Here is a 230686-nt window from a genome sequence, read left to right as displayed (position 1 = left end):
CCTGGACTTCGGCGAGCGGCGTCGTTTTGACCCACTTCATCGCCCGATAAATCGCGTTCACGAAGGCCTGTACCGTCGGCTTGTCCTGCTCGATCGTGTCCGCCAGCGTGTAGACGACCAGCACCGGAACCGTGCCCCCGAAATCTTTCTCAAACATCCCCGGTTGGGAGGTATCGTAGATCAGAGTGCCAAAGCCCTTTTTCTTGATTTCGATGATCCAACTTGGCGGTGCCATGATGGCATCAAACTGCTTGGTTTCGAGAGACGGAAACATGATCTCCTGCCCGCCGCCAGCGACCCAATTCACTTTTCCGCCAAGCCCTCGTGCTTCAAACAGATAAGTGCCATAGACCCAACTGCCCGATCCGATGGCCGTGGCCGCGATGATCGGCTTGGCCCCGTCTGGGCGCTTGTAGGCCGCTAGCTTCTCGAGCGACGTGATGCCGCTTTCATAGAGGTCTTGCCGCACAACAACATTGGCGTACGAGCACGCCATTTCAGTTGCGAGCAGAATTTTGCATGCCTTGCCGCGCGCCGTGAGTTGAAGGGGGTGACTGGCGTCACCGTGGGCGAACATCGCTTGGTCCGAAGCGAGCATCTGGCGACCGAAACTGCCCGAGTTGCCTGTAATCAGTTTCGAATTGAGTCCTTCATCCCTGAAATAGTTCTTGAGCTCGGCGATCATGCCGATGGCATAGATTGGCGTTGTGGGGCCGAAGGCGAGGGTGACCGGCTTGCCTTGAGCGCGCGACTGGCTCGGCAGCAACGAGGTGCCCGCAAATGCGGAGCCCGAAACAAGGACTCGGCGCCGTGTGATGGTCATGCATTACTCCCCTGCTGCTTGTTGCGAACCAGGCGCTTAAGATCCGTCATACGGCCGACGAGGCGATTGTCCCCGCTTTTTCTAACGCAGCGATTTCGTTTGTCGAAAACCCGATATCGCCGAGGATGTCGTGTGTATGTTCGCCGACCTGAGGCGGGTCATTGCCATTTGCGAGGCGGCGGCCGTCGAGCGATATCGGCAGCAAGGGGGTTTTGGTGTTACGGCCATCGGGCAAGCGGATCTCGGTCAAACCACCCGATTTATTGAGGTGGGGATCGCTGAACAAATCACCCGGTTTGTTCACGGGCGCATAGGGCAGCTCAAGTTCTTCCAGCTTCGCGGCAAGTTCGGCCTTGTTCCAGCCGCCAAATATCTTGGCGACTTCCGGGATCAGCCAGTCGCGATGATCAACTCGACCTTGAGCCGTGATGAAACGCGGATCGCTCAGCCAGGCAGCCCGATCAAACGCGAGGCAGAACGCCTGCCATTGCTCCTCCCCAACGACAGTGACGAAAAGCTTTGATCCGTCCTTTGTATCGAACAGGTCATAGATCGGCCAAGGACTGTCCTTCACCGAGTACGGAATTGAAGGGCGTCCGGTGACGACCTCGCACATCATCGCCTGTGCCATTAGAAAGACGTTGTTCTCGAAGAGGGCGCTTTGGATGTAACGACCGCGGCCGGTGCGCTGTCGTTCGGCGAGCGCGGCTTGGATCGCGATCACCCCAAACATGCCACCCATGACGTCATTCACTGAGGCGCCCGCGCGCATTGGCTGGCCCGGCAGGCCGGTCATGTAGGCGAGCCCGCCCATCATCTGAACGACTTCATCGAGCGCAAGACGGTTCTCGTAGGGTCCGGGGAGATATCCCTTGAGTGAGCAATAAATCAGCCGCGGCGCGAATGCGGCCACTGAATTGTAGTCGAGACCGACCCTCTTCATCAAACCCGGTCGGAAGTTTTCGATCAAAACATCGCTGCGCTCAGTGAGCCGGCGCGCCACCTGTTTGCCTCCCGGGCTCGACGTGTCGAGCGCGATGCTGCGTTTGTTCCTGCTGTATGTCGCAAAAAAACCCGCGGCAGGCCCCTTGAAATAGCGAGTGCGATCGCCCTTGAGCGGCTCGACTTTGACCACATCGGCGCCCAGGTCGGCGAGGATGAGCCCACAGGTAGGGCCCATGACCATCTGACTGAATTCAACGACGCGCACGCCTTCGAGGGGGCGGGGAATTGTCGGCCCTGATGTGGGATTGCCGCCCATCATGCCACCCTCCGCAACACCCTTGGAATTCCAGCCTCGTGCAGATGACCTGTCAGGTGCTTCTGCTCAACGTGCCGGGCGAGAATTTCGCGTGTCGCCATCAACCGATCCAGATCGATCCCAGTGGAGAGGCCCATCCGTTCGAGCATGAACACGAGATCCTCAGTCACAATATTGCCCCGTGCGCCCGGTGCGAAGGGACAGCCGCCAAGCCCCGAAACAGCAGCATCGAAGCGCCGGACATCCGCTTCGAGCCCCGCGACGACGTTGGCAAGACCGGCGCCAAGCGTGTCATGCAGATGTAGCCTGAGCATCATTTTTGGGCCGGTCTCGTTGCGAACCGCGCGTACGATCCGCTTAACCTGCGTTGGGGTGCCGTAGCCGACGGTATCTGCTAGTCCGATCTCGTCCGCACCCGCCTCGGCGAAACCCTGCACAAGGCGACACACCGCGGCCTCACTGACGTCGCCTTCCATTGAGCAGCCAAAAGCTGTCGCTACAGCGCCCACAAGATGCGGCCGCTCAGGAGCTTTTTGCGCGTTGATCCTCGCACGAACTACACGGAATGCTTCGAGCTGTTCCTCAATCGTGCGGCGCACATTCGCCCGGTTGTGCGTTTCGCTCGCCGAGATCACGAAATACATGCTGTTGACTCCGGCCGCGAGCGCGCGCTCAGCACCTTTAACGTTCGGTACGACCGCGCCGATGGTCGTAGACTTATGGGTCAACGCGTGCGCAACAACTGCTCCAACGTCGCCGAATTGCGGCACGACCGTAGCCGGTACAAATGAGCCCGCATCGACCTCGCTCACCCCCGCGGCGACGATCGCACTGATCAGCTCGCATTTTGCGCCTGTTGGCACAATGACATCCAAGTTTTGAAGGCCATCGCGCGGTGCAACTTCGCAGATGTGCACATCCGGTGAATTGTCCATTGGCGCCCTATTGTATATTCTTGCATTAAAGAACAATATGTGACATCATCTGTCAATGAAGATTCCGAACCGCTTCGGGGGCCCCGGAACGAGGCTCTGCCGGTGGGCGGCCAGGACATGATCCGCTCGCATTCCGCGGAATTCTATTTTCGGGTGAGGTTTGCATGGATTATCCTGTTGGCTGAACTGCCTGGCGCTGCCTGTTCGCGCGCCGCGCGGCGATATTCATCGGGCGTCCGCTTCAGGGGTGCATCCCGACGGAATCCTTTCGCCCTGCGGTTCTGGCGTAAGCCAAATAGCGTTCTTGGTGAAACGGAAGCGCCGCACCAAGAATGCCTTTCGTCCACGAAGCCACGCCCGTGCCCGATTGAAGAGGCGCGCCAACTCCAGCCCTCATTGCATAGAGCCAATGAGCCGCACAAACGATCGTTCAGTAAGGAGAAGCTATGTTTCAAGCCCTGCCTGATCTGCCGGCCGACGCCGTGTTGGCGTTAGCCGAGGCATGCCGCAACGATCCTCGGCGGGACAAGATCGACCTGAGTGTGGGGGTCTATCGAAACGATAACGGCGTTACGCCCGTCCTGTCCGCGGTGAAGGCCGCCGAACATCTCTTGGTCGAGGGACAGGACACCAAATCATACGTAAGCCCACTCGGTGACACAAAGTTCGTCAGCCTTATCCGCGAGCTCGCGATCGGAAACATCGAGGTGGATCGACTAGGTGGCGTTCAGACACCTGGCGGCGGCGGTGCGGTCCGGTTAGCTTGCGAGGTCATAAAGCTGGCGGCACCCTTTAGCCGGATATTTGTGGGCCTGCCGACATGGGGCAACCACATTCCAATCTTTGAGGCCGTGGGATTGGAAATAGGTACGTACACCTATTACGACGTCATTTCTCAAACGCTTCGCTTCGACGAAATGCTCTCATCGCTCAAGAGCGCAAGGAGAGGGGATATCGTGCTGCTTCACGCGACTTGCCACAATCCATCGGGCACGGATCTTAGCCTTGATCAATGGCGGGCGATCGCGCAACTTGTGGAGGAGAGAGGCCTCATTCCTCTCATCGACTTTGCCTATCAGGGATTCGGTGATGGTTTAGAGCAGGATAGAGAAGGACTAGAAATAGTGCTGTCCAGCGTGAGCGAAGCGTTCGTCGCTTATTCTTGTAGCAAAAACTTCGGACTGTATCGGGAGCGGACCGGAGCGCTCTTCGTCTATGGCACGAACCCGGTCTCAGTAGGGCGGACTGTTCAAGCCATGGCTGCCCTAGCGAGAGTTAACTGGTCCATGCCGCCCGACCATGGTGCTGCGGTCGTCGGCACTATCCTGTCGAACACCGCCCTTCGTCAGGATTGGCTTCGCGAGCTCACGACGATGCGGGAAAGAATTTTAAAAATTCGTGCGGCCGTCGGACGGGGTATGCCCGAATTTTCTCAGCTCGGGGCGCAAAAGGGAATGTTCTCCACCTTACCCTTGCATTCTGCCACGATCGACCGTCTCCGCAAGGATGATGCGATCTATATCGTTGGAAACGGCAGGATCAATCTGGCCGGCCTTACAACTGACGACGTGCCACGCTTTGTCGACAGTGTCCGGCGAGCAGTTTAAGCTGTCGAAATGCAACTCGGAAACGGATCCGCCTGTGGCACCTATCTGAAGACGTACACCTTAAGCGGGCGTCGAATATGACGCATCATCAGAGCCGATGCATCAGCATACCGGCGGGCCTCCAGGACGTCGAGCAGCCTCAGGTGTTCCTTCACGTGCCGGCGCATGCCGTCGCGATCAGCGAAGCTTCGGTATGCAAACAAGCGACGAATCGAATTTACGCGCTTAAGTGACTCGACGAAGAAGGGATTCTTGGCACCGCGCGCGATCTCCTCATGGAAATCACATCCCCATTGAAACACTTCACCTATCGTGAATTTTTCCAGCTCGCCATCAAAAATGCGCAGCTGGCGCTCGCGAAGTCGCTCGATGACCTCTGGCGCCAGAGCGTAACCAGGTTGAGCAATTGCTGCTGGTTCGATCACCGCGCGGAACGCCATAACTTGTGTCTGCGCTTCGGGACTTGATACAGTTTCAGCAAAACGCCACCCGTAGCCCGGTGAGCGCGCGATCCACCCTTCCGCTGCGATCCGATCCAGCAGTCGTTGTAATTCGGTGCGTGTTAGATCGTAACGGCGCAGCAATTCGGCTTCCGTGACATCGGCGGGAAGGCGCTTTGCGACCACGTCCGTTGCAATCGTCGCGTAGGCCTCTTCCGCGCGGCTTACCGCCGCCAGTGTGGATTGTGCGGCTACGCTCGTAGGGTCTCTTGTCAAGACAAAGCCGCGGTGCAATTCACCGCGCGCGAACCCCGCCTCTTCTAGAGCCTTTAAGCCTAGGCGAATTGGCGCGCGCGACAGGCCAAGCGCATCGGCAAGCTTTTGCTCGATGAGGCGATCGCCGGTCTTCATCCCATCGCGACGGACAACGGACAAAATGAGCCCAGCCAAGTGCTCGGCACGACCGAGCGGGCTCTTTTTCTTGGGCCGTCGTGAGATGGGCGACAACGGCCGAGCATCTCGATTCAAAGGTCTTTCTTTCCCGTTTGCCAGCATGTGGATGTAACTCGTGGCCAAGAGCGAAGTCAACTTGGAGCTATTGTACTAAGGATGCGAACATTGCCGCTGTGGCAAGGCTCCAAGTCCGCCGCCTTCCAACTTAAGGAGGCGCAACGCGAAGTTTGGCGAAGCCAGTTGCGGCTTTCGGATGGACGCGTCTGATTTCGCGCTCAATCTCGTCGAGGCGCACTTCGATCCGGCGTACTCCTGGTTCGCGTCCTCCTTTCTACGTAGATGCATCGACAAACTCGGTAACAATCTTATGCGCGAGATGCTGGCATAGCCCTCCTAATCTTGAACGCCTCAAGCCCATCGAGGTAGATTGCGCGACCGTCAACACAAGCCTTCGTCCATGGATCGAGATGAAGCGTCGGCAGATAGAACAGCCGGCGTTCCAGTTCGATGTCCTCTGATGCGGTACTTCCGGCTGCGCTCATGGCACCCCTCAACGTAACCTAATTTTTTGCGAGCAGCGTCAGCTATTTCCCGGAAGGGTATTGCTGCGGCAAGATCGCCAAGAAAGTGCCAGATCCCGAGCTGTCGTTCCAGGAAAGCGGACTTGAGGATGTCAACCATCTGGTTCGGCTGCACCCGTCCTCGGAGCTTGGGTTGCGTCTATGGACTTCTGGCCTGGGCTGCCATTCTTAATGCCGCCCGACCCGCGGGCGCGTCTCACCGCGCCCCAAATACAACCCTCCGCGGACGCACACGCCTGAAGGGGCGGTCGGCTCGGCGAGCCACGGTGAGGAGCAGCCGAATAGTCGCCACTGGTCTGCTGATCTTTCACCGGGAAAATACGGGACCGACGGCATTCATCTCCTGCTGAAATGGCCAAGATTCTGGAGAGGGTAAGATCAAACCGGAAATCAAACGGAATATTTACGCTTCGCCGAAGTGGTCCGGTAACGCATAGAAACTATACTGCCGCTTGTCCGAGTGGCAGGTTGGAATGAACGAGATCGCAGTAACATTAGCTTCCGTCGACGCCTGCGTGAACGGGCGACGGACGCGATCGATCAGATTCCCCCCGGACATCGAACGGCAATTTGAAGCCGACATGCACGACAAGCGGTGTAAGCGCTTGACGATCGGACTGCTCGTTTCGGCTCCCCTCTATAACCTTTTTCTGCTCGGAGATTGGCTGCTGGTCCCGGACGTCGTGCGGCTGGCCATGTGGGTACATTTCTCAATAGTGACTCCGTGGATGCTATTGGTCGCCTGGCTCGTATCGCGCAAACCGAGGCCCTTCGTACGGGAGCTCCTAGCAGCCAGTGTTCCGCTACTCATCATCTTGCAGATCGACCTCGGTTTTGCCCTGACGGCGAGCGAGAGCGCTGCGCACTACCAGTACGTGGTGATTCCAACTTTGCTCTACACCAATGTCTCACTGCACAGACTCGAATTCCGCTTCGCTCGTGTCGTGACTGCCGCGATCCTGTTGCTTCACACCGCGTTCGTCATATCCGCAAGCTACATCTCCGCCCCGATAGCGGTGACCATCATCGTTCAGCTCCTCATCTGCGGTTACATCACTCTGATCGCAAACTATACAATGGAGCGCGATCTCCGTAGAGCCTACCTCTATTCGCTGAGAGATCGGCTCAGGCACGCCGATGCGGACGCCGCTTCACGCCGCGATCCATTGACGGGGTTAGCAAACCGGCTGCATCTTGATGATGAACTGTCGCGAGTTTGGTCTCGCCCCGAGTGCCGAGCATCGCCCGTTTCAGCTGTCATGATCGATATCGACCATTTCAAGCACTTGAACGATCGCTACGGACATGCTGCAGGCGACCTCTGCCTGAAACGAGTCGCCGCCATACTTCAGGCAGAGATACGAAGGACGGGTGACCTCGTCGCCCGATATGGAGGCGAAGAATTCCTGATAATCCTGCCGGATATGGCGATGATGGATGCCGTGCGGCTGGCCGAACGCATTCGCCGATCGATCGAAATTGCTGCGATCCCCAATGAAGGCCGGAGCCTCTTAGGCATCGTCACCGCCAGTTTTGGCGTCGCAGCTTGTTCGCCGTCGGATTTGTCTCCTCTGGAATTAATTGCTGCGGCCGATCACGCCCTGTATGCCGCCAAAGGCAAAGGACGTAATCAGGTCTGGCCTCCACTTGTGGCCGACGCCACCGTTCGCTCGTTGACTGAACCATTGACGTTTATGGCGTCGTCCTCAGAAGCAGCACGAGGGGTTTGATTTTCCTGCTTGGGCAAACCCGTGGGAAGCTGCGTAAGCCAGGGACATACGCTAAGCTCTCGATTGCTTCCGTGCCTCCCCCGATCCGGGCTGGGGTAGCCGATCTCGCGTCGAGTCTGATCCACTTGAGCAGTCATATTCAGATTCCAGGATCTGAAAAAGCGATACTCGCTCGCTGCACGGCAGAGACTTGGCTACGGCTCTGCTTTGCCAAATGAACCTGCGTATAACTGTTCAATCCTCTCGACTTCCTCTTGGGTCAGCGCCGCGAACTCATTGGCTCGTGCGCGGTTTGATAGCTTACCTTGATTTTGCCGAAGAAAGCCGAAGAGGTTATTCAGCGTCCTCTCGGGCATATCGACTAAACGCTCGACGCCGGCGCAGAACGTGTCGAACCCTTGAAGAACTCTGGCTTCATTCGGAAGATCTTTCTCAGTTCAGCTCTCGACCGAGCAGCCACTCATACAGGAACCAGATGCGACGCCTGTAAAGACCGGTCAGCTTCTGTTTGACCAGCTCGACGATTTCGCCTTCGGCCACAGCAAGAAAAAGCCGCTTCAGGACGGCAAGATCCACGCCCTCGTATTTCAGCGCAATGTTAGATGCGCCTCAAGGGAAGCTTCTGGGGCGTGCCGAGGTGTGTAAAGGCGCCAGCCATCCTGCTCTAGGATACGATGCTTGGTCCCGATCGCCGAGAGCGTCCGTGGAATTGGAGCGGAGAGGTGATAAGCGTCGATGAGGGCGGCATAGCCGGCCGGAGCACCGGCTTCGGGCAAACGCCGGTCATGAAAAATCGTCCCTGCTCCTGAAAACTGTGCGCTCAACGACATATTCCCGAAAGTTCAGCGGCATTAGAGGAGGCGGACGTCGCCGATCTTACGAGATGAGATTCTTCAAGGCCGGATAGCTCGCGCCGAACACGAAACCGTCCACGCTGCGGGAATCGAAGGCGAGCAACCAGAGACCTTGGGCTTCATTGCCTGAGAACCTGAGAATTTCAAAGGTGCAAAAGCTGCGCCGTTTGGCCCGGGATTTCAACCTCTTGGATTGATGCGGCACCTCCGGGCACCTTAGGCAGGCCCATCGCTGGTGAGATCCGTCTTTCAAAGGTCGAGCACAATCGAGCTAGCGGACCGGAACGGCAATGGGCGGCGCAATCCGCGCTCGAGCCTCATTGTAGACCTCAATGATGCCTGGCATGGCTACGGTTACAGCAACGCCGAACGGAACTTGCTCGTCTATCTTGCTGCCTCTGTCAGGCTCGCGTTGAATGATCAGCTCGATTTCAGAATCGACTGTCAGAGCCGGCGCCTTGTCGCCCAGCCAGCGCCGAGAGAAAACGGTCCCCTTGCTTGCCTGATTGACATCAGGCTGCGTCTTGGATGGCTGCACGCGGAACTGATCGATCTCATCTGAACTCGCCAAAAGCGAAAGCTTCACTGAGCGATACGATTGTCGACCGGGATGCACGGGCGTGAACCATGCAAGCGTTGCGGTCACCGAGTGGGGGAGAGATTGGCCGCTCATGCAAGCCGGTAACGGAACAACAACCGAACGTCTTGTCTCCTGCGCCAGCGTTCCGACGGCCCAAAACGTCGCCCTGTCGGAAGCGCAATAAATTGCATCGTCCGGACTAACAACGCCGTAGCCTAAGAAGCGCCGGATATTATCCTTCTGCCTGACGAATTGCTTTGCATCAGCTGGACCTAGCACGCTCTTGATGAGCTCGGCGCTATCTTGCGGCCACGAGGCTGTATGCACTAACAGCGCCTTGAGAAGCGCGGCGCGCTGATGGTGGGGCAGGGACAGAAAGTCCTGCCCGTACGTGTCTTCCAAAGCGTCATGAATTCTGTGAGCCGTCCTGGAGGCCAGAGCTGCCGCAGCACTTGTGCCGGAAGTGTAATGCTCCCAATTGCTGCTGCCCTCGCGCGGCGGAGCTGCAACCTTGAGCCCATGCGGTCGAGCAGGTCCACTTGGCCTTACAGCAAGCGCCGTTCCACTGGCCACCATGGTTAAATGCTCACGAGAGCCAGGCATCAAAATATCCGGTTTGACGCCGTTTGCAAATCCTGGACCCAATCCGCTGGATGGATTGGTGATGATCATCGGATGATACGGATCGACCCTGCCTCTAGCGCTACGGCGATCGGCTGCGCTAACGGCGTCGATATTGGCGGAGCCTACCGTGATCCCGTTCACTGTTTCCGACGGTGAAAGCAGCCGGCGAGAAGTGATCAATCGCGACAGCGCGGACAACGTATGTCTGGCCCGATCGGGCTGGTCCGTCGCTTCATAAGCAGCCATGGTGGGGATGGATGCTATCTCGAATGAGCCGGCGTGATTGCCGGCACTCACGCAGAACAGAATTCCATATCGATGGGCCAATCTGTCGACCAACCTCGCCCAGGGCGACAGCCGCCCATGAAATGGCTTTCGGACATTGCCGAGCGAAAGATTGACGATCACAACTGACGGAGCGCTCGGATCGTCGTTGCGCCGCATCGAGACCACAGCTTGATAAACCAGGTCGACAATCAGCCGGTCCTCAGGAAATTGATCAGCAGCCCCCAAGAGCGGTATGCAATGGATGCGGCGCGCCAGCGGCGGCTCATTGGTGTTTCGGTCGCCATGCACGATCAGAGAAGCCATAGCTGTGCCGTGAGCCCTTTCAGCCACGACGGCTGCGCCCTCTAAATCGAATTGATCGTCGACATTCATTCGATCACGAAGCAGAGGGTGCTGGGAAACGGGCACGCCATCCAATAAGGCCAAAATTGGTTGGCCTTCAGAAGGAAGCGGTCCCAGTCCGCCTTGGAGCTGACTGGCGTCTTCGACTTGCACCGGCGCAACAATACTCTGTGGCCGAATGTGCATGACCGGGTCCATGCCGCTCAACCCGGTCGCGGAGCGCTCGGTAATTTGCCGGATCGCGGCAACTGGCAGGTTAGCCAAAAGGGCATGATAGGCGATGTCCGGGATCCGGCACTGCGTCACAAGAGTGCCACCGACCGCCCTAATCTCGCTGATGACTCCTTGTTGGTTCGAAGCCGCCATGTCCTCCGACGATCGAAACACAAGCTCGATCTCAACGGGGAGAATTTCCTCATCTCCCATGAGCTCGATCTCGTGCGCAAGGATCTCTCGATCACCATCTTGAACACGATCTCCCGGCCCCCATACTCTGATGTCACGGAGCGTCGCAAAGACATCCCGCCAGGGTGCGAACCCCTCCCCAATTGCTTGCCCGGATACCCATCTCTTCCAGAGCGACAGGATGTTCTGCAAAGCCGTGACATCTGGCACAAGAAGATAGGCCTCAGGCGACTTGTCCTTCTCATCGCCCTCCAGCTCCTCTTCATCGATGAGCTCCAGACCAGGCACTCTTCGGATCGCATTCGCAAAATTCGCAACTGCCCCCCGAACCTCAAAAACCAGCAGCCGCTCTGGCGCCAGCGCGGACGGGTCTGATCGCAAAGTTAAGCCGCTTGGGTCTCGACCCAAGACTTGTTCGAGGCGACGGAAGCGGGGGCCAAATGCTGCATTCTGTGCAGCAGCCGTGAATTTAGCCGGCCTGGGGATCGGTTGCGGCCTGCCTTTTGGTCTTGCCGCCTGATTGCCTGGCGTCAGTCGCAGCAGAGGCTTCGTTGGATCGGCCGCCATGCAGGTTCTCTGGCTTTACTCTCGATGACCAAAATTCGAGTTCAGTCTTGACCGCAGAATCGATCGAGATCTCACCAAGACCAAGAATTTGTCGCCGTCGAACGTTCTGACAGAAATCAAGCACTTCAGCATAGGAGGTTGCGTCAATCTTTTGCGCGAGTTCAAAAGCCGACAGCGAAGGGCGCTCGGGCCAGCCCATATAAATTCGTTCTATGAAATGTGCGATTTCCGCAACTTGCGGAGCGGGAAATGCAATCTTTATCTGAAAACGTCTCCATACGGCTCGATCAAGCAATTCAGCATGATTCGTAGCCGCTATTGTTACCACGTAACTGGGAAGTTTATCGATCTGCATCAAGAGAAACGAAACAACGCGCTTGATTTCGCCCGTTTCGTGATCATCTCCACGCTCTTTTCCAATCGCATCGAACTCGTCGAAAAACAAAACGCAAGGTTGGGTTCGCGCATAGTCGAATAGCGCGCGAAGACGCGCGTTTGTTTCGCCTAGATAGCTTCCTACGAGCGCGTCGTACCGCACCACGAAAAACGGCAGAGAAAGGCCCTCTGCAATCGCTTCTGCAAAGGAAGTTTTGCCGTTGCCTGGAGGACCAGACAGGAGAACCCGATGCCGCGGCTCATATCCGCTTGCCCGCAGCACGTCTGCCCGCACATGCTCCTCGATCAGCTGCATCCCTTCGGCGCGCGCAGGCAAGGGTAAAACCAGCTCATCGAGAGATATGCGTGGCGTAACTTCTAAAATCGTGTCGCGCCCAGCAGCTTGCGGAGACCGCTGAGAGGCAACCAGACTTGGCGGCGTCACAGCTATCGTCTGCAGCGCTCGCTCAAGCCGATCGGCCAGCGCGTGATGACTCTTTGCGCGCTCATCAGCCACAATCGCTTCGACCGCCGAGCGCATCATTGGCCGATCGCCGGTCACACCGGCGCGCACGAGAGATATGAGTAAGTCGCTCTTGGCCATGACAGACAGCCTATTACAGGATTGCGCGCCCACGCTGCTAGAAATGGTCCCAGCTTGTGAACAACTCGCCGATAACCAAGGTTCCTTGCCGGGGTCGCTCGGCGAGCCTATCCGGCGGGGATTAACATATTGAAAAGCTGCAACAAATAAGACTTCTCGTCCGCCGTCATGACTGGTCGAGTCTGTTCTGCCTGCTCAAGCATTCCCCGTCATCCTGTTGACTGCCTGCCTCTGACAAAACTAGCCAGCCTTCATAGCTAGCGCCGACCGAAAGTCCGGCAGAGCCTTCGAGCACTCGCCTCGCGCGCTTTGGCGCTTTATGCCCATCCGAGAGGGGTCGTCAGGGGATTGTTCACTTTTTGTTCAATGCCGTCAAGTCGCAGTCCAATACCGGCGTTCGACCTGTTCCGGAGCGAGAATCGTGAGCAAATGGATCAAGCCCACCGGGGGCGCCGATGCTCGTATCCGTGCATAGTCGAGCTGCTGCAAGCAATGGATGACCCTAATCCCTAAAAGGCGTTGGAATCGCATGCGCTGAACTTTCTCGCGTCGATGCAAATATTCACGGCCGCCGAGCAAAGTAGCCCCCTATCGAAAGTCATGGTCCCGATTGACCTAAGCCGCAACACTTCCGCTCGCGGAGATCAGCAAATCCGCTGGAATATGGAAACGTTCGCGCAGACGCTTCACCATCGTCATGCTCAATTCGCGCTTGCCGGACATGACCTCACTGACGCGACTAGCAGTGCCCAGAAGCGGCACAAGATCAGCGCGCGTCAAACCATGTTGTTCCACCAGATAGGTTAGCAAATCGGGCAACGGCGGCGCTTTGCGCGGCCAGCGTGCGCGTTCATAAGCCTCGATAAGGCGAGCCTGAGCTACCATACGCGCTCGATCGGCAGCCTCGTTAGATTGCATCAGCTTGCCGACAAGCGCCTTGGCCGCCTCATGATCGGCCTGGTTCTGGATAATTATCAATGTTGCCTTCATCACACCGTCTCCGCGTCCACCTTGTCACAGTCTTCATGACTGCCGAAAAAGCGGATCATCAACACGCCATCACGATATTGAACCATGGCGATCAGGCGGTAGTCATTGGCCTTGATGTTGAACACCACGCGTCCGCCTTTCAGGATGCTTGCCTTGGGATGCGATCGCTTCACCTGTTGCGGCGTCCGCCAGTCCGAAGCCTCAGCAATTGCCAGCCATGCCCTGTATTGAGCGCGCGCTGCATCGATGCCCCGATGACCAGAGCGTTCGGCAAAATAGCGCTCACCAAGGTCCGTGCCGACCACCAGCATGAAGGGATACTACCGTCGATTTCCCAAAAATGGAAGAGGGGAATTTCCATTTTTGGGAAACGCATGCCGCCCGCCGACAGTAAGATAGTCTTGCCACTCGGGGCTAATTCACGATCCGATCGGCTCGCACTTTCGCGGCGAAGCCGAAGCCCGCCGCGAACGCTTCTAGGCACGCCCCGCGGTTGATAAATCAAAATCGCATTTCGAACTCAGAATGACGCGGTCAATTGCGACTGGACAATTTTGTGCGTTAGAAGCAAAAGAATCGTCTCGCCGCAGATGCTCTCAAGACTTCCGCTAGGGAAGATTGGGCGGCTGACCAATTCGCTCCAGATCGGCGAGACACTTGTCCAGGTTGCTTTTGGCGTCCTGCAGGAACCTGCTCGTTTCGGCAAGCCGCCTGAGATCAGGCTTGACCGGTCCCTCGCTCACAGCGCTCAGCTGGTGGCAAACAGTTGCAAGATCACCCGAGATGTCTTCGAGGACGAAGGCGAGGTTTTCCAGCGGCACGAGCTCCGAAAAGAAAGACTTCAAGGCGCTTTCGTCCTGGCCAGAGGGACCTTCGAATCTGACTTCGACCAGTGGCACCAACACCTCGCGGTTGTCGCGCCCGACCCTTCCCATGCTCATGATGAGCGAGCTGAACGTCGTCGAAACAAAGGTCAACCGATCGAGCAGGGTGTTTCCATACAATACTAGCGATTCCGATTCGCCTTGCGCCTGCTCCGTTGTCGAAGCCCCGAGATCCTCATTCGACATGCTCGGAGTCCTCTCCTGCGCTCAAGTGCAGCATACCCGAAGGGAACGAGACGGGCTTTGGACTGTTCACCGCCTCAATCGATGTGGAGGCGCCGTGACCTTCGGCTTTCTTCACCTGCACGACCGTCACCGACGAGCCATGATACGAGCTCTTCGTTCGCGCCTTCATATAGCCGGGAGCTGTCGGTGCCGGCGGATGAAGCAGGTAGTCCTCCATCACCTGACGGACGCCAAGCGGGTCACGCATCACTAGTCCCGCCGCATGCAACGTAGGATGCATCGGGCTCGGCAAATCAAACAGGCTGCGAAGAACGACATTTTCTTCAGCCGTGAGGGCAGGGTGGGTTCTGAGACCCATTTTCCTGCGCATAAGCTGCGCCAATTGGCCAGCGCCCCTTGCTGTGGGCCCTTCGTGCCTTTCAAGCGCCATAAGGCCATCGCGCGTCAGCGCGAAATGAGCAAACTTTCCAGCCGCCGTTCGTTCCACAAAACGCGCATTGGTCATCAGGCGAAGAATGCGGCTGAGATTGGCATCCTTCAGATCCAGTTTCTTAGCAATGACCGTCTTCTCCAGCTGACGCGACGGTGCATCCCGCAACAACCGAAGTATCTCGACGACATGCTGACGGTGCATGACCTCGCTTGGACGAGCAACCTTGGCGGTGTTGATCGACATCTGCAGAAGATCGTAAAACGCTCTGAAGCGCTCGGCATAGGCGGCATTCTTCGGCGCGAGCGAGGCGCTCACCCGACGCAGAATATCAAACCATTCCCGCAGCTCCGGATCGCGGCGCCGGCTCTCCAGAGAATTCCAGAGCCAAGCCCCAAGTGTTGCGTAAATACGCTCCAGGCTGCTTTCGGATCCCTCTTTAAGGAATTCCGAAATGACGCTCCGCGCCTCAGTCGCGGTGGCCTCGCCGCTCTCTATCTTTTCCAATGCTACGTCCGACATGGCCATACCCTACGTCACAACCCTTAAGATCATTTTACAACGCTTTACTCTGATTTTAGTCTCTGAATCTAGGGTGTCACCGGCCCCATTTGTAGGCAGTCCAAACGGTCTTTTGACCGAGTTCCCGGGCGGAAACAGCGTTCGGCTCTTTGAGGAGGGGTAATATAGTACCAAGCCGGCCATCCCCGTAGCGGTTGTGGGTGGGATGTTGCACGACAAAACTTCGCGTGCCGAACTTCACTTCCACCTGGCTCGCAGTCGTCTGGTGGCCCTGCATGGTGCGGTCGTTCCCCATCGAGGGGACCAGCATCACATCGACATCCAGGTCCCTGAAGGGCGTGTCGCAGACGTCACAGAAGTCGAGGCAAATTGCGACGCCAATCAGGGCGCCTTCAGTCGCAAGCACGCACATCCGCTCGCCAGCAGTTATGTTTTCGATCCCCCAGTCGTCATCGGCGTAAGGGGCGATCTTGTCGTAGACGAGCCGCTCCTCGCCATAACCGTCATAAATCCGGGCCCGATTCACAATCTCCTTGCCTGCCACCTCGTGCCACGTTCCCGGAATGACGATCTCCGGAGGCTCCAGCGGGTCGGCCACATCTCGCTCGCGGATGAACTTGACGATCTTTTCTCGCAGTCCTGGTGGTACCGTGAGCTCGGGCCAGACGATTGCGATGCAGTTCTCCTGCAACGCGTTCGCCATCTGAAGCAAGACCGCGTTCCCCGCCGCCGGCGCATCGACGCCGCTGACGATGAAACGCTTGTCCCCGTCTACCGTTGCGAACTCCGCCTCAAGCTTGAGCGCCTCGAAAAGGCAGGCGCCCATTTTCCAATTCGTGGGGTCTTGAGCGGCACTATGCAAGGTACGGCTATCGACCACCTCGACGGCATAGCCGTCAATGAAGGTGGGCAGGATCCGATGAAATAGCAGGCCTCGCTTTGAATAGGCTTGGCTCCGCCGGGCAGGGCGGCCGGCGCTCACGCCCTGTCGCGGAATGAACCAGCATCCGAGCGCCTCCAGGCGCCACTCGCCCGATGCAATCGGCCATTGCGACCGCCGCTCGAGCAGCACGCGGTCGATGGCCCGGATGAGACCTCCAAGCGACACAGCAACCTGCTCGGGGGTCTCCTCGGAAACGGACCAAAGGAGGCGGCCTTCTCCGACGCTGTCACCGAAACTCCGGGCAGATTCTTCAAGACGCCGCTCCGAAAGATTGCGGTAAGCCTTGTACACGCTCGGCGGCGCCTTGCGGAACAACTTGTCGAGCTCGATCAGAGCCTTCCTCAGTTCGTCCCTTCTGGCATGCGTCATCGAGGCCTGTGATTGAGCAAGCTCACCAGCTGCCTTCTTCCACTTGCCGAACTCCGTTGTCTTCAGGCGGCTGTCCGCAGGCCCAGGCAAACGACTCGTCCAAACGACTTCGCCAATATGTGCCATTGATAGGCGTACGGTTCGCTATTTGCAATCGGCCCGACTGTGACTTACGCGCGTCTCATCATCTAGCTGCGGGCGCAGTTGCTCTGAATGTCAGAACGCGCAGAAACTCTGCATCGAATTATACGATGGCAACGAAAAGCTGCATATGGCTTCCGATACTCTTGACGAAGCACGAGCAAAGCATTTCAATCTGGGCGGGAGATCCGCGCGCGAGCGACGCGAAGCGGACAGGGGGCACAATCGATGTGGAAGATCAGCCGGGCCGCGGCTTGCCTTGGCGCCTGCTTTGCGATGGGCGGATGCACCAGCCTGTACTATGTGCACGATCCGCAGACTGGCGTGATCACAGCCGGCGAACTGCCATATTTTCTCAAATCGATCCGGTGCGAGGTCGTCACCTTTTATCAGATCGAGCGCGAAAGGCGGAAGCACTACCTCAAGATCTACAAGACCAGGCCGGAAGAGGCGTTCGACCGCTTCGCCCATTTCGACATCGACCCGTTCCTATACGGCACCTTCTTCCTGGAACTGAAAGTAACCGATACCGGCGGTGTCGGGTCCGGCACCGCCTTCGACTATAAGCGCGTTCTAAGTGCCACCACCGCCGAAGTGACCCATGTCGGCCCCACGGCTTCGGCGCAGGACACCTACGACCTGATCTGGTCATTTCTCTTGAAACAGAATGCCGAGCTTGCGTCTGATACCTTGCCGCTGGCATCTAGCCCGGCAACATATGAGCGCGGCTGCTACCGGGGAACGCCGACCGAGCTCCTCGAGCTCGAAGCTCTCGCCGAAAACAAATATCCGGAACGGGCCGCTTTCAAGCGCATCACCGTCGATGCCTCCAAGCCATTGGCGGCCTGGCTGCGCGACAATGCAATTTTGATCGCCGCCAACAACCTGACGCCGGCTATGCCATCGGAAATAGCTGAGCCAGCGCAGATGACCTATACTTTTTCGATCCAAGTGACCGGAGGCATCGAGGCCAAATACTCCCTTACATCGGCGCGCTGGACACCGGCCGCCATCCAAGCCTCCGCATCTGCGCAGCAATTCAGCAATCTCGGTATCTACATCAATGGGCCGAATGCCGTCTTGGCCAACGGAGCAAAGTCTGGCTCGGCCAGCTATGCAGCCAAACAGCCGGCGCTCGGATCAAAGGACAATCCGATTTACACGACACCAATCCCGGGAGGGGAAAAGTCGCAGGAGTTGCCGGAGAGCGGGGGGGCCGCAGCCCGCCGGCCAAGGGCTGGTGGTGGCCCGCGGACGAACGGCTTTATCTTCGCGCCGGTGCCAGTCTTCCCGCCATCTCCAACGCCTACTCAATAAAACATGACTCGTTACTGCCTGCTCGGATTGCTGGTTCTTCTCGTGCTCCTCCCCTGCAGCAGCGCGAAGGCTCAGCCTGCGCTTCCCTCAGGGGTGTCGGAGATGGAGCTCTTCGGAACTGTGATCCGCAGCTCCAAATGGGACGTGAAGGAAATCCCGGTCTGCTGGGAAAACCTCAATCCTCATGACCAGAAATATGCAGAACTCGTCCGAAAAGCCGTGGCCGAGACCTGGGAAAGCGCAGCACAAGGAGGCGTTTGGTTCGCCAAGACCTGGCCTGCCTGTAAAGAGGGCGCAGCCGGCGTCCATGTGCGCATCGCCGACGAGGGCGCGCACACCGACGTCGTCGGCAAGTATCTCGATGGCAAGTCTTCGGGCATGACCTTGAATTTCAGCTTCAATCATTGGAGTAAAGGATGCATCAATAAGCGCGAATTCTGCATTCGTGCGGTCGCTGTCCACGAATTCGGGCACGCGCTCGGCTTTACTCACGAGCAGAACCGCGACGATGCTCCGGAACAGTGCCGCAACGAGAAATTTTCAGGATCGGTCGGCGACTACAAAGTCACTAAATACGACCCCAATTCCATCATGAACTATTGTAATCCAGCATGGAACGGAAGCGGACAACTCAGCCCACTCGATATCGCAGCCGTCAGAACGTTTTATCCGTCCTGACCCTCGCCTTGCTCTTTGTCATCTCCGGGCAGGCGCTAGCCGATCGCGCCGCGGTGCAGATCGCCGCGCGCTATAACGTCAGGACTGTTCATGTCCAGTTTGTCGGCGTTATGTACAACGGCAAGCAGGAAGTCGGAGGCGGCTCCGGCCTTCTGATCGGCGACAACCTCGTGCTCACCAACAGCCATGTGGTCGGACGCGAGGAAAACTACAAGAGCTTTGAGGTCGATGCTCGCCTTGGCTCGCGCAACGCAAACCCAATCAAAGTCAGCGCGATTCACCGCGACGACGCCAACGATCTTGCCCTTCTCGAGTTGGCCCAGCCGGCCAGCAACAGCGGCGGAGCATCGCGCTGCCCAATGCCGGTCATCAATGAAAGCCAGCAGGCCCCAATGGGAACCCAACTCTATCTGCTCGGCTATCCCCTCGACCTGGATCTGAGCATATCGAGCGGCCTGATCAGCAATCAAACCAGCCCAAATGGGCGCTGGCAAACCGATACTGTCATGAACGTCGGCAACAGCGGAGGTCCCGCGTTCAACGAGTTCGGCGCGCTCCTCGGTATCGCTGTCGGCGGCATCGTCAAATGGAACGATGCCCAGGTCAACGGAGTGAATTTCATCATTCCTGCCACGGTCATAGCCGCGAGTCCGCTCTACAAGCTGATTGCGGCTATCCCCCAACCATCCGTCTGCTGGACCAAATGGGTCGACACTACAATCTCATTCGAGAACTGGAGCAAGCTCAACTCGACCCATGTGCAGACGCAAGCCAATCAGGGCGTGAAAATTCCCGAGATCCTGGCCGGCGCGCTTCACACGTTGCTTCCAGAAGACCGGCGGCTCATCGTCAATGTTCCGCTATCGCAACTCGTCGAGCTCAAGCAGATCGAGCGCTCATACACCGTCGACAAGACCAAGGATGATCATCCCGTCGTGTTTGCCGAGCATTCGGCCGACTACGCCGAGACGTTCCCAGCCGAGCCGGGCTACCGTATCACCGGCTGCTCCTGGCATGTCGAGACGGCAAACGGAGCCGGCAACATTGCTTGCGCCATCAACGATGGCGGTGCAGAGGCGCGCTTCACCTACAAGCTGACCAGTGGACCCGCCGTCGATCGGTACCGTGGATGGCTCGGTGCTACCGTCAATCTATCTCAAGTTCTTGCGAAGTAAGGAGGAGGGGCCATGGTCGTCTCGACATTGCGAGCCGATTCTTCAAATGCGCTGCACTGGCTCTCGTCGTTCCGGCAGCTCCGCGCGGCTTTAATTGCTCTGGTCTGCATGTTTGTCGTCGGCTGCGCTCATCAAGCACCTATCTCGAGACCGTCAAAGCCCCAAGCCCAAAACACGCATCAGCACCACGGGCGTGCATTGACAGGATATCACCATCATGCCGCAAGGTATTACGGCCCGAGGTATTATGGTCCGAGACGCCATGATTATGGCTATCATCGCCCCACAACGGGTGAGGCAAGTGAGGAAGCACCTCCCGAGAAACCGACGCCAACTGGCGCCGAGGCTCCCAACAAGCCCGCCATCAAGGGCTTGGTGCCCGTTTATTTTGCGACCAACCGCGAGGTGATGGGAGGCCCGAATCTGCAGCTGAAACAGATCACCTATGATCGTTCGGCCACGAATACCTATGGCTGCGTGACTGTGAGCATACCGATCGTTCACAAGATGGGCGAAGTCGAAACGCCAAAGACATATCTGTACGGCATTTGGACAGAGGCCGAGCAGGACGGAAAGCACTTTCGAATCCAGACTCTATCGAAGCTCTCACGAGAGGAGTTTGCCTCCGCGATCGCCAATCCTGCCGACAGCCTGATGCTGTTCGTCCATGGCTACAATGTTCCTTTCTCGGATGCAGCGTTCAAGGCCGCTCAGATTGCCTTCGATGCAAATTACAAGGGCCGCGTCATGATTTATTCCTGGCCCTCGAAAGGCGGGTTGGCGGATTACGATTACGACCGCGAAAGTGCTTTGCATGCCACCGATGGATTGTTCGATCTTCTCAAGCTCATCAAGACGGAGGGGAACGTTTCGCGGATCATCCTGATCGCACACAGCCTTGGCAGCGAAGTGGTATTGGGCGCCTTGCAGCAGGCAGCGCTGAGCCAAACAGCGCTTGGCATTACCGAGCTGATTTTCGCAGCACCCGACGTCGACCGTGACCTCTATCTGGAGCGGGCTAACCAGATCAAAGCGGCCGCGGGTGCGGTGACCGTGTACGCCTCGTCAACTGATCTGGCTCTGCTCGCCTCGATGAAGAAGGCGCAGTCGAAATCGCGAATGGGCTATGTGACTAAGAGCGGTCCAACTCTCGTCTCGGGCATCGAGACGATCGATGTCTCTGCGGTCGGAAGCGAAATGTTCGCGCTCAATCATAGTACCTATTCAACGAGCCGGGCGGTCCTCGACGATATCGGCCGGATCATCTCCTCATCTAGCCACCTCAAGCCACCGCAGCGGACCCCAACTTTGCGCTCGATGCCTAACGAGCTCAACGCGACCTATTGGATGTATCCTTACTAGTCATCTGGAACGCAAGTTCATCACATTAGTTGATGGCTCGAATCTTTGTAGAGGAGAGCGCTTGTGGGGAATGCAGGTGTGAGAGGCCGGCCGATCGCGCCGTTAGTGCTCAGTCCGCAGGAGCGCACGTACCTAGAGAGGCAAGTTCGTCGTCATCGTGTCGCGCGGTGCTATCTGAGCGATGCCGCGCGATCCTGCGATGTGCGGATGGCCTGCCAAGCAAGTCTGTGGCTGCTGAACTCGGCATCCATGAACACACCGTTGGCAAGTGGCGCCGTCGGTTTTTTTAGAAGGATCGCTGTGATGGCCTGCTTGATGAAGCCCGCCCGAGCCGCCCTCGCACCATCGACGACGATCAGGTTGCTGAGGTAATCGAGCGGACATTGCGTACGACGCCGGCCGACGCGACGCACTGGTTGATCCGCTCGATGGCTGCGGAAACTGGCTTTTCCCACACCACGATCCGCCGAATGTGGTCGGCGTTCAGCTTGCAACCGCACCGTAGCCAGACATTCAAGTTGTCGAGCGATCCACTGTTCGTCGACAAGGTACATTGTCGGCCTTTATCTATCCCCACCGAACCGAGCCGTTGTCCTCAGCGTTGATGAGAAAGCCAGATCCTGGCACTCGATCGCGAGCAGCCGGTCTTGCCGATGATGCCTGGGATGCCAGAACGTCGCACGCACAGTTATGTGCGACATGGCACGACCACACTGTTTGCCGCGCTCGATGTCGCTTCCGGCTTTGTCATTGGCAAATGCTACAAGCGTCATCGGGCGGTCGAGTTCTTGAAGTTCCTCAAGGAAATCGACGCTCAAATCCCCGAGGGGCTTGCGGTCCACATCGTCATGGACAACTACGCCACCCACAAGACACCTAAGATCAAGGCGTGGCTCGCTCGCCGGCCGCACAACCATGTCCACTTTACGCCGACTTCCGCGTCATGGATCAATCAGAACGAGCGCTGGTTCGCTGAACTCACCAGAAAGCAGATCCAGCGAGGTGTTCACACCTCCGTCAGACAGCTCGAGGCCGACATCCGTACCTTCATCGAACTGCACAACAATAACCCGAGGCCCTTCAAATGGACCAAGTCTGCAGACCAGATCTTGGCTTCCGTCAAACGCTTCTGCCACAAAGCCCAGCAGACTTTATGCGGCGAACTTTAGATTCACGTGACTAGGGGGGCGTGCGCATTAATCCTCGTTGATGTGCGGCTCGTTCCTATTTCGAAGCCTTTATGTAACGGCAGCAAATGTCGCGCAGCTTTCGCGGAATCGAGCAGTCTTGCACGATAGTGAGAAGCGGGCCGTGGTGAGATCGGGGACCGTACATGCATGCGCCCGGGAAGACCACAGTTTGGATCGGGATAGCGCGCATCTCGTCGTACGAGTGCCGCTTACTCAGTTGATGGTAAAAGTCCGTTCGGGCTTTTGATGTTTGAGCGTGCGACGCTCCATCATAACAGCCAGCCTTTGCGCTTTTTAGGTCTTGCCGAAGGAGGCGCCCTCTGGGTCCTCTGGCCGGGTCCGCTCTTCAGCATGAAGCCCATCAGAATGAGAGCTGAATACAGGGCTGCGCCGTCACCGCACTTGATCGCGGGGCGAGCATCTCTGAGGGGCCGCTCAGTCCGTGGTGGCGGCGCAAAGATCCGGCAGGCCAAAAGCATGATGGGCAACGACTGCAGTGTCCGAACGGATCCTCCGCTATTAATACTTCCATTATAATGGGTTGATTCTTGAGCTCACCTGCCATATACATCCCTAAAGGGATTTGTAAATGGACCTGACTGTAGAAACTTTCATAGAAGGCACGTGGCACGAGGCGGCCATTGTCAACTTGGAAGCCCCCGAAAAGGGCTACACGACGCCTTCCAGAACTAGCTACGAAATGGGCTATTTTGCCAAGTTCGGCGCCATTCCATTTGCGGAAGACCGTCCCCTTAAAGGCGTACATGCTTACTCGATCAACGCCCCAGTCGATCTGGTGGATCGCGCAGCAAGCACCTGGCCAGCTTTTCTACTGGACCTAATTCCTCAAGGTCACCACGCCGAGAGGATCGCGCGATTTCTGAACCTTCCGGTCGAGGCGCCTTCTACCCAAGTCCATCTTCTCATGAGAGCTGCGAGTTCTCCCGTCGGCAATATTCGCATCAAAGAAGCATATGATCAGGAGGTCGAACGTCTTCAGGACATATCGGTCGCGGGAATCACTATGGAAGAAATTCTCGATCGGAGCGATGCGTTTCTCGAAGTTGCTGATCGCTTTTCCTTGCTTGCCTCGGGTTCGAGTGGGCTGCAAGGTGACTGGCCCAAGGTGTCACTGACTCGCTCCCGAGACGGACTTTGGTATCCGAATTCGATGGTCCCGGACGCGGACGCCCTCGAATTTATCATCGTAAAGCTTCTGCGTAGTGATGAGCCGGTGGATCAGCGGATCCTGGAGTCTGAATCGGGCTATTCGGTGGTCGCAAAAGAGTTTGGCGTCAACGTCGAACGCACGAGCACCTACGGCAATGGTGTGCTTGTCATTCCACGGTTTGACCGCAGGGTGACGTCGGGTGGTCTAATCCGCTACGGACAAGAGAGTCTGGTCTCTGCGATTGGCGTTGCGGAGTTTGCATTTCAGAGCAGGCACGAAACTTATCTGAAAACAATCCAACAGGTCTCGTCGTGTCCGCTGGAGGACACGACGGAGTATCTGCTGCGAGATGTCTTGAACCTGGCTATGGGCAATCCCGATAATCATGGTCGAAACGCCGCGCTTAGAAAATTCCCGGATGGAAGCATACGTCTCGCCCCCTTGTTCGATTTCGCACCAATGAAGATCGCGACAGCGGGCATCGTCCGTTCCACAAGGTGGGGGTGCATGCTCGATGGTGGAGGACAGGACACCAATCCTGATTGGAGGCTCGTCTGTGAGACAGTTTCTAGCCCCAAGGTGCCCGCCCACAAATTGATGTCCGCTTTGGCAGCTAAGGAAGATCTTCTCCGGGCCCTTCCAGAGATTGCAAGAAAGTGCGGCGTGCCGGTCTCCGTCGTGACGAATGCAATCATTCGCAACGAAGATATGGCGAACGGTGTTGCCAAACTGCGCAATGTGACAGATTAGGCGAGCCTCATGGCCAGATGGCGTAAACCTACGAAAGAGGAGATCCGAGATCGTCGCGCCGCAATTGCAGCCAAAGCGCGCGCGGGTACTCTCCGCTTGCCGGAGGCTGTCGCCGAGATGCGTCAAGCCCTCGGGCTCACCCAGATTGAGTTCGCCCGACTGTTTAAGCTGACACCGCGCCAAGTCGCCGACATTGAAAGAGGAGCGGCCAATCCTACTGCGCAAACGCTAGACAAAATAGGTCGCGCATTCGGTTTCCAAATCGGCTTTATTCCGATCGCTGCTGGGGCGACAACGGCCTCTCGCGAAGATGAGAAATCTGCCGGGCCACATTGATGATGAGCGCGTCTCGAACCGAATAGATTCTTCCGAATGGCCATTCGTGAGGAATCTCTTTGGCGTGTTCGCAAACGGTCCGTAATGCTCTGGAGTTTTGAGGAGGCGCAAATCCGGTACGCTGGTCTATTTCAAGATGACACTGCCGGTGTGCCGGGCGAGCCCTTGGCCGACCAAAGGAGCGACGCTGATCGCAAAAAACAGCGGCAAGAGGTTGCGTCGAAGTGCAATTCTGCGAGATCTTGGCCTCTTTTCATCCACCTTGGTCGCCTTCGAACATCTTCGGCCGGTCGGCTTCCCCGTGGCGTTGCTGCAAGATCTTCGTTCAAACTTGACTGGAGGACGAATGTCTTGAACTGAAGAACTGACCTCGTACCCAGGAGGACAATGTCATAATCTTGAGCCGTGGGGTTCACAAACAAAGACAGCGCTCCATATCCCCAGCGAAAGTCGCGAGGCTTTTCGCATAGGAGAGAAGCCGAGCCCGGGCTGGATGCGCGTTAAACCCAAGCTCGCTCCAAGAGATTCGTATCATCAAATGTCGTGGAATGCGTAACCATTTGCGTCTTTTCGTTTCCGCTAGCGTTCACCGGACGACAGAGCCTTGAATTGCCAAGGCTCCCACCACGAAACTGACGTCATCAGCTCTACGGCGATCGGCCAAAAGATGACGTGGGGCGACGCATCCATGGCCGCGCGACCCCGTCGAAGGCCTCGAATGCGTCGATATCGCTGACATAACGCAGCGTCAGCTGGATATCGTCGAGCCCTTCAAGCAATGCTGTCCGACGCGAAGGCGACACGACAAACGGTATCGATAGCGAACACGACATCCTGATCTCACATCGCTCAAGATCGACCTTAATTTCACGCCCGGGGTCTTTCGCAAGCGCGCCTAGGATTTGCTCATAGTCGGCTTTGGGCAATGTGATCGGAAGAACGCCATTCTTGAAGCAGTTCTCGAAGAATATTTCCCCGAAGCTCTCGCGATAACGCAGCGAATACCAAATTGCTTCAGCGCCCAGACTGCTGCTTCTCGCGAGCTGCCGCAGCCAAAGTTATCGCCTGCCACGAGGATCGAGCTGCTCCGAAATGGCGGAATATTCAGCACAAAGTCGGCGCGTTCGGATCCGTCGTCCTGAAATCGGCTGTTGGCGAACAGGGCCTTACCCAAATTAGCGTTCGCAGAACGCATGAAGCGGGCAGGGATAATTGCATCTGTATCAATATTCGGGTCCGCCAGCACTGCGGCGACACCTTCCAACGTCACAAACTTTTCCATTTGCCGCCTCTATGCGTGCGCGAGCTTGCGAACGTCGGTGATGACACCCGTCACGGCGGCCGCCGCCACCGATGCCGGACTTGCAAGATGCGTGCGGCTATTTGGTCCTTGGCGATGCTCGAAGTTGCGATTAGAGGTCGCCATGCAGCGCTCACCTGGCGCGACTTGGTCGTCGTTGATCCCCAGACACATTGAACACCCGGCCTCTCTCCAGTCGAAGCCTGCATCGAGAAATACTTTGTTTAGACCGAGGGCCTCAGCCGCGCGCTTGACCGACGTCGATCCAGGCACAACCAGCGCCCGCACGCCTTTGGCGACCTTGCGCCCCTTGACGATGGCCGCTGCCGCCTGAAGGTCCGATAGGCGGCTGTTGGTGCAGGATCCAATGAAGGCGACGTTGATCGGAATGCCTTCAAGAGGCTGATTAGGTTTGAGGCCGATATAGTGCAGCGCCTGCTCCGCCATGGCGCGACGGACAGGATCGCCAATCAACACGGGATCTGGGATGTTTTCGTCGATACCTACGACATCGCCAGGTGTTGTCCCCCACGTCACCTGGGGGGCAATCTCGCTACAGTTAACCCTGATTTCCTTGTCGAAGAGAGCTTGCTCGTCTGTGTTAAGAGTGCGCCACTGATCTAATGCGGCCTGCCAATGCGCACCTTTGGGAGCATAGTCGCGGCCAGCGATATATTCATACGTGGTATCGTCCGGCCCGATCATGCCAGCACGTCCACCAAATTCAATGGACATGTTGCAGATCGTCATCCTGCCTTCCATGGACATCGCACGAATGACGGGTCCGCAATATTCGATGGCATATCCGCGCGCCGCCTGTGTTCCCTCTTTGCCGATCAAGTAAAGTATGAGGTCCTTGGCACAGACATCCTTTCCCAGACGTCCGGCGAACGTCACCCGTAGCGCCTTTGGCTTGCGCTGAAGTACGGTTTGGGTTGCTAGAACGTGCTCGACATCGCTTGTGCCAAAACCCCACGCATAGGCACCGAGCGCGCCATTTGTTGGTGTATGGCTGTCTGCGCAAACAACAGTCATCCCTGGCGTGATAAGCCCGAGCTCCGGCGCCACGACGTGTTCGATACCCTGCCTGGCATCAGCCAAGTCAAACAGCTCAATTCCGTGTTCGCTGCAGTTCCGTTCCATCAAGGTGATTAGCTCGCGCCCCTCGGGGTTCGAATCGACCGTGCGCCCAGGACGTGTCGAAACGATGTGATCCGTGACACCGAAAGTGAGATCAGGTCGACGCACAGATCGCGAGGCGCGCCGTAGCCCATCAAATGCTTGTCCGCTCGCCGATTCCTGGATGATGTGGCGATCGACATAGAGCAAGAAGACGCCGTCACCCATTTCCCGGATGACATGACTGTTCCAGATCTTTTCAAAGATAGACCGCGGTTGGATCATGTTACACCATGGCCGAGTTGCTCCCACGCTAAGAGCGGGTAGGCTTCACGCCAATTGCGTGATCGGCGACACCGGTCTTGATGCAGGAGGAGCTCGTCGACTAGTAAGAAATTGCAATTTCGAGCGGATGAGGGCTTATGGTCCGGTCGCCCACTTTTTGATATTTAGTCCTTACCCCTTCAGGCCCGATGCACCGGTAACACGGGACGGCTCTCGACTGAGCAGTCGAAACTTCTCAACCCAAGACTTGGCCTGGAACGCCAATGCGCGAGCGTCAGTGGAAAGCGTGACGAATCGAAAGCCACGCGTGACCATGCGCCACGCTTGTTCGGGACCAGGTGCGAAAATGCCTGCAATCAGACCCTTCTTAATGCACCCCTTCAAAACGCGATCGATGGCAGCGTCCACCTCGGTATCAAACTCCTCCAGCTGCGGCTTCCTGTTCAGGGACAGCGAGAGATCGCCTGGTCCGATATAGACACCATCCAGACCTGGCACATCAAGAATACTCTCGATGTTGGCGACGGCTTCAGCGGTTTCAATCATAGCGATGACGCTGAGCTCCCGGTTCGCATGCGCAGCATAGTCCTCGCCATAGGCCGTCGCCGCACGGACGGGGCCTAAGCTGCGCTGGCCCATCGGTGGATATTTGCAATATTGGACGAGGCGCTCAGCGTCCGCTGCCGTGTTGACCATAGGGCATGTCACACCAAGAGCACCTGCATCAAGCGCTTTCATGATGATTGCCGGGTCGAGCCAGGGGATGCGTACCAACGGGAGCACGTCCACGGCCGTAATGGCTTGTAGCATCGCGACGGCGGCATCGTACCCGATGAGACCATGCTGCAGGTCAAGCGTGATTACGTCGAAGCCTTGTCGAGCATAAAGTTCTGCCGAAAACGCATCGGGGATCGCGCAATAGCCGTTCAGTAAATGGCCATTTTCGGCCATGCGGCGATTTAGTCCTCGAAAGGGGGCCATAAGGAAGCTTTCTTTGCTGTGAATATGACGACTGGCCTCGATATCCTGTTGACGGCTGCTGGCATCGGAATGTCGTCGACGCCGCGCGCAACAAGTACACCACTGACCGCGTGATCACTTGACTGCTCCGATTGCGCCGGCAACCGCGCCTTGTTGTGCGCCGGAGCGGATTAGACCCTCAAGAACTCTAGACAAGCTTTTGCAAAAGGTCTGTCGCCAGTGGCGAACTTCTCATGCGCTCGATTTGCCAGCTAGCTGGTGGCTACCGCAACATAGCGCTTTGGCGTCACGCCGTGGACACGCTTGAAGTGCTTCGTGAAGTGACTTTGGTCAACGAAACCGACCTCGTAAGCTACTTGTGCCGCTGGCTCTCCCTGAAGAAGAAGATCAGCGCCGCGCGCGACGCGCCGTTTTATCAGATAGGCATGGGGCGTTACTCCCAAATCTCTTCGGAATGCCCTAATCAGTTGAAAGATACTTGCGCCCGTCTGACGCTCAAGATCGCGAAGCGTAATCCTGATCTCAGGGCTCTTCTTAATAAACGCGAGCGCAACTTCTGTAATGCTTCCGTCAGGGTCGCCGGGCGGAGCAGAGAATGCGTCTGCCGATACGACTGCCGTTTCCATCCCACAAGTCATGTCCAACTCTTGCTGCAGTGGACGAGTTTCATCGCGGGGCTGAGGATGAAGGCGATCAGCATGCCGCGCAAAGCAAGTTAACTGATGACTTGCATGAGTTTTTGCGATATAAGCGAAAACCTAGGGAGAATAATGGGTTATGGGCCAATACTTGCCCATGAATGCGCTACGAGCCTTCGATGCTGCGGCGCGTCATGGCAATTTCAGTCGAGCGGCGGAAGAGCTTTGCATTACCCAAGGGGCCGTCAGCAGGCATATCGCGGTACTTGAGACCCACCTCGGAATAAAGTTATTTGTTCGTAAGCATCGTCGCATCGAACTGACGGAAGAGGCTCGACGATATCATAAGCGGCTTCAGGTTGCGTTTGACGAGATAAGGTCCGCGACGTCCGAGATCTGCGCGTCGTCAAAACACAATGTCCTAAAGCTTAGGTGTTTACCCACCTTTGCCATGCGCTGGTTGATCCCTCGCCTCGCGAGGTTTCGCGAGCAATATCCGCAGGTGGAAATTCAGGTCTCAACCTCACAACAATCCCCTGCCAATTTTGAAGCGCAAGGCATCGATGCCTCGATCGAGTACGGATTGGGCCAGTGGCCTGGGCTCGAGGCCAAACATCTGTTCGACGAACTGCTCATCGTCGTATGCGGCCCCAAGCTTGCGAATGGAATGCCGGTCCCGCGCTATCCGCACGAACTCGATCATCACGTTCTTCTCCATTCCTTGCAGCGCCCGGATTTTTGGCGGCAATGGCTCCAGACTGCAGGCGCGCCGCAGGTCCCGGCCAACACGGGCCTACGATTTGAAAACTCGGGGCTCGCGTGCCAAGCAGCTATCGACGGCCTTGGTATTGCAATTGTGCATCTTCCCTTGATTGAAAGGGATCTCGAAACCGGCCGACTGATCGCACCGTTCAATCTCATTGTCCGCAACCAGATGGCATTCTATCTCGCTTATCCAACCGAAAAGAGCGATTTGCCGGCACTTGTCGCGTTCCGCGCAATGGCTGCTCGGTGAGGCGGCGGCAACCGTCAGATCCATCGATCTGAAATGGACGGGAAAGAAGCGACTCTCAGCCCCGGACATGGACCTTGTGACATCCGCGTAATATAGCGTGAGCAGCCCTTAACTGGTCTGCCCTCCGCGACCTGCGACTAACAGTCCCGGCGTCCCGCAAGATTATACAAGAATGCACTCCTCTAATGCCCTCTATCTGGGCCGAACGATGGGCGCAGTCGTCGCCTTGCTTGCGGCGCATGGCGGTGCACAAATAGGGGGACGGAAACAATGAAGCGCTTCAGCTTGCTGGCCTTCGCGGCGGTTCTTGCCTCACTGTCCATTTCTACAGATGCGCATTCTGCCGAGGTCAAGATCGGCATCATCGGCTCTTTTAGCGGCCCCTATGCCGAGTGGGGCGTCCAATTCAAACGAGCCGTTGACCTCTATGTCGAGAAGCACGGAGGAAAGCTTGGAGGCCACACCGTTGAGGTCCTCTATCGTGATTCTGGCGGCCCAAATCCCGCTCGAGCGAAACAACTCGCTCAAGAGCTGATCACCCGAGAGGGGGTACAATTTCTCGGCGGTATGGACTTCACGCCTAACGCGGTAGCCGTTGCCGATGTTGTGACGCAAGCGAAAATTCCCTTCGTCATTTTCAACGCAAATACCGCAGATACCACACGTAAATCGCCATATTTTTTAAGAGTGGGCTGCACCATCTGGCAATTGGCGTATGGCATCACGCGCTATGCTATTGATCAGGGCAAGAAGAAAGCTGTTGTCTTTGCCGTCGACTACGCCCCCGGTCACGACGCAATTGCAGCTTATGATGCCAATTACGGCAAGCTCGGCGGCAAGATCGTCGATGTCGTAAAGGTGCCTTTGGATACAACTGACTTCTCCAGCTACTTCCAGCGGCTGCAGGACGCGAACGCTGACGTTCTATTTACGTTCGTCCCGAACGGGCCCATCTCCGTTGCACTGTTCAAAGGGTATTTCGAGCGCGGCTTGGCACAACGGGGCTTGCAGTACTTTGGCCTCGGTGAAACCGAGGAGGCACCCCTCGCGGCATTGGGACAAACCGGCGAACTGGCCATCGGTGTATATTCCTCTCTCTTTTATGGTCCTCATTCGCCAGAAAGCACCGCGAATAAGGAGTTCGTCAATGCGCTGGAAGCAAAATACGGGAAGGGCGCCATACCTAATATCGGGACCGTTGAGGCGTGGGACGGCATACACCTGATCGCCCATATGACCGAAGCAACCGACGGGAAACTTGATGGTGAAAACGCCTTGGCGGCCGCCAAAGGGTACTCCTGGGAGAGCCCGCGCGGATCGATCCGGTCGAACGGGACCTGATCCAAAACGTCTATATCCGAAAGGTCGAGAAGATCGACGGCGTCCTCGTAAATAAACAGGTCGCCGTAATTCCGAATCTCAAAGATCCCTGGAAGGAGGCCAATCCTGCCTCGCGCTGACGACGTTTAGGCGCGCGAAAATAGGGGAGTAGAATCAGGCCGCATGACTCCAGGCCAATGCGGCGGGACGTAATGGCCATTGGCAGCATGCTTGTGATGCAGGCGGTGTTTGAGGGATCAAGTGAATAGCTACTGGACGACGGGTATATCGCTTTTGATCGACGGCCTGTCCTTCGGGATGATCCTCTTTCTGATCTCCTCTGGCCTGACGATCACGCTCGGCGTGATGCGTCTTCTAAACATTGCACATTGTGGTTTCGCCATGATCGGCGGTTACACTGCACTCTCGCTCGTCAATCATTTTGGCCTGGGTTTGCTCGCCGCGCTTCCGATTGCTGTTGCAATCACGGCGATACTCGGGGCCATTCTTGAACGGACCGTATATCGATGGATCTATGAGACGAGTGCTCTCGGTCAAATCCTGATGACAATTGGCCTCACATTCATAATGATCGCCTCGATCAACGCCGGTTATGGCTCGCTGACGCATACATTACCAACGCCTGAATTCCTGGCGGGAGCATGGCATTTTGAAGAGATATCGATTTCTGCTTACCGTAGCTTTCTTTCAATCGTCAGCCTGACAATCGCAGGCCTGATTTGGTACGTCATCGAACAGACCGATTTTGGCGCCCGCTTGCGCGCCTCCGTCGATAATCCGCGCATGGCTCGCTGTGTCGGGATCAATGTGCGGCGGGTGTTCGCTCAGACCTTCGTTGCTGGGTGCGCGTTAGCGGCCATAGCCGGCGTACTTGGAACGCAGATGCTGCCGCTGCAGCCATACTATGCCACGAACTATATGGTCATGGTTTTGATCGTCGTTGCGGTTGGCGGCTTTGGCAGTCTCAAAGGATCGCTTATCGCCGCGCTCGGCTATAGCATCTTCGATACCTATTTTCGCTATCTCTTTCCGGCGGCCGGCGCTTTCGGCATCTACATTCTTCTGGCCCTCATTCTGTCCATTCGACCTTTTGGGCTTTATGGCCGTGCTTAAGGTAACTCCCTCAAAGGACACACCTAAACGGGACATCGCCGCGTCCTTTGGATCCCACCGCTTGGGACTTAGCGATGCGCTGGTGTGGGCGCTTGCAATTTTCGCTTATTTCTTCTTGGGCGCCTATCACCAGCTCGGCACCCAAGTCATCATCATGATCATCTTGGCTCTGTCGCTCGATCTCGCCATCGGTTACTCTGGAATCGAAAGTTTAGGTCATGCCGTCTTTTTTGGTATCGGAGCCTACGCCGCCGCCCTTTTTGCGCTCAATGTTTTATCTGAACCCTTGACCGGCCTTGTGGTAGGAGGGCTAGCTGCCGGCGCGTTCGGCTTCGTCACGGGTTTGCTGGTTCTTCGTGTTCGCGGCTTGACTCAAGTCATCCTCACGATCGCCATTGGTGCCGTCGTCCTCCAAGTTGCGACAACCTGGAAATCAGTAACGGGCGGAGATGATGGCCTTGCGGGGTATCAGGTCGCACCCATCTTGGGACGTTACTCGTTCGACCTCTATGGCCATACTGCCTATCTCTATTCGCTTTGCGTGCTGGCCTTCGTGTTTGCCCTTGCCCGGATCTTGGTAAACTCGCCATTTGGATATGTTCTGCGTGGGATACGCGACAACGACCAACGCATGCGCATGCTAGGCGTACCGGTCGCCGCACGGTTGCTTCTCATCTATTCGATTTCGGCAGCAATAGCGGGTGTGGCCGGTGCAATTTCCGCACAAGTCACCGGGCTTGTCGCAACCGACTCACTCTCATTCCTGCTATCCGGAAACGTCCTCATCATGTTGCTAATCGGCGGGATGGGGCGCCTGACCGGCGCATTCATTGGGGGCATTATTTTCGTCATTTTTTCTGATCGGGCCGCGGCGATAGACCCCTTCAATTGGTTGTTTATGCTGGGTGGACTCCTCATTCTCGCCGTCAGGTTTACACCTCAAGGCGTTGGTCCCTGGATTGATCGTATGGGTGGCTATCTCCTCGATCGCAGGCGGAAACCATGAATGATACGGTCCTCGAAATCGTCGGTCTGCACAAAAGCTTCGGTGCTCTCGCCGTCACGCGTAATATCAACTTCCGCCTTGAGATTGGTGCAAGACACGCTCTGATTGGTCCGAATGGCGCAGGAAAGACCACCCTTGTAAATCTCATCACGGGAGCGTTGGCTCCATCCTCTGGGTCGATCCGACTTGAAGGACGTGACATCACACGGTATTCGCCGCAACGCCGAGTCTCTCTGGGGCTCGCGCGAACGTTTCAAATAAACTCGCTATTCCCGTCCATGACGGTGGTCGAAAATATTGCCCTCGCGGTCGTTGCAAATATGCATATCGACGCAAAACTGTGGGGCGCGCTCAATAGGCGCAAGCAGGTTCTGATCGAACTCGAGCGGCTCCTAGACGTTTTTAACCTCAGTGGTTCGGCATGCCAATTGATTTCCAATCTCGCATATGGTCAACGGCGGCTCGTTGAGCTCGCGCTGGCGCTGGCTCTCAAGCCAAAGGTGCTCATTCTCGACGAACCTGCTGCTGGCTTGCCGAAAGAAGACAGCGGAAAACTTTCGGAATTGCTGCGGCGGTTGCCCGCCGACCTCGCAGTCATCGTCATCGAGCACGACATGCAGATCGTTTTTGGTTTCGCTGACCGTATCACGGTGTTGGCAGAGGGAAGCGTGCTGACGCAGGGAACCCCGTCCGAGATTCGAGCAGATGCTAAGGTACGAGAGGTTTACCTCGGACAGGCGCGCAATGACTGATTTGCTGAGACTGGAAGCTGTCACCGCAGGATATGGCTATGGCGCCGCGGCTATTGAAAACGTGGCTCTTTCGCTCCCGAGAGGGTCGTCATTGGCCGTGTTGGGACGCAATGGTGTCGGCAAGACGTCCCTGCTTGCGACCATTATGGGCCTAACGCAAATGGCCTCCGGCAAGATCACATTTGACGGCGGCGAGATCGGAGGCATCGATACCTACGAGCGGGCTCGCCTGGGCCTCGGTTACGTGCCTCAGGAACGAGAGATCTTTCCTTCCCTGACGGTAGAGGAAAACCTTTCCGTTGCAAGGGTTGATCGGGGAAAGTGGAACATTGAATCCGTGTTTGAGCTATTCCCCCGGCTTGCTGAGCGACGGCAGAACTTCGGAAATCATTTGTCGGGTGGAGAGCAGCAGATGCTGGCTGTCGGCCGAGCGCTCGTCAGCAATCCCGCTTTGCTTATTCTCGACGAGCCGTTCGAAGGATTGGCTCCGGTCATTGTTGACCAGCTTGTGGAAGCGCTCAAACGCATCAGAAAAGAAAGCGATATGACGTTTATCCTCGTAGAACACCATGTTGATCTAGCGCTGTCACTAACGGTCCAGGCCCTAATTCTGGATCGAGGCCAAGTGGTTTGGAACGGCAAAAGCAACGATCTGGCGGGCAATAAGTCCGTTCTATCGAGCCTCGTTGGCATCAGCTAGGGAGGTAGACGACCTCCGATTACATACCTACCGGCAACGATACCAGTGCCGAGGTTACGGTACGGGACAATTGCCTCCATCGACATTAATGGCTGTTCCCGTTACGAACGAGGCTAGGTCCGAGGCTAGAAAGCAGGCCACATTCGCAACCTCGGTCACAGTTCCAAGCCGACCGAGACGCACGCTCTTTCCTTTCTGCAAAACGAAGTCTTCGTAGCTCGCTTGCGGTGCGGTGGACCGGTGCATTCGTTTCCACTGGTCGGTTTCGATCGATCCAAGGCAGATGGCGTTGATAAGGACGTTATCCGGCGCGCATTCGTTAGCCAGCAGCTTCGTCATGGATAGGCCGGCCGCCCGGCTCAGCGCCGACGGAGCGGCGCCGGTACCGGCCTTTGCCGCAATGCTGAGAATATTGACAACTCGTCCCCAGCGTCTTGCTCGCATTCCAGAGAGGCAACGCTGAGTTAAGTAAAGTGCCCCTCCGACTTTCAGCATGAAATCGGACTGGAGTGCGTCCCACTCAACTCCCGATATTGGCTCGTGGGCAGCGTTGCCTGCGTTGTTAACGAGGACGTCAACATGACTGAAGTCGGGGGAGAGCCTCGACCAGGCCTGGTCAATCTGCAATTTGTTTCCGAGATCACATGAGATTCCAATCACGCGCTGACCGGTTGTGCTACTTATCTGGTCGGCGGTATCACTCACTTGTTGTTTATCTCGGGCGAGAATTGCAACAGAAGCGCCGGCCTCGGCGAACGCCAGAGCTATCGCTCGGCCAATGCCTCGGCTTCCGCCCGTTACGATTGCGGTTCGGCTTTTCAGCGAAATCTGCACTAAACTATCCTTGCTTGCTCTAGCACCGAGATTTCCATCGCAGCAGTCCGAAAATGCGGAACCGCGGACGAGTTACGTGGCGGGCGCAGAGGCCTGGGACCGGGCAACTTTGTCGAGCGCCTGCCAGTCTCGAAGTCCGACCGCCTCAGCAAAGGCCGCGCGAGCCGCCGGAAAATCGGCCAGTGCCGGGAGAGGGGACCCGTCGGCCGTGGACAACAACAACCCTGCGAGCGCGCTCGCCATCGCTTCTGTGGTCCGCAGCATCAAATAACTCGGATAAGCGATAAGATCGTAGCCCATCACAAAGAGATCTTGTGCCCGCGGCAGTTGCGCTTTCCCATCTTCAGTTAGGGCAAGCAGCTGGTGTTTCCCCCGGAAGGCACTCCCAACCGTCACGAGATCGTCATGTGCTTTCAATCCTGGAATAAATACACCATCCGCGCCCGCGGCTAAGCTGCGCTCCGCTCGCTTTAGGGCGCCATCTAGGCCAAGCGTTGTTAAGGAGTCCGTGCGGGCGATAATCAACATGTCGCCTGAACTGCGGGCATCAACAGCTGCCCGAAGCTTTGTTTCGAATTCTGCCATCGCGACAACAGCAGGAGCAGGATTATCGCCGGGTTGCTTGCTCGGGCGAGCCTGGTCCTCCAGGATCACGGCGCCAACACCAAGCGCCTCGTACGCGCGGATCATGCGAACAACGCTCTTGATGTCACCGTAGCCGTCATCGCCATCGGTGATGAAGGGTAGATCGGAGGCCGCCGCAATATCCTGAATACCGGCGACCATCTCGCCAAGCGCCGCAATGCCTAGGTCCGGCAACCCGTAACGGGCAGCAAGCATTGCCGACCCACCAATTGCAAACGCTTTGAACCCAGCCCGCCCTATCAGCCGGGCGGCAAAAGCATCTTGAGCAACCGGAAGGACGAGCGGTCGTCCGGCTTCCATGACCTTGCGCAGAGGAATACGAGCTTTCAAAAGACACCCAATGATGCGAGTACGGCAACGACGCGAGTCCGACAACCGTGAAAGCGGTTAGTGAAGGTCGCTCCAGTGCAGAAGACCATCGTTGGACTCAGCACGTTTCATAAAGCACGTGTACTATCAACCGACAGGCGCCGGCATCACTAGGAGAAAATTGCACGATGGGCTGCCCCGATAGCATTGCAATTTCTTGCTAGCGGATCAGCGCCTAAAACCCTGTACTCGCGCAAAATCCTGTGGCGACACGGCGGGCCTCAGGGCTAGTACTGCTCAAGCCAGAGGAGAACGTCGCACTCTTCTTTCATGGACGAGGTCGCATGACGAGTGGCCACCTTAGCTAGCCAAAGGGTGCGCCATGCCATAGTGCACTCAGCCAAGCGCGTGGTCTCTTGGTTCGCTGGGTCAGTGTCCGACGTGACGACATGGAGTAGATCTCGACAGGCGCCAAGGCCGGTCGAGCCTGGCCTTTTACTCAACCGAGCTCGCAAGGCACACATCTGGGCAGCTCAGACTAATGTTGCGTCCCGATGCGTGTGGCCGGTTCTGTCAACAATCCCATTCAATCGACCAGACACGGAGACTTCCACGATGACAGGACACACCAAACAGGAGCCTCGCCTGGCGGGAGGCGAAGATGCGTCCCTCCGGGGCAAGGTTGCGATCGTAACGGGCGCAAGCCGAGGCATCGGTGCTGCCATTGCGCTCGAGCTCGCGCAAGCAGGCGTCGATTCCGTTATCGTCGCCCGGGATGAGGCCATGCTCAACAGCGTTGCCGAACGCGCACGATCATTTGGAACAAGGGTAGAGGTCGTTGCTGGCGACCTGCGAAACGTGGAAACCGTTTCCTGGACGATCGACCGGGCCTTGGCCGCTTTTCAGAAGATTGATATTCTTGTCAACAACGCCGGTGCGACCACGCGGGGGCACTTCCTGGAGCTGCCCGATAGTGATTGGGAGGATGGTTTCGGCCTAAAATTCTTTGGTGCAATGCGCCTCTGTCGGGCGGCCTGGCCTACACTTGTTCAGACGAGTGGATCCGTCGTGAATATCGCCGGTGCAGGCGGCCGAACACCCGACATCTATTTCGCTATCGGTTCGCCAGTGAATGCCGCACTCAATAGTTTCAGCAAATTCCTCGCCGAGCTTGGCATTAGGGACGGCGTGAGGGTCAATTGTATCAATCCCGGCTTGGTGAGGACAGACAGATTGACAAAGCGCCTGACGCTGGAGAGCCGCGAACGACGCATCGACCCTGCCGAAATGGAATATCAGCTCAGCCGCGAGTTGCGCATTGCGCGAATCGGCGAGCCTGAGGATATCGCGGCGCTGGTTAGATTTGTCTTGTCAGATCGCGGTCGTCTCCTGCAAGGGGCTGCTATCGATGCGGATGCAGGTCTGACAAAAACGCTTTAGATTCGCCTAACCGCGCAACTCTGGTTCGTCGGCCCCACTCAGGGAGAATGCCGAGGTTCAGGTCGCGCGTATAACCAGGGCTGGCACGCTCGGCTCTTCTGCTGGAAGTCCTCAATGTCGGCGACGAATCTTAGCGTTTGACCAATCTCGTCGAGGCCCTCTAGCAGCGTTGCGCGACGGGCAGTTGGAATGTTAAAAGCGATTGTCCTGTCGTTCGGTAATTCGATGGTGCAGCTTTCGAGATCCACCGACATCGTCGGATCGTTCGTGGTCGCCAGGTGGTGATGGATCTCATCAACCTCTGCCTGCGGTAACGTGACGAGTAGCAGCCCGTTCTTGAACGAGTTTTCGTAAAAAATGTCGCCAAAGGTGGGTGCAATCACGCAGCGAATACCGAACCGTACCAGGGCCCAAACCGCGAACTCGCGGGAGCTGCCACAACCAAAATTGGCTCCCGCAACAATAACTTTGCTCTTGCGAAAGGGGGCGCGGTTCAAGATAAAGTCCGGCACCTCTTGGCCTTGCAGATCATACCGCCAGATCGCAAACAGGCCTTCCCCCGGATTGCTCTTCAAGCTGCGTTGCCAAGCGACCGAAATGATCGCGTCTGTATCGATGTTAGGGCGCGGGAAACTGGCCGCGACACCCTCGACACGTGTGTATTTCTCCATACGAATTCTCCGGCGGCCTAGGTTAAGTACCTTCTGACGTCCGTTACCGCCCCGGCAATCGCAGCGGCGGCCACCGAGGCGGGACTGGCTAGGTGGGTGCGACTCTTTTGGCCTTGGCGCCCCTCGAAATTGCGGTTCGACGTAGAGATGCAACGCTTACCGGGTCCTACAAAGTCATCATTGATGGCGACGCACATGGAACATCCGGCCTCCCGCCACTCAAACCCAGCTTCCAGGAAGACTTTGTCGAGCCCCAGAGATTCAGCGGCATGTTTAACCTGCGCTGAGCCGGGTACCACAAGCGCGCGTACATGCGAAGCGACCTTGCGCCCCCGCACGACTTCGGCGGCAGCCTCTATATCGGAAAGGCGGCTGTTGGTGCATGAACCGATAAACGCCACGTCGACGGTGAGCCCTTCGAGAGACTGACCGGCCTCAAGACCGAGATAAGTCAGCGAACGGTCCATTGCGGCGCGACGCGCAAGGTCGTTAACCGCCGCGGGATCAGGAATCGGATCGCTGACGCTGCCAACATCCTCGGGGGTCGTCCCCCAGGTGACCTGCGGGCCGATGCTCGTGCAATCAACATCGACCTCTCGATCGAAAACCGCTTCTGGGTCGGTCGGGAGCGAACGCCAGTAAGCCAATGACTGTTCCCACATTTCTCCCTTGGGCGAATAAGGCAGATCGTGGAGATATTCGAATGTGACGTCATCGGCAGCTATAAGTCCAGCTCTCGCACCGAACTCGATCGACATATTGCAGATGGTTTGGCGTTCTTCTATCGACAAAGACCGTATGACGCTGCCGGCATATTCCACAGCGTAGCCACGTCCCGCCGCAACGCCGATCTGACCAATCAATCTCAAAATGAGATCCTTGGCGTATACCCCTCGGTTGAGCTTGCCTTCGAAATTGATACGCATGCGTTTCGGCCGCCGCTGGACGATTGTCTGGGTCGCGAGCACATGCTCCACCTCGCTGGTGCCAATGCCCCAAGCCCAACAACCAAGTCCTCCACACGTTGCCGTATGGCTGTCGCCGCATACCAGTGTTGTGCCGGGCAAGACGATGCCGAGCTCAGGTGCGATTACATGGACAATGCCTTGCCGAGGATCGTCAACATCAATGAGTTCAATCTTATGAGCCTGACAATTTTCACGTAACAGCTGCACGAATTCCCGACCACCAGCGAACGTCTCTCCCGTACGACCTTTCGCCGTGGAAAGGATGTGATCGACAACAGCATAGGTCAGTTCGGGATTACGGGTCTTGCGGCCAGCACGCTTCAAGCCCTCGAAGGCGGCAGCCGATGTGCATTCATGAACCATGTGCCGGTCCACATGAAGAAGAAACACGCCATCTTCAATCTCCCGGATAACATGCGACAGCCAGATCTTGTCGAACAGAGTTTCGCTGTTTGCCATGGCGCTAATCGACTTGTCCCAAGGGGCTTGAATTCTCACGAGGTGAGCGAGCCGTACACGAGCTTTGGGAAGTTAAGAACCTCGGACATTGCCCAATAGGAGAAAATTGCAAACACCCCTTTTGCCCGGCTAGCAAATCGATGCTGTGCGTCAGATGCGCTTAAGTACTCGCGGTCCACGCAAAATAGAACGATCGGCCTGCATCAGGCCTGCGCTATCTACAAGAGCAACTTTCTGGAAACGCGGAGCGAGCCAACGGGTATTGCCTGCGCAAACAACTACGCCGGGCACAACGATTGCAAGAGGCGAAAGCTGCCTATTGACGTCCGTTCGGATGATCTTCTTGGCGAGCCAAACCGAAAGGTTCCAATATAGGCTGATCGCTTGTCCGGAACAGAATCGATTTCTCATACGCAATATATTCGCACCACGACCAAGCCGGCTCTGCGATCACATCGCGCTCTGACCATTCGTGCTTGACGCCATCGATAATGGTGGCACCGCTTCCCTTCGCAACAACACAAAGACTACTCGATGTGCGTCGTCGTGCCTTCGAGTGGAAGCCTTTACGGAATCCGTTCACGTGACAGGCGATTGTCGGCATGACATGCCCACCCGTGATAGGATTTACGTATTCGTAAACGACACCCTCGTACGGGTCATCATCGTCGCGGTCCAGTCCGGCTTGTATCATTGCTTCGGCGGCAGCCCATTTGTACACCAACTGGGGCGAGGCCGGCGGTTGCGCGCGCGTCCGACCTTGTAGCATTCCGAGCGCGCCAATATCTTCGTAAGAGCCCACAGTATTGGTATAGGGTTCTAAGGATTTGCTAGGATGCATCTCGAAACAATCGGCTCGCATGTATGAAACGAATGGGGTATCGAGCGCATCGAACCAAACCATTGGCTCCGTCCCGCCATTGTGCGCGTGACTATGCCAGCACCCTCCAGGCGTGAGCAAAAGATCAAGCTCGTGCATATCCGCGCGCGTGCCATCGACGACCGTGAACGCACCACTTCCCGACAAGATGAAGCGCAGCGCTGAATAGGTGTGCCGGTGCGCCGGTGCGACTTCGCCAGGTAGGATCATCTGCAACGCGCCATTGAGCGTAGGCGTTGCTGCTGCGGACCGTGGCATCCCGGGATTCTCAAACAGAAGAATTCGGCGCTCAGTGCCCGGCCCGGCCAATGATGTCTTAACAGCTTCCTCGAACTCAGCGTGCAAGTCGCGCCACCGCCATACATGGCCGCGCGCCTTGTAGCCCATCTCTTCGGCGACCCCGCTGGTATTCCAGATGGGAATGATACTCAGCCGCTTCATACGATCGGCCCGCTCGGCTGTGGGATCGGCATGTTTCGGATCTGGCTGAGCCGTGCTGTTCGACATTTTGGTTCCTCAACTTTAGTTCGAGCTTGCCGCCACGCTGCGGTTGATTAGACCTGCCGGCTAGCATGAAATTGCAGGACGAGGACTGCGCCTCCTCTAATTTTTGGCTATGCGCGGTGATCGGAGCATTTCGTCCGCCGACCAATCGCCGGCCTCGATCAGGAGCGTCATTTCGCCAATATCCTGTACGCCAACGACGACGCGGTCGCCCGGTACAATTTCGGATACTCCTTCGGGAGTGCCGCTCATGATGATGTCGCCGGGATGAAGTGTATAATAGGCGGACGCGAACGCGATCAGCTTGGGAACCGACCATATGAGGTGTCGCGTATTCGATCGCTGCTTCTCCTTGCCGTTTATGCTCAGATAAAGGTCAAGAACCCCGGGATCGGGAATCTCATCTCGCGTAACCAACCAGGGTCCCAAGACGGAATAGGTGTCGATTGATTTCCGCAGGCTCCGCTCTTCGGGACCACGGACAACCGCGTCGACAGCAACGGCGTACCCAGCGACATACTGCAAGGCGTCTGCCTGCGGGATGTTGCGACCCCGTCGACCTATAACAACACCCAACTCGGCTTCGGGGTCGTGCCTTCGCGTCGGATCGCCCAGTCTGATCAGCGATCCCGGGCCCACTAGCGAACTATTGGCCTTCAAAAAAAGACCGGCTCTGTCGATCGTCTGAACCTCCGATCGGCCCTGCCGCAATTCTTGATTGTTCGTCCCCTCGTCGAGATGGAGCTGATAGTTGACAGGGGCAGCGATGATCTTAGACGGATTAGCGACGGGGCTATCAAGCCGAACCGAGCTCACGGGAATGCGTCGAGCGCGCCCGGCCAGCTCCTGTGCCTTGGCGATGACGCGGTCCAAATGCTCGATCATGATGTCGTGCTGCGGAAACGGCCACTTGAGGCTGGGCAGCACGTCCAGCGCCTCGGTAACGACGAGAATTTCGCCATCTCGCACGATACCAAGCTGATTTCCATCGAAACGACAGAGCCGCATATTATTCTCTCCTATCCAGATAGAGCGGTTAGGGCAGCCAAGCCGCCGGCTTATGCCCTAACCCTATGGCGTCGCCCCGACGTAAGTGTTGGAGTGGGCGTGGCGCCGAATCGCGCGAAAGAACTCGTCCGTCTCCGGCAGAAACTCGAACAGCGCAAAACTATGAATGCTATCGTCGAACAAGTGCAGTTCGGCATCTCCGCCCGCCGATTTAGCAGCAGCGACCAATGCACGAGCGTCGTCAGCGAGGGCTTCTCCACGCGCCGCAAAGACGCGCATCGGTGGTAGCCCGGCAAGATTTCCGCGAAGCGGCGAAATGGCGGGATCATCGGGCTCTCGGTCTTGGATGAACGCACCAGCCAAAGTCAGTAGTCGCCGCCGGGTCATCCAGGGCTCGGTTCGTCTATTGCCGTCGATACTGGCCGCCGTCAGCGTGAGATCGGCAAAGGGCGACAGGAGATAAAGGGCGGCGGGCCGAGTGACATTCTCGTGACGGAGCTTTGCGGCGAGACTTAAAGCAAGACCACCGCCCGAGCATTCGCCACTGACTGCAACTGGGTCTGCGCGCCGCGAAAGCCACGCAAAGGCCGCTCGCACATCCTCCTGCATTTGCATTGGCGTATGTTCCGGGACAAGTCGGAACTCGGGTACCAACGCCCAGCCACCGATCGCGCGCGCTAGACCAGCTGCAAGCAAAACCGAGCTCTTAGCCGAACCAAACACATATCCTCCCCCATGAAGATGAAGAACGGCAGGACCACTTTTCCCGCCGGGGGGAATGACGCATAACGCAGGCACCCCGTCGCAGTCGACGGTTTCTACCGACACATCCTCTGGCAACGCACATAGACTCGACATGAACCGCTCGTAAGCAGCCCGTTCGCTCATCCAGTCTTCATCTTCGAACTTGAGAGCATTCGACCAAAGATCGAACGCGCGGGCGGCGGCCGGCCGCGACGGCCGCACCAATGGACTGGCGTTAAACAGGTCGAATGGCTTGTTTGATTCGGCGACTTCATCATAGCCATAGAGCCACGCAAACCGCTCATACCCAGCTTGGTCGAGCTTCAGCATGCCCCGCCCCATCCGTCCGTAAGCCGCCTGACGCTCGGGTGCCTTTTCATGAAATGCCGTAAGATCGCCGCGACTTTGGTGAAGCAACCGAGTGGTCCGCGGCTTCCGCCGCGCTTGAAACTCGGAAAAAGCGGCTTCCAAGTTGCTCCCGCTCCGGTGCAAACAAGCCGCCAACGCCACCGAATCTTCGAGCGCCATCGCCGCACCGGAGCCGGATGTCGGCAGCACCGGGTGGGCCGCGTCGCCAATCAGAACTATTCGCCCGCGATGCCATTCTGGCAGGGGATAACGATAATTGATCGCCGTGATGAAAGCTTCGGTTACAGCCTCAGTGATCTCTCGGACGTCTTTGCAGGCGTCCTTAAATGAGGCGCGCAAATCCGCGACATCCCCAGCTGTGGCCCAGTCCTCACGATGGATCTCATCGGCAGGTACGTAGAAGGCTGCATAAAACTGTTTGCCGCGACGAATCGGATAGCAAACCACGTGGCGACCCGCACCGCTCCACACATTGGTATCCAATGTTAGCGCTTTGCTGAGAAGCGTCGTTGGTAGAACGGTCCGCCAGGCGAGGAGGCCCGTAGATATCGACTCGCTTTCTCCAAAAATTGCGCTTCGCACCTTGGAACGCAGGCCATCGGCTCCGATTAGGAGATCGCCAAGAACAGCCTCACCCCTCTCGAGAATGACGGTAACACTTCGATCATCTTGCTTCACATCGACAACAGAGCAGTTGAGCCGGATCTCCGTTCCGTCCAAATGTCTTGCAAGAGCGTCGATCAAATCGCGGCGATGCGTCTTGTAAAGCGGGGCGCCATACAGCTTGGCTCCCGCTTCGCCCAGTTGGGTGCGATTGCGTACCTCACCGCTCACCATATCATAAAATGTAATCGTCTCGGGCGGCTCATCCGAGCGCTTTATCTCCGCCGCAATGCCCAGCGATTCAAGAACGCGCATAGCATGAGGTCCAAGGACAACACCTGCTCCAACCTCGCTTAACTCCGCCGCTCGCTCGATGACGGTCACGTCGATGCCGTTACGACGCAAAGCAACCGCCGTAGCCAGTCCGGCCACTCCGGCTCCGACAATCAGGGCACGCATAGCCATCCTCCCGTAGTTGGACATCTGTGACCGATATCCTTTATTCGCAGGTTAAGCTCACCAGTCGTCGAACCGACCAGAGCGCTGCGGGTTAAGGCGAGCTTTCCGGGCTACTCACTGCCCGGTCAATCATCGACCTACGTCGCGCTGCCGCCTTGTCATTTTGGTAAACGTGTTTCCTATTCTGTCGTTTGTCAAGCAGCGCCCAGTCCTGGCGGCAAACCCCAAGCCAAACTCTTTCCGTCGCACAAGTATGCGGCGCAGTATTGTCCTATTCCGCTAGTCGCACCGATTGTAAGTTCCGGCGATACCCTCAAGCCCTGCGGCATGCATACGCCCGCCGCTACACAACTTTTGCTGACCTATGAAACAGCTGATCTCTCCTGTTCGGTGCAGCTTTCCACTATGCGGGGCCGTTCAAAGCGCACCGCCGCCACATAGCAGTGCGACGTGCACCAATCGATGCGACCCTGCTGCGAGCGAGGTTAAACAATAATGGCTGGCCGTCTGGCTGGACGTCACATTTTGATCTCGGGCGGCGGAAGCGGAATCGGCCATGCCACCGCCATGCGATGCGCCGAGGAAGGAGCGGTGGTGACTGTTGTCGGACGGCGGCTCGATTGCTTGAAAGAGGTCGCCAGGTTGACGCGAGGACACGCTATTGCGGCGGATCTTACCGACGAGGCGCAAGCATTTGCCGCGGTGAACGACGCCGCGGCCCTTATGGGCTGTCTCGATGGTATCATCAATTGCGTCGGCAATGCCGAGGCCGCTGTTCTAGAAGATATCGACTTAGCTCGTTGGGACGCGAGTCTTCGCACCAACCTTACGTCTCACTACCTGGTCTGCAGAGCAGCATTGCCACATCTTCGAAAGACTCGAGCAGCAGCCATCGTCAACGTGTCGGCACTGGCAGGTATACGACCCGGTGTAAGCAGCGCGGCGTACGGAGCCGCAAAGGCCGGCGTCATCCAATTTACCAAGACACTTGCTGCCCAGTTGGCGCCCGATATACGAGTGAACTGCGTCTGCCCGGGGGCCGTCGATACTGAGATGATGGACCGATTTTTGGCCGGAAAGTCAGCCTCGCAACAAGACGCTTTTCTGGCGAGGTACGCGCTGAGGCGGCTGGCAATTCCCCTAGAAATAGCAAATCTCTTGCTGTTCCTGGTCAGTTCGGAGGCTCAGTACATCACAGGCAGCAACTATGTCTGCGACGGAGGTCGGGCCTATCAGTGATAGGGAGGTCCTACCGAACGGAACTTGTCACCTGTCCAGTCGACACTGGATCATGACGGCTAGGCTAAGGCTGGCACGCTTGGATAAGGCGACCAGCCTAATTTGCAGATGAGATCGGGCCTAGACAGGCCCGCGATGGCTCGGTGTCGACAGAGCAGGCATGGCGCGCTGCCAAGCCCGCTCAGCCCTTTTGAAAGATCTGACAGTGCGAACCGCGGGTCGGACCGCTTGAACTAGGTCGGCAGCCGCGAATTCGCGGGGACGATCCGCGGCGGCCCCAGAGCGCCACGCTGGGTGCGCGGCTTCTTCACGAAGTCTGCAAACTCGGCATCGACGCCGTATGGCCAGCTGCGCTTGAGAGGGTCCTCCACTAACGTCGTCAGCCGACCGAGCCCCGTTATTTCCTGAACGATGGTATCGCCATGCTGCATCGGACCTAAACCCTGACGGTTGCAGCCTGTCGCGATTATATCGCCTGGGAAGAACGTATTGAACATCGAGGCCTTGTGAATGAGCGCCGGGATTCGATGGGCCATGTCACTTGTGTGGTAGTCCTGCCGTAGCTCGCCGTTGGCCCAAAGCCGGACCTGCAGATCGTGAGGGTCCCGCACTTCATCCTTTGTCACGACCAAGGGACCAAGAGGCGCAAACGTATCCCAATTCTTTTGCGTGAAAAATGACATCTGACCGTTCGACAATATGCCGCGTGCGGACCCGTCTTGAACGATCGTGTATCCAAAAACATAATCCAACGCTTCGCTCTCCGAGACGTCCTTGCAGGTCTTGCCTATGACCACGCCTAGTTCCAATTCGTGATGGACGATGGTCACTTCGACCTTAGGAAGAATCATTGTGTCGCCATCGCCAATGATCGCAGATGGCGATTTGTGAAAGAACTCAAGATCGCTGATATTGCCTTCGATCCCCTCTTTATAGTTCGCTGCGGCGCACAGAATTTTAGATGGTCGCGGCAGCGGCGCTCTCAGCCGCACTTCGGAGACTGGGCGGCCCTTCGTGCGCGACACGTAATCCTCCAAGAGCGGCCGGTAGGTCGCCCAGTTAGTCATCAGACCTTCCATCAGGTATTGAGGCCCGCATTTCGCGAGCGCGGAAACCGGCTTTGTGATGTCGACAATTTCATTCTCTTTGATTGCCCCGGGTATGAACTCGTTGAACAAAGCTAGTTTCATCGAAGTACTCCTCGCATCCCGCTGAAAGCCGCCGCCTAAGGTGCATAAACCAAGGCGCATCCGACGCTGCACGTCGCGACCGACGCAATGTCACTAGGCGTCAAACCCACCAATCAAAATAGTATGGAATTTTGCAAGCGCTGGAACAGCGCAATTTTTTACTCGAATTGCACAGCGAAGCACCGAATACTCTGATGTAAAGCATGGCAGGTCGGGGCTTGCATGACGGTAAGGAGAGCGGCCTCGGAAAGGCGACCGGACCGTAGCTCGCGGCCAAGTCTCTGACGGGAGGGGAGTGAAGGAGCGAGCCCGCCACCTGCGCTCGGCTTCACCTCGTCTGCGGCCATTGGCTTCCATGACCGAATGTGGACGCTGCGGCGCGGCGTGTCGAGCGGCAAGCCAATGATTGGACTTCCACAACATTCGTCCAACTGCTGGCTCTTGCGAGACCAATGCTCCTAAGTTGGCGGCTCGGCTAGGCCGCCCAGGCGCCGCGAAGCTGCTTGCGCGGCGGCGCGGAGCTTCTTTTGAAGTGCAGGTTCGCTATTGATGGACGAACCATGGACTGACCCAAAAAACGTGAGGGCCATTGGCACACGGCCGCGATGATCGAAAATCGGCGCTGCTGTGGTTTCCAATCCTAGTCTGATGACTGTGGGAAATACGGGGTCGAGCAGACCATTGCGTTGCTGCGATGGAACCGATGCTGAGAGACCGAACTCGCGAACCGCCGCACACATGCGCGTCACGTCCTGGCGCCGAATCTGCTGTTCGGGGTTCTCGCGATTCCACACGGCAAGCTCTTGCTTCACCAGCGGGGCAATTTCCCCTCCCTCGCGATAGGCCATGAGCACGCGCCCGGTTGCCGACCATAAGAGCGGGAGCACGCGGCCTTCGTCGATCCGGAAATGATAGCCCAAGCGTCCGGATTGCCAACGCACCACCGTCGGACCAAATGAGCCCCAAACGGAGAGATGTCCGTCAAAGCCGGTCTCCTCACTGAAGGCGACGAGCGCATCCACGCCGATCCGAATGTGATCCAATTGACCGAGGGCAACCAATCCTAATTCGACAACGGCTTGCCCCAAAGCGTAATGGCCTGATCTGACGTCCTGCTCCATAAAGCCCGCCGCGAGCAGGCTTGACAAATACCTATGAGCCCGGCTCGGGCTGAGTCCGCTGACGGTGGCAACATCCTTAAGCGGAAGCGGCCGGCGCTCCTTCGCGATCGCCTGTAGCATTGATAGACCAACGAGCATGGCACGGATGCCGTTGCCGGCCTCTTCCCCGTCCTCCCGTTCACGCAGCGGCATTCCCTTTGACCGGAGCCTGCCGCCAGCTGGAAGGCCCTTAGCTTTTTTCGGATCCGAGCGGAGGTTCTTTTTTCGGGCCATGTCTTTGATAGCGGTGGCTGCGCCGTGGTTCGGATCAAGATCGTTATTCGGTTCCGTGCCGTGCTTCAAGCGGCGGTCGGTTGAGACTTGGGGAGCGAGTGGCTAAAAGCCCGAGAGAAACTAACCGGCCGCTGGGCTGTTTCAAGCGCCAGGCACAACTGGGCAGCCTATCAAGATTACTGCCGGCTGAATGGCCGTGTGAGAGCGCAAACTTTGGTAGCTCCTCTGCTGGAGTAGCCGATCTGGAAGCGCAAAAGAGCCGATGTCGCCCTGCGCGGTGGCAGGTTTTGCTAGGCTACGTCGGATCAACAAACCGGACCGATGATCGTGACAGCGACGATATCGCGGGCCGTGCCGAGCCTGGAAGGACACGAACCGACGTCACGAACGTCGCACGTAGAAGGCGCCCCAGCCAAGGCCGAGCGTCACGGCTATGGCCGAGCCCAACAACACGCCCAATTTTGCTGCCCTTAAAAAACCTTCACTGGAGAAGGCCAGCATCGAGATGAAGATGGACATGGTGAAGCCGATGCCCGCTAGCAGTCCGACGAGAAAGACGCCGCCCCAAGAAACCCCGGGAGCAAGGCAGCAGAACCCCGATCGTACGGCGATCCAGGCCGCTCCGAAAATGCCAAGCGGCTTTCCCACTATCAAAGCAAGTGCGGTGCCCATCGTCACCAGCAGGCCGGCAGCGGGTAGATCCGCGCCCTTTATGCTGACCCCCGAATTCGCCAGCGCAAACATTGGCATCACTCCGTAAGCTACCCACGGATGAAGTACCATCTGCACGCGCGACGCGGGCGGCAAAATCTCACGGTGAGCTATGCGAAGGTCGCGCAACGGCTGCTGCAACAAATGCAGATCTCCTGTTTTCATCGCATCGCCAGTTTTCAACTGTCCGAGCGCTTGCGACGCCACCTCCAGCGGAGGTTCTCGCATCGCTATGGGGCGAGCCGGAGTCATCAACCCGAGCACCACTCCAGCAAGTGTTGGGTGGACCCCGGCAACGAACAATCCGACCCAAACCAACAAACCTGGCACCACATATGGCGATGCCGCACCGATCCCCATCCGCTGGAATCCCAAGACCCCGAGAACGCCAACGGCTGCGATAGCAAGGCCGCCTAATTGCAGAGTTTCGGTGTAAAAGACGGCGATGATCAAAATCGCAATGATGTCGTCGATGATCGCTAGAGCGAGTAGGAACACTCGCACATTGACCGGGATTCTTCGTCCAAGCAGGGCGAGGACGCCAACAGCAAAGGCGATGTCCGTCGCGGTCGGCACGGCCCAGCCGTGTCCCCGAGCAGCATCATTGTTGAGGCTTAGATAGATAAGCGCGGGAACGAGGACGCCACCGGCCGAAGCAATCAGCGGCAGAACGGCCTGGTCAAAGCGGCTCAGTGCGCCCTCATGAACCTCCCGCCGAATCTCCATGCCCACAACAAGGAAGAAGACGGTCATCAATGCGTCATTCACCCAGAAATGCAGCGACTGGGAAAAGACGTACTCACCAAGGCCAATGGTGACAGGGAGAGTCCAAAAGAGGTGGTAACTCGGGGCCGCGGTCGAATTCGCCCAGATCAAGGCCGCGGCTGCTGCAACGAGAAGCACCGCGCCGCTTACTGCCTCAATATGCAGAAATCGGTTAAGTGTGTTCGCAGCCTGTTCTGCCAATCGCTGAGCTGTCGGAAGATCGCCGAATTTAGGATCGTGGTTCATAGGCGCAGATCGTCCGCGTGGCGGCCCGACCATCGCGTTACCTGACGCCGCCCCAATGCAGCGAACACCCATGCGTCCCTATACAGGGTAATGGTGGCAATTCAACGTCGGGACGAGACCCTGGAACAAGGGCCAGCGGCAGATGGCTGTAAACTGCCGAGGGTCTTCATTTTGACTGTGCTCTAGATGCCTTGGCTGGCTCAGTGGCGCGCGACAATTCGCCGGCCAATTTTCGATAGGCTTCCATAGCCGTCAGCTTCAGGTCGCGCGAGAGTCGAATGGCAGATAGCAGGCAGAATTGGCGATGATTGCTCTGTGCCGGCTCCGGCAAACGGAAACGATCAACAAAATCGACCAAGTGTAGGTTGATGGCCGCTATCTCTCCTTCAACGAGCTCGATTTGCCGGTTGAGCACGGCCACAGCTTCACTGGGCGGAAGCAACCGCAATGCCGCCATCTTTACGCTGAACTCGTCCCGGACAGGCACATGGGTCGGACCTTTTCTCGCCCACTCCTTGAGAGCTTCGAGGCCGCGCTCCGTAACCTCGTAGACCTTCTTGTCCGGTTTGCTTTCCTGCGCAATGTCCTCGAACGTGACATAGCCGTGTTCCGCTAGCAGCTGCAGCGTCGGATAGACTTGGCTGTGCTTGGCCTCCCACATGTAATTGCGCGGGGGGCCCATCAATTGAGTCAGCTCATAACCGGTATGAGGATGGTGGGCCAAGCTCGTCAGAATGACATAACCAAGCGTCGGAATTGCTGGAGGAGTTGCCGCAGGGGCCTTCCGTTTTACGGTCGTCTTCTTCTTCGCCATCGCTAGTTCCAAGCTCGCCTAATCTCCAAGCACAATCACGCTCTTACGGAGCATTCAGTGACCTTGCCCTGACCCTGCATAGTCTGGAGGGCGAGCTTTTACCATCGGCAACATTTGACATATGCACATTCGCCTGTTACTCACATATGTAATATATGACATATGGAGGAAATCGATGCTTCCCGGCGTCGAATGCCCACTAAGCCCCGTTGCGCAGCCGGCGTTCGGGTTATTGCGAGGGCCTCTGAAGAATGAGTGGCATGCCCGCAGAGGGACGTTCCGGAGAGCAGCGCGCCCGGCCAATTCTCAAAAATGCAGGGCAGGGGCATGCCTCTTGGAAAGCCTCGGTCGCTGCCGAAACACCACCTCTAGCGCCGCAGCCCATTGACCGGTGCGGCCAGACGGTCTCCGGCGAGCAGTTCAATTCAGGAGGAATGTCCGTGGAAACGATCGATACGCCCGTCTTGATAGTCGGCGGAGGGCCGGTCGGCTTGTCGCTTGCAATCGATCTCGGTTGGCGCGGTGTCGAAGCGCTGCTCATAGAGCAGGAGCGGCCGACGGCCCGGATGGTTCATCCTCGCATGGACAATGTCGGCATTCGCACTATGGAATTCTGCCGACGCTGGGGAATTGTCGAGGCCATCGAAATGGCCGGGTTTCCTCGCGATCTGCCGGTCAGCATCGTCTATGCGACGGGGGTCCTCGGCCACGAACTGGCGCGCGATGTCTACCCTGATAAAGCGCACGCGGTCCCGCCACCGTTTAGCCCGCAAAAGCACGAGCTATGCCCTCAAAATTTTTTCGACCCCGTACTCCAGAACGCAGCTTCGAGCTACTCGACCAACCAGTTGCTGTATCAGCACCGCCTAGAGGAATTCGAGGACAAGGGCGACCACGTCATCGCTCACGTGCGCCCGCTGCTTGGTGGCGAACCACTATGCGTGCGTGCGCAGTACCTTGCCGCCTGCGATGGGGCAAGCAGCACAGTCGCACAGCGACTCTCGCTTGGTCCGACAAACAGCAAGGTATTGAGTTGTAGCACGAACATCTTCGTTCGGTGTCCGGCTCTGGCGCAGAAGACGCTCGCCCAACGGGCGTATCGGTACGTGTTAGTCGGGCCTGAGGGGGTTTGGGGAAGCTTCGTCAATATAGACGGGCGCGATACCTGGCGGCTTCAACTGCTCGGCGACGAGACCTGGCCCAATTGGAGCGAGGCGCAGATCAACACTTTTGTGCGACGAGGAATCGGAGCCGATGTTGACTACGAGGTGCTCTCTTGGTTGCCGTGGTCCCGTCGTGAGATCACTGCGCCGAAGTTCAGCTCCGGGCGCTGCTTCCTCGTCGGCGATTCGGCCCATCAGCTCTCTCCGACCGGCGGATACGGCATGAATACGGGCATTGCCGAGGCGGTTGATCTGTCATGGAAGATCGCAGCTGTGTTGGAGGGGTGGGGCGGCCCCACACTCCTGGAAAGCTACGACACAGAGCGGCGCCCGATCGCCATGCGCAACGTGTCGCAGGCGTCCGCGAACCTAGCCGCGATGCGCTCGGTTCCTCCAGAGCCGATGCTGCTCGACCAAGGCCCTGCGGGCGAGACGGCGCGGCGCGCAACAGGAGCCTATACCCAGCAGGCCATGCAGCGGGAATGGAGGTCGTTCGGAATTCATCTTGGGGCGGTCTATCGCAATTCGCCGATCGTCGTCGCTGAATCGTTCGAACGAGCCGAGCCCGATGTCGCGAACTTCGTGCAAGTAGCCGAGGCCGGCGGCCGCGCACCTCATGTTTGGCTCTCGCCGGGCCACTCCACGTTAGACTTATTCGGTCGTGGGTTCGTGCTGCTGGAGTTCGCATCGGAGGTGGGTGCTGCTGTGGGCGGTCTGACCCGTGCGGCGCACGCGGTTGGGCTGCCAATCCGTCATCAGCTCATCCCGGAGCCAAACACCATCGCCGTCTACGGGCGCCGCTACGCTTTGGTCCGCCCGGACGGACACATCAGCTGGATTGGGGACGCTATTCCTGAAGAGCCGGCGCGGCTCATTGATCGCATCCGCGGCGCGGGCGGCGTGCAGGGCACGTCGGCATTAAGAACGCTTCCCTTGAGCATGGGCAGCGTGGCCTCATGAGTCTGACCGGCAAAACCCTGTTCATTACCGGCGCAAGCCGAGGCATTGGGCTCGCCATTGCGCTGCGAGCCGCGCAAGACGGCGCCAACGTTGCAATTGCAGCCAAGACTGTCGAGGCGCACCGGCATCTTCCCGGCACGATCTATTCTGCCGCCGAAGCCATCGAGCGAGCTGGGGGCAGGGCGTTGCCGCTGGCCGTCGACGTCCGTGATGAATCCTCCGTCGAGGCCGGCGTTGCCCAAGCGGCAAAGACGTTCGGCGGCATCGACATTTGCATCAATAATGCATCAGCGATCCATCTGGCCGGCACCCTACAAACGGATATCCGGCGCTTCGACTTGATGGCTCAAGTCAACGCACGCGGGACCTTCATCACTACCAAGGCATGCCTTCCGCACCTGATGAAGGCAGCTAATCCGCATGTCTTGATGATATCTCCGCCGCTTGACATGACGCCCAAGTGGTTCGCGCCGCACACCGCCTACACCATGGCGAAGTTCGGCATGAGCATGTGCGTGCTCGGCATGAGCGCGGAATTTGCCGATCGCGGTATTGCTGTCAATGCTCTCTGGCCCCGAACCGCCATTGCGACGGCTGCCATCCAATTTGCATTGCTCGGAGAGAACGGAATGCGTCATTGCCGCAAGCCGGAGAGCATGGCCGACGCAGCCCATGCCATCCTCTCAAAGCCTGCGCGCGCCTTCACGGGCAACTTTCTGATTGACGACACGGTGCTCTATGACGAGGGGGTGCGCGAGTTTACGCATTATAGCGTGGATCCGGCGCTGCCTTTGATGGGAGACATGTTCGTTCCGGGCGACTTGCCGGCCCCACCCGGCGTGCAGATCAGCTCCGCTATCGATACCGCACGGAGCTAATGCCGGCGTGCCGGAAAGTCTTTTGCGCCAGCGCATCCAATGGAGTTGCGAATGAGTAATTCCTCTATCTCGCTCGATGATCGTTATTCCAAGCGCGGCGGAACAGTTCTCCTCGGCGGAGTGCAGGCGCTCGTCCGCCTGATGCTATTACAGGCCGAGCGAGATCGGATGAATGGCTTGTCGAGCGCGGGTTTCGTCAGCGGTTATCGGGGTTCACCCCTTGGTACGCTCGATGCCGCGTTTGCCTCTGCGAAGCGGCTAACGAGCGACCAAAAGATTGTGGTGCAGCCGGCGGTCAATGAAGAACTCGCGGCCACCGCCGTGGCCGGTACGCAGCAGATCCATCAATCACCCGGCGCCCGGGTCGATGGTGTTTTTGCGTTGTGGTACGGCAAGGGCCCTGGACTGGATCGCGCGGCGGACGCGATTAGGCACGGCAACTCGCAAGGTTCTTCGCCGAACGGCGGGGTGGTCGTCGCCGTGGGTGACGATCATCTGGCAAAATCCTCAACGGTCGCCTGCTACAGCGACGAGACTGTCGCCAGTCTCCTCCTCCCGCTGCTCTACCCGGCTGATCCCGGCGAGATCGTCAGCTATGGACTCCACGGCTTTGCCATGTCGCGGCTGACGGGATCTTGGGTTGCGCTAAAAGTGCTGACGGAAGTGGCCGACAGTACACGCACCGTGCCGGCCGCAGAATTAGGTAATTTGCCCGTTCGGCCCGACGTCACTGTGCCGGACATTGGCCTGCATAACCGCTGGCCTGACTTGCCGCTCGATCAGGAACGGCGGCAGCATGAATTCCGTTTGCCGGCTGCGCTTGCTTATGTCCGGGCAAACGGTCTCGATCGCGTCGCGGTGAGGCCTAAGGACGCGCGGGTCGGTTTCGTCGCGGCCGGCAAATCTTGGAATGATTTGCGCGAAGCACTCGACCTGCTGGGCCTTCACGATTCACGGCTGATCGAGCTCGGGCTGGCTCTCTACAAGCCGGCGATGATCTGGCCGCTAGAGCCTCAGGGCCTCACAGCCTTTGCCGAAGGCCTGCAGGAGCTCGTCATCGTGGAGGAGAAGGCGCCGCTGATCGAGCGCCAAGTAAAGTCTATACTCTACGGCCGGTCACAGGCTCCCTCGGTTTGGGGCAAATGTGGACCGGAGCAACACCCGATGTTTTCTGCAACGGGCGATCTAACGCCCGAGCAGATTGCTGTCCAGATCGCGGCGGTCATCGCAAGGATATCCGGTGATCAGGTCGTAGCAGCACGAGGCGAACGCTTGCGCCGGCACACGAACCAACGCGGATTTGCAGATGTGCCCGCATCCCGGCGTCCATTCTTCTGTTCCGGGTGTCCGCATAACCGGTCGACAGCCGTGCCAGATGGCAGTCGAGCTCTCGCTGGGATTGGCTGCCACGGTTTAGCCGCGCGCAATCGCCCTGACACGTTCAGCTATTCCCAGATGGGCGGCGAGGGAATCCACTGGCTCGGCCTCGCTCCGTTCACCGACGAATCGCATGTGTTTTCGAATATGGGCGATGGCACGTATTTCCATTCAGGCCTGCTCGCAATCCGCCAGGCGGTCTCTGCTAAGCTGAACATCACCTACAAGCTGCTCTACAACAGTGCTGTCGCGATGACAGGCGGTCAAGCAGTCGATGGCGACCTTTCCCTCGAGCGGCTTCTGCGCCAGCTCCGGGCCGAGGGCGTCAGCACAATAATTTTGGTCACCGATGATCTGGCGTCCTATCGTGAGCATGCCGAGGTCCACTCCCTGGCGGGAGAGGTGGTGGATCGCGACGAACTTGATGCCGTACAGCTCAAATTGCGAGCCCAACCGGGTGTAAGCATCATCGTATATGACCAGATGTGTGCTACCGAGCGCCGGCGGAAACGCAAACGTGGCCAACTGAAGGAAACCAGCCGCCGCGTCTTCATCAATCAGCTGGTCTGCGAAGGCTGCGGCGATTGCTCGATCAAGTCAAACTGCCTATCCGTGGAGCCGGTCGACACTCCACTAGGTACGAAGCGAAGAATCAATCAATCGAGCTGCAACACCGATCTCAGTTGCATTCGAGGCTTCTGTCCCAGTTTCGTAACTGTCGAGGGTGCCCGTGTGAACCGCGGGCCAAAACCGCAGCTTACGATCGACCAACCATTGCTGCCCCTGGTGAGCGCTGCGCCGCCGCAACACAGCCGCATTCTTCTTGCCGGCGTAGGTGGGACCGGAATCGTGACGACGAGCGCGGTGCTGGCAATGGCCGGACACCTGGCAGGTCGAGGGGCCGCGGTGCTGGACCAGATCGGAATGGCTCAGAAGGGCGGGGCGGTTACAAGTCACGTTCATCTTGGCGGCCCCATTCATGCTTTGCGGATTCCAGCGGAGCACTGTGACCTTCTCCTGGCTTGCGACCAGATCGTCGGCAATGCATCGGACGTGATGGCATCTCTCAACCGAGGGCGGAGCCGCGTCCTCGCCAATGCTGACGTGTCCATCACTGGAGATTTCGTCACTAATCGTCAGGCCGTCGTGAATTCGAGTTTGCTGACGAGACGGCTGAGCACACAAGTTGAACCGGAACATTTCGCGGTGTTTCCCTTCACGGCTTTGGCACAATCTTTGTTCGGCGATTCGATCGCCGCCAATTTCATGATGATCGGGTGCGCTTATCAGAAAGGCTGGCTTGGCCTTAACCTTGAGGACCTCCACCAGGCGATCGAACTCAATGGCGCCGCCAAGGAGGCAAATCTCGCTGCGCTTGAGTGGGGGCGTCGGTTAGCTTCCGACCCTCAATTCGTCTTTGTTGCAGCAGGCCTGGCCGAAAAGACTGAGCAGCGCACCCCTGAGGCGGAGATCCAAGATCTTACGACATTTCTTCGCAACTATCAGAGCAATGACTACAGCCAGCGTTTCCTTGATGTCATCAACCACATCCGTGAGGCGGAGACTAAGGTTCATACTGGCCATTCGCTAACGCTGGCTGCTGCGCGATCCCTGTTCAAGCTGATGGCCTACAAGGATGAGTACGAGGTTGCCAGACTCTATACGAGCGGAGAGTTCGAGCGGGCAGTCCGATCTCAGTTTGATAGCTTCGCAAAGCTGTCAATCTATCTTGCACCGCCTTTTCTGTCTCGCCGCGACAAGACAACGGGAGAGCCGCGCAAGATCCGGTTCGGAGCTTGGATCTTGCCCGTCTTCAGAATCTTGGCGGCCTTGAAGATCTTGCGCGGAACACCCTTCGACGTCTTCGGAAGGAGCGCCGAGCGCCGCACCGAGCGTGCTCTGATCGCCGAATTCATCGATGCCTTGAACCGCTTACCCCGTCGATTGTCAGCGGCATCGCTTCCACAGGCTGTCGCCATTGCTGAGCTACCGCTCGAGGTGCGTGGCTTCGGCCACGTGAAGCAAAAGGCGATCGAATTGTTCCGGCGGCGCCTTGGGGAGGCGCTCGCAGGTTACGAAAATGCGGCGCCTCACTTGGACGCTAGCGCGCGCACTACGCTAAAGGCATGAAAACCGAGGTGACAAATGACGAAGCGTTTCCCTGACGATCCGATTTATCATGGCTTCGACGCTCCTGGCCGTGTAGAGGCACACGTGTTCGATCTTGACGTTGAAGGACGCATTCCAACCGATCTCGACGGCACCTTTTTCGTGTAGCTCCCGAACCACAATGGCCGCCGAGCTTGGCCGTGACATCTTTTTTAACGGCGATGGCATGGTTGGCGCCTTCCGTTTCAAGGATGGTCATGTCGACTTTACGTCGAAATATGTCCTGACCGACAAGTTCGTTGCGGAGCGGGCGGCGCGCCGCGCCCTCTACGGCGCCTACCGCAATCCGTTCACTGACGATCCATCGGTTGCCGGTACTATCCGAAGCACGGCCAATACCAACGTCGTCGTTCACCATGGGCTGTTGCTCGCGCTGAAGGAGGACGGACCGCCGGTCGCGATGCGGCCAGATACGCTTGAAACGATCGGTAACTACCGTTTTGACGGAAAGATGACCAGTCAGACATTTACGGCTCACCCCAAGATCGATCCGACCAATGGCGAGCTGATTGGCTTTGGTTATGCCGCCAAGGGTGTGACGACCACCGATATCGCCTATTACGTCATCGATCGCGGCGGACACGTGGTGCATGAAGCTTGGTTTAATGCGCCGCGGGCAGCGATGATACACGACTTCGCCGTGACGGAAAACTATGTCGTCTTTCCCGTGAGCTCGCTGACGTCGGACATCGAACGCCTGAAGCAGGGCGAACCGGCCTTTGCCTGGCAGCCGAATGTGGACCAAATCTATGGGGTTCTGCCCCGCCGCGGCAGCGGAAAAGATATTCGTTGGTTTACAGTGCCGACGAACGGCTTCCAGGGCCACACCATCAATGCATGGGACGAAGGACACAAAGTCTATCTCGACCTGCCCGTCGTCAATGACAACGTGTTCTGGTTCTTCCCAGAATATAGTGGGCACGTGCCTGATCCCCGGTCCCTGCGTCAAGCCATGACGAGATGGACATTTGATCTATCTAGCAACAGCCCCGTTCCTCAGGCCGAGATCTTTACCCAAACGATGGGCGAGTTCCCCCATGTGGACGAGCGTTACGCCACGCGGCCCTATCGTCATGCCTTTCTCGCCCTTATCGACCCCTTCGCTCCGTATGACGCGGATCGCTGTGGCCCGCCCTCGGTCAACGCTTTCCTCAACGGCCTCGCTCACCTGGATATAGCGACCGGAAAGAGCGAGCGCTGGCTACCCGGTCCCACCTCGTCTGTCCAAGAACCGGTGTTTGCTCCCCGATCCCCTAATGCGCCGGAGGGAGACGGCTACGTCATTGCGCTCGTCAACAGGCTCGACGAAAGGCGGAGCGGCCTCGTCATCTTGGACACTCAACATTTTGCAGATGGCCCGGTCGCAGTCGCTCACTTACCGCTGCGGCTACGCAACGGCTTGCACGGCAACTCGGTGCCTTCAAGCGAGCTCACTGCACCAAACTGACACGGCTCCACTACGGACAGCAACCAGCTGACCTCAGCCACAGGCAACCACAAGAGGATGTAACATCTCTTGTGGTGACCTGCCTGTGGCTGATTTCGCTCGTGAGGCGACCGTCGCGCCAGGGACGGCGATCTTGGACGGCCTTGCATGTTGCCGCTTCAGCATGACGGGCGTTTGATCATTCACGAACAAGCGCCCGCGCTCAACTCCAGACAAATGCTGCATGGCGCCATATGTAATAGTTGACATATCGTCGAGCCCTGATAACCTAGAACTATAAGTCAAAAGTGTCATATGAGGAATCTGTCCCCATGAGCGTCCAATCGCTACCCGCCGACCTGCACAAGGCAACCTCCGCGCTGCCTTCGCCGCGCGTTTCGGAGATCGTTCTGCAAACTGCACAGTACGAGCTGATGCGCGACTGGTACTCATCTGTGCTGGGATTGAGCTGGAGCATCACAAATCCTGGCGGTGCCCCGGAAAACCGGCGCCGTTTCGCCGGCTCGCCCAAACAGACCCGAGCTAGCGACGTGCGATCCTGTTTCATGTTCTTGGACCGCTCGCCGGTTCATGGGCAGGTCCTGGCGCTATTCGAGCTGCCAGAGCTATCCGACTCGCCCAGCCGCGATCCCGGCTTGAATCACTTTCAATTTCGTCACGCAAATCTGGCGGCGCTGCTGGATCGCGTGGAATTGTTGCTCGGCGCTGGTCTGCAAGCCCACCGCGCTTCCAACCACGGTCCAGTGACAAGCTATTATTTCTCAGATCCAGACCAGAACGTCGTTGAGCTTTGCTGCAACAATTTTGACGACGCCGAGAAACTCAAGGCCTTCATCGACTCTGACGCTTTCAAGAACAATCCCTCTGGCATTGATGTCGACCCGAAGGATTTCTTGGCGCGCTTCCGCGCCGGCGAGCCATTAGACCAGCTGCTTAAGATCTGAGGGCCCATGCAGCGGGATAGGCTAGAACGAGCGGCGGATATCCTCGAGGCTCAAGCGACGGTCTTGAGCTTCATGGAGCATTTTGACTATGGCAATGCCGAGGCCGCTGCAGGGCTCTTCACAGAAGATGGTGTCTGGCACCGCGGCGATGGCCTTGTACGCGGCAAGGGCATGCTTGTTGATCTTATCAATCGCCGCGATCGCAACCTGGTCGTCCGACACCTGATCTCCAACATCAGATCGGAATGGCTGAACGAAGATCGCATTCTTATTCACGCGTACGTAACTCTGCTCAGCCAGCGCAGTGAGACCACTCCTCAACAGTTTCCTCTGCCATTTGATGGCGTAGCAGGATTTGGCCGTTACGAAGACGAGCTGCATCGGAGCGACGGGCGCTGGTTGATCGCAAGAAAGAAAACGGTGACCGAACTCAAGAAAAAATAAAACATGAGCTGAAAAGGGGAGGAAGATGATGACGAGCGTTAATACGCCTGCGCTGCCGGCCGTTGGCGACCTGTCGCCGCAGGTTCAGCTACGTGGAATAGAGGCAACAAAGGTCGTGCTCGGTTCCGGAATTGGCATGTTGACCAATTTCGGGCCGATCGTAATCTATACTTTCGGAACATTCCTGCTGCCAATTGTCAACGATACGGGCTGGTCGAGGGCCAGCGTGGCTGCCGCTCTTGCGCCAGCTGCTCTCTGCTCCGGCTTCTCGCAGCCAATCGTCGGGTGGCTGGTCGACCGATATGGGCCGCGCGTCTTTGCAGGCTTTTCTTTCGCTTTGTTTGCGCTCGGCCTGATTGCACTCGGTCAACTTCCACGTGATCCCTTAAGTTTTGCAATCTTTATGGGCCTGCTCGGACTCCTTGGCGCGGGGCAAGGGATCACGGCTTTCACCTACATAGTCACTCGGACTTTTTCGACCTTTCGTGGGTTTGCGCTCGGCATCATTAATGCAGCCTCGGCCGCCGGCATCATGTTAATGCCCGCGATCGCCACCTTTTCCATTGCAGAATACGGCTGGCGCAACAGCTACGCAGCGATCGGCGCTGGGGTCGCAATCCTTGGCGCAGTAGCCGTCATCTGGCTCATTCCCGGCAAGGAGCGCTTTCAGAAGTCCGCCGCTTCCGCGCAATCCTCCAAGCTTGTCTTCGGTGAGCTTTTGTCTGCTCCAATTTTTTGGATGCTTGCGTTGGCATTCCTACTGATGACGCTCGCCATTCAAGGTATGATTGTCCACATGACACCGTTGTTGATCGATCGCGGCTTTCGGCCCGTCGATGCGGCGGCTGTGATGGCGACATACGGCATGACGATGCTGGTAGCCCGCTTCTTGCTCGGGTCCATGCTTGATCGATGGTCTCCACGGTTGGTAGCGGTCGTTGGTTGCCTCGGTCCTGTGGCTGCCGGACTGCTGTTGGTCTCGACACGGCAGACTTCTATGGTTTATTTGGCCGCAGCTCTTCTTGCGCTTGGAGCGGGAGCAGAGTCGGATCTCATCCCATACACTGTCGCACGGCAATTCGGCGTTGCCCAGCTGGGGCAAAAGATCGGGCTGTTTATCGTCGTGTTCGCCATTGGCGTAGCCATTGGCCCGCTGATGTTTTCCGCGGTTCAAGCCTTGCGGGGAAACTACGACATCGCGCTCATCGCCAGTAGCGCCCTGATGCTGGCGGCGTCAGTCATCTTTGCTTTGATCCCATCCGCCTCGTTAAGCCAAAACGGCGAAAAGAGCGGCTGAGTCAGCCTTCATCAGCGCCTCAAAAAAAGAAGGTATCTCAATGAAAGTAGCTCGATTTGCTCGGAATGGCTCGGTCAGCATCGGCCTTGTGAAGGGCGACGGCATCATCTCCCTGTCGCCGTTTGATAAAGGCCTATCTGATATCGATGAAGTAGTGGCTGCGGAAGGCTGGGCTCGCGCAGAAAAGCTTATGACACGCGAGCCTGACCTGAAGATTGGTGACGTTGAGTTTCTTCCTCCCCTGTCTGCTAGGGCCAGGGTGTTCTGCGTTGGCTTCAACTATAAAGCTCACGTAGACGAGACCGGAAACGAGGCGCCTGCTTACCCGACTTTTTTCCAGCGAACGCACGAGAGCTTCGTTGGGAATCGCCAGCTGCTGCTTCGGCCTAAAGTGTCTGAGCGCCTCGATTACGAGGGGGAGCTTGCTCTCATCATCGGCCGGACGTGCCACAGAGTGGAGGAGGGAAGGGCGCTCGACTACGTCGGCGGGTACACCTGTCTAAACGAGGGCAGTGTCCGAGATTACCAAAAACACTCTGCCACTGGCATGACGGGCAAGAATTTCGATTCGAGCGGATCCATAGGACCCTGGATCGTGGCGGCGACTGACGTCCCGCATCCGGACCGCCTCGCGCTTTCCACGCGCTTAAACGGCGAGGTGGTTCAACAGGCATCGACGAGCCAGCTGATCTATGGGTTACCGCGGCTTATAAGCTATCTGTCCAGTGTTCTCAGGCTCCTGCCAGGCGATATCATCGCGACCGGTACTCCAGCAGGAGTTGGGTCGCGTCGCGTTCCGCCGCGTTGGCTGCGCGCTGGCGACCGGGTCGAGGTGGAGATCTCAGGCGTCGGAATTTTGGAAAACGCGGTGATCGACGAACCGACGTGAAAGCTCGCCCGAAAGCGGCCGCTTAAAACCTTCCCGATAGGCGGACCCAACAATCTGCTTTCAACAACGGCCCGCGGTTAAGCGCGCCAATACGACCTTACCAATTCAGCGCACGGAGGTGTTCATGCCCGCAGCCATGATGAAAGCTGTTCAAGTCGAAAAGCCGGGAGGACCCGAGGTCCTCAAATACATCGATCTGCCAATTCCCACACCGGCGGCTGGGCAAGTCCTCATTCGGACCGACACCATCGGGGTCGGGAAATACGATGCGCTGGTCAGGACTGGACGCTACCCGTGGCCCGTGGAGTATCCGGAGGTGCCGGGGATCAGTGTAACCGGCTATGTTGAGCGGGTGGGAGATGGTGTTGAAGGCTTCTCCCCGGGCCAGCCCGTTCTCGCATGGAAGTTTTCTCGCCGATGTTACGCCGAATATGTCGCCTGCGATGTCCACGAGATCACGAAGCTGCCTGAAGGCATAGACATTGAGGGCGCGGTCGCAATTCCCGACTATCAGGTCGCATGGGGCATGTTGAATGACGCTGCAGATCTGCGCCGGGTAAAGGTCGCCTCCATCAACGGAGCTACTGGCGGCGTCGGCTGCGCCATGATCGATCTTTGCCGCGCTGCTGGGATACAGCTGATAGCTGTCTGCCGGGCCCCGAACAAGGCAGCGTTCGCCTTGGAGCGGGGTGCAAGCTATGCGATCGACAGCAGCTCTGAAGCGGTTGGTGCCCGGATCTTGGATATCACCAAAGGTACGGGCGTCGACTTGATGTTCGACCAATTGGTCGGTCCGGATTTCCGCGACAACATCAAGCTCGTTGCTCCCTTGGGACAGATCGTCACGTTCAATGCGCTGTCGGGACTTCCATCGTCCGACCTATTCGCGGACTTGCGCAAGAACATGGACCGCAGCATCTCAGTGCGTGCTTATAGCGTTCACGTCTACGATCCATTTCCTCAAGAGCGCGTACGGATTGCGTCAGAGGTCTTCAAACTCGTGGAAGCAAGAGCCATCAATCCGTCCGTGACGGTGCGATTGCCGCTTAGGGAGGCTGTGCAAGCGCATCGAATGCTTGATGGCCGGGAAGTTATGGGCAAGCTGGTGTTAAAGCCGTAGCGAGGGATGCATCACCGCACACCCGAGACGCCGTGATTCGCCGCCTTCCATTTCCTGTCGATGGCAAGGAGATGCGGCGCAATCGACGACACGACAATTCTATACATAGGCATACCGCCACCAAGATGCGTCCCGGACTTAATGATGAATTAGCGAGAGCGCGATAGGTTCTCGGAAACTTATGCGAAATGTGGGGTACGCATGCGAATCGGAAAGCTCTTTGCGCTGTCGATGCTGACGGTGACCACGTTTGCGGTTATTCTCGGCGCCGAGGTTCTGCTTCCGCAGACGCGCATCTTCGTTAGTCGCTCCGAATCCATCAAAATGGTCGAGGCTTTCGGCGCGGTGCTGATGGTCAGTCAACACCTGGCGGGCCTTCGTACACCCTACATCACGATCTTTCAGGAAACGCCCGCCACGCCGACCCAGATCGAAGCGATGGGCAAGGCGTCGAGCGCCGCCGATGCGGCCTTCGACCTGGCCCGCAACAGTTTGCTGGCCCTTGATGGTGGCGAACCGATGATCCAAAGCCTGGACCGTACCGGGCGCCGTTTCAAGGATGTTCATGCGGCGGCCGATCGGGCCGTGCGCGTATCCCTCGGATCGCGCGATAGTGCGGTGGTCAAAGAACTCCTTCCCACTGTTGCCGAGATGATCGGCGCGATCGAGCCGATCCTGAATCGGCTGGAGGGGCAGGTGGTCAGCGCCGATTCTTCACTTGCAACGCTGCTGAGCCTGGCGCGAACCGCGCAGGATTTGCGGGTGACCGCCGGCAGCCACGCCTCGCCACTGTCGCCGGCCTTGAGCGCCTCGCGTCCGCTCACTCCCGCTGAATTTGCGCTGATGGATCGTATGCAGGGCCGCTTAGATGCCGACCGAGAACGCATCGAGGGCACGATCGACCAGCTCGGCAATCCGCCCCGCCTTGCCACGGCCATGAAAGCGGCCGTCGAAGCCTATTTCGGAAAGGCGATTCCGGTCGTCGAGAAGGAAATGCCGGCGGCCAGAGGCGACGGCAAATACAGTCTCAGTCCCTCCGACATGGCCAAGGTCATTGTGCCCGCTATCCAGATGTTCTTCGGCGTCCGCGATGCCGCCTTGGCCGAAGCTGCCGAGCGCGCCTCGGCGGTCCGTGACGGCGCGCTGGGGATGCTGGTGCTTGCAGGAGTTGCAGTGCTGGCCCTGCTCGGTACGCTCGCTGGCGTGACCATAATGCTGCGCCGACGCGTGGTGACGCCGCTAGGCCAGCTTGCGGAGGTGATCGGCACTCTTGCGGCCGGAAACCATGACGTCGAGATCCCATCGACCGGCCGGAATGATGAAGTCGGCCAAGTTGCCGGCTCGCTACAGCATTTCAAAGACAAGCTAGTCGCCCAAAAGGCTGCCGACGCCGCGGCCGCCAGCGAAGCCGAGGGCAAACTCAAACGCGGCCAACGCTTGGACCAGATTGCGCGCGAATTCGAGGCCATGATCGGCGATGTGATCAGGACCGTTTCGTCCGCCTCCGCGGCGTTGGAAGCGTCGGCCGGTATGCTGACTAGCACGGCCGAGCAATCCAAACAGATCACGGCTGCCGTGGCTGGCTCCTCCGAACAAGCTTCGACCAACGTGCAGACCGTGGCGGCGGCCGCCGAGGAGATGTCGTCGTCCGTCGACGAGATTGGTCGCCAAGTGCAAGATTCAGCCCGCATTGCTGGCGAAGCGGTGCTGCAGGCGGGACGGACCAACGAGCATGTCGCCGAACTCGCCAAGGCGGCCCGTCGGATCGGCGACGTAGTCGAACTCATTAGCCAGATCGCAAGCCAAACCAACCTATTGGCCCTCAACGCCACTATAGAAGCGGCACGCGCCGGGGAGGCCGGCCGCGGGTTCGCGGTGGTGGCGTCGGAGGTCAAGGCTCTGGCCGAGCAGACGGCCAAAGCAACCGACGAAATCGGTCAGCAGATAACAGGCATTCAGAGCGCAACCCAGGACTCGGTCGGCGCGATCAAGTCGATCGGAGACACCATCGGCCGCATGTCAGAAATCGCCTCCACGATCGCGGCGGCGGTTGAGGAGCAGGGCGCGGCAACGCGCGAAATCTCCCGCAACGTGCAGCAGGCGGCGCATGGTACCCGACAGGTTTCGGCCAGCATCGTTGATGTACAGAGGGGCGCCAGCGAGACCGAAACGGCGTCATTCAACGTGCTCGCCGCCGCGAAGTCACTGTCCGGCGAAAGCAACCGGCTAGAGACCGAGGTCGCCACATTCCTGGAAGCGATCCGCGCAGCCTAACGGGCCTAACACGGATCACCTGTCCTCGCCGGAACTCTCCGGGCTGAACGTCTCATTGCTCGTCTTGAACGGGCACTCACCACAAGGTCACCTGGACACACCGTCGATAGTCATGTCGGGATAGCACTCAATATGTTTGCCTCGAGTTCGTTGCGGAAACCCCGCAGACTCTGATCGTCCGCTGGATAACAATTGAGTGACAGGTCAGCACCCACACTAGTCACGACCGCCGCCTCACAAACTTTGCTGGCGGTGCAGCTGTGAGCCGTGTCGTGGAAACGTTGCGATCACGACGTGGCTGGGCAGCCTCCTACTTCCTTTTGGTAAACTCAGGCGGCGACGACATTCTCTTTTTCGCCCGTCGATCGGCTACTAATTCAGCAGCCTGCTAGGCGTTTTCGGGACACATCACTGCGCTAATGACGGCGATCAGCTCCTTGCGGAATTGCTTGTCGTCTTTAGCAACCGGCGCAAATCGCGCGATGAATTGCCGGTTAGCCATGGACATCGACATCGCGCCGAGGGCGGCAAAGAATCGCAAGTTCGGATCGACTTTCCGGCTGTTGCCACTCCGATTGACTGCTGCGATCAAGGGTACCAAGGTTTCTCGGAGTGGCTTAGTTAGGGCATTGTGAAAGAACTCAAATCGCTCGCTCTGGTCGATCCCGGCAACCTCGTTGATGACAAATCGCGCAAATTGCGGCTTACGCTGGCCCACATTGATCAATTGTTCAATCGTAAGCTCTAGGCGCTCCCTCGAAGACACTTCTGCCCCATCCGATCGCACGGATGCGAGCAGAGCCATCGCCTCCCCCGAAAACGACTCGATTACGGCCTTCCATAGTTCGAGTTTTGATCCGTAGTGGTAAGAGATCAGGGCGACATCAACTTTCGCGGCAGCAGCGATTGAGCGGAGGTTTGCCTTTTCGAAACCGTGCTCGGCAAATGCGTCGAGCGCTGCATCGAGAAGGTTGTCGGCCTCTAGTTCTGAGCCCTTCCGTGGTCGACCGCGCGTTCTCACGGCTTTTCGAGACATCCCTCCTCCTCCATCGACCATTCCGACCTCTTGACGTTTAGAACGATGCAACTAAATATTCAACGCCTGTTGAATATTACGCCTTGGAGTTCTTTGGCGGGGCGCTCAGACAACTTGAAACTTTGAGTTAAATCAGCATGTTGCAAATGCCCAGCGAAGAAGGGGACCTAATGCCGCGGCTGGCCAACAGGGCGCAATTCCGCACGTCGCTCGCGCTCGTCGCGACCGTGCTTACAGCGTTCCCGAACTCGATGGCGCGAGCGGGTGACAAGTCTTCGGCGCTGTTGCGCGTGACCGTCGCCACCGCCCGCCGGCAACACATCACGCCAGACCTTCCCCTCACTGGGACGATCCAGGCTCGCATCCTTTCGAACATTGCATTTCAGACCAGTGGACGAGTTGTCCGTCGCGACGTCGAGGTTGGGCAGTATGTCAAAGCAGGTCAAACTCTCGCGCATCTTGAACGGACCGAGCAGCAGACCGATGTTACCAGTGCTGAAGCAGCGCTGAATGCTGCGAATGCGCAGTTGCTGGAAGCCCAACGAAATTTCGAGCGACAACAGTCTCTGCTTAGCAGTGGCTCTACCACACGTGAGCGATTCGATCAGGCGTTAGCCACGCTTCGAACAGATGAGGCGCAGGTCAACAGCGCACAAGCTGCCCTGAATACGGCACGCGAGCGGCTAACCTACACGGAATTGAAGGCAGGACGGGACGGCATCATTGTCTCACGTAGTATCGAAGTCGGCCAGGTTGTGCAGGCCGGACAGACGGCTTTCGCCCTTGCCGAGGATGGCCCGCGGGATGCGGTATTCCAAGTTCCCGAGATTCTTGTCACCAATCCGCCAAACGACAGGACTGTCGACATCACCTCGCAATCGATGCCGAATGTAACTGTTGCCGGCTCTGTGCGCGAGATCTCGCCGATTTTGGATCAGGCCACCGGCACCGTTACGCTCAAGGTCGCGGTCGAACGAGCGCCGGCCGATTTGACACTCGGTTCGGCCGTCGTCGGTAGAGCCCGTTGGGAGTTATCGCCTGCCTTTGTCATTCCATCGAGCGCGCTGTTTGCAGCCAACGGTAAGCCCGCAGTCTGGATATTGGATAGCGAGAACAAGGCCCGGCTTCGCGGGGTCGTCGTGCAGGAATATCTCACTGGAGCGGTCGCGTTGGCCGCCGGATTGGAAGAAGGCGAGCGTGTCGTAACTTCCAGCGTACAACTGCTGTATCCAGGGAAGGTTGTCGCGGTCGCCTACGGAGCCGAGCCATGACGTCGCCCGCACCCACGGTCTTGCGGCTGCTACTTTTCGCCTGCGCCGCGGCGCTTTCCGGGTGCGAGGAGAAGAGCCTCGAATCGCCCGTCATTCGTCCCGTGCTCACCATGGTTGTGCAACCGGCCTCGTAGAGGATCGACACCTTCACCGGAACGGTGCAGCCTCGGTACCAGGCCGAGCTTGGCTTTCAAACAATGGGGCGAATGAGCTCGCGCGACGTCAATGTGGGAGATCTCGTTGCCAAGGGGCAAAGACTCGGGTCCCTTGATTCGACCGTCGCGCAGCTCGCGATCGTCTCAAGCCAGGCCGATCTGGCCAACGCTCGAGCGGTCCTTGCCAATGCCGAGGCCACTCTGGAACGAAAGCACAAACTGTTCAGCACGGGCAGCGGGACACAGGCGGACCTCGATGCGGCAACAGCAGCCCAGCAGAGCGCCCAATCACGCGCCACGCAAGCTGAGGCGAGTCTGCAGAAGGCGACCGAACAACTCGGCTACACGACCCTAAACAGCAGCTATGACGGTGTCGTCGTCTCCTGGTCCACGGAAATCGGCCAGGTCGTCTCGGTAGGCCAGACGGTTGTCACCATCGCTCGCCCAACTTTTCGCGACGGTGTGTTCGACATACCGGACGACCGAATTGGCCAATTCATCGAAGGTTCATCCTCTCGGGCATCGCTCCTCGTCCAGGATAGCATCGCAGCCAAGGCGGTCGTCCGTGAGATCGCGCCGCAGTCGGACTCCTCGACCAGAACTCGGCGCATTCGGTTCACCATCGAAGATCCACCTGAAGCGTTTCGGCTGGGAACCACGATCCGCCTCGCGGCTGCACAGGAGGGCCAAATGGAGATTCCGGTTAGTGCTCTTTTGAAAATCGAAGGTCAGGACGCCGTCTGGATCGTGGGAGCAAACAAGAGGGCTCTAGCACGTCCTGTGATGCTCGGCGCCCACAGGGGAGACCGCGTGGCAGTTACATCCGGCTTGTCGATTGGCGATCGCGTCATCACTGCCGGCGTGCATTCCCTCTCCGAAGGACAACTCGTCAAACTTTTGCAAGAGAATCAGTCGTGACCTCCTTCAATCTATCTGAATGGGCCCTAAAGCATCGCTCGTTCGTTTGGTTCCTGATGATAGCGTCCGCGATAGCGGGCCTGCTCGCCTACCGCAGCCTCGGTCGCGAGGAAGATCCTCCGTTCACCATCAAGACTATGGTGATCCAGCAACAATGGCCCGGCGCGACGGTTGACGACATGCTCAATCAAGTGACCGACCGGATTGAAAAGGAGGTGAAACAGATCGGCGCGGTCGACTACGTCAAGAGCTACACGACGCCCGGTCAGACCACGATTTTGGTCAATCTGAAGGACACCACCAAGCCAAAGGACGTGCCGTGGCTATTCTATGAGGTCCGCAAACATGTTCAGGACATCCAGTACACCCTGCCTTCAGGCGTAGGCGCAGCCTCCTTCAACGACGAATTTGGCGATGTCTTCGGCAACATCTACGCGTTTACGTCCGACGGACTCAGCCCACGGCAATTGCGCGACTATGTCGAGCGGGTGCGCTCGGAACTTCTCACCGTGCCAAGCATCGGCAAGATCACGGTGATCGGAGCACAAGATGAGGTCATCTATCTCGACATCTCCACGCGCAAGCTGGCGGCACTCGGTCTTAATATGCAGTCGCTCATCAAGACACTGCAAAATCAAAACACAGTGCAGCCGTCAGGCGTCGTACAAGCGGGCCCAGAACAAGTTTCGCTGCGCGTAAGCGGTCAATTCGCTTCGGAAGAGGCCCTTCGAAGCACCAACCTGCGCATCGACAACCGCTTCCTTCCGCTTAGCGACGTCGCGACCATCACCCGTGGATATCGCGATCCACCCGATCCGCTATTTCGTGTCGATGGAAAGCCTGCGATCGGGCTCGGCATCGCGATGATGGCCTCTAGCAATGTGCTTCAATTTGGTGAGGCGCTGAGAGCAAAGATGCGCGACATCTTGGCCACGCTTCCGGTAGGCGTCGAACTCCACCTGGTTTCCGATCAGCCGAAGATAGTTGAGCAGGCAGTCGGCGGCTTCACCGAAGCGCTCGTTGAGGCCATAGCCATCGTGTTGGTGGTAAGCCTGATCAGTCTTGGAGTGAGGGCAGGGCTGGTGGTCTCGTTCTCAATTCCGCTCGTGCTGGCGGTCGTGTTCGTCATCATGCAGTATTTTGGAGTAACGCTGCAGCGCATTTCCCTAGGTGCGCTGATCATCGCGCTTGGACTGCTCGTCGATGATGCAATGATAACAGTCGAGATGATGGTGCACCGCCTTGAGCGCGGGGACAATCTCTATAACGCAGTGACCTTTGCTTACACCTCGACCGCATTTCCGATGCTAACCGGAACCCTGGTAACTGTCGCAGGCTTTATCCCGATTGGGTTCAACGGCTCATCGGCTGGCGAATACACCTACACTCTGTTCCTCGTAATCGCAGCATCGCTACTAACCAGCTGGGTGGTAGCCGTTCTGTTCGCTCCACTGATCGGCGTCATGGTCCTTCCAAAAACCATGAAACATCACGACCATATCGGTGTCGGCCGGCTATCCCGCTACTTTGTCGTTCTACTGGAGGCCGCGATGCGCTTCCGCTGGGTCACAATCGGCGGAAGCCTCGGTCTGCTCGCGGTGGCAATCGTCGGTATGGGATTTGTGCAGCAGCAGTTCTTCCCGTCGTCAGACCGGTCCGAGCTGCTCGTCGACTTGACGCTTCCGCAGGGCAGCACGATCCTTGAGACCAAGAAGCAGATCGACCAGTTCGAAAAAGGGCTGGCCTCCGATCCTGACGTCGAAAGCTGGAGCTCTTATGTTGGGCAAGGTGCGATCCGCTTCTATCTGCCACTCGACCAGCAGATGGCCTTTAACTATTTCGGCCAGGTGGTCGTCGTAGCCAAGTCACTTGAAGCTCGCAATCGGATCGAAAGCAGATTGCGAAAGACCGCGGCCGATCAATTCATCGGGATCGACGTCTTCATCCACCCGCTCGACCTTGGACCTCCGGTTGGACGTCCGCTGCAATACCGCCTCAGCGGGCCGGACATCCAGCAATTGCGCGCCAAGGCACTGGAGATCGCCAAAATCATGAGCGACAACCCGCATCTTGACCCTCCGACATTTGATTGGAACGAGCCAGGCAAGGTCGTTCAAGTCGAAATAGCGCAAGACAAGGCGAGGCAGCTCGGGCTCGACTCCGTCGATGTTGCCTCGATACTGAACGGCCTTGTCGGCGGGACGTCCATTACACAGATGCGCGATAGCATTTATCAGGTCAACATCGTTGGGCGCGCCGCAAACGACGAACGCAGCCGAATCGAAACGCTGCAGTCGTTGCAGATCCCGACTGGCAATGGACAGGTGGTCCCGTTGCTCTCGTTCGCAACACTTCGCTATGACCTGGAGCAGCCCATTATTTGGCGACGCGACCGTGTCCCAACAATCACGATTCGAGGCACCATCCACGATGGCACGCAACCGGCAACTGTCGTCCAACAGCTTGCGCCGGCTATCGAGACCTTCGCCGCGAACCTGCCGGCGTCGATGAAGATCGCAACCGGAGGCGCCGTCGAGGAGAGCTCAAAGGGTCAGGGTCCAATCGTTGCGGTCGTGCCTGTGATGCTGCTTGCGATGGCGTTCTTCATTATGGTCCAGCTGCAAAGCTTTGCGAAGCTGTTCCTTGTCGTAAGCGTGGCTCCCCTCGGCTTGATCGGCGTTGTGTTCGCTCTCCTCGTATCCGGAAAACCGATGGGTTTTGTCGCGATTCTCGGTACGTTAGCCCTTATCGGGATCATCATTCGCAATTCGATTATCTTGATGGCGCAGATCGACGAAATGCTTGACGAGGGTCACGATCAATGGTCGGCAGTCGTGCTGGCAACACAGCATCGCATGCGGCCAATCCTGCTGACGGCCGCCGCAGCAAGCCTCGGCATGCTTCCGATCGCGCCGCAGGTCTTCTGGGGTCCTATGGCGCTATCGATGATCGGTGGCATCATGGCTGCGACCTTCCTGACTCTCTTTTTCTTGCCGGCGCTTTACATCGCCTGGTTCCGTGTAGAAGCCCCACTAAAGGACTCTTCTTCGCGCCAGGAGGAGCCCAGCAGGCTCGCCAGGGCCAGCTCACCATAGGGAAGCCCGAGCGCGATGCCACAAGGCCTTTGGCGTCCTGCTTGGTAACCGCCACGCTCCGCGCCGGTTTGTACCGGGAGTTCGTGATGCCTTTCCCTGCACCGGATCCGACCGTAGAGCTCTTCGGGCTTGGCGATCCGGTGCACGACGATCGGCGATTGCCGGCAGCGTCGCACGACGTTCACCGCGCTTTCACAATCCACGAGCGTCGTGAAATGATGTCACCGCCGTAGCTGTCGAGCTACCGAGTGATGGTCCTTAGGAGAATCAAACAATCGATCGCGAGACCGAGCACCAGAACGACGTTAAAAAAGCTCGCCACATCATCGTCCTGAATGTCTCTCCCGTAGCGTCCACGGCTATCGAAAGCGCAGCGCCACTGAATTGATCAGGAGCGTGGCACATTGGTCTCGTCTCAGAATGCCGGTGACGCGTCGAACTCGGCCCAGCTACAGTCGACGTGGCTCGGACGTGCGTTTCCGACCGTGCTTATGAAAGCGCACGGCGCAACATGGGTATGGTCGAGAACAAGACCACTGCTAGCAATGTCGTAGACCTTCTTATCAGGTCTGCTCTCCTGCCAGACGTTGTCGAATGCGACGACATCAGCCGTCCCAATCGGCGTATTCTCGTGGGCACAACAAAAGCCCCAAGCTTCAAATCTGGCGCTCTTTGCGGTTCTGCATAGTTGCCGGCCACGCGCATCCATACGTCAGATTTGACATATATGTTCATGCCTGCTAGCCAGTAAGTAATAAATGACATATGGAGGAAGGCCGTGAATTGCCGCTCGGGGGTGGACGCACCTGACCTGTTCGGAATGACGTCCGAACTCTGCACCAAACGCTCTGACCGGTGCTGGGTATCCTCAATTGCTGATCAACGGTGAAGCCATTTTCGCAAGCAGCTGCGCTTTGTGCAGATGCCATTGGTAATTGGCCGCGATGGCTAGTTGAAGCAACGGGCAATCGTCCCGTCTAGAGCTCTCATCCATGATGCTCTCGATGGATAGCAAAGCACTCTGTGAGGCGCGCGCCGGCAGCTCAAGAGTTTCGATGGCAGTGGGGAGCGAGCGTCGCGGCTCTCCATAGCTGTCGGATGCCTTCATCATGCCTGCATCGGTGCGGAGCTGCAATTCACGAGGGCCGACTATCATACGGGAGGAAAAAATGGCGCAGATTAACTCGTTGGGGTCAAAGATTTCATTAGTGACAGGGCACATGGCTGGGATGATAGACCAGCCCGCACTTCCGATTTGGGTCGGTGTTCTGATCTCGGAATATGCGTTTTCACCGGCGCGAGCGGGGGCGCTTCCGACCCTCTTTCTAGGAGCCATGGTCTTTGCAAGCGTTACACTATCGCCATTCTTCCATCGCGCTCCGGGGCGCTGGATGCCGACGCTGGGCTTCGGCATCAGTGCCGGGACCTTCTATGTGATGGCCGGCTTCACCGAATTTAGCATTCTGGCAGTTGGCCACTTCGTCGCTGGATTGGCGACAGGAGTCGCACGGATAACCCACATCGTGTCTTTGCAATGGGGGGGTTAACGCTTGGAGTCTTCGCGGTAATATTGCTCGGCGCATCGGCGACTCTCATCACGAAATTCGGTCCACCAGCCATCTTTGAGGTCTTTGCCGCAGTTACGGCCGTGGCAGCCGCAATAGCGACTTTCTTCTTTCCCTCTGCTTCCATCAGCGAAGACCTCGTCAGGGATGCCGCTGGATTCACACGCCCTGTGTGGTTCATTATCACTGGAATCGTCCTGATGTCGCTCGTCCAGGCAATGATATTCAGTTTCCTACAACCGATGGGCACCGATCGCGGACTGTCGCCTGTCCAGATCCAAAGCGTTCTGGTCACGTTAGGTCTGGTGGCTATGACACCGACCCTGCTCGCCGCGTTTCTCCAAAAGCGGCTTCCGCCGATGCGGGTCGCGATGACTGGAACCCTGCTGCAGGGAGCGGTAGCTGTCCTAATCTCTTGCTCTAGCGGTTTCTTGCCGTATGCGGTCGGAGCGGTCGTTTTCCCGTTCATAATGTTGTTCACGCATACTTTTGTCTTCGGGCATCTCGCGCGCCTTGATCTCACCGGGCGCGCGGTTGCTGCGACCCCAGCCATGTTGGTCGGCAACATGATTGGACCGCTCCTGGGCGGGACATTGGTCCAGACGACTGGCTATCTTGGTCTCGGGTCGGCGGCAGCGGCCGTCGATCTCATTGCTCTCTGCTGCTTCATTGCTGCATCACAGAGAGCCACATCCGCTATCCAGCCGTTGCCGCAGCTAAACCAGTAGGCAGATCTCTTGGCTTGCCGGAGCCTGACGAGAGCCAACGCTACGCGCGGATTCGAAATGCTGAAAGACGTTGAGATGCCGATCTAGTTTCTGCGAGCAGCCAAGTTCTCATTCGCTTTTATCCAATTCGACGCAACCCCTTTGGCAAATTCCCCAGGTGCCTGGCACCGGTGCGAGCGAGAGATGTCGAAAGAGGTATAGGGGCCGGGCTCAAAGAGGCCTCTCCGCCAATACGTTCTCGCGGGGACGCTCTCTCGCCGCTGTTACGCCGAATAGGGTGATTGCGTCAGGCACAATCACGACCCTTTCCGCGACATGCACATAAGGCGCAGTCGCCATGATCGCTTTTGCCGAGAGGGCGGCATTCAGCTGATAATGATCCGCCGGCTCCGGAGACGGCATGGTTCGAATTGGAGCAGGGTTGCGAGCTTTGCTATCGACAACAACATCTCGGATGTCAGTCTCGGTTCTTCGAGTTGACCAAAGGTGTGAGCATTAATCTGATGTTTGACCATTTCGTTGTTCGGTTTTCGCGACGACACTCGCTGGTCGCATCGTTAAGTCAGATATTAACGTTCAACACAAGTCCGGACGTTCTTTCCTCGGAGCTGCGCAAGAACATCGACGGAGGCACCTCCGTCTAAGCTCGCATGAAGTGCGAAGTCTACGATCCTTTCGCCGAATAAAGTGACCGCATCGCCAGGGAAGTCTCATCGCCTAGGCGGCCATCGCGCCATCCGTGATCACGTCGATGCCGACTAAGGTTCGATAGGGCAATCGTGGTAACTTCTTCCTACCTTCTTGTTTGCCGCTACTGCTCGGCGGTTGCCACGGCGAATTCTTCGCGTTCATACCTTTCAATCAGGCAATCGGCGAGCGCGGTACACACCTCGCCGCCCCGCATTCGGGAATTCCGCTTTGCTGAGCAGAAACAGAAAAACATAAGGTTGGTCCACCGGCAGGTAATATGTAAGGATTGCCATATGCGATAACCTGATGTATTCTTACTATAAGTCAAAACTGACATATAGGAGGATCCGTCCGATGGGCTTAGTCCGCCTGTTCGAGCAGTCGAAGGCTCCGTCAGGCTCAAGTCGGAGCGTCCGGATTGTGTGTGCTGGTCTTAAGGATCAGCCAACATTTGGTTCGCTTGACCGAGTAGCTCATTTCGAGCGACGTCCCGATTGGTCGCCTGTTTCCGCGCGCTTTCGATTTTTCTCACTCAAGTCGATGCACAGCCGCCGGCAAGCTCCTCCCGCAGCTTGCGCAGGGCCCCGGCACGAGTTGTCGCGGCACCGCATTTTGCAAGAGCGCCGCCTAGGTGCTCAATCGCCTTTGCAAAATCAGTTTGAAGTTCGTGTCTGCGCTACTGGTTGCGCGCATTGGGGAAACGCCGGTCGACTCCCTGCGTATGCGATGCGGCTCTTTGTACAAGCCGAGCTCCGCGCCAAGCCGCGAAGTCATGGAATGGCGGAGTAACGATCATGAAGAAGGGCTACAAGTGGATCAACAGGAGGATCGAGCAACTCGATCCGCACGTCGATTATGCTGAAATTTGGCGGCTATCCAGCTGTTACGGCCTGACGGATTTCATACAGAATTTTTCGTATTGTTTCACATTTCCCAACTTCGTAGTGACTGAGTGGGGCGCTCGGGCCGTTTGGCGCGAGGATGGCGGAAAGCTTCTTTATAGAGCCACTCATCGCGCCGAACAGACCGGAATCAACAACACAACCTGGTGGTATTACGGTCCTCAGGACGATCGCACCATCAAATCCGTCGAAAACATCAACAAGCTCCACGCCCATTATGCCAAACAGTACCCGGGCGATTTTTCTGATCACGAAGATTAGATCTACACGCTTGCCTTCACGGCGATCGCCATGGATCTGGCATTCAAGGCGATGGGATTGAAGGGCTTCAACGAGAAGCAAAAATAGCAGCTCACAAGTTTTGGGGTGAGATGGCAAAGCTATTCGTCGCCGAAGGTGGCGTACCTTTACACGGGTATCCTAAGGACTGGGACGGTCTCGTTGCATTTTGCCGGGATTTCGAAAGCAGGGAGCGATCAGTGACCGAGAGAGGGAATCTGATCGTCAACGCGCTCTTCGATCAGTTCAGCTATCGCTATTTTCCGCCAGGCTTGCGGTGGTTGGGTCACCAGATGTTGCGATCAATGGCGCTGCCTTCGACGCTGAAGGCGCATGGCATTCCGCCGGCGCATCCCTTGGCTCAAGTACTCATACCGCGATCGTTGGGCTGCGTGGCCTGGATTGCAAAGACGCTCCTTCCTGATCCGCGGATCAGCTACATGGAACAAAGGAGCAGTATGCCGGCGGAAAACAGGAAGAAGCTGCGTAATCGGATCAATGTCCTTGATGAACAGTTTCCATCCTACTTTATCGGACGTCATGCCGAGGATCAGGCATGGGCTGGCTGTCCCTATCATGCTGCGCTGAAGTGCACCTGGACAATCCGCCCCCGCCGTTCAGGTGAGGGCTCTTGAGAAGCAGTCGAGCGTGCTCGACGCCAATTGACCCGGGACATTTTGGAGAATGAAAGAAATGGTTAGCGACAACATCGTGGCAGGCTCGGTGCTGACTGGGCAATTCTTCACGGGCGAATGGTCATCTAGCAAATCCGCCTTTGAGGCAGTCGAACCTGCGACCGGTGCGGTGATTGGTAAGGTTGGTCTTGCAAGCGCGGTCGACATTGGGAGCGCTTCTGCGAATGCACGGCAGGCGCAGGTCTCGTGGGCCGCGACGGCGCCAGATGCACGCGAAAACATACTTCTAAAGGCGTGCGAAGTCGGCGAGCGTTATAGGGATGACATCGTCACCTGGATCATGCGAGAGAGCGGCGCGGTCCGCTTGAAGGCTGAGATCGAGCTCGCAGGTACGCTCAAAGCAATCCGGCTTGCGGCTGCGATGCCCTCGCAAGCTCAAGGGAACGTGCTTCCAAGCCCGGGAGGGCGCATCAGCTTCGTGCGGCGACGCCCACTCGGGGTGATCGGCGTGATATCACCCTTCAATTTCCCGCTCTACCTTGCCGAGCGCGCCATTGCGCCGGCCCTGGCCGTCGGAAACGCGGTGGTAGTCAAGCCGGATCTGCGGACTGCTATTTGTGGTGGCTTCGTTATTGCGCGCCTCTTCGAATTGGCGGGTGTGCCGAAAGGCGTTCTTCAGGTGCTGCCCGGTCGAGAGGATGCTGGTGAGGCTCTGTGCAAGGACCCCAATGTGGCGATGATCCAATTTACCGGGTCGAGCAGGGCGGGGCGAATGGTCGGACAGGTGGCTGGACAGCATCTCAAGAAGGTGTCCCTCGAACTTGGCGGCAAGAACTCACTTATCATCCTAGACGACGCAGATCTGGATACCGCCGTTCGTGCCGCCGCCTTTTCGGCGTTCTTTCATCAAGGACAAGTTTGCATGAGCGCTGGACGCATTCTCGTGCAGAGAAACATCTTCGACGCTTTCAGCGATGCGCTCGTCAGATATGCGAAGACTTTGAAAGTTGGCGACCCTCTCGACCCTTCCGTTGCCCTCGGTCCGATGATCAATCAGCATCAGCTAAATCATGCACTAACCCTGATTGACCGCTCCGTCACCGAGGGAGCTCGGCTGCTAACGGGAGGCAAGGCGGAGGGCCTGTTTCTTCAGCCCTCCGTGCTGGCGGAGATCTCACCCACCAATCCGGCCTATCGTGACGAGCTCTTCGCTCCGGTCGCGGTGCTTGTCCCATTTGAGACGGATGTACAGGCCGGGCAAATGGCGAATGATACCGAATATGGGCTCTCTGCTGTGATCATCTCGCGCAACATCGGCAGGGCAATGGCAATTGGCGAGCAATTACGAACGGGTTTGCTACACATCAATGATCAGACGATCAACGACGATGTGGTCAATCCCTTCGGCGGCTCCGGCACATCGGGCAATGGCACATCGATCGGCGGTATCGCTAACTGGGAAGAGTTCACTCAATGGCAATGGGTGACGATCAAAGCTGAGCTGCAGCCCTATTCACTCTAAACTCGACACTCGATCACTGACTGAATGACCAATGCGCCCGTGGCGCTGATTGTTTCTCTAAGTTCCCGGCGGAGTGTTCACCAAGCTCCCTCCCACTTGGCCGTACTCTACTACCAAGAGTACGGCCTCTCTTTTCGGATCAAGGCAAGATCTGTTCGAAGGCTATCGAGTTGATCCGGACTCGTAAAGCTCGATCAACGTCTGTCTTCGACACACGCAAATCTTTTTTGGGTAGATTGGCCAAAGCCTTGGCCATCCCGATCTTAGCTTTGAGCAATAGCAGGAAGCGCTCGCTCGCGGCGGCTTGACCTGCCACTGAATTTTCATCCAGCAGCAGTTAGAGTCTCGGAGTTCGCGCCAAGTGAGGCTGCTGCGCGCGCGTGGAGAAAGAGTGCGGTTGCTACGATTAGGTGAAGCCCAAAGCGGAAACGCCAATGGTATCGCTATAGCGCACCGAAACCTGATCTCGCCCTGCACGCTTGGCGCGATACAAAGCTTCGTCTGCAAGGCCAAGTACTTTCGACAATCCCTCGCTTCCCTTGGAAACCGCCAGCCCAATGCTAACCGTGACCTTGGTCAAGGCACCATTTCGGGCAACTTCTCTCTGCCCGCAAGCCTGCCGCAACTGCTCAGCGAGTAAAACTGCATCGCTCGGAGATACGCCCAACAGCAGCGCCGCGAATTCTTCGCCTCCATGCCTGCCAATCACGAGGCTATGCTCCTTCGCGAACGACTTGAGCACGTCCCCGATTTCAACCAGCACCGCATCACCGAAATCATGACCGTATTGATCATTTATGCCCTTGAACCGATCGATATCCATCATCAAGCCTATAGCGGGAAGGTGACGATCGTATGCCTCTGCGAGAGCCTTGGCTGCAACCTCGTTAAATCCTCTTCGATTCAAGAGACCGGTGAGTTGGTCAACTCTCGAAAGTCTTAGGAGCTCGGCCTGGGTCGCGATCAACTTTTGCTGCAGCAGGTTGCTGCGCAGGCTCATGGCGCCTCCAATTCCAATGGAGGCGAGCGTACCAAGCAGAGCGACGCAACCTGTCGCATAAAGGCTGCTCACGTTGCCCTCCGGTCCGAACAGATAGGCGTATGCTAGCCAAACCAGCGGAACAGTTAAGACAAGCCCGATCGCAACGTCGCGAACCGTCCGACGGTACACATCTCCCAACGTCATTAAGGGATCATTCATCAATCGCGCTCCGTGACTTTTTGAAAGCCTAGGAGGGATCGACTGGTCGTCATCTTAAAATGCTTGGGGACTTAACAGCGTTACTAACAGGAGGTTAAATTCGGAGCCAGAAATAGGCATTGACGCTCTCCTGTCGAGTCGCCTGCCGGCACGCGCCCGGCGCAGGCCCGCTGCCACGACCGGTATGCGCAACATGCATGGGCTAATTTCCACTATTGGCAGGCCTCTAGACCGCCTGCAGCTTCCTTGAAGCCAGAAACTGCGTGAATCGCAAAGCCGAGCCATCGTCTGCCGAGCAGACGCGTCTCTAAATTCAAGCCTTGGCGCCGCTCTCGCGCGTTTGCAGCGCATGGTAGCGCAACTTCTTCCGTGTCTCGTCGAGGCGATCGCCGCGCAGCACGGCTTCGCGGATCTTCTCCTCTGCGGCTGCGATCTGTCCGGCGACTTCGATCACCTCTTGGACGCGGCTCGCCGGGATGCAGATCACGCCGTCGCCATCCCCGACCAGCCAATCGCCAGGCGCGATGCGGATACCGGCAATTTGCACGGTCACATTGTAGGCGTCGGCAGTGACGCGATCCTTGCCAGTCCGCATCGTGTTGGCCCGGGCATAGATCGGATAGTCGAGTTCGATGCTGCGGTCGATATCGCGGCAGACGCCGTCAATGACGGTGCCGCCGATGCCGCGGCGGTCGGCGACCAGGGTCAGAATGTCGCCCCAGACCGTGGCGTCCATGCGACCGTCATTGTCGATGACGACGATCTGGCCGGGCTGCACATCATCGATATAGTCGCCGACCGAACCGCCGCTCTGGCCGGTCGGTAGCATTCGGATCGTAAAGGCCGGGCCGGCAAGACGCATCGAGCGCGCAAACGGCATGATCCCGAGACACTGCCCCTCGATGCCCAGTCGATCCAGTGCATCTGACAGGGTCGTCACCCCGAATGTCTTGAGGTTTTCAGCCGCGTCCTGTGTCATTTGCTGCGCTACCCTTTCAGCATATCTTCGTAGTTCCCGGCCATGACGTTGCCGATCGCTTCGCCGCGATCGATGGCTGCCGCCATCGCCCGCTCGCGCCCAAAAATGTCCTCGGCTCCGTAGCGATGATCTCCTCGGCGCGGAGTTGGTCGACGAACACCACGCCGCTGCCATCGGCTAGGACATAGTCTCCCGGCTTGACGGCGACGTTGCCGAACGTGATCGGCTCCTGGAACGAATGCTCCGCGATCCGGCCGCGAGCGGTCACGGGTACGGCTGCGCGCGCAAAGACCGGAAGCCCGAGCGCGCGACTTTCATCAAGGTCTCGGCAGGCGCCGTCAATCAGAATAGCGGAAACGCCCTTCTTGACGGCGCCGAGGCTGAGCAGGCCGCCCCAGCCAGACACATCGGTCCGTCCGCGATGCTCGACGACGATGATGTCGCCACGTTCTGCCGCCATCACCGCTCCCGCGCCGAGGTGGCGTTTCGGGAGGTTCGGCAGAGGTGCGCCGAGCTTCGTCGTAACGGCTCGTCCGGCGACTCGCGTCGGGCCGGTGAGGGCCGAGACTCCGATGACAGCGCCCGGCAAGTTGAGCTTGTCGAGCGCGTCGGACACCGCGCAGGTGTCGAGTTCCATCAGTCTGGCGACAATGTCAGATGTCGTTGAGGTGGTCACTCGAGAACCGCCATGGCATCGCATTGGACCAGCATGTTGGCCGGCAGATGATCGTTCTGGAATGTATGCCGTGCAGGTCGCGAAGCTGCATCGGGGAACGCTTCCAGCCAATGCTTGTTGACGGCCGGTCGGGCTTCCGGAACCTTGACGTAAACCGTCATCTTGACGATGCGATCCATCGCACCTCCGGCTGCCGCCATGATGCGCTTGAGATTGTCGAACATCAGTTCAACCTGTTTCTCGACCTCGTCAGGAATCTTTCCTGCCGCGAGATCCAACCCATAGACACCGCCGGTCATGACGATATTGCCGACGCGAGACGCTGCGGGTATCGGCTGAGCGCCATGGCTGAAGCCTTCGATTTCGATGCTGCGGCGTGCAGTCATTGCTGCTCCTCCCCAACCGGTCAGACGTCAAGCCGCGCGAACAGACGGCGCGCGTTGCCTTCGAAAATGCCCTTCTTGTCAGCTTCGCTGATCTCGGTGATCGATTCGATTACCGGCCTGATGTCGTCATAGGGCTTGCCCGAATTTGGATCGATGCCGCCGCCGCTGCCCGGCCGCTCGGTGCCGAAGACGCACCGATCGGCGCCGACCACGTCGAACAGCAGCTCCAGCGATTTCTTGTAGTGCAGTACCGTATCGAACCAGAAGCGCTTGAGCGTCTCGTCGAAAGTCTCGGCCTTCGCCCCCGAGGCGGCGGCGAACATTTGGCGATTCGAGCGCCAGCGACCGACTTGATACGGCACGGAGCCGCCGCCATGGCTGATCAGCAGCTTCAAGCTGGGAAAGCGCTTGAACACGTCGGACCGGGAGATCGAGGTGATGGCAAGGCTCTCTTCCGTGATGAAGTGCTCGTCATACGTTTCGCGGCCGCAGCAGGCGCAGCTGTGGATGTGACCAGGGATATCGTGCTCGCAGAGGAATTCGTATAGGGGATACCAATAGGAATCGCCCATCGGCGGCGACTTGCCGGCCCCCTCCGAAGGATCGGGATTGATCAACACGCCCAGAAAGCCGAGATCGTTGATGCACCGCTTGATCTCGTCGAACATCTTTTCAACCGGCACGCCCGTCGCTTGAGGCAGGCCGCCCACGCCGCGGAAGCGCTTGGGGTGCAACTTGATCGTGCGTGCGATCATGTCGTTGTTGTCCTGCGCCCAGCTGACGATGTCGTCCCAGCGGTTCTCGCCATGCAGCATCATGAAAGGCCGGGGTGAGAGAACCTGGATGTCGGTGCCGACGCCGTCCATGATCTGCACGTTCTGGGCTGCTGATTTCTCAAGCTCTGCATCCGGGATCTTGGCGTGATAGATGCCGTATTGGCCGCGCGCGACCTGGAGATTTCCGCGATGGGCGTAGAAGCTCGGCGGCGCGACGAGATGCGCGTGGGCGTCGATGATCATGCGGACATTTCTCCCTGGATGGATAGCGCGGGTCTTGCGACCACTAAATCTTCCACATGGTATAATTAAAAAGCGACCGTCGCAAGCCCTGGGAATTGCGTCGAGGCGATTGCCATTCGCGATCGCTCGTAGCAATATAGTCCATCTGGTAAAATTAAAAGAGAGGAAATGTCCAATGGCGAAAATCGTTCTCGGCCTCGCCGCGTCGCACACCCCCATGCTCGCGCTGGAGGGAAAGCGTTGGAGCGAGCGCGCGGCTGACGATCTCAAGAACAAAGCTCTCAATCTCTCCGATGGCCGCTATGTGTCCTACGACGAGCTCGCCCGCGAAAACGGCGCTCCTTATGCGGCGCTGGCGACCGAGGCGAAGTTCCTGGAGATCGAGGCCGCATCGCAGAAGGCTCTGGATTACATGGCCGACCGCCTGGCGCAGGTTGCACCCGACGTCGTGCTGATCGTGGGGGACGATCAGGCCGAATTGTTCAGCCTATCCAACATGCCCGCAATCTCCATCTTCTATGGAGAGGAGATCCTGACGCATGAGCGCCATCTCACGCCGCAGACGCCGAATTGGATCGGCACGGTCATGAAGGGATATGCCATGGATGCAGTCCATACGTTTCCGGGCTGTCCAGAGCTCGCCCGCGAGCTGATCCATGGTCTGATCGAGAACGACGTGGACATCGGAGCAGCAGCGAAGGTGGATGACCCGCACAAGGCCGGATTCGGCCATGCCTACGGCTTCATCATCGAGCGGCTGTTCAAGGGAAAGTCCATTCCGGTTCTGCCGGTCCTGCTGAACACCTACTTTCCGCCCAATGCCCCGACGGCACGACGCGCCTATGGCGTCGGACAGGCGATCGCGAGCCTCATTTCACGGTCGAAGTTGGATGCCCGAGTGGCCGTGGTGGCCAGCGGCGGCCTGAGCCATTTTGTCGTGGACGAGAAGCTCGATCGCAAGGTGCTCGATGCGATCAAGCGCAAGGACGTGTCCGTCCTCAAGTCGCTGACCAGGGGAGAGTTGAACTCCGGCTCTTCGGAACTCCTGAATTGGGTGATGGTCGCGGGCATGTCCGAGCATCTCGACAACGACTGGACGGAATACTATCCAGGCTATAGGACCCCGGCCGGTACAGGCACGGGTATCGGCTTCGCCGTCTGGTCCTAAATTTCCCGGCACAGCGAGCGACTGCCGCCGGCGAGGCGACTTGCCGGCGGAGTTCACGCCTGTGTCGCTCCGGTCTGTGTGTTCCGCTTGTGCGCGTCGGGCGCGGTGTTGACAAACCGGTCGCTCCGGCGGATAGGCTTCGTGCGGACATGGCATGCCACGCGGAGCTGTTTTGGCGACGGATCTGACCAAGGAAACCCTCGACGAGGTCGTGAATCAGCGCCGGCGCCAGCAGCGTTCCCTCGACACAAGGGAACGGATCCTGGAGGCCGCTTTCGAGGAATTCGCCGAGCGTGGCTTTGAGGGAGCGTCGACACGGACGGTTGCAGCCAAGGCCGGCGTTCAGCATCCGCTCGTGACTTATCATTTCAAGAACAAGGACGGGCTTTGGCGCGCCGTCCTATCAACGACGAGCGTGAATTTCAGCCGGCACTTCCAAGACTACCTTGCCGGCGTCTCTAAGCAGGACGAGGTGGGACAGCTCAGGGTTCTCCAGGAGCAGTTCATCCGCTTCGCCGCTGCCAATCCGAACTTCCATTGGCTGATGTCACACGAGGGAAAGCGCGAGAGCGAACGGCTGACCTGGCTAGTCGAAGATCGGGTCCGCAACTATTTCAACGTCGTCGCGAAGCTCATCCGTGCGGCTCAAAAGCAAGACCGTTACGTCGAGGGCGATCCCTATCATCTCCAGTATCTGTTCATCGGTGCGGTAACGCGTATCTTCATGCTTTCGGCCGAGGTCCAGCAGGTGATGGGCCACTCGCCTTTTTCAAAGAAATTCGTTGATGAGCACATCCGCACCTGCTGCGCGCTGTTTTTCCGCGAGCCGGCAGAGCAACCTCGCCGGCGTAAGCTCGCTCCGCGAAACAAAGACGCAAAACGCGTTACCAAGCGAGCGGCAAGCTCCTGAAGCCGCGCACCATCAGGTGACGAACACGAACTGCGCGGGCGAGGTCAATCTCGAAGTCCCCGAAAGTGCTCAGCACTTTCGGCAGAATGGTGCGGAGCATGGCGCGTGTCGCGGGGGCGCCGAGGCAAATATGCGGCCCCGAACCGAAGCCGAAATGGCGAACCTTGCCCCGGTCGACATTGAAGGTCTCGGCATTTGTAATTGCGCTCTCATCGCGATTGGCGGAGCCGTAAAGCAACACCACCCGGCTGCCTGCTGGAATGTCGGTTTCGCTGAGGGCGACCGGGCTGGAAGTGATCCGCGCGAAACACTGTGTCGAGGTATCCCAGCGCACACCCTCTTCGATGGTAGCTTCGACCAAGCTCTGATCGGCCAGGATGCGCGATCGCTGCTCGGGGTGGCGCCAGAGCGCATGGACCAGGTTGGGTAGAAAGTGGCCGATGGAGGCATTGCCGGCCAGGAGCACGGTCATCATGTTTGCGACGATCTCGGTATCCGTGAGGGGCGCTCCATCCTGTTGAGCAGCGATCAGGACCGAGAAGAGATCGTCCCCACGTTCGACACGCCGGCGTTCCAACTCCTCGGACAGCAGCGCAATGACCTTGGCGCGTTCTTCCTCGGAGAGCGCAGGCCCCGCGGGGCCGGAATTCCCGCGAAATAAACGCTCCGACAGCTCGGCTGCGCGCTGCGCCGAATCGGGTCCCAGCCCCAGCATCCTGCCTAGCGCGCCGAACAGCACCGGGCGGCTCACTTCGGCGACAAAGTCGCATCGGCGCCGGGTGCCAAGCGCTTCCAGGCCCTTAGCGAGAGTATCGCGGATCCAGGGCAGAACCAGCTCGATACGCGCCGGGCTCAGTCCCCGCATGATGATCCGGCGAAGCTCGTCATGCCGTGGCGGGTCGATCGAGCCGAGCGTCTTGCCCACGCGCAGCGGAGAATCGCTGAGGGCGTTCCCGGCGGAGGACGAGAGCAGGACGGGATTGTTCAGTGCATAGGCGATATCCGCATAGCGGCTCACGAACCAGAGCTTTGTGGTAGGGCAATGATAGACCGGACATTCGGAGCGCAGGCGACGATAGGTCGGATAGGGGTCATCGAGAAACCCATTGCCGGTGAGGTCGAACTCGCTCACCTCGTTCACCAGCGGATCGTCAGCTTGTAAAAGCCGCGTACCATCATGTGAGCGACGCGTTCGGCGTTCGCGACGTCGAGCTCATAGTCGCCGAGCGCCGGCAGCAGAGGGGTCATGACCGTTCGCATCATGGCCCGTGCTGCGGGCGCCCCAAGGCAGATATGGGGGCCGGAGCCGAAGCCAAAATGCCGGGTCTTTGGCCGGCTGATGTCAAAGCGGTCCGGATCCGGGATAGCGCGTTCGTCGCGATTGGCGGCCGCGAAACAGACCACGAGCCGGCTGTCTGCCGGAATTGCGATTCCGTGCAGCTTGACCTCCTTCGTGGTCTGCCGTCCGAAAGCCTGGGTTGACGTATCCCAGCGAACGCCTTCGTTCACGGCGGCATCCAGCAGGGCCGGATCGGCCTGCAACTTGCGACGCTCGTCCGGATTGGTCCAGAGCGCGTAGATCAAGTTAGAGAAATAATGCCCGATGGACGCGTTGCCCGCGAGCAGGACGGTCGACATGTTGCCCAGAATCTCGCCGTCGGAAAGTGGTGCTCCCCCCTCCTGTGCGTCGAGCAGGAACGAGAACAGATCGTCACTGCGGTCCTTGCGACGTCGCTCGAGCTGCTCGGTGAGCAGTTCAAACACCCCTTCCATCAAGCCCGGCCTCGCAGCCGGGCCCATCGGTCCCGTATCGGTATGAAAGATGTCCCGCGACAAATCCGCCGCCCGGTCCGCAGCTTCGCCGTCCAACCCGAGCATCCGCCCGAGTGCGCCATAGAGGATGGGCCTGCTGATATCTGCCATGAAGTCGCACTCACGACGGGTGCCGAACTTGTGCAGCAGTCGATCGACGTCGCGCTGAATGGCGGGCAGCATGGATTCGATGCGCGCGGGCGTGAAGCCCTTCATCACCACACGGCGAAGTTCGTCATGACGCGGCGGATCGGTCGATCCGAGCGTCCTGCCCACCCGCAAGGGTGAATCGACCAGCGCATTGCCACGCGCCGAAGAGAAGACCTCGTAGTCGTTGAGGATGCGCGCCACGTCCTCGTTTCGCGTGATGATGTAGAACCCGCTCCCTTCGTGCAGATAGACCGGATGGTCGTCGCGCAACACCTTGTAGGTGGGATAGGGGTCGTCCACGAAGTTCCGCTCCTCGGGATCGAAACGAAAGGCCATGTGGTTCTCCCAGGAAATTATTATTACGCTAAATCTACCATATGGACAGTATAATGAGCAAGCCTTCGGCTACGCGGCGCGACCGGGTTTGCGGATGCCGACATATTGTTCGAGGGCACCGCGATCCGCCGCAATAGCGCTGCTTTCTCCGTTGCGAACGGCAATGCCGCGCTCCAGGATGATCGCCTGCCGCGCCAGCCTGAGCGCGAAGCCTGCGTGCTGCTCGATCAGAATGACCGCCATGCTCTCGGTCTCGGTGATCGCGGTGATGCAGCGCGCGACGTCCTGCGCGACGACGGGGGCGAGGCCTTCGAGCGGCTCGTCGAGCAGCAGCAAGCGCGGGTTCGTCACCAGGGCTCGACCGATCGCCAGCATCTGCTGTTCGCCGCCCGACAGCTGATCTCCGAAATTGGTGCGACGTGCCTTCAGACTTGGAAACATCTCGAAGATGCGCTCGATTGTCCAAGGTCCGTTCGTCGCGGCAATCTGCAGGTTCTCCTCGACAGTGAGGGGGGCGAATATCTCGCGGCCTTGCGGCACCCACCCGATGCCCAGTCGGCATCGCCGGTGTGGCGCTAGGTCGGCGATCTCGTTGCCGCGAAAACGAATTCGCCCCGAGCGGGGCGTGAGATGACCCGCAAGGGCGAGCATCAGGGTTGATTTTCCGGCCCCGTTTCGGCCCAGAACCGCAAGAGAGCCGCCGGCCTCAATCGCGAAGGACAGTCCGCTGATGACGATTCCTTCACCATAGCCCACGTTGAGCTGGTCGACCTCGAGCAGCGGCTCAGTCACGGTCATCTCCGAGATAAATCCGCCGCACCTCCGGGTCGGTCGCGATCTCGCCGGGCTTGCCTTGGCGAAATACCGAACCGGCGACGAGAACGGTGATCGTGTCGGCAAAACGAAAGACCAGATCCATGTCGTGCTCGATGAAGAGAACGGCGATCTGATCGGGGAGGGATTCGATAGCCTGCATCAGCTCAAAGCTCTCGCCGGCGGGAACTCCCGCCGCCGGCTCGTCCAACAGCAGCACGCGGGGACGGCCGGCGAGGGCGAGAGCAATCTCCACAAGGCGCTGGCGACCGTAAGATAGTTCGGCAGTCCGCCGCAGGCAGTCGCGGTCAAGCCCGACCGAACGCGCCAACTCATACGCCTCGTCCGTGGTGTCGGGCTGCCGATGTAAGGCCTGAAGAGGCCTGCCAAGCCGTCCGCGGCGCCGGGCGACCGCGAGCATGATCGATTCCAGCGGCGTCAGATGCGGGAACAGGGCGTTAATCTGGAAAGTCCGCCCCAATCCGCGTGCGACACGCTGATCGGTGCTCAATCGATCGATTGGCTCGCCCTCCAGCAGAATGCTGCCGCTGCTCGGGGCCAGCACGCCGGTGAGCAGGTTGATCAGCGTGCTCTTGCCGGCGCCGTTCGGCCCGATCAGGGCATGTCGACCGCCTGCCTTTAGCACGAGGCTGACGGCATTGGTGACCTTCAAGGCGCCAAATTGCTTGCAAAGGTCGCGTGTCTGGAGCGCGGCAACCGTCATCTCGCTCGCCTCCAGCGCACGATCTTGCTCCGAACCAGGCTCACGACGCCGAGTAGGCCGCCTCTAGCCGTCAACACGATCGCGATCAGCACCAGGCCGAGCCAGAACATCCAATATACAGGATTGACCGTCGACAGCAGGTCGCGCATCCAGATGAACGCGGCAGCCCCAATGAAGCCGCCGATAAGCGTGCCAATTCCGCCGACGATCAGCATGACGAGGGCCGACACCGATCGTTCGAAGCTCAACGTTTCCAGTGCGACGATCTGTGTGGTCTGCGCCAGCAGCGCGCCTCGCCGCCGATATCGTGAAAGCGATCATCTTGCGCCGTGTGATGGAGACGCCGAGCATCGGAACGCGGGTCTGGTTCTCGCGAATGGCCTGCAGCGCGAGACCCTCCGGCGAGTGGACATAACGCCGGGCGACAAGATAAAGCGTCAATGCGCTGCAATAGGCATACCAGAACGCGGTTCGGCCGAAGAGATCGAACTCGAACAGCCCGAGCAGCGGCCACATCTCGATTCCCTGGAGACCGCTGTCGCCGCCGGTGAGCCAAGGCAGGCGGCTTGCGCCTTCATAGAGCAGAAGCCCGATGCAAAGCGTCACCATGAGCACTGCGGCGCCGCGGACTTTTGCAATCAGCGTGCTGAAGGCGAAGCCGAGAGCGCCGGTCACGAGCCCGGCAGCAAGAACGCCGGAGATCGGCTCGCCCCAGCCATGCGCAGCGAGCAATCCCGCCGTGTAGGCGCCGAGTCCGAAAAAGGCGGCATGTCCGAAGGACGGAATCCCGCCATAGCCGAGCAACAGATCGAGCGACATCGCAAACAGGCCGCCGATTAGGATCTGTGTGAGAAGGACGAGCTTGCCGGGAAAGAGGACATAGCAGGCCGCTGCAGCGATCCAAAAGACCAGCTCGACCAAGGTCCATCTGGCGCGAAAGCGCACCGCAGTTCGCGCGAGGTCGAGAGTGATGTCGCTCATTGCGGACGGCCGGCTAGGCCTTGCGGGCGCACCGTCAGGACGGAAAGCGCCGTTGCATAGATGATAAACGCGCCGATCTCCGGAAGCAGATATTTCCCGGCCACGTCAAGGACCCCGAACATGAGGCAGGCGGCAAACGTTCCGCGCAAGGAGCCGAGCCCGCCGACGCTGACCACGATCAGCAACTCCGTCAGAAATTTGATGGGGAAGTTCGGGTCGAGGCCAAGGAGCTTCACGCTGAGCGCGCCGCCTAGTCCAGCAAGCGCGGAGCCGAGAGCGAAGGCGAGGGCGTACAGTCTTGCGACGTCGATGCCGCAGGATGCCGTCATCCGCCGGTTGAAAACGGCCGCCCTTATCCTGGCGCCAAAATTCGTATGATCGATCAGAACAAGCAGCGACAGAAGAAGTGCCGTGCCGAAGCCGATCAGAAAAAGCCGGTAGCGGCTGACCTCGACAGCGCCGATGCGGACGTTTCCGTCCAGCCATGAAGGCACCGCGATCGCCATCTGCTCTGGACCGACCAGATAGGTGGCTGCGGCAATCGACACGTAGACGACGCCGATCGTCAGCAGGACCTGTTCCAGCTCCGAGGCCTCGTACAGTCTCCGGAAAAGGCTGCGCTCGAGGATCGCACCCACGGCGGCCGCGATGGCGGCAGCCGCTGCCACCGCCGCAAGGAACGGCCACCCGGCCTTGCCGATCAGCAATGCCGCCGTGTAGCCTCCAACCATGGCCAGCGCCGCATGCGCCATATTGGCGAAGCCCATCAGCCCGAGCGTGATGGAGAGGCCACCAGCCATCAGAAACAGCACGAACCCATAAGCGATGCCGCCGATCAGAACGTTGACGAAGCCGACCATGATCTAGCGCGCCGATCCAGGATCCTTGACGTCGGGAATGGTCGCAAACTCCAAATTGACCATCTGTCCGTCCCGATTCTCGACCCTTCGGAAGTAGATGTTCTGCACGATCTCACGGGTCGACGGGTCGATCGCAATCGGGCCGCGCGGGCTTTCGAATCTTGTTTGCTTCAGAAGCTCGATCGTGCGCTCGGGATTGAGATCGCCCTTCTGCGCATCAACGACCGTATAGATGGCACGCAGGACGTCGTAGCTGACGACCGGTATGAAACCGAGCGGCCGGCCCTGCGCGACCGCGTTGAACGCGGCTGCGAACTCTCGGTTGACCTCCGAATCATGCGTCGGGGTGTAATGGAAGGCCGTAACAACTCCGAGAGCGGCCTCGCCCGCGGCAGGTAGTGACGATTCGTCCGTGATGTCCCCGATGCCGATGATCTTGGCCGGATCCAGCCCTGCCTCCTTGAACTGGCGGAGAAAGATCGGCGTCAATTCGCCGGCAGCCATGAACACGAAGATGCCATCCGGGTTCGCGTCCTTGATGCGCTGGATATAGGCGGAGAAGTCCGTGGCCTTGAGCGGCGCCCGCACAGATCCGGCAATCACGCCGCCGGCCGCTTTGTATTCACGGACGAACATCGCCTCCGCATCGAGGCCCGGCTCGTATTCATGCACGAACGTATATACGGATTTCAGCTTTTGCTTGGCGGCGTAGAGCGCGAGCTGCTGCGCCATTTCGGTGGTCGTGAAGCCGAACCGAACGGCGAAGGGATGCTTGGCGAGGATGCCCGAAGTTGCCGAGTTGACGATGAGGAGGGGCACCTTGGCGCTGGTCGATAGCGGCGCAACAGCCATTGTGTTGGGCGTGTAGTCCATTCCTGCGAGGAAATCGACATTCTCGCTGACGATCAGCTCCTGGGCCAGGCGGCGGGCCACGTCAGGTGCGGGTCCCGTCGTGTCGCGCTTGATGATCTCGATCCTGCGACCGGCGACCGTAGTGCCGAACTTGCGGAAAAACACCTGGATCGCGGCATCGGACGCGGCGCCGGCCGCGGCGCCCGGCCCGGTATAGCTCATCAGCCAGCCGATCTTCAGCGGACGGTCGTCGGCCTTTGCCTGAATGCTGACGGCCAACATGGCCGCGGCCACGATTGCGATCCTGGCGATCATGCCGCTTATCCTCCCTTAGACTGATCATGCGGGGTCTCTCCCGGACCCTTGATACAAATTAGACCATATGGAAAATATATGCAAGATAGCGCGAGGCCGGTGGGGCTGCCCTAGCAGGACACGGTCTGACAGAAGCGAGCACAAGGGAGGGGAGATGAACGCAGATATCGGAGTTACGATCGCGAAAGCCCGCGAGCATTCGATTGGCGATCTCTTGCGCCGCTCGGCTGCCCGCGAGCCGAGCAAGCTAGCCTTGAGCTGCGGCGCGGTGCGCTGGACGTTTGCCGAACTGGACGCGATCTGCAATCGACTGGCGCGTGGCCTACCCGGCCTCGGCGTCGGGAAGGGCGACCGTCTCGCCGTGCTGTCGCGCAACTCGCATGCCTTTGCGGCGCTGCGCTTCGCGGTAGCGCGGATCGGCGCGGTGCTGGTGCCGATCAACTTCATGCTCAATCCCGACGAGATCAATTTCATCCTGAAAAGCTCCGGCGCCAGGCTGCTCGCGACCGGCCCCGATTTCGTCGAGGCCGCACGCGCCGCGAGCAGTAAGGGCTGCGCGGTGGAGAAGCTCATCTGGTTGCCGGGCGAGGATCCCGCTGCGCAGCCGGCGGGCCTCACCAGCTTCGACGATCTTCTCGATGCCGACAGCTCGTTGTTTGAGGCCTCCGTCGACAGCCGCGATCTCGCACAGATTGTTTACACCTCGGGCACGGAATCCCTGCCCAAGGGTGCGATGCTGAGCCATGAAGCCGTGATGTGGCAGTATGTGAGCTGCATCATCGACGGCGGCATGAGCGCCGACGATAAAGTGCTGCACGCGCTGCCGCTCTATCATTGCGCTCAGCTCGACGTCTTCCTCGGCCCGCAAGTCTATCTCGGCGCCTCCGGCGTGATCACGGGCAAGCCGACCGCAGACAACATTCTGGCGCTGATCCAGGCGCACGGGATCACCTGCTTCTTCGCGCCGCCGACGATCTGGATCGCGATGCTGCGCTCGCCAAATTTCGACAAGAGCGATCTGTCGTCGCTGCAAAAGGGCTATTACGGCGCTTCGATCATGCCGGTGGAGGTGCTGCTCGAGCTCCAGCGCCGCCTGCCCAACGTCAAGTTCTGGAACTTTTACGGTCAGACCGAGATCGCGCCGCTTGCGACCGTGCTGACGCCCGAGGACCAGCTCCGCAAGGCGGGCTCCGCCGGCAAACCCGCCATCAACGTCGAGACCCGCGTCGTCAACACGGCAATGGAGGACGTTGGCGTCGGCGAGATCGGCGAAATCGTACACCGCTCGCCGCATCTGTTGTCGGGCTATTACAACGATCCCGTGAAGACCGCGGCGGCTTTCGCTGGCGGCTGGTTCCACTCCGGCGACCTCGCCACCGTCGATGCCGAGGGCTACATCACCGTTGTCGACCGCGTGAAGGACATGATCAAGTCCGGCGGCGAGAATGTCGCCAGCCGCGAGGTCGAGGAGATGATCTACAAGATCCCGGCGATCTCCGAGGTCGCCGTCGTGGGCCTGCCCGATCCGCACTGGATCGAGGCCGTAACCGCGATTGTCGTGGTTAAGAGCGGCGAGAAGCTCGACGAGGATGCCGTCATCACGCATTGTGCGGGATCGATGGCGCATTTCAAGGTGCCCAAGCGCGTGATCTTTGTCGACAGCCTGCCGAAGAATCCGTCCGGCAAGCTGCTCAAGCGGGAATTGCGCCAGCGTTTCATCGGCGGCGAGACGCTCGACAAGGCGATCCAGAAAAACTTCGGGGCTTGAGGCGGCCACCCAGCCGCTCGCGGCAGGTTGGGGCCTTCGCCAGGGTTTATTGAGGTCTGTTAATGCGACACGGTCAGAAGAAGATTCCGAGCACGATTCTCATTTTCGGTGCAGCGGCTCATATCGGCGGCCCACTTGCGCACTTCTTGCGCGAGGAGGCGCCGCAGATCAAGCTGCGCCTCGTAACAAGCAATCCCGCCAATTGTGACGTCCTTCGCCGCGAGCACCCGCATGCGGAGGTCGTCATTGCCAGCTATTTTGATCTCGCATCGCTTGAGAAGGCGGTCGACGGAATGGAAGGAATCTTCGTACTGACCAGAAGCGGCACGAACGAGGCCGACGCGATGACAAATCTCGTTGTCCTGCTCAAGAAGGCAAGGTCCGCCGTTCACGTTATACGTCTTGTCGGCCTACAACCCGAAGCGAATCGAAGGCGAATTCCTCAGTCTCTCCGCGAGCATGGTCTTGGTTTACCCATCCAACACCCCATCGCAAAAGAAATCCTCGACGAAAGCGGTCTGCCTGTCACCTACCTGAACATCGGCGCAACCTTCATGGACAACTTCTACTGGATGAAGGACGGCTTGAGGAAGGAGCGAAAGCTGATCTGGCCCGAACGCTTGATTCCCTATATCGATCCACGCGACATTGCGGAAGTGGCCGGACGTCTTTTCCTGTCGAGCAATCATCGGCACATTGGTCAATTTCACACTCTGAACAACGGACAGGACATACTGAGGTTCAGCGACGTCGCCGATCTCATGACCAAGGTTTTTCAGGAAAGAATTGTTCACGACGGCAGCAGAGCGGGCTTCTTCGAGGCGTACCGGGAGCTCGGAGAGATCCGGCTGCACTATCTCTGGGATTTCTTCCAGTACGAAGAACAGAACGAGGTGGTTTGGGCGCGCAATGACTTCGTTGAGCGCACCCTAGGACGGATGCCCGTCTCCTTGAGCGAATGGCTGGCCGAACATCGGCAAGCCTTGCTGTTCGGAATATAGGCCTAAAGCGCCCTCGCGCGATGGAGATCTAGGGATCATTGCCCAGCGGGACCTCCGCTATATCGTACTCATGAAACGCTTTAAGTGGCGCGCAACTGGACACCCGGTTTGCCTGAGGCTGATTGCTGCTACCATCCATTTGGAGGGGCGAAGACATGCTGCGATGAGCGAAGCTGCATCGTGGGAGCGTGCCGCCGGGATAATTCGACGCCAATCGATCCCCTGAGAGCCTTCGGGAAGCACCGCCATGGCTGGTTAGGAGCTCGGCATCAGGATCGGCGCGGCGCGACCGGTATCTTGCGCCCGCGCCCCCAGACAACAAAGACGCTAAGGGCCAGCAAGATGAAGTTGAGAGGCGTGAGCTCGGCCTCGCCGCGAGAGACATGAAAAACGATAGCGAAGACCTGCAACACGGAGCAGCCAAGCGCGGCAAGCACTGTCAGCCGCGGCATAATCCGGGTTAACGCAGGCACGAGAACGCCAATTCCTCCGGCGAGGTCGATCAGTCCGATGACCCGGACAAATGCTTCAGAGTGCTGACCTGTCCATGGCATCATTGCCGCTAACTGCGGAATCGGCATGAACAGCTTCGCGAGCCCGGACGAAGCGAACACGCAAAAGAGGAGGGCTTGAGCGATCCAAAGGCTCACGCATAGGGGACGTTCCCGCGGGGCGGCTTGGGCGGTGGCGGTGGACATGGCAGGCACTCCGACGATCACAGGGCTGTCACCATGTTTGGTCGCTTCACGATTTTGGATCATTATCTGTTTTGGGATGGATTCATTTCCTATATGTTGATGATCTGAATGGATACGCTGGTCAGCATGAAGGTCTTTTGCCTGGTTGCCGAGCTCAAGAGCTTTGCAGCCGCGGCAGAGCGGCTGGGCATCTCGCCCGCCATGGCGAGTAAGCATGTGATGCAGCTTGAGAAGCGTCTGGGCTCACGGCTGCTCAACCGCACGAGCCGACGCGTCAGCCTGAGCGAAAGCGGCGCATTATATTTCGAGCAGACGCGTCAAATGCTCGAGTCCCTGGATGAGGTAGAGGCGGCCGTCAGCAACGTGACCGTAGTTCCTCGCGGCACATTGCGGCTAACCGCACCGGTCTGGATGGCCAATCCGAAGTTTTCGAAAGTCTTGGCAGACTATCAGGCTCGCTATCCACAGGTGCGGCTGAACATCGATCTCAGTGGACGATTGGTCAATCTGGTCGAGGAAGGTTTTGACCTGGCCTTGCGTGCGACGGGCACGCCTGACGAGGCATTGATCGCGCGGCCGATCACAAGGGTCCCATTTTATATGGTTGCCACGCCCGCTTATCTCGATCGCGCAAAGCGCCCGAAGAATCTGGCTGAATTGTCCGGACACAGCCTCTTGCACTATGCGCTGCACTCTCCAGGCGAGAGTATCACCATCCAGGGCGAAAGTGGGACGCAGACTATCAAATTCAACCCCGTTTTGCTCAGCGGCAACGAGACTCTGCTGCACCTGGCCGCCCTGGAAGGCATGGGGCTCGCGGTGCTGCCCAAATGGCTGATCAGCGAGGATCTCGCCGCCGGGCGCCTGGAACAAGTGCTGCCGGAGCAGAGCATCTTCGAAAGCCAATTGTTCGCGGTTTATCCGACGCGCAAATACCTCTCAGCCAAGGTCCGGACATTTATCGACTTCATCGCTGCTGATAAGCGACTGAGATAGCCGGGCCAAAAGCGTGACTGCTGCGGCATCAACTTTACTTACGTCATCGTGAATGTGTGGCTGCTTTCTCGATGTGCTGCCAGAATGCCTCCGCCGCCTGGGCGAGCCGCAGTTTAGGCCGGAATACGTGGATCTCGATCGGCACGTACCACTGCTGCCCGCCTGCCGCGACAATCTCGCCAGAGGCAAGCTGATCACTGATCAGGCTTTCCGGCAGCCACGCCATGCCCCGGCCTGCCTGAACCATCGTGACCAAAAGCTTCGCCAGATGCGACGTGAATGTTGTGTGAAGATGAGCTTGCAAGGGGGAGGTGGCACGCACCGCTTCCAGGATCCGTCCCATCCCTGATTCTGAACGGAAGCTCAAGAACTGTACAGGCGCGCCCTCCGTTCCCGGAAGCTTGAAGCGAGGCTTGCGGTTGCGGCGCGAAACCGGCACCGATGCGGGGATCAGCCGATCGTCACCAACATGCAGCGAGCGAAAATGCGACGGCGTCAACGCCGTCGTGGCGGCCGGATGATAATGGCAAAGCAAAAAATGGGCATCGCTCGCCAAGAGGATCCGTTCGCAGCCTTCCATATGATTGGCAACGAGCTGTACGTTGGGCACGAATGGTAGCTCGGTCTCGATGCGACGCAGCCAATCCGGAAAGAACGTCAGCGACAGCGCATTGGTCGAGGCGAACTTCAGTACGTCCGAGGCACCGCGCGCCCGCTCCTGCGCCTCGAGCCGGCCGGCACTCAATCTGCGCACGATATCGTCAGCAGTGTGACGAAAGGCTTCACCAGCGGGCGTCAGATTGACGCTGTGCGTGGTGCGATCGAGCAGCGATGCGCCAGCCCAGACCTCGAGCGCCTGTATCCTCCGGCTGAGCGCCGGCTGGGAACAGTTTCGCTCCTCTGCGGCCCGTGAAAAACTGCGCGCTGTCGCAACCGCGATGAAATCGTATAACCAGTTGATCTCCATGGAGAGCTCTCGTTTATGCAGGCCTTGCATAACGATATCAGCATCCGGCATTGGATTTCTAGTCGCGCGCGCGTCACGGTGGCCGGAAAGAAGCTTTGGAGGAAGGCGGGATGGCCGCGCGCACGTTGTATGACAAGCTGGTGGACTCCCATGTGGTCCGCAATCTGGATGATGCCGGGCTCGTCCTGCTGTACGTCGACCGAACCGTCCTCAACGAGTATACCAGCCCCCAGGCGTTTGCCGGCCTGCGCGCCGCGGGGCGGAAAGTTTGGAATCCCAAAGCGGCGCTGATGGTGGTCGATCACGTCAACCCTACAGCCGCACAACGCACCCGCGCCATGCCGGATAGCGGCGCCGCGCGCCAAGTTGACTACTTCGCTGAAAACGCCCGGGATTTCGGCATCGAATATTTCGATATTCTCGATCCGCGCCAAGGCATCGAGCACGTCGTCGCCCCCGAGCAGGGCCTCGTCATGCCAGGTATGGTCATCGCCGCCGGCGACAGCCACAGCACCGCCTATGGCGCCTTCGGCGCGCTCGGCTATGGCATCGGGACCTCCGATATCGAGCACTATCTTGCAACCTCGACGGTGCGCTACCGACGCCTCAAAACGATGCGCATCCACCTCACCGGAGACGTCCCGTTCGGGGTCACGCCGAAAGATATCGTCATGGAGATCATCCGGCGGATCGGCGCCGACGGGGCTACTGGCTATGCCGTTGAGTTCACTGGCCCCGTCGTCTCAAACATGAGCGTCGAAGGCCGCATCGTCATGTCCATCATGATCGTCGAAGCGGGCGCGCGTGGTGTCGTGGTCGCCCCGGACCAGAAGGTGCTGGACTATTTAAAGGGCCGGCCGCGCGCGCCAAAGGGCGAGATGTGGGAGCGAGCGGCCAAGAAATGGCTGACGCTCGCCTCGGACCCCGATGCCCGGTTCGACCGCGAGGTTGCGCTCGATGTCGCGGATGTCGCCCCTCTCGTCACCTGGGGAACCAGCCCCGACCAGGCAATTGCAGTGACCGATATTATCCCCGATCCTGCGCAACAGGTGGCGCCTGAACGCAAGGCCGCGGCCCTTCGCGCCCTGAGCTATATGGGGCTTCGAGCCGGTGATCCCATTCAATCCGTCCCGATCGATTTTGCGTTCATCGGCTCCTGCACGAATTCGCGCATCGAGGATTTGCGCGACGCGGCCGAGGTCTTTCGTGGCCGCCGTGTTGCGGCCGGTGTACGGGCAATCGTAGTGCCGGGATCGACCCACGTCAGAGCGCAAGCCGAGGCTGAAGGCCTTGCAAAAGTGTTCACGGATGCCGGCGTCGAATGGCGGCAATCCGGCTGCTCGATGTGCCTTGCCATGAATGACGATGTGCTCAAGCCCGGAGAGCGGTGTGCGTCCTCGACCAACCGAAATTTCGAAGGCCGCCAGGGACCAGGCGCCCGCACGCATCTCATGAGTCCGGCAATGGTGGCCGCGGCCGCGGTCACCGGCCACATCGCTGACGTTCGTTCACTGCTGGGAGTTGCAGGCCAATGATGCCATTCGATCAAGTTTCAGGCGTCGCTGCACCCATGATGTCGCCAAACATCGACACCGACGTGATCATGCCCAAAATGTTTCTTAAGGGCGTGGACCGGAGCGGGCTGGGCGAGGGCGCCTTCAATCTGCTGCGCTTCTCCGCCGGTAAACCCAATCCCGAGTTTATTCTCAATCAGGACGGTTATCGCAACGCTTGCTTCCTCGTGGTCGGCCCAAATTTCGGCTGCGGTTCGAGCCGCGAGCACGCGGTGTGGGGGCTTCAACAGCTCGGCATCCGGGCATTGATCGGCACCAGCTTCGCCGGGATATTCAATGACAATTGCGGCAACAACGGCCTGTTGACGATCTCGCTCGAACCCGATCTCGTAGCTGAGATCGCTAACGCTGTGGCACATCGTGAGCGCAACGACGTCTTCGTTGATCTTGCAGCGCAGACGATCCGCTTCGACCGTGGCCGCCGCCCGATCAAATTCGACATCGAGCCGACGAGGAAAGAGGCGTTCCTGACGGGCCGGGATTTCGTCGCATCAACCCTGGTCCTTGCTGACGACATCCGCGCTTTCGAAGCACGCCATGCTGCGGAGAATCCCTGGATCTTCTGACTGGCAAGCCAGTCCTCGCGGCCAGCAGACTGGCCGCAGCCCGGATGACGAAAATAACAAAATTGGAGGGAACTTTGGTTGACACGACTTTTCGTCCGGCCGCGCCGGAGGCAATCCCTTCGACGAAGCTCAACGGCGTCAAGATCGGCCCGTTGCCAATCAGCATATACGTCGGAGCGGCCATCGTCTGTGCTGCCGCGGTTTACTCTGGAAAGCTCCCGAACGATGTGATCGGCGGTCTCCTGGTCCTCATGCTGCTCGGCTTTCTGCTGGGCAAGCTTGGCCAGACGATACCGGTTCTCAAGCAGATCGGTGGGACCGCGATCCTATGCCTGTTCGTTCCGGCAGCACTGGTAAGCTATGGCTTGATGCCGGATGCCGCCCTTAAAGCAATCACCACGACGTTCCGGACCGCCAATTTTCAATACTTCTTCATCGCCTGTCTCGTCGCAGGCTCAATCCTCGGAATGCCCTACCGCGTCTTGGTTCAAGGCTTCATCCGCATGTTCGTTCCGCTTCTGATCGGGACCATTGCCGCCGTCTCGGCCGGCATTCTGGTCGGGCTGGCATTCGGGTATACTCCCAAGGACACGTTCTTCTTCATCATCATTCCGATCGTCGGCGGCGGCCTTGCCGAGGGCGTATTGCCGCTCTCCATTGCTTATTCCGAGATCTTGCAGCGGCCGCAAGCCGATCTTGTCGCACACATGGTGCCTGCGGCATTGCTCGGCAACGTGGTCGCAATCGTTTGCGCCGGGCTTCTTGCGCGCCTTGGCGAGAGACGGCGCGATCTGAGCGGGCAGGGCATGCTGGTCAAGACCGGCGACAATGACATCCTAGGCGACGTGCGGCCCGATCGGCCTATTGATCTCGGATTGCTGGGAGCAGGTATGGTGCTGTCCTGCGGTCTATTCGTGCTTGGCATGACCCTAGCGCCATTTACAGGGATACCTGGACCGATCATGATGATCATCGCGGCGGTCGCGTTGAAGCTGACCAAGATCCTACCGAACGAGATGGAGCTCGGCGCCTACCAGATCAACAAGTTCATGTCGACCAACCTGACCTTTGCGATCCTCGTCGCCATGGGCGCATTGCTGGTCAAATGGGAACAACTCGTCGCCTCCTTCAACCCGGGATACATCATGATCTGCACCGCGACCGTGCTGGCCATGATTGCCTCCGGCTTTTATGTCGGCAAGTGGCTAAACATGTATCCGGTCGAGGCTGCGATCGTCACCGCCTGCCATTCGGGACTGGGCGGCACCGGGGATGTTGCCATCCTTGGCGCCGCCGATCGCATGGGCCTCATGGCATTCGCCCAGATCGCCACTCGTGTCGGCGGGGCGATCATGATTGTGATCGCGACCCTGCTGCTGAAGTCGCTATCCTGATCTGGCGTGTTGGAGATGCAACAAATGGATCGGCGCGACTTTACAAAGGCCCTATTGGCCATGTCCGCCAGCGCTGGCATGTCAGGTGCAGCGGTCGCGGAGCAGGAGCCAAGCGGCGGCGTCCCTTCGCTTGCCGTGCGCGTCAACGACAAGATCAGGCTGGGTGGCCAACGCAACTTCGACAGAGGACCGGTGACCTCGCGGCAGAACATGCAGTGGCACCAGCGGTGGGGCATTCGCTATCTCGATGTCTCGCTGGAGACGAGAAACGCCGCTCCGGACGTCTTTGGAAGCGATACGCCCGACGAGGGTGCGCTTGCTCGCGCTCAGGCGCTCGGCACGGGCATGGGAGGCGCGCGGCTTCAGCCCACCACGCGCTGGAGCCTCGAAGGCATGATGCGCATCGCCGACACGCTGCAGAAAAACGATCTCATCTGGGAGAGCATCCGGATGGATTCGGCGTACATCGCGATGGCGCCGGGGCCGGAACGCGACCGTTATCTGGATCTGATTTGCGAAAACGTCCAAACCGCCGGCCGCGCCGGGGTCAAGATCATCAGCTATCATTGGAATTTGACCCCGATCCGGCGCAATCGCAAAGTTCAGGGCCGTGGTGGGTCGGAATACGACGCGTTCAAGCTAGAAGACAATTGGCGCGACCTCCCGCCGACCCCTGCAGGCCGTGTCTCAGCGGACGACTATTGGGAGCGCCTGCATGTTTGGGCGTCCCGCGTCATCCCCGTGGCCGCGGAGAGCGGGGTCAAAATGGCTTGCCACCCCTACGATCCGGGCGGCCTGCCTCTCGGCTATCTCGGTGTCGACAGCTTCGATGCCGGCGATTATGCGAACGCGCTGCTCAAATACGAGAAGCTGTACGATTCACCTCATAATGGCTTTCAATACGATACCGGGGTCTCACGGGAATCGATGCCTGAAGGGGTTGATCAGCTTGCGCTGTTATACGGTTTGATCAAGAGAAAGAAGATTCATCAGATCCACTTCCGCAATGTCCGCGCCAGCCAGAACGACTTCGTCGAGGTCTATCATGACGAGGGCGATGTGGACTTGTTCAACATCATTCGCCTGCTTCGCGACAGCGGCGGCTCACTGCTGGCCGATCATAGTCCGCGTCATCAGGATGATCCCTCTTACGTGATAGGCTTTGCGTTCGCAAACGGCTACATTCTCGGCCTCCTGCGCGCTGCCCATGAAGAGGCGCTCAAGTCCATCGCACGATAGCCCGTTATGGAACCAGATCGGATGAAGAAAATGAACAGGCTGCTAAAGCTCAATCCCAACAGGTTCACAATGAAGTCGGTGCTCGCAATCTCGATCCTTTCGGCCTTGGCATTATCCGAGGCCTTCGCGCAGAACACCGCGCTGCCGACTGGCCCCCAATGGGGCGATCAAAACCTATCGGCTTTTTATCGTTGGACCGATCCGCTGCCCACAAGGCCGGGCGTGATGCTGCGTGAAGAGCCAATGAAGGCCCAGCCGGAGATCACGAAAGCGGCTCTCGCCGAACGCATTCTCTACAGTTCGACGGATGTACGTTGGCACGCCGGGATCGTACCGGTGAGCGGGACACTGTATCTGCCGGTTGGAGAACCGCCGGCCGGAGGCTGGCCCCTCGTGGCCTGGGCTCATGGCACGCTGGGCGTTGCGGACGTGTGCGCGCCGTCCTGGGCCGGGCACAAGCCGCGCGATGCAACCTACATCCAAAAATGGCTAGAGAATGGGTTTGCGGTCGTTGCCACCGATTACCAGGGTCTCGGCGGTCCCGGCCCGCATCCTTACCTGATCTGGGAAGCTGAAGGGCATTCCGTGCTCGATGCCGTCCGGGCAGCGCGCGCCGCCCATGGCGACAAGCTCGCTCCCAAGGTCTTCATCAGTGGTCAGTCGCAAGGCTCAGGCGCAGCTTTGGGCGCAACAACGGTCGCACCGAACTATGCGCCAGATGTACCCTTGCTCGCCACAGTCGCCACAGGGGTCGTGTCGACCTTTCCCGACGGCCCTTACCGGCCTGCGGAGGCATTCAAGGTTGGCTCGCCGATTTACCTCACCCTCATGATGCTCGGCGGTTCGCTTCCCGATGAGGCACCCCCCGTAGACAACCTCGTGACTGACAAGGGAAGGCTCGTCTTACGCGCAGCACGAGAAGGCTGCACCGGCGAGATGCGCGCGATCGCGCAGAAAGATACTGTCACCGCCGACAACGCCTATGTCCAACCGATCGCGAACATCGAAGCGAGCCTTGCGTCTCCGACCGACATGAAGCCCGTGCGGCTGCCGGTGCCCGTTCTGCTTGGCACGGGTCTGGCCGATTCAGTACTGCCGCCCCGTCGCCAATATGCAGCCGTGGCGGCCTTATGCTCGGCCGGAAACGAGGTCGTTTGGAACACCTATCCTGGTGCCACTCACAACGGGGGCCTGATTGCCGCTTTCCCGGACGCATTGGCGTTCTTCAAACAGACACTTGAAGGCAAAAAGACGCCAAGCAACTGCGCGCGCATTACCGAGCCGGGGCTTCCGACGACACCGGCGCCTGGTATACCCTTCAATGACTGACTAGCGGTTCTTTGCATCTTAGCGCATCGGTTTGCACGAACCGATGCGATCCAAGCCAGGCAGTCCTTTCTGAGAAGCTCTGGGCTGCCGGTTTGACCTGCGCCTTCGGCTAAATTGAGCCCCTTCCAAGTGCGCCAGGGGAGGCTTTCGTTGGGTTAGTCTCGTCGAGCGCGATCCTTTCGATTTCTAGCGCTCGCGCCCGTGACGACCGGCGGCTTATTTCTTGTTTCTTATCGGTCGGCATATGCCGCGACCGTCTCTCCGCTCTTGAGGTAGAAAGCCATGTCAGGAACTTTAGCCATCGTCGCGCGCTTTGTCGCGAAGGCGGGTTGTGAGGAGGAATTGAGGGCTACACTACTAGAGGCTGCGGCAATCGCCCTGGCGGAGGAGCCTGGCTGTCGTCGCTTCGAAATCCTGCAGGCGGTTAATCCTGATGGCGTGGTGCTGCCGGATACTTTCATGTCCAATGAACTCTTCGACGACTACGAGGCCGTCGAGGCGCACCGTAACTCCAGGCACGCTCCCGTCCGCAAGGCTCGGATCCGTGCTCTTGTGTCGAGCCAGACCCGGATCGAGATGGGCGCTGTGATTGATGAAGTCTGATGACGCTCCCCCGAGATCGAGCATCCAAAATGAGCCGCTTTGCAACGAGGCAAGCACAGGGTGCTTATGGCTAGGACAATGTGATGGAACATAGGGGTGTCGGCCGTTCAGGGCTGAGGATCCCAGCCCTGGCCTTTGGGACAGCGACTTTCGGCGGTGGGAACGAGTTCTTTCGCAAGTGGGGCACGACCGATCTATCGGAGGCCCGACGGCTCGTCGACATATGCCTCGATGCGGGGCTGAATCTCTTTGACACCGCCGACGTCTACTCGATGGGCGCGGCGGAAGAAATCCTCGGAAAGGCTCTGGGCTCACGCCGATCGCAGGCCCTGATCGCCACCAAGCTCGGCTACCGCTCGCATAGCGGGCCGAACGGAATGGGGGCGAGCCGGCAGCACATCATAATGGCGTGCGAGGCCTCGCTGAAGCGACTTGGCTGCGATCACCTCGACCTGCTGCAACTCCACGGCTATGACGAAAATACACCGATCGAGGAAACACTGCGCGCCTTCGAGGAACTGATCAAGGCCGGGAAGGTCCGCTATATTGGGGCGTCTAACTTCTCCGGATGGCAGCTGGCCAAGATGGCCACCACCGCTGACTGGCTTGGCTTGCCGCGCCCCATCTCGCATCAGGTCCACTATTCCTTGCTGTGCAGGGACTATGAACACGAATTGATGCCCGCGGGTTTCGATCAGGGCATAGGCGCCATCATATGGAGCCCGCTATCCGGCGGCAAGCTTAGCGGCAAGATCAGCCGTGACCGGCCGCCGCAGGCCGACAGCCGAGCGGCGAAATTCGGAGGCCTGACCGAGCGCGACGCCAAGCTCTTTGACATCGTGGATGCGCTCAACGATATCGCGCAGGAGCGCGGGACAAGCGCGTCTCAAGTTGCGATCAATTGGCTACTCGCCCGGCCAACCGTCTCAAGTGTCGTCATTGGCGCCCGCACGGCCGAACAGCTCGTTGAAAACATCGCAGCCCTCGACTGGCAACTTTCCATCAAGGAGGTGGAGCGCTTGAACCAAGTGAGCGCCTCGCCAGCACCCTATCCCTATTCACATCAGTCTATGTTCCCTGAATTACTTCGTCCGCTCAGCGGAATCTCTCGGTAATGCATGCAACTGGCAGGCTAGGGTCTCGCAATGTTTGGCACTTTCGAACAATGCTCGCCTGAACGGTCCATCCCTGCCGGGGCGCGGCGCTTGCAAAGGGAGACCAAATGTCCGACGCCATCCGCAGCTTTGACCATCCGCGGCTATCAACTCATGGAAATCACAACAGAGCCCTTCAGCTCGTCTCCGGGTTCCAGAATCACAGTTCCAGTGTCAGCACAACCGCGAGCGAACAGGTTGAACCCGTCCGCAACGTGGCTGACGGGCTCTGCGCATAGATGTGCGGCATCAGCGGGCCGATGCAGCACAAAATGCGAAAATGCAGGATCCCCTCGCATTTCAATCCGATCACCATTCGAGCGGTGAATAACGCAGAGCCCGCGCCATCCACTGCGATAAAGCGTCACCTCACCGGGCGGCAATGAATCTGCTGTGGGCCCGGCAGAATGGGCATCCGGCAGCGCGGCGAGATAGTCCGTCGTCACGGCCCAGTCGATCGGTGCGTCAAACTCTATGTTGTCATCGACTTGGTGCTCGAAATAGGGATGCAGGCCGATTCCACCCGGCATCGGCGTCTGCGCCTCGTTTCGAAGATTGAGACAAAATATGGCACGCGAGGGTTCAAGTTCGACCTTAAGAGTTGCGCTGAACGCCCAAGGCCAGTCGGCGCCTCCCTTGTGCGAGTATCGCATCGTCACCTGCGATGGCGTCAGCGAGATCGTCTCCCAAGGCATCCTGTGCGCATGCCCGTGCAACGTATGCGGCAGCGCGTCGGGATGGGCCGCAAGCTCGTACCGCTTACCCTGGAAGAGAAGAACCCCATCCCTCACGCGGTTGCTATAGGGGACGAGGGGATAGATACCACCCTTGGGCCAGCGCAGTAACTGAGCGGGCTCTACCCCGGCCGGGAACGGACGCAAGACCCGTCGCGGCAAGCCGCTACCCTTGCTGCTGCACAGCTCGAGAGAGGTCACGCGTCCGCCAGCGGACGCCGAGAAGCCAAGTCGAGCCGCACCGGCCGTCAAAAGCTGGTTGGTGATCATAGAACGCCATTCAAACCATTTGAGATGGACCGTTTGAGCGCCCGTTCACTGCCGCAGCTTAATGCTCAGCTGATTCGGCGACGAACGCCGCCAGCTCGGGCGTCGCAGGCATCCGCAGGATGTCCGACGATCCCATTTCGTGCACCTTGCCATCGCGCATATAAATGACGCGGTCCGCCACCTTGCGGGCAAAGGCCATTTCATGGGTCACCAGGATCATGGTCATGCCGTCGGCCGCGAGCTGCTCCATGACACGCAACACTTCTCCCGTAAGCTGCGGGTCGAGCGCTGAAGTCACTTCATCGAACAGCATCAACTTAGGCTCCATGGCAAGGCTGCGGGCAATGGCTACGCGCTGCTGTTGCCCGCCGGAAAGCTGTTCCGGATAGCAGTCCATCTTCTCCCGCAGCCCCACTTTGGCGATCACAGTATCCGCAATTTCGCGGGCCTGCCGCTGCTTCATGCCTTTTACCATGCGCGGGGCCAACATGATATTTTCGGCCACGGTCAGGTGCGGGAAGAGGTTATAGCTTTGAAAAACGATTCCGACATCGCGTCTCAAAGACTTCAAGTCGATGTCGTCATCATGGAGCTCGTGGCCGCAGATCAGCATCGAGCCGCCTTGGATGGTCTCCAGGCGATCCATGCAACGTAGCGCCGTGCTCTTGCCCGATCCGCTCTGGCCGATGATAGCGGCGACTTCGCCCCTGTTCACCTCAAAGGTGACACCTTTAAGGACTTCCAGCTCGCCAAAGCTCTTGCGCACGTCCTTTAATTCAACGATTGGCGACATTGAGTTTCCTTTCGAGGGCTCTGCTTTGAACCGACAGCGGATAGCAGATCGCAAAGTACATCAGGGCAGCGATGCCGAAGTAGAGAAACGGCTCAAATGTTGCGTTGTTGATGATCTTTGCGTTGTAGGAGAGCTCGGCGTATCCGACCACAAGTGAGGCGATCGATGTGTTCTTGACGATCTGGACCAAGAAGCCGACTGTCGGTGGAATGGCAATGCGCAGAGCTTGCGGCAGGATGACAGCCCTCATGCGCTGCCAGCGCGTCAGGCCGAGGCACTCTGCGGCTTCCCATTGCGGCTTCGCCACCGCCTGAATGCAGCCGCGCCAGATCTCGCCCAGATAGGCGCTGCTGTAAAGTGTGAGCGCGAAGGTCGCTGCCGTCAGCGGAGATAAGGAGTCGTAGCCCAAAATGCTCGGCCCGTAAAAGCACAGACCCATGAGGACGAGCAACGGAAGTCCCTGCATGATCTCGATATAGGCCGCCGCCCCGCGCGAAATCGCCCAATTCCGCGAGATGCGTGCCAGAGCGACGATGAAGCCGGCGATGCCGCCAAACAGGAAAGTTAACAGGCTCAATACGACCGTCGCCCATAGCCCCTGGAGCAACGAGAGAATGTAGGCGCTATTCATCTGCTATCTCCATGCTCACAGCGGGGTTCCGAGCTTGCGGCGGCGAGGAAACATCGCAAGCCCGAGGAGAGCAAAACCCCCACGTACCAGTATGGCGAGACCTAGATAGATGCCGCCGAGCACGACGAAGATTTCGAAATTGCGATAAGTCTCGCTCTGGATACGGTTAGAGATCCCGAATAGCTCCTCAACGCCAACCGAGGACACGATGCTCGAGGCCAGCATCAACAGAACATACTGGCTCGACAGCGCCGGATAGACGCGCTCCAGCGCTGGCCGAATAATCACATGCAGATAGGTTTGGGTGCGCGACAGTCCAAGGCAGGTCGCCGCCTCAAGCTGGCCGCGATGGATCGATTCAATGCCCGCACGCACGATCTCAGTCGTATAAGCTCCGATATTGACCGTCAGCGCGATGGTCGCACCAACCAGGATGGGCAACCGAATTCCCATGCTCGCAATGCCAAAGATTAGGAAGTAGCACTGCACGAGCAGCGGCGTATTGCGGATGAACTCCACATACAAGGAGACGATCCAACGGGCCCAGGTTGGCCCGCCGGTCCGGACCACGGCGCAGGCACCACCTAAAAGGATGCCGAACACCGTGCAGAATAAAGTGAGCCGTAGCGTCGTCCAGATACCCTCCAACAGGAGCGGCCAATAAGCCAGCACGGCTGCGAAGTCGAAATTGTAAGTCATAGGACTTTGCTCGTTTCAAGGGCCGTAGGCCATGTCATTGAGACGCGGCGATGACTTCCTGGGGCAGGTCGGCGCCCTGAAACTTCTTGAAGATCGCTTGGAGTTTTCCGTTGGCGATGTTCTTCTTCACCCAGCTGTCGACCCATTCCTTCAGATCCGTATCCTCCTTACGCATGCCAACACCCATAGGCGCGGTCCGAAGCGGCAGCTTCAGCTCAAGCTCTTTGGCCGGGTTCTTCTTATTGATCAGGTCGACAAGGGTCGGCACCTGCGCGACCAAGTCAAGCTGGTTGGACACGACCGCCGTCATGGTCGTTGCTTCATCCTCAAAGCGCACGATTTCCGCATCTCGCGGGGCCGCCGCAGTCACATCCGCATCGTTCGTCGTGCCGCGCGTGACGGCAATGCGCTTTCCCGACAAATCAGCGAACGTCTTGATCTGCATGCTCTTCGGTGCTGCCACATAGGACGTCGCTCCAGAATATGGCAGCGAGAACGCGATCAGCTTCTTGCGCTCATCAGTGATCGACAAGGCCGAAAGGACTGCGTCTGCGCGATGCGACATCAGGAAAGGAATGCGATTGGCGCTGTTCGTCCCCACGATCTCCATCTTCACGCCGAGATCGGCAGCCAAGAGCTTAGCTGTTTCGACTTCCGAGCCAGTGGGATTGAGGTCTTCGTCCTTGAATGCCCAGGGAGGGACACTGAGATCGACGGCGATGCGAATGATACCCGCGGACTTGATCTTCTCAAGCGTCCCGGCTGTCGCTGTTTGCCCCAAGAGGGCCAGCGAGACAACAGCAGCTGTCAAAACTCTAGCAAGAGTCTTCATTTTCAATCCTCCCGATGGCAATTGACTGTTCGAATTAGAGCTACGCCCAGATTTTCGGCTAGAAGAGGTCGATTCGGACTCGGTATTCGGAGCGCATCCGCTTCCGCCCCGGCGTTATTCTCGTCGCGGCGGTGCCAGGCAGAGCGACCACTCAGGGAGCAGGCGGCGATCGATTCCTTTGGCCCGACCGCCTCGATGGCGTTCGCAAGTGTCTCCTCCAGAGTGCCAAGTATTGTTGTTATGATTGCGCGAAACGTTAGCGAGCGCGGCTTTCAACGTGAAGCCCGTCTTTCATTGTCCGCGAGAGATCGTCTCACTTCGTGAGACTGTCGCCGTTAGTGAGCGGTCTGATGCTCAATGACCAGAGGTCATGAAGGAGAACAGAAGCGCGATCTGTCCATCCAGCATGTGCGTGCCGTCTCGCGTGGCGCAGCCAATCTTGGCTGCCTCCGACAGGAGCCTTGTCGGGACCGGATCGGTGATAACGTCGGCAACGATCATGTGCGGCGCAAGTTGAGCGGGATCGACTGGTAGCGGGTCGCCGTCCCGCAAGCCTGCCGACGTCGCATTGACGACAATATCGCAATCGCGAGGAACGGCAGTATCGATGGAGACCTTGCCTGGATATGCCTTACTAAGCCTGTCAAACAGGCTGTTCTGGTTTGACGCGTCGAGGTCGTGGAAGGTCAACCGGCGGGCGCCTTCTTCGAGCATGGAGACGCCGATCGAGGAGCCTGCACCGCCCGCGCCGACCATGAACACGTTTTTGCCGGCGATGGCATGGCCCGCCTTCTTCAATCCGGCAGTCAGACCGGCACCGTCGAAATTGTCGCCGAGCCAGCGGCCGTCCTGTTCTCGTCGCATGGCGTTGATCGCCCCGAGGACCTTGGCGCGATCAGACAGGCGGTCGCAATGCGCGATCGCCCCGAATTTGTGTGGCAGCGTGATAAGAATACTGTCGATGTTGAGCATTGCTTTGAGGGCCGCCAGAGCCGTGTCAAGATTGCCTCTCTCGACCTGCAGCGGCACCAGCACACCGTCATATCCGGCATCCTCCATTCGCTTGGTCAGCCAGCCCGGTGCCAGCACCTGCGAAATAGGCGAGCCTATTAGCGCATGAACGCGTGTCTTTCCGGTCAGTGAGGTCATGAACAGGCCCGGGCGCTTCAGGACAATTTGGGCGGAGGCGAGGGCGGCGCCATGGCATAGCCCCTGGCCTCATAGTCGAAGTCATGCAGCTTGTTGACTGTCTCGGCCTTGTTGACGGGAGAGGCATAGTAGGCCCGGATCTCGGCAATCCGTGTGACGTCGTCGTTGAAGACGTACCATTCATCGCCGCGCAGCACCTCACCAAGGGCCGTCTTCCAATGGGTCCATTCGATCACCGCTTCGTGGCCGTCCGAGCTGGCCAGAACCTTCTCAATGGTCCAGCGCGATCCCATCGTTTTGACACACCAGACCCAGCCGTCGGCTATTGCCTGAGCGCCGCGCCAGGGCGCACCAGGCAGGCCGGGTGGGAAATAGTGGACAGCATTGCTCGTGAAGCAGTCCAGCAGCGCCTGGTGATCGGCATCGTTGCAGGCTTGAAAGTATCGGCGGATCAAGGCCTCCGCCTGCGCGGCTTTCGTGAGCGCACCCATCGCTTTACTCCGCCGCTCGCCGGGCTCGCCATTCCGCGTATTCCTTCAGCGTTGCCTCGTTCGGCGGGTAGGTGCCCCAAAGAGGCGCGCCAGCATCGATCTTGGTGAATAGAAATCTCTCGCGCAGCTCCTGCTCATGAGACTCCTCCGCCACCTCCTCGGCGATGGCACGTGGGATGACGACGACGCCATCGCTGTCCCCGACGATGATGTCGCCGGGGTAAACGGCAACATCGGCGCAGCCGATTGGCAATTGCATGTCAACCGCGCGATGATAGGCAGGGCGCGTCGAGGCCGTGTTGGCCCTGCAGTAAGCGGGAAACGCCATTTTTGAGATTTCTGTCCCGTCGCGGAATGCGCCGTCGGTAATGGCTGCCGCAACGCCCTTGCGCATCATGCGCGTCATCAACATGTTGCCGGCCGATGCGGCACGCGGGTCGTTGCGGCTGTCGATCATCAGGACTTGGCCTGCACCAATCGCCTCCACGGCCTCCCACTGCATATTGTCCTCACCCCGCTTGCGGAGATCAGAAAGATCCCAGTCCTTGTCTTCCCGCGAGGGAATGAAGCGCAAGGTGAAAGCCTCCCCGGCAAACGCACCAGCGCTCGGATTGAGCGGCGTGATCCCAACCAGGAATTGCTGACGATAGTTGCGCTTGAAGAGCTGCGTGGTCAGCGTCGCTGTCGAGCAGGCCTTCAGCTTTTCGAGGGTTTGGGAAGCAATCGGAGCCATGCGTATCTACCTCCAAGAACGGAATCTAAACCAGCGCAAGCAGTGCAATGCTTGCCTTCAGGCATCACCATAGCGGCAGCAGTGCTCGGCGGAAGGCCTATCAAGCTCGCAGCGAGTGCGCCGTCTCACATGTTGAGATCAGGTGCGGGGAGCGTAGCGCTTGAGGACATCGAGATCTGGTTCAAAGCCGATGCCGATGCGATCAGATGCGCTGACAACCCCCTTCACCGGCTTCGGTGTGCTCGCGAGCCACACTTCAGGGTCGACGAACAGGAACTCGATCAGCGTCTTCTCCTGCATCAAAGGCAGCATCGCCAGGGTCGCAAGATATCCCGGCCCGAAGTAAGGCGTATGTGGCATGACGCTCTTACCGTGTCGCTCGCATGCGGCCAAGATCTTGACGAATTCGGAGATCCCGCCGACTTTTGTCATACTCGGCTGTGGATAGGTAACAGCGTTGATGATCCGCATGAAATCAAAGGCCGTGCTGGCGTTCTCACCGCTGCCAACGGGGATTGCGGCCTTCTCAATCTCCTCCATACTCTTGTAGTCGTCGGGCGGGAATACCGGCTCCTCCACCCACAAGGTGTTGCAGGCGCGGAACGTTTCTCGCAAAGCGATCGTCTCCTGCATGGACCAGGCGCAATTGGCGTCAACCATCAGCGCGACACCGGGCCCGATGACCTCGCGCGCGTGCCTGATTACATCCGGGGCGATCTCGTGAAGCTTGATGTGCCGGTAGCCGCGCTCGAGCGCCCGCTTGCATTGCTCAGCGACGAGGTCCTTGTCGCCATACCTGACGAGGCTCGCATAGGCCGGCCGGTGCGTCGGCGCATTCGCCCGGAAAAGCCGCCATAGCGGCACGCCCTGCCGTTTCGCCTTCAAGTCCCACAGCGCGATGTCGACCCCTGACAGCGCGAACATGGTTATGCCGTAGCGTCCAAAGAGATGAAGTTTCTTTTGCACCTCCAGGTTCCAGGCAGCGATATCGTCGATGGCTGCCTCGGTCACAAACGGCGCGATCATGTGATCGACGGCCGCGCGCACCGCCTCCAAGCAGAAATAGGCAAAGGCATCGCCCCAGCCGACATGCCCATCCTCATCTTCGATACGAATCAGCACCATGTCGAGGCGATGCCAGCGGGACGGCGTGCCGCCCGTGCCCGGGCCGCCATCGGCGAACGGAATGCGCACCGGAAAGGTTTGCAGTGAGATGATCTTGGGTACGGTGTTGCTTTGGGGCATAATGCGAGTGGCCTGGGTCAAAGCCTTGCGACTGGATCGGCGAGGCCGCGCTCGCCGACATCGATCGACAGGAGGTGTCCCGAAAGAGGAGCATTGGCGAGGCTTTCGCGCGACAGGCCGGTGCGGGCACTGGTCACGAAGAGCTCGGACAGGGAGGCTCCTCCAAACGCGATACCGGTTGGTCTTGGCACGGGGAGGGCGACGGTTCGCTCAATCTCTCCGCTCTCATTAAGCTTCACGACGCTCCAGCCGTCCGACAATCCAACCCATGGGTTAAATTGCTCGTCGACGGCGAGGGCGCAAGGAGCGCCCGCGACCTTCGGAATATCGGCGAATTTTCGCTTTCGCGCCGCCTTTCGCTCAAGCAGATAGACGCATTGACGCGATGGCTCCGTCGCGAACAGGCCGGCATCACCGCAAAAGGCGATGTCGCTCACCTGGCCTTGCACTTCGAACACCGGTTCCATCCCCGATTGCCGTCGCCACGGTCCAACCAGGCTTATGTTGGCCTCGGCGCTGTAGGCTGCTGCCCAGATCTCACCAGCCTCCGAGACGCGCAGCACTTTGAAGGAAATACCCGGCTTTCCTTCAATGCGCTCCTGGCCGCCCGATAAATTGTCGATCACGATGTCATGGCCAACTGAATAGGCGACGCCGCCCTCGACAAGGCACAGCGAGTTGATGCCCTCAGAGAGCGCCTGCAGCGAGACGGTGAAGGGATGCCCGCCGTCGGCGCGGATAGCAGGCGCCAACAGGTCGGCCCAAACCAAGTTCTGCGCGCGCGCATCCCAGCGCGGCGCCGCGCCCACAAAGGCTGTGCTCTTCGTCCAGACCTTGTAATTTCCCGGATCATGCCGAGCGCTCTTGATGGCAGGTGCGAGCAGGCTCGAAATCCGTCTTGCGACATCAACGAGCTCTTGCCCTAATCGTTCGGCGCGCTCGGCGGTGATGCGAAAAGTCGGGCCGGCCACGCTGATGGCCGCAAGCGGTTTGCCGGCGGGATCGAGAATAGCCGTTCCGACGCAGCGGGTGCCGAGAACTATCTCTTCGTCATCGATCGCATAGCCGCGCGCACGGACGATGGCCAGATGTGCCTTCAACTGCTCGCCGTCACAAATCGTCTTCTCGGTAAACTTGGCAAGCCCGTCGCGGACCACCAAGTCGAGTTGCGCGTCGGAGAGATGAGCGAGGATCGCCTTGCCCTGGCTTGTGCAATGCATCGGTTTAAGCGCGCCGAGCCTCGCATTGGATCGCTCGGAATGTGCGCTCTCGAAGCGGCCGAGCGAGAGCACGTGGTGACCGTCTTGAACCGCGAGATAGGCGGTCTCACCGGTCAAATCGCGTAAGCGCCTCAACTCTACGGACGCAATTGACGCAAGGTCAGACGACGACCAAGCATTCTGTGCAAGATCGAGAAAGTTGAAACCAAGCGTGTAGGCCTGGGTGCGCGGATCTGCCCGGATCAGTCCACGCGAGATCAGCGCCGCAAGGATGCGATACAGGGTCGCCCTGGGGATGCCCGTCTGGTCCGCAAGACGCGCCTGGTCGAGGACGCCGGGTGATCTGCCGATCAGCTCGAGAATATCGCAGGCCTTTCCCAGAAGCGCCGTCCCGGCGACATTCTTAGGATGGATCAGCTCCGGCGACCACTCGACTTCGTGTTCAGACATGGCCCAATTTTAGGTTCACGAGACGAGACCATCCAGCCTGTCGCAGGCTTGGTGCGCCTCATCCAGCCGGGTTGCCCACATGGTGAGACCCGGAGGGGCAGATTCCGAGCCAGTGAAGCGAGGGGTTATGTGCTTGGTTTCAAAAAGGCATTTGTCTTGTGGGAACGTCGCATTGATATAACTCCTTGTGCAAAATCTTGACACTTGCAAGGTTTTGTATCATGCGGGTTTCCATGAGGAAGCAACCACAACGCCAGAGGGATAGGGCGATCTCGCTTCTTCAGAAGCGGGGCATGATGCGCCTTTCTGAATTTCTCCAGGAAGGGATCACGGCCGCAACCATTTCCCGAATGGAACAGAAGGGCACGCTCAATCAGCTCAGCCGCGGCCTTTACCAGCTACCCGATGCACTGCTCGACAGTAACCACTCGCTCGCAGTTGCTGCGAAACTCATTCGAAACGGCGTCATCTGTTACGAGTCTGCGCTCGCCTTCCATGAGCTGACAGACCGCATCCCGCCCTATGTATGGATGGCGATCGGTCCGCGCGACTGGCGGCCCAAGATTGCGCGGCCTCGCATTCAAATTACGCGCTTTGGTCCCAAGGAGTTTGACAAGGGGATCAAGCATTACACCATCGAAGGGATCTCGGTACCGATCTACACACCGGCCAAAACTATCGTCGATCTCTTCAAGAGCGGCCAACGTCAAAAAGCCTTCTACAACGTCCCCACAGGCCTTGCGCACGCCACGCAAGCGATGAAAGACGCGATCAGACTGCGCAAAGCGACACCCTCCGAAATCGCAAAATACGCCGCCGAAGCCGGCATATGGGACAAAATCGTTCAGCCGCGCCTTGAGACGCTGACCTTGAATGCGTAGGCCGCTGACGAATGTCGGAGCATCCATCCGTGGCCGCCTGCTCAATCTTGCAAACAGCGTAACGAGCCTTTCGATCTCTTGCTCACACAGTATGCGTTCGAACGGCTGCTCTACAGGCGAAATCTGCGGATCCCTGCTGTTGATTCCGACGTAGACCGAGTTAGCTAAGGAAAGCGCCTTGGTTTAGTTAGGGTTTGCCCGATGGTGGGCCGGGCATTTTATGATCGCGCGAAAGCGATGAGGGGCCCGAAATCATGGTTGTCGGCAGCCTGAAGCGCTGCAATGTAGGCCCTGCGTGCGGTGCCGGCTGTCTGCAAGCCGGCGGCGCCCCATGTAAAGCGCCGGCCCCCAAGCTGCACGATCAACAAGTCAGCAGCCAATCGTGACCAGCGACCGTTGCCGTTTGGGAACGGATGTACGGATACGAGGCGGTGATGGAAGCGAACCGCAAGTTCGTCCGGTGGATAGGTGTTGTTCTCAATCCAATACCTTGCGTCGTCGAGCACCTGATGCAGCGAAATTTCGATCAGATGTGGCGCGACACCAAGATTGCGCTCCGTCGTTCGAAATTTTCCAGCCCAGCGCCAGACGCGTTCGAACATGCGCCGATGCAAACTCTTGAGAAAACTTTCCCGCGTCGGAACCTTGCGGCGGCCAAACGCCCAGCGGTTTGCCGTCGCGATGTTCTGCTGCTCCAGTTCGTTCAACTCGCTACGTAAGGTAATGTGCGTTGGGATAAGATCTTCGCGCTCCTGAGGGGTCAGCGGTGTCGCGTGATCGTCGGCGGCATGCAGATCAGTCTCAGTCATTCGTCGTCCCAGAGGCGCGCGGGGCGTTTCAACAAATCCTCGATCGCTTGTTCCCGAAGCGCGCGGGCAGCCTGATTGTCCTCCACCGCTTGGTCCTCGAGCCGCATCGTTTGCTCGATAGCTCGTGATTGCCGCTCGGCGACCTCAGCAGCTCGCTTGGTTACAACTTCTGCGAGGGGGCGGTCGGGTACAAGCACATAGACCAGCCTGCAGCCGAGGGCCTCGGCCGCGCGTTGAAGCGTATTGAGGGTTACGCTGCCGCCTTGCTCGGATTTTTCGAGTTCCACGATGCGTGGCTGCGAAACCCCCAGCCTCTTGGCATATTGGGCGGTGGTCATGCCGAGGGCGTCGCGGATCGCGCGAATCCAGCCCTTGGGAGGGCGCTGGGAGTGCGAGAGCGCTCGGAGCGCGGCAAAGCGGCTGTCGAGATGCCGGATAGCGTCTTTCATCCGATAAGATATACCATATAACGAGCTGATAAATCTATAAGGAATACCATATTAATATTTCCCGCGGTAATAAGCTTTTTCTTATAATACACAAGGTTGACAATAAGATAAATCTTATCGAAGTGACGCAGGGCCTTCACTACGACCTTTCGTCAACCATTTAACATCATTGCAGAAGTAAGCGACGAGCCACCCCAGGGCGGCGGTGGCGGACCGAATCCGGGTCCGCGTTCTGGTTAGTGGCCTCTAGGGCTGCAGCTGCAAGGGCCGGCGGACACCGCTGCCCTCGTCCCGAAAGGCAAGCTCGCGCAGGCGCGGTAAAACAGGATTGCGATTGTCACTTCTCCAGATGGCGTGCAATTCAGCAAAGATAGAGCGCCCAAAGCGGATAGGCCGAAACACGACATTGTCGAAGCAGGCATTGCGGGTCTCTCCGGGAACAATCGCAAGACCCAACCCCGTGCTGACCAGCGCGAGGATGGCTTGTGCCTGGCTCATCGACTGCACGACATTCGGCCGGATGCCGGCGGCTCCAAACGCCATGGTCAGCAGCGAGTTCATGTAGGGGCCAGCGCTCGAATACATGATGAAGGGTTGCCCATCGAGCTGCTCAAGCTCGGGCCGGCGCCGCCCCGCGAGCGGGTGATCGAGTGGCAGGGCGAGCGCCAGCTCCTCGCGGAACACGCATGCGCTTCTGACCGTCTCGGCCGTCTGCAATGGGCGCACCAAGCCGAAATCGATTTGCCCTGATTTGAGAGCTTCGAGCTGCTCGCGCGAGGTCAGCTCGACAAAGCTTGCTTCGATGTGCGGTAGTTCGCTGCGCAAGCACGAGGCAAGCCAAGGCAAATACCCGTAAGTTGTAGCACCCACGAAGCCGATCGTCAGGGCACCACCAGCCAATAAGGCTGCTTGTCGCGCAGCCTTCACCGCATTCTCCCGTTGCTGAAGCAGCCCTCGCGCTTCAGAGAGAAACGCCCTTCCAGCGACGGTCAGCTCAACCGACCGGCTCGTTCGCTCAAGCAGCGTCACATCGAGCTGTTGCTCGAGCATCTGGATGTGCCGGCTGAGTGGCGGCTGAGTCATGTTGAGGCGCTTGGCCGCTCGCCCGAAATGAAGCTCGTCGGCAACCGCAACAAAGGCACGAATTTGTGCAAATTCGATCATTGATAACTTTAAGGTATTAGCTCGATCCAAAATTGAGTTTAGACGTGAATTGATCCTGCGTCTAGGTTGGGCTCCGTGATCGGCGAGAGATCGATCCGGGAAAACCTCGACGGGAGGATCGTATGTCAGGGAGCAGAGTGGCGCGCTTCCAATTTCGTTTCGTGATCTTGGCACTCATCACGATGTTGCTGGCACTAAGCAGCGGCGATCGAGCGACGCTCTCGATCGCGGGCCCCAATATGTCCAAGGCTCTTGGCATCAGCCCGGTCGAACTCGGCTGGATGTTTTCCGCTTTCGCATGGGCCTACGTGCTGGCTCAGGTGCCCGCTGGCTGGATCACGGACAAGCTCGGCGCAAAGCTCAGCATCCTGGTCGGATTGATCCTCTGGTCGGTCGTCACGTTCCTGATGAGCGGCGTGGCCTGGCTCGCCTATCCGTTTCTGGCCATGCTCGCCTTGCGCTTCCTGCTTGGCGTGTTCGAATCTCCAGTCGGGCCGGCTGCTGGGCGCATCATCGCTGCCTGGTTTCCATCGAGCGAGCGCGGCATTGCCGGCGCGATCTTCAACAGCGCGCAATATGTCTCCCTCGTGATCTTCACGCCTTTGATGGGCTATCTAGATCATCGCTTCGGCTGGGAGCACATCTTCACTGTGATGGGCGTCCTAGGGCTCGCATTCTCCGCCCTCTGGTTCGTCACGTACTATCCGCCTGCTCAACATCCAAAAGTCGCGCCAGCTGAACTCGATCACATTCGCTCTGGTGGCGGCCTTGTCGACCTCGGCGCAGCTCCTGTGCGCTCCGCCGAGCGCGGTCCAAAATGGTCGGATCTGGCCGAAGTCTTCCGCAGCCGCATGCTCGTCGGCATCTTCCTCGCGCAGTACGGCATTACATCCATCACCTGGTTCTTCGTCTCCTGGTTTCCGAGCTATCTCGTCAAGGCCCGCGGCTTTTCGGTACTCGACGCAAGTTTAGTGGCGACCATCCCGGCCATCGCCGGCTTCGTTGGCGGCGTCATGACCGGCTTCTTCTCAGATTGGCTTCTTCGCAGGACCGGATCGCTAAGCACCGCGAGGAAGACGCCGATTACGATTGGTCTGTTGATGACGATGCTGATCATCGGCTGCAATTACACAGACTCCACCACGTTGATCCTAGTCCTGATGAGCGCCGCCTTTTTCGGCAAGGGCTTTGGATCGCTAGGTTGGACCGTAGTGGCCGATACCGCGCCAAAAGAAGTCATCGGGCTGACCGGCGGCGTCTTCAACGCGATCGGTAATACTGCCGGCATCACGACCCCGGTTGCGATCGGCTACATCCTTGCAGCGACCGGATCCTTCAATGGCGCGCTGCTCTATGTCGGCCTCCATGGCCTACTCGCCATTATCAGCTACTGGGTCATCGTGGGCCCGATTCAACGTGCCGTCATTCAGGAAAGGCCCGAGCTTCCTCGCGCTGCGCCAATACCAGCCGAATAGACGCCGGGCCGCAGAAGAGTATTCAACGACGAAAGAGGACGAACAGATGAACTTTATGCAAAACACGACACGCATCATTGCCAATCCGCTAGCTGCGGGACTTGCGCCCGGCGAAGCCACCACCGATCGAATCGCATGGGTCAAGCTATCGCTGGTTTTCCTTCCACTTGCCGCACCGATCAGCGACGCGAAGGTGCTTACCGGCCGCCAAAAGCCGCTCACGGAGATCGCGTTCCTGTTCGCGGAGATCGAAACCGAGCAGGGCCATAGTGGCATCGGCTATAGCTATTCGAAGCGCGCGGGAGGGCCCGGGCAGTTCGCTCATGCCAAGGAAATTGCCGGTGAACTTATAGGTGAGGATCCCAATGACATCGCGCGCATCTGGGACAAGCTGGTCTGGGCCGGCGCTTCCGTCGGGCGTAGTGGACTGTCAACCCAGGCAATTGCCGCCTTTGACATTGCGTTGTGGGATCTCAAGGCCAAGCGAGCGAAGCTGCCGCTGGCCAAATTGCTCGGCGCCCACCGAGATTCGGTTCGCTGCTACAACACATCCGGCGGCTATCTCTCCATGCCCATCGAGGAGGTCAAGGAGCGCGTCTCGATGGCGCTCGAAAAGGGCATCGGCGCCATCAAGCTCAAAGTCGGCCAGCCCGACCCGATGGTTGATCTCGCCCGCATCGAGGCAGTGCGCAAACATATTGGCGACGTACCGCTGGCGATCGATGCCAATCAGCAATGGGACCGCACGACTGCACTGAGGTTTGGTCGCATTGCCGAGCAGTTCAGCCTGACCTGGATCGAAGAGCCGCTGGATGCTTACGATTACGAAGGGCATGCCGCGCTCGCCAAGGAGCTTGCAACCCCGATCGCCACGGGTGAGATGCTAACAAGCGTCGATGAACATTACGAGCTGATCCGGCACAATTCGGTCGACTTCATTCAGCCAGACGCCCCCCGCGTCGGGGGCATCACCCCCTTCCTGAAGATCCTCGCGCTTGCCGACCATAAGAAGCTGCAGCTCGCTCCCCATTACTGCATGGAGATCCACCTTCATCTGACGGCGGCTTACGGCCGCGAGCCCTGGGTCGAGCACTTCGAGTGGTCGGAAGCCATGTTCAACGAGAAACTCCATGTCGTGAATGGACGCATGATCGTGCCAAACCGACCGGGCCTCGGCTTCAGCCTCTCGGATCAGGCTCGGGCATGGACTCGCGCCACTCACGAAGCCGGAAAGCGGCCCTAATAAACAGAAGGCTGGTCCGGCCCCGCCGGCCCAGCCTTTTGAGGCCGAGTAGACTTAGCAGCACGTTACGAGGAGTTGAACGCATGAACCGCGCAGTGTCACTCAGCCGCCGTACGTTTGTAGGCCTCCTTGCCGCAGCGGGGCTATCGCCACGAGCAGTTGCTGCGCAGAACACAGCTCGCGCGGTCCTCTACGTCGCAGTTGGGTCCGAGCTGATGTGTTACGAGGCCGACGACACGAAGCTCGCCTTGCAGAAAATTGACACTATTCGCGTGCCAGAGGCGGTTCAGTACGCCTGGAAGCATCCATCAAAGCCGCTGCTCTACGTGGCTTTTAGCAACCGGTATACCTCCAAGGCTGACGACCGGCACGGGGTCGCGGTCTATGCGATCGATCAAGACACGGGGCGGCTGCAGCAATTTGGAGAGCCTGTCTTTCTCAAGAACCGCCCAGTTAACCTCACGCTCGATCCGGCAGGGCGCTATCTGCTTGTTGCTTACAACATGCCGTCAGATCTGACCGTCCATGCGCTCGGGGAGAACGGCTCCATCGGAGTTGAAATCAAGCAGTCCGGCTCAATCGATGCCGGCATCTATGCTCACCAAGTCCGTGTCTCACCGTCTGGCAAGCTCGTCGTGCTTCCGACGCGCGGCAACGATCCGGGCGCCGGCAAGCCCGAAGATCCCGGAGCCCTGAAAGTCTTCCGATTTGAAGCGGGGCAGCTTTCGCATGAGACTTCGATCACTAAAGGAAACGGACTTGGCTTCGGCCCGCGGCACGTCGACTTTCATCCGGAAAAACCGTGGATGTTCGTATCGATGGAACGCAACAACCAGCTGCTGGTCTATGGGACGAGTGACGAAGGCATCGATCCTAAGCCGCTGTTCGAAAGATATACTGCTGAAAACCACGAAGCTAGGCTACCGGTCCAGTTCGTCGGCCCCATCCACGTGCACCCCAACGGCCGGTTCGTCTATCTTGCCAACCGCTCGGACGGAACGATCGATTTCGCGGGCCGAAAGGTCCATGGGGAGGGAGAAAATACTGTCGCCGTGTTTTCGATCAATCCCGCAAGCGGAGAGCCGACGCTCATCCAGACCATTGATACCCTGACCTTCCATTGCAGGACATTCTCAATCCATCCGGCCGGACGAATGCTGGTCACAGCTGCGGTTGCGCCGCTTGACGTTCGCGACGGTGGCGCCGTTCGGACGGTTCCAGCAGGGTTGACAGTATTCGACGTCGCCGACGATGGCAAACTGAACTTCGCTCGCAAATACGAGGTCGATATCGGCAAAGATTGGATGTTCTGGTGTGGAATGGTTGCTCTCTGAGCATGCAGCTCTGCACGACGCGCTCGCGGGAGCTCTCGCACGAGCGGGCGCCTTATGTAGGCGAACGAACGAGCTTTGCCAGCTTACGACGTCTGTTGCCTAGTCGGCGCAATCAGAACGGCCCGAATGTCATTGACATTTGTGAGAGTGGGACCTGTTCGAACGAGATCACCAAGACGCTCGAAAAAGGTGTAACTATCGTGAGCCGTCAGAAGCGCGCGGGCATCGAGCTGGCTCGCAGCGGCGCGATGCAAGGTATCTGGCGTCACCAAAGCGCCGGCGGCATCCTCCGTTCCATCAATCCCGTCACTATCCCCGGCAATGGCCCAAATGCCCGCCGCTCCATCAAGGGCCACCGCAAGTCCGAGCAAGAACTCGGTATTGCGACCACCACGACCTGCTCGGCCATGACCGATGCTAACTGTCGTCTCTCCTCCTGAAAGCAGAACGGCCGGCGCCTTTACAGGATGCCCGTGCTGAGCGACCGACCGGGCAATTCCGGCCATCATGGTACCGAGCTCTCGGGCCTCCCCCTCGATTGCGTCCCCAAGTACAACAGCGCTCAATCCCTCGCGCTTGGCGAGCTGCGCTGCAGCATCAAGGGCCGTGAGTGGCGCGGCGATAATACGGACATCTTCGGCAATGTCCCCAGGCTTCGCCGTATCTTGTCCGCCGTCTAGAACGGCTTGCGCAGAGTCGGGCAGCTTGATCCCGAAACGGCGAACGATCTCGCGCGCATTGGCCTTCGTGCTGGCATCCGGCAGCGTCGGGCCGGAGGCGATCGCAGCCGGATCGTCCCCCGGAATGTCTGAGATCACGAGGGTGAGGAGGCGCGCAGGGCGCGCTGCAAGCGCCAGCCGACCGCCTTTGATCGCCGACAGGTGCTTGCGCACCACATTCATCTCCGCAATCGTCGCCCCGCTCGCGAGTAATGCCCGGTTTACCGCTTGCTTGTCCGCGAGGGTCATCGGAGGGGCGGGAAGGGCCATCAGTGCGGACCCGCCACCGGACATCAACGCTAGGACCAGGTCATCCTTCGTCAGCCCTCTGACCGCATCCAGCATCCGCAGCGCCGCGGCCTCGCTCGAGTGGTCCGGGACGGGGTGCGACGCCTCAAGGACTTCGATCCCGCCCGCCGGCACCGCGTGCCCGTGCCGCGTCACAACGACCCCCGACAATTCGACGTCGGGCCAGGCCGCATCGACCACCGCAGCCATTGCCGCGGACGCCTTGCCGGCTCCGACAACAATACAGCGTCCGCTGGGCTTTGGCGGCAGATGCGTCGTGACGGCTATGCGCGGATCAGCGCTCGCGATTGCGGCATCAAAGAGTTGCCGCAGCAAGCTGCGAGCCCGTGCGTCGGTCCACACAGCGGACATTGGGGGGCTTCACGCGTTTTCCGCTTGGATCGCGCTCACGACAGCGTCTGTCACCTTGCGGGTGTTCGCCGATCCTCCAAGGTCTGGCGTATGCAGTTCGGGGTTGGCGGTGACGCGCTCGATTGCCTTCATGAGCCGCTGCGCGGCTGCATTCTCCCCCAGATGCTCAAGCATCATAACCGCCGACCAGAATGTCCCGACGGGATTGGCAATGCCCTTGCCTGTGATGTCGAAGGCGGAGCCATGGATGGGCTCGAACATCGATGGGAATTTGCGCTCGGGATTGAGATTGGCGGTCGGGGCGATGCCAAGCGAACCGGCAAGGGCAGCGGCAAGGTCGGACAGCACATCAGCATGGAGATTGGTAGCCACGATCGTATCGAGGCTCTGCGGGCGCATGACCATGCGCATCGTCATGGCATCGACCAGCATCTTGTCCCACGTCACGTCAGAAAACTCGCGCGCGACCTCCGCTGCAATTTCATCCCACATGACCATTGCATGCCGCTGTGCATTGGATTTCGTCACGACGGTCAACAACTTGCGGGGACGAGACCGTGCAAGGCCGAAGGCAAAGCGCATGATCCGCTCCACACCGGCGCGCGTGAACATAGCGACATCGGTTGCTGCCTCCAAAGGAGATCCCTGATGGACCCGTCCGCCGACGCCCGCATACTCGCCTTCCGAATTTTCCCGAACGATGACCCAGTCGAGCTCCTTGTCCTTGACGGCACGCAAGGGCGAGGTGATGCCGGGAAGGATGCGGGTCGGACGCACATTCGCATATTGATCGAACGGCTGACAGATCGCGAGCCGCAGGCCCCAAAGCGTGATGTGGTCCGGAATTTCTGGGTGCCCTGCGGAGCCAAACAGGATTGCATCGTGATTACGGATCAGATCGCGCCCGTTTTCGGGCATCATGCGGCCATGCCGCTTATAATATTCCCCACCCCAATCAAAGTGGTCGAAGTGAAAGGTGAATGCCCCATCGCGCTTCGCCAGCGCCTTAAGAACTTCGACGCCGGCATCCACAACTTCGGAGCCGATACCGTCGCCTGGGATTGCCGCAACGTTGTAGGTCTTCATGAGAGATATCCTTCCTCTTCCGTATGATTAGTGCGCGACGGCCGCCTGATGGCGGCCGATCGAGCGCGCGAGCAGCAACGTCAGCGTGGCGGACAACAACAAGAGTGCGCAGACGAAATAGAGCCCGCCCTCGAAGCTGCCGGTGAGGTCCTTGATCCATCCGATCATGGCCGGACCGACGAAGCCGCCGAGATTGCCGATGGAGTTGATGGTTGCGATGCCGCTCGCCGCGGCCGGACCGGCCAGGAACAGTGTCGGCATGCTCCAAAGCGGCGGCTTGGCGGCGCTGATGCCGACGTTCACCAGCACCAGCGCAGCGATAACTGAAGCAACGCCAGTCGACATGCCTGCCAGCGCGAGCCCGGCCGCCGCAACGAGGCAAGCGATGACTACATGCCACGTCCGTTCGTTGGTGCGGTCCGAATGCCTTGACCACAGATACATGGCCACCACGGCGATCGTCGGCGGGATCGCATTGAGCGATCCAACCGCCATATTCGACAGGCCGAAGCCTTTGATGATCTGCGGCGCCCATACCCCCAGCGTGTACAGTCCCGCCGACGTGCCGAAGTAGACGAGGGACAAAGCCAGAACGCGTAGATCCGTCAGTCCCCGCCAGACGCTATGGCTCGCCGACCCTGCCTTGGCCGCCCGCTCCGCATTCATGGCCTCGACCAGCCAGGCCCGCTCATCATCGGCAAGCCACTTCGCCTGTTCCGGCCGATCCGTCATGAATCCGAGCACGATGAACCCAAGCACGATGGCGGGTAGCGCCTCGAGGAGAAATAGCCATTGCCACCCCTTAAGGCCGAACAAGCCGTGCAACTCCAGAAGAGCGGCCGAGACGGGCGATCCGAGGACCGTTGAAAGAGGCGCCGCTGCCATGAACAGAGCGGTGATCCCGGCACGCTGGCGCGCGGGAAACCAATAGGACAGATAGAGGATAATTCCTGGGAAGAACCCAGCTTCGGCCGCGCCGAGCAAGAAGCGAAGAACGTAGAAGCTTGTTTGCCCTTGGACGAACGCCATTGCCCCGGATATCAAGCCCCAGGTGATCATGACCCGAGCGATCCACAGTCGGGCTCCCACCTTGTCCAAAATGATGTTGGAGGGCACCTCGAACAGGAAGTAACCCCAGAAGAAAATGCCCGCACCAAATCCGTATACGGAGGAGGAGAAACCAAGATCCTTGTTCATCGTCAGCGCTGCGAAGCCGATGTTCACTCGGTCGATAAACGCGACGAAGTAGAGTAGCATCACGAATGGCACGATCCGGTAAGCTACTCGACGGATCGTGCGCTTCTGAACCTCGTTCACCACCTTGGGCCTCCTCGTTTTTCGGCTGGCGCCCCGGCTGGCAGCCATGCCTTTTATCTACGGCCAGCCTAGAAGGAAGAGACGGCGTCACTCAATACGCCCTTATTTGTACAAAAAAATGGTATAATGGCTCGGATTCGACAAAAGGGCCTGCTCATGGAGCTGCGTCAATTGAGATGTTTCGTCGCCGCCGCCGAGCAGCTGCATTTTGGCCGCGCGGCCCAACACCTGCAGATGCTACCTTCCGCCTTCGGCCGCCACATCAAACTCTTGGAAGAGGATCTTGGTACGCGGCTGTTTGCAAGGACCACGCGAGCCGTCTCTTTGACCGACGACGGCGCGCTACTTCTTCGGGAGGCGCGCATCATTCTCTCAAAGGTCTCGACCGTGGAGGCCGTCTTGCGCGGTCGCTCGCGTTCGGTCGGAGCCCGGAATCTCAAGGTAGGCGCCATAGACAGTGCTGCGGCCGGGCTTATGCCGCAGCTGTTGCGAGACTTCCGCGCGAAATACCCCGACGTCACCGTTCATCTTCTGGAGGAAAAGACGTTCCGGCTGCTTCCCAAGGTCCTTTCCGGAGCGCTCGATCTCGTTTTCATCCGTCCTCCGGAGAAGATGGACCGAAGGCTCGAATGTAAAACTCTGCTCATGGAAACCGCAGTGGTCGCCCTTCCCCGCAGGCACGCGCTTGCACGTAACGAATGTCTGTCGCTCTCGGCGATCGCTCATCAACCGATGATCGTTCCTGATCGGCGATCTCGGCCCCACAGCCACGACTTGACCATGAAGCTGTTCGAGGACGCCGGGCTGACGCCCCGCATCGCTCAGCTCGCCGATGAAAAGCAGACGATCGTGAACATGGTTGCGGCTGGACTGGGACTGGCCGTCGTCCCCCGCTGGACCTCTCGCATGGCTGTTGCGGGCGTTCGCTTTGTTCCGCTCAAGCTGGAGCGCTTTGGAGCAGTTGGACGGCTTCCGCTCGCTGCAAGTTGGCTGCGTGGTTCCCGCGATCCTATTCGCGATACGCTTTTGACGGTCCTCGAAAAGCGGTTGCGGTCTTATGCCAAAGGTGCCTGATGATTCTTGCAGAAAGCCAGGCGCCGAGCTCCGATGCGAGCGCAAATGTCAAGCTCGCCGGTCCGAAAGTGTTTGAACCGTGTTCGGTCGGGTACCGATGGTCATCGTTGAGCGCATCTGGAAAGGGAGGCAAGGAGCACGAATACTCATGAGCCGTCGATTGTCGAGGCATCCTGCAAGCCCACTTCGCGTGCGTTTCGATGTTCATCAGCGCGATCCAAGTTGGACGACCGATCGGGGGTGCGATCCGCTGCTAGCCCCCGAGCCGTAACTATTGCGTTTCACAAACACCTCTGTTCGACCGCGACGGTCGAGGAATGCAGATGACCGAGGCAAGCCTTCTCTTGCACCGGAGCGCATCTCAGATCCTGCGTGACCTTGCCGGTTAGGAAGTCATGGCCGACGGAAAGCATCTCACCAGTGATGTCATCATCGGTGCTACCCCGTCCGTCATTGCATTGGCAGGCGCGGAGCTGATCAGGGCCTACCGGGAGCGTCTGCCCGAGTACGCCCGCACTTGCTAGAGGGACGTTGACGCGCTCGATCGACGTCGCGTTGGTCCACGTCTTCAACCAGAAAGCCCACGCTTAATCAGCAAGCGCCTCGCAGTGGAGCGGCTGTTCGCAATCGGGCCGCCAGAAATGTTCGCCGGCGATCCGGTCAGCCCCGCGAGCCTGCTTGCTATACTCTTTCCCTCTGCTCAAAATCCGATTCGAAGCCTTCTCGACGCCGGTGCCGCGGGCATCGATCTGTCGGTGTCGATTGTGCTGGAGATCGACACGATGATTCCTCTAAAAGACCTCGTCCGGCAGCGCCTTGCCCCGGCGTCCTCCCGTTCTGCGCGGTCAGACATGAGTTCGTGACGGAACTTTGAGCGCCGGCTCAATCGTCAGGCCGAAATCAGAAGGGATCTGGGCCTTATCTGCCTTGCGGATCCGGCCGCCGACGCGCGTCGCCTCCGAGCTGATTGCCCGCTTCGGTATATCCTGCGCAAGATCGTCTCCGGAAAGAGAGGACACGGTTTCGTCGATCCGATAACCGCCTAAGATAGTAGGCCCCTAAATATACAGCGATGGCGCGATGAGGCGGCGCTCCACCAACTTTGGAAGCACAACAAAACCAAGATCCGCGGTGTCTATAACGCGGCCGCTTGAACCCCATGGGCTTCTTCCGAATCTACCTCGAGTGGCCCGAAATGATGTAGCCTTCCGGCCCGGTGGTTTTCCCAGTCTGCCTAACTCCCAAAAAAACGCCCGCCATAGGTGGCGGGCAGTCTGCGGGAGAGAGTAGTGCGATCGGGTGCGACTCAAGCTTCCTTTGCGTAAGCTGCAAGATCGGCCCGCAGCATCTTCAATATGTCGTCTCGGATGGGATCCCTGGTCCCGCGCGACCAAGCAGCCGCAAGGGGAAGTTTGTTCATGTCCGACGCCACGAGCCGGACATAGCGAACCCCGCGGCTCGCCAGGCGCGACGTCCAGCTAGGTACGATAGCGATCCCCAAACCGGCCGACACCAGGTTGACGATCGTTTGCTTTTCCTCCGCAATCTGAGCAATCCGGGCGTCTAGCCCGGCTTCCGCAAAGAGCTTCATCGTTAGATCGTGGCTATGAGGCCTGGACCGCCGTTCGGGAACGATCAGTGGCTCGTTCTTGAGATCCGCAACCTTGACCATCTTCCTCGACGCAAGTCGATGATGGTGCGGAAGGGCTACGACGGCTGTCTCAAAGAAGAGAAATAGAAACTCCAGCCGCTTGTTGGCGTCTTTTGGGGGGCGCACGAAGGCGAGATCAAGCCGTCCGGTCAAAAGGCGCGGCAACAGACGAATGGTCTTATCCTCGACCAGTTGAATCGTTGCATCAGGCCGACGCTTGCGAAAGTCTTTAAGAAGTTTCGGAATAAGTCCGGCGGCAGCACTGTCGATGGCACCAACGCGTATGATTGTTGCCCCTTTGCGCGAGCGCGTCCGAAATCTGACCGCAAGCGCATCGGCTTGCGTCAGCAGCGCACGCGCATCTTTAAGCAAGACAACACCGTCGTCCGTCAGCGCGACGTTTCGCGTCGTGCGCGTCAGAAGCCGCGTGCCGAGATCCTCCTCCAGCAGCCGAACAAACCGCCCCAGGGCCGAGGGAAGCATATTCATTCGTTGCGCCGCTCTTCCGAAGTGAAGCTCTTCGGCTGTTGCTACGAAGCAGCGCAGTTGTTGCAGGTCCATCAGTTCCTCCGTACGACGACGATAACATCAAAAACGCCGGTCTTATTATGTCATTCTTTTGTATAAACGATTGGAGATTGAATCCGCTCTGCCTTGATTGCAGCGTTTTCTCGATAGCGCCGTCGATGCGCAGAACAATCAAACGCCGATCGGGCCAGGAGCCCATCCGGCTTGACGAACGATCTGGAGGTCCGGTTTGCGAAAGTGATGCTGCTCTACTTGGCTGGGACGGAGACGCCGAGTGCGCCAGGCACGATCGTGCGCCGAGCGCGCTAGGCCAGGCACATGCGGCACACTTCGATCCGCTCTTGCCTCGCGGCCCGCGATAGCAACGGCCTTCTTGATCGCGTCGGCGCTCTCATTCGCATCGATTCGATACGCACGAACGTCGGCAATGTCAGGGCTGTTTGATGGGCGGCCCCGCAATTTCGCGAGGTAAAACATGCATCGTCGGCGAGCCAAGATTATTGCGACCGTCGGACCCGCCAGCCGTTCGCCAGAGATGCTCGCGGCATTGGGCCAGGCGGGCGGATACGTTCCGACTTACAGGCAGATCACGCAAGGCGTCATGGCGCAATTCGTCAACTCGAACGAAGATTCAGCCGCCCTATTGGTATTCTTCAGGACTTGCAGGGGCCAAAGATCCGGGTTGGTACCATAAGGAATGGCAGATTTTCCCTCAGTGCCGGTGACGCCGTTCGCTTTGTTCCGTCGGTCGGCGTCCGGGCATATCGATGACATCGTGCGCCTCTCCGATGGGATAGTGATCGCGCGCGTTGATCTTGGCGTCGCAATTCCGCATGCGGAGGTTCCCGGCCGACAAAAGGAATTGATCCGATCGTGCCGCCTCGACGCTCAATGGTTGCTGCGCCGACGCCGACACGCGCCGACACTTCGGATGCGGCCACAGCGATCTATGGCGGAGCCGACGCGATCATGCTGTCCGCGGAATCTGCGACCGCGCAATATCCGTGCGAGGCCGCCACCAACATGAGCCGCATAATCGAAAGCACCGAGCGACATAAAATGTATCGTTCGATCGTCAATGCGTCGGAGCCGGACGAGGAGCAGACCGCCCCGACCGCGGCGGCTGCGGATCTCGCAACGATGATCGGAGCCTCAGCGATCCTCGCCTTCACCTCGAGCGGTACGACTGCAACGCGCATCGCGCGCAAACGTCCCAAGGTACTGATCCTCGCGATCACACCGGAGGAACGGGTCTCGCGCCAACTATGCCTGTTGTGGGGGCGCCCACGGCATGAAGTCCCCCAACATAAGCTCCTACGAGGAGATGGTCGAACGCGCGACGCAAACCGCTCTCAACGTGAACTTTTGCGGAGAATGCCGATGTCATCGTCGCCGTGGCCGGCATACGTTTCGGCGATGCCGGCACAACCAATAATTTACGCGTGGTGACGATTGCTTAAGCGCTTCGCCGCCATCCTGGCCGCCCCCTTCCTCTAACCAGCTGACGTCGCAGCGCGGCCTATGCCGTTTGCCGGCCCAACCTTGCGCAACTGCCCAGCAGATCACGTCCTCGCAAGAAATTATTCTAATCGTTTGTATATTATAATGAGCATTGAGGTCAGCGAGCCAGTGACCTTAAGATTATAGATTAGCGGGCGAATAAGTTCCGTTTTGCAATCGGGAAACGTCGGGGTGAAACCATTAGCACAAGATCTTGAGGTGTTTATCGTTGCGGCGCGGCGGGGAAGTTTTGCTGCGGCGGCGACAGAGTTAGGTGCGTCGCCTGCCTACGTCAGCAAGCGCGTCGCGCTACTTGAGCGGGCACTCGGACGCGTGTTGTTCCTGCGTACCGCTCGACAAGCGGTGCTCAGCAGCGATGGGGAAGTGTTGCTGTCCAAAGCGCAGCGCGTTCTCGATGCCTATGCGGATTTTGTAGCTGACGGTCCTGAGACCGATTCCGTCGCCCGCGGCAGCGTACGAATTACGGCAAGCTCGGGTATTGGCTGCAATCATGTCGCACCACTTGTATCGGAGTTGGCGCTCCTACACCCGGAATTGGATATTCGGCTGGAAATCGTCGATCGGAGCGTGGATCTGGTTGAGGAGAATGTCGACATTGACATTCGGGTCGGCAGGGTACGCGAGCCTCACTTGCTCGTGCATCCTATTGCGCAGGGAAGACGCATTCTCTGCGCGGCTCCCAGCTATCTCAATCGACGCGGCATGCCGGAGGAACTCGGCGATCTCGCTGGACATTCGTGCCTGGTCATGCGCGAACGTGACGAGGTGTTCGAGCGCTGGACTTTGCATGGTCCCATCGGGATGCGCACCATCAACGTCACCGCTGCCCTCTCCACCAACCATGGCGATATCATCCGCAATTGGGCGATTGCCGGCCGTGGGATAATGCTGCGTTCTTATTGGGACGTGGCCAAGGGGCTCGCGAATGGCCAATTAGTCCACGTGCTTCCCCTCTGGTGGCAGCCGGCTGATATATCTGCCGTCACCAAAGTCCGCTCAAGCAGTGTGTACCGATATTATCTTTGCGTCCGCTATATTCGCGAGCGGCTCCGTGACGGGCCATTCGCACTTGCCACAAAGCGATGGCCCGAGACTCCAGGTGAAACAGAGCTCACACTTGAGGAGGCTCCCGCGCTTCATGAGGCCTGAAACCGTGACTGAGTTTGCAGAGCGCCTTCGGGGCGATGCGCATGTCGCAGCCGGCATGGGCGGCCTTGTCGCCGAAAAGCTCACGCTGCGCCAGCTTTTCGAATCGTCCGACCTGTCGGCCCAGGAGTTTGCCGACGCGGTCGCAGCCTTTTTCAAACATGACCGTGCGGCTTTAGCCGACCTCTTGGCTGGGACGAGCTTGGTCGAACACTTCTCGCCTCGCTTCCTCCGGGAAATGGCGATTTTTCCGTATCAGCTCGCGAATGGACGCGCCGTGATTGCCCTGTTCGATCCCACGGACACGGCAGCGATCAGCGCCGCGGAGATTGTACTCGGCCCCGCGGTAAAGGTCGCCATCGCGTCGTTTGAGGACATTGATACCGCGCTCTCTCAGCGCCTTAGCGAAGGCGAGACCACCGCAGCGAATAGGGATAATACCATCGCTGTCCGCGAGGAGGATATCGAAAGCCTCCGCGACCTAGCTAGCGGCGCGCCGGTCGTCCGTGCCGTCTCCGAATTGATCGAAAAGGCCGCCGAGCTTCGCGCCAGTGACATACACATTGAGCCTTTCAGGACGGAACTGGCAGTGCGTATGCGGGTTGATGGCCTGCTTCGCCATATCCCCTCACCATCCCATGTACTCCCACAGGCCATAGTCTCCCGCATCAAGATCCTGGCGGGTCTCAACATAGCCGAGCGCCGATTGCCTCAAGATGGCGCCGCGCGTGTCCAACTTGGGCGAGCTGAAATGGATTTGCGCGTCGCTATCATGCCGACGCAGCATGGTGAGTCTGCCGTCATTCGGCTTCTGCCCAAGGAGCGGGGACTCCTTGCGATCGAGAAGCTCGGCTTTGCGCCCGACGACGAAGCAAAGCTCCGCGCAGTCCTGACGCTCCCGCACGGTCTCATCGTGGTCACCGGACCAACCGGCAGCGGTAAAACCACGACGCTTGCGACCGTGCTCGGCCTCCTCAACGAATCCTCCCGGAAGATACTGACGATCGAGGATCCGGTAGAATACGAAATCAAGGGCATCAATCAGTCCCAGGTAAACTCTGCTATCGGCCTGACTTTCGCGAAGGCATTGCGCGCTTTCGTGCGGCAAGATCCGGATGTCATCATGGTGGGCGAGATCCGTGATGCCGAGACAGCGGAAGTAGCGATCCACGCTGCCCTGACCGGGCACCTCGTCCTGACCACGCTGCACACCGAAACCGCTGCGGCCGCCGTGCCGCGACTGCTGGACCTCGGCGTCGAGGCGTTTCTGTTGAGTTCAACCCTCCGTGCCGTGATCGCGCAGCGGCTGGTGCGGCAGCTTTGCGACCGGTGCAAAACAACGAGCCGGCTCGAGCACTCGGAGTTTGCGGCCGATCGGCGGTACGCCGCGATCGGCCTTCGGGTTGGTGATGAAGTTTACAAGGCAGGCCGATGCGAGCGTTGCGGCGGAACGGGCTACCGCGGCCGCGTTGGCCTGTTCGAGGTCCTTGAAGTGGCCGATGAGGTTCGTCAGCTGATGAATGCGCACTGCGACGCCGTGTCGATTGATCGAACAGCGGTTCGATCTGGAATGACCACCATGATCCAAGACGGCCTCGCGAAATGCCGAGCCGGCGTCACGTCGCCCGCGGAAGTTCTCCGCGTAACGACCATACGATAACGTGATGCAAACCTTTCGCTATCTAGCTATGACCCAGAGCGGTGAGCTCGTAAACGGTATGATCTCCGCGTCCACCGCGAAGGAAGTTTTCGCGCGTATCGAGTATCTCGGTCTCGTTCCGATCGAAACAGTCGCTCAGGACACTAAGGTTGCGGTCGCTCATATCGCTGCTGGTTTTCTTGGGCGACCACGCGCCGAAGACGTGACCATCTTTACACGTGATCTTTCTTTGCTGCTCAAGGCGGGCGCGAGGCTTGACGATGCACTGGAGTTGTTGTGCTCAGATGACGACATCGGCCGCCTGCGCCCGATTGTGAGTAAACTCCGCGTCGCAGTGCTTGCGGGCGAAAGCTTCGCTGAAGCCGTCGGCAAATATCCGAGTTGCTTTCCGCCTATCTATGCGGCGCTCGTGCAAGTCGGCGAAACGTCCGGGAAGCTCGGCCACCTTCTCGATATGCTGGCAAGCGAGCGCGCGCGCACGGAGGCCTTGCGCCGAAGAATTACTGATGCGCTGCAATATCCTGCATTCGTGTTGCTCGCTGCATCCTGCGTGCTGGCATTTTTTGTTCTCGTGGTACTGCCACAGTTCGGAGCTGTGTTGCGCGATTTCGGCGCCAAGCAGGACTCGCTGATTGTCACGGTGCTTGGCGTTTCTGAATGGACGCGCTCCAACGGTCTGGCGATTCTTGGAGTCGCAGGGGCCGCCATCTTTGCAGCCTATGCCGTCCTCCGCCGGCCCGTGATCCGGTTCCGGCTGCTCGCAACACTGATGCGATTGCCGGGCCCCAGTTCGATTTTTCGGGCCTACCAAACTGCGGTGTTCTGCCGCAATCTCGGCATCCTTGCTGGCAGTCAGGTACCTTTGACCACCACCCTGCGCATCCTCGTCGATATCATGTCCTTTTCGGGCGATGTTCCCGCCTGGACAACCGCGGCTGATCAAGTACGACACGGCGCGAAGCTTTCTGACGCCCTTTCCCAGTCAACGGTCTTGCCCATGATGGCGATCCGCATGATCCGCATTGGCGAAGAAACCGGCCAGCTGCCAATACTCGCCGGGCGCATCGCGGAGTTCTACGAAGCCAAGCTACAGAGGAGTCTTGACCGGCTCGTCGCCGTTATCGGACCGGCGGCCGTGATCGGCATTAGCGTGGTTGTCGGCGGTCTCATCGTTTCCATTATGACGGCCCTGCTGTCTATCACTCAACTCGTATCGTGATCTCAAAACAGCGAGCGCAAATGACGCTTATCTCATCCCGCGCAATGGCCTGGCGGCGGCGGTCGTTCGCAGCGGGCGAGAATGGATTCACCTTGGTCGAGATGCTGGTCGTCATTACGATCATCGGGCTGATCATGGGACTGATCGGCCCCCGCGTGTTGAACTATCTCGCTGAGTCCAAGGTCAAGACGGCCAAGATACAAATCCGCAGCCTCGCCAGTTCGCTCGATCTCATGTTTCTCGACACGGGACGCTATCCGTCATCTTCGGAAGGCCTTAACGCCCTGGTAAAACCCGCAGCTTCGATGGCCGGATGGCACGGTCCCTACATCGATGGAAATAGCCTACCGAACGACCCGTGGGGTAGGCCCTATGTTTACCGGTCGCCCAGTGGGAACGCCAAGTTTGAGATCATGTCCTACGGGGCTGACGGGCATGAGGGCGGTGCGGATTCTGCCGCCGATATCTCGTCAAACAGCAATGAGAAATAGCCCGGAAGCACAAAACGGATTTACTTTGCTTGAGATGGTCTGCGTGTTGTCCATCGTCGCAATGCTGGTCGGTATCCTTCTGCCACGGCTTTCGCCTGGAACGTCGCGGCCGCGGCTCGAGGCATCGGCACTCGAAATCGCGTCCCTATTGAAGATCGACCGGAACGCGGCAGTTAAGAGCGGGATGCGCGTGCTGACCAGAATCGACGCGAGCACCCGGCGCCTGCAATCAGGTTCGAACGGCAGCGTTCTCGTGGTACCGGACGATGTGACGCTGGACGCACTATTGCCACGGGATTGCGAAGGACGACCCGCCCTTTCGACCATAAGTTTTTTCCCGAGCGGGTTCTCGTGCGGTGGCACGCTTAGACTCTCGCGTCTGAATACTGTCTACGAAGTTCGTGTGAATTGGCTTACGGGGGGAATCGAGATTGTGCGCGTTCCGGCTGTGTAATGCCTCCCGCAGCGTCGCGGGGTTTACGATCGTCGAGGCATTGGCCGCTCTCGCGATCGCCACCGCCATGCTGGCGGCGATCGGCTCGCTCATGTCGACCAGCATAAAAGGCGCGCGGAGGATTGATGATCGCATGGTCTTGGTGGAGACGGCGCGCACTCTGGCGGCAGCATTGCCGCCGCGCGGCGACGCAACCACGGGCGTAACGTCGGGTGAACTCAACGGCATTGTCTGGCGCGTCGATATATCGCCCTTGCTCAGGACAGCGTCCGACAAGCAGCAATGGGTGCCGAAACGGGTCCGGATCCAGGTTAAATCTTCAGCAGGTACGAGCTTCGCCCTGGAAACTGCGCGTCTGGGCCGGAGGTCGCAGTGATAGCCCGGGATCACCTCTCCCAAGCCTTGCACCGCGCGAGTATCGCGGGGTTCACGCTGTTCGAAGCTCTCGCGGCGATCGTACTTATGGGGATTGTTGTTTTTTGTCTAAGCACAATCGCGACGCATTGGCTACCCAGCTGGGATCGTGGCCTGGCGCGCGCGCAACGCGCCGAGCTTATTGGCATCGCCCTTGACCGTTTAACCGCCGATCTTGCGGCATCGCAGTTCATTTCCGCCAACGGCGGAAGCAAAAAGCCGCTGTTCAACGGCACAGAAGGATCTGTCACTTTTGTGCGCACGGTTACAAGCCCCAACGCCAAGTCGGGCCTCGAGATCGTTAAAATCGAAACAATCAAGGACCCTACTGGTCTCGTCCTCATACGCTCTTCGAGGCCCTTCGTCTTGTTTGAAGGTGCGATTGACCCGTCTGGCTTTGGTAATCCCGTCGTCCTGCTGCGATCGCCCTATCGGGCCGAGTTCGCCTATGCGGGACCCGGCGGCGTGTGGAAGGCGAACTGGCTGAATGTCGGCCACTTGCCGGCCGCCATCCGCCTCACGGTCCAAGATCACACCCTTGGGGAGGCGAGGGTAATCTCGACCACGACGCTTATTCATGTTGACGCGCCTGCACTATGCATCAGCGGAAAGAGCACGGATTGCACGGGAGAGCCCGACACTAGTCCCGATACGGCTCCCGCAGCGGACTCTCTCGAGAGCCGTCGGACCTGAGGCCACAATGATATTTTGCAATCCGCAGGAAGGACACTTATCTGGGGGGCGGGAGGGCTTTATCCTCATTGCGGTCCTCTGGATGTTGATTGCACTCGCGACACTTGCGTCCATCTATTCGATTTACATAGGCAGTTCTTCCTGGTCGAGTTCGGTGATCGAGCGCCGTCTGCAAGCCGATCAATTGGTGTCAGCCAGCCTTAATCTCGCGACCCAACGCCTTGCTGTGGCAGACCAGCGCGATCGACCTACGCATGGCCACTTCAGCTTCCGGCTAGGCCAAGCCAACGCATCGGTCAGATTCGTTTCCGAAGCGGCCCGGCTCGATCTCAATCAGGCCCCGCGCGAACTACTATCGAGTTTCTTCATAGCGATCGGCGCATCGGAGGAGGATGCCCCGCGTTTTGCTGCGCGGATTGTTGGTTGGCGAGAGCGCTTAAGACCATCCGATCGCGCTAATGAAGCGCAGCTTTACCGCGCCGCCGGCCGCGGCTATGGACCGCGAGGCGCTCCCTTCGCACATGTAGGAGAGTTATGGTTAGTTCAAGGTCTGCCGCAGGTCATCATAGAACGAATGTTGCCTCTGGTGACCGTTTACAGCGGCAGGTCCGATATTAACGTCTTCGACGCGCCGCCCGAGCTTGTTGCGGCTTTGCCTGGCATGACCCTAGATCGTCTGAATGGTTTTCTTGGCCAACGGCAGCTCGTGGCTCCCAGTAAGGACGCTCTAGTCCGACTGCTCGGTTCAGATCAAACCGCCGCGACCGCCGATGCAAGTGACGCGTTCCGGCTGGACATAAAAATAGGGGGCGCAGGGGGATGGAATAGCTGTGCGGAAGCGGTCATCTTGCTACAGGGTCCGGACGATCCTTTTCATATCCTTGCCTGGGATGACAGTTTGCGCGGTGACTGTCGTCAGGGCATGGCAACGGCGAACCCGCCATGATCCTGTTTAATTCGATAGCGGCAGGCCTCGCTTCGTGGGTACAAGCCGTGGCGTCCGAAGTTTCATCGCTCTCGAACGGCTTGCGCCGACGCTCGCAGGTTCGGATGGTGGAATTCGAGAAGGATCAATTCACCCTTCATCTCGTGACCGACCCCAAAAACGCGAAAGCGCCTGACCACGCGCTCGCGGTCCTGGAGGGAGCGGTTGCTAGCCCAATCCCTCCAGCATGGAAGTTAGCTCTGACTGGAAGTCAGCTTGAACTTGTCCTTCACCCGGCGCGATTTCTGTTTCGCCCGCTGGATTTGCCGAGGCGCGCTGCCGAATATGCGGCGGGTGTCGTGAGGTCCCAAATCGACCGACTAACCCCGTGGGATGTGCAAGAAGCGGTCTATGGTTGGAGTGCTTCACCTGACGAGACTGGCGACCGCATTCAGCTGACAATCGCTGCCACGCCTCGCGCTAAGCTAACGCCCTTGCTCGATGCTATCGGATCGCTTGGGACTTGGTCAATCCTGGTCTCCACGTCACGTTCGAACGTGCCAATTAGGATCGTTGAGACACAAATACACGGACCGACCGATTTCCGTCGTGTTCGTACGTGCCTGATGGTAGTTCTGCTGTTAAGCGGCTTTGCTGCCACTTCGTCGCTTTGCATTTCAGCGCTCATTTCGGACGGTTTGGCCCTGAGACGGGAAGAACTCTCTCGAAAGATATCGGTGCTCACAAGAGCGTCGCAGAATGTTGTTGCCGAATCCGCTTTGCGAGAGCTCGAACAACAGAAGCGCAACACTCCTTCGCCCGTAATGGCGATTGAGGCGCTGTCGGATCTACTGCCAGACAACACGTTCCTAACGGAGCTGCGTATCGATCACGCGAAACTACAGATAGCGGGCCTTACGAGCGACGCCGCATCGCTCATCCGCCTGATCGAGCAGTCGCCCCAGTTTTCACACGCGATCTTCTTCGCTCCAACCACACGGTCTGAAGGAGCAACCAAAGAGCAATTCCACGTCGAGGCTCAAATCAACCCCGCATTCGCCGCTATCCATGAACCAGACCTACCGCATTAGACGCTACGTCAGCGCCATTCCGTTCGTTGCCACAATTTGTTACGCGGCAATGACGGGATTTCTATTGCTGATCACGGGCTGGACGGCGTTGGACCTGGCGGAACAGCATCGTACGCTGGCGAACGCGAACGAAATGTTCGACAGGTTGCAGTCACAACAGCGGGCGGCCCGCAGCACGAACGACGGGGCGCTCGCTGTGAGTCCACCAGTTGTCGAAGGTCCCACGGTCACAGTCGCGGCCGCCGTGGTGCTGCAGCACGTTTCTGCAGAAGCGACGCGGATGGGAAGCAACATCTTATCGTCGCAGGTCGATCTGCAGGACGCAGGAGCACAACACGGGATCGTCAGAGTCTCTGTCGATCTCGAGATCGAGCAGCCGGCCCTTCAAGGCCTCCTTTACGAGCTGGAGGCGGGATCGCCCTTCCTGTTCATCGATCAATTGGTCATACAGGTACCCGAGTCGTCGACAAGACACGCCGCGACGAAGGTGCGCGTCGCAATTGTCGTCTCCGGATGGTGGCGGAGTGTCAAATGAAGTGCCCCCTCACGATTCAAGCTCTCGCGCTGGCCTTCCTGATCTTGGCAGTCGAATCGGGGAGGCGGCCTGCCGAGGCGAGTCAGACTTCAACGGCTACTGGCCTGAATCCGCCAGTGTCGCCCACAATGGAGTACCTGCTTGCGAAGGAGCCATTCGAGGCTACCCGATCGGAGCATAATCCCATTGCCAAAGTCCCCCTTGCGCAGCTCAATAAAACGCAAGAGCGCCCGCTATTCTCTCCGTCACGCCGCCCTCCGTCTCTGCCGCCGCCGAACGCGCCCACTATCCCCGTTGTCGTCGCGGCTCCCAAGCCGCTCGAGCCTGAGCTTCCGCCATTTGAACTCGTGGGCACGATAACTGGGGGCGCCGACAGCATCGCCGTCTTTGTGAATCGCGCGACTGGCGAGACGGTGAAGTTGCGGCAGGATGAAGTTCAATCAGGATGGACGTTGCGCGACATCGGAGCGCGTGAAGCCACGCTTTCGAACGGCGAGAACATCAAGGTTCTGGCTCTCGCCTTGCCCGGCACGACCGCAGATCCGGCGCCTGTGGAAGCCAGCACCGCTTCAATACGGCATCCTGCGAAGCGTTAAGGGTAAATGCGATTATGTTAGCGGATCAATCGCAACCGCCAAGTGTGCCGCGCTGCGATGGGTCGCCTTCAGGTACACCGACACGACGATCTCGTAGCCGCTCGTGCCATTGCGTGCAATGCCGCAGACCCTACGTTGCAGCGCACAGAGGCAATTCATCTTGACAAGCAACACTTCGTGTCGCTCGACAACACACCTCAGATATTGATGTCCGTCATTCAGTCCCTAGCATCGCGAGAAAGCGCCTTATGAACCGCTTTTCGTTTGGCGCGGCTGGCGGGGGACTTTCAAACATCAATGGCCCGATCCGATCTGTCGCCTATCTACTCGGAAACACGAGCGAGGCTTTTCGAGATGGCGACCTTCACTCTAACGATTGAACAACCGAAAGAGGAACCTTTATATGTTACGCAGGAACTCAATCCCAACCAAGTGTGCCTTGGCTTTGGCCGCGACGCTCATGGCAGGTTCGGCGTTGTCGACCACGGCTCACGCAAACAATGGCGACTTGATCGCAGCGCGTCAGAAATTTTTCGGCGACGAGAACGTCGATCCCGAGTCCGGGCGGGTCAGTCCCGACAAGGTCATCTTGTCGTGGCTCTCGAATTCAACTCTGGCGGCTTCCATTGCCGGCCACGTTTTGCTTTTGGACACTTACGTCACTCGGCTCGAAGTTTCGCCGGGCCGCACGCCCTTCGTTATCGGCGATTTGGTTGCTCTCAAACCAGAAGGCCTTCTAATCGGGCATGGTCACTTCGATCACGCGGACAACGCGGCCTACATCGCTGCGATGACCGGCGCGAAACTCTACGCCACCGCGGAAACCTGCGTTGCCCTGCAAGCCGATTTCGCGCGCGAGCAGGCCGACCCGGCGATTCAAGGTAATCCGGCTACGGCGTTTCCTCACAAGGCGTCGATCTCCTGCAACACGGTCACGACGACCGGTTCGGTTCCCGGCACCCAAATTGTCAAACTGGACTTCCTGGAACCGGACGCCTGCGTAATCGCCTTCCGACACTTGCACTCGGTTGCAGTCCCGGTCGACCCGACCTGGCCGCGGGCACCTAATCCGTCCGTTTATTATGCGGTTGACCCGCGCGATCCGGGGCTGTTTCCGGCCGGAACGCCGCTTGCGCCCGGGAAAAGTGGGACGCTGCCTGGGCAGATCAACATTGCTACCAGCGGCAGTGGTGGTCCGGGTGGCCCTATTCCGCTGTTTTTCGATTTTGTGTTGCGCGAAGGTCGTCACTTCACCTTTGCTTGGTATAACTCGTCGGGAGCACTCAAAGAAGGATTGGGAAGCGGGTGGCCCAACGGCACGCCAGCTGACGGCCAGCGTATCACGAACATCCTGAAGAGTTTACCGGCCACCGATGTGGATGCCGGTACGATTGCGACAGCCAATTTCGATAACAATTCTTATCGTGATCCCTTCGCGTATATTCAAGCGCTGAACCCGAAGATCTTCATTCCGTTGCATCTGACCACCGGGTCGACCTTCAAGGAATCCATCTCGCCCGCCGTTTACGGCGGATACCTGGATCAAATTAAGCGCCTCGGCCTGACACTCGATCAATGGCCAGACACACGATGGCTCGTTGATCCCGAAGATTACGCAAAGCCCATCGTCTACGACATTCGGGACCCGCGCTGGGACAATCCAAAGAAGCTGCCCGCCATCAAGCATTATTGCGGTTCTGATCCAGACGACCACCACGACGACCACGGGAAGCCGTGACCACCGCGCCGACGGCTGCTCGAAAAGAGGAGCCGTCGCGCCCTTCCACGATCCGCGCGCCGGATGCAACTGAAATGATGCAATGAAACGCTCTCTGATTTGGTTCGTAATCGTCGCAACGCTGTGTGTGTGCATCCACGCAAGGCACGTCGACGCTCATCCGGATATATTGGTTCACATGCATGATGCGGTTATCTTTGATGGAAATGGCTCTATCAGCGGCGTCCGCGTATCTTGGACCTACGATAGGGAAACGTCGGTGACGGCATTGCGAAGTAGCGGCCTCAACGAAAGCGCCCCACACCTCGGGCGTGACCAGCTTGATCCGCTGGCCAGGGCGACGGTTAATTCGCTGCGCGCGTCTGACTTCTATACGTTCGCGCGCGTCAATGGCACCAAGCAGCCATTCGATGGCGCATCCGATTCATGGCTCGAGTGGGATGGATCGGTGCTAACATTGCATATGGCTCTCAACTTCAAGCAGCCCGTGAGCAACAGCAATTTCACGCTCGAGCTCTTCGATGAAACAGACGAGATCGAGTTCGATTTCCAAGAAGGAGACGCCGTCATCATGACGAAGGCACCCAAAGACTGCGCGCTCGTCGTCGCACGGCCAGGCGATGCCGCCGCTCAACGGGAACTTCTCGGCGATGCTTATCTCAATCCCAACGTTCAACCGGTCGGTTGGGATGCGCAATACTCAAACAAGGTTTCGGTGCGATGTCTAAGTTAGAGGCAATTACAGCCTTGCTCAACCGAATGAAGTCGCCGCTCGACGCTGAACAAGCTGTCTTATGAGCGATTTCGCGCGCGGAGACATTGCTTTGCAGAATTGTCACGGGCGAAACGAAAGTGTCGGTGCAGCGATATTGTTGCATGCGGCTTAGCCGTTGCGACAACAACATAAGGAGTAACGTCAATCATTGAGAAGATTGGGCGCCGCGCGGTTCACGCGCTCGACGATCTGCTCGCATTTGTAATGAAGACGCGAGAGAGTGAGAGGCTACGCGCTATGTTGACACGCCTGCACCGTTTGCGATGTGGCGCGAAGCTGAAGAAGACAATTGCCCTAGTTGCCGCGGGGGCTCTGACGGGATGCGGCGCGCCACTCACGTGGCAGGACACTCACACCAAACCTGACGTAATGGATGAGGTTCGTAATCAGGATCTGCTTCCCCGATTTCCGGAACGCACCGCAGAAGCCGATCTGCAAGGCACTGTCCGGCCAGGTCGCGCCCAACTCTTTTCGGCCGAGCCGGTCTCTTCTATGCAGGCAATCGTGGCCCCGGCGACGAGTACCGGCACCGGTCCCGGGTATGAACTGAATTTCGAAAACGCCACGATTGCGTCGGTTGCAAAAACTGTACTCGGCGACATCCTGAAGACGAGCTACACAATCGACCCGCGTGCTCAGGGCAATATCAATATTGCGTCGGGAAGGCCGGTTCCGAAGCAGGACTTGCTGTTCGTGTTCGAGAGTGCGCTCCGATTGGCAGGAGTCGCGCTCGTCCGCGACGGCGCCGCTTATCGAATTGTCCCACAGACAGAGGCACTCGCAGCCGGCAGTCTTGATTCGCAGCCTGCAAACGTGGAGCCGGGATTTGGCGTCTCTGTCGTGCCGCTTCAATACATATCGGCCGGGACGCTGATGCAGCTCCTGGATAGTTTTGCTACGAAGCCCGGTGCGGTTCGCGTGGATAAGGCTCGCAACATGCTGCTGGTTCAGGGCACAGGGCCCGAGCGTCGCACGGTCGTCGATACGGCTGTTGGTTTCGACGTTGATTGGATGCGGGGGCAGTCAGTCGGTATCTTTCCACTCCAGAACAGCGCTCCTGAGCCTGTCCTGACAGAACTCGAAAAAATCTTGAATTCAAAGGAAGGCGACGTTGGGCACGATCTTGTCAAGTTTCAGGTAATGGAGCGCCGCAACGCGATTTTGGCGGTAACCTCCAAGCCGCAGCTCCTGCGAACGGTCCAGACTTGGATTGGCCGACTCGACGCATCAGATCCTGCCCGTGTTGTTGTACATGTCCGCCGGGTCAAGTACGGCGACGCCCGGCAGCTCGCGAAAGTGCTCGGCGAAATCTTCGGCGGAGGCAGCTCAAATGCAACCGACAGCGCGGCGGGACAGGTCGCGCCTGGGAGCGGTTTGGTGAGGACATCGTCCAATGCCGACCGACTACCAGCCATCTCAACGACTTCCAGCTCCTCCACAAGCACAAAAGGCAATACTGATTTCGGCGGAGGCGCACTCGGGGGCGGATCGCGAACAGGGAACGACACTGGCGGCTCGGAGCTACAGAGCGCTGGCCTTAGCGGCAGGCCCGTGATGGAGGGGATTCGCATCGCAGCCGACGTTTCCACGAACTCCCTGCTTATCTATGCGAACGCTCAGAATTACCGGACCGTCGAACAGACCATACGCCAGCTCGACCAACCGCAGGCTCAAGTCGCGATCGATGCGACCATCGCTGAAGTTACGCTCAACAACAATCTGAGCTACGGGGTTCAATTTTTCATCCAAAGCAAAAACCTCGGTATGGCTCCCGATCGAGGCTCCGCCCTGAACGTCCCAAGCTCCCCCCCAGGACAGCAGTCGAGCGTCCTCAATGGCGTCGCATCCGCTTTCCTTAACCGCGCCTTCCCAGGCTTTAATTTCCTCGTCGGCCCTGAGGCGCAGCCCAACATGATCATAGATGCGCTGCACGCGGTGACAGATGTCAAGATATTATCGAACCCTTCGCTGGTTGTGATCGACAATCAGGTCGGCACACTACTCGTTGGGAACGAGATCCCGGTATCGACCGGCACCGGCAACGTTCTCAATTCGGCGACCGGCACCAACAACACGATCATCAACTCAATCGACTATCGCAACACCGGCATTATCTTGCGCGTCATTCCTCGGGTTAGTCCCGACGGCAACGTGCGCCTCGATATCGAGCAAGAAATCAGTCAGGCGACGAACGCGACCGCGAACTCGCTCACGCCGACCGTCTCGCAACGCAAAGTGAAGAGCTCTGTCGCCGTGCCGAACGGGCAAACCGTACTCTTGGCAGGCCTCATTCAGGAAAACACTGAAGTCGATCGTGGTGGGATTCCGGTTCTCGACGAGATACCGAAAATTGGCGACCTCCTGTCGCACCAGAACAAGACGACGACCCGGACCGAGCTCATTATCTTCATCCGTCCGCAAGTCATTCGGGACAGCATTGCCGCCCACTACGTCGCCGAGGAGTTTCGGGCAAAGCTGCGCGGAACGGTCGAGTCCCTTCCTTCCAAGGGAAGACAACCGCCACTACTTCAATGAAGGAGCAACGAGGAAAATGCCGGAACGCCTCTCGCGTTGCTCGCAAAAGTTTCTCACGTTCCGAGCACCGACCCACGTCACGGTCACGGCGGCATTCGTCCTCTGCGCCGTCTGCATGGCGACGAGCGTCGCAGCGGATCCGAGCTCCGCAGGCCTCCTCGGGGCGGCATTCTCCGCCGTTGCCATCGCAATCGCCGTTATAGATGCGCGACTCTTCGTAATACCAGACGAACTGACCATCCTGGCGCTTGTACTCGGATTGGCAAACGTGTTCGTGCAACCTCCAGACTGGATGGTGCCGACGCTCGCGACGGCAGCATCGCGCGGAGCGGCATTAGCCGCGATGTTCTGGCTATTGCGCATCGCCTACAGGTCCGTCCGTCTGCGCGACGGCATCGGGTTGGGGGACGTCAAACTCGCCGGCGTTGCTGGAGTCTGGCTCGATTGGAATCTGATTCCAATCGCAATCGAGGTCGCGGCCGGATCAGCTTTAATCGCCTGCGGAATTGCGGCGCTTCTCCGTCGCGACAGCATCCAAGCCATCACCCGGCTGCCGTTCGGTCTGTTCTTCGCGCCAGCCATTTGGGTCACATGGCTGATATGGAAGGTCTGGTGAGGTTCGAATGATCGTTGCAGATTGCAAATCGACTCGGGAACATCTATGAAGAATGCACGCCCCCTGATCGGAACTTTGTTCCTCACACTGTGGACTATCGGCAACGTGTTCGGCGCCGAACTCTCCGAAAACGGGCGCTCATTCGCGCGGCGACATGTTTCGGCGGCGGGCGGTGCGATTGAAGCATGCCGGTCCGCTCGAGCCGCAGCTGTCTTGGGCTTCAGGCACGAACATGGCTTCAATGTCCCGCAGTCCTACGAGATAGCCGCGGCGTATTACCACACGGCAGCCGCATGCGGTGATCCGACAGGCCAATATTTGTTCGGCCTCTCCTACGATAAGGGGCATGGCGTTGCGCAGGATGGCGTTCTTGCGTACATGTGGCTGAATTTGGCTGCCGCCCACGCTCCTCAGCTACGGCGCCCGTATTACCTTCGAACAAGAGACGCGGTAGCCAATAATCTCACGCCTGCACAACTCAGCCAAGCTCAATGGCTAGCCATTCAATGGCGGCCCGGAACGGCACCTTAATCCCACTTTTCGAGGTTCCGACCAGGCCTTCTTCGATCATGTGCGAATGGTGCTAGCCGTCGCTTTTCGCGGCGCAGCTAGGATGCATCTGTAGACTCTCGGTTCGGCGGCGTGGCGGTCGACGTCGGTTCTGATCTGCTCGGGTTCGGCGCACGAGCCACCGGTCTTGCGCGCCTTCTGCTCAATTCCTTCGCTCGGAATAGCGAAATTCACAGCGAGCAGATCATTGCCGTGCCTTCTTAAGTTACGCCTTGCTTGCGTATTCACGTGGAGCCAGCCCGGCAATTTGGCTATAAAATGCGGAAAGTCAGTCCCATGGGCGGGTGACAAGGTCTGCCGGAGTTGCCGCCCCGGCGCCGAGCGGTTTTGGCGGTCCCAATCCGTCCAACATGATTGCATCGCCTTCCGGCGGCACCAACCTACTCCGCATGCGCCGGCTCGGGCTGTCCTGTGTTCGTGCTGAATTCGTTACTGGGCGTCGTTGCCGAGTAAGAACTCTGCGGCGTAGCACTATATATATCGCGTCAGGGCCCAGAGTTGTGTTACCGCACACAGTTCGAGGGGATGACGGAGCGTGCGCGGTAAGACCCTCACGATCCATATTCGGCCGCAGCCAGTCCAAGAAGGATAGCCAGCACGAAACTTCTTGGGCATCGTTTGAACGCGGCTGCTGGAAGTCGCCTGAGTTGCCGATGCGAAGCGCGGGCCCCCGAGCCCTAGAGACCGATCCGGTCACGTCTTGTACAAGCTATACAGATTGGATTCGAAGCTCGCTTCTGCGACCCTGAACCAGGTCACGATGTCCTCACGAAACTTCAGCCATTCGCTGTAGATCTTGCGAAACTCGGCATTCTTCTCCGTCTCTTCGGCGTAGAGCGAGAATGCCGCGCGATAGCCGCCCTCCATGATCTCGCGCGAGAATGGCCTGAGCTCGGTGCCGTTTGCGATCAGCCGACGCAGCGGCGCCATGTTGCTGGCGTCGTAATGCGACAGCATGTCCCAGGAGGCCTCCGCGGCGGCCACCTCGAATGCCCGCTGATAATGAGCAGGCAAGGCCGACCAAGCCTTCGCTCCTACATAGAAGGCCAACTGCCCCGTGCAATCCCACCAGCCCGGGTAATAGTAATATTTTGCGACTTTGTTGAAGCCCAGCTTCTCGTCATCGTAGGGGCCGACCCATTCGACCGCGTCAATCGTGCCTCTTTCTAGTGCAGCATAGGTGTCGCCGCCGGCAATGTTCTGAGGAACGACGCCGAGGCGTGCGACCACGTCGCCCGCAATGCCGGGGATGCGCATCTTGAGGCCCTTCAGATCATTGAGCGTATTGACCTCGCGGCGAAACCAACCGCCCATCTGCACGCCCGTGCTGCCGCCGGGAAAGTTCACGACGCCGTAGGACTTGAAGAACTCCCTGAACAGTTCGAGCCCGCCGCCGCGATACATCCACGACAGATGCTGGCGTGGCGTCATTCCGAACGGCAGCCCGGTGTCGATCGCAAACGCCTTGTTCTTGCCGCTGTAGTAGATCGATGCCGTGTGTCCTATCTCGACCGTTTCGCTCTGCACGGCATCGAGTACCTGCAGGCCTGGCACGATTTCCCCGGGGCCGAACACCTGAATCTGGAAGCCGCCATCCGTCATCTCCTCGACGTGCTTGGCAAGGCGAACGGCGATACCGTGAATGGTGTCGAGGTTCTTGGGATAGCTGGACGCCAGGCGCCAGCGGATCGTGGCCTTTTGCGCTCGGACGACAGAGGGGGCGGTCAGCGGCAACAGGCCGACCGCGGCAACTCCAACAATAGCTCGACGGGTCTTCATGGTTCCACCCTGGTTCTTTATGATTGTTGATTGTCGTAGGTTGGATCGCTGACGGCGTGCCCGCTCCTCCGGCGCGCCGTCCGCCAATCTAGAGCTTCCGTTCCATCACGGCATCGAAATTGGTGACGGGCGGAAAGGCTTCCTTGTCGATGACGACGTCGATCACGAACGGATTGGATGCCTTCATTGCGACCGCCATGGCTGCCACAAATTCCTCGCGATTGGTGGCGCGTGCGCCCCTTGCACCCAGCGCGATTCCGGCCGCGGCGAAGTCGACGCGCCCGAAATCGTTCGCTTCCGCAACCACATTTCCCTTCCAGCGATATTTCTCGTGATATTCGAAGGCGAGCGCGCTGTTGTTCATGACGATGATCACGACCGGCAGCCTGTAGCGAACCGCCGTCTCGACATCAGCCAGGTGATAGCCGGCGCCGCCGTCGCCGGTAATGCATACCACCTTCTCCGATCGCGCGATCTGGACGCCGAGCGAGGCGGGGAGCGCCCAGCCGAGCGATCCGACTGCGCGGAAGAAGGCGTCGTAACGCAGCGTCGGGAACAGCACGCCGGTCCAGGCAGCCATGTAACCTGTGTCTGCGACCAGCGTGATCTCGCTGCCATAGCGGGAGAGCTCGTCGAGCACCGAAAGCGGGGAGAGGGCCGTGTTGCCACCTGACGCAGCGAGTTGTTCGCGGTGATTAGCTGTCCATTTATCAGTATCGCGGCGGCAGCGGTCCAGCCAGGCGGACGATGTCCGCAAATTCTGCTGTTTAACGAGGTCAAGTAGGTCGGTGAGGAAGATCTTGATGTCGGCGCGGACACCGAGGCGTGGCGCGTAGGTGTTAATGAGGGAAGCCGGATCATGGTCGATCTGGATCACGGTCGCCTTGCGGCTCGGCAAAGTGTAGCCGTTGGTTGCCAGTCCGCCCAATCGGGTCCCGAGAGCGAGGGCGCAATCGGCCTCTGCCACGAGCTTGTTGGCGCTCACCGAGGAATAGCGTCCGACGATGCCGCAGAAATTCGGGTGTGACGTCAGAATGGCCGGCTTGCCGCCAGCCGTGGCGACGATCGGGATGCCCGCAAGGTCCGACAGCAGTGCCAGTTCGGCCCACGCGCCGGCAAGCCGCACGCCCTCGCCGACAAACAGAACCGGGCGCTCCGCGCGCTTGAGGAGGTCGAGCGCCGTAGCAACCTCGGTGCCGAGCGCACGCACCTTGCTGGCGGCATTTGAGTAGGAACGTTCTAGCCGGTTCGCGGTTTGCGGGTCCCCGGGCAGCGCGAAGAAATTCTTCGGCACGTCGAGATGGGTGGGTCCGCATGTCGGTGTCGCCGCGATGTGAAGCGCCTGCGAGACGAGACTCCCTGTCATCTCAGGAGCGGCGACGGCACCGTTCCACTTCGTGACGGGCTGGAAAATGACATGTTGGTCGAGGTCCTGATACTCGTTCATGTGCAGGGCTTGCGTCGCGGTCGCTCCTGTCAGCGCGAATACCGGCGATTGGGCCCAGACGGCATCTGCCAGTGCGGCCGCGACGTTGGCGGCGCCGGGCCCGGCCTGCCCATAGGCCGGCGCGACGCGGCCGCTGGCGCGGGCATAACCGTCCGCCATGTAGACCGCGCTGGCCTCGCTGCGTGCGACCACCATTCGAATTCCGGCATCGCGAAGCGCGATCCACAACGGCTGGTCGCCGCCGGTGAGGAGGAAGAAGTTCTCGACACCGGCATGCTTTAGCGCAGCGGTGATGTCGGTGGCCACGTTGTTTGTCATTCTAGTCCTCCCCGCGCGGGTTCGTCGACCTGCAACGTCAATAAAGTATGTCATACCGTATTATTGCAAAAGATATTTTGTCAAACCTCCCTCAGGGCGCGTAGTAAGCAATAGCTTGACCTCACTAAAAGCCAATAATACGATATTATGATTCCAGATATTTATGCTGCAGGGAGGCGTTCCGTGAAGAAGTACCAGATGTATATCGGTGGAAAGTGGGAGGATCCGGCCTCGGGCGAGTGGTTCGAGACCATGAATCCCTACACCGCCGAGCCATGGGCGTTGATCCCGCGCGGCAATGCCGAGGATGCCGCGCGCGCAGTCCAGGCGGCGCATCGGGCGATGAATGTGGGGCCGTGGCCCAAGCTGAATGCAACGCAGCGCGGCGCGCTGATGCGCAAGCTGGGGGACCTGATCGCGGCGAATGCAGAGCGGCTCGCCGAGATCGAAGTGAGGGACAACGGCAAGCTGATCAGCGAGATGCGAGGGCAGCTCAATTACATTCCGCAATGGTACTATTACTTCGGCGGCCTCGCGGACAAGATTCAGGGCTCGGTCATCCCGATCGACAAGCCCAACATGTTCACCTACACCAAGCACGAGCCGGTCGGCGTCGTCGTCGGTATCATCCCCTGGAATTCGCCGTTGATGCTGGTCGCCTGGAAGCTTGCGCCGGCGCTGGCGGCCGGAAATACCGTGGTGCTCAAGCCCTCGGAATTCACCTCCGCATCGCTCCTCGAGATGATGGCGCTGGTGGAGGAGGCGGGCTTCCCCCCTGGGGTCATCAACGTGGTTACCGGCTTTGGCAATGAGGTCGGGCCGGCGCTGGTCGAGCATCCTCAGGTCGCCAAGGTCGCGTTCACCGGCTCCGATGCCACCGGCCAGAAGATCTACAAGGGCGCTGCGCGCGGCCTGAAACGCGTCAGCCTGGAGCTGGGCGGCAAGTCGCCCAATATCGTGTTCGACGACGCCAATCTCGACAATGCGGTCAACGGCGCCATTGCCGGAATCTTCGCGGCCGTCGGGCAGGCGTGCATCGCCGGTTCGCGAATGCTGGTACAGGAATCTGTCCACGACGCCTTCGTCGAAAAGCTCCTGAAGGCGGCGGCCACGATCAAGATGGGCGATCCAATGCAGAACGAAACACAGGTCGGGCCGGTCGCCAACCGGCCGCAGTTCGACAAGGTCCTCGCCTATATGGAGATCGGCAAGAAGGATGGCGCGCATCTGGCACTCGGAGGCGATCGTGCCCATCGGCCGGAATGCGGCAAGGGTCTCTTCGTCGAGCCCACGGTCTTCACCGGCGTCAAGAACAGCATGAGGATCGCGCAGGAGGAGGTGTTCGGCCCGATCCTGTCCGTGATCCCATTTCGCGATGAGGAGGAAGCCGTCGAGATCGGCAACGACATCCTCTTTGGTCTGGCCGCAGGCGTCTGGACGCAGAACATGAAGCGCGCCCATGTCATGGCTGACCGGCTAAAGGCCGGCATGGTCTGGGTCAATACCTACCGCACGGTGAGCTACATGGCCCCGTTCGGCGGTTACAAGCGCAGCGGTCTCGGTCGCGAAAACGGCATCGAGGCCATCAACGAATACATGCAGACCAAGACCGTCTGGATGAGCAGCGGCGACGAGCCCTATCCGTTCGTGCTGCGATAAATCGCTGAGTTAGGTGATCCAGGGCGCATCGTCTCGGGATCAATTGCTAATTGCTCGTAATATAGTACTATAAGATTTAATGGCCCCTGGGACCAACCCGTGGGGAACGAGGAAACAGGGAGGAGCGCCGCATGAGAGCCGCATCGGTCGTCATCTTGGCCATCGCGGGCCTGTGTCTATCGGGCATGCCGGGACAGGCGCAAACAAAGTCAGTCGTCCTGAAGGGAGCCACTCTGATCGACGGAGCGGGTGGAAAGCCGCTTCCCGATTCCGTCTTGGTCATTCGCGACGGACGCATCGCGGCCGTTGGGTCCGTAACGGCGGTGCCGGTGCCATCCGATGCCGATGTCGTTGACCTCAAGGGCAAGTCCATCATCCCCGGCATGATCTCGGATCATTCCCATGTGGGTATCGTCAGGGGCCTCAAGGCGAGTCCGGACAACTATAATCGCGACTACATCTTGTCCCAACTTCGACAGTGGGAGGCCTATGGCGTCACCACGATCACGTCGCTGGGCCTGAACGCACCTGAATTCTACGATCTGCGAGCGGATCTACATGCCGGCAAGGCGCCAGGGGCCGACATCTTTGGCGCCGACCGCGGCATTGGGGTTGCGATGGGAGCACCGCCCGTGGCGATCGTTCCCGTCGGCCCGAACCAGATCTATCGCCCGGATACGCCCGACGCAGCGCGCGAAGCGGTGAGGGAGATGGCGGGACGCAAGACCGACCTGATCAAGATCTGGCTTGACGACTTCGGCAAGCTGCTGCCAGTCAAAGTGAAGCCGGAGGTCTATACCGCCGCCGTCGACGAGGCCCACAAGAACGCGCTTCGGGTCGCCTTCCACATCAACGACCTCGAAGATGCTCAGGCCGCCCTGAAGGCCGGCGCTGACATTCTGGCGCACGGCATCCGTGACAAAGAGATCGATCCGCCGACGATCGAATTGATGAAGAAGAATGCCGCCTGGTACGTTCCCACCTTGGCGCTCGACGATTCAAATTTCATTTTTGCCGACAAGCCGCAGGTCTCGGCGGATCCGTTCGTGAACCGGGCACTGGATCCCGCCGTGAAGACGCAATTGGAGGATCCGGCTTGGCAGCAGAAGGTCCATGACGCACCAGCTTCCGAGCGCGCCCGCAAGGCGCTGGCGATGAACCAGAAGAACCTGATGACGCTTTACAAGGCAGGTATCGGCATCGGGTTCGGATCCGATTCCGGCGTGGGCCTGCGTTTCCCCGGCATTGCCGAACATCGTGAGCTCGATCTCATGGTTGAAGCCGGCCTCACGCCGATGCAGGCGCTGACCATCGCGACCAGCGGCGCGGCGAAGCTGCTCAAGCTGGATGACCGCGGTGTCCTGCTAGCTGGCAAGCTCGCCGATCTCGTCGTGCTCGACGCCGATCCATCGGCCGACATAGCCAACGTCCACAAGATCTCGGCGGTCTGGCACCGCGGAAAACCTGTTGCAGGGCCGATCGCAACGTTTGCGCAGCGATAAGGAGAATGGGCGGGGCCGGCGACGCTTGCATGCCGTCCTGGGCCACCCCCCGAACTGTTGGTCCGAAGTCTTGTTCTCGATCATCACCTCGGGAGAAACACATGGGACAACTGACACGACGTGCCGTGCTCGCCGGCGCACTCGCCACCCCCTTTGTTGCCAGGGCAGAGGACTGGCCTGCGGGTCAGATGAAGTTCATCATCCCGTTTCCTGCCGGCGGAACGCTGGACGCTATCGCCCGTCTGGTTCAGCCGGGTTTGCAGCAGAGACTGGGAACGACGATCATCATCGAAAACCGTCCGGGCGCAGCGGGCAGCATCGGCGCGGCGGCAGTGGCGAAGTCACCGCCAGATGGCCGCACGTGGCTGTTCGTATTCGATACTCACGCGACCAACCCGGTGACGCAGCCGAGCCTGCCATATAATTCCGAGACAGATCTGGATCCGGTCATGCTGGTCGGTACGGCGCCGAACATCATTGCCTGTCAGCCGTCACGCCCTTACCAGACTTTGGCTGAGTTGATCGCTGCGTCGAAAGCCAAGCAGGGCGGCTTCGCATTTGCGTCGGCTGGAACGGCGAGTCTTGGCCATCTCACGATGCTGCTGCTTGCCAAACGCTCCGGCGCGCAGTGGAGCCACGTTGCCTATAAGGGAGCAGCCCCCGCGGTGAACGACGCGATTGCGGGACATATTGACCTGATCATCGCAGCGACCACGGTGCTCAACAGCCAGATCGACGCCAAGTTGCTGCGCCCTCTCGCTCAGACCGGCGCAACACGCCACCCGACCCTTCCCGACGTACCGACGCTCGCCGAAAGCGGGTTTCCCGATCTCGTCGCGACGCCTTGGTGGGGACTGTATGCGCCCGGGAAGACGCCCAAACAGATCATCGCGCGTTTCAATACAGAGATGCGCGCGGTTCTGAAGGACGCCAGCGTGACGGGACGGATCAACGCGATGGGGCTGACGGTCGCTGCGAGCGATCCGGACTACATGCGCAACTTTTACGCGGAGCAGGCGCATATTTGGGGGCAGGTGGTTCGAGACAACGGTCTCCAGGCCGAGGGTGGATAGCAGATAGACCATCGCGCGGACCGGTTTTTACATCGTCACCCTACCGACCGGATTATTTGGTGCCGCGTCACGGCGCGGCCGTCCCCGCGGACGTTTCGCCCGAAGCGCGGCTTCCGCGTCCAGCGCGGCCTGGTGTTCCGCCGCCACCTCCAGCTGCTCCAGCACCTTGAGGGTTGCTCTCGCGCCCATGTTGACGTGATTGACGGCAGCCTGCCACGCCGCCTGCGGCTTCCGTGTGATGATCGCGTCGATTATCGCATGGACCTCGACAGCGTTTTCCTTCAGGCGTTCGGGCTGCGACAGAACAATGGGACGAAGATAGCTGAGACGTGCGCGAATGACGCTCACGAAGCCCTTGACGACGCTGTTGGCCGAAACGCTCATCAGGAATTCGTCGAGCTGATTCTTGCATTCGAGCACCTTAGCAACGCTACCTGATTTGAAGGCGCGGTCCAAATCTCGTTTGAGCCGGTGCAAGTCCTTGATTTCGCGCTCAGAGATCCGCTCGGCGGCGGTCCTTGCCGTCAGCCCTTCCAGCATACCCCTGACTTCATAGTGTTGCCGCGCCTCGTCGGGGGATACCCGCGCCACCACGGGTCCTTGATTGGGGATGTTGTCGACGATGCCCTCGGCCTCCAGTTGCCGCAGGGCTTCACGGACGGCAGTCCTACTGACGCCGGTCCATGCACACAGCTCGCCTTCCTTCAACCGCTCGCCTGGTTGAAAGCGGCCATCAATGATGGCGGTGCGCAGATTGCTTGCGACCTGTTGCCGGAGCGGTGCGGCCTTGGCCGGTACGCGCTGGACTTTGGAAACCTTCACGCAGTAATTCCTTGTACTAATTCGGTAATTGGTATCATACAATACTAGTTGATTATCCTGCTGCCTAGCTGCGATTTAGTCTCCTCAGGCTTGAGACGCTCGGACTGACATTGCCGAATATCCAACTTGCACTGGGCGAGAACGAGCCGCGGTCGAAAGAGTTGCCGCCGCACGCGCCTTGCCATCCTTGCTCACCAGGCGTCAAGGTCGGAAAGGGGTCCTGCGGATTGCGGCTCAACGAAGCACGTTCTCGCGGTCCTTTTCGCAGATCGCCGTTCAGGCCCCGCAGACCCATTCATACCTACGATGCCGGAGAGCTCGGCAGCCGCCGCCCTTGCGATGCGTTTGCCCAAGCTAGCTGGCGAATGGGCGAGGAAGAAACCAACGTCTACTGGTGCGCTCTGCCAGGCTCGCATAAGCTGAGTGGCTAACATGTGAGGGCCAAAAATTCATGCGGCAAGCTCGGTTTGACGGTTGGTTGCAGAGCTGTCGCGGTCCCGTCCGCACAAGCCGAACGGCATTTGCTATGTATCAATTCGCCCGTTCATAAGCCATGGACCTACGACAGCTTCGGTACTTCGTTTTCGTCGCGGATCTGAAGAGCATCGCCCGCGCTTCGGCTCACCTCGGCGTAGCAGGCCCTGCCATCAGCCGGTCAATCAGTGCTCTCGAAGACGAACTGCGAACGCCGCTGTTCGACCGAGACGGGAGAGGCATGCAGATGACGGAAGCAGGCCTCATGCTGCACCGAAGCGCATCCCAAATCCTGCGCGACGTGGAGCTTGTTCGTCAGGAGGTCATGGCCGAAGGAAAACACCTGACCGGCGACGTGATTATCGGAGCCACGCCGTCGGTTATCGCCATGGCGGGAGCGGAGCTCATCAGGGCCTGTCGCGAACGTCTGCCTCGCGTTCGTCCGCGCTTACTTGAGGGATATAGCGCTTATTTGCAAAACTGGGTGCTGACCGGCTCGATCGATGTCGCATTAGTCAACGGCCTTCAGCCAGATAGCCCGCGCCTCGTCAGTGAGTGCCTTGCCGTCGAGCGGCTGTTCGCCATCGGGCCACCAGGGATGTTCGCTGGCGATCCGGTCGGCCTTGCGAGCCTCCTTGAACATGCTCTGCTGCTTCCGTCGGCTCAAAATCCGATCCGAAGTTTGCTGGATGCGGGCGCCGCTGGCCTCAATCTCTCCGTATCCACGGTGCTGGAGATCGATTCCGTTACCCTTCTGAAAGACCTCGTGCGACAGGGCCTTGCTCCCGCTGTCCTCCCCTTCGGCGCTGTCAAATACGAGCTCGAGACTGGCGTCTTGAGCGCCAGCCCCATTGTCACCCCCGAAATCAGAAGCGATCTGGACCTCATTTACCTTGCCGATCGTCCGCCAACGCGAGTGGCATCCGAGGTGATCGACATGCTTCTGGAAATCCTACGCCAGATCGTTTCCAAAAAGGAGCCGAATGGTTTCGTCGAGATCCGGCATCGCGCCAGCGTCCGCCGCAAGGCAAAGACGTAGCCAAATCGCCGACAGCCAGAAGCGCGTGCCCACATAGCTCGATAGTGTCCACTGCTCGTAAAGGCCGGTGCGCAACACTCGAAACGAGGCAATGGTACCGGAGCCAAAGGCCATCATGGGTGTTAAGCGCTGGCGACTTCGCAATGAAGGCGTGATCCCTTTGTCGGCCTAACTGTTTCTGCGCGTTTGAGATGGGGCGTCTGAGGTTGACCTTCGCCAAACCGTCGCACGGATTCCGGCCGCCGTGAACGGCAGCAACTCCAGCCAAGGCTCAATTTCCCAGACCGTGATCTTCACTGGCCTTTCCGCGTCGGAATTGTGGGGCAGGCAGGGGTCAATGTCGATTTCACCAAGCGTAAGTTTCATGTTCATGAGCGCGCCGACGAATACAATCAGCTCGGCCGCCCGAAATCAGGCTCGGAGGAGCGTTCGTCCCATTGCCGCCGATCGCATTCAATGCGTTGCGTGAATGGAGGCTGCAATGTCCCAAGCCCGATCTCGGATCGGTGTTTCCAGTCCGGTGAAGGACGTCGAGATCGTCACCCGCGATTACATGGTCAAACGGGGCCCTGTGACCGGTGCAAATCGCCGCCGGTATCACCAAGTTAGGTAAGGCTCCAACGAGAAGGCCATGGACGCCGCAAAATATCCGGGCTTCACTCTCTTTCGGCACTTCTTTGCGAGCTGATATATAAACCGCAAGGTTGATGGCGGGCTTGAATTGCGGCGCCTAAGGTGGTCCAGGAGCGGCTCGGCCATTCGGTACTGGGGCAGTTGGATTGTGACGCCATTAGAGTGCGTCGATGGCAGTTTCGATAGGGAGGAAAAATGTTCGGGACCCAATCGGACTTTCTATGAATTCCGCTTCTTTCCAAAAAGCGGCAGCCTTCTCATCGATCGCGTGTACCAGGATGGCGCGAATACCGATCGTTTCAGATGCGTGAACGATTTGGTGGAGGGCATGTTGAAGCAGGTCTTGGCCGAGCCCCTTGCCCTTGTAGGTAAGATCTCGCGCCAAGCGGCCTATAATGGCTACAGGTACGGGATTTGGGAGTCCGTGCCTTTTTATGGGCGGCTTGGGAATTGCAGCCCTCTCAACACTTCCAGAGGCGATGCAGTAGTAGCCTACGACCGAATTGCCCTCGCAAACAACATAGGTGCGAGCAGTCTTGCCCTCGCTGTCGAGGGCGCGATTCTTCAACCAATCGGTCAGGGCTTCATTACCGCAATCAAAGCGGCTAAAGTCATGCGTCGGCTTGAGAAGCGTGGGGGAGGTTATGCCCGCACGCTTCCTCGGATGTTCGATTACTTCTGCCAAAGCGGCTTACGCTTCATCAGTGCCTTCAACTTGGTCCCGGCCGGAGGCGGGTTATCAAGTGCATTCAAGAAGGCATCGTGCTTCTCTGGATCAAGGACAAATAACCTTTGGTCCAAAAGCACATCGATGGCATGTTGCCGCGCACTATCCAGCATGAATTCGCTAAGCGTCTTGCCCACCGCCACTGCAGCGGTATCGATCAAGTGCTTTACCTGTGCGGTAGCGCGAATGTGGATATTGGTTTCGCTCCGGACGCGGCGCGACCTTACTCGCGCCGCAGGGCGCTGTAGTGCTGCTTCCATTGCGGTTACTCCTCACTTCTTATGAAGCGTTATATTGCATTCGTGTACACAATGTCAACACGGTTCGAATGGTTCCGAAGAAACTATCCAAAAAAGGGCCGAAGAGGACATAAGTGACCAATGGATCAACCGAAACGTTCACATAACCCAACTTAACTCCCCAAGTCGATTCTCAACGGGCGAGGTCCCTGGCAACGGTCGGAAAACCAAAAGCGGAAAAAACCCAGCTGCGGTCGAGCGGGGTCGCCGCTTGCTTGGTCAATGCCAAACTAAGCCGCTGTCGGCGTCTCAAATGATTGGACATCCCGGCGCAGATGTCGTCGATCGGCGACATTCTAAAATGTTGTCAAACGCTGACATTTCCGATTGTCAGCGAACGGCGACACGGTAATGTAAGCGATCGCTGACATTTGGATGTTCCATGCTCACACGTACCGCAGCCGATCTTGGCGCCGTCATCCGCGACCGGCGCAAGCGCCTCAAGCTCGATCAGTCGACGCTAGCTAAACAGGTTGGTGTCAGTCGCCAATGGATCATCGAAGTCGAGCATGGCCACCAGCGCGCAGAACTCGGGCTCATCCTTCGCGTCCTTGATGCTCTCGGCATCAAGCTCGATGCAGACAGCAATCTCTCCTCGGGCCACGCCGCCCCGAAGTCCGCCGTCGATCTGGATGCCATTGTGGCGAAAGCCAAGAAAGGCAAGCCATAATGGCCGAGCTCATTGCACTCCTTGAACGAAGTCGGTCGCGTCCGTAGTGATGCACGCGGCCGGCTGATCGTCGACGTTGGAAATCAGTGCATTGAACGTCATGCGTCGAAAAAGTTCTTTCGCATCCTTTCCCGGCTCCTCCGTGACCCGGCGCATCTCTTCCGCCATCAACACATAGGACCAGCGATCGCGCATCTCGACGGCTTCATCAGCTCGCAAACCGGTTAGCCCGCTGATCATCCGCGAACGCAAATATCCCTTGCCCGTCTACGTGCGATCAAAGCGCTTGACGAGAAGAACGTCCTTCGCTGCAAACCTTGGCCAACTCGAGCATCGCGCGTTCGACGCGAGTGTTGTTCCAGCGGTCGTCCGGACGATTGAACTTTGCGATCCAGAATCCGTGGTCATCTTCGACGACAGCTTTCGGACGGGCTCCGCCCATGGAGGTGCCGAGCAGCATCCAGTCTCGAACCTGGGCGCCTTCCTCGGTTTTACATCTTCCTAGAGCATCAAGGCTTCGGCGATTTCCTGAAGCTTTGCAAGTTCGAGCGTCTTGTTGAATTTGCGACGTGGTGCCGGAGGTTGTTGACCAAGTCCAAACCAAGCGCCCCTACGCCGTCGTCGGCTGAATTCAGCAGATAGTCGAGTTCGCCAAGCTGGGGAACCCCGGCATGCTTCTCGATGACGCGGCGACCCCAATAGTCCGAGCTTGCATCGCGTAACGCGCCAAAGACCGCCATTCAGTCGGCCTGTTTCGTAAGTCTCATCCGATAATTCAAGCTCGATAGGATCAATCGCGACCGCATCTCCGTTTGAGAGGTACAACTTGCCGTAGACGAAGCGAGCCAATGCATTGCCACGGCGATCCTTAGCGAGCTAGAATCGGGCCGGCGGTTATCGGTTCGGTCTGACACGGCAGCGTGATGTAGACGAAGCATTCGGTGTTGCTTTAGAAGTCATTGTCGAGCCCTCCGGACTTGCGCGCCCGCTTGCGTTCCCGCGTCGCTTGCAGAGCAATCCCTTCCCTGTCCTTTGAGGGGTCAGCGAGTTCTTCGAGGGGCTGGAGCATATCGTAGAGCCACAGCAGCCCGGCATACACCACGATACCCGTCGATGCTTTGCCCTTTTCGGCGTCCATAACAGCGCGCACGCCCGTTCCAATTCTGCTGGCTGCGTCCTGCATGGTCATGTTGCGGCGGATGCGTGCAGTACGCAGATCCGCTCCCAATTGCGTGAGCGTCCGTGACACCGGGTAAGGGGGCGCCTTTTGAAGTTTGTTGGTTGCTACCATGCTCTTGAAGGCCATTAAGCAGATTATTATGCTCTTAAGAGCATACAGCAATTTCCTGCAGTTTGCCATATTTTGCTTTTAAGAGCGCTTTATGTGCGATAATTTGCTCTCAAGAGCACTTATTCCATTTTCTAGTGCCGTAAATATATCAACGGGATATGTAACCAAAATATGCAGCTATTAGTTGTGAAAGTTCCTATGATAATCTATTTGGGAAGCTCTTTGACTCGTCAGGGGCAGCCATTTGGGACCAGCACCGAGGGTGCCGCCAGTCACGACTAACCAGGCGGGTCGGAATCCAGAAACATGTCTGGAGCCAACAACGAACAGCTTCGTCCGCCGCCGAGCTGGGACAAATTCGAGGAAATCTGCGCGGATCATTTTTCGCGCATCTGCAAGGACAACCAACACGACCGTGCCGGGCAAGGCAACTCGGCGTCGATGACTACGGCAAGGATAGCGGAGCTGATGCGAGATGAAGCGTGAGTTGACCTCCGAGATCGTCACGCGCGTTGTCAAGGAGGTGCGAAGCACTAATGTTGTTGCTGGTCCCAGCCCTGCGCAGGCACCGACCGGTCGGTCTGATCCACTGGACAACGGCTGACGGAAGCGCTCGAGCGCGACTACGCTGCGCGTTGCGAACCCCTTCTCCAGCAATCGGTCTTTCCCGAACTCCACAAACGAGACGAGCTCCCGCCGCTCCTTCCGATTTGCTGGAAACGAAAGGCAGGCCGCGTACGCTTCTCCCGGCACAGACGCTCGCGTCCGTGAATCAGTCGCAGAGATCCAGGCTTCGCCATCGTCTCCGGATCTCTCGCGAAATACGGCCTTGCTGACTTTGTCGCGTGACAGATTGGCCCTCCCAGGCTTGTCACCGTACGCATCAAGACTCTGGAGAAGAGGCTGCTTAGATGGGCACGGAACGGGAGGAACTCTTCTCACACGATGATCAAGAAGGGGGCGTCGGGCACGCCGCCGCCGCAGCAGGCAGCCGCGGGCGGAGGACTAATGCTCCCTTAAAGCTGGATTGCCCAAACGGTAATTCGGCTGTCACCCCATAGTCGCTAATCCTACCAAATCCTGAATTTGGAGGAGCGGATGCGTTTAGGCGCCGATATTGGGGGAACTTTCACAGATATCGTCCTGGTCGACGATGAGACCGGTTTATTTCGGCTCGGTAAGGTCCTGACAACTCCAGATCAGCCTGACAATGGCGTAATCAATGGAATTAAGCAGGTCATCAACGGTGATGCAGGCCAAGTTTCGCATGTTGTGCATGGGACGACGCTTTTCACCAACGCGCTGATCGAGAGAAAGGGGGCGCTGACCGCTCTCGTCACGACCCGCGGATTCCGCGATGCCGTCGAAATTGCGCGCGAGCACCGCTACGACATGTACGACCTTCGGCTGCGTCGTCCCGCCCCGATTGCCCGGCGGCGTCACCGGTTTGAGATTGCCGAGCGAATTCTGTCGGATGGAACAATCCGCCAGGCCCCCAACGAAGACGACGTCGCGCGCATCGCCGAGGAGATGCGCAGAATAGGCATCGAAGCGGTTGCCGTCAGTCTCATCAACGCCTACGTTTGTCCGGATCACGAGCGCATCGTTGGCCGCATCCTACGGGAAAAGCTCCCCGGCGTTGCGATAACTCTCTCCAGCGACATCTCCCCGGAAATCAGGGAATTCGAGCGTTCGACGACGGCGCTCTGCAATGTCTATGTCAAGAGCATCGCCGAGAAATATCTGACGCGGCTCGAAGCGCGTACGCGCGACGAGCTCAGCGATGCAGCCGGTCTTTATGTGATGCAATCGAATGGCGGTCTGCTCACCGCCAGCCAAGCCATCGAAGCGCCGATCCGTCTTGTTGAGTCGGGACCTGCGGCCGGCGCGTTGGCTGCGGCACATTATGCCAAGTCACTCGGACTTTCAGACGTGCTCTCTTTTGACATGGGCGGCACCACCGCCAAGGCCTGCCTCATCGTCGATGGCGAGCCTCTGCTGGCCCCGGAATTCGAGGTCGATCGGCAATATCAGTTCAAGAAAGGCAGCGGTCTCCCAGTCAAGGTGCCCGTCATCGAAATGATCGAGATCGGCACGGGCGGCGGTTCGATCGCGCAGATCGATGCACTCGGCCGCCTCAAGGTCGGGCCGCATAGCGCCGGATCCGTGCCAGGACCTGCCTGCTACGGGGCGGGCGGGGAACGACCAACGGTCACTGATGCCGATCTGCTGCTCGGTTACCTCAATGCAGGCTTCTTCCTCGGCGGAGATATGAAGCTCGACAAGACCGCCGCAGAACGTGCCATTAACGAACAAGTCGGGGCCTCGCTTGATCTCGACACGATAGCCGCAGCCTGGGGAATCCATCAACTGGCAAACGAAGCAATGGCTTCTGCTGCACGCATCCACGCCATCGAGCGGGGGCGCACCATTTCCCAGTTTCCGATGTTTGCGTTTGGTGGCGCGGGGCCGGTTCACGCCTACGGCGTCGCGCGCGTCCTGAAGTTGCCGAAGATCATCTATCCGTTCGGTGCGGGCGTCATGTCGGCCGTCGGCTTCCTCACCGCGCCACTGGCATTTGACTTTGTGCGATCAAGCCCGGCACGGCTGGAACAACTGGATTGGGGCGCAGTCAATCGGTCTCTCAAAGAAATGGAGGAGGAGGGGCGAAGCCGTCTTGCTCATTCAATGGGTGATCGAGAGGTCTCGTTCCGTCGCTGGGCCGATATGCGCTACCGCAAGCAAGGCTTTGACATCCGTGTGCCGATTCCCTCCGGTAAACTTGGGCCAGACAGCATCGCGGAAATCACCGCTTCGTTCGAGCGGGTCTACACCGAACTCTACGGACATACCGTACCCAACACGCCAATCGACGTGATGTCATGGCGAGTGGTCGCATCGGGGCCCAAGCCTGACTTCAAGCTACCGGTCAATACGTCGAAGTCCGACGGTCCACTCAAGGGCTCCAGAAAGATCTACGTCCCTGACGCAGGACTCATCGACGTGCCGGTCTACGACCGTTATCGCCTTGGAGCCGGTGATCGCCTGCAGGGGCCAGCCATCATCGAAGAACGTGAATCGACCGTTGTTATCAACGGACCCGGCGAAATTAGCGTCGATCAGAACCGTAATCTCATTGTCGATCTCGAGGTGGCCCGATGAGCGCCAAGGAACTGGACCCCATTACGCTCGATATCATGTGGGGGCGGCTCATTGCCGCCGTGAACGAGCAGGCCGCGGCCCTGATGCGTTCGTCCTTTACGTCCATCGTCCGGGACGCCGAAGACCTTTCTGCGTGCGTGTTCGATCGCCGCGGCCGGATGGTGGCCCAATCGGTCACGGGCTCGCCGGGGCACATCAATTCCATGGCGACAGGAATGGAACACATCTTGAAGACGTTTCCGCTGGATACGCTCCAGCCCGGGGACGTCATCATCACGAATGATCCTTGGATTACGGTCTCTCAGCTTCACGACATCACGATTGCAACGCCCGTATTCCACAATGGGCGAGTCGTTGCGCTTTTTGCAAACTGCTGTCACGCGCTCGATATCGGCGGCAGGGGGCTGTCGTGTGATGCCCGCTCCGTCTATGAGGAGGGTCTCTTCATCCCGATCATGAAGTTGCATTCGAAAGGAGAACCCGTCGAAGCCGTTTATCGGCTGATCGCGGCCAACGTGCGGACCCCCGATGAAGTGATTGGCGATATTCATGCACAGATCACCGCGAACGAAGTCGGAGCAAAGCAGCTCAAGTCTTTCCTCGAAGAGTTCGATCTTGCGGATATCGAAGGGGTGGCAGACGCCATCGTCGCGCGCACCGAAAGGGCGATGAGAGCCGCCATTACGGCTCTGCCCAACGGATCGCATCCGTTCAAGATCACCATTGACGGGTTCGACAAGCCGATCGAGATTCAGGCCAAGGTCACTATCAAGGACGATGAGGTCATCGTCGACTATGAAGGGTCTTCCTCAACGGTTGATCTCGGTATCAACGTCGGTTTCAATTATACCGTTGCTTACACCACCTATGGCGTGAAGTGCGCAATTGCGCCAGACGTGCCCAATAACGCCGGTTCGTTCACGCCGATACGCACGATCGCCGCCGTCGGGTCAATCCTCAACGCTCAGCATCCTGCTGCCGTCGCTGGCCGTCATACGGTCGGTCACTTCCTCCCTTCAGCCATCATGGGCGCGTTGTCAGGTATCCTGCCGGATAAGGTGATGGCACCCGGCGCCGACAGTCTCTGGAATACGCATATCAGCGGCTTCGATAAGCGCGACAATCAGTTCTTCTCGTACACTTGGTTCTCTACCGGCGGAACTGGCGCCCTCAAGGGACTCGATGGCCTCTCGGCCACCTCCTATCCAAGCGGTGTCGCCGGTGTGCCCGTGGAAATCATCGAAGCTTTGACGCCTCTGGTCGTACGGCAAAGAGCGCTTCGACCTGACTCCGGCGGAGCCGGCGAACATCGTGGTGGCTTGGGCCAGACAATGGAAGTCGAGGTTCTGACCGAGAAGCCCTATCTCTTCTCAGGCATGTACGATCGATGTCACTATCCAGCACCAGGTTTGTACGATGGCAAATCCGGCGCGACCGGTTCGATCGCCAGTTCGAATGGCGAGGAGGTCCGCCCCAAGCTGAGCCGCATGTTGCCGCCAGATACGGTTTTAACGCTCTCGCTACCCGGCGGCGGCGGATTCGGTGACGTTAAACGTCGGGACCGGGAGGCGATCCTCAACGACGTGCTGGACGGTTACGTAACGCCGGAGGCGGCGAAACGTGACTACGGCTTTGAATACACTCCTCCTCACAAGTAGCAACGGAGCGCTTGATGCCGATCCAATCCCGCTTTGTCCTGATTGCTTCAATGGACGTCGATCCTGCGCACGAAGATCTCTTCAACGAGGTGTACGATGGGGAACATGTCCCGCATCTCCTGAAAGTGCCAGGGGTTCACAGCGTTACGCGCGTCAAAGGAGTTCCCTTCGCGTTCGCCATTGCCAACGGCATCAAGGATATGCCGGCGCCCAAGCCGATCTATACGGCCATTTATGAGATTGACCATCCGGACGTCTTGAAGAGCGCCGAATGGGCAAAGGCAGTCGAGGCGGGCAGATGGGCAAGCGAAGTGAGGCCGCATACCCGCAATAGGCACCACGCTGTCTATCAGAGGCAATCCACTAGCCCATAGAGCACAATCACCAATCAAACGTCGTGACGCTTGCCGGGGCGCCAACGACGGGCAGATCAAATGATAACGCGCAGGAGATAGGGATGACGACAAGCGCAGAGACGACATTGACGCCGCAGCTCGACACTGTCGGCCCAAGCACGGCAGGAAAGATGACGCGGCTTGCACTCGCCAGCATGGTGGGTACCTCGCTGGAATGGTACGAGTTCGTAATCTACAATTCCATGGCAGCTCTGATCTTCAATAAGCTCTTTTTCCCGTCATTTGATCCGATTGTCGGTACAATTCTTGCGTTTTCGACTTATGCCGTAGGTTACATCTCGCGTCCCATCGGCGGAATTATCTTCGGTCGCCTCGGAGATAAGGTCGGGCGTCGTGCCGTCCTCGTCTATACGCTCGCTTTGATGGGCATTTCTACCCTGGCGATGGGCTTGCTGCCTACGTACGGGAGCATCGGAATCGCCGCGCCCCTGCTGCTCGTTAGTCTCAGGACCATTCAGGGCATCGCGCTCGGTGGCGAGTGGGCTGGCGCCATCCTTCTTTCCGTGGAGCATGGCAAGCCACAAAATCGCGGGCTCAATGCGTCGTGGACGCAAGTCGGCCCCTCTGCCGGTACTCTTCTCGCCGCAGGGGCCATCGCCGTCACGACGACGCTGCTGAATGAGGCCGATTTCCTGTCCTGGGGCTGGCGCCTTCCGTTTCTGGCCAGCACCGTGCTGGTGTTCTTCGGATTCTGGATCCGCTGGAGCGTTGAGGAAACACCCCACTTCCATCAGCTGCAGGCCGGCCATGCGACGACCAAGGCGCCGGTTGCCGAGGTCCTGAGGGACCATTGGCGCAACCTGTTAGTGGCCGGTAGCGTTCGAATCGGTTCGGACGTGGTGTATGGACTGCTTGCCGTATTCACCTTGACGTATGTCACTCAGAAGCTGGGTTTGAGCCGCACATTGGCCCTGACCGCTGTTCTGATCGGCGCCGGCGTGCATGCCATATCCGTTCCCCTGCTTGCGGCGCTCTCTGACCGGATTGGTCGACGCACTGTCTATGGGCTCGGTGCTCTGGCATCTATCATCGGCAGCTTCCTCCTGTTCGGCTTGTTCGATACAAAATCACCAGCCATCATCATTGCCGCAGTTTCAGTCGGCATGGTGTTTCAAGCCGCGATGTTTGGTCCGCAAGGTGCTTTCGTCACTGAGCAGTTTCCAACACGTGTGCGATACACGGGGTCCTCGCTCGCCTACACCTTCGCAGGTGTCCTCGGTGGCGGTTTTGCCCCGCTGATCTTCGCCACCTTGTTGAGAGAGTATCCCGACACGTATGCGATTCCAGCCTACGTGACCGGAGCCCTCGTCATCACGCTCATTGCTTTGTTGGCAGCAACGGAAAAAGCCGGCCGCGAGATCGATTAGCCACCTTGTGCGATTTGGCGCCGCACATTTGCGATGCGGCGCCAGATCGCCGGATTGACCGGATGTGAACCATGAACGTCAAAACCGCGCTTGCCAGCGTGCCAAAGCCGCCTTCCGCTCTCATTGAAGCCTTCAAAGATGCCCCCACTTCGGTCATCTCGGACAATCTCGACCGATTGGCGGGTGCTGTTGGCTTGAGGCCATTCCATCGTTCCGGACGGTTGGTCGGAACGGCTTTCACCGTGCGGACGCGTCCTGGAGACAACCTCGCAATTCACAAGGCGCTTGAACTGGTCGGCCCCGGGGATGTCATCGTCGTGGACGGAGGCGGCGACGAGACGCGGGCACTGGTGGGTGAGATCATGAAGAATATCGCAGAAGAGAGGGGAGCTGCCGGCTATGTAATCGACGGCGCCATCCGAGACGTCGCGGCCTTCAGCGGTTCGGATTTCCCCTGCTTTGCCCGCGCAGTGACCCACCGCGGCCCCTATAAAAGTGGCCCAGGCTGCATCAACGTGCCAGTGTCGATCGGTGGGTCACCGATCGCCCCTGGCGACATCGTCGTTGGCGATGAGGATGGCGTTGTATCCTTTCCGGCCGCGATGGCAGATTCCCTGATTGAGGCTGTTCGTGCCCAGATCGCGCGCGAAGAGGAGACCATGAAGGCTATTCGCGAGGGGCGTTACGAGGGCTCTTACGGACGGTAGTAACCAGAACCAGAGGACGACATGACTGACCAGAAAAAGGAATTTCACAATCTTGATACACCGGATGACGGCTTGCTTCGCGAGCTGGCGCCCGGACTCACCACGCGCATCTTTTCGGGCGAACACGCGATGCTCTCGGTGGTGAGCTTCGCACCGCACGCCGAAGGCGTGCTCCATCATCATCCTGAGGAACAATGGGGCGTGCTGCTGGACGGCACTGCCATTAGGATTCAGGGAGGGGAGGAGATCCCTGTGCGCAAGGGCGACTTCTGGCGTACGCCCGGCAACGTCCCTCACACCATGCGAGCTGGTCCCGAGGGCGCCCGTGTGCTCGACATCTTCAGCCCACCCCGGCCCGAATATAAGAAGCCGGGATCCGGGTTCGGACAGACTTAGCCAGTGGCCTGGCTCTTGCTGCAAAGCGAGAGCCAGCTTTGCCCGTTAACGCTTCAAAGGGAAAGCCGTGCCGGAAAACCGTGAACTGGCCTTGGTTCGGTTGCCGTCACAAGTTGATGGCGTCGAATTGAACCTGTCAGCGATTCATCGCGCCGGAAAAGCGGCGCCAATCGTCTTCCTGCACGGCTTCGGATCTACCAAAGAAGACTACGCTGACATCGTGCGCCACGAAGCTCTCGCGGCGCATCCGTTTCTCGCCTATGACGCACCGGGTTGCGGAGAGACGTATTGCGCGGATCTATCAGACATTTCAATTCCGTTCTTGTTAAAGACTGCGCAGCGCGTAATCGAGCATTTTAAGCTCGACCGATTTCATCTCGTTGGCCACTCCATGGGTGGTCTGACGGCACTTCTGCTCGCGCACAAGTATCCCCAACACGTACTCAGCTTCGTCAATATCGAGGGAAACATTGCGCCCGAGGACTGCTTCCTCAGCAGGCAGATCTTGCAATTTCCGGAGCAGAACGTGGAGCGGTTCTTCGCCGATTTTATCGACCGAACCCGGCATATGCCAGCCTATGCCAGCGCGCTCTACGCTTCCAGTCTTCATCACAAAGTGAGGGCGGCTGCGGTACCTGGAATATTCCGCTCGATGGTCGATCTGTCGGACAGTGGAAAGTTGATGCAAAAGTTTATCGGCCTTCGCTGCCCGAAGATGTTCATGTACGGCGAACAGAATGCGACGTTATCCTATCTCGGCCTGCTTCGCACAAATGGCGTACGCCTTACCGAGATTCCGGCGTGCGGCCATTTCCCGATGTATTCCAATCCGATCGCCATGTGGACGCAAATTGCAGCGTTCCTGGCTGACGTTTAGAGGTCCCGGCGATCGCTAAAGCGCTCACCGAGGCTGTGCGCAATGAGGCCTTCGGCGGCTGAACGCGGGGTTGCTATTCGAGTGGATTCATCAGCAAGATCGTAATGAGCAAAGGAAGCGTCACTGCCGACAAAAGCGTGCCTAAAGCAACCGCAGCAGACGTTGAGTTCGCCAGCAATTTGTACTGCGTGGCGAACAGGTACGCATTGGCCCCTGCCGGCATGGCCGCAAATAGAACGATGACGTCGCCAACCAAGGGCGGCAGATGTAGAACGGGAAAGGCCAGCGTCCAGGCAACAAGGGGCATGATGATGAGCTTCAGAAAGCACATGACCGCGAGGCTCAGTGCTTCTCCGCGGAGTTCGAATCGCATAAGGCCGACCCCCAGCGCGATCAGAGCTGCCGGAGACCCGGCTTGAGCGAGTTGCTCGCAAGTCCGATCTACCAGCGAATTCAGTCCTGCCCCGGTCATTCGCCAAAAGAAGCCAGCTGCAATCGCGATTATGATCGGATTGCGCAAAAGATCTAACAGGAGGCGAAGCACAAGTGCCCAAATCGAGGCGCCATCTTTCCGCTCGATCCAGGCGATCTGAAGTGTTCCGCTGAGCCATAACAACGGTGTGTTAATGGCAAGGATCAGCGCCATTGGCCCCGCCGCCTTCGGACCGAACGCCGTGAGCGCGAGCGGAATACCGAGCATCGCTATGTTGCCGTACACAGCGCTCGTGGCTGCGACAACGCCGGCCGCGGGCGTCACGCGAAGCAGGCGTGCCGACAGAGCTAGAGCGGCGATCCAGGTGAGGGCGACAGCGCCATAGTAGGCGCCCCATGCCAGCAAAGGATTCATAGCAGGAAATTGCGAGATGACGATGGTCCGGAAGAGAAGCGCTGGTATTGCAATCGAGAATGCGAACTCGGAAATGCCCTTCTGCGCACCTTCTGAAACCAGTCCGCTAACAGCTGCGGCGTAGCCCACAGCAATGAGCCCAAAGGTCGGAGCAACGATCGCAAGTACATTCATATCGGGGTTGACGAGCAGACTGATTGTGATGCCGACGATTAGTCCAGACCGGCGCCGCGGTCCACCCGAAATTCAATAGGCAGTCTGTTTGAATTTCGATGAAGCGCAGCGAGCGAAAAAGCGGTGAGGTGCACCTCGCTCTCGACCGCCTGGCACGCGGCTTCGTTCCAGCAGCAGACTAACTTCGATGTCGAGGCGCATGCGCATCAGCTCGCGCTAAGGCCAGTCGTGGCATCCTGGTGAACTTGGCGCGAGGATGCGCGCGCATCAGCCGCCTGATTGCGAATGGCCAATGTCTTCTCCTTGTAAACGATACGGTCAAGATTTGATTAAGAGTCTAAAAGGGGCAGATCCGATTTAGCAGGCCGATCAAAGTGGATCGCTCCGTTTCATTAAGGGGAGCAAGCATTCGGCGGTTATAGGGCGCCGTGAGCCGGACGGCGTCCCTCATCAATTTCTCGCCTTTCGACGTCAATGTGATCTCAATCGCACGCCGGTCGATTTTGGACCGGCTTCGCTTCACCAGACCCGCGTCCTCGAGCTGGTGCAGAATTTTTGTCAAATTCGGGAGTTGAAGCCGCAACAGTGCTGCGATGCTACTCGGAACGACCCCCGGGTTGTCCCGCACCAGCATGAGGATTGCGTAGGTCGCAGGCGTCAGTCCGAGCTCGGCGAAGGTCTCATAGAAGCCGTCGAAGAACTTCAACTGGATCAATCGGATCACGAAGCCCGGGACGTTGCGAAGTGCGGCCAAATCGAGCTGCTTCTCTGCCGCCGTTGTTGCTATTGTCATTAGCTCCCCTGGGTCATCCACGTTCGCATCTATCATGACGCATGCCGAATTGACATCGCCCAATATACTTATAAAATATAAGTATTATGCGGCTGAGACCGCAACGGTAGCCGGGAGGAGTATCCATGAGGGTGACAAGCCTATTGGCGACGTGCGTCTCCTTGCTTGCGCTGATTTGCGGATCGGCCGATGCGCAGGAAACGGTGAAGCTCGGCGTTCTCAATGACCAGTCCGGAGCATTTGCAAGCTATCAGGGCATTGGGTCCGTCATCGCGGCTCAATTGGCTGTCGAGGATTATGGCGGAAAGGCTGGCGGCAGGCAGGTCGAAGTCGTCAGTGCGGATCACCAGAACAAGTCGGACACCGGCGTCAACATCGCGCGTCGCTGGTATGAGAATGAGGGCGTCGATGCAATCTTCGACGTCCCCAACTCGGCGATTGCGCTGGCAGTCGCGGGGATGAGCGCCGAAAAGAACAAGGTGTTCGTCGGCTCTGGCGCCGGTACGGCATTGTTGACTGGAGAAAAGTGTACGCCGAATACGGTGCACTGGACTTACGACACCTATGCTTATGGCCGCGGGCTCGGCAAGACCATCGTCGAGCAGGGCGGCAAAAAGTGGTTCTTCATCACGGCCGATTATGCCTTCGGCCACGATCTGGAGAAGCAGGCGTCCGAATCGGTCAAGGCATCCGGGGGACAGGTCCTCGGAGCCGTCCGTCATCCCCTCGGGACGGCCGACTTCGCCTCGTTCCTGCTGCAGGCGCAGGCTTCCGGCGCCGACATCATCGGTATCGCCAACGCCGGCGACGATACGATCACTTCGATGAAGCAGGCCGCCGAGTTCGGCCTGACCAAAGATCACAAACTGGTCGGTCTGATTCTGGGCATGAACGGCATTCCGTCTCTCGGGCTGCAATTCGCCCAAGGCGCCCAAATCATGAATCCGTTCTACTGGGACCTCAACGAGGCCACCCGGTCCTTCGCCAAGCGCTTCTCGGAGCGCATCCCATCCAAGGCCTATCCCAACGACATGCAAGCCGGCGTCTACGCTGGCGTCATTCACTACCTGAAGGCCGTCGACAAGGTCGGTGGCGCGAAAGACGGTAGGGCGGTCGTTGCCGCCATGAAGGAGCTTCCGACCGACGATTCCTTGTTCGGCAAAGGTTTCATCCGCAAGGACGGACGTAAGATCCATCCGCTCTATCTCCTCCAGGTCAAATCGCCCGACCAGTCGAAATCCAAGTGGGACCTCCTGAAGGTTGTCGGGATCATCAAGGGCGAAGATGCCTTCAGACCCGAGAACGAGGGCAATTGTCCTCTCAGCAAACAATAAGTCGAGGGGCCGCCATGAGCCAGTTTGCTTCTACTCGGATCGATCCGTTCGCTGATGAGGTGCTGAGGGATCCGTATCCGGCGTACCAGACCTTTCGCGAACTGGGACCGGTGTTCAGGATCGAGCCGTACGACATCTGGGCCATGGCGCGGTATGAGCAGGTTGATTCCACGCTCAAGGATTGGCAGACCTTCATCAGCGGAGAGGGCGTCGGCCTAAAGGGTATGAACCCAGCGCTGCCCCGGCCGATGACGCTACAGATCGACCCGCCCGATCACGAGAAGGGACGCCGAATCCTCGCCCGGACCATGTCACCGGGCGTAGCGAAGAACCTGCGCGACACCTTTCAGAAGGAGGCCGAGAGGAAAATCGGCGAGCTCGTCGAGCGGGGGACCTTCGACGCGATGACAGATCTGGCCATAGCTTATCCCCTAAAGGTGTTCCCCGACGCCATTGGCGTCTCAGAGGAGGGACGCGAGAACCTGCTTGCCTGGAGCACGTTCGTCTTCAACAGCTTCGGACCGGATAATCACATTCTCGCCAGATCTCGTGATCCAGGGCTGACCGCGCAGAAATGGATCATGGACCGTTGCGCACGCAGCGCGCTCAGACCCGATGGCATTGGAACGATGATCTACGAAGCTGCTGATGCAGGTGAGATTACTGAACACGAGGCCACGCATTTGGTCCGGCCATTCCTAACTGCGGGTGTCGACACGACGATCAATGGACTGGGGAATACCTTGCTTGCACTCGCAAGCCATCCAATGCAATTCGCCAAACTACACGAGCGCCCGGCACTCGCCCGCAATGCGTTTGAGGAAGGGCTACGCTATGATTCACCTGTGCAGACCTTCTTCCGCACCACCTCGCGTGAAGTGGAAATGGCGGGCGATATCATACCAGCGAGGACCAAAGTGCTGGTCTTCATGGCATCCGCCAACCGTGATCCGGCTCGTTGGCAAGAGCCCGAGCGCTTCGATGTGGAGCGACCTGTAACAGGACATGTGGGCTTCGGCTCCGGCATTCATGCTTGTGTGGGCCAGATGATCGCACGCTTGGAGGGTGAGTTGGTTCTAACGGAACTTGCGAAGCGGGTAAAATCAATTGAACTCATTGCCGAACCCGAGCGCATGCTAAATAACACCCTTCGGGGGCTCAAAAGTATGCCAGTCCGCGTGACTGCTGCCTGAGCGACCAATGGTGGCACTGTCCGATCTTGAGACCACCATCATCGACAGAGCAATTCCCATGCTACCAACTAGGGTCGGCCGCGAGGCGGGCAAGCCGCAGTTGGTTTGCTGCCCTGTTCAACAGCGTAGCCTCTCAGGCCTTGAAACGTCGCAAGACTACCGTTTTCAGGAGGCGCCAAGTCAAGGACAGACAATCGGCAGAATTTCAGCGTTGGTGCCAAACGACAATGAGCGAGACGATCACGCACTTGTCCCGAATTGGGCTCGCGATGCATGCGGCCTGAGCAATACAAAGGCGCAGTGTCAGGTCAAAAAAGACGAGAGGGAGCTCCGCCAAAAGACCGGTTGTCTGCCCCCTCCCTGACTTGGCCGCCACAAGAGTGTAGGGAGGTCCTTTCAGGCATTCGGGCTTTCTAGAATAGCGTGAAAAGCTTCAAAGCCATGATCGGAGTAGGCAAGGCGTTTTGTTGCCTGAGGGCTGTTTTGTTCTCCTGATCTCCTCGTTGAGTCTCTCCTGCCAGCATGTAGACTAGCTTTGCCCCCAATGGCTACATCAGTAGCGGCCCGCCGCGGTGTTGGCGCGAACGGCTCGAAGTGTTAAGGTGCATCAAGACCTCAGCGGGTGGCTTCCGCTTTAAAATAGCCGAGGGGTTCTCGAACCTTGGGCAGCTCCAGATTAGGCAACAGCTTTCAGCTCCTCAATGACGCGGATCAGCTGCGCCGCAGGCTGGGGGTAAGCGATGAAGTAGCCTTGGGCTTGCGTGCAGCGTTGGTCACCAAGAATCCTAAGCTGCTCAGCTGTCTCAACCCCCTCAGCGACAATGGTCATGTCCAAGGCTTGCCCCAACTCGGAAATTGCCCTGACAATCGCCGCCGCGCTCGTCTCGCGGCTGAGATCCTGCACAAAGGATCGGTCGATCTTGATCTTGTCCAATGGGAAGCTCCGCAGATAGCTCAATGCGGAGTAGCCTGTGCCGAAGTCATCTATGGCGATGTGAACTCCTAGCACCCGCAACCTATTGAGAATGTCGCGCGTGATCTCTTCGTCGTGCAGCAGAATGCTCTCGGTAATCTCCAGTTCGAGACGAGACCCATGCAAGCCCGCAGCAGCCAGGGCGCGGGTCACGGACAGTTCCAAGGCTCCGCGCCTGAATTGAACAGACGACAGATTGACCGCAACTCTTACGTCTTGCGGCCATGATGCGGCATCGCGGCAGGCCTGCTGAAGCACCCAATCACCAATCGGAACGATGAGCCCTGTCTCTTCGGCGAGGGGAATAAAGGTCGTAGGGGGTATCGTCCCTTTTTGCGGATGATGCCAGCGTAAGAGCGCTTCGAACGTGACAATCTGCTTGGATTCGATATTCACGATGGGCTGATAAAACAGTTCGAACTCAGATCGTTGCAAAGCCTGGCGAAGGTCTACCTCGAGCTGCAGGCGCTCTTGCAAACGGACGTTCATTTCGTTCTGGAATATTCGATAGGTGCCGCGTCCATCGGACTTTGCCTGATAGAGCGCCACATCGGCATTCTTAATCACTTCGTCTGTTCCGTTTTCGGAGCATGCCGTGATATTTATGCCAATGCTCGTGCCAATCATCACCCGGTGTTCATCGAGGAAGTAGGGTTCGCCAATGGATGCGAGGATTCTCTCAGCGAGGCTGCTGGCGTCCTCAGGATCGGCGGCATCAACCCGCAGAATCGCGAACTCGTCCCCGCCAAGCCGAGCGACGAGGTCTGTCGTCTTGGCGCAAGATTTCAATCGCTGCGCCACCTCAAGCAGCAGGGCATCGCCAACGCCATGTCCAAGCGTATCATTGACGCTTTTGAAGCCATCAAGGTCCAGACACAAAATCGCAATGCGCTTGTGCCGCCCTCGTGTTCCAACCGCGCGCTCCACAAGCTCGTGAAAGCTGCGCCGGTTGGCCAGTCTTGTGAGGGGATCGTGGGCCGCCAGAAATGCAATTTGCGCCTCGTGCAGCTTGCGCTCGGTCACATTCCGGCAGGTGCCTCGATAACCCTGGAATTTACCCCTCGCAAATGTCGGATTGCCGTTGATCTCCAGCCAAAGCTCGTCCCCCGCACGTCCGTCCAAGCAGATTTCGAACCCCCGAAATGGCTTTCGATTGGAAAGAGCCTGCAGATATTCGATCCAGGATTTGCTCGCGAGCGGATTGATCCCCAAGGCCTCCGCCAACTTGATTCCAATTTGGCCGGCCGGCAGCCCGAGGTCTTCCTTGCCGCTTGTAATCGTCAGCTGGTCATCGGTTTCCCAGACGACCTCCGAAGAGGTATCAAGGAAATCGCTCAGGCGTTTGAGCTCGCGCCTCAAACGGTCATTGTCCAATCTAAGCTGCTCGAGCGGGCCGGCTTCGCCAGAGCGACATGATTCTAGCGGGCTAGGCTTTGCTGCAGTCAACCAACAGCGGACATCGTTCATGCAGCTTGCAAGCGCCGCCGCGATAAAGTTGACCGGAAATGCCATTTGCACTGCCCCCAAACAGCGAGGCCGCGATAGTAAGTGGGGGAAGCTGCGAAAAGGTTGCCGGCCTTTGGGGAATTGCGGCGGGGTTAATTGCGGGTTCACGGACCTGCCGAACCACTATGGACAGCGCAAGCCTCGCGAAGTTGATTTATCTTGCAGATATTGCTAACCTGCTTTGCATTTTGGAAAGAATGTTGCATGCGCGACCTGCAAACAGTGCTGATCATCGCGCGGAGCGGCCCTGAATGGGCTGCCATCGCAGACACCTTGTCAGACCAATACGACTACCGCGTTCTTTCCGCCGATTCGGTCGAAAATGCGAGGGCATCCCTGGCCGACGCCCAAGTAGACATTGCTCTCGTCGAGTATGGCGAAGGCAAAGGTCTGAAGTTCCTCGTTGATCTACGAGTATCTCATCCTGACGTGATCCGCATCCTGGCGCTCGAGGCCAAGACCGAGATCGGCCAACGGGAAATGGCGCCCGCCGGCATCTATCAGCTCATCCGTAAGCCGCTGGACGCCAACCAGATTGGACTTATGGTGGAGCGTGGCCTTGAGGCCCGTGAACTTGCCCGTCGACATCGCCTTCTTACACGAGAGTTCAAATTTCCAGCGAATGCCACAGGCATTCACGCAAGGCCCATTCTGCCGATGCAGCCGGAGAGCCGCCGTTTCGAAAAGCTCGTCTACGTCAGTGAAAAACTACACAACCTCAGCGAGCTCGCGCGAAAAGCAGCCAAAACGGAGCTGCCTATCTTGATTCAGGGGGCAACGGGGACGGGCAAAGAGCTTCTCGCTCGCGCCATTCATTACAACTCTGGCCGCCGCGACAGCCCGTTGCTGGTCCAAAACTGCGGGGGGATGTCCGATGAGCTCTTACAATCCGAGCTCTTTGGGCACAAGCGCGGCGCTTTTACGGGCGCTGTCTCAGACCGGCTGGGCCTTTTTCGCGCCGCGGACCGGGGAACGGTATTCCTCGATGAAATATCCGAGGTGTCTTCATCTTTTCAGGTGAGCCTGCTTCGTTTCCTGCAGGAGGGAGAGGTCAAGCCGCTCGGCTCCGACAAGATCGTCACCAGCAATGTCCGCATTATCGCTGCCTCCAACCGTCCTCTCCGCGCGTTGGTCGCCGCGGGCAAATTCCGACAGGATCTCTATTTCCGCCTGCGGGGATTCGAGCTGGAAGTTCCCTCGCTGAGTGATCGCCGAGAGGATATCCCGGTGCTAGCGGAGTTCTTTGCCGCCAAGCACAGCGAGGCGATGGGGCGCAAGATCCTTGGAATTTCTGCAGCCGTTCTCGAAAAGCTCTCCGCTTACGACTTTCCGGGAAACGTTCGAGAACTTGAGAACGAAATCCGCCGCATGGTGTCACTGACGGAGGAGGGGGAGTACGTCACCACCACGCACATGTCGCCCGCTATATTGGCGGCCCCGCCGCGCTCCCGCTTCAAGTCAGCCGGCGGGTACGAGCTGCGGGGCACCACCTTGAAAGAAAAGGTCGAATGCCTCGAAAAGCAAGTTGTCGCCGAAGTGCTGTCGCGGCATCGGTGGAATCAAAGCAAGGCTGCGAACGAACTTGGACTCTCGCGCGTTGGACTTTCCAACAAGATCAAGCGCTATAGCCTCGATGAGGCAGAGTGAGACAGCCGATGGTACGCAACGAAGATCAGTTTAAGAGGGATCCCTCACCCAACCTGGTGCGCTTCCCCCAGTCGCGAGTTTCGCCTGCTCGCAGGACGCCAGCAAAGGATCTCGGGCTGAGCCTGCTTTCCAGAAGGCTCGGTCTGCCGGAGCGCCAATTGACTGGACATTGGTGCAGCCGCTGCGAGGGCATCTGGTACGGTTATCTGCTCGAGGTCGATTGTCCTGCATGTGGCAATCGTCACGGCTGAGTACCGCTGCTCGTCTTCAAAAAATCAGCACCGAACGAGCGATACTTCAGCCTGCCTCAGGGAAGGAGCTTTGGGCACCGTCACCCCGTAACAAGGACTAATGCCAACCCTTGCAATATTTGATGCGCTGCAACGATCATTGCTTACATTGACAAGCTGGTATGCATAGCAAACTTAGTATGCGCGGCGTCACACACCGTAGATCGCCCTGCGAAGTCAGCTGACGCTTAGAATCCTTGAGCTTTTTGAAAATTGCAAGGTACGAGCCGCTCGGCATGGTCCTTGCTACCTCCTTCCGACAAAGATGCCATGCCAGCGCGTCTGATTTGGTGGAGGAAATAGATGACTAATCTTCTTTGGCTCCAGGGGGGAGCGTGCTCCGGCAACACGATGTCGTTTCTCAATGCCGAGGAGCCAAGCGCCTGTGATCTCGTCACAGATTTCGGCATCAACGTCCTATGGCACCCATCGCTCGGCCTTGAGCTCGGCGAGAATCTGAAGAAGCTTCTCAACGCGCTGACATCAGGACAGATGCCGCTCGATATTTTCGTGTTCGAGGGCACGGTGGTCAACGCGCCGAATGGCACTGGCGAATGGAATCGCTTTGCGGGCCGCCCGATGAAAGATTGGGTCACCGATCTTGCCAAGGTCGCCGGCTATACTGTCGCGATTGGCGACTGTGCAACATATGGCGGTATTCCCGCGACTGCTCCCAATCCGTCAGAAAGCCAAGGACTACAATTTCTCAAACGTCAGCAAGGTGGCTATCTCGGCACAAGCTACCGATCAAAGGCAGGCTTGCCCGTCATCAACATACCGGGATGCCCAGCCCATCCGGATTGGATCACGCAAATTGTCGTCGCGGTGGCGACCGGCAGAGGTGCTGAACTCTCGCTCGACGAGTTTCAACGCCCAAAGACGTTTTTCACGAGCTTCACCCAGACCGGCTGTACGCGGAACATGCATTTTGCCTATAAGGTCTCAGCCACGGAATATGGCCAGCGAAAGGGGTGCCTGTTCTACGATCTCGGCTGCCGTGGACCGATGACGCATTCACCCTGCAACCGCATTCTCTGGAATCGGCAATCGTCGAAGACCCGAGCAGGCATGCCGTGCATGGGCTGTACCGAGCCGGAATTTCCGTTCTTTGAGCTGGCCCCCGGGACGGTATTCAAGACCCAGACTCTGATGGGCGTGCCCAAGGATCTGCCGTCCGGCGTTGACAAAGCCGGTTACGTCAAGCTGACCGCGGCCGCGAAAGCCGCCTCACCAGCATGGGCCGAGGAAGACATCTTCGTCGTCTGACGAGTGTCCTGCTCACAGACCTGTCGCTCAACCATCAGTCATCAGGAACCGATTCACATGCCAAGCGCAGTGCAAACTCTGGACATTTCGCCGGTCGGCCGGGTCGAAGGCGATCTCGACGTGCGTGTCAACATCCAGGATGGGGTCGTGGTCGACGCCTGGACCCAAGCGGAGCTGTTTCGCGGTTTCGAAATCATTCTGCGTGACAAGGATCCCCAAGCCGGCCTCGTTGTCACACCGCGCGCCTGCGGCATTTGCGGCGCCTCGCATCTGACCTGCGCCGCATGGGCGCTCGATACGGCCTGGCAGACCGAGGTGCCACGCAACGCCATCCTGGCCCGAAATCTCGGCCAGCTCGTCGAGAGTCTGCAGAGCCTTCCGCGCCATCACTACGGGCTCTTCATGATCGACTACACTCACAAGAATTATTCGAGCTCGAAATATTATAAAGAGGCGGTGAGGCGCTACGCTCCCTTCACCGGCGCAAATTACGAAATCGGCGTGACGATTTCTGGCAAGCCCGTCGAAATCTATGCTCTGCTGGGCGGGCAATGGCCCCACTCGAGCTACATGGTACCGGGCGGGGTGATGTGTGCCCCGACGCTCACCGACGTGACGCGCGCCTGGTCGATCCTCGAGTATTTCCGCCGCGAATGGATGGAAAAGATATGGCTAGGCTGCTCGCTCGAGCGGTACGAACAAATCAAAAGCTATGACGATTTCATGGCCTGGCTTGATGAAACGCCGCACCACGCCAATTCTGATCTGGGCATGTTCTGGCGGATGAGCATCGATTGCGGCATGGACAAGTATGGTCAAGGTCACGGCCGCTTCGTGTCCTGGGGATACCTTCCCCACGAGGACAAGTATCAGAAACCGACGATCGAAGGCCGCAACGCCGCGGTCATCATGAAGAGCGGCGTCTACGATGGCCGTAGCGATACGTTCAAGCTCATGGACCAGAACTTTACGCGCGAAGACACAGCCCATGCTTGGTACGATGAGCCGGGTGGGCTGCATCCGTTTGACCGCAAGACTGTACCGACCCAGAAGAACGCCGTCGACATGGGTGGAAAGTATTCCTGGGCCACCGCCGTGTGTCACGATGAAAGCGGCCGGCTCGAAGCTGGGCCGCTATCGCGGCAGCTGATCGCAGGCGGCAAGCACGGCGAGAGCTGGCAACATTACGATCCGCTGGTCCTTGATATGTACAAGAAGCTGGGGGGCGCCAGCGTCATGCTCAGGCACTTCGCCCGCATGCACGAAGGTGTCAAGTTATACCGGCAAGCTGAACACGCGCTTCGTGAGTTTCGGCTGAACGACCCGTGGTATATCAAGCCCAACGAGCGCGACGGGCGCGGCTGGGGCGCCACAGAGGCAATCCGAGGAGCGCTGTGCCATTGGATCGACGTCAAGGACGGCAAGATCAAGAACTACCAGATCATTGCGCCGACTACCTGGAATGTTGGACCGCGGGCGGCGGACGGCACCCGAGGACCGATGGAGCAGGCCTTGATCGGCTCGCCTATCAAGGATCCGAGCGATCCCGTTGAAGTCGGCCATGTCTGCCGCTCCTATGATTCGTGCTTGGTTTGCACGGTCCACGCGCACGACGCAAAGACAGGAGAGGAACTGGCGCGCTTTAGAACAGCCTGACCGCAAACTCGCTCGAGTCACTGGATTGCATCAACAGGCTTCGTTTGGTCATTCTCGCAGGCCGAGCGAACCACGGTGGATCACTACGTCAAAAGGCGCGTCGCACAATGGCGTCCGAAAACGGGGCTACCCTGAAAGCCATCGCCGATATGCTTGCGGATGGGCTCGAAACGCAAGTCGAGCCCTTTCCCGAGACGGACAAGGAATTTGCGGAAATTTTGCTGCAGCTGCGTCAGCTCGATACGAAGGACCTCAAGGCCAAACTCGTGATCTCGGGGTTCCTCGACCATCCTTACGGACCTGACAGGCAACGCTGCCTGGAATGCATGTACTATCTCGTGCACCGCAAATGGTGCGATCTGCCAGAGCTGTCTGTGCCTGTCGAGCCGGACTGGTGGTGCCGGCTATGGCGCATCTAGCTTCTCACCCGAGGCGCTCGTCATGGCCTCCGCCAGCGATGAAAGCTTACGTTCCCGCATCATCGGTCTCCTGACCTCTGGTCTTGCCACGGACGTGTATCCGCGCGCAGACAGCCATGAGCAAGTTCAGCGGCTTGTCTGCGACCTTCGCCTTGCAGGCGATGATCTGGAGGCTAAGCTCAAGCTCGCGGGGTTTACCTCATATCCGATTGAGCACGCCGGCATTACGCAGCTTTGCGAAACTTGCATGTACTACAAGGTGCACCAGCGCTTCTGCGAGCTGCCGGAACTGAATGTGCCGGTCGAACCCGATTGGTCCTGTAAGCTCTGGCGCATCTGATGCGCCTCATGGAAAGGGCACGCCGTGATTGCCGTGGTTGCTTGTGGAAATCCAAATCGTTCCGACGACGGCGCCGGTCTTGCTGTTCTCGGGCAGCTCAAAGATCGGGGGTTCGGACAGAATGCTGACATTCGTCTGCTCGACGCTGGCACCGACGGGATGGCGGCGATGTTCGCTGCGCGGGGCTGCCGAACGCTGATTATCGTCGATGCCTGCAGATCCGGCTCCGAGCCGGGCGCAATCTTCGAGGTCCCAGGACACGAATTGACCAAACCTTATGGAGGTGGACTTAATCTGCACGACTTTCGCTGGGAGCACGCACTTTTCGCCGGAAAGGCGATATTTCGCGATGCGTTTCCCGACGATGTCATCGTATTTCTGATCGAGGCAGAGCAACTCGATCTTGGTCTGTCGCTATCTTGTCGTGTATCGCAGGCGGTCATGAAGGTCGCCGCTAGGATCGAAGAGTTGCTGCGAACGCCCCAGGAGGCCGTGCCGGTGGGCTGATGCCAAATCTTGCGGTCACCATCAAAGACGGCTCGCTCTACTTTTCTGCCGCGCTCTGCAGACGCTTCTTCGATGGCCTTCAATGCGTCATCCTGCTCCGACGAGACAACGATCTTTGCATCCTGCCAGTCCGTCACCAGGCGGGCGGTGGATATCTGTTGAAGATGCGCAACATCGCTGGTGATCGCGTGGTGCATGCACCCGACTTCTTCAGCGAGCACAATGTCCCGATAGACGTCCGCGAGTTCGCAGCCGAATGGTCCTCCGCTGACCAAGCTCTCATCATCGCGCATGCGTTCGATTTGTAAACTTTCTTTACATTTCGCTTATTGAGTAGACAGACTGAAAATTTGGCTGCAAGATTGATCCGCATCAATGACGCGCGGCAAATCAAGCGCTCGGTCCGGGAGGACACCTTGGCGGCAGGCCTTCTGAGCGAACAGGTACGCGCAGCCTTGCAAGCAGCGGAGGCCGAGACGGCTACGCCGGCCGAGCGAGCCGAGATGCTCATGGAGATCGGAATAGGGCTGCAAACGAGGCCCAAGTCGCCGGATGAGATCAACTCCGCAATAGAACTCTACGACAAAGCCCTGACCGTCTGTCCCGGTGAGCTGGCTTTGCTGCGATCTCGTATTCTGGCGCGCAAAGCAACGGCGCTGCAGGCGATGCCCGAGCAGGGCACAAAGTCAATCGAGCTCGCTCGGTCCATCTTCGAAGCCATCATGCCAGAGCTCACTCAACTCGCAACGCTTGAAGAAACCGCGGAAGCCGAGATGAATCTCGGGCTGTGCATCCAAAGCCTCGCTGCCGTTGGCCGCGCAAAGATCTCTGAGGCGATAGCAGCCTATCAACGCGCCCTTCGTACCTTCACTCGAACGAGCCACCCCAAAGAGTACGCCATTCTTCAGAACAATTTGGCGACGGCCTTTCTCTCCATGCCGATGACCGATCAGCGCGGCAAAATGCGAGAGGCTCTTGCTGTTCAAGCCTTCGAGGAAGCGCTCAAAGTCGTGACTCTCGTCGATGATCCTGTCGAATACGCGATGTTGCAGAACAACCTCGGCAATGCCCTCCAATATGTCGCCTCGAGCCACGTGCTCGAGAATAATCTTCGCGCGCTTGAGGCCTATGACGAGGCACTTAAGGTCCGCACCCGCGAGACGATGCCGATCGAGTACGCGAACACCATCTCGAACAAGGCAAACTGCCTGTGGAATCTGCCCGGTCATGCCTCGAACTCGGAAACCGGCAGGGGCATCAATCTCTCAATGGCCCTCGTCTATTACAGAGAGGCGCGCGAAATATTCCTGGCCCATGGAGATCCCGGTCGCGCTCAGATCGTCAGCGAGGCCTCCATGCAGATCGAGCGCGAGCTGATGGAGCTGTCGGCGCTTCTCGATCGACCTACCACCCTGCATTCCTAGCAAATCTGGATCGAAGGAGTTCTTGCAAATGAGCGTGTCACTTACTCCGGCAATATTCGCCTTAAGTCTCGGTCTGGCGATGATTGCATCAATCGCAGGAGGAATGGTCGGCGGCCTCATCGTCGGCGGAAAAGTGCTCGGAAATGAGCTCGCAGCGCTGCTCGGTGGTTTCTACGGCCCGTTGGCTGGAATTGCCGGCGTTTTCGTCGGCCTTATCGCTCTTTCGATCATCGCTTGAGGAAGATGACATGTGGGCAATGACACAGAACTCCATCTTGTTGTTCTTCCGCGGAAAGCTTTTCGCAGACCCAGCCAAGGCTTACCGGCAAATTGCGATCGGGGTGGCGGTCACAGCCATGCTGCTCATCATTCTTACGCTGGTCGGGGCGCCGATATGGGCGGCTTCAGCCCTGGCAGCAGCAATTGGTGGGGGCTTGCAGCCTTATCTCTTCCGAAACCTCCGCTATAGGTGAGGAGCGCGGCCGGCGCGAGATCGCATGAACGCTCACGAATCGACACCAACACTTCGGGAGGATCTCGCCGGCTTTGTCGGCGATATCGAGCGGTTGGAAACGGTCGTGGCGACCTGGGATGAAACGCAGCGGGGCGTCGTTTCCGCCTACAAGATCGCGATCGAAGCGCTCAATGCGGAAGCGTTCCGGCGCCTGATACGTGCCTTGAAGGCCGATCCCGCCGCGCTGGCCGCCATGAAGAGCGCAGCTTCGGACGAGCTCGTCTACGCGGTGCTGCGGCGCTACAACCTCTTGAGGGCGGCCCTCAACGAGCGGGTCGAGCAGGCACTCGAAAGCGTCCGGCCGATGCTGAAATCGCATGGTGGGGATGTCGAACTCGTCTCGGTTCGCCCGCCGGCAGTGGAGGTTCGGTTCAAGGGAGCCTGCGACGGCTGTCCCGCCTCGGCGCTGACATTCCATGCCGGCGTGAAGAAGGCGCTTCAGGATGTCTGCCCCGAGATCACCGACGTTATTCAGGTCAAGGGGCTGGCCGCGGCGAGCGAAGGCGGCGTTCGGTTCATCAGCCCCTTCGCGCTGAATGCGGAAGGACAGTGGATACCGGCGGGAGCTTGGGCGGATTTTCCGGAGGGCTTGGTCCGCGCGATGGAATTGGGCGGACGCAAGATCATCCTGTCACGTAGTGGGGAATCGATCTCCTGTTTCGAGAATGCCTGCGCGCATCTCGGCCTTCCGATCCATGATGGCGAGGTGCAGGGCGGCATCATCACCTGTCCCTATCATGGGTTCAGATACGACCTCGCCAGTGGCGAATGCCTGACCGCGCCTGAGGTGCAACTGCAGCCGCACGCGGTCAGGATCATCGGAACCAGGGTTGAAGTGAGGATAACGGCATAGCCATGATCACTTCAGCCGCAACCATTCGCTTGGACCGACCGCGCGCTAGGATGCGCGACAACCACGTGCCACGCCGGTTTCTCTCGCCGGCCGGCGCCCGCGTGATTCTGGGTGGAGAGGTCACGCCGGACGGACTTGTGCAATCGATCGTTCCGTCGGCCCAGACGTTGTTCGGCCCGCGTGGGGTGTGTCTCGACAAGAACGGGCCCATGTTCGTCTGCGACAGTGGCCATCATCGGCTGCTGATCTGGAGCCGCTGTCCGTCCTCCGATCAAGCGCCCGCCGATATTCTGATCGGTCAATCCGACTTCTCGCGCGAGGGCCGCAACGCCAAGCGCGACATCGGCCCCGACACGCTCAACTTCCCGACCGGCGTCGCTGCCGCAGACGGCATCCTGGCCGTGGCGGATGCATGGAATCACCGGATCCTGATCTGGAATCGCTATCCATCCGCCTCGAACCAGCCCGCCGATGTGGTTCTAGGTCAGGCGGACTTCGTCTCAGGCCTAGCCAATCGCGGAAGAGCGGTGTCTCGCTCCGACACACTGAATTGGTGCTACGGGGTCGCGATCTTCCAGGGCAGGCTGATCGTCTGCGACACCGGAAATCGCCGCGTTCTGATCTGGAACGGCATTCCGACCGCCAACGGCACGCCGGCCGATCTGGTCCTCGGCCAAAGAGACTTCGTCACCCGTGATGACAATGCCGGCGGCGACGTCTGTGCCACCAGCATGCGGTGGCCGCACGGCATCGCCTGCCATGACGGCGCACTCGCGATCTCGGACGCGGGCAACAATCGCGTCATGGTATGGCGCCATTTCCCCACCGTCAGCGGGACGCCGTGCGATTTCGTGCTGGGCCAGGACGATTTCGCGGGCGTCGATCACAATCGCAGCTCGTACGATCCATCCTCGAGCGCGATGAGCATGCCCTATGGTCTCGTCATCTGGGATGGCCAGCTCGTGGTCTGCGATACCGCAAATTCGCGGCTGCTTGGCTTCCATCTCCAGGACCTCGCCATGGATGCGCCGGCCACAGGGCTGGCGGCCCAGAACGGCTTTGCCGACAAAGGTGACAATCGCTGGCGCGCGGCAAGTCGCGACAGCCTGTGCTGGCCTTATGCTGCTTCGGCAGTCGGTCGGACTCTGGCGATCGCCGACACCGGCAACAACCGGATCCTGATCTGGGACAAAACACCATGAGCAGGCTCAACCTCGCCGCGCCGCAGAACCCTGTCGAGGTCGTTGAAATCCGGTTTCGCGGACGTGTGCAGGGCGTCGGCTTCCGGCCGGCGGTCTGGCGCCACGCGCGGGAACTGCGGCTTGGCGGCGAGGTGCTGAATGACGGAGAAGGCGTTCTGGTTCGCGTGCAGGGAGAACGGGCGATCATTGACATGCTCGTCGACCGCATCGCTGGCGATCCGCCGCCGCTGAGCCAGATCGAGGCAATCGAGATCACCGCCTATGCGGGCGTGCTGCGCGACGATTTTGCGATAGTCGAGAGCGCACATGGCGGGGCTCATACCGAGATTTCACCTGACGCGGCGCTCTGTGCCGATTGCGCGCGCGAAACCACCGATCCCTTTGCGCGCCGCTTCCGCTACCCCTTCACCAATTGCACCAATTGCGGGCCGCGGCTGAGCATCGTCGACGGCATCCCCTACGATCGCGCCAAGACCGCGATGTCGCCGTTTGCAATGTGCGCCGACTGCGCCCGCGAATACCGCGACCCTTCCGACCGGCGGTTTCACGCCGAACCGATCGCCTGCCATGCCTGCGGGCCCAAGGCGAAGCTGGTCAGGCTCGACGGGCGTCACTTTACCTTCGAGCAGTTTTCCATGCTTGACGATGTGGATGCGGCGTGCAGCCTGATCCAGAAGGGCGAAATCGTCGCCGTCAAAGGGCTCGGCGGCTACCAGCTCGCCTGTGACGCCACCCAGGCCGACACGGTCAGGAGGCTGCGCAAACTGAAACAGCGGGACGGCAAGCCGTTTGCCCTGATGGCCAGGGACGTTGACGTTATCCGCCGGTTCTGCGATCTCGCCGAACACGAGTTGGTCGCGTTGACAAGCCCGGCGGCCCCCATCGTGCTCCTGCATGCGAATGGGCCGGAGCACCTGCCTGACGAGATTGCACCGGGATTGCGGACGCTCGGTTTCATGCTGCCGACGACGCCGCTGCATGTCTTGCTGCTGCGGCGGATGGACCGGCCGGTCGTCATGACCAGCGGCAATTTGTCGAGCGAGCCGCAGGTGACGGGCGATACGGAGATGACGGAGCGCCTCGCGGGGATTGCGACGTTCGCGCTCACCCACGATCGGCGCATCGCCAACCGTGTCGACGATTCTGTGGTCCGGGTGGTGGCGGGCGGGCCGCGGCTCCTGCGTCGCGCCAGAGGATACGCACCGGCGCCGATCGCCCTGCCCAGGGGGTTCGCGAAAGCGCCCGATCTGCTCGCCATGGGCGGGGAGCTGAAGGCCACGTTCTGTTTGCTCAAGGACGGCGCTGCGATCCTGTCCCAGCATCAGGGCGACCTGGAGGATGTCGCGACATTCGACGATTACAGGAAGAACCTATCGCTCTATGCCGCGCTCTTCGAGCACGAGCCTACGGCAGTGATCGCCGACATGCACCCCGAATATCTGTCCTCCAAGCTCGCGCGCGAGCACCTGGCGGGCGGGACGCTGCCTTTGATGGAGGTGCAGCATCATCACGCCCATGTGGCGGCCTGTCTTGCCGAGAACGGATATGCGCTCGACGGCCGTCCGGTCCTCGGGATCGTTCTCGATGGTCTCGGATGGGGCGAGGACGCGACGTTCTGGGGCGGCGAGTTCATGCTCGCCGACTATGTCGGCTACACGCGGGCCGGTACGTTCAAGCCGATCCCGATGCTTGGCGGCGTCCAGGCCGTGCGCGAGCCCTGGCGCAATCTCTATGCGCATCTCATGGCGGAGATGAGCTGGGCCGAGCTGACAATGAATTTCGCCGAGCTCGAGCTCCATTCATATTTGGCGGCAAAGCCGCGCGCGCTGCTGGATTCGATGGCGCGCAACCGCATCAACGCTCCGCCAGCATCATCCTGCGGGCGCTTGTTCGACGCCATGGCCGCCGCCCTCGATGTCTGCCGGGACGCGCAGAGCTATGAGGGCGAGGCGGCGGCGCGGCTGGAAGCCATGGTCGACGAGAAAACTCTCGCCGATGAAGACGAGGCGCTGGCCTATCCGCTGACGATCCCCAATCTCGCCGGCACGGGTTTGCCCTATATCGAGCCGCTCGCGATGTGGCATGCGGTGCTGGGTGACCTGATCCTGAAGACACCGGCGCCGGTGATGGCTGCACGGTTCCACAAGGGGCTGGCCAAGTCCATCGCCGCCATGACACGCAAGCTCGCCGGCTCCCCCGAGGACGGCGAGCGACGCTTCTCGACCGTCGCGCTCACCGGCGGCTGCTTCCAGAACCGCATCCTATTCGAGGAGGTGGTGCGCCGGCTGGAGCGCGAGCAGTTCACTGTGCTGTCACATGCGCGCGTTCCGTCCAACGATGGCGGACTTGCTCTCGGCCAAGCCGTCATTGGAGCTGCGCATCTGATGAAATCAAACAAAGACTTCAGGGAAGGAAAGCCGTCATGTGTCTCGGTATTCCCGGGCGGATCGTAAGGATCGACGACGAAGCGAGAAAGCTTGCGACCGTCGACGTCAGCGGCGTCAAGCGGCAGGTCAACATCGCCTGCATCGTCAGCGAGGATCATCCGCCGTCGGCCTGCCTCGGCGACTGGGTGCTCGTCCATGTCGGATTCGCGATGAGCCGGATCGACGAGGAAGAAGCCGCGCAAACGCTCAAGATTCTCACAGAACTGGGTGAAGCACAGGCTGAAATCGAAGCCATGAAGCGTTCGGCAGCTGAGCCGGGAGGGTAGCGCCATGTCAGGCAACAGCGACCTGAAGGAACTTTATCCGTTTCTGCATGGCGGACAGCAGGAGCCGGCGCGGCTGGATGCCGCCCTCCTGCTCTCGGTCGAAGAGAAGGCACGCGATTCGCGCGACACCAATGCGCGCTTCTTTGCCGAGAACGCCGCGGTGCTGATCGCCGCGGCGAAAACGGTCGCGGATGTCTATCGCAACGGCGGACGGCTATTCTCGATGGGCAATGGCGGCTCGAGCTGCGACGCCTCGCATGTCGCCGTGGAGTTCGTCCACCCGATCACGGCGGGCAGGCCCGCACTGGCCGCAACCAACCTCGTCGCCGATCTGGCGATGATCTCGGCGGTCGGAAACGACCTCGGTTTCGATCACGTCTTCGTCCGCCAGATCGTGGCCCAGGGGCGGAAAGGCGATGCGCTCATTGGCATCTCCACCAGCGGCAATTCGTCGAACCTGATGGCCGCCTTTGCCAAGGCGAAGGAGATGGGCCTCGTGACCATTGGGCTTGCGGGCGGCGACGGCGGAAAGATGAAAACCGCGGGTGTCGTCGACCATTGCCTGGTCGTCCCGACGACGTCGATCCATCGCACCCAGGAGTGCCATGTAACCGCCTACCACATCCTCTGGGATCTCGTTCACACGCTCTTGGCTGACGACCGGGGATCGGCGCGAACGAAGGGAGCCGTGGCATGAAATATGTCGACGAATTCCGCGACGGCGAAAAGGCGCGCGTACTCATCGGCGAGATCGAGTCGCTGGTTTCCGGCATGAAACTTCCGGAGGGCCGGCCGCTTTACCTGATGGAGGTCTGCGGCGGGCACACCCATTCGATCTTCCGCTATGGGCTCGAGGGCATGTTGCCCAAGGCTATCGAGCTGGTTCATGGTCCGGGATGTCCGGTCTGCGTCCTGCCGATGGGACGGGTCGATGATTGCGTCGCGATCGCGGAGAACCCGAAGGTCATCTTCACAACCTTCGGAGACGCGATGCGCGTGCCCGGCTCGCGGAAGAGCCTCCTGCAGGCCAAGGCGGATGGTGCCGACGTGCGCATGGTCTATTCGCCGATGGACGCGCTCCAGCTCGCTCGGCGCAATCCCGCTCGCGAGGTCGTTTTCTTCGGCCTCGGCTTCGAGACCACCATGCCGTCGACCGCATTGACGATCCTGCAGGCGGAGAGCGAGGGGATCCGGAACTTCTCCGTGTTCTGCAACCACATCACGATCGTTCCGACCATCAAGGCGATCCTCGACAGTCCCGGCCTGCAGCTCGACGGCTTCCTCGGGCCCGGCCACGTGTCGATGGTGATCGGCACGGCTCCTTACGAGTTCATCGCCAATTTCTATCGCAAGCCGATGGTGGTCGCCGGCTTCGAGCCGCTCGACATCCTCCAGTCTATCTGGATGCTGCTGAAGCAGATCGCGGAGGGGCGGGTCGAGGTCGAGAACCAGTATGCCCGCGTCGTGCCGAGCGAGGGCAACAACGCGGCGCTGCGCGCGGTGGCCCAAGTATACGAATTGCGCGAGTTCTTCGAGTGGCGCGGGCTTGGATCGATCGATCATTCCGGCGTGCGCCTGCGCGATGCTTATGTGCATTTCGACGCGGAGCGCAAATTCGCGATTCCCAACGTCAGGATCGCCGACCCGAAATCGTGCCAGTGCGGCGAGGTGCTGAAGGGCGCACTCAAGCCGTGGCAATGCAAGGTGTTCGGCACCTCATGCACGCCGGAAACGCCTCTCGGAGCACTGATGGTGTCCTCCGAAGGAGCCTGTGCTGCCTACTACCAGTATGGCGGCCAAAAGCGCCAAGCGGAGGTCGTATGAATTTCGTCCCCTTCGTCAAGACGCGCACGCGCGGCAAAGTCAATGTCAGCTCGGTGACGCTGGCTCATGGCGGCGGCGGCAAAGCCATGAAGGACCTGATTGACGACGTGTTTCTGACGGCCTTCGGCGAGCACGCCTGTGAGCCGCTCGAGGATCAGGCGCGGTTCGATCTGGCGGTCTTCGCAGCCCATGGCGACAGGCTCGCCTTTACGACCGACTCCTTCGTGGTCGATCCCCTGTTCTTCCCGGGCGGCGATATCGGAAAGCTCGCGGTTTGCGGCACGGTGAACGATCTCGCCGTCGGCGGGGCGGTGCCCATGTATCTGTCCTGCGCGGTCATCATCGAGGAGGGCGTGCAGATCGATCTCTTGCGACAGGTCGCGCTTTCCATGGCGCGAACGGCTTCGCAAGCGGGGGTGCAGATCGTCACGGGCGACACCAAGGTCGTGCCACGGGGAGCGTGCGACAAGATCTTCATCACGACCACGGGCGTAGGCGCGATCCCTGCCTCGCTCGCGCTCGGCGTGGACAAGGCCCGCGCCGGCGACGCCGTCCTCGTGAACGGACTGCTGGGTGACCACGGTGCCGCCATCCTGTGCGCCCGCGGCGACATGGCGCTCGAGACGCCGATCGCCAGCGATTGCGCCTGTCTGCACGAGCTGATCGGCGCGATCCTCGCCGCCGCACCGGGCACTCGCTTCATTCGGGACGCGACGCGCGGCGGCGTCGCGACGGTGCTGAACGAGATCGCGGACGGCTCGGGGGTCTCCATCGAGATCGAGGAGGGCATGACGCCGATCCGCGAGGAAGTGAAGGCGTTCTGCGAGGTGCTTGGGCTCGATCCGCTCTATCTCGCCAATGAGGGCAAGATCGTCGTGATCGTTCCCCCCGATCAGGCCGAAGCCGCGCTGGCTGCCATGCGGCGAGATCCACTGGGTTTGGATGCCGCCCGTATCGGCCGGATCACCTCGGACCAGGATAGCCGCGTCATGATGCGGACGAGCTTTGGCGGACACCGAATGGTCGACATGCTCGTCGGCGAACAGCTGCCTCGGATCTGCTGAGAGGACCCATGCACGAGCTCGGCATCACCCGTAACATCGTGGCGATCGTCAGCGATGCCGCCAAGGGCCGCAAGGTCCGCCGCATCACCGTCGATGTTGGAGATCTCTCCGGCGTGATGGGAGAGGCGATCGCATTCTGCTTCGAGACCGTCGCCCGCGGGACGCCTCTTGACGGCACAGCGCTCGACATCAGGCGCGTGGCCGGGCGAGCGCTGTGCGCGACGTGTCGTTCGGAATTCGAGCAGGCGAGCCTGTTTGCGCCGTGCCCTTGTGGCTCGCGGCAGTTTACGCGCCTTCAGGGCGAGGAATTGAAGATCAGAAGCATGGAGATCGAAGGGGAGGCTGCCTGATGTGCGGACATTGCGGTTGCGGCGCCAAGGCGGGTGCCACGGTGATCAATCTCCAGACCGGACATGAAGCGAGCCTGGGCGGTGGGGAGACCGGTGAGCACCTGCATGATCATTTCCATGTCCACGCGGATGGCGTTGCTCACGCCCATTCGCATGACCATGATCCCGCCCACGTCCACTCTCACGCTGGACACGGCCATGATCACCATCATCATGACCATCATGATCACGGACATCATGGACGCCGACATTCGCATGACCATGCCCACGAACACGGGCATACCAATCATGACGAAGCTGCGGGCCTGGTGCTCGATCTGGAAGCCCGGATCCTCGCCAAGAACGACGTTTTGGCAGCAAGGAACCGGGCCTGGTTCGCCGGTCGCGAAATCCTGGCCCTGAACCTCGCAAGCTCGCCCGGCGCCGGCAAGACCACGCTGCTGGAGCGAACCATTGGCGACCTTCATCACGAGGTCAATCTCTTCGTCATCGAAGGAGACCAGGTGACGGCCAATGATGGGGAGCGAATTCGACGCGCAGGCGCCCCAGCAGTCCAGGTCAATACGGGCACGGGTTGCCATCTCGAGGCCGACATGATTGCGCGCGCTCTTTCAGAGCTGCGTCCACCGCCGGAATCGATCGTGATGATCGAGAATGTCGGAAATCTAGTTTGTCCTGCGATGTTCGACCTTGGCGAACATGCAAGGGTCGTCATCCTCTCAGTGACCGAGGGAGAGGACAAGCCGATCAAATATCCTCACATGTTCCGGTCGGCTGACCTCATGATCTTGAACAAGCTCGACTTGCTTCCGCATGTGGATTTCGATGTCGATCGCGCGGTGGCATACGCCAGAGACGTCAACCCGGCCATCGAGGTTCTGCAGGTCTCGGCCAGAAACGGCGCAGGATTTGAGGAGTGGTACGGTTGGATACGACGGCAAAGCAAGTTGCTGAAGGACACCGTATTTCCCTCTTGATGATTGGATCTTGCCATGTTCGGAATATTGGGGCTGGGACTGCTGCTGGGCATGCAGCACGCGCTCGAGGCCGATCACATTGCGGCGGTATCGAGCATTGCGGCGCGCCGCAGCGATGTGGGCGAGATCGTCAAGCATGGGTTGACGTGGGGAATTGGACACACCATCACTTTGTTCCTGTTCTCCGGGGCGGCTTTGGTGCTCGGATATGCAATTCCGCCGGGCGTTTCGCAACCGCTAGAGGCGGCCGTCGGCTTCATGTTGATTCTGTTAGGAAGCAACGTCATATGGCGCTTATGGCGCGAACGTGTCCATGTTCACCATCACATCTCAGATTTTCGTGCTCCTAGTCACAAGAGCGAAATTTGGCGCCCTGAGGCGCGCGCGCATGATCATGACCATGGTGCGCGCTGGCGGACGCTGGCGGTCGGGCTCATGCATGGGATGGCAGGCTCAGCCGCGCTCCTCGTCTTAACCGTCTCACAAGCGCCGAACCATCTAGCGGGGATACTTTACGTGTTACTATTTGGTATGGGCTCGATGATGGGGATGGCCGCACTGTCGTCGCTGATTGCGGTTCCCTTAGTCATCTCAGCCCGAACCTTAACTTGGGTCAACCGGTCTTTGCAGTTCGTTATCGGAAACATCGCGATGGGACTTGGCCTCTTGACCATCTATGGAACAGTCGCCGCCGCTGGCTAGCGAGAGGTCAGCTACCCTTCGCCATTTGAATGCGTCTTTTTTCTAAGGATGGTCCGGAGAATCGATACCGGGGGTGTCTCGACCGCCCCTAGCAGCGCGCTGCTCTCCTCGGTCGTGCCGCTTGGGTGCGACCCGGTAGATACGCTGCGCGAGCCAGCAAGCTCCCAATGACGGCGGCTCCCTTCGCTCTCGCATTTACGGACTTTATCTCTTCATCCTCTCGGCAGTCCCGGGTTGACATTAAACCGCTAGCGCCGTCTCGAACTTGGCCTCTATGTTAGTAGCGATCCTTTCCGATGGCTCGACATTGAGCATCTCGCCGCGCGCGCTGCCAGGATGCTCTGCCAGACGGCGGATTGTCGGCCCCTCGCAATCGACAAAGGGTCTATAAGCGGTTGCCGCCTATCCGCGAACCAGGAGAGGTTCGCGAATAAGGAAGGGAGGGTTCAAGCCGGAGGCAAAGGTTTTTTGTTGCCTAGGCAACTAATTCATGCGAACCTTCGCGCAAGGGAAGATGGCGGGACAACCGCTACGCCTTTCCTGGGAGGACCGATGTTCGGCAGGGATGGTATCGCCAGCAAACGCCGGCGCAAGCGTGAAGGTAACGAAGCCTTGCGTGCACATCGTGCTGTGCGCCCTGGCTTAGCTATCGGTATCCGTCACCGCGCCGAGATTTTCATGCAAACGGCGCAGCAGCCCGATCAGTATTTCCTGCTCATCCCTGGAAAGGCACGACAGCAGCCGCCGCTCGCGCCCAAGCGCCACGGCGATCACCTTGTCGTGGGTGGTGCGCCCCTTCGCTGTCAGGGAGATCGAATGGGTGCGGCCGTCATTCGGGTCGATGCGGATCGCGATCAGGCCTCGCTTCTCCATGGCGGCGAGCGTCCTGCTCACCGGCCCCTTGTCGAAGCCGATGACGTGGCAGATGCGGGCGGCCGGAATGCCTGGCTCGATTGCGAGCAGGGCAATGATGCGCCACTCGGTGACGTTGACGCCGAACGCGGGCTGATAGAACGCGTTCGCGCTCTTGGACAATTTATTGGCGATGAAGGTGATCAGAGCCGGGATGTAGCGGTCGAGATCGAGCAGCGGCGCATCGCCTTCAGTCGCGGTGTTGTGTCTCGATTTGCTGGTCGGTGGCTGCATCACGTCGGGGCTCGCTTCATGCGCTGCTCCAGAAATAAGGACATGCGCGAACGCTTCACAAGCCCAAATTTGCGAGGACTGCAATGACTGTACCGAGCGCCTGTGCTTCGACCGCCGGTCCAATGGCCATTCCACACCTTGACGTCGACCCCTTCGCGATCTCGTTCTTCGACGATCCCTATCCGACCCATGAAAGGCTGCGAGAGGCCGGCCCTGTCGTCTATCTCGATAAATGGAACGTCTACGGCGTGGCGCGTTATGCCGAGGTCTATTCAGTCCTCAACGATCCCCAGACCTTCTGTTCCAGCCGCGGCGTCGGTCTTTCCGACTTCAAGAAGGAAAAGCCCTGGCGGCCGCCGAGCCTGATCCTGGAGGCCGATCCCCCCGCGCACACCCGCACCCGCGCCGTGCTGTCAAAGGTGCTGTCGCCCGCGACCATGAAGCGGATCCGCGACGGCTTCGCTTTGGCGGCCGAAGCCAAGATCGACGAGCTGCTGCAGCGGCGCAAATTCGATGCGGTCGCCGATCTCGCAGAGGCCTATCCGTTGTCTGTATTTCCGGATGCGCTCGGACTGAAGGCGGAAGGGCGCGAGCACCTGATTCCTTATGCTGGTCTCGTCTTCAATGCCTTCGGCCCGCCAAACGAGCTACGTCAGACCGCAATCGAGCGATCGGCGCCGCACCAGGCCTATGTCGCCGAGCAGTGCCAGCGACCGAATCTTAAGCCTGGCGGCTTTGGCGCCTGTATCCATGCGTTCTCCGACACTGGCGAGATCACGTCGGATGAGGCGCCGTTGCTCGTGCGCTCACTGCTGTCCGCAGGCCTCGACACCACAGTCTATGGCATCGGAGCCGCTCTCTATTGCCTGGCACGCTTTCCGAAGGAATTCGCGCGGCTGCGGGCCGATCCGTCGCTGGCGCGCAACGCCTTCGAGGAAGCCGTTCGCTTCGAAAGCCCGGTGCAGACCTTCTTCCGCACCACGACGCGCGAGGTCGAGATCGGCGGCACGCGCGTCGGCGAGGGCGAGAAGGTCCTGATGTTCCTCGGCGCGGCGAACCGCGACCCGCGCCGCTGGATCGAGTCCGATCGCTACGACATCACCCGCAAGACTTCGGGCCATGTCGGCTTCGGCTCCGGCATTCACATGTGCGTTGGCCAGTTGGTAGCGCGGCTCGAAGGTGAGGTGGTGCTGTCCGCGATCGCGCGAAGGGTTGCATCGATCGAAATCTCCGGTCCCGTCGAGCGCCGCTACAACAACACGCTGCGCGGGCTAGAGAGCCTGCCGATATCCATCACCCCGGCCTGACGAGGACCTTTGATGCCAGCCATTACTTTCGTTCATTCCAACGGCAATAGCGATCACCTCGACGCCAGCGACGGGGAGAGTGCGATGCAGGCGGCAACCCGCTACGGCCTCGACGGCATCCTCGCCGAGTGCGGCGGCAACGCCATGTGCGCGACCTGCCATGTCTATGTCGACGACGCCCTGGCTGGCGCGATTGCCGGCCGTCCGCGACGACGAGGACGCGCTGCTCGATGGCACCGCCGCGGAGCGGCGGCCGACGAGCCGGCTGTCCTGCCAGATCAGGATCACGTCTGAGCTCGACGGTCTCGTGCTGCGTCTGCCGGAGCGGCAGGTCTAGGTTCCAGTTTTCGGCAACGACCGACTCGCGGGAGTGAGGGAGGACAAAGAATGAAGCACCTGGGGTGGACCATTGCGCTTGCCGCAAGCTTTTGGGTCGGCGCCGCGAACGCGGAGATTTCGGATGGCGTCGTGCGTATCGGCGTGCTCAACGACATCTCCGGCATATTCCAAGACACCAACGGCATGGGCTCGGTCGAAGCCGCACGCATGGCGGCGGAAGATTTCGCCGGCGGCGGCAAGGACGTCAAGGTTGAAATCGTCTACGCCGATCATCAGAACAAGGCGGACGTCGGCTCGGCCATTGCGCGAAAATGGCTCGATGTTGAAGGTGTCGATGCCATCGTCGACGTGCCGAACTCGGCGGTGGGCCTTTCCATCAACAATGTGCTACGCGACAGCCGGATGACGTTCCTGGCGTCCTCCACCGCGAGCGCCGACCTAACCGGCAAGGCCTGCTCGCCCAACACCATCCAATGGGTCAACGACACCTGGGCGACCGGCAACACCACGGCGGCGGCAATGATGTCGCACGGCGGCAAGGAGTGGTACTTCCTCACCGTCGATTACGCGCTCGGTAAAGGCATCGAGGCGGAAGCGCAGAAATATATCGAGGCGCATGGCGGCAAGGTGATCGGCTCCTCCAAGCATCCACTCGGCACTTCTGACTTCGCCTCCTTCCTGCTTCAGGCGCAGGGCTCGAAAGCCCAGGTGATCGGGCTTGCCAATGCAGGCGGCGACACCATCAACGCGGTGAAGCAGGCGGCTGAGTTCGGTATCCAGCAGAGCGGACAGAAGCTCGTTGCCTTCCTCCTCTTCATCAACGACGTCCACGGAATGGGATTGAAGGTCGCTCAAGGACTGCAACTCATGGAGGCTTTTTACTGGGACATGAACGACGACACCCGTGCCTTCGCCAAACGCTTTGCGGCACGCCCCGGCATGAACGGCAAAATGCCGAGCGGCAATCAAGCCGGCGTCTACGCCTCCACGCTCGCCTACCTCAACGCGGTCGCCGCTACTGGCAGCGACAACGCCAAGGACGTCGTGCCGCAGATGAAGACGTTCAAAGGCCACGATAGGCTTTTCGGCGATACCGCGATCCGTCAGGATGGCCGCGTCGTGCATCCGATGTACCTGTTCGAGGTCAAGAAGCCGGAGGAGACGAAATATCCGTACGATTATTACAAGCTTGTTTCGACGATCCCGGCAGACCAGGCGTTCCGGCCAATGGTGGAGGGCGGCTGTGCGTTGGTGAAGTAGGGAGCGCTGCCGAGTAACCAGGACATTGGCACGCTTCACGTTTTGGTGCGGCGTTTCCAGCCTGCAGGAAGTACCTGCGAACTGGCTGGTTGGTAGCGGCCGGGGTTGCGATTTCGCTGTCCGGGCTGCGCCGCGAGCCATGATCTCAAGAGCGCATATCCGTGACTCCGCCCGGTGTCCTTATCTCAAGAGTTCACCTGGCTCTGCGGTTGTTCTGGCGTGAAGACGCCGCAGCAAGCTTTAACAGAGGCAGAAACGCGCTCAATTGGCGCAGCGCGCTTCCAGCGCGTCGACAAAGGAACGGTCCCAGCGGCCCTCGCGAATGGCCTGCATCGTCGCCTCCTCCTTCTGATGTTGAGCCATCGCCTTCTCGATCACGCTTGCGGCAAGACCGGGCGGGAAGGCGAGAAGTCCATCTTGGTCCCCGACGATCACGTCTCCCGGATTGACCACCATACCGCCGACCGTGATCGGCACGTTGATCTCCCCTGGACCGTCCTTGTAGGGGCCGCGGTGGTTCACGCCGCGGGCATAAACGGGAAAAGCTCGTGCGCCGATTTCGGCCGCGTCCCGAATGGCGCCATCGAGCACCATGCCGGCGAGACCCAGCGAAGCGGCGGCGAAGGTCATGATGCCACCGACCAGAGCGTTGGTAGTGTCTCCGCCGGCATCGACCACCATGACGTCTCCGGGCCGGCAGAAATCATAGGCGCGCAGAATGGCGAGGTTGTCCCCGCCACGCGTCTTCACGGTCACCGCCGTGCCGGCCATGGGGGCGGGCGAATGGTAGGCGCGAAGACCGATGCTGCCGCAGTTGCGGTGCAGTTGATCGCTCAGCAGCGCCACCGCGATGCTCCGCAGCTTGGCGACGGTGGACGGGTCGACCTGGGGAGCGGAGGGGTTTCTGACGATTCCGGGATTGGTCATGGAGGATGCTTTCGATCAATTTCAGGTTAGTGCAGCTCGGCAACTGCACGGGCGATGCGATCCGTGCCTTCGTCGAGCGCCGCTTGCGATGTCGCGATCGAGGCACGGAAGAATGGCGACAGACCGTAGGCGGTGCCCTGGACGACGGCCACGCCGGCCGCCTCCAACAAGTACATCACGACGTCACTGTCGCTCTCGAGGCGAGTCCCGGCCGGCGTTGTCCGGCCGATCAGGCCTGCACAATTGACGTAGAGATAAAACGCTCCGTCGGGCGGCCGGCAACTCAGCCCGGGGATCGCGTTGATACGCGCGAGCGTGCGATCGCGACGCGCCCGATAAGTCGCAACGGTCTCGCCAACGAAGCTCTGGTCGCCGGTGAGCGCCGCGACCGCCGCCGCCTGGCTGATCGAGCAGGCATTGCCCGAGGCCTGCGACAGCAGCGTATTCAGCGCGCCGACGAGGTCCGCGGGGCCGGCGATCCAGCCGATGCGCCAGCCGGTCATCGCATAGGTCTTGGATACGCCGTTGATGGCGAGGACGCGCTCACGCAGCTCGGGTGCTGCGTTGAGCAGATGCGGCGTACTCTCGCCGTCGAAACGGATGTGTTCGTAGATGTCGTCGGTCATGACCAGCACATGCGGATGGCGGGCGAGAACCTCGGCAATCCCGCGATATTCCGCTGCGGAATAGCTTGCGCCGGTCGGGTTCGATGGCGAGTTGATCAACAGCCAGCGCGTCTTCTCCGAGATCGCCGCCTCCAGCTGGGCCGGCGAGATCTTGAAGCTCTGGCTTTCCGGACAGGCCACGATCTTAGGTATTCCTTCGCAGGCGAGCACCATGTCCGGATAGGACACCCAATAGGGCGCTGGGATGATCACCTCGTCGCCGGCCTCGAGGGTCGCTTCGAGCGCGCTGTAAATGGCGCTCTTGGCGCCGTTGGTGACGACGATCTCCGCGGGATCGTAGACGAGGCCGTTTTCGCGCTTCAGCTTGGCGACGATCGCCTGGCGCAGCTCCAGCGTGCCGGCAAGCACCGTGTACCGCGTCTCTCCCTTCTCCATCGCCCAGACGGCGGCAGTGCGAATATGCGCGGGCGTGTCGAAATCCGGCTCGCCGACCACAAGGCTGACGATGCTCTTGCCCTCGCGCTTGAGCGCGCTCGCCCGATCCGCAGCCGCCGTGCTGGGCGAAGGCTTGATGCGTCTGACGCGCGCGGAAATACGAGAACGGTTCATGGCAATTGACCCCGGTCTGGAGAGGTGCGACGCTAAAGACAGCCGCCGGCGCTGACCAACACGAGTTCAATCTGGCCTGATAGGCATATCTTATGGTTGGATTCCTCCTCGGCGCCCCGTTGAATGCCGCGCAGCCGGGAAGGCCGCTGCGCCGATCGATCCGAGGGACAAGGTGAATCTGAGGCGTCTTCAGTATTTCGTGAAGATCGTCGACGTCGGCAGCCTGACGCAGGCCGCCGATGTGCTCCATGTCGCGCAGCCGGCGCTCAGCCAGCAGCTCGCGACCTTGGAGGGCGAGGTCCGCCAGCAGCTCCTGGTGCGCACCAAAAGCGGCGTCGTGCCCACGGAAGCGGGCAAGGTGCTGTATCGCCACGCGCAGCTCATCTTGCGTCAATGCGAGCAGGCGCGCGCCGATATGAGCGCGGCGGCCAAGAGCATCTCCGGTGCGGTCGCCGTCGGACTTGCGCCTGGAACGGCCGCGGCCGGACTCGCGCTGCCGCTGCTGCGGACCGTGCGCGCCCGCCACCCTGGCATCCTGCTCTACCTCAACGAGACCTACGGAACGACGCTCTCGGAGCTCGTCATGAACGGCCGGATGGATCTCGCCGTGCTCTACGGCGGCAAGACGGCCGTTCATGGCCTCTCGTTCGTGCCGCTGCTGCGCGAACAGCTCTACGTGGTCGGCCCCGCCAGCATGATGGCCCCGCCGGGCGAGATCAGCGTGCCAGCGCTGGCCGACATGGATCTCTATCTCGCCCGTCCCTACAACGTCGTGCGCAAGATGGTGAACGAAGCCTTTGCGGCGATCGGTCAGGCGCCGAAGGTCGTCGCGGAAATCGAATCGGCGAGCACATTGACGGCGGTGATCGCCGACGGGCTCGGCGCGACGATCCTGCCGGAATCGATGGCCCGACAGGTGGCGGGCTCCTGCGGCGGCTGGCAGTCCCGCATCGTCGATCCGATCATCGAGGCGCCGTTGGCATTGTGCCAGTCCGATCATTTGCCGCTATCGGAGCCGGCCCAGGCCATCAAGGAAATCCTGCTCGAGCTCGTTGCTGGGCTGCCTGGCAATCTCGTCGTCGCCGAGGAGCGGGCGCAGAAAGCGTCATAGCGCTCTCTTATATGGGCAAAGCCAAACCGTCTTGGTCGGGGAAGACCGCCAGCGGTAGCGTTCGTCGGTAGGTAGCGACGCCGCGGGCGCCGACCTCGACGAACGGCCGGAGCATGGATCTCGATCGTATCAAGTCACTGATTGACGCCATGGCGGCTTCCGATCTGGCCGAGATGGAGTTCAGCCAGGGCGGCATGTCATTGCGGCTGGTGCGCCGACCGCAGCCGACCGAATCGCGGCCGGCGGTGCCAGTGGTCGCCGCCACGGCGCGCCCCCCGAGCCGTCCCGAGCCTGCGCAACCGGCACCGGTCAACGCCGCGGCGGATGGCGTCGTCGCGCCGCTGTTTGGCGTTGCCTATCTGCAGCCCGATCCTGACGCGCCGCCCTTCGTCACGGTGGCCCAGGCGATCACCGCCGGCACGACATTGTGCGTCATCGAAGCCATGAAGATGTTTCACGAGGTCCGTGCCGATCGGGACGGCGCCGTGATCGCAATTCTCGTCTCCACCGGGCAGGAGGTCGAGGCCGGGCAAGAACTGATGCGGATCAGGTAGGCACATGTTCGGCTCGGTCCTCATAGCCAACCGGGGCGAGATCGCGCTGCGCATCCAGCGTGGTTGCCGGCGGCTCGGGCTGCGCACCATCGTCGTCCATTCGGAGGCCGATCGCGATGCGCCCTACGTGCATCATGCCGACGAGGCCATCTGCATCGGGCCGGCCGCGGCAGCGCAGAGCTATCTCAACCAGACGGCGTTGCTGTTCGCCGCCGAGGTCAGCGGAGCGGAGGCGATCCATCCGGGCTACGGGTTCCTGTCCGAGAACCCTGGCTTCGCCGAGCAGGTCGAAGCTGCCGGCCTGACCTTCATCGGCCCGACGGCCGCGGTGATGCGCGTCATGGGCGACAAGGTCGCGGCCAAGCGGGCGATGCGCGCCGCCGGCGTTCCCTGCGTACCCGGTCCGGATGCGGCGCTCGGCGACGACCTCGATCTCGCGCGCGCAACCGCGCGGCAGATCGGCTACCCCGTGATCCTGAAAGCGGCGGGCGGCGGCGGTGGACGCGGCATGCGCATGGTGGAGAGCGAGGCTGGCCTCATCGATGCGATCGCCGTGACGCGGGAAGAGGCGCGGCGCGGCTTCGCCAACAGCGCGATCTACATCGAGAAATTCCTGCGCCGGCCGCGACATGTCGAGATCCAGGTGATTGCCGATACCCATGGCAATGCCGTCTGGCTCGGCAGCCGCGATTGCTCGCTGCAGCGACGGCACCAGAAGGTGCTGGAGGAGGCGCCGGCACCGGGACTGGACCAGGACGTGCTGGCGCAGATCGGCGAGCGCTGCGCGGAGGCCTGCCGGCAGCTCGAATACCGCGGCGTCGGCACGTTCGAGTTCCTCGTCGAGGATGACGCGTTCTACTTCATCGAGATGAATACGCGCCTGCAGGTCGAACACCCCGTCACCGAGATGACCGCTGGGATCGATATCGTCGAGGCGCAGATTCGTGTGGCTCAGGGCGAGGCGCTGCCGTTCGCGCAAGCCGACATCGTCTGCCGCGGTCATGCCTTCGAATGCCGGATCAACGCCGAAGATCCCGACACGTTCGTGCCGTCCCCCGGTGTGATCACCGCCTGGGAGCTCCCCGGCGGCCCCGGCGTGCGCATCGATAGCCATGCCAGCAGCGGATATCGCGTGCCGCCATATTACGACTCGCTGATCGGCAAGCTCGTCGTGCACGGCGCGAATCGCGCCGAGGCCCTGGACCGGCTGCGCATCGCCCTCGACGAAATGCGCGTGGAAGGAATCGCGACCAACCTGCCGCTGCACCGGCGGCTCGTCAGGGATGCCGCGTTCATCAGGGGCGGCGTCAGCATTCACCATCTCGAGCAGCAGTTGTGCGGGAGCGGCAAGGCATGACGACGGACCTGCCACAACTCAGCCTGCTGGGAACGACCGCGCTGCTGTTCGAAGCTCCGGGCGAGACCTCGCTGACGACGCAGTGCCGCATCTGGGCCCTGGCGCTGGAGGCGGGCCGTCTGCCCGGCGTTCGGGAGGCCGTGCCGGGCATGAACAACCTCATGATCGCTTTCGCCGAGCCGCCGCGGCACCGGGGACAAATCGAGCACAGACTGATCGAGCTGTGGCACGCCCTCGAGCCGCTTCCTGTCGCCGGGCGCTGCCTTGATCTGCCGGTGGTCTATGGCGGCGACGGCGGCCCGCACATGGCCGATGTCGTGGCCCACACCGGATTGAGCGTCGACGATATCGTCGCGATCCACAGCGCACCGACTTACACCGTCTACGCCCTCGGCAGCCATCCCGGGTACTGCTATCTCGGTGGCATGGACCAGCGCATCGCGACGCCGCGGCGCAAGGTGCCGGTGCTGCGCATCCCACGCGGCGCCGTCTCCATCGGCGGCAGTCAGACCGGCGTCTCTGCCTCCGATGGGCCGAGCGGCTGGAATACGATCGGCAGCACCGAGGTCGCATTCTTCGATGTCGAGCGCACGCCGCCAGCGCTGCTGCAGCCCGGTGACTGCATCCGCTTCAAAACCATCCGGGTGCTGCGATGATCGAGGTGCTGTCGGCCGGCGCGCTCGCCACGGTGCAAGATCTCGGCCGCACCGGCGCGCTCAACCTCGGCGTCGGGACATCGGGTGCGATGGACCCGTTGGCGCTCGCCGCTGGAAACATCCTGCTGCGCAACGAGGAGAATGCGGCAGCCCTCGAGATACCGCTGTTCCCGTTCCGCGTCCGCTTCACCCATTCGACGGTGTTCGCCGTGACCGGCGCGGATTGCGCGCCGCGGCTCGACGAGGCGCCAGTGCTACCATGGTGGGCGCACCGCGCCGATGCCGGCCAGGTCCTCTCGCTCGCCGTTCCCTCAACTGCGACCTGGCGCGCCAGCCGCGTCTACCTGTGCATCGCGGGCGGGATCGATGTTCCCTCGGTGCTCGGCTCACGCAGTACCCAGCTGCGCGGCGCCTTCGGCGGGTTAGAGGGCCGTCCGCTGCGCGACGGCGATCGGTTGCCAATTGCCGAGCCCCCCGGTCGCGCCAAGACAGGCTTCGGCATCACGCCGCCCGGCCTCGCCTTGCCATTGGAGGTGGACGGGTTGACCGCCGTGCGGGTGCTGCCGGCTGCCGAATACGATAGCTTCACGCCGTCTTCCCACGAGGCGCTATGGTCCGAGCCTTGGAAGATTACGTCACAGAGCGACCGCTACGGCTATCGTCTCGCCGGCCCCGAACTCAGGCCGCAGCGACCCATGGAGCTGCGCTCCCACGGCATTGTCCCAGGCGTGATCCAGGTCCCCCACGGCGGCCAGCCGATCATCCAGATGCGCGATGCGCAGCCATCGGGCGGCTATCCCAAGATCGGCACCGTCATCGACGCCGACCTCTGGCGCCTCGGCCAGGCTCCCATCGGCAGCCGGATTCGTTTCGTGCTGTGCAGCTGGGACGAGGCGCTGGACGCGTCGGCGGCGACCCGGCGCTGGCTGAGCAACGCCCGCCGATTGGTCGAGCTCTACTGCAACCAGGGAGCGGTGCGATGACCAACCCGCTCGACCATGTCGACCAGCTCTGCGCCTTCCTCGCGGCGACCGACATCGGCCTGCTCGAGCTGAAAGGCCCAGCCGGGGTGCTGCGCCTGCGGCATGACGGCGCCCGAGTCGAAGTCGAAATGATCGAGGCTGCGACGGCGGCGCTGTCTTCTTCCCCCACGCAGATCATTCGGGCACCGGTGCCGGGTCTCTACCTCGACCGCCATCCATTGCGCTCGCAACCATCGGTCGCCGTCGGCGACGAAGTTGCGGCCGGCACGCCGCTCGCCTTTCTCCAGATCGGACCGCTCTTGCTTCCGGTCCCGGCCCCGGAGGACGGCATGGTGGTCGAGACGTTCGCCGAGCATGGCGCGACGGTGGGATACGGCGCGCCGCTGATCGGATTGCAGCCGCACGGGAGTGACGCCGAATGAAGATCGATCTCAATGCGGATCTGGGCGAGGGCTACGGTCCCTGGTCCATGGGCGACGACGACGCTCTGCTCGGCCTCGTCTCGTCGGCCAACATCGCCTGCGGCTTTCACGCGGGCGACCCGCTGATCATGCAGCGCACCGTGGAATCGGCAAAGGCGCGGGGTGTCGATGTCGGCGCCCATGTCGGCTTCCCGGATCGCCAGGGCTTCGGCCGCCGGGCGATGCACATCGATCCTACCGAGCTCGCGGCGATGGTCACCTATCAGCTCGGCGCGCTTGCAGGGATCGTCCGCGCAGCCGGTTACCGCATGACCCACATGAGTTTCCACGGCGCCTTGGGCAACATGGTGGCCGCCAACGCCAAACTCGCCGAACCGCTGGTCCGCGCTGTCGCCGCCTTCGATCGAGAGCTCCTCATCGTATCGTCGACCAGCCGCGCCATCGAGGGGGCGGCGGCGGCCTGCGGCCTGCGCGTCGCCACCACTTTCCTCGCGGATCGCGCCTACGACGATGACGGACTGCTCGTGCCACGGGGCACGGCCGGCGCGGTCATTCACGACCCGGCGCTCGTGCTCGAACGGGTGCAGCGCCTGCTCTGCGACGGCGTCGTCATCACCGCGACCGGCCGGGCGCTGCCGATGCAGGCCACATCGATCCTGCTGCATGGCGACACCCCGGGCGCGGTCGAGTTCGCCCGGACGATCCGTGCGGCGATCGAGACCGCCGGTGGCGAGATCGCGCCGGTGTCGCACCTGATCGCCGGCGGCCCCGGGCGTGGCCCATCATAAGCGCCCCTTATCCCGCCAAAGTGATTCCATCTTGGCGGCGGAACTGCTCCGTCGGTAGCCTCTGGAGAACAGCGAGGACTCAGATGCCATTTTCCGACTACAGGACGGCTCTCGTCACCGGCGCCTCGTCAGGCATCGGCCTCGCCGTCGTCGAGCGCCTGGCGCGCGAGGGACTGCAGGTGCACGCGTTGGCGCGTAGCGCCGATCCACTGAAGGCGCTGGCAGATCGCACCGGCTGCATTCCCCATGCCGTCGACGTTCGCGATCTGCCTGCGCTTACCAAGCTCGCCGGCAGCGTCGAATTCGACGTTCTCGTCAACTGCGCCGGCGTCGACCGGCCCAAGAAATTCCTGCAGGCGGATGCCGAGGATATCGAGCTACTGCTCGGCGTGAATCTGGGGGCCGTCCTGCATCTGTGCCGCCTCGTCGTGCCCGGCATGGTGGCGCGCGACCGCGGTCACGTCGTGAACATCACTTCAATCGCCGGCGCCTATAATTTCGGCGGCAACTCGACCTACCACGCCACCAAGGCGGCGGTCAGCATGCTGTCCCGTCAGCTCCGGATCGATGCCTTCGGCAAGCGTGTTCGCATCACCGAGATCTGCCCGGGGCGGGTCGAGACCGATATCTTCGCTCACGTCCACGGCGACTCCGCCGCGACCCGCGCTGCCTTCATCGACGGATTCGAGCTGCCCAAACCGGAGGACATCGCCGACACGATCGCTTTCGCCATTGCCGCGCCAGTGGCGGTAAACATCGGCCATATCGAGATCACACCGACCCTGCAGGTGCCGGGCGGACTGTCGACGGTCCGTCCCGAGCACCCCGCCAGCCCTCCAGCCGTCACCTAGAGCGGAGGGTGCGATGAAGGGCTTCGACCTCATGGCGATCCTGCTGAACCCCGAGTTCAGCCGCATGCTCGTCCACGGGGTGAAGATGACCTTCATCATCTTCGCAGGCTCCTGGCTGCTCGCCATGAGCCTCGGTATCACCCTCCTTGCAATTCGAATGCTGCCGGGCCGGATCGCCGACGCCCTGGTCGAGGCCTACGTTGCCTATCACCGCAACGTGCCGACACTGGTGCAGCTGATGCTCTGGTATTTCGGTGTCTCCAGCCTGCTGCCCGAGCGGCTCCAGGTCTGGCTGTCCGATCAGAACGGCGAGGCAATCTTCGCGGTGATCGCGCTCGGACTGTGTCAGGCCGCATATTTCAGCGAAGACCATCGGTCGGGCTTGCGCGCCGTGCCCAAGGGCCAGTGGGAGGCCGCTCGCGCGCTGGGTCACAGCTATCTCGGCGCGATGACTTACATCCTGCTGCCGCAGGCGGTCCGAAATGCGATGCCGGCGCTGGTGAACCACACGGTGTCGCTGTTCAAGAACAGCAGTCTTGCCATGGCGATCGGCGTCACCGAGCTCACGCATGCGGTGAAGGAGGTCGAAAACCAGAGCTTCCGCGCTTTCGAGACCTACCTGATCGCGACCGTCTTCTACCTCGTGTGCTCGCTGCTCCTGATGTGGCTTGGCTATTATTTCGAGCGGCGCAGCCGCATGGCGGGAGCGCTCTGACATGACGCTCCTGTTCAACATGATAGGCATCGTCAGCGACAACTGGCTGCTGCTGCTGGTCGGCCAGTTTCCGAACGGCCCGCTCGGCGGGATCGCCGCGACCCTGATCCTGTCGATTCTTGGAATTGCGCTGGCATTCCCGCTCAGCGTGGCGATGGCGCTCGCGCGTCTATCGCCTTGGCCCGTGCTGCGCTGGCCGGCGACGGCGCTGGTCTATGTCGTGCGCGGCGTTCCGCTGCTGCTGATCATCCTCTGGGTCTATTTCCTGCTGCCGCTCCTGATCGGCGAGAGCGTTCCCGGCTTCGTGACCATGCTCGCCACCTTGGTCATCTACGAGGGGGCCTTTCTCAGTGAGATCGTGCGAGCCGGAATCACGGCATTGCCGCGAGGGCAGATGGACGCGGCGCGGGCGCTCGGCCACAGCCACCTCGGCGCGATGCGCTACGTGATCCTGCCGCAGGCGCTGTTCAACATGATCCCGAGCATCATCAGCCAGTTCGTCTCCACCATCAAAGAGACGACGTTGGGCTACATCATCAACGTGCCAGAGCTGACCTTCGCGGCGGGACAGATCAACAACCGGCTTCTGACCAAGCCGTTCGAAGTCTACTTCATACTCGCCATCATCTATTTCGTCGTCTGCTGGACTCTCACTAAGCTGGCCAGCACGCTCGAACGTCGGATTGCCGTTCGGCGCGCCAGGTCGATGGATGGTGCTGCAGCGCCGGCTTTGGCAGCCGCATCGAGGACATGATCATGTCAAACCAGGCCTCGAACAGTACGGCAACTCCGATGATTGAATTCATTGGCATCAACAAGTTCTACGGTTCGCTGCCCGCCCTCGTCGACATCAACGCGGAGGTGAAAAAGGGCGAGGTGGTCGTGGTATGTGGCCCCTCGGGCTCTGGCAAGTCGACGCTCATCCGCACCGTCAACCGGCTTGAGGAGATCCAATCCGGAGTGCTGCGCTTCGACGGACAGAATGTTCATGCGAAGATTAGCAGCTTGGCAATGAACCACCTGCGCAGCCGTATCGGCTTCGTTTTCCAGAGTTTCAATCTGTTTCCACACCTCAGCGTGCTGGACAATGTGATGCTGTCGCCTGTGAAGGTGAACGGCATCAAACGGAGCAAGGCAAGGGAGATCGCGCTTCAGTTGCTCGACCGGGTAGGCCTTTCCAGCAAGGCGCAGAACTATCCGGCGCAGCTGTCCGGCGGCCAGCAGCAGCGTGTCGCGATCGCGCGAGCGCTGGCCATGGAGCCGCCGGCGATGCTGTTCGATGAGCCGACCAGCGCGCTCGACCCGGAGATGGTCGGCGAAGTTCTGGCGGTGATGCGGGGACTTGCTCGCGATGGCATGACCATGATGTGCGTCACCCATGAGATGAATTTCGCACGCGATGTCGCTGATCGTGTCTGGTTCATGGATGCCGGGCGCCTGCTGGAATCGGCGTCGCCGAGCGCGTTCTTCGGCTCGCCGCAGCATCCGCGTGCGCAGCGCTTTTTGTCGGATCTGCGGGCACGATGACAACGCCTGCCATCATTGCAAAACAGGGAGTTCGAAATGTCGATCGGGATCGGGACTAAGACTGGAAAATGCGTGCTCCGCGCCGCCATCGTTGCCACGGGCCTGAGTTGCTTTGCCAGCGTGGCCATGGCTGATCAGCTGGCCGATATCATGCAGCGCAAAGAGCTGCGCTGCGGCACCTTCGCCGACGTACCCCCGTTTGCCGCGCCCGATCCGAAAACGCGGGAGATGGTTGGCTTTGATGTCGACCTCTGCAGAGCCATTGCCAAGCGCTGGGGCGTCGAGGCGAAGATCAGCCCGCTCTCGGTCGAGGCGCGGGTGCCCGAGGTCAAGCTCGGCCGCGTCGACATCACAGTCGCCAATCTCGCCTATACGCTGGGCCGCGCCGAGCAGATCCAGTTCTCCGACCCCTATTATCTCGCCAAGGAGATGTTGGCGGTGAAGGCTTCGGATCCAGGAACCAAGAAGGCCGACTTCAAAGGTAAACGTCTGGCTTCGACCAAGGGCTCGACCTCCGAGCTCGCGATCAAGCTGAATGAGTCGGATCCCCTCACTTTCGTCGACACCGGCTCGGCTTTCATGGCCGTCCAGCAGAACAAGGCGGTCGGAATGGTGGCCAATACCATGACCATCACCAAGCTCGTCAACGAATCGAAGTCCGCTGGCCAACCGCTGAAGATGATCGATGAGCCCATGGTCTTGCAACCGATCGGCATCGGCATGAAGAAGGACGAGCCGGCGCTGCTCGCCAAGATCAACGAGACACTGCTCGCACTCGACCAGGCAGGTGAGATCAACCAGCTCTGGGACAAGTGGCTCGGCCCGAACACCGAGTTCAAGATGACCCGCACCGACAAAGTCGTGCCGCTCGGCCAACTTAAGTTCACGCCGTTGCCGTAACCGGTGCACCGGGGCACACCTCCAAGAACCGGCCCGGACAGACTTGGTGGTTGAAACGGCGTCGGCTCCTGGACGCGGTGGGTCAATGCCTGGTCGACGTGCAATAAAACATTGGAAGAAGTCGAGAAAAAAGCGCGATGGGTTGAATCGTCATGGCGCTTTAGCTCTTTGTTTGAGCATGAGTTTTGGGAAAACCGCTTCACACTTTTCCGGATCTTGCTTTAGCGCCCGCCGAGTTCAGGTAGGTACGGCAAATAATTCGACCCTTCAGAGCCAAGAAAATCGAACATAGCCTGCGCCGGCGGCAGCAGGACCTTGTCACTGCGGCGGATCACGTACCATTGCCGCACGATTGGTAGGCCCGCGACGTCGAGCACGACGAGGCGGCCCTCGCCGAGCTCGTGCGCGACGGTGTGCGCCGAGATGAAGGCGATGCCGAGCCCGGCGATAACAGCCTGCTTGATGGTCTCGTTGCTGCTCATCTCCATGCCGATGATTGGCTCGAGATCCGATTTCTGGAACATGCCCTCCATTAGTGTTCGCGTGCCCGAGCCCGGCTCGCGAGTGAGAAAGGTCTCGTGCACAAGGTCGGTCAGACTGAGTCCTCGGTCCTTTTCCAGCCAATGTCCCCTGCGGGCGACGATGATGTGCGGATTGCGGCCGAGCTGGCGCACGTCGACGTGGACGTCGGCGGGTGGCCGGCCCATCACCGCGAAGTCGAGATCATAACCGTGCATGGCTGCGCGGATCTCATCGCGATTGCCAATCGTCAGCTTGATCTCGATCTTGGGGTAGCGCTTGGAGAACGCCGCGATCGCATGCGGCACGAAATATTTAGCGGTCGAGACCGCACCGAGATGCACCGCGCCGCCGCTCCGTCCGGCGAGCAGGTCGAGCGCGCCCTGGCAGTCCGCGATCGCGGCCTCGACCCGCTCGGCCAGCGCCAACACTTCCTTGCCCGCCGCGGTCAGCTGCATGCCGTCGCCGGTCCGCTGCACCAAGGGCAGGCCGGCGAGGTCCTGAAGTTGCCGCAGCTGCTGGGTCACGGCCGGCTGGGTCAGCCCAAGATGGCCGGAGGCCGCCGTCACGCTGCCCTTGGCCGACAGCGCCGCGAGCGAGCGCAGCTGCCTGATCGTCAGATGCCGGAGCTGTGCAGCCGCCTGTCCGGGTCAATTATAAGAAAATTCTTTGGTGCTCATTACGAATAGAAATTTTCCTTATTAATCTGTCCCTGTCAATCTCCTGGTGCTGGGACTGACCGCGACCGACCTTCAGAGGGGAGGGCATGGCTGCGGCGCCGGCCAAGGGGATGGACGCAGATGACTGGGCAACTCAGGCTGGACGATCACCTTCAACGGTATTCCGAGACCGCGCCGCATGCGCTGGCCGTGGCGGCCGCAGTCGATGCCATCGCGGCGGCGGCCATCGAAATCGCCGACCTCATCGCGTCAGGTGATCTCGCTGACGCCTCTGGCCTGACCACGGAGCGCAACAGCGACGGCGACATCCAGCGCGACCTCGATGTCCAGGCCGATGCGATCCTGCGCCGCTGCCTCAGCAAGCTGCCGATCGCGGCGCTGGCGTCGGAGGAGATGCGCGAACCCCAGATCGGCGACCGCGAGGGCCGCGTCTGCATCGCGATCGATCCGCTCGACGGATCCTCCAACATCGACATCAACATGACGGTGGGGACGATCTTCTCGATCCTGCCGGCACCCGACGACCTCTCGCTCGCCTTTCACCAGCGCGGATCAGTGCAGCTTGCGGCGGGCTTCGTCACCTACGGGCCGCAGACCTCGCTGGTGTTGACGCTCGGCGAAGGCGTCGACATCTTCACGCTCGATCACAAGGCCGGCTGCTTCCGTCTCGCCCGCAGCGGCGTGCAGATCTCCGAGGCCTGCGAGGAGTTCGCGATCAACGCCTCGAACCGTCGGCACTGGGATCCGCCGGTGCGCGCCTTCATCGACGAATGCCTCGCAGGCGTCGAAGGCCCCGCCAACCATGATTTCAACATGCGGTGGGTCGGCTCGCTGGTTGCCGAGGCCTACCGAATCCTCACCCGCGGCGGCGTCTTCCTCTACCCTTCGGACGCGCGCCCCGGCTACGGCGAGGGCCGCCTGCGCCTGACTTACGAGGCGCATCCGATGGCCATGATCATCGAGCAGGCCGGCGGCTCCGCCTCCACGGGACGCGAGCGCATCCTCGACCTCTCCGCGCAGAGCCTGCATCAGCGCGTGCCCCTGATCATGGGCTCGAGCAACGAGGTGCGGCGCGTCGAGGAGCTTCATTGCGATCCAGTGCTGGTCGCCAGCGTCTCTGCGCCGCTGTTCGCGCGGCGCGGATTCTTCCGGCTCTGAGCGAGGTGTCCCATGTCCAGGAAGCATCCGATCATCTCCATCACCGGCTCCTCCGGCGCCGGCACCACCTCGGTCAAGAAGACTTTCGAGCAGATTTTTTTCCGCGAGAAGGTCAATGCCGCCTACATCGAAGGCGACGCCTTCCACCGCTACGACCGCGCCGAGATGCGCGCGCAGATGGCGAAAGAGGCCGAGCGCGGCAACAAGCATTTCAGCCATTTCAGTCCCGAGACCAACCTGTTCGAGGAGCTGGAGCGCGCGTTCCGCGACTACGGCGAGACCGGTACGGCGGTGACGCGGCACTATGTCCACGACGCCGAGGAATCCGCGCTGCATGGCACGGCGCCCGGTACTTTCACCGACTGGAAGCAGCTGCCGGAGAACTCCGACCTGTTGTTCTACGAGGGCCTGCACGGCGCCGTCGTCACCGACAAGGTCAATGTCGCGCGCTATGCCGATCTCAAGATCGGCGTCGTGCCCGTCATCAACCTCGAATGGATTCAGAAGCTGCACCGCGACCGCAGCGCGCGCGGTTATTCGACCGAGGCGGTCACCGACACCATCCTGCGGCGGATGCCCGACTATATCCACTACATCTGCCCGCAATTCACCGAGACCGACATCAACTTCCAGCGTGTGCCGACGGTCGACACGTCCAATCCGTTCATCGCGCGCTGGATCCCGACGCCGGACGAATCGATGGTCGTGATCCGCTTCAAGAATCCACGCGGCATCGACTTCCCCTATCTGCTCTCGATGCTGCCGCAGAGCTGGATGTCGCGCGCCAATTCGATCGTCTGTCCCGGCGCGAAGCTCGATCTCGCCATGCAGCTGATTCTGACGCCGCTGATCATGCAGTTGATCGAGCGCAAGCGCAGCCTGAAGTGAACGAGGAGAGACACCGATGAATATCTCCGTCCACGCCGAAGCCGACATCACGGCAGTCGCGCATAACGATCTCGCCAACGCCGTCCGCTTCCTCGCGGTCGATGCCATCGAGACCGCGCAGTCGGGCCATCCAGGTCTGCCCATGGGTATGGCCGATGTCGCGACCGTGCTGTTCTCGCGCTTCCTGAAATTCGACTCGGCGCATCCCAATTGGCCGGACCGCGACCGCTTCGTTCTGTCGGCGGGCCACGGCTCGATGCTGCTCTATGCGCTGCTGCACCTGACCGGCGGCGACCTCAGTCTCGATGACATCAAGGCGTTCCGGCAGTGGGGCTCGAAGACGCCGGGCCATCCCGAATACGGCCACACGCCGGGAGTCGAGACCACGACGGGTCCGCTGGGGCAGGGGATTGCGACCGCGGTCGGCATGGCGCTTGCCGAGCGCATGGCCAATGCGCGGCATGGCGACGGCCTCGTCGATCACTTCACCTACGTGATCGCGGGCGACGGTTGCCTGATGGAAGGTCTCAGCCAGGAGGCGATCTCGCTCGCGGGTCATCTCGGGCTCGGCCGTTTGATCGTGCTGTTCGACGACAACGGCATCTCCATCGACGGTCCGACGTCGCTCGCGACATCGGATGATCATCTCGCGCGCTTCGCGGCCTCCGGCTGGTCGGTGCGCCGTGTCGACGGACACGATCCAGAAGCCGTGGCCCAGGCGATCGCGGAGGAGCGGGAGACCGCCAAGCCGTCGCTGATCGCGTGCCGCACCATCATTGGTTATGGGGCGCCTGATCGGCAGGGCACCGAGAAGGCGCATGGTGCGCCACTCGGCACCGAGCAGACCGCGGCGGCGCGCCGCGCGCTCGGTTGGGATTATCAGCCTTTCGTGGTGCCGATCCCGGTGCTCAAGGCGTGGCGGATGATCGGACAGCGCGGGCAGGTCGAGCGACTCGCCTGGCTCGATCGTTATGAGCGCGCAACGCCCGAGCAGCGCGATTTGTTCGTGGAAGGTAGGGCGGTTGCCCTGCCTGCTGCCTATGTGCTCGCCGCGGCGAAGTTGCGCGAGCGCTTCGCATCCGAACGGCCGAAGCTGGCGACGCGGCAGGCTTCGCAGCAGGTGCTTGACGGCATCGCCAGCACCATTCCCGGACTGGTCGGCGGCTCGGCGGATCTGACGCATTCGAACCTGACGCAGGCGAAGGCGCAGACCCCCGTTAAAGCCGGTGCGTTCGCCGGTGGCTACATCCACTACGGTATCCGCGAGCACGGGATGGCTGCAGCAATGAACGGCCTCGCGCTGCATGGCGGCTTCATTCCCTATGGCGGCACGTTCCTCGCCTTCTCCGACTACAGCCGTCCCGCGATCCGGCTCGCAGCGTTGATGCGGCTGCGGGTTATCCACGTGATGACGCACGACTCCATCGGGCTCGGTGAGGACGGCCCGACGCATCAGCCGGTCGAACACCTTGCCGCGCTGCGGGTGATCCCGAACTTGCTGGTGTTCCGTCCCGCCGACGCGGTCGAGACGCTGGAGGCTTGGGACTGCGCACTCGGCTCCGAGCATCGCCCGTCCGTGCTGTGCCTGTCGCGTCAGGCGCTGCCAACTTTCCGCAGCGATGCCCGCGGCAAGAACCGCGTCGCACGCGGCGCCTATCTCGTCGTCTCGCCCGACGGCGGCCGTGACGTGACGCTGATCGCGACCGGCTCGGAAGTCTCGATTGCGCTGGAAGCAGCCCGCCTGCTCGCGACCGAGCACATCCGCGCGGCCGTGGTGTCCGCGCCCTGCTTCGCCTTGTTCGAGGAGCAGCCGGACGATTACCGCGCCACCGTGCTCGGCACGGCGCCGCGCGTCGGCGTCGAGGCAGCGGTTGTCGGCGACTGGCATCGCTGGATCGGTGCCGACGGTGAGTTCGTCGGCATGCGCAGCTTCGGTGCCTCGGCGCCGGCGCCCGTGCTGTACCGCGAATTCGGCATCACACCGCAGAGCATCGCAGAAGCGGCCAGGCGCTCGGTCGCACGTCGGAACCAGGGAAGAACAGCATGAGCTTGCGTGTCGCCATCAACGGATTTGGCCGGATCGGTCGCAACGTGCTGCGTGCGATCGCCGAGTCCCGCCGCAACGACATCGAGGTGGTCGCGATCAACGACCTCGGTCCGGTCGAGACCAATGCGCATCTGCTGCGCTTCGACTCGGTCCACGGCCGCTTTCCCGGCGAAGTCAAGGTCGACGGCGATACGATCGACGTCGGCGGCGGCCCGATCAAGGTGACCGCGATCAAGGACCCGGCGCAGCTGCCGCATCGTGCGCTCGGTGTCGATATCGCCCTGGAATGCACCGGTCTGTTCACCTCGCGTGAGAAAGCCGCCGCACATATCCAGGCCGGTGCCAAGCGCGTGCTGGTCTCGGCGCCGGCAAGCGAGGTCGATCTCACCGTCGTGTTCGGCGTCAATCATCTCGCCCTGACCGGCGATCACATCGTGGTCTCCAACGCCTCGTGCTCGACCAACTGCCTCGCGCCGCTCGCTCAGGTGCTGGACGACGCCGTCGGGATCGAGAAGGGGTTCATGACCACGATCCACTCCTACACCGGCGACCAGCCGACGCTCGATACGTTCCACAAGGACCTCTATCGCGCCCGCGCCGCGGCGCTGAAGGCGCTGCGGCTCGAGGACATGCGGCTGCCGGTCGCCTATGTGAAGACGTTCCAGGGGCCGGCCACCGGCATCGTGGTCGAGCGCGAGCGGCTCGACAAGTTCGGCCGGCCGCTGCTCGGCGCCACCATCAAGCCGAAGCTCGGCCTCTCGGGCCGCAATTACGGCCGCGTGGTCTATGAGGCGCTGAAGGGCGGGCTCGACTTCACCAAGGACGACGAGAACATCAACTCGCAGCCCTTCATGCACTGGCGCGACCGCTTCCTCTACTGCATGGAAGGCGTCAACCGCGCGCAGGCGGCGTCGGGCGAGGTGAAGGGCACCTATCTCAACATCACGGCCGCGACCATGGAGGACATGTACGAGCGTGCGGAGTTCGCCAAGGAGCTCGGCTCGGTCGTGGTCATGATCGACCTCGTGATCGGCTACACCGCGATCCAGTCGATGGCGAAATGGGCGCGCCGCAACGACATGATCCTGCATCTGCACCGCGCCGGTCACTCGACCTATACGCGCCAGAAGAGCCATGGCGTGTCGTTCCGCGTCATCGCCAAATGGATGCGGCTCGCCGGAGTCGATCACATCCACGCCGGCACGGTCGTCGGCAAGCTCGAGGGCGATCCCAACACCACGCGCGGCTATTACGACATCTGCCGCGACGACTTCAACCCGATGAAGCTCGAGCACGGCGTGTTCTTCGACCAGAGCTGGGCGAGCCTGAATAAGCTAATGCCAGTGGCTTCCGGCGGCATCCATGCCGGCCAGATGCACCAGCTGCTCGACCTGCTCGGCGAGGACGTCGTGCTGCAGTTCGGCGGCGGGACCATCGGCCACCCCATGGGTATCCAGGCCGGGGCGACCGCCAACCGGGTGGCGCTGGAAGCGATGATCCTCGCTCGCAACGAGGGACGTGACTACGTTCACGAAGGCCCAGAGATCCTGGCCAAGGCCGCAGCGACCTGCACGCCGCTGAAGGCCGCGCTGGAGACCTGGAAAGACGTCACTTTCAACTATCAATCCACCGACACGCCGGACTTCGTGCCGACGGCGCTCGCCGCTGTCTAAAGGAGAGCAAAGATGAAACTGACCCAAGGCTGTTTCTCCTTCCTGCCCGATCTCAGCGACGAGCAGATTACCAAGCAGGTGCAATATTGCCTGAGCAAGGGTTGGGCGGTGAACATCGAGTTCACCGACGACCCGCATCCCCGCAACACCTATTGGGAGATGTGGGGTCTGCCGATGTTCGATCTCGCGGACGCTGCCGGCGTGATGATGGAGCTCGCCGAATGCCGCAGGGTGTATGGCGACCGCTACATCCGCGTCTCGGGATTCGATTCCAGCCATGGCTGGGAGTCGGTGCGCATCTCGTTCCTCGTCAACCGGCCCGCGAAGGAGGCTGAGTTCGAGCTGGTGCGCCAGGAGATGGCCGTACGCTCGGTACGTTACACCACCGTACACCGGCAACCTCAGCCGGCTTCCTCTTAGTCGCTTTCCGCTCGGAGCGACTCTTTCTCCCCGCTCCGACTCCCTGGCGGACAACTGCTTCGCCGTCATTTGCGGCGGCGAAGCCTCTTTATTCGAGGTCCAAGATGCTGGATGTGCCGCACACGACGACCATTGAGGTCAATGAGGTGCCTACTGCGTTTGACCTGCGCAAGGAGGCCGAGGCGGCGGGGATCACGGAGACCTTGCACCAGCTCGAACAAGAGTTGATCGGCTTGAAGCCCGTCAAGCAGCGGGTGCGGCAGATCGCTTCGCTCCTGTTGATTGAGCGGATCCGGCAGCGGGCCGGGCTCGTCTCCTCGGCCCCGACGCTGCACATGTCCTTCACCGGCAATCCCGGCACCGGTAAGACTACCGTCGCCCTGCGCATGGCGAAGATCTTGCACGGCCTCGGCTTCGTGCGGCGCGGACAGGTGATCTCGGTGACGCGCGACGACCTTGTCGGTCAGTATATCGGTCACACTGCGCCGAAGACCAAGGAGATCCTGAAGAAGGCGATGGGCGGCGTACTGTTCATCGACGAGGCCTATTACCTGCACCGGCCCGACAACGAGCGCGACTATGGTCAGGAAGCCATCGAGATCTTGCTGCAAGTCATGGAAAACCAGCGCGAGGATCTCGTCGTCATTCTCGCGGGTTATGGCGAACGGATGACCAGTTTCTTTGCCTCCAATCCAGGCTTCCGATCACGCATCGCCCACCACATCGAGTTTCCCGACTATTCGGAGGCGGAGCTGCTCTACATTGCCGAGCTTATGCTGAGGGAGCGCGGCTACCGCTTCTCGGCCGCGGCACGCGAGTCGTTCGAAAGATACATTGTGCTGCGCCGGACTCAGCCGTTCTTCTCCAATGCGCGCTCGGTCCGCAACGCTGTCGATCGCATCCGGTTGCGCCAGGCCGATCGGCTGGTCTCCGATCTCGACCGGATGCTCGAGATCGCTGATCTCGAAACCATCGATCCCTCCGACGTATTGGCGAGCCGCGTGTTCAGCGGCGGAGCTGGCAGCGAGCAGGCGACCGGGAGCAAATGTCCATGACCAGGGATATCGTCATTGCTCCCTCGATCCTGGCGGCGAATTTCGCGCGTCTCGGCGAGGAGGTCGCGGCGATCGACGCAGCCGGCGCTGACTGGATCCATTGCGATGTCATGGACGGGCACTTCGTGCCGAACATCAGTTTCGGTGCGGACGTGATAAAGGCGGTGAGGCCGTTCACCACGAAGACGTTTGACGTTCACCTCATGATAGCGCCCGTCGACGCTTATCTTGAAGGCTTTGCCAAAGCCGGTGCCGACATCATCACGATTCATGCGGAAGCCGGTCCACATCTCGATAGTTCGCTGCAGGCTATTCGCGCGCTCGGCAAGAAAGCGGGCGTAAGCCTGTGTCCGTCGACGCCGGAGGGTACAATCGAATATGTGCTCGATAGGTTGGATCTGGTGCTTGTCATGACCGTCAATCCGGGCTTCGGTGGCCAGGCGTTTTTGGAGTGCCAGATCCCCAAGATCAGGCGCATTCGCGCCATGATCGGCGATCGCCCGATCCGCCTTCAGGTCGATGGTGGTATCACGTGCCACAATGCTGCCGCCGTCGTGGAGGCTGGGGCCGACACGTTGGTGGCGGGTTCAGCCCTGTTTGGCGGCAATATCGCTGCCGAGTACGCCACCAATATCGCGGGCCTACGAATGGCAACTAGGGTTGGCCGGTCCCCGAGTTAGACTTCGGCATGGGTCAACAAACACGCAGGACGCGGCGGCTAGGCGCTATGCCGGAGGGACGATGGGGCCGTCGCGGTGAATTCCTCTGCCGTGCGCTTTAGTGGGAACTGCTCGGCTCGACCTCATCGTGATGAACCGCTGAACCATCACAAAGGCGTCAAGTCGAGCGCAAAAGCCATTGCGACGAGTAGAGAGAGCAGAAGGCCTGCTCCACAAAATATACCAAGAATCTTGAGAGTATCGCCGTCCTCAGCTGGTTTTCTGACCGTGCTGGAAACGACTCTTGCGATTTGCGCGATCATCCTGCAACTCCAATTGGCAATGCCAGACTGAAAGCAATTTATACTGAGAACAGCGTCATCGGGCCAGCATTGCAAGCATGAGAGGCTACTCTGCCTAGACCAAATGTCTGGCGGAGGCTTTTTTCAGATCGTTTTCGTATGCCTGCAAAAGTGCTGTTGAAGCGTCCACTGGCGCTTCGCATTGCGTAGCCTCGTCGCGGCCAGCCGATCTTATTTTAGAAACCCCGATTTCTGGCTCTTACCCAACCTTACCCAAACTCTGTGTCAAAAGCCGCTTAGCCCGTTAGAATGGCGCATAGCCTTCGCCTACCACGGCCTCTGCTAGAGGAGAGGGCGCGTGGTTTGCGGGCCAAAGAGCCCATCGGAGGGAATCATGCCAAGGACGCTAGCCGTTGTTTGCGGTCATTCGGCTCAACTTATCAAAAAAGCTCTCATTAACTCCACCGTGTGCGCCGGGGCGGCACTGGCTGCCACCCAGGCCTACGCAGAAGACATCAACTGGCGGCAATTCGAAGGCACGTCCATCGTCTGGGCCTACGATATTCACCCCTATGCTGACGCTGTTGCGGCTCAACTGCCCGAGTTCGAGAAACTCACCGGCATCAAGGTGACGCCGGAGCTTTATCCGGATGATGCCTATTGGAATAAGCTAACGATCCAGCTCAGCACGAAATCGCCAAGCTGGGATGTCGTCGGCACGGGCATCCAGCCCGCCTGGGACCTTGCCCCGGGCCAACTGCTCGAACCGCTCGATCGCTATCTAAACGATTCAAAGCTCACCTCTGCAGCCTACGACTACAAGGACTTCTTCCCAGCCTTGCGCGAAGCGCTGACATGGAAGGTCAAGGAGGGCCAGATCGAGGCCGGCAGCGGGCAGGTCTGGGCGATCCCCCATGGCTTCGAGAACATCCAGTTGTTCTACCGCAAGGATGTGCTGGACAAGCACGGTATCAAAGTCCCGAGCACCCCGCCGGAGATGTCGGCCGCTTGTGAGAAACTCAAAGCTGCCGATCCCACCATCACGCCTCTCGGCGTTCGCGGCGTAAGGTTCTGGAGCAGCATCCACACGGCTGCGATCTCGATTGCGAGGTCCTATGGCGTGCACGATTTCGTCGTCAAAGACGGCAAACTCGACACGGGCCTGGATTCGCCAGAGTCGATCGCCTTCCACAAAGACTATGTCGACATGATCAAGAAATGCGCTGCTCCCTCCTTTGCCAATGACAATTGGTACCAGGTGGTCGAAGGGATCAATTCAGGGCGGACCGCCATGGCGATCGATTCCAACATGTTCGGTTTCTGGAACGACGTCGCCGGCAAGCCCGCCTCCGGCAAGATCGCCTTTGCACCACCGTTGCGCGCACCGAACGGCAAGAACTTCGAATCCAACATCTGGATCTGGTCTCTGGCCATGAACGCCGCCTCCCAGAAGAAGGGCGCGGCCTGGCTCTTCATCCAATGGGCGACCTCCAAGCAGGTCGAGCTGAACGGTGCCGTTGCGGGCAAGCTCGTCAACTCTCCGCGCGCATCGACCTGGAGCGACAAGGCCTGGCTCGAATACGCCGCAAAGCCTGAATTCAACAACTTCGTCGAGACGTTCAAGACTGTGCAGGACCAGGCGCAACTCGCCTTTACGGCCCGCGTCGGCTTCGCCGAGGCAATGAATGCCTGGGCGGTGGCGATGCAGAAGATGGTCAATGGAGCGGATGTGAAGGCAACGCTGACCGACCTTGCCTCCGAGATCCGTTCGTCGATGTGAAGTCCCAAAGGGGGTGGTAGGCTTGCATGCCGCCCCCTTGGATTTCGATGTCAGTTGAAATGTATTCTTCAGGATTAGACGCAATCGTGACGCTGCAGTCTTCAGTGAGCCAACTCGCTTCGGCGCAAGACGGCGCGGCCAAGAGTGCCAGCCCGCCGCGCCTTGACTGGTGGAGCATCGCCGCGATCGCGCCGGCGGTCTTGATCCTTCTTGGCTTTCTGTTCCTGTTCTTCTACGGCGTATTTCAGTCCCTGACGGATCTCAAGTTCGGCCGGCCACTGGTCCACTTTATTGGCCTTACCAATTACGCCGCGTTGATCAAGACAGACGACTTCTGGAATAGCGTCCGAGCAACACTTGTCTACGCTGGTTCAGCGGTCCTTGCGGAAGCCGTGCTCGGCGTTGCCCTCGCCAAGCTCTTTGCCACCGAAGTGTTCCTGGCACGCGTGATGCGGCCGGTCATTCTGTTGCCACTCGTGCTTCCGCCCATGAGCGTTGCCTTGATGTGGACGACGATGATGGATCCGCAGAGCGGCATCCTGAACTATCTGCTGTCGCTTGTAGGAATGGGCCGGTTTGCATGGATTTCTGATCCCGCGACAGCGATGATTTCCCTCGTCCTGATCGACATATGGACTTACACCCCCTTTTTCACGCTGATCATCTTCGCCGGCCTCCAGGGCATCAATGAGGAGATCAGGGAGGCCGCGCGCGTCAATGGTGCAAAGGGCTGGGCAACCTTCCTCTACATCGAGCTGCCGTTGATCGCGCCCTACATCCTGATTGCTGCGGTCTTCCGTCTGATCGAATCTCTCAATCAATTCGACATCATTTTCGGAACGACGCAAGGCGGTCCCGGCAACAGCACCTCCGTTCTTTCCGTGCGCGCCTACATCACCGCATTCCAGAACCTCGCCTTCGGCCGGGGCGCGGCCCTCATGGTCGTCAATTGGATCATCGTCCTGGCCGGAGCGTTCCTCACGGTCAAGTTGTGGCGATACGTCCGACAACGCGTTAGCTGAAGAGACGCGACATGCGCCTAAATCGCTCAGGATCGACAAATATCGCTCTCAATCTGCTGGTTGGCATCTGCGCGCTCACTCTCGCTTTTCCGCTGATCTGGATCCTGCTGATGTCGTTGAAACAGCAGGGCGAGGTCATGGCCTGGCCGCCCAAGTTCATCTTCTCGCCGACGCTTGAGAATTTCCGGGTGCTGTTCGACGCCGCGCAGGCCGGCGCGACAAGCTATGGCACCATCAAGGTTGATTTCCTCACGCCAGTGACAAATAGCGTCGCCATCGCGCTCGGATCTGTTTTCGTCTCAATGCTCCTTGGCGTGCCCGCCGGTTACGTTCTGGCAAGGCGAGACATCCCGATGAAGGAGGACATCGCCTTCTTCATTCTTGGCTTCAGGTTCGCCCCGGCCTTGCTCGTCGTCATCCCGCTCTTCAACGTGTTCCAGACCATCGGACTCTACGACACCTATCTCGGCATGATCTGGGTCTACCAGGTCGTCACGCTGCCTATGATCGTGTGGTTGAGCCGCTCCTACATCGAGGATATTCCAAAGGACATCGAGGAGGCTGCAGCGATGGACGGGGCCAAACCTGTCAGGGTCATTCTGCATATCGTGCTGCCGCTTCTCAAGCCCGGCCTGATCGGCGCCTCCTTGCTGATCTTTCTGCTGGCCTGGCACAACTTCGCGCTCGGCTTGATCCTGAGCTCCACCAAGGCGCCGGTGACCGTCGCGCTACTCAAGCTGCTCAATCCGGGGGTGCAGTTCTATCCCGTCATGGCTGCAGGACTGGTCGTTACCATGATCATTCCGGTGATCTTGATCGTGATGGGCCAGCGCCACCTCGAACGTGGTCTCACTTTCGGGGCAGTAAAATGAATCCCAGGCCCTTGATGTTCTTTGGAACGACCAATCTCGACCTCTGCTTCAATGTCGAGCGGCTGCCAACGCCGGGTGAAAGTTTGATGGGCAAATTGAACCGCAATCCTGGAGGGAAGGGCGCCAATCAAGCCGTAGCGGCCGCACGGCTTGGACTGAAGCCCCTATTCTACACCCGTCTTGGCGGGGACGAGGCTGGCCAGTCCCTCTTGCAGTCACTGCGCGAAGCCGGAGTCCGTGCTGAGGCCATCACCATTTGTGCCGGTGAGGTCTCCGGCTCGGCCCTCGTCCTGGTGGGAGACGACGGTTCGAACATGATCGTGATCGATCCGGGCGCCAATCTGAATGTGATGCCGGCCATGGTTGAGAGCGCGGCCGCATTCATCGCGCCAGGCGCGCTCGTTGTTGCCGAAATGGGCTTGCCCATCTCCGCCCTCAACCGGCTCTTTGAAATGAAAAGCGAGAAGGGCTTCGAACTCATTTTTAATCCGGCGCCGGTCAGACCCGGGCTTTCGCCGGCGGCATGGCGACAAGTCGATTACGTGACCCCCAACCAGACCGAGGCCTTCGAGCTGACCGGGGTAGAGGTGACCGATTTCGACAGCGCCGCAGTGGCGGCGTCCAAGCTTCTGCACCTCGGACCCAAAGCCGCACTGATCACGCTGGGAGCGCAGGGCGCCTTCTATGCCGACGCGGCGCACTCGTTTGCGCTGCGTGCCTTTCCCGTCAAAGTCGTCGATACCACGGCCGCCGGGGACGCCTTCAATGGCGCTTTTGCCGCTTCGCTCGCTCAAGGCCTGCCTCTGAGGGATTCGGTCAGACGAGCACTAGCCGTTGCTGCCCTGTGCGTAACGCGCCGCGGGGCGCAGGCCTCAATGCCGCTGGCAGCAGAGGTCGATGAATTCCTCAAATCACAAACGATCTTGGAGTTGGAATGACCGAACAGTTCTCAGTCTCAGACAGAACGGTGCTCGTGACAGGGGCAGGGGGCGGCATCGGATCTGCCATTGTGAATGCGTTTCGGGCAGGAGGGGCCAACGTCGTTGCCACCGACGCCAATCTCGAAAGCCTCAGGCAGACATTGGTAGGACTTCCCCATGGCAATGGCGTGTTGCCGATGGCCATGGACGTTTCGCGCGAAGAGGACGTGGCGCGCGTGCTCGAGGAGATCGGAAAACGATTCGGCCGGCTCGACGTGCTCGTCAACAATGCCGGCGTTAAATCTGCCCAGCCGCTCCTCAGCGGGGCGGCCGACAAGATCGAACGCACAATCCAGATCAACTCGGTCGCAATCCTCCGCTGCTCGAAGCTCGCGATCGAGCGCTTCATGACAACCAAGGGCGGCCGCATCGTCAATGTCGGTTCCTCCTTGTCTTCGCAAGGCGCCGTATTCAACTATCAGGCCGGAGGGGCGGACTATTGCCTCTCCAAGGCAATCGTTCACGACATCACAAAGCTCCTTGCTTATGAATGCGCGCCGCTCAAGATCAATGTGAATGCAATCGCACCGGGGATCATCGACACCCCCATGCATGGCCGTCCGCGTGAGGAGACGGAAGCCCGCCATAGCGGCCGAATCCCATTGGGACGGGTTGGATTGCCGAACGACATTGCCGGCCTTGCCGTGTTTCTCGCAAGCCCTGCGGCCTCCTACATGACCGGCCAGATCGTTCACGTGAACGGCGGGATGCTGATGAATGGCTAAGTCCGGCACTCAGCTTCAATGGCCCGAGATCGCCGGTGTCATTTCCGATCTGGATGGCGTGGTCTACCGGGGGAACGCCGCGATCGCGGACGCCATCGAAGCCTTCAAGAGCTGGCAGCGGGCAAAACTTCCCTTCTGCTTCGTCACTAACAATTCGACCCACACGCCGGAAGATGTTGTGCGCAAGGTCGGAGGTTTCGGGCTTTCGATCTCCCCGAGGCAGGTCGTGACGAGCGCCATCACGGCCGCGGCGCTCATTCGCGCCCAATACCCGAAACTGACACGGGCCTTTGTCATCGGCGCGCCATCCCTTGCCAAAGCGATCGAGGAGGCGGGCCTCGAAGTCACCGATGCGAAGCCTGAAGTCGTGGTGATGGGGCTCGACCGCCAGATTACGCATGACAAGCTGCGAATTGCTGCTGCGGCTATCCTGGGCGGCGCCGTGTTCATAGGCACAAACCCTGATCTTCTCTTGCCGACTGCGGACGGCTTCGAACCAGGGGCAGGGGCCATGATCACGGCAGTTGCAGCCGCAACTCAAGTCCAGCCTCTGATCGTCGGCAAACCCGAGACGCACATGATCGAAGCCGCGCTTTCGCGGCTTGGAACGCCACGTCAATCCACATTGATGATCGGCGACCAGATACAGACAGATATCCAGGCCGGCAAGCGCGCCGGCCTTCCTGCCGTGCTCGTCACGACAGGCGTCCCACCTCGCAAGGACGCCGCGCTGCTGCCAGCCGACTTTACCGTGTCCAGCCTTTCAGAAATCGCCGTGAAGGCTGGTGTAGACACCGTACGGCAGAGGAGAGCGTGATGGCCAATGTTCGCCTGGAAGGCCTCAACAAGGCCTATGGCACTATCCAGATCCTGCGCAATATCGACCTCACCATCGATCACGGCGAATTCGTCGTCTTCGTCGGGCCTTCAGGGTCGGGCAAGTCGACCCTGCTGCGCATGATCGGCGGTCTCGAGCCGATTAGCGGAGGACGGCTTTTCATCGACAATGAGCTCGTCAACGACGTGGACGCGGCCGACCGCAATCTAGGCATGGTGTTCCAGAGCTACGCCCTCTATCCGCACATGACCGTCCGGGAAAACCTGGCTTTCCCCTTGCGGATGGCCAAAGCGACGAAAGCGGAGATCGGGAAGCGTGTCGCTGAGGCCGCGTCCTTATTGCAGATCGACCATTTGCTCGATCGCAAGCCACGGCAGCTCTCCGGCGGCCAGCGCCAGCGCGTGGCGATCGGGCGGGCCATCGTCCGCGAGCCCAAGGTGTTTCTGTTTGACGAGCCGCTGTCCAACCTCGACACCGAGCTGCGGGTGCAGATGCGGGTCCAGATCGCCAAGCTCCACGAGCAGCTTGGAAACACCATGATCTACGTCACTCACGATCAGGTCGAGGCCATGACCATGGCTGACAAGATCGTCGTGCTCAAGGACGGCAATATCGAGCAGGTGGGGAGCCCCCACGAGCTCTATCACTACCCGGCGTCGCGCTTCGTCGCCGGCTTCATTGGCTCGCCTAAGATGAATTTTTTGGGCGGTCATATCGAGGCCGCGCACGAGACAGGGGTGGAGGTCAGGCTTGACGCGGGCTCGACCGTCTCGGTCCCCGTTCGGCCGGATCAATTGCTGGTCGGCAAGCCGATCACGCTCGGGATCCGTCCCGATGATTTCTCGCAGCCGGCAGAAGACAAAGAGATCGCTCTCGAGCTGGACGTCGATTTCGTCGAGCACCTTGGCAGCGTCACCTACATCTACGGCAACGCGGGCAAGGAAGCCGTGGTCGCCAAAGCGCCACGGCTCGAGCCAGCCAAACGATCTGGCAAGGTCCGCCTTGCGGCTTCACCAGCCGATTGCCACCTGTTCACGGCCAACGGCAAGGCCCTGCAGCGGTTGCACGCACCGGCAAATTGGAGCTAATTTTCGGGCCTGCCGCACAGGAGGGGCGGCCGGTATGCACAACCGGGTAGAGCAGGTCAAGAACGCAGGAATCAGGCAGTTCTTCCGCAATTCCCGTTCATTCGTGCTCGGGGCAGGCATCGGCTCGGGCATGACCGCAAGGGCGGCCGAACGGGCGGGTGCAGATTTTGTCCTTGCGCTCAACGCTGGCCGTTTTCGCGCCATGGGCGGCTCCTCGCCAGCCTCGATCCTGCCCATCCGCGATAGCAACGAATTCGTCGCCGGATTCGGCCGAACCGAGATCCTGCCCAGCACCAAACTGCCGGTCTTTTTCGGCGCATGCACCTTCGATCCGCGCCTCGATCTCGATCGCTTCCTCGACCGGATCATCCGATGGGGCTTTACAGGGGTTACCAATTTCCCCTCCGTCATCCACATCGACGATTTTAGAAGGTCCTTGCTCGAGAAATCTGGCCTCGGCTACGAGCGAGAAATCGAACTTCTAACAAAAGCCCGTCAACGCGGTTTGATGACGATTGCCTATACCCGCTCCCAGGCCGAAGCGCGGCGCATGGTCGAGGCAGGCATTGAGGCGATCTGCATCAACTTCAATCTCAATCGCAGCGTCGAAAGCGGATCTGATCCATCGATCAGCCAGTCCGAGCTCGCAGCGCGGACCAGCGCCGTGACACGGGTGGCGCACTCCACCGACAAGAACGTCATCTGTCTACTCGGCGGCGGACCCATTACAAAGCCGGACGAACTCCTCGATATCTGCCGCGAAACGGGCGTCCAGGGCTTCATAGGCGGCTCTTCGCTGGACCGGGTCCCGTTGGAGATGTCGGTCCTCGAGGTCACATCCGGGTTCAAGACGATTCATCTCTTGCGCGAGAAAGTCGATCTGCTCGAGCGTCAGCTCCAATTGAGCGGGTTCAGGCACGGCGTCATTGCCCAATCCTCAGTCATGAAGCGGGTGCTCGAGACCGCCAAACGCCTGGCTGCCAATCCTAATCCTGTGCTCGTGTGGGGCGAAACGGGCTCGGGAAAACGCAGGATAGCGAATCTCGTTCACAGCTTCAGCGACCGCAAACATACAAAGGCTGCGCTCTTCCAGTGCCGCGCGGGGCCGGCAGCGGGCAACATCGGTGCATTGTTCGGCGCGGAGCGCGACGAGACCAGGAAGCGCCAACTATCGATTCTTGAAGCTGCAAACGGCACTGCCGTCCTGCTGCTGCATCTGGATCAACTGCCGCGGGATGGCCAGGAGCGTCTTGCTGATTACCTCGAGACCGGCGGTTTTGCACCCCTGAACGGGGTATCGGTCGTGCGGTCCAACGCACGGATCATTGCAACAGCGACAATTGCTCGCAGCGCCAGCCTTCAAACCGTGCTCTGTCCTCGGCTTCTTGCCCTGTTTACCGGGCTTGACATTGCCCTGCCGGCCTTGCCGGACAGGCTCGAAGACCTTCCCCAACTGGTCCAGCATTTCACGGTGGAAGCGAAGGGAGATTCAAACGCGCCGACGTTGGGAATAGAGAATTCTGCCTTCCTGGCGCTTGCCGGGCATGATTGGCCGGGAAACCTGCGAGAGTTGCGCCAAATCGTCAACCAGCTGGTGACGCTGCAACTGTCACACATTACGGCTGACGTCCTAAGGCCTTTGCTGACCGCGTCATCGGCCGTGAAACGGACAAATGTGTTCTCCGAGCGCGAGTGGATCATCGAAGGGCTGAAACGAAACAAGCTCCACCGCGGAAAAACTGCCCAGTCCCTTGGACTCTCCAGGAAGACCCTCTACAACAAGATCAAGAAGCTGCGGATCCTGGAGTAGCTCTGCTCCTCATTATTTTCGCGCTGGCGGCTTCGTGCCGCTCAGAAGCGCGAACTTCGCCACCGGCGCTCCTCGCTTCCCGGCGCTTACCAAATCGACGCCATCGCCAATCACGAACTTGAGCGCTTCTTCCGGCATCTGGACCAGGCCGGCCAGATGCGAGCCGATGCGCCGCTCGGCCATTGCGGTCTTAGAGATGTCGTCCGTCGCGAACAACACCCTGAAGTCCAAATTGGCAAACCATTCCAGACGTCGAAGCTCGATCTCCTGTCCGCTTTCAATGGGCGTCCCTGTCGTTGACCGCTCAATGAGAGACGCCGGCGGGAAGTTGATGATCCCCTTGATCCCGGCCTCTTTCAACGCATCGGCAAGATCCTCCCAGCACGCGAAGGGATCGATCATGACGATCGCGGCGTAAACACCCGCAGATCTCTCCTTTCGGAACGTGCGCAGATCCCGTAACAGACAATCGTTCCAGTCAACGACGGGCAAGGTCGCCATGACCAGCATGGAGCCTTCCGGAAGGCTCCCTAAAGCCGGCGCATAGATTGCTAGGCAATAACCCTCGCGCGTGTCCGACCTGCTTGAAATGAGCTCGCCGACTGCTCTTTGCTTCAACCGCCTCTACCCAATCTTACCCATTTAAACATCGCACTGATCTTATACGGCATTTCAGTTCGGTCTAGAGATCTGCACGACATCTAGGCACGTCAGGCTTCCGACGACGTCTCATCTATCCGCTGGCAGGCCGGCCTCGTCTGCTTCCTCCCTCGACTTACGCCGCTGTTGGAGAGCTCCAGCAGCGGTCTCTTTTTAGAATTCAATTCACAGGCATTGAACCGCGCGAGCTGTCCACCCGCCCGCCACTTGGCACTTTTTGCAATGGGTGAAACAGCGTCCCAAGGGCTGGCGGAGATGACCTTCGCCTGCTGCGCACCGCGTGCGTCTCATGGGCCCGAAAGGACGCCGGACAGAAGATGCCGGAAGAGGAGAGGGGAAGACACGCCGCAGACAGGACAGGCAACCTTGGCTAGAGCCACCGGTGCGCTCCCGAGCGCTTCGAGACATCTACCCAATATTACCCAACTCTCCCCGGCGCGGCACTTATTGAGCGTCTCGGCCGCGTTTAGACCATTCGTATCAAGCAGGATCGGAGAGGAAAGATCGTGTCGCACCATTGCACCGACGACGCGAAGTCGGCCAGGCTTGGGCGCTCGCCCAAGGTCGGAGCCGCTGGCGCCGTTGCAATCGTGGCGACGCTCGATACGAAGGGCGCAGAAGCATCTTATCTCCGAAACGTCATCGAAGGCCTGGGCCGCACGACGGTGGTCTTAGACGTCGGTACGTCCAAGGCAGGGTCGGACAAAGAGCCGACAGATGGCGGCCGCGCCGTTTCTCCCGTCGAGCTCTTGAACGACATTGCCCAATCGGCCCGCAAAATGGTCGATGATCTTCGCCAATCAGGCGCGATCAGCGCAATTGTCGGAATTGCGGGTGGCAAGGGCAGCGCCGTCTTTGGCGAAGTCGTCCGCGATTTACCATATGGCTTCCCGAAGCTCCTTGTGAGTAGCGCCAGGCCCGCACTGCTCGCCGAACTGGCCGTCCATAACGACATCATCCTCTATCCGACCCTTGTCGACCTCTTCGGGATCAACGCCTTCACCCAACGCGTGCTGGACAATGCCGGCCGCGCCGTGGCCGCCATGCAATATGAGCCATCCCGTCAGAGGAGACGGAAGAAAATCGTCGCCATCACGGCCTTCGGAGTTACGACGCCGGCGGCCAATCAATGCGTAAGACGTCTTGGAGAGGCCGGCCTCGATGCGATCGTTTTCCCCGCTAACGGGGCCGGCGGGCGCAAGATGGAACAGCTAATCGCGGCCGGTGAGTTTGACGCTGTAATCGATCTGACCACAACCGAGCTTGCTGACGAAATCGTCGGTGGCACCGCCAGCGCCGGACCGGATCGGCTCAAGGCAGCCGCGGATCGATCAATCCCGCAGGTCGTCGCGCCAGGCGCAGTCGACATGGTCAATTTTGGTCCACCATCCAGCGTCCCCGATCAGTTTCGCTGCCGCCAGTTCTACTCCCATACTCGCTACACCACGCTCATGCGCACAACTCCGTCCGAAAACGCAAGCATCGGCCGGCTTACGGCCGAGCGGCTGTCGCGGGCCGAAGCGCCAGCCATCGTGCTCTGGCCGGCGAAAGGCGTCTCCGACTACGACCGCGACGGCGGCGTGTTCCGTGATTGCAATGCCGACCGCGCTTGGCTGGACGCGGTCAAGAACAATCTGCCGCCCAAAATCACGGTGCGCGAATTGAACTGTCACATCAACGATCCCGAATTTGCCGAGGCGGCCGCGAGTTGGATCCTCGAGCAATTGGCGCAGGAAGGCTGACTGCGATGCGGATGTTTGAGCGAAGCGAAATCCTAGCGAAGATCGCAAGCCAGGTGGCCGAGCGCAGAGCGGTTCTTGCCGCAGGCAGCAGCTGCGGCCTGGTGGCCAAATGCGCTGTCCTCGGGGGCGCGGACATGCTGGTGGTCTACTCTACCGGGCTGTCGCGCCTGATGGGGCTTCCGACCAGCCGGATCGGAGACTCCAACGCGCGCACGCTCGAGCTTGCCGCAGAAATCCGCAACGTTGTCTCTTCCATCCCCGTGATCGGCGGCGTTGAGGCCTGGGATCCCGTTCGGCTCGATCTCGATGCGTTGCTCGACAAATTCTGGGCGGCCGGCTTCTCAGGCGTGATCAACTATCCCACCATCTCGACCATGGGCGACAAATGGCGCGACCGCCGCGGCCGCGTCGGGCTCGGCTTCGAACGCGAAGTCGAGATGATCGCATCTGCGCGCAAGAAGAACATCTTCTCGCTCGCCTATGTCGCAAACCCGGACGATGCCAAGGCGATGGCAAGCGCCGGGGCCGACTGCATCATCCCTCATG

General features: G+C 59.5%; 211 protein-coding genes and 7 pseudogenes (2 of these 218 only partly in view). 139 read left to right on the top strand and 79 right to left on the bottom strand.

Features of this window, described 5'->3' with window-relative positions; genetic code table 11:
• The 3 genes in view from AC0WRY_RS37535 to AC0WRY_RS37525 are tightly spaced (at most 46 nt apart) and all read right to left on the bottom strand, a layout consistent with a single transcriptional unit that may run on beyond the window.
• A protein-coding gene (locus AC0WRY_RS37535; RefSeq protein WP_237864943.1) for an ABC transporter substrate-binding protein crosses the window boundary here: on the bottom strand, window positions 1-823 show its 5' portion. It extends 224 nt beyond the left edge of the window; only the first 823 of its 1047 coding nucleotides appear in the window; it begins with the start codon at window positions 821-823; its stop codon lies beyond the left edge, outside the window.
• 46 nt (window positions 824-869) lie between these two features.
• Entirely contained in the window at window positions 870-2084 is a 1215-nt protein-coding gene (locus tag AC0WRY_RS37530; RefSeq protein WP_128955189.1) for a CaiB/BaiF CoA transferase family protein, read from the bottom strand.
• The gene (locus tag AC0WRY_RS37525) at window positions 2084-3019 is read right to left on the bottom strand and encodes a hydroxymethylglutaryl-CoA lyase (protein ID WP_128929962.1); all 936 of its coding nucleotides are present in this window, start codon (window positions 3017-3019) and stop codon (window positions 2084-2086) included. The genes AC0WRY_RS37530 and AC0WRY_RS37525 overlap by 1 nt, the downstream gene beginning before the upstream one ends.
• Before the next feature lie 446 nt (window positions 3020-3465).
• Here AC0WRY_RS37525 and AC0WRY_RS37520 point away from each other — a divergent pair, with 446 nt between their 5' ends.
• Window positions 3466-4626, top strand: coding sequence for an amino acid aminotransferase (locus AC0WRY_RS37520; RefSeq protein ID WP_128929963.1), 1161 nt, complete (start codon window positions 3466-3468; stop codon window positions 4624-4626).
• 41 nt (window positions 4627-4667) lie between these two features.
• Here AC0WRY_RS37520 and AC0WRY_RS37515 read toward each other — a convergent pair whose 3' ends face one another.
• Window positions 4668-5477: a GntR family transcriptional regulator gene (locus AC0WRY_RS37515; RefSeq protein WP_232995542.1), complete on the bottom strand. Its 810-nt coding sequence runs from the start codon at window positions 5475-5477 to the stop codon at window positions 4668-4670.
• Window positions 5478-6573: 1096 nt separating this feature from the next.
• On the opposite strand from AC0WRY_RS37515, the gene AC0WRY_RS37510 reads away from it, so the two are divergent.
• Complete coding sequence (locus AC0WRY_RS37510; RefSeq protein WP_128929965.1) at window positions 6574-7830, top strand: GGDEF domain-containing protein; 1257 nt, start codon at window positions 6574-6576, stop codon at window positions 7828-7830.
• A 435-nt stretch (window positions 7831-8265) separates the two neighbouring features.
• Here AC0WRY_RS37510 and AC0WRY_RS37505 read toward each other — a convergent pair.
• The 8 genes and pseudogenes from AC0WRY_RS37505 to AC0WRY_RS37470 all read right to left on the bottom strand — a co-directional run.
• Window positions 8266-8660, bottom strand: a pseudogene (locus AC0WRY_RS37505) (Fic family protein); the annotation flags it as partial.
• A gap of 295 nt (window positions 8661-8955) precedes the next feature.
• Complete coding sequence (locus AC0WRY_RS37500) at window positions 8956-11490, bottom strand: S8 family serine peptidase (protein WP_128929966.1); 2535 nt, start codon at window positions 11488-11490, stop codon at window positions 8956-8958.
• Window positions 11393-12469, bottom strand: coding sequence for an AAA family ATPase (locus tag AC0WRY_RS37495; protein ID WP_128929967.1), 1077 nt, complete (start codon window positions 12467-12469; stop codon window positions 11393-11395). The genes AC0WRY_RS37500 and AC0WRY_RS37495 overlap by 98 nt, the downstream gene beginning before the upstream one ends.
• A gap of 615 nt (window positions 12470-13084) precedes the next feature.
• Window positions 13085-13459: a helix-turn-helix domain-containing protein gene (locus tag AC0WRY_RS37490; protein ID WP_074274398.1), complete on the bottom strand. Its 375-nt coding sequence runs from the start codon at window positions 13457-13459 to the stop codon at window positions 13085-13087.
• A complete protein-coding gene (locus AC0WRY_RS37485; RefSeq protein ID WP_128929968.1) occupies window positions 13459-13770 on the bottom strand; it encodes a type II toxin-antitoxin system HigB family toxin in 312 nt (103 codons plus the stop codon). The genes AC0WRY_RS37490 and AC0WRY_RS37485 overlap by 1 nt, the downstream gene beginning before the upstream one ends.
• A gap of 297 nt (window positions 13771-14067) precedes the next feature.
• Window positions 14068-14529, bottom strand: a complete 462-nt coding sequence (locus AC0WRY_RS37480; RefSeq protein ID WP_128929969.1) for a hypothetical protein — start codon at window positions 14527-14529, stop codon at window positions 14068-14070.
• On the bottom strand, window positions 14519-15481 hold the full coding sequence (locus AC0WRY_RS37475) for a helix-turn-helix domain-containing protein (protein ID WP_128955131.1): 963 nt from the start codon (window positions 15479-15481) through the stop codon (window positions 14519-14521). The genes AC0WRY_RS37480 and AC0WRY_RS37475 overlap by 11 nt, the downstream gene beginning before the upstream one ends.
• A gap of 76 nt (window positions 15482-15557) precedes the next feature.
• Entirely contained in the window at window positions 15558-16883 is a 1326-nt protein-coding gene (locus AC0WRY_RS37470; RefSeq protein ID WP_128929971.1) for a carbon-nitrogen hydrolase family protein, read from the bottom strand.
• Between the two features lie 279 nt (window positions 16884-17162).
• On the opposite strand from AC0WRY_RS37470, the gene AC0WRY_RS37465 reads away from it, so the two are divergent.
• The 7 genes and pseudogenes from AC0WRY_RS37465 to AC0WRY_RS37435 all read left to right on the top strand — a co-directional run bounded on the left by AC0WRY_RS37465 (window position 17163) and on the right by AC0WRY_RS37435 (window position 24913).
• Complete coding sequence (locus AC0WRY_RS37465; RefSeq protein ID WP_128955132.1) at window positions 17163-18251, top strand: hypothetical protein; 1089 nt, start codon at window positions 17163-17165, stop codon at window positions 18249-18251.
• A 102-nt stretch (window positions 18252-18353) separates the two neighbouring features.
• Window positions 18354-18929 (top strand): matrixin family metalloprotease, encoded by a 576-nt coding sequence (locus AC0WRY_RS37460; RefSeq protein WP_237864942.1) that lies wholly within the window; start codon window positions 18354-18356, stop codon window positions 18927-18929.
• An 8-nt stretch (window positions 18930-18937) separates the two neighbouring features.
• Complete coding sequence (locus tag AC0WRY_RS37455; RefSeq protein WP_232995545.1) at window positions 18938-20104, top strand: S1 family peptidase; 1167 nt, start codon at window positions 18938-18940, stop codon at window positions 20102-20104.
• 12 nt (window positions 20105-20116) lie between these two features.
• Window positions 20117-21466, top strand: a complete 1350-nt coding sequence (locus AC0WRY_RS37450; RefSeq protein WP_128929974.1) for an alpha/beta hydrolase — start codon at window positions 20117-20119, stop codon at window positions 21464-21466.
• Between the two features lie 63 nt (window positions 21467-21529).
• Window positions 21530-22635: pseudogene (locus tag AC0WRY_RS37445) on the top strand (IS630 family transposase).
• Window positions 22636-23245: 610 nt separating this feature from the next.
• Complete coding sequence (locus tag AC0WRY_RS37440) at window positions 23246-24577, top strand: type II toxin-antitoxin system HipA family toxin (protein ID WP_128929975.1); 1332 nt, start codon at window positions 23246-23248, stop codon at window positions 24575-24577.
• A gap of 9 nt (window positions 24578-24586) precedes the next feature.
• Window positions 24587-24913, top strand: a complete 327-nt coding sequence (locus tag AC0WRY_RS37435) for a helix-turn-helix domain-containing protein (RefSeq protein ID WP_128929976.1) — start codon at window positions 24587-24589, stop codon at window positions 24911-24913.
• A 647-nt stretch (window positions 24914-25560) separates the two neighbouring features.
• On the opposite strand, the pseudogene leuD (AC0WRY_RS37430) reads toward AC0WRY_RS37435, so the two are convergent.
• The 4 genes and pseudogenes from leuD (AC0WRY_RS37430) to AC0WRY_RS37415 form a co-directional block, all read right to left on the bottom strand.
• Window positions 25561-26195, bottom strand: a pseudogene (gene leuD, locus AC0WRY_RS37430) (3-isopropylmalate dehydratase small subunit).
• 9 nt (window positions 26196-26204) lie between these two features.
• Window positions 26205-27614, bottom strand: coding sequence for a 3-isopropylmalate dehydratase large subunit (gene leuC, locus AC0WRY_RS37425; RefSeq protein WP_164933598.1), 1410 nt, complete (start codon window positions 27612-27614; stop codon window positions 26205-26207).
• 174 nt (window positions 27615-27788) lie between these two features.
• Window positions 27789-28568, bottom strand: coding sequence for an HpcH/HpaI aldolase family protein (locus tag AC0WRY_RS37420; protein WP_206733115.1), 780 nt, complete (start codon window positions 28566-28568; stop codon window positions 27789-27791).
• A 281-nt stretch (window positions 28569-28849) separates the two neighbouring features.
• On the bottom strand, window positions 28850-29224 hold the full coding sequence (locus AC0WRY_RS37415; RefSeq protein ID WP_164933582.1) for a helix-turn-helix transcriptional regulator: 375 nt from the start codon (window positions 29222-29224) through the stop codon (window positions 28850-28852).
• 151 nt (window positions 29225-29375) lie between these two features.
• Between AC0WRY_RS37415 and gcvA the strand changes: the two genes are divergently transcribed.
• From gcvA to AC0WRY_RS37385, 6 genes are all read left to right on the top strand, one after another.
• Window positions 29376-30251, top strand: a complete 876-nt coding sequence (gcvA, locus tag AC0WRY_RS37410) for a transcriptional regulator GcvA (RefSeq protein ID WP_128929980.1) — start codon at window positions 29376-29378, stop codon at window positions 30249-30251.
• A 270-nt stretch (window positions 30252-30521) separates the two neighbouring features.
• Window positions 30522-31592, top strand: a complete 1071-nt coding sequence (locus tag AC0WRY_RS37405; protein WP_237864941.1) for an ABC transporter substrate-binding protein — start codon at window positions 30522-30524, stop codon at window positions 31590-31592.
• A gap of 240 nt (window positions 31593-31832) precedes the next feature.
• On the top strand, window positions 31833-32705 hold the full coding sequence (locus AC0WRY_RS37400) for a branched-chain amino acid ABC transporter permease (protein ID WP_128955133.1): 873 nt from the start codon (window positions 31833-31835) through the stop codon (window positions 32703-32705).
• 61 nt (window positions 32706-32766) lie between these two features.
• Complete coding sequence (locus AC0WRY_RS37395; RefSeq protein WP_206733114.1) at window positions 32767-33711, top strand: branched-chain amino acid ABC transporter permease; 945 nt, start codon at window positions 32767-32769, stop codon at window positions 33709-33711.
• A complete protein-coding gene (locus AC0WRY_RS37390; protein WP_128929984.1) occupies window positions 33708-34463 on the top strand; it encodes an ABC transporter ATP-binding protein in 756 nt (251 codons plus the stop codon). The genes AC0WRY_RS37395 and AC0WRY_RS37390 overlap by 4 nt, the downstream gene beginning before the upstream one ends.
• Window positions 34456-35163 carry an ABC transporter ATP-binding protein gene (locus tag AC0WRY_RS37385; RefSeq protein ID WP_128929985.1) on the top strand — a complete coding sequence of 236 codons (708 nt, stop codon included), beginning with the start codon at window positions 34456-34458 and terminating at the stop codon, window positions 35161-35163. The genes AC0WRY_RS37390 and AC0WRY_RS37385 overlap by 8 nt, the downstream gene beginning before the upstream one ends.
• Window positions 35164-35217: 54 nt before the next feature.
• Here AC0WRY_RS37385 and AC0WRY_RS37380 read toward each other — a convergent pair whose 3' ends face one another.
• Entirely contained in the window at window positions 35218-35997 is a 780-nt protein-coding gene (locus tag AC0WRY_RS37380; protein WP_128955134.1) for an SDR family NAD(P)-dependent oxidoreductase, read from the bottom strand.
• A 72-nt stretch (window positions 35998-36069) separates the two neighbouring features.
• On the bottom strand, window positions 36070-36972 hold the full coding sequence (locus tag AC0WRY_RS37375; RefSeq protein WP_128929987.1) for an isocitrate lyase/PEP mutase family protein: 903 nt from the start codon (window positions 36970-36972) through the stop codon (window positions 36070-36072).
• A 594-nt stretch (window positions 36973-37566) separates the two neighbouring features.
• On the opposite strand from AC0WRY_RS37375, the gene AC0WRY_RS37370 reads away from it, so the two are divergent.
• Window positions 37567-38391, top strand: coding sequence for an SDR family NAD(P)-dependent oxidoreductase (locus AC0WRY_RS37370; protein ID WP_128929988.1), 825 nt, complete (start codon window positions 37567-37569; stop codon window positions 38389-38391).
• Between the two features lie 38 nt (window positions 38392-38429).
• Here the strand turns inward: AC0WRY_RS37370 and leuD (AC0WRY_RS37365) are convergent, their stop codons facing one another.
• From leuD (AC0WRY_RS37365) to AC0WRY_RS37345, 5 genes are all read right to left on the bottom strand, one after another.
• Window positions 38430-39062, bottom strand: a complete 633-nt coding sequence (gene leuD / locus AC0WRY_RS37365) for a 3-isopropylmalate dehydratase small subunit (protein WP_128929989.1) — start codon at window positions 39060-39062, stop codon at window positions 38430-38432.
• Between the two features lie 17 nt (window positions 39063-39079).
• On the bottom strand, window positions 39080-40489 hold the full coding sequence (gene leuC / locus AC0WRY_RS37360; protein WP_128929990.1) for a 3-isopropylmalate dehydratase large subunit: 1410 nt from the start codon (window positions 40487-40489) through the stop codon (window positions 39080-39082).
• A gap of 316 nt (window positions 40490-40805) precedes the next feature.
• Complete coding sequence (locus tag AC0WRY_RS37355) at window positions 40806-41876, bottom strand: cupin domain-containing protein (protein ID WP_128929991.1); 1071 nt, start codon at window positions 41874-41876, stop codon at window positions 40806-40808.
• A gap of 96 nt (window positions 41877-41972) precedes the next feature.
• The gene (locus AC0WRY_RS37350) at window positions 41973-42881 is read right to left on the bottom strand and encodes a fumarylacetoacetate hydrolase family protein (protein ID WP_128929992.1); all 909 of its coding nucleotides are present in this window, start codon (window positions 42879-42881) and stop codon (window positions 41973-41975) included.
• A 63-nt stretch (window positions 42882-42944) separates the two neighbouring features.
• On the bottom strand, window positions 42945-45056 hold the full coding sequence (locus AC0WRY_RS37345; RefSeq protein ID WP_164933583.1) for an FAD-dependent monooxygenase: 2112 nt from the start codon (window positions 45054-45056) through the stop codon (window positions 42945-42947).
• A gap of 495 nt (window positions 45057-45551) precedes the next feature.
• Between AC0WRY_RS37345 and AC0WRY_RS37340 the strand changes: the two genes are divergently transcribed.
• Complete coding sequence (locus tag AC0WRY_RS37340; protein WP_128929994.1) at window positions 45552-46295, top strand: SDR family NAD(P)-dependent oxidoreductase; 744 nt, start codon at window positions 45552-45554, stop codon at window positions 46293-46295.
• 233 nt (window positions 46296-46528) lie between these two features.
• Here the strand turns inward: AC0WRY_RS37340 and AC0WRY_RS37335 are convergent, their stop codons facing one another.
• The 4 genes from AC0WRY_RS37335 to AC0WRY_RS37320 all read right to left on the bottom strand — a co-directional run bounded on the left by AC0WRY_RS37335 (window position 46529) and on the right by AC0WRY_RS37320 (window position 51415).
• Window positions 46529-47485, bottom strand: a complete 957-nt coding sequence (locus AC0WRY_RS37335; protein WP_164933584.1) for a fumarylacetoacetate hydrolase family protein — start codon at window positions 47483-47485, stop codon at window positions 46529-46531.
• Window positions 47486-47943: 458 nt separating this feature from the next.
• Entirely contained in the window at window positions 47944-48948 is a 1005-nt protein-coding gene (locus tag AC0WRY_RS37330) for an IclR family transcriptional regulator (protein ID WP_128929996.1), read from the bottom strand.
• A gap of 312 nt (window positions 48949-49260) precedes the next feature.
• Window positions 49261-50601 (bottom strand): Na+/H+ antiporter NhaA, encoded by a 1341-nt coding sequence (nhaA, locus tag AC0WRY_RS37325; RefSeq protein WP_128929997.1) that lies wholly within the window; start codon window positions 50599-50601, stop codon window positions 49261-49263.
• Window positions 50602-50767: 166 nt separating this feature from the next.
• On the bottom strand, window positions 50768-51415 hold the full coding sequence (locus AC0WRY_RS37320) for a PadR family transcriptional regulator (protein ID WP_128929998.1): 648 nt from the start codon (window positions 51413-51415) through the stop codon (window positions 50768-50770).
• 440 nt (window positions 51416-51855) lie between these two features.
• Between AC0WRY_RS37320 and AC0WRY_RS37315 the strand changes: the two genes are divergently transcribed.
• The 11 genes from AC0WRY_RS37315 to AC0WRY_RS37265 all read left to right on the top strand — a co-directional run bounded on the left by AC0WRY_RS37315 (window position 51856) and on the right by AC0WRY_RS37265 (window position 66377).
• Entirely contained in the window at window positions 51856-53538 is a 1683-nt protein-coding gene (locus AC0WRY_RS37315) for an FAD-dependent oxidoreductase (protein ID WP_164933585.1), read from the top strand.
• Entirely contained in the window at window positions 53535-54416 is an 882-nt protein-coding gene (locus tag AC0WRY_RS37310) for an SDR family oxidoreductase (RefSeq protein ID WP_128930000.1), read from the top strand. Before AC0WRY_RS37315 ends, AC0WRY_RS37310 begins: the two co-directional genes overlap by 4 nt.
• Window positions 54417-54467: 51 nt before the next feature.
• Window positions 54468-57923, top strand: a complete 3456-nt coding sequence (locus AC0WRY_RS37305; protein WP_164933586.1) for an indolepyruvate ferredoxin oxidoreductase family protein — start codon at window positions 54468-54470, stop codon at window positions 57921-57923.
• Between the two features lie 15 nt (window positions 57924-57938).
• A complete protein-coding gene (locus AC0WRY_RS37300; protein WP_276575769.1) occupies window positions 57939-58070 on the top strand; it encodes a hypothetical protein in 132 nt (43 codons plus the stop codon).
• 13 nt (window positions 58071-58083) lie between these two features.
• The gene (locus AC0WRY_RS37295; RefSeq protein ID WP_206733113.1) at window positions 58084-59409 is read left to right on the top strand and encodes a carotenoid oxygenase family protein; all 1326 of its coding nucleotides are present in this window, start codon (window positions 58084-58086) and stop codon (window positions 59407-59409) included.
• Between the two features lie 311 nt (window positions 59410-59720).
• The gene (locus AC0WRY_RS37290) at window positions 59721-60353 is read left to right on the top strand and encodes a VOC family protein (protein ID WP_128930002.1); all 633 of its coding nucleotides are present in this window, start codon (window positions 59721-59723) and stop codon (window positions 60351-60353) included.
• 6 nt (window positions 60354-60359) lie between these two features.
• Window positions 60360-60797, top strand: a complete 438-nt coding sequence (locus AC0WRY_RS37285; RefSeq protein ID WP_128930003.1) for a nuclear transport factor 2 family protein — start codon at window positions 60360-60362, stop codon at window positions 60795-60797.
• Window positions 60798-60822: 25 nt separating this feature from the next.
• Window positions 60823-62094: an MFS transporter gene (locus tag AC0WRY_RS37280; protein ID WP_128930004.1), complete on the top strand. Its 1272-nt coding sequence runs from the start codon at window positions 60823-60825 to the stop codon at window positions 62092-62094.
• A gap of 40 nt (window positions 62095-62134) precedes the next feature.
• Complete coding sequence (locus tag AC0WRY_RS37275) at window positions 62135-62983, top strand: fumarylacetoacetate hydrolase family protein (protein ID WP_128955136.1); 849 nt, start codon at window positions 62135-62137, stop codon at window positions 62981-62983.
• Window positions 62984-63107: 124 nt separating this feature from the next.
• The gene (locus AC0WRY_RS37270) at window positions 63108-64103 is read left to right on the top strand and encodes a quinone oxidoreductase family protein (RefSeq protein WP_128930006.1); all 996 of its coding nucleotides are present in this window, start codon (window positions 63108-63110) and stop codon (window positions 64101-64103) included.
• A gap of 201 nt (window positions 64104-64304) precedes the next feature.
• On the top strand, window positions 64305-66377 hold the full coding sequence (locus tag AC0WRY_RS37265) for a methyl-accepting chemotaxis protein (protein WP_128930007.1): 2073 nt from the start codon (window positions 64305-64307) through the stop codon (window positions 66375-66377).
• 388 nt (window positions 66378-66765) lie between these two features.
• Here the strand turns inward: AC0WRY_RS37265 and AC0WRY_RS37260 are convergent, their stop codons facing one another.
• Complete coding sequence (locus AC0WRY_RS37260) at window positions 66766-67413, bottom strand: TetR/AcrR family transcriptional regulator (RefSeq protein ID WP_164938227.1); 648 nt, start codon at window positions 67411-67413, stop codon at window positions 66766-66768.
• Between the two features lie 146 nt (window positions 67414-67559).
• Here AC0WRY_RS37260 and AC0WRY_RS37255 point away from each other — a divergent pair, with 146 nt between their 5' ends.
• The 3 genes from AC0WRY_RS37255 to AC0WRY_RS37245 all read left to right on the top strand — a co-directional run bounded on the left by AC0WRY_RS37255 (window position 67560) and on the right by AC0WRY_RS37245 (window position 72852).
• Window positions 67560-68684 (top strand): efflux RND transporter periplasmic adaptor subunit, encoded by a 1125-nt coding sequence (locus AC0WRY_RS37255; RefSeq protein WP_164933587.1) that lies wholly within the window; start codon window positions 67560-67562, stop codon window positions 68682-68684.
• Window positions 68685-68821: 137 nt separating this feature from the next.
• A complete protein-coding gene (locus AC0WRY_RS37250) occupies window positions 68822-69757 on the top strand; it encodes an efflux RND transporter periplasmic adaptor subunit (RefSeq protein WP_128930010.1) in 936 nt (311 codons plus the stop codon).
• On the top strand, window positions 69754-72852 hold the full coding sequence (locus AC0WRY_RS37245) for an efflux RND transporter permease subunit (RefSeq protein ID WP_128930011.1): 3099 nt from the start codon (window positions 69754-69756) through the stop codon (window positions 72850-72852). The genes AC0WRY_RS37250 and AC0WRY_RS37245 overlap by 4 nt, the downstream gene beginning before the upstream one ends.
• Before the next feature lie 868 nt (window positions 72853-73720).
• Here the strand turns inward: AC0WRY_RS37245 and AC0WRY_RS37240 are convergent.
• A complete protein-coding gene (locus tag AC0WRY_RS37240; RefSeq protein WP_128930012.1) occupies window positions 73721-73963 on the bottom strand; it encodes a hypothetical protein in 243 nt (80 codons plus the stop codon).
• 58 nt (window positions 73964-74021) lie between these two features.
• Between AC0WRY_RS37240 and AC0WRY_RS37235 the strand changes: the two genes are divergently transcribed.
• The 5 genes from AC0WRY_RS37235 (at window position 74022) to AC0WRY_RS37215 (ending at window position 79173) form a co-directional block, all read left to right on the top strand.
• The gene (locus AC0WRY_RS37235) at window positions 74022-74399 is read left to right on the top strand and encodes a hypothetical protein (protein WP_128930013.1); all 378 of its coding nucleotides are present in this window, start codon (window positions 74022-74024) and stop codon (window positions 74397-74399) included.
• Between the two features lie 23 nt (window positions 74400-74422).
• The gene (locus AC0WRY_RS37230; RefSeq protein WP_128930014.1) at window positions 74423-75145 is read left to right on the top strand and encodes an MFS transporter; all 723 of its coding nucleotides are present in this window, start codon (window positions 74423-74425) and stop codon (window positions 75143-75145) included.
• Window positions 75146-76629: 1484 nt separating this feature from the next.
• On the top strand, window positions 76630-76998 hold the full coding sequence (locus tag AC0WRY_RS37225) for a hypothetical protein (RefSeq protein WP_128930015.1): 369 nt from the start codon (window positions 76630-76632) through the stop codon (window positions 76996-76998).
• Between the two features lie 110 nt (window positions 76999-77108).
• The gene (locus AC0WRY_RS37220) at window positions 77109-77651 is read left to right on the top strand and encodes a hypothetical protein (protein ID WP_128930016.1); all 543 of its coding nucleotides are present in this window, start codon (window positions 77109-77111) and stop codon (window positions 77649-77651) included.
• A 49-nt stretch (window positions 77652-77700) separates the two neighbouring features.
• A complete protein-coding gene (locus AC0WRY_RS37215) occupies window positions 77701-79173 on the top strand; it encodes a benzaldehyde dehydrogenase (protein WP_491123545.1) in 1473 nt (490 codons plus the stop codon).
• Between the two features lie 406 nt (window positions 79174-79579).
• Here the strand turns inward: AC0WRY_RS37215 and AC0WRY_RS37210 are convergent, their stop codons facing one another.
• The 5 genes from AC0WRY_RS37210 to AC0WRY_RS37190 form a co-directional block, all read right to left on the bottom strand.
• Window positions 79580-80374 carry a GGDEF domain-containing protein gene (locus AC0WRY_RS37210; RefSeq protein WP_128930017.1) on the bottom strand — a complete coding sequence of 265 codons (795 nt, stop codon included), beginning with the start codon at window positions 80372-80374 and terminating at the stop codon, window positions 79580-79582.
• Between the two features lie 313 nt (window positions 80375-80687).
• Complete coding sequence (locus AC0WRY_RS37205; protein WP_128930018.1) at window positions 80688-81353, bottom strand: RraA family protein; 666 nt, start codon at window positions 81351-81353, stop codon at window positions 80688-80690.
• Window positions 81354-81369: 16 nt separating this feature from the next.
• Complete coding sequence (locus AC0WRY_RS37200) at window positions 81370-81990, bottom strand: RraA family protein (RefSeq protein WP_210326182.1); 621 nt, start codon at window positions 81988-81990, stop codon at window positions 81370-81372.
• Window positions 81991-82025: 35 nt separating this feature from the next.
• Window positions 82026-82415, bottom strand: coding sequence for a RidA family protein (locus AC0WRY_RS37195; RefSeq protein WP_128930019.1), 390 nt, complete (start codon window positions 82413-82415; stop codon window positions 82026-82028).
• A 20-nt stretch (window positions 82416-82435) separates the two neighbouring features.
• Entirely contained in the window at window positions 82436-83434 is a 999-nt protein-coding gene (locus AC0WRY_RS37190) for an amidohydrolase family protein (RefSeq protein WP_128930020.1), read from the bottom strand.
• A 175-nt stretch (window positions 83435-83609) separates the two neighbouring features.
• Between AC0WRY_RS37190 and AC0WRY_RS37185 the strand changes: the two genes are divergently transcribed.
• Both AC0WRY_RS37185 and AC0WRY_RS37180 read left to right on the top strand, forming a co-directional pair.
• On the top strand, window positions 83610-84602 hold the full coding sequence (locus tag AC0WRY_RS37185) for a DODA-type extradiol aromatic ring-opening family dioxygenase (RefSeq protein WP_164938228.1): 993 nt from the start codon (window positions 83610-83612) through the stop codon (window positions 84600-84602).
• A 172-nt stretch (window positions 84603-84774) separates the two neighbouring features.
• Window positions 84775-85512, top strand: a complete 738-nt coding sequence (locus tag AC0WRY_RS37180; protein WP_164933590.1) for a TetR/AcrR family transcriptional regulator — start codon at window positions 84775-84777, stop codon at window positions 85510-85512.
• Here the strand turns inward: AC0WRY_RS37180 and AC0WRY_RS37175 are convergent.
• From AC0WRY_RS37175 to AC0WRY_RS37145, 7 genes are all read right to left on the bottom strand, one after another.
• Entirely contained in the window at window positions 85487-86644 is a 1158-nt protein-coding gene (locus AC0WRY_RS37175) for a cytochrome P450 (protein ID WP_128960202.1), read from the bottom strand. The genes AC0WRY_RS37180 and AC0WRY_RS37175 overlap by 26 nt on opposite strands.
• A gap of 5 nt (window positions 86645-86649) precedes the next feature.
• The gene (locus AC0WRY_RS37170; RefSeq protein WP_128930024.1) at window positions 86650-87810 is read right to left on the bottom strand and encodes a cytochrome P450; all 1161 of its coding nucleotides are present in this window, start codon (window positions 87808-87810) and stop codon (window positions 86650-86652) included.
• A gap of 69 nt (window positions 87811-87879) precedes the next feature.
• Entirely contained in the window at window positions 87880-88602 is a 723-nt protein-coding gene (locus tag AC0WRY_RS37165; RefSeq protein ID WP_232995550.1) for an ABC transporter ATP-binding protein, read from the bottom strand.
• On the bottom strand, window positions 88595-89347 hold the full coding sequence (locus tag AC0WRY_RS37160; protein WP_128930026.1) for an ABC transporter ATP-binding protein: 753 nt from the start codon (window positions 89345-89347) through the stop codon (window positions 88595-88597). The genes AC0WRY_RS37165 and AC0WRY_RS37160 overlap by 8 nt, the downstream gene beginning before the upstream one ends.
• A gap of 63 nt (window positions 89348-89410) precedes the next feature.
• Window positions 89411-90328, bottom strand: a complete 918-nt coding sequence (locus AC0WRY_RS37155; RefSeq protein WP_128930027.1) for a branched-chain amino acid ABC transporter permease — start codon at window positions 90326-90328, stop codon at window positions 89411-89413.
• Window positions 90325-91188, bottom strand: coding sequence for a branched-chain amino acid ABC transporter permease (locus AC0WRY_RS37150; protein WP_128930028.1), 864 nt, complete (start codon window positions 91186-91188; stop codon window positions 90325-90327). Before AC0WRY_RS37150 ends, AC0WRY_RS37155 begins: the two co-directional genes overlap by 4 nt.
• A gap of 3 nt (window positions 91189-91191) precedes the next feature.
• Complete coding sequence (locus AC0WRY_RS37145; protein WP_128930029.1) at window positions 91192-92355, bottom strand: ABC transporter substrate-binding protein; 1164 nt, start codon at window positions 92353-92355, stop codon at window positions 91192-91194.
• A gap of 154 nt (window positions 92356-92509) precedes the next feature.
• Between AC0WRY_RS37145 and AC0WRY_RS37140 the strand changes: the two genes are divergently transcribed.
• Both AC0WRY_RS37140 and AC0WRY_RS37135 read left to right on the top strand, forming a co-directional pair.
• Window positions 92510-94123 carry an acyl-CoA synthetase gene (locus tag AC0WRY_RS37140; protein ID WP_128930030.1) on the top strand — a complete coding sequence of 538 codons (1614 nt, stop codon included), beginning with the start codon at window positions 92510-92512 and terminating at the stop codon, window positions 94121-94123.
• A 62-nt stretch (window positions 94124-94185) separates the two neighbouring features.
• The gene (locus AC0WRY_RS37135) at window positions 94186-95124 is read left to right on the top strand and encodes an SDR family oxidoreductase (protein WP_128955140.1); all 939 of its coding nucleotides are present in this window, start codon (window positions 94186-94188) and stop codon (window positions 95122-95124) included.
• Window positions 95125-95393: 269 nt separating this feature from the next.
• On the opposite strand, the gene AC0WRY_RS37130 is transcribed toward AC0WRY_RS37135, so the two are convergent.
• Complete coding sequence (locus tag AC0WRY_RS37130; protein ID WP_128930032.1) at window positions 95394-95822, bottom strand: DoxX family protein; 429 nt, start codon at window positions 95820-95822, stop codon at window positions 95394-95396.
• Between the two features lie 108 nt (window positions 95823-95930).
• Here AC0WRY_RS37130 and AC0WRY_RS37125 point away from each other — a divergent pair, with 108 nt between their 5' ends.
• Window positions 95931-96818, top strand: coding sequence for a LysR family transcriptional regulator (locus AC0WRY_RS37125; RefSeq protein WP_128930033.1), 888 nt, complete (start codon window positions 95931-95933; stop codon window positions 96816-96818).
• A 43-nt stretch (window positions 96819-96861) separates the two neighbouring features.
• On the opposite strand, the gene AC0WRY_RS37120 is transcribed toward AC0WRY_RS37125, so the two are convergent.
• Window positions 96862-97836, bottom strand: a complete 975-nt coding sequence (locus AC0WRY_RS37120; RefSeq protein WP_237864940.1) for a LysR family transcriptional regulator — start codon at window positions 97834-97836, stop codon at window positions 96862-96864.
• 59 nt (window positions 97837-97895) lie between these two features.
• Here AC0WRY_RS37120 and leuC (AC0WRY_RS37115) point away from each other — a divergent pair, with 59 nt between their 5' ends.
• The 7 genes from leuC (AC0WRY_RS37115) (at window position 97896) to AC0WRY_RS37085 (ending at window position 105605) form a co-directional block, all read left to right on the top strand.
• Window positions 97896-99320 (top strand): 3-isopropylmalate dehydratase large subunit, encoded by a 1425-nt coding sequence (gene leuC, locus AC0WRY_RS37115; protein ID WP_128930035.1) that lies wholly within the window; start codon window positions 97896-97898, stop codon window positions 99318-99320.
• Window positions 99317-99925, top strand: coding sequence for a 3-isopropylmalate dehydratase small subunit (leuD, locus tag AC0WRY_RS37110; protein WP_128930036.1), 609 nt, complete (start codon window positions 99317-99319; stop codon window positions 99923-99925). Before leuC (AC0WRY_RS37115) ends, leuD (AC0WRY_RS37110) begins: the two co-directional genes overlap by 4 nt.
• Before the next feature lie 44 nt (window positions 99926-99969).
• On the top strand, window positions 99970-101319 hold the full coding sequence (locus AC0WRY_RS37105; protein ID WP_128955141.1) for a 2-hydroxycarboxylate transporter family protein: 1350 nt from the start codon (window positions 99970-99972) through the stop codon (window positions 101317-101319).
• Between the two features lie 24 nt (window positions 101320-101343).
• Window positions 101344-102558, top strand: coding sequence for a mannonate dehydratase (locus AC0WRY_RS37100; protein WP_164933591.1), 1215 nt, complete (start codon window positions 101344-101346; stop codon window positions 102556-102558).
• 21 nt (window positions 102559-102579) lie between these two features.
• Window positions 102580-103887 (top strand): lipase family protein, encoded by a 1308-nt coding sequence (locus AC0WRY_RS37095; protein ID WP_232995552.1) that lies wholly within the window; start codon window positions 102580-102582, stop codon window positions 103885-103887.
• A gap of 282 nt (window positions 103888-104169) precedes the next feature.
• On the top strand, window positions 104170-104490 hold the full coding sequence (locus AC0WRY_RS37090; RefSeq protein WP_128930039.1) for a putative quinol monooxygenase: 321 nt from the start codon (window positions 104170-104172) through the stop codon (window positions 104488-104490).
• 83 nt (window positions 104491-104573) lie between these two features.
• Window positions 104574-105605: an aldo/keto reductase gene (locus AC0WRY_RS37085; RefSeq protein WP_128930040.1), complete on the top strand. Its 1032-nt coding sequence runs from the start codon at window positions 104574-104576 to the stop codon at window positions 105603-105605.
• Window positions 105606-105751: 146 nt separating this feature from the next.
• Here AC0WRY_RS37085 and AC0WRY_RS37080 read toward each other — a convergent pair whose 3' ends face one another.
• From AC0WRY_RS37080 to AC0WRY_RS37035, 10 genes are all read right to left on the bottom strand, one after another.
• A complete protein-coding gene (locus AC0WRY_RS37080) occupies window positions 105752-106648 on the bottom strand; it encodes an aldose epimerase family protein (protein WP_128930041.1) in 897 nt (298 codons plus the stop codon).
• A 58-nt stretch (window positions 106649-106706) separates the two neighbouring features.
• Window positions 106707-107441, bottom strand: coding sequence for an amino acid ABC transporter ATP-binding protein (locus tag AC0WRY_RS37075; protein WP_128930042.1), 735 nt, complete (start codon window positions 107439-107441; stop codon window positions 106707-106709).
• Window positions 107425-108072, bottom strand: coding sequence for an amino acid ABC transporter permease (locus tag AC0WRY_RS37070; RefSeq protein ID WP_128930043.1), 648 nt, complete (start codon window positions 108070-108072; stop codon window positions 107425-107427). The genes AC0WRY_RS37075 and AC0WRY_RS37070 overlap by 17 nt, the downstream gene beginning before the upstream one ends.
• A 15-nt stretch (window positions 108073-108087) precedes the next feature.
• Complete coding sequence (locus AC0WRY_RS37065; protein ID WP_128930044.1) at window positions 108088-108771, bottom strand: amino acid ABC transporter permease; 684 nt, start codon at window positions 108769-108771, stop codon at window positions 108088-108090.
• A gap of 34 nt (window positions 108772-108805) precedes the next feature.
• The gene (locus AC0WRY_RS37060; RefSeq protein WP_128930045.1) at window positions 108806-109603 is read right to left on the bottom strand and encodes a transporter substrate-binding domain-containing protein; all 798 of its coding nucleotides are present in this window, start codon (window positions 109601-109603) and stop codon (window positions 108806-108808) included.
• Window positions 109604-109957: 354 nt separating this feature from the next.
• On the bottom strand, window positions 109958-110752 hold the full coding sequence (locus AC0WRY_RS37055; protein WP_128930046.1) for a shikimate dehydrogenase family protein: 795 nt from the start codon (window positions 110750-110752) through the stop codon (window positions 109958-109960).
• A 17-nt stretch (window positions 110753-110769) separates the two neighbouring features.
• Window positions 110770-111243, bottom strand: a complete 474-nt coding sequence (locus AC0WRY_RS37050; RefSeq protein ID WP_128930047.1) for a nuclear transport factor 2 family protein — start codon at window positions 111241-111243, stop codon at window positions 110770-110772.
• A gap of 4 nt (window positions 111244-111247) precedes the next feature.
• Window positions 111248-111976, bottom strand: coding sequence for a ribonuclease activity regulator RraA (locus AC0WRY_RS37045; RefSeq protein WP_128930048.1), 729 nt, complete (start codon window positions 111974-111976; stop codon window positions 111248-111250).
• 138 nt (window positions 111977-112114) lie between these two features.
• Window positions 112115-113221: a mandelate racemase/muconate lactonizing enzyme family protein gene (locus AC0WRY_RS37040; RefSeq protein ID WP_128955142.1), complete on the bottom strand. Its 1107-nt coding sequence runs from the start codon at window positions 113219-113221 to the stop codon at window positions 112115-112117.
• A gap of 17 nt (window positions 113222-113238) precedes the next feature.
• Window positions 113239-114891, bottom strand: coding sequence for an IclR family transcriptional regulator domain-containing protein (locus AC0WRY_RS37035; protein ID WP_128930050.1), 1653 nt, complete (start codon window positions 114889-114891; stop codon window positions 113239-113241).
• A 221-nt stretch (window positions 114892-115112) separates the two neighbouring features.
• Here AC0WRY_RS37035 and AC0WRY_RS37030 point away from each other — a divergent pair, with 221 nt between their 5' ends.
• Window positions 115113-115772: a type IV toxin-antitoxin system AbiEi family antitoxin domain-containing protein gene (locus AC0WRY_RS37030; protein WP_313753859.1), complete on the top strand. Its 660-nt coding sequence runs from the start codon at window positions 115113-115115 to the stop codon at window positions 115770-115772.
• A gap of 218 nt (window positions 115773-115990) precedes the next feature.
• Here the strand turns inward: AC0WRY_RS37030 and AC0WRY_RS37025 are convergent, their stop codons facing one another.
• The 3 genes from AC0WRY_RS37025 to AC0WRY_RS37015 form a co-directional block, all read right to left on the bottom strand.
• Window positions 115991-116581: a mobile mystery protein B gene (locus AC0WRY_RS37025; protein ID WP_128930051.1), complete on the bottom strand. Its 591-nt coding sequence runs from the start codon at window positions 116579-116581 to the stop codon at window positions 115991-115993.
• Window positions 116578-117030, bottom strand: a complete 453-nt coding sequence (locus AC0WRY_RS37020) for a mobile mystery protein A (RefSeq protein WP_128955143.1) — start codon at window positions 117028-117030, stop codon at window positions 116578-116580. Before AC0WRY_RS37020 ends, AC0WRY_RS37025 begins: the two co-directional genes overlap by 4 nt.
• A gap of 246 nt (window positions 117031-117276) precedes the next feature.
• Complete coding sequence (locus AC0WRY_RS37015; protein ID WP_128930053.1) at window positions 117277-118194, bottom strand: LysR family transcriptional regulator; 918 nt, start codon at window positions 118192-118194, stop codon at window positions 117277-117279.
• Between the two features lie 122 nt (window positions 118195-118316).
• On the opposite strand from AC0WRY_RS37015, the gene AC0WRY_RS37010 reads away from it, so the two are divergent.
• The 3 genes from AC0WRY_RS37010 (at window position 118317) to AC0WRY_RS37000 (ending at window position 122246) form a co-directional block, all read left to right on the top strand.
• On the top strand, window positions 118317-119669 hold the full coding sequence (locus tag AC0WRY_RS37010) for an MFS transporter (protein ID WP_128930054.1): 1353 nt from the start codon (window positions 118317-118319) through the stop codon (window positions 119667-119669).
• 55 nt (window positions 119670-119724) lie between these two features.
• Window positions 119725-120912, top strand: a complete 1188-nt coding sequence (locus AC0WRY_RS37005) for an L-talarate/galactarate dehydratase (RefSeq protein ID WP_128930202.1) — start codon at window positions 119725-119727, stop codon at window positions 120910-120912.
• A gap of 83 nt (window positions 120913-120995) precedes the next feature.
• A complete protein-coding gene (locus AC0WRY_RS37000) occupies window positions 120996-122246 on the top strand; it encodes a lactonase family protein (RefSeq protein ID WP_164933592.1) in 1251 nt (416 codons plus the stop codon).
• A gap of 83 nt (window positions 122247-122329) precedes the next feature.
• On the opposite strand, the gene AC0WRY_RS36995 is transcribed toward AC0WRY_RS37000, so the two are convergent.
• Genes AC0WRY_RS36995 through AC0WRY_RS36985 form a run of 3 tightly spaced genes read right to left on the bottom strand, consistent with a single transcriptional unit; the run spans window position 122330 to window position 126031 of the window.
• Window positions 122330-123625: a glycerate kinase type-2 family protein gene (locus AC0WRY_RS36995; protein WP_128955144.1), complete on the bottom strand. Its 1296-nt coding sequence runs from the start codon at window positions 123623-123625 to the stop codon at window positions 122330-122332.
• A gap of 9 nt (window positions 123626-123634) precedes the next feature.
• On the bottom strand, window positions 123635-124711 hold the full coding sequence (locus tag AC0WRY_RS36990) for a tartrate dehydrogenase (protein ID WP_128930057.1): 1077 nt from the start codon (window positions 124709-124711) through the stop codon (window positions 123635-123637).
• Between the two features lie 27 nt (window positions 124712-124738).
• The gene (locus AC0WRY_RS36985; protein ID WP_128930058.1) at window positions 124739-126031 is read right to left on the bottom strand and encodes an MFS transporter; all 1293 of its coding nucleotides are present in this window, start codon (window positions 126029-126031) and stop codon (window positions 124739-124741) included.
• A gap of 153 nt (window positions 126032-126184) precedes the next feature.
• Between AC0WRY_RS36985 and AC0WRY_RS36980 the strand changes: the two genes are divergently transcribed.
• Window positions 126185-127102 carry a LysR family transcriptional regulator gene (locus AC0WRY_RS36980; RefSeq protein ID WP_128930059.1) on the top strand — a complete coding sequence of 306 codons (918 nt, stop codon included), beginning with the start codon at window positions 126185-126187 and terminating at the stop codon, window positions 127100-127102.
• 608 nt (window positions 127103-127710) lie between these two features.
• A complete protein-coding gene (locus AC0WRY_RS36975) occupies window positions 127711-127965 on the top strand; it encodes a type 2 periplasmic-binding domain-containing protein (RefSeq protein WP_232995554.1) in 255 nt (84 codons plus the stop codon).
• Window positions 127966-128408: 443 nt separating this feature from the next.
• On the opposite strand, the gene AC0WRY_RS36970 is transcribed toward AC0WRY_RS36975, so the two are convergent.
• Window positions 128409-129314: a LysR family transcriptional regulator gene (locus AC0WRY_RS36970; RefSeq protein WP_128955145.1), complete on the bottom strand. Its 906-nt coding sequence runs from the start codon at window positions 129312-129314 to the stop codon at window positions 128409-128411.
• 442 nt (window positions 129315-129756) lie between these two features.
• On the opposite strand from AC0WRY_RS36970, the pseudogene AC0WRY_RS36965 reads away from it, so the two are divergent.
• The 17 genes and pseudogenes from AC0WRY_RS36965 (at window position 129757) to AC0WRY_RS36885 (ending at window position 146221) form a co-directional block, all read left to right on the top strand.
• Window positions 129757-130741: pseudogene (locus AC0WRY_RS36965) on the top strand (pyruvate kinase).
• A gap of 232 nt (window positions 130742-130973) precedes the next feature.
• On the top strand, window positions 130974-131951 hold the full coding sequence (locus tag AC0WRY_RS36960; RefSeq protein WP_128930062.1) for a LysR substrate-binding domain-containing protein: 978 nt from the start codon (window positions 130974-130976) through the stop codon (window positions 131949-131951).
• Window positions 131941-133608: a GspE/PulE family protein gene (locus AC0WRY_RS36955; protein ID WP_377818964.1), complete on the top strand. Its 1668-nt coding sequence runs from the start codon at window positions 131941-131943 to the stop codon at window positions 133606-133608. Before AC0WRY_RS36960 ends, AC0WRY_RS36955 begins: the two co-directional genes overlap by 11 nt.
• A 4-nt stretch (window positions 133609-133612) precedes the next feature.
• Entirely contained in the window at window positions 133613-134827 is a 1215-nt protein-coding gene (locus AC0WRY_RS36950; RefSeq protein WP_128955146.1) for a type II secretion system F family protein, read from the top strand.
• Between the two features lie 20 nt (window positions 134828-134847).
• Window positions 134848-135318 (top strand): type II secretion system major pseudopilin GspG, encoded by a 471-nt coding sequence (gspG, locus tag AC0WRY_RS36945; RefSeq protein WP_128930065.1) that lies wholly within the window; start codon window positions 134848-134850, stop codon window positions 135316-135318.
• Window positions 135200-135772 (top strand): GspH/FimT family pseudopilin, encoded by a 573-nt coding sequence (locus tag AC0WRY_RS36940; protein WP_313753858.1) that lies wholly within the window; start codon window positions 135200-135202, stop codon window positions 135770-135772. Before gspG ends, AC0WRY_RS36940 begins: the two co-directional genes overlap by 119 nt.
• Window positions 135750-136148 carry a general secretion pathway protein GspI gene (locus AC0WRY_RS36935; RefSeq protein WP_128930067.1) on the top strand — a complete coding sequence of 133 codons (399 nt, stop codon included), beginning with the start codon at window positions 135750-135752 and terminating at the stop codon, window positions 136146-136148. Before AC0WRY_RS36940 ends, AC0WRY_RS36935 begins: the two co-directional genes overlap by 23 nt.
• Window positions 136145-136879, top strand: coding sequence for a general secretion pathway protein GspJ (locus AC0WRY_RS36930; RefSeq protein ID WP_128930068.1), 735 nt, complete (start codon window positions 136145-136147; stop codon window positions 136877-136879). The genes AC0WRY_RS36935 and AC0WRY_RS36930 overlap by 4 nt, the downstream gene beginning before the upstream one ends.
• A gap of 82 nt (window positions 136880-136961) precedes the next feature.
• Window positions 136962-137825 (top strand): type II secretion system minor pseudopilin, encoded by an 864-nt coding sequence (locus AC0WRY_RS36925; protein WP_164933593.1) that lies wholly within the window; start codon window positions 136962-136964, stop codon window positions 137823-137825.
• Entirely contained in the window at window positions 137822-138895 is a 1074-nt protein-coding gene (locus AC0WRY_RS36920; protein WP_128930070.1) for a PilN domain-containing protein, read from the top strand. The genes AC0WRY_RS36925 and AC0WRY_RS36920 overlap by 4 nt, the downstream gene beginning before the upstream one ends.
• Window positions 138873-139430, top strand: a complete 558-nt coding sequence (gene gspM / locus AC0WRY_RS36915) for a type II secretion system protein GspM (RefSeq protein WP_128930071.1) — start codon at window positions 138873-138875, stop codon at window positions 139428-139430. Before AC0WRY_RS36920 ends, gspM begins: the two co-directional genes overlap by 23 nt.
• The gene (locus AC0WRY_RS36910) at window positions 139427-140026 is read left to right on the top strand and encodes a hypothetical protein (RefSeq protein WP_128930072.1); all 600 of its coding nucleotides are present in this window, start codon (window positions 139427-139429) and stop codon (window positions 140024-140026) included. The genes gspM and AC0WRY_RS36910 overlap by 4 nt, the downstream gene beginning before the upstream one ends.
• 460 nt (window positions 140027-140486) lie before the next feature.
• On the top strand, window positions 140487-141764 hold the full coding sequence (locus AC0WRY_RS36905) for an MBL fold metallo-hydrolase (RefSeq protein WP_128955148.1): 1278 nt from the start codon (window positions 140487-140489) through the stop codon (window positions 141762-141764).
• A gap of 82 nt (window positions 141765-141846) precedes the next feature.
• Window positions 141847-142497 carry a DUF1007 family protein gene (locus AC0WRY_RS36900; RefSeq protein WP_128930074.1) on the top strand — a complete coding sequence of 217 codons (651 nt, stop codon included), beginning with the start codon at window positions 141847-141849 and terminating at the stop codon, window positions 142495-142497.
• Between the two features lie 279 nt (window positions 142498-142776).
• Complete coding sequence (gspD, locus tag AC0WRY_RS36895; protein ID WP_128955149.1) at window positions 142777-145074, top strand: type II secretion system secretin GspD; 2298 nt, start codon at window positions 142777-142779, stop codon at window positions 145072-145074.
• A 16-nt stretch (window positions 145075-145090) separates the two neighbouring features.
• Window positions 145091-145690: a prepilin peptidase gene (locus tag AC0WRY_RS36890; RefSeq protein WP_128930076.1), complete on the top strand. Its 600-nt coding sequence runs from the start codon at window positions 145091-145093 to the stop codon at window positions 145688-145690.
• A gap of 45 nt (window positions 145691-145735) precedes the next feature.
• A complete protein-coding gene (locus AC0WRY_RS36885; RefSeq protein WP_128930077.1) occupies window positions 145736-146221 on the top strand; it encodes an SEL1-like repeat protein in 486 nt (161 codons plus the stop codon).
• Window positions 146222-146953: 732 nt separating this feature from the next.
• Here AC0WRY_RS36885 and AC0WRY_RS36880 read toward each other — a convergent pair.
• Both AC0WRY_RS36880 and AC0WRY_RS36875 read right to left on the bottom strand, forming a co-directional pair.
• On the bottom strand, window positions 146954-148039 hold the full coding sequence (locus AC0WRY_RS36880) for a TRAP transporter substrate-binding protein (protein ID WP_128930203.1): 1086 nt from the start codon (window positions 148037-148039) through the stop codon (window positions 146954-146956).
• 88 nt (window positions 148040-148127) lie between these two features.
• The gene (locus AC0WRY_RS36875; protein WP_164933594.1) at window positions 148128-149804 is read right to left on the bottom strand and encodes a thiamine pyrophosphate-binding protein; all 1677 of its coding nucleotides are present in this window, start codon (window positions 149802-149804) and stop codon (window positions 148128-148130) included.
• Between the two features lie 183 nt (window positions 149805-149987).
• On the opposite strand from AC0WRY_RS36875, the gene AC0WRY_RS36870 reads away from it, so the two are divergent.
• The 3 genes from AC0WRY_RS36870 to AC0WRY_RS36860 all read left to right on the top strand — a co-directional run bounded on the left by AC0WRY_RS36870 (window position 149988) and on the right by AC0WRY_RS36860 (window position 154038).
• Window positions 149988-151463 carry an aldehyde dehydrogenase gene (locus AC0WRY_RS36870; protein ID WP_128955150.1) on the top strand — a complete coding sequence of 492 codons (1476 nt, stop codon included), beginning with the start codon at window positions 149988-149990 and terminating at the stop codon, window positions 151461-151463.
• 131 nt (window positions 151464-151594) lie between these two features.
• Window positions 151595-152965, top strand: a complete 1371-nt coding sequence (locus AC0WRY_RS36865) for an amidohydrolase family protein (protein ID WP_128930081.1) — start codon at window positions 151595-151597, stop codon at window positions 152963-152965.
• A 101-nt stretch (window positions 152966-153066) separates the two neighbouring features.
• Entirely contained in the window at window positions 153067-154038 is a 972-nt protein-coding gene (locus AC0WRY_RS36860; RefSeq protein WP_164933595.1) for a Bug family tripartite tricarboxylate transporter substrate binding protein, read from the top strand.
• 27 nt (window positions 154039-154065) lie between these two features.
• On the opposite strand, the gene AC0WRY_RS36855 is transcribed toward AC0WRY_RS36860, so the two are convergent.
• Window positions 154066-154860: a GntR family transcriptional regulator gene (locus tag AC0WRY_RS36855; RefSeq protein ID WP_128930083.1), complete on the bottom strand. Its 795-nt coding sequence runs from the start codon at window positions 154858-154860 to the stop codon at window positions 154066-154068.
• A gap of 553 nt (window positions 154861-155413) precedes the next feature.
• Between AC0WRY_RS36855 and AC0WRY_RS36850 the strand changes: the two genes are divergently transcribed.
• Window positions 155414-156373 carry a LysR family transcriptional regulator gene (locus AC0WRY_RS36850; protein ID WP_128930084.1) on the top strand — a complete coding sequence of 320 codons (960 nt, stop codon included), beginning with the start codon at window positions 155414-155416 and terminating at the stop codon, window positions 156371-156373.
• A 790-nt stretch (window positions 156374-157163) separates the two neighbouring features.
• Here AC0WRY_RS36850 and AC0WRY_RS36845 read toward each other — a convergent pair.
• Window positions 157164-157691 (bottom strand): GNAT family N-acetyltransferase, encoded by a 528-nt coding sequence (locus AC0WRY_RS36845; RefSeq protein ID WP_128930085.1) that lies wholly within the window; start codon window positions 157689-157691, stop codon window positions 157164-157166.
• The gene (locus AC0WRY_RS36840) at window positions 157679-157993 is read right to left on the bottom strand and encodes a type II toxin-antitoxin system TacA family antitoxin (RefSeq protein WP_128930086.1); all 315 of its coding nucleotides are present in this window, start codon (window positions 157991-157993) and stop codon (window positions 157679-157681) included. Before AC0WRY_RS36840 ends, AC0WRY_RS36845 begins: the two co-directional genes overlap by 13 nt.
• Before the next feature lie 421 nt (window positions 157994-158414).
• Between AC0WRY_RS36840 and AC0WRY_RS36835 the strand changes: the two genes are divergently transcribed.
• On the top strand, window positions 158415-158702 hold the full coding sequence (locus AC0WRY_RS36835) for a type II toxin-antitoxin system Y4mF family antitoxin (protein ID WP_128930087.1): 288 nt from the start codon (window positions 158415-158417) through the stop codon (window positions 158700-158702).
• 9 nt (window positions 158703-158711) lie between these two features.
• Here AC0WRY_RS36835 and AC0WRY_RS36830 read toward each other — a convergent pair whose 3' ends face one another.
• From AC0WRY_RS36830 to AC0WRY_RS36815, 4 genes are all read right to left on the bottom strand, one after another.
• Window positions 158712-158942 (bottom strand): hypothetical protein, encoded by a 231-nt coding sequence (locus AC0WRY_RS36830; protein ID WP_188637393.1) that lies wholly within the window; start codon window positions 158940-158942, stop codon window positions 158712-158714.
• Window positions 158943-158979: 37 nt separating this feature from the next.
• Complete coding sequence (locus tag AC0WRY_RS36825) at window positions 158980-159162, bottom strand: hypothetical protein (RefSeq protein ID WP_188637394.1); 183 nt, start codon at window positions 159160-159162, stop codon at window positions 158980-158982.
• Window positions 159163-159211: 49 nt separating this feature from the next.
• Window positions 159212-159442, bottom strand: a complete 231-nt coding sequence (locus tag AC0WRY_RS36820; protein WP_188637395.1) for a hypothetical protein — start codon at window positions 159440-159442, stop codon at window positions 159212-159214.
• A 209-nt stretch (window positions 159443-159651) separates the two neighbouring features.
• Window positions 159652-160008 carry an XRE family transcriptional regulator gene (locus AC0WRY_RS36815; protein WP_232995558.1) on the bottom strand — a complete coding sequence of 119 codons (357 nt, stop codon included), beginning with the start codon at window positions 160006-160008 and terminating at the stop codon, window positions 159652-159654.
• Window positions 160009-160299: 291 nt separating this feature from the next.
• On the opposite strand from AC0WRY_RS36815, the gene AC0WRY_RS36810 reads away from it, so the two are divergent.
• The 8 genes from AC0WRY_RS36810 to AC0WRY_RS36775 all read left to right on the top strand — a co-directional run bounded on the left by AC0WRY_RS36810 (window position 160300) and on the right by AC0WRY_RS36775 (window position 168576).
• Window positions 160300-160479: a hypothetical protein gene (locus AC0WRY_RS36810; protein ID WP_128930088.1), complete on the top strand. Its 180-nt coding sequence runs from the start codon at window positions 160300-160302 to the stop codon at window positions 160477-160479.
• Between the two features lie 612 nt (window positions 160480-161091).
• Complete coding sequence (locus AC0WRY_RS36805) at window positions 161092-163155, top strand: hydantoinase/oxoprolinase family protein (protein WP_128930089.1); 2064 nt, start codon at window positions 161092-161094, stop codon at window positions 163153-163155.
• Window positions 163152-164813, top strand: a complete 1662-nt coding sequence (locus tag AC0WRY_RS36800; RefSeq protein WP_128955152.1) for a hydantoinase B/oxoprolinase family protein — start codon at window positions 163152-163154, stop codon at window positions 164811-164813. The genes AC0WRY_RS36805 and AC0WRY_RS36800 overlap by 4 nt, the downstream gene beginning before the upstream one ends.
• A gap of 14 nt (window positions 164814-164827) precedes the next feature.
• On the top strand, window positions 164828-165187 hold the full coding sequence (locus tag AC0WRY_RS36795; RefSeq protein ID WP_128930091.1) for a DUF4286 family protein: 360 nt from the start codon (window positions 164828-164830) through the stop codon (window positions 165185-165187).
• Between the two features lie 152 nt (window positions 165188-165339).
• Window positions 165340-166596 (top strand): MFS transporter, encoded by a 1257-nt coding sequence (locus AC0WRY_RS36790; protein WP_245477392.1) that lies wholly within the window; start codon window positions 165340-165342, stop codon window positions 166594-166596.
• 71 nt (window positions 166597-166667) lie between these two features.
• The gene (locus AC0WRY_RS36785) at window positions 166668-167303 is read left to right on the top strand and encodes an RraA family protein (RefSeq protein WP_128930093.1); all 636 of its coding nucleotides are present in this window, start codon (window positions 166668-166670) and stop codon (window positions 167301-167303) included.
• Between the two features lie 21 nt (window positions 167304-167324).
• Entirely contained in the window at window positions 167325-167699 is a 375-nt protein-coding gene (locus AC0WRY_RS36780; protein WP_128930094.1) for a cupin domain-containing protein, read from the top strand.
• A 67-nt stretch (window positions 167700-167766) separates the two neighbouring features.
• Complete coding sequence (locus tag AC0WRY_RS36775; protein WP_128930095.1) at window positions 167767-168576, top strand: alpha/beta fold hydrolase; 810 nt, start codon at window positions 167767-167769, stop codon at window positions 168574-168576.
• 73 nt (window positions 168577-168649) lie between these two features.
• Here AC0WRY_RS36775 and AC0WRY_RS36770 read toward each other — a convergent pair whose 3' ends face one another.
• Entirely contained in the window at window positions 168650-169597 is a 948-nt protein-coding gene (locus tag AC0WRY_RS36770) for an AEC family transporter (protein WP_128930096.1), read from the bottom strand.
• 337 nt (window positions 169598-169934) lie between these two features.
• Window positions 169935-170390, bottom strand: a complete 456-nt coding sequence (locus AC0WRY_RS36765) for a MarR family winged helix-turn-helix transcriptional regulator (protein ID WP_128930097.1) — start codon at window positions 170388-170390, stop codon at window positions 169935-169937.
• 125 nt (window positions 170391-170515) lie between these two features.
• On the opposite strand from AC0WRY_RS36765, the gene AC0WRY_RS36760 reads away from it, so the two are divergent.
• Together AC0WRY_RS36760 and AC0WRY_RS36755 are read left to right on the top strand one after the other, a co-directional pair.
• Complete coding sequence (locus AC0WRY_RS36760) at window positions 170516-171724, top strand: ABC transporter substrate-binding protein (protein ID WP_128930098.1); 1209 nt, start codon at window positions 170516-170518, stop codon at window positions 171722-171724.
• Window positions 171725-171738: 14 nt separating this feature from the next.
• Window positions 171739-172917, top strand: coding sequence for a cytochrome P450 (locus AC0WRY_RS36755; RefSeq protein ID WP_128930099.1), 1179 nt, complete (start codon window positions 171739-171741; stop codon window positions 172915-172917).
• A gap of 676 nt (window positions 172918-173593) precedes the next feature.
• On the opposite strand, the gene AC0WRY_RS36750 is transcribed toward AC0WRY_RS36755, so the two are convergent.
• The gene (locus AC0WRY_RS36750) at window positions 173594-175402 is read right to left on the bottom strand and encodes a putative bifunctional diguanylate cyclase/phosphodiesterase (RefSeq protein ID WP_128930100.1); all 1809 of its coding nucleotides are present in this window, start codon (window positions 175400-175402) and stop codon (window positions 173594-173596) included.
• A gap of 198 nt (window positions 175403-175600) precedes the next feature.
• On the opposite strand from AC0WRY_RS36750, the gene AC0WRY_RS36745 reads away from it, so the two are divergent.
• The 18 genes from AC0WRY_RS36745 (at window position 175601) to AC0WRY_RS36660 (ending at window position 191465) form a co-directional block, all read left to right on the top strand.
• On the top strand, window positions 175601-177043 hold the full coding sequence (locus AC0WRY_RS36745) for a sigma-54 dependent transcriptional regulator (protein ID WP_128930101.1): 1443 nt from the start codon (window positions 175601-175603) through the stop codon (window positions 177041-177043).
• Window positions 177044-177636: 593 nt separating this feature from the next.
• Window positions 177637-178599, top strand: a complete 963-nt coding sequence (locus tag AC0WRY_RS36740) for an NADH-quinone oxidoreductase subunit B family protein (protein ID WP_128930103.1) — start codon at window positions 177637-177639, stop codon at window positions 178597-178599.
• 57 nt (window positions 178600-178656) lie between these two features.
• A complete protein-coding gene (locus tag AC0WRY_RS36735) occupies window positions 178657-180255 on the top strand; it encodes a nickel-dependent hydrogenase large subunit (protein ID WP_128930104.1) in 1599 nt (532 codons plus the stop codon).
• 107 nt (window positions 180256-180362) lie between these two features.
• Window positions 180363-180674: a hypothetical protein gene (locus AC0WRY_RS36730; protein WP_128930105.1), complete on the top strand. Its 312-nt coding sequence runs from the start codon at window positions 180363-180365 to the stop codon at window positions 180672-180674.
• A 22-nt stretch (window positions 180675-180696) separates the two neighbouring features.
• Window positions 180697-181014 carry a hypothetical protein gene (locus tag AC0WRY_RS36725; RefSeq protein ID WP_128930106.1) on the top strand — a complete coding sequence of 106 codons (318 nt, stop codon included), beginning with the start codon at window positions 180697-180699 and terminating at the stop codon, window positions 181012-181014.
• Between the two features lie 24 nt (window positions 181015-181038).
• Window positions 181039-181521: a hydrogenase maturation protease gene (locus AC0WRY_RS36720; protein WP_128930107.1), complete on the top strand. Its 483-nt coding sequence runs from the start codon at window positions 181039-181041 to the stop codon at window positions 181519-181521.
• Window positions 181521-181829 (top strand): hypothetical protein, encoded by a 309-nt coding sequence (locus AC0WRY_RS36715; protein ID WP_128930108.1) that lies wholly within the window; start codon window positions 181521-181523, stop codon window positions 181827-181829. The genes AC0WRY_RS36720 and AC0WRY_RS36715 overlap by 1 nt, the downstream gene beginning before the upstream one ends.
• A 54-nt stretch (window positions 181830-181883) precedes the next feature.
• Window positions 181884-182945 carry a tetratricopeptide repeat protein gene (locus AC0WRY_RS36710; protein WP_232995559.1) on the top strand — a complete coding sequence of 354 codons (1062 nt, stop codon included), beginning with the start codon at window positions 181884-181886 and terminating at the stop codon, window positions 182943-182945.
• 28 nt (window positions 182946-182973) lie between these two features.
• Window positions 182974-183183, top strand: coding sequence for a hypothetical protein (locus AC0WRY_RS36705; protein WP_128930109.1), 210 nt, complete (start codon window positions 182974-182976; stop codon window positions 183181-183183).
• A 10-nt stretch (window positions 183184-183193) separates the two neighbouring features.
• On the top strand, window positions 183194-183418 hold the full coding sequence (locus AC0WRY_RS36700; RefSeq protein WP_128930110.1) for a hypothetical protein: 225 nt from the start codon (window positions 183194-183196) through the stop codon (window positions 183416-183418).
• Window positions 183419-183442: 24 nt separating this feature from the next.
• On the top strand, window positions 183443-184312 hold the full coding sequence (locus AC0WRY_RS36695) for a NifU family protein (RefSeq protein ID WP_128930111.1): 870 nt from the start codon (window positions 183443-183445) through the stop codon (window positions 184310-184312).
• Between the two features lie 65 nt (window positions 184313-184377).
• Window positions 184378-185514: an NHL repeat-containing protein gene (locus AC0WRY_RS36690; RefSeq protein ID WP_232995560.1), complete on the top strand. Its 1137-nt coding sequence runs from the start codon at window positions 184378-184380 to the stop codon at window positions 185512-185514.
• Window positions 185511-187967: a carbamoyltransferase HypF gene (gene hypF, locus AC0WRY_RS36685; RefSeq protein WP_128955153.1), complete on the top strand. Its 2457-nt coding sequence runs from the start codon at window positions 185511-185513 to the stop codon at window positions 187965-187967. The genes AC0WRY_RS36690 and hypF overlap by 4 nt, the downstream gene beginning before the upstream one ends.
• A complete protein-coding gene (locus tag AC0WRY_RS36680) occupies window positions 187937-188227 on the top strand; it encodes a HypC/HybG/HupF family hydrogenase formation chaperone (protein ID WP_128930114.1) in 291 nt (96 codons plus the stop codon). The genes hypF and AC0WRY_RS36680 overlap by 31 nt, the downstream gene beginning before the upstream one ends.
• Before the next feature lie 4 nt (window positions 188228-188231).
• The gene (locus AC0WRY_RS36675) at window positions 188232-188924 is read left to right on the top strand and encodes a D-sedoheptulose-7-phosphate isomerase (protein WP_128930115.1); all 693 of its coding nucleotides are present in this window, start codon (window positions 188232-188234) and stop codon (window positions 188922-188924) included.
• The gene (hypD, locus tag AC0WRY_RS36670; RefSeq protein ID WP_128930116.1) at window positions 188921-190051 is read left to right on the top strand and encodes a hydrogenase formation protein HypD; all 1131 of its coding nucleotides are present in this window, start codon (window positions 188921-188923) and stop codon (window positions 190049-190051) included. Before AC0WRY_RS36675 ends, hypD begins: the two co-directional genes overlap by 4 nt.
• Window positions 190048-191115, top strand: coding sequence for a hydrogenase expression/formation protein HypE (gene hypE, locus AC0WRY_RS36665; RefSeq protein ID WP_128955154.1), 1068 nt, complete (start codon window positions 190048-190050; stop codon window positions 191113-191115). The genes hypD and hypE overlap by 4 nt, the downstream gene beginning before the upstream one ends.
• Window positions 191116-191123: 8 nt before the next feature.
• Window positions 191124-191465 carry a hydrogenase maturation nickel metallochaperone HypA/HybF gene (locus AC0WRY_RS36660; protein ID WP_128930118.1) on the top strand — a complete coding sequence of 114 codons (342 nt, stop codon included), beginning with the start codon at window positions 191124-191126 and terminating at the stop codon, window positions 191463-191465.
• Here AC0WRY_RS36660 and AC0WRY_RS36655 read toward each other — a convergent pair.
• Window positions 191411-191755: a hypothetical protein gene (locus tag AC0WRY_RS36655; protein ID WP_308421686.1), complete on the bottom strand. Its 345-nt coding sequence runs from the start codon at window positions 191753-191755 to the stop codon at window positions 191411-191413. The genes AC0WRY_RS36660 and AC0WRY_RS36655 overlap by 55 nt on opposite strands.
• An 18-nt stretch (window positions 191756-191773) precedes the next feature.
• On the opposite strand from AC0WRY_RS36655, the gene hypB reads away from it, so the two are divergent.
• Window positions 191774-192442: a hydrogenase nickel incorporation protein HypB gene (gene hypB / locus AC0WRY_RS36650; RefSeq protein ID WP_308421687.1), complete on the top strand. Its 669-nt coding sequence runs from the start codon at window positions 191774-191776 to the stop codon at window positions 192440-192442.
• 15 nt (window positions 192443-192457) lie between these two features.
• On the top strand, window positions 192458-193144 hold the full coding sequence (locus tag AC0WRY_RS36645; RefSeq protein WP_128930120.1) for a sulfite exporter TauE/SafE family protein: 687 nt from the start codon (window positions 192458-192460) through the stop codon (window positions 193142-193144).
• Between the two features lie 642 nt (window positions 193145-193786).
• Here the strand turns inward: AC0WRY_RS36645 and AC0WRY_RS36640 are convergent.
• The gene (locus AC0WRY_RS36640) at window positions 193787-194290 is read right to left on the bottom strand and encodes a MarR family winged helix-turn-helix transcriptional regulator (protein WP_128930206.1); all 504 of its coding nucleotides are present in this window, start codon (window positions 194288-194290) and stop codon (window positions 193787-193789) included.
• Between the two features lie 83 nt (window positions 194291-194373).
• On the opposite strand from AC0WRY_RS36640, the gene AC0WRY_RS36635 reads away from it, so the two are divergent.
• From AC0WRY_RS36635 to AC0WRY_RS36625, 3 genes and pseudogenes are all read left to right on the top strand, one after another.
• A complete protein-coding gene (locus tag AC0WRY_RS36635) occupies window positions 194374-195597 on the top strand; it encodes a cytochrome P450 (protein ID WP_128930121.1) in 1224 nt (407 codons plus the stop codon).
• A gap of 12 nt (window positions 195598-195609) precedes the next feature.
• Window positions 195610-195934: pseudogene (locus tag AC0WRY_RS36630) on the top strand (2Fe-2S iron-sulfur cluster-binding protein).
• A 50-nt stretch (window positions 195935-195984) separates the two neighbouring features.
• Window positions 195985-197196 carry an ABC transporter substrate-binding protein gene (locus AC0WRY_RS36625; protein WP_128930122.1) on the top strand — a complete coding sequence of 404 codons (1212 nt, stop codon included), beginning with the start codon at window positions 195985-195987 and terminating at the stop codon, window positions 197194-197196.
• Window positions 197197-197457: 261 nt separating this feature from the next.
• Here the strand turns inward: AC0WRY_RS36625 and AC0WRY_RS36620 are convergent, their stop codons facing one another.
• Window positions 197458-198123: an RraA family protein gene (locus AC0WRY_RS36620; RefSeq protein ID WP_128930123.1), complete on the bottom strand. Its 666-nt coding sequence runs from the start codon at window positions 198121-198123 to the stop codon at window positions 197458-197460.
• A gap of 26 nt (window positions 198124-198149) precedes the next feature.
• On the bottom strand, window positions 198150-199358 hold the full coding sequence (locus tag AC0WRY_RS36615) for an aspartate transaminase (RefSeq protein ID WP_128955156.1): 1209 nt from the start codon (window positions 199356-199358) through the stop codon (window positions 198150-198152).
• 172 nt (window positions 199359-199530) lie between these two features.
• Here AC0WRY_RS36615 and nac point away from each other — a divergent pair, with 172 nt between their 5' ends.
• The 12 genes from nac (at window position 199531) to AC0WRY_RS36555 (ending at window position 209222) form a co-directional block, all read left to right on the top strand.
• A complete protein-coding gene (nac, locus tag AC0WRY_RS36610; protein ID WP_128930125.1) occupies window positions 199531-200469 on the top strand; it encodes a nitrogen assimilation transcriptional regulator NAC in 939 nt (312 codons plus the stop codon).
• Window positions 200470-200582: 113 nt separating this feature from the next.
• Window positions 200583-201023, top strand: coding sequence for an acetyl-CoA carboxylase biotin carboxyl carrier protein (locus tag AC0WRY_RS36605; RefSeq protein ID WP_128930126.1), 441 nt, complete (start codon window positions 200583-200585; stop codon window positions 201021-201023).
• A gap of 4 nt (window positions 201024-201027) precedes the next feature.
• Entirely contained in the window at window positions 201028-202380 is a 1353-nt protein-coding gene (gene accC / locus AC0WRY_RS36600) for an acetyl-CoA carboxylase biotin carboxylase subunit (protein ID WP_128930127.1), read from the top strand.
• Complete coding sequence (gene pxpB / locus AC0WRY_RS36595) at window positions 202377-203036, top strand: 5-oxoprolinase subunit PxpB (RefSeq protein ID WP_128930128.1); 660 nt, start codon at window positions 202377-202379, stop codon at window positions 203034-203036. The genes accC and pxpB overlap by 4 nt, the downstream gene beginning before the upstream one ends.
• Window positions 203033-204019 carry a 5-oxoprolinase subunit C family protein gene (locus AC0WRY_RS36590; protein WP_128930129.1) on the top strand — a complete coding sequence of 329 codons (987 nt, stop codon included), beginning with the start codon at window positions 203033-203035 and terminating at the stop codon, window positions 204017-204019. The genes pxpB and AC0WRY_RS36590 overlap by 4 nt, the downstream gene beginning before the upstream one ends.
• Window positions 204016-204441, top strand: a complete 426-nt coding sequence (locus AC0WRY_RS36585; RefSeq protein ID WP_128930130.1) for an acetyl-CoA carboxylase biotin carboxyl carrier protein — start codon at window positions 204016-204018, stop codon at window positions 204439-204441. Before AC0WRY_RS36590 ends, AC0WRY_RS36585 begins: the two co-directional genes overlap by 4 nt.
• Window positions 204438-205229 (top strand): LamB/YcsF family protein, encoded by a 792-nt coding sequence (locus AC0WRY_RS36580; protein WP_128930131.1) that lies wholly within the window; start codon window positions 204438-204440, stop codon window positions 205227-205229. Before AC0WRY_RS36585 ends, AC0WRY_RS36580 begins: the two co-directional genes overlap by 4 nt.
• Before the next feature lie 83 nt (window positions 205230-205312).
• Window positions 205313-206080, top strand: coding sequence for an SDR family oxidoreductase (locus AC0WRY_RS36575; RefSeq protein ID WP_128930132.1), 768 nt, complete (start codon window positions 205313-205315; stop codon window positions 206078-206080).
• Window positions 206081-206093: 13 nt separating this feature from the next.
• A complete protein-coding gene (locus AC0WRY_RS36570; RefSeq protein ID WP_128930133.1) occupies window positions 206094-206795 on the top strand; it encodes an amino acid ABC transporter permease in 702 nt (233 codons plus the stop codon).
• 1 nt (window position 206796) lies between these two features.
• Window positions 206797-207549, top strand: a complete 753-nt coding sequence (locus tag AC0WRY_RS36565; protein WP_128930134.1) for an amino acid ABC transporter permease — start codon at window positions 206797-206799, stop codon at window positions 207547-207549.
• A 38-nt stretch (window positions 207550-207587) separates the two neighbouring features.
• A complete protein-coding gene (locus AC0WRY_RS36560; protein ID WP_128930135.1) occupies window positions 207588-208322 on the top strand; it encodes an amino acid ABC transporter ATP-binding protein in 735 nt (244 codons plus the stop codon).
• 36 nt (window positions 208323-208358) lie between these two features.
• Complete coding sequence (locus AC0WRY_RS36555) at window positions 208359-209222, top strand: ABC transporter substrate-binding protein (RefSeq protein ID WP_128930136.1); 864 nt, start codon at window positions 208359-208361, stop codon at window positions 209220-209222.
• Window positions 209223-209443: 221 nt separating this feature from the next.
• Here the strand turns inward: AC0WRY_RS36555 and AC0WRY_RS36550 are convergent, their stop codons facing one another.
• Window positions 209444-210361, bottom strand: a complete 918-nt coding sequence (locus AC0WRY_RS36550; RefSeq protein ID WP_232995648.1) for a LysR family transcriptional regulator — start codon at window positions 210359-210361, stop codon at window positions 209444-209446.
• Window positions 210362-210541: 180 nt separating this feature from the next.
• Between AC0WRY_RS36550 and AC0WRY_RS36545 the strand changes: the two genes are divergently transcribed.
• From AC0WRY_RS36545 to rpe, 8 genes and pseudogenes are all read left to right on the top strand, one after another.
• Window positions 210542-211579 (top strand): class 1 fructose-bisphosphatase, encoded by a 1038-nt coding sequence (locus AC0WRY_RS36545; protein WP_128955157.1) that lies wholly within the window; start codon window positions 210542-210544, stop codon window positions 211577-211579.
• A 12-nt stretch (window positions 211580-211591) separates the two neighbouring features.
• Window positions 211592-212467, top strand: coding sequence for a phosphoribulokinase (locus AC0WRY_RS36540; RefSeq protein WP_100233973.1), 876 nt, complete (start codon window positions 211592-211594; stop codon window positions 212465-212467).
• A 16-nt stretch (window positions 212468-212483) separates the two neighbouring features.
• Window positions 212484-214514 (top strand): transketolase, encoded by a 2031-nt coding sequence (gene tkt / locus AC0WRY_RS36535; RefSeq protein ID WP_128955158.1) that lies wholly within the window; start codon window positions 212484-212486, stop codon window positions 214512-214514.
• Window positions 214511-215110, top strand: a pseudogene (locus AC0WRY_RS36530) (type I glyceraldehyde-3-phosphate dehydrogenase); the annotation flags it as partial. The gene tkt and the pseudogene AC0WRY_RS36530, both read left to right, overlap by 4 nt.
• Window positions 215111-215119: 9 nt before the next feature.
• Window positions 215120-216187, top strand: a pseudogene (locus tag AC0WRY_RS36525) (ribulose-bisphosphate carboxylase large subunit); the annotation flags it as partial.
• A 12-nt stretch (window positions 216188-216199) separates the two neighbouring features.
• A complete protein-coding gene (locus AC0WRY_RS36520) occupies window positions 216200-216607 on the top strand; it encodes a ribulose bisphosphate carboxylase small subunit (protein ID WP_128929478.1) in 408 nt (135 codons plus the stop codon).
• Between the two features lie 104 nt (window positions 216608-216711).
• A complete protein-coding gene (gene cbbX, locus AC0WRY_RS36515) occupies window positions 216712-217662 on the top strand; it encodes a CbbX protein (RefSeq protein WP_128955160.1) in 951 nt (316 codons plus the stop codon).
• On the top strand, window positions 217659-218342 hold the full coding sequence (gene rpe, locus AC0WRY_RS36510; RefSeq protein WP_128929480.1) for a ribulose-phosphate 3-epimerase: 684 nt from the start codon (window positions 217659-217661) through the stop codon (window positions 218340-218342). The genes cbbX and rpe overlap by 4 nt, the downstream gene beginning before the upstream one ends.
• 146 nt (window positions 218343-218488) lie before the next feature.
• On the opposite strand, the gene AC0WRY_RS36505 is transcribed toward rpe, so the two are convergent.
• Window positions 218489-218644: a hypothetical protein gene (locus AC0WRY_RS36505; RefSeq protein ID WP_164933596.1), complete on the bottom strand. Its 156-nt coding sequence runs from the start codon at window positions 218642-218644 to the stop codon at window positions 218489-218491.
• Window positions 218645-218981: 337 nt separating this feature from the next.
• On the opposite strand from AC0WRY_RS36505, the gene AC0WRY_RS36500 reads away from it, so the two are divergent.
• The 8 genes from AC0WRY_RS36500 to AC0WRY_RS36465 are packed head-to-tail and all read left to right on the top strand — an operon-like array spanning window position 218982 to window position 227738.
• Window positions 218982-220403, top strand: a complete 1422-nt coding sequence (locus AC0WRY_RS36500) for an ABC transporter substrate-binding protein (protein WP_232995561.1) — start codon at window positions 218982-218984, stop codon at window positions 220401-220403.
• A 47-nt stretch (window positions 220404-220450) separates the two neighbouring features.
• A complete protein-coding gene (locus AC0WRY_RS36495; RefSeq protein ID WP_245478029.1) occupies window positions 220451-221425 on the top strand; it encodes a carbohydrate ABC transporter permease in 975 nt (324 codons plus the stop codon).
• 11 nt (window positions 221426-221436) lie between these two features.
• Complete coding sequence (locus AC0WRY_RS36490) at window positions 221437-222297, top strand: carbohydrate ABC transporter permease (protein ID WP_128929482.1); 861 nt, start codon at window positions 221437-221439, stop codon at window positions 222295-222297.
• Window positions 222294-223235: a ribokinase gene (locus tag AC0WRY_RS36485; RefSeq protein WP_128929483.1), complete on the top strand. Its 942-nt coding sequence runs from the start codon at window positions 222294-222296 to the stop codon at window positions 223233-223235. Before AC0WRY_RS36490 ends, AC0WRY_RS36485 begins: the two co-directional genes overlap by 4 nt.
• Window positions 223232-224002: an SDR family NAD(P)-dependent oxidoreductase gene (locus tag AC0WRY_RS36480; protein ID WP_128929484.1), complete on the top strand. Its 771-nt coding sequence runs from the start codon at window positions 223232-223234 to the stop codon at window positions 224000-224002. Before AC0WRY_RS36485 ends, AC0WRY_RS36480 begins: the two co-directional genes overlap by 4 nt.
• Window positions 223995-224819: an HAD-IIA family hydrolase gene (locus AC0WRY_RS36475; protein ID WP_128955161.1), complete on the top strand. Its 825-nt coding sequence runs from the start codon at window positions 223995-223997 to the stop codon at window positions 224817-224819. Before AC0WRY_RS36480 ends, AC0WRY_RS36475 begins: the two co-directional genes overlap by 8 nt.
• Entirely contained in the window at window positions 224819-225928 is a 1110-nt protein-coding gene (locus AC0WRY_RS36470) for an ABC transporter ATP-binding protein (protein ID WP_128929486.1), read from the top strand. Before AC0WRY_RS36475 ends, AC0WRY_RS36470 begins: the two co-directional genes overlap by 1 nt.
• Before the next feature lie 34 nt (window positions 225929-225962).
• Window positions 225963-227738: a phosphoenolpyruvate hydrolase family protein gene (locus tag AC0WRY_RS36465; protein WP_128929487.1), complete on the top strand. Its 1776-nt coding sequence runs from the start codon at window positions 225963-225965 to the stop codon at window positions 227736-227738.
• Window positions 227739-227750: 12 nt separating this feature from the next.
• On the opposite strand, the gene AC0WRY_RS36460 is transcribed toward AC0WRY_RS36465, so the two are convergent.
• Complete coding sequence (locus AC0WRY_RS36460; RefSeq protein WP_232995564.1) at window positions 227751-228248, bottom strand: hypothetical protein; 498 nt, start codon at window positions 228246-228248, stop codon at window positions 227751-227753.
• A gap of 656 nt (window positions 228249-228904) precedes the next feature.
• On the opposite strand from AC0WRY_RS36460, the gene AC0WRY_RS36455 reads away from it, so the two are divergent.
• Together AC0WRY_RS36455 and AC0WRY_RS36450 are read left to right on the top strand one after the other, a co-directional pair.
• Window positions 228905-230140 (top strand): Tm-1-like ATP-binding domain-containing protein, encoded by a 1236-nt coding sequence (locus AC0WRY_RS36455; protein WP_232995565.1) that lies wholly within the window; start codon window positions 228905-228907, stop codon window positions 230138-230140.
• A gap of 5 nt (window positions 230141-230145) precedes the next feature.
• Window positions 230146-230686, top strand: the 5' portion of a protein-coding gene (locus tag AC0WRY_RS36450) for a phosphoenolpyruvate hydrolase family protein (RefSeq protein WP_128929488.1). The gene runs 290 nt beyond the window's last position; 541 of the gene's 831 nt are visible here — the first part of the coding sequence; it begins with the start codon at window positions 230146-230148; the stop codon falls past the right edge of the window.

Source organism: Bradyrhizobium sp. T-12 (genome assembly GCF_058314695.1).
Note: the sequence above shows the minus strand (reverse complement) of the source record. Positions and strands in the feature narration are given on the sequence as shown.

Bases quoted from the DNA above. Each gene is read 5' to 3' on its own strand.
- AC0WRY_RS37420 (WP_206733115.1), bottom strand. From the start codon at position 28,568: ATGGCCGAAAATGGCCATTTACTGAACGGCTATTGCGCGATCCCCGAT.
- AC0WRY_RS37255 (WP_164933587.1), top strand. From the start codon at position 67,560: ATGCCCAGCGAAGAAGGGGACCTAATGCCGCGGCTGGCCAACAGGGCG.
- AC0WRY_RS36460 (WP_232995564.1), bottom strand. From the start codon at position 228,248: ATGCTGGTCATGGCGACCTTGCCCGTCGTTGACTGGAACGATTGTCTG.
- AC0WRY_RS37415 (WP_164933582.1), bottom strand. From the start codon at position 29,224: ATGGAAACGGCAGTCGTATCGGCAGACGCATTCTCTGCTCCGCCCGGC.
- AC0WRY_RS36705 (WP_128930109.1), top strand. From the start codon at position 182,974: ATGAGCGTGTCACTTACTCCGGCAATATTCGCCTTAAGTCTCGGTCTG.
- AC0WRY_RS36675 (WP_128930115.1), top strand. From the start codon at position 188,232: ATGTCAGGCAACAGCGACCTGAAGGAACTTTATCCGTTTCTGCATGGC.
- AC0WRY_RS36570 (WP_128930133.1), top strand. From the start codon at position 206,094: ATGAAGGGCTTCGACCTCATGGCGATCCTGCTGAACCCCGAGTTCAGC.
- AC0WRY_RS37090 (WP_128930039.1), top strand. From the start codon at position 104,170: ATGTCAGGAACTTTAGCCATCGTCGCGCGCTTTGTCGCGAAGGCGGGT.
- AC0WRY_RS37010 (WP_128930054.1), top strand. From the start codon at position 118,317: ATGTCAGGGAGCAGAGTGGCGCGCTTCCAATTTCGTTTCGTGATCTTG.
- AC0WRY_RS37435 (WP_128929976.1), top strand. From the start codon at position 24,587: ATGGCCAGATGGCGTAAACCTACGAAAGAGGAGATCCGAGATCGTCGC.
- AC0WRY_RS36825 (WP_188637394.1), bottom strand. From the start codon at position 159,162: ATGCTGCTCGGCACCTCCATGGGCGGAGCCCGTCCGAAAGCTGTCGTC.
- AC0WRY_RS37155 (WP_128930027.1), bottom strand. From the start codon at position 90,328: ATGAGCGACATCACTCTCGACCTCGCGCGAACTGCGGTGCGCTTTCGC.
- AC0WRY_RS37140 (WP_128930030.1), top strand. From the start codon at position 92,510: ATGAACGCAGATATCGGAGTTACGATCGCGAAAGCCCGCGAGCATTCG.
- AC0WRY_RS36565 (WP_128930134.1), top strand. From the start codon at position 206,797: ATGACGCTCCTGTTCAACATGATAGGCATCGTCAGCGACAACTGGCTG.
- AC0WRY_RS36640 (WP_128930206.1), bottom strand. From the start codon at position 194,290: ATGCAGCCACCGACCAGCAAATCGAGACACAACACCGCGACTGAAGGC.
- AC0WRY_RS36485 (WP_128929483.1), top strand. From the start codon at position 222,294: ATGAATCCCAGGCCCTTGATGTTCTTTGGAACGACCAATCTCGACCTC.
- AC0WRY_RS36950 (WP_128955146.1), top strand. From the start codon at position 133,613: ATGCAAACCTTTCGCTATCTAGCTATGACCCAGAGCGGTGAGCTCGTA.
- gspM (WP_128930071.1), top strand. From the start codon at position 138,873: ATGAACCAGACCTACCGCATTAGACGCTACGTCAGCGCCATTCCGTTC.
- AC0WRY_RS37500 (WP_128929966.1), bottom strand. From the start codon at position 11,490: ATGGCGGCCGATCCAACGAAGCCTCTGCTGCGACTGACGCCAGGCAAT.
- AC0WRY_RS36840 (WP_128930086.1), bottom strand. From the start codon at position 157,993: ATGGAAGCAGCACTACAGCGCCCTGCGGCGCGAGTAAGGTCGCGCCGC.
- AC0WRY_RS36875 (WP_164933594.1), bottom strand. From the start codon at position 149,804: ATGACAAACAACGTGGCCACCGACATCACCGCTGCGCTAAAGCATGCC.
- AC0WRY_RS36585 (WP_128930130.1), top strand. From the start codon at position 204,016: ATGACCAACCCGCTCGACCATGTCGACCAGCTCTGCGCCTTCCTCGCG.
- AC0WRY_RS37105 (WP_128955141.1), top strand. From the start codon at position 99,970: ATGACGAAAATAACAAAATTGGAGGGAACTTTGGTTGACACGACTTTT.
- AC0WRY_RS36835 (WP_128930087.1), top strand. From the start codon at position 158,415: ATGCTCACACGTACCGCAGCCGATCTTGGCGCCGTCATCCGCGACCGG.
- AC0WRY_RS36795 (WP_128930091.1), top strand. From the start codon at position 164,828: ATGCCGATCCAATCCCGCTTTGTCCTGATTGCTTCAATGGACGTCGAT.
- AC0WRY_RS37390 (WP_128929984.1), top strand. From the start codon at position 33,708: ATGAATGATACGGTCCTCGAAATCGTCGGTCTGCACAAAAGCTTCGGT.
- AC0WRY_RS37280 (WP_128930004.1), top strand. From the start codon at position 60,823: ATGATGACGAGCGTTAATACGCCTGCGCTGCCGGCCGTTGGCGACCTG.
- AC0WRY_RS36815 (WP_232995558.1), bottom strand. From the start codon at position 160,008: ATGGCCTTCAAGAGCATGGTAGCAACCAACAAACTTCAAAAGGCGCCC.
- AC0WRY_RS37475 (WP_128955131.1), bottom strand. From the start codon at position 15,481: ATGTCGGACGTAGCATTGGAAAAGATAGAGAGCGGCGAGGCCACCGCG.
- hypE (WP_128955154.1), top strand. From the start codon at position 190,048: ATGAATTTCGTCCCCTTCGTCAAGACGCGCACGCGCGGCAAAGTCAAT.
- AC0WRY_RS36540 (WP_100233973.1), top strand. From the start codon at position 211,592: ATGTCCAGGAAGCATCCGATCATCTCCATCACCGGCTCCTCCGGCGCC.
- AC0WRY_RS37450 (WP_128929974.1), top strand. From the start codon at position 20,117: ATGGTCGTCTCGACATTGCGAGCCGATTCTTCAAATGCGCTGCACTGG.
- AC0WRY_RS36660 (WP_128930118.1), top strand. From the start codon at position 191,124: ATGCACGAGCTCGGCATCACCCGTAACATCGTGGCGATCGTCAGCGAT.
- AC0WRY_RS37350 (WP_128929992.1), bottom strand. From the start codon at position 42,881: ATGCGGCTCTGTCGTTTCGATGGAAATCAGCTTGGTATCGTGCGAGAT.
- AC0WRY_RS37005 (WP_128930202.1), top strand. From the start codon at position 119,725: ATGCAAAACACGACACGCATCATTGCCAATCCGCTAGCTGCGGGACTT.
- pxpB (WP_128930128.1), top strand. From the start codon at position 202,377: ATGACGACGGACCTGCCACAACTCAGCCTGCTGGGAACGACCGCGCTG.
- AC0WRY_RS36745 (WP_128930101.1), top strand. From the start codon at position 175,601: ATGCGCGACCTGCAAACAGTGCTGATCATCGCGCGGAGCGGCCCTGAA.
- AC0WRY_RS37055 (WP_128930046.1), bottom strand. From the start codon at position 110,752: ATGACCTCACTGACCGGAAAGACACGCGTTCATGCGCTAATAGGCTCG.
- hypD (WP_128930116.1), top strand. From the start codon at position 188,921: ATGAAATATGTCGACGAATTCCGCGACGGCGAAAAGGCGCGCGTACTC.
- AC0WRY_RS37195 (WP_128930019.1), bottom strand. From the start codon at position 82,415: ATGACTGCACGCCGCAGCATCGAAATCGAAGGCTTCAGCCATGGCGCT.
- AC0WRY_RS37145 (WP_128930029.1), bottom strand. From the start codon at position 92,355: ATGATCGCCAGGATCGCAATCGTGGCCGCGGCCATGTTGGCCGTCAGC.
- AC0WRY_RS36760 (WP_128930098.1), top strand. From the start codon at position 170,516: ATGAGGGTGACAAGCCTATTGGCGACGTGCGTCTCCTTGCTTGCGCTG.
- AC0WRY_RS37460 (WP_237864942.1), top strand. From the start codon at position 18,354: ATGGAGCTCTTCGGAACTGTGATCCGCAGCTCCAAATGGGACGTGAAG.
- AC0WRY_RS37040 (WP_128955142.1), bottom strand. From the start codon at position 113,221: ATGCCCCAAAGCAACACCGTACCCAAGATCATCTCACTGCAAACCTTT.
- AC0WRY_RS36615 (WP_128955156.1), bottom strand. From the start codon at position 199,358: ATGAACCGTTCTCGTATTTCCGCGCGCGTCAGACGCATCAAGCCTTCG.
- AC0WRY_RS37495 (WP_128929967.1), bottom strand. From the start codon at position 12,469: ATGGCCAAGAGCGACTTACTCATATCTCTCGTGCGCGCCGGTGTGACC.
- AC0WRY_RS37095 (WP_232995552.1), top strand. From the start codon at position 102,580: ATGAAGAAAATGAACAGGCTGCTAAAGCTCAATCCCAACAGGTTCACA.
- AC0WRY_RS37050 (WP_128930047.1), bottom strand. From the start codon at position 111,243: ATGGGTGCGCTCACGAAAGCCGCGCAGGCGGAGGCCTTGATCCGCCGA.
- AC0WRY_RS37485 (WP_128929968.1), bottom strand. From the start codon at position 13,770: ATGCTGGTGGTCGGCACGGACCTTGGTGAGCGCTATTTTGCCGAACGC.
- gcvA (WP_128929980.1), top strand. From the start codon at position 29,376: ATGGGCCAATACTTGCCCATGAATGCGCTACGAGCCTTCGATGCTGCG.
- hypF (WP_128955153.1), top strand. From the start codon at position 185,511: ATGAGCAGGCTCAACCTCGCCGCGCCGCAGAACCCTGTCGAGGTCGTT.
- AC0WRY_RS37305 (WP_164933586.1), top strand. From the start codon at position 54,468: ATGAGTAATTCCTCTATCTCGCTCGATGATCGTTATTCCAAGCGCGGC.
- AC0WRY_RS37205 (WP_128930018.1), bottom strand. From the start codon at position 81,353: ATGACACAGGACGCGGCTGAAAACCTCAAGACATTCGGGGTGACGACC.
- AC0WRY_RS36755 (WP_128930099.1), top strand. From the start codon at position 171,739: ATGAGCCAGTTTGCTTCTACTCGGATCGATCCGTTCGCTGATGAGGTG.
- AC0WRY_RS37260 (WP_164938227.1), bottom strand. From the start codon at position 67,413: ATGTCTCGAAAAGCCGTGAGAACGCGCGGTCGACCACGGAAGGGCTCA.
- AC0WRY_RS37225 (WP_128930015.1), top strand. From the start codon at position 76,630: ATGAAGAAGGGCTACAAGTGGATCAACAGGAGGATCGAGCAACTCGAT.
- AC0WRY_RS36980 (WP_128930059.1), top strand. From the start codon at position 126,185: ATGGAGCTGCGTCAATTGAGATGTTTCGTCGCCGCCGCCGAGCAGCTG.
- AC0WRY_RS37215 (WP_491123545.1), top strand. From the start codon at position 77,701: ATGAAAGAAATGGTTAGCGACAACATCGTGGCAGGCTCGGTGCTGACT.
- leuC (WP_128930035.1), top strand. From the start codon at position 97,896: ATGGCCGCGCGCACGTTGTATGACAAGCTGGTGGACTCCCATGTGGTC.
- AC0WRY_RS36865 (WP_128930081.1), top strand. From the start codon at position 151,595: ATGAGAGCCGCATCGGTCGTCATCTTGGCCATCGCGGGCCTGTGTCTA.
- AC0WRY_RS36860 (WP_164933595.1), top strand. From the start codon at position 153,067: ATGGGACAACTGACACGACGTGCCGTGCTCGCCGGCGCACTCGCCACC.
- AC0WRY_RS36995 (WP_128955144.1), bottom strand. From the start codon at position 123,625: ATGTCCGCTGTGTGGACCGACGCACGGGCTCGCAGCTTGCTGCGGCAA.
- AC0WRY_RS37525 (WP_128929962.1), bottom strand. From the start codon at position 3,019: ATGGACAATTCACCGGATGTGCACATCTGCGAAGTTGCACCGCGCGAT.
- gspG (WP_128930065.1), top strand. From the start codon at position 134,848: ATGACGCTTATCTCATCCCGCGCAATGGCCTGGCGGCGGCGGTCGTTC.
- AC0WRY_RS37370 (WP_128929988.1), top strand. From the start codon at position 37,567: ATGACAGGACACACCAAACAGGAGCCTCGCCTGGCGGGAGGCGAAGAT.
- AC0WRY_RS36750 (WP_128930100.1), bottom strand. From the start codon at position 175,402: ATGGCATTTCCGGTCAACTTTATCGCGGCGGCGCTTGCAAGCTGCATG.
- AC0WRY_RS37015 (WP_128930053.1), bottom strand. From the start codon at position 118,194: ATGATCGAATTTGCACAAATTCGTGCCTTTGTTGCGGTTGCCGACGAG.
- AC0WRY_RS37085 (WP_128930040.1), top strand. From the start codon at position 104,574: ATGGAACATAGGGGTGTCGGCCGTTCAGGGCTGAGGATCCCAGCCCTG.
- AC0WRY_RS36580 (WP_128930131.1), top strand. From the start codon at position 204,438: ATGAAGATCGATCTCAATGCGGATCTGGGCGAGGGCTACGGTCCCTGG.
- AC0WRY_RS36785 (WP_128930093.1), top strand. From the start codon at position 166,668: ATGAACGTCAAAACCGCGCTTGCCAGCGTGCCAAAGCCGCCTTCCGCT.
- AC0WRY_RS36655 (WP_308421686.1), bottom strand. From the start codon at position 191,755: ATGATTGGTATGCCCGTGTTCGTGGGCATGGTCATGCGAATGTCGGCG.
- AC0WRY_RS37440 (WP_128929975.1), top strand. From the start codon at position 23,246: ATGGACCTGACTGTAGAAACTTTCATAGAAGGCACGTGGCACGAGGCG.
- AC0WRY_RS37120 (WP_237864940.1), bottom strand. From the start codon at position 97,836: ATGCCGGATGCTGATATCGTTATGCAAGGCCTGCATAAACGAGAGCTC.
- leuD (WP_128929989.1), bottom strand. From the start codon at position 39,062: ATGGAGAAATACACACGTGTCGAGGGTGTCGCGGCCAGTTTCCCGCGC.
- AC0WRY_RS36735 (WP_128930104.1), top strand. From the start codon at position 178,657: ATGCCAAGCGCAGTGCAAACTCTGGACATTTCGCCGGTCGGCCGGGTC.
- leuD (WP_128930036.1), top strand. From the start codon at position 99,317: ATGATGCCATTCGATCAAGTTTCAGGCGTCGCTGCACCCATGATGTCG.
- AC0WRY_RS36555 (WP_128930136.1), top strand. From the start codon at position 208,359: ATGTCGATCGGGATCGGGACTAAGACTGGAAAATGCGTGCTCCGCGCC.
- AC0WRY_RS36480 (WP_128929484.1), top strand. From the start codon at position 223,232: ATGACCGAACAGTTCTCAGTCTCAGACAGAACGGTGCTCGTGACAGGG.
- AC0WRY_RS37200 (WP_210326182.1), bottom strand. From the start codon at position 81,990: ATGGAACTCGACACCTGCGCGGTGTCCGACGCGCTCGACAAGCTCAAC.
- AC0WRY_RS36810 (WP_128930088.1), top strand. From the start codon at position 160,300: ATGTCTGGAGCCAACAACGAACAGCTTCGTCCGCCGCCGAGCTGGGAC.
- AC0WRY_RS36465 (WP_128929487.1), top strand. From the start codon at position 225,963: ATGCACAACCGGGTAGAGCAGGTCAAGAACGCAGGAATCAGGCAGTTC.
- AC0WRY_RS36910 (WP_128930072.1), top strand. From the start codon at position 139,427: ATGAAGTGCCCCCTCACGATTCAAGCTCTCGCGCTGGCCTTCCTGATC.
- AC0WRY_RS37265 (WP_128930007.1), top strand. From the start codon at position 64,305: ATGCGAATCGGAAAGCTCTTTGCGCTGTCGATGCTGACGGTGACCACG.
- AC0WRY_RS36700 (WP_128930110.1), top strand. From the start codon at position 183,194: ATGTGGGCAATGACACAGAACTCCATCTTGTTGTTCTTCCGCGGAAAG.
- AC0WRY_RS36770 (WP_128930096.1), bottom strand. From the start codon at position 169,597: ATGAATGTACTTGCGATCGTTGCTCCGACCTTTGGGCTCATTGCTGTG.
- AC0WRY_RS37290 (WP_128930002.1), top strand. From the start codon at position 59,721: ATGAGCGTCCAATCGCTACCCGCCGACCTGCACAAGGCAACCTCCGCG.
- AC0WRY_RS37240 (WP_128930012.1), bottom strand. From the start codon at position 73,963: ATGATGAAGGCATCCGACAGCTATGGAGAGCCGCGACGCTCGCTCCCC.
- AC0WRY_RS37465 (WP_128955132.1), top strand. From the start codon at position 17,163: ATGTGGAAGATCAGCCGGGCCGCGGCTTGCCTTGGCGCCTGCTTTGCG.
- AC0WRY_RS36625 (WP_128930122.1), top strand. From the start codon at position 195,985: ATGAAGCACCTGGGGTGGACCATTGCGCTTGCCGCAAGCTTTTGGGTC.
- AC0WRY_RS37135 (WP_128955140.1), top strand. From the start codon at position 94,186: ATGCGACACGGTCAGAAGAAGATTCCGAGCACGATTCTCATTTTCGGT.
- AC0WRY_RS37100 (WP_164933591.1), top strand. From the start codon at position 101,344: ATGGATCGGCGCGACTTTACAAAGGCCCTATTGGCCATGTCCGCCAGC.
- AC0WRY_RS37150 (WP_128930028.1), bottom strand. From the start codon at position 91,188: ATGGTCGGCTTCGTCAACGTTCTGATCGGCGGCATCGCTTATGGGTTC.
- AC0WRY_RS36820 (WP_188637395.1), bottom strand. From the start codon at position 159,442: ATGGCGGTCTTTGGCGCGTTACGCGATGCAAGCTCGGACTATTGGGGT.
- AC0WRY_RS37020 (WP_128955143.1), bottom strand. From the start codon at position 117,030: ATGAAAGACGCTATCCGGCATCTCGACAGCCGCTTTGCCGCGCTCCGA.
- AC0WRY_RS36790 (WP_245477392.1), top strand. From the start codon at position 165,340: ATGACGCGGCTTGCACTCGCCAGCATGGTGGGTACCTCGCTGGAATGG.
- AC0WRY_RS36505 (WP_164933596.1), bottom strand. From the start codon at position 218,644: ATGATCGCGCAAATCGCAAGAGTCGTTTCCAGCACGGTCAGAAAACCA.
- AC0WRY_RS37285 (WP_128930003.1), top strand. From the start codon at position 60,360: ATGCAGCGGGATAGGCTAGAACGAGCGGCGGATATCCTCGAGGCTCAA.
- AC0WRY_RS37190 (WP_128930020.1), bottom strand. From the start codon at position 83,434: ATGATCATCGACGCCCACGCGCATCTCGTCGCGCCGCCGAGCTTCTAC.
- AC0WRY_RS36970 (WP_128955145.1), bottom strand. From the start codon at position 129,314: ATGGACCTGCAACAACTGCGCTGCTTCGTAGCAACAGCCGAAGAGCTT.
- AC0WRY_RS37025 (WP_128930051.1), bottom strand. From the start codon at position 116,581: ATGACTGAGACTGATCTGCATGCCGCCGACGATCACGCGACACCGCTG.
- AC0WRY_RS37080 (WP_128930041.1), bottom strand. From the start codon at position 106,648: ATGATCACCAACCAGCTTTTGACGGCCGGTGCGGCTCGACTTGGCTTC.
- AC0WRY_RS36920 (WP_128930070.1), top strand. From the start codon at position 137,822: ATGATCCTGTTTAATTCGATAGCGGCAGGCCTCGCTTCGTGGGTACAA.
- AC0WRY_RS37220 (WP_128930016.1), top strand. From the start codon at position 77,109: ATGGCAAAGCTATTCGTCGCCGAAGGTGGCGTACCTTTACACGGGTAT.
- AC0WRY_RS36590 (WP_128930129.1), top strand. From the start codon at position 203,033: ATGATCGAGGTGCTGTCGGCCGGCGCGCTCGCCACGGTGCAAGATCTC.
- AC0WRY_RS37310 (WP_128930000.1), top strand. From the start codon at position 53,535: ATGAGTCTGACCGGCAAAACCCTGTTCATTACCGGCGCAAGCCGAGGC.
- AC0WRY_RS37320 (WP_128929998.1), bottom strand. From the start codon at position 51,415: ATGGCGAAGAAGAAGACGACCGTAAAACGGAAGGCCCCTGCGGCAACT.
- accC (WP_128930127.1), top strand. From the start codon at position 201,028: ATGTTCGGCTCGGTCCTCATAGCCAACCGGGGCGAGATCGCGCTGCGC.
- AC0WRY_RS37520 (WP_128929963.1), top strand. From the start codon at position 3,466: ATGTTTCAAGCCCTGCCTGATCTGCCGGCCGACGCCGTGTTGGCGTTA.
- AC0WRY_RS37160 (WP_128930026.1), bottom strand. From the start codon at position 89,347: ATGACGGTTGCCGCGCTCCAGACACGCGACCTTTGCAAGCAATTTGGC.
- AC0WRY_RS37060 (WP_128930045.1), bottom strand. From the start codon at position 109,603: ATGAAGACTCTTGCTAGAGTTTTGACAGCTGCTGTTGTCTCGCTGGCC.
- AC0WRY_RS36620 (WP_128930123.1), bottom strand. From the start codon at position 198,123: ATGACCAATCCCGGAATCGTCAGAAACCCCTCCGCTCCCCAGGTCGAC.
- cbbX (WP_128955160.1), top strand. From the start codon at position 216,712: ATGCTGGATGTGCCGCACACGACGACCATTGAGGTCAATGAGGTGCCT.
- AC0WRY_RS36490 (WP_128929482.1), top strand. From the start codon at position 221,437: ATGCGCCTAAATCGCTCAGGATCGACAAATATCGCTCTCAATCTGCTG.
- AC0WRY_RS36680 (WP_128930114.1), top strand. From the start codon at position 187,937: ATGTGTCTCGGTATTCCCGGGCGGATCGTAAGGATCGACGACGAAGCG.
- AC0WRY_RS36695 (WP_128930111.1), top strand. From the start codon at position 183,443: ATGAACGCTCACGAATCGACACCAACACTTCGGGAGGATCTCGCCGGC.
- AC0WRY_RS37210 (WP_128930017.1), bottom strand. From the start codon at position 80,374: ATGAATGATCCCTTAATGACGTTGGGAGATGTGTACCGTCGGACGGTT.
- AC0WRY_RS36940 (WP_313753858.1), top strand. From the start codon at position 135,200: ATGTTTACCGGTCGCCCAGTGGGAACGCCAAGTTTGAGATCATGTCCT.
- AC0WRY_RS37125 (WP_128930033.1), top strand. From the start codon at position 95,931: ATGGATACGCTGGTCAGCATGAAGGTCTTTTGCCTGGTTGCCGAGCTC.
- AC0WRY_RS36725 (WP_128930106.1), top strand. From the start codon at position 180,697: ATGGCCTCCGCCAGCGATGAAAGCTTACGTTCCCGCATCATCGGTCTC.
- AC0WRY_RS37065 (WP_128930044.1), bottom strand. From the start codon at position 108,771: ATGACTTACAATTTCGACTTCGCAGCCGTGCTGGCTTATTGGCCGCTC.
- rpe (WP_128929480.1), top strand. From the start codon at position 217,659: ATGACCAGGGATATCGTCATTGCTCCCTCGATCCTGGCGGCGAATTTC.
- AC0WRY_RS37530 (WP_128955189.1), bottom strand. From the start codon at position 2,084: ATGGGCGGCAATCCCACATCAGGGCCGACAATTCCCCGCCCCCTCGAA.
- AC0WRY_RS36955 (WP_377818964.1), top strand. From the start codon at position 131,941: ATGAGGCCTGAAACCGTGACTGAGTTTGCAGAGCGCCTTCGGGGCGAT.
- AC0WRY_RS36605 (WP_128930126.1), top strand. From the start codon at position 200,583: ATGGATCTCGATCGTATCAAGTCACTGATTGACGCCATGGCGGCTTCC.
- AC0WRY_RS37045 (WP_128930048.1), bottom strand. From the start codon at position 111,976: ATGGCTCCGATTGCTTCCCAAACCCTCGAAAAGCTGAAGGCCTGCTCG.
- AC0WRY_RS37275 (WP_128955136.1), top strand. From the start codon at position 62,135: ATGAAAGTAGCTCGATTTGCTCGGAATGGCTCGGTCAGCATCGGCCTT.
- AC0WRY_RS36495 (WP_245478029.1), top strand. From the start codon at position 220,451: ATGTCAGTTGAAATGTATTCTTCAGGATTAGACGCAATCGTGACGCTG.
- AC0WRY_RS37355 (WP_128929991.1), bottom strand. From the start codon at position 41,876: ATGTCGAACAGCACGGCTCAGCCAGATCCGAAACATGCCGATCCCACA.
- AC0WRY_RS37405 (WP_237864941.1), top strand. From the start codon at position 30,522: ATGAAGCGCTTCAGCTTGCTGGCCTTCGCGGCGGTTCTTGCCTCACTG.
- AC0WRY_RS37130 (WP_128930032.1), bottom strand. From the start codon at position 95,822: ATGTCCACCGCCACCGCCCAAGCCGCCCCGCGGGAACGTCCCCTATGC.
- AC0WRY_RS36560 (WP_128930135.1), top strand. From the start codon at position 207,588: ATGATTGAATTCATTGGCATCAACAAGTTCTACGGTTCGCTGCCCGCC.
- AC0WRY_RS36800 (WP_128955152.1), top strand. From the start codon at position 163,152: ATGAGCGCCAAGGAACTGGACCCCATTACGCTCGATATCATGTGGGGG.
- AC0WRY_RS36905 (WP_128955148.1), top strand. From the start codon at position 140,487: ATGGCAGGTTCGGCGTTGTCGACCACGGCTCACGCAAACAATGGCGAC.
- leuC (WP_128929990.1), bottom strand. From the start codon at position 40,489: ATGGCAAACAGCGAAACTCTGTTCGACAAGATCTGGCTGTCGCATGTT.
- AC0WRY_RS37295 (WP_206733113.1), top strand. From the start codon at position 58,084: ATGGCCGCCGAGCTTGGCCGTGACATCTTTTTTAACGGCGATGGCATG.
- AC0WRY_RS36880 (WP_128930203.1), bottom strand. From the start codon at position 148,039: ATGAAGACCCGTCGAGCTATTGTTGGAGTTGCCGCGGTCGGCCTGTTG.
- AC0WRY_RS36890 (WP_128930076.1), top strand. From the start codon at position 145,091: ATGCCGGAACGCCTCTCGCGTTGCTCGCAAAAGTTTCTCACGTTCCGA.
- AC0WRY_RS36470 (WP_128929486.1), top strand. From the start codon at position 224,819: ATGGCCAATGTTCGCCTGGAAGGCCTCAACAAGGCCTATGGCACTATC.
- AC0WRY_RS37270 (WP_128930006.1), top strand. From the start codon at position 63,108: ATGCCCGCAGCCATGATGAAAGCTGTTCAAGTCGAAAAGCCGGGAGGA.
- AC0WRY_RS36715 (WP_128930108.1), top strand. From the start codon at position 181,521: ATGCCAAATCTTGCGGTCACCATCAAAGACGGCTCGCTCTACTTTTCT.
- AC0WRY_RS36850 (WP_128930084.1), top strand. From the start codon at position 155,414: ATGGACCTACGACAGCTTCGGTACTTCGTTTTCGTCGCGGATCTGAAG.
- AC0WRY_RS36520 (WP_128929478.1), top strand. From the start codon at position 216,200: ATGAAACTGACCCAAGGCTGTTTCTCCTTCCTGCCCGATCTCAGCGAC.
- AC0WRY_RS37075 (WP_128930042.1), bottom strand. From the start codon at position 107,441: ATGTCGCCAATCGTTGAATTAAAGGACGTGCGCAAGAGCTTTGGCGAG.
- AC0WRY_RS37000 (WP_164933592.1), top strand. From the start codon at position 120,996: ATGAACCGCGCAGTGTCACTCAGCCGCCGTACGTTTGTAGGCCTCCTT.
- AC0WRY_RS37070 (WP_128930043.1), bottom strand. From the start codon at position 108,072: ATGAATAGCGCCTACATTCTCTCGTTGCTCCAGGGGCTATGGGCGACG.
- AC0WRY_RS36575 (WP_128930132.1), top strand. From the start codon at position 205,313: ATGCCATTTTCCGACTACAGGACGGCTCTCGTCACCGGCGCCTCGTCA.
- AC0WRY_RS36900 (WP_128930074.1), top strand. From the start codon at position 141,847: ATGAAACGCTCTCTGATTTGGTTCGTAATCGTCGCAACGCTGTGTGTG.
- AC0WRY_RS36885 (WP_128930077.1), top strand. From the start codon at position 145,736: ATGAAGAATGCACGCCCCCTGATCGGAACTTTGTTCCTCACACTGTGG.
- AC0WRY_RS37235 (WP_128930013.1), top strand. From the start codon at position 74,022: ATGGCGCAGATTAACTCGTTGGGGTCAAAGATTTCATTAGTGACAGGG.
- tkt (WP_128955158.1), top strand. From the start codon at position 212,484: ATGAATATCTCCGTCCACGCCGAAGCCGACATCACGGCAGTCGCGCAT.
- gspD (WP_128955149.1), top strand. From the start codon at position 142,777: ATGTTGACACGCCTGCACCGTTTGCGATGTGGCGCGAAGCTGAAGAAG.
- nhaA (WP_128929997.1), bottom strand. From the start codon at position 50,601: ATGAACCACGATCCTAAATTCGGCGATCTTCCGACAGCTCAGCGATTG.
- AC0WRY_RS37170 (WP_128930024.1), bottom strand. From the start codon at position 87,810: ATGGCCTTTCGTTTCGATCCCGAGGAGCGGAACTTCGTGGACGACCCC.
- AC0WRY_RS36830 (WP_188637393.1), bottom strand. From the start codon at position 158,942: ATGATCAGCGGGCTAACCGGTTTGCGAGCTGATGAAGCCGTCGAGATG.
- AC0WRY_RS36545 (WP_128955157.1), top strand. From the start codon at position 210,542: ATGACTGGGCAACTCAGGCTGGACGATCACCTTCAACGGTATTCCGAG.
- AC0WRY_RS36990 (WP_128930057.1), bottom strand. From the start codon at position 124,711: ATGAAGACCTACAACGTTGCGGCAATCCCAGGCGACGGTATCGGCTCC.
- AC0WRY_RS37030 (WP_313753859.1), top strand. From the start codon at position 115,113: ATGCGGGTTTCCATGAGGAAGCAACCACAACGCCAGAGGGATAGGGCG.
- AC0WRY_RS36475 (WP_128955161.1), top strand. From the start codon at position 223,995: ATGGCTAAGTCCGGCACTCAGCTTCAATGGCCCGAGATCGCCGGTGTC.
- AC0WRY_RS36740 (WP_128930103.1), top strand. From the start codon at position 177,637: ATGACTAATCTTCTTTGGCTCCAGGGGGGAGCGTGCTCCGGCAACACG.
- AC0WRY_RS37515 (WP_232995542.1), bottom strand. From the start codon at position 5,477: ATGAAGACCGGCGATCGCCTCATCGAGCAAAAGCTTGCCGATGCGCTT.
- AC0WRY_RS37300 (WP_276575769.1), top strand. From the start codon at position 57,939: ATGACGAAGCGTTTCCCTGACGATCCGATTTATCATGGCTTCGACGCT.
- AC0WRY_RS36730 (WP_128930105.1), top strand. From the start codon at position 180,363: ATGGCGTCCGAAAACGGGGCTACCCTGAAAGCCATCGCCGATATGCTT.
- AC0WRY_RS37490 (WP_074274398.1), bottom strand. From the start codon at position 13,459: ATGAAGGCAACATTGATAATTATCCAGAACCAGGCCGATCATGAGGCG.
- AC0WRY_RS36635 (WP_128930121.1), top strand. From the start codon at position 194,374: ATGACTGTACCGAGCGCCTGTGCTTCGACCGCCGGTCCAATGGCCATT.
- AC0WRY_RS36645 (WP_128930120.1), top strand. From the start codon at position 192,458: ATGTTCGGAATATTGGGGCTGGGACTGCTGCTGGGCATGCAGCACGCG.
- AC0WRY_RS37335 (WP_164933584.1), bottom strand. From the start codon at position 47,485: ATGAAACTAGCTTTGTTCAACGAGTTCATACCCGGGGCAATCAAAGAG.
- AC0WRY_RS37185 (WP_164938228.1), top strand. From the start codon at position 83,610: ATGGCGAAAATCGTTCTCGGCCTCGCCGCGTCGCACACCCCCATGCTC.
- AC0WRY_RS36765 (WP_128930097.1), bottom strand. From the start codon at position 170,390: ATGACAATAGCAACAACGGCGGCAGAGAAGCAGCTCGATTTGGCCGCA.
- AC0WRY_RS37510 (WP_128929965.1), top strand. From the start codon at position 6,574: ATGAACGAGATCGCAGTAACATTAGCTTCCGTCGACGCCTGCGTGAAC.
- AC0WRY_RS37340 (WP_128929994.1), top strand. From the start codon at position 45,552: ATGGCTGGCCGTCTGGCTGGACGTCACATTTTGATCTCGGGCGGCGGA.
- AC0WRY_RS36805 (WP_128930089.1), top strand. From the start codon at position 161,092: ATGCGTTTAGGCGCCGATATTGGGGGAACTTTCACAGATATCGTCCTG.
- AC0WRY_RS36780 (WP_128930094.1), top strand. From the start codon at position 167,325: ATGACTGACCAGAAAAAGGAATTTCACAATCTTGATACACCGGATGAC.
- AC0WRY_RS36925 (WP_164933593.1), top strand. From the start codon at position 136,962: ATGTTGATTGCACTCGCGACACTTGCGTCCATCTATTCGATTTACATA.
- AC0WRY_RS37480 (WP_128929969.1), bottom strand. From the start codon at position 14,529: ATGTCGAATGAGGATCTCGGGGCTTCGACAACGGAGCAGGCGCAAGGC.
- AC0WRY_RS37035 (WP_128930050.1), bottom strand. From the start codon at position 114,891: ATGTCTGAACACGAAGTCGAGTGGTCGCCGGAGCTGATCCATCCTAAG.
- AC0WRY_RS37385 (WP_128929985.1), top strand. From the start codon at position 34,456: ATGACTGATTTGCTGAGACTGGAAGCTGTCACCGCAGGATATGGCTAT.
- AC0WRY_RS37345 (WP_164933583.1), bottom strand. From the start codon at position 45,056: ATGCGTGCCCTGATTGTCGGAGCCGGAGTGGCCGGACTGGCTACGGCG.